The 223,774-nt window shown below is 65.9% G+C and carries 205 protein-coding genes, 1 tRNA gene and 3 pseudogenes (1 of these 209 cut by a window edge); 112 read left to right on the top strand and 97 right to left on the bottom strand.

Going from position 1 to position 223,774, the window contains the following annotated elements; translation table 11 throughout:
* Positions 1-181: 181 nt before the first annotated feature.
* The gene (locus tag ABV408_RS14935) at positions 182-2,173 is read right to left on the bottom strand and encodes a nitrate- and nitrite sensing domain-containing protein (RefSeq protein ID WP_353979692.1); all 1,992 of its coding nucleotides are present in this window, start codon (positions 2,171-2,173) and stop codon (positions 182-184) included.
* 323 nt (positions 2,174-2,496) lie between these two features.
* On the opposite strand from ABV408_RS14935, the gene ABV408_RS14930 reads away from it, so the two are divergent.
* Positions 2,497-3,282 (top strand): hypothetical protein, encoded by a 786-nt coding sequence (locus tag ABV408_RS14930; protein WP_353979691.1) that lies wholly within the window; start codon positions 2,497-2,499, stop codon positions 3,280-3,282.
* A 58-nt stretch (positions 3,283-3,340) separates the two neighbouring features.
* On the opposite strand, the gene ABV408_RS14925 is transcribed toward ABV408_RS14930, so the two are convergent.
* Together ABV408_RS14925 and ABV408_RS14920 are read right to left on the bottom strand one after the other, a co-directional pair.
* On the bottom strand, positions 3,341-4,411 hold the full coding sequence (locus ABV408_RS14925; protein WP_353979690.1) for a 2,3-butanediol dehydrogenase: 1,071 nt from the start codon (positions 4,409-4,411) through the stop codon (positions 3,341-3,343).
* Between the two features lie 31 nt (positions 4,412-4,442).
* Positions 4,443-6,239, bottom strand: coding sequence for an NAD(P)/FAD-dependent oxidoreductase (locus tag ABV408_RS14920; RefSeq protein WP_353979689.1), 1,797 nt, complete (start codon positions 6,237-6,239; stop codon positions 4,443-4,445).
* A 426-nt stretch (positions 6,240-6,665) separates the two neighbouring features.
* On the opposite strand from ABV408_RS14920, the gene ABV408_RS14915 reads away from it, so the two are divergent.
* From ABV408_RS14915 to ABV408_RS14880, 8 genes are all read left to right on the top strand, one after another.
* Positions 6,666-8,759: a sigma-54-dependent Fis family transcriptional regulator gene (locus ABV408_RS14915; protein WP_353979688.1), complete on the top strand. Its 2,094-nt coding sequence runs from the start codon at positions 6,666-6,668 to the stop codon at positions 8,757-8,759.
* A 243-nt stretch (positions 8,760-9,002) separates the two neighbouring features.
* Complete coding sequence (locus ABV408_RS14910) at positions 9,003-10,244, top strand: M48 family metallopeptidase (protein WP_353979687.1); 1,242 nt, start codon at positions 9,003-9,005, stop codon at positions 10,242-10,244.
* A gap of 344 nt (positions 10,245-10,588) precedes the next feature.
* A complete protein-coding gene (gene yghU / locus ABV408_RS14905; RefSeq protein ID WP_035474857.1) occupies positions 10,589-11,443 on the top strand; it encodes a glutathione-dependent disulfide-bond oxidoreductase in 855 nt (284 codons plus the stop codon).
* 235 nt (positions 11,444-11,678) lie between these two features.
* Positions 11,679-12,965 carry a dicarboxylate/amino acid:cation symporter gene (locus ABV408_RS14900; RefSeq protein ID WP_353979686.1) on the top strand — a complete coding sequence of 429 codons (1,287 nt, stop codon included), beginning with the start codon at positions 11,679-11,681 and terminating at the stop codon, positions 12,963-12,965.
* A 50-nt stretch (positions 12,966-13,015) separates the two neighbouring features.
* Positions 13,016-14,197, top strand: coding sequence for an N-methyl-L-tryptophan oxidase (gene solA / locus ABV408_RS14895; protein ID WP_353979685.1), 1,182 nt, complete (start codon positions 13,016-13,018; stop codon positions 14,195-14,197).
* A complete protein-coding gene (locus ABV408_RS14890) occupies positions 14,194-14,670 on the top strand; it encodes a nucleoside deaminase (RefSeq protein ID WP_353979684.1) in 477 nt (158 codons plus the stop codon). Before solA ends, ABV408_RS14890 begins: the two co-directional genes overlap by 4 nt.
* Before the next feature lie 453 nt (positions 14,671-15,123).
* On the top strand, positions 15,124-15,549 hold the full coding sequence (locus ABV408_RS14885) for a transcriptional regulator (protein ID WP_353979683.1): 426 nt from the start codon (positions 15,124-15,126) through the stop codon (positions 15,547-15,549).
* A 254-nt stretch (positions 15,550-15,803) separates the two neighbouring features.
* Positions 15,804-17,267 carry a catalase gene (locus tag ABV408_RS14880; RefSeq protein ID WP_353979682.1) on the top strand — a complete coding sequence of 488 codons (1,464 nt, stop codon included), beginning with the start codon at positions 15,804-15,806 and terminating at the stop codon, positions 17,265-17,267.
* Positions 17,268-17,390: 123 nt separating this feature from the next.
* Here ABV408_RS14880 and ABV408_RS14875 read toward each other — a convergent pair whose 3' ends face one another.
* From ABV408_RS14875 to ABV408_RS14855, 5 genes are all read right to left on the bottom strand, one after another.
* Complete coding sequence (locus ABV408_RS14875; protein WP_353979681.1) at positions 17,391-19,007, bottom strand: methyl-accepting chemotaxis protein; 1,617 nt, start codon at positions 19,005-19,007, stop codon at positions 17,391-17,393.
* A 591-nt stretch (positions 19,008-19,598) separates the two neighbouring features.
* Complete coding sequence (locus tag ABV408_RS14870) at positions 19,599-21,224, bottom strand: methyl-accepting chemotaxis protein (protein WP_353979680.1); 1,626 nt, start codon at positions 21,222-21,224, stop codon at positions 19,599-19,601.
* Positions 21,225-21,626: 402 nt separating this feature from the next.
* On the bottom strand, positions 21,627-22,742 hold the full coding sequence (locus tag ABV408_RS14865) for a nucleoid-associated protein (RefSeq protein ID WP_353979679.1): 1,116 nt from the start codon (positions 22,740-22,742) through the stop codon (positions 21,627-21,629).
* A 74-nt stretch (positions 22,743-22,816) separates the two neighbouring features.
* Positions 22,817-23,578: an ABC transporter permease gene (locus ABV408_RS14860; RefSeq protein WP_035470535.1), complete on the bottom strand. Its 762-nt coding sequence runs from the start codon at positions 23,576-23,578 to the stop codon at positions 22,817-22,819.
* The gene (locus ABV408_RS14855; RefSeq protein WP_353979678.1) at positions 23,575-24,576 is read right to left on the bottom strand and encodes an ABC transporter ATP-binding protein; all 1,002 of its coding nucleotides are present in this window, start codon (positions 24,574-24,576) and stop codon (positions 23,575-23,577) included. The genes ABV408_RS14860 and ABV408_RS14855 overlap by 4 nt, the downstream gene beginning before the upstream one ends.
* Before the next feature lie 286 nt (positions 24,577-24,862).
* Here ABV408_RS14855 and ABV408_RS14850 point away from each other — a divergent pair, with 286 nt between their 5' ends.
* Positions 24,863-25,477: a lipid-binding SYLF domain-containing protein gene (locus tag ABV408_RS14850; protein ID WP_353979677.1), complete on the top strand. Its 615-nt coding sequence runs from the start codon at positions 24,863-24,865 to the stop codon at positions 25,475-25,477.
* A gap of 241 nt (positions 25,478-25,718) precedes the next feature.
* On the opposite strand, the gene ABV408_RS14845 is transcribed toward ABV408_RS14850, so the two are convergent.
* On the bottom strand, positions 25,719-26,447 hold the full coding sequence (locus ABV408_RS14845) for a YebC/PmpR family DNA-binding transcriptional regulator (RefSeq protein WP_353979676.1): 729 nt from the start codon (positions 26,445-26,447) through the stop codon (positions 25,719-25,721).
* A 230-nt stretch (positions 26,448-26,677) separates the two neighbouring features.
* Between ABV408_RS14845 and dbpA the strand changes: the two genes are divergently transcribed.
* The 3 genes from dbpA to ABV408_RS14830 all read left to right on the top strand — a co-directional run bounded on the left by dbpA (position 26,678) and on the right by ABV408_RS14830 (position 30,158).
* On the top strand, positions 26,678-28,093 hold the full coding sequence (dbpA, locus tag ABV408_RS14840; RefSeq protein WP_353979675.1) for an ATP-dependent RNA helicase DbpA: 1,416 nt from the start codon (positions 26,678-26,680) through the stop codon (positions 28,091-28,093).
* A 43-nt stretch (positions 28,094-28,136) separates the two neighbouring features.
* Positions 28,137-28,994, top strand: coding sequence for a PA4780 family RIO1-like protein kinase (locus ABV408_RS14835; RefSeq protein WP_353979674.1), 858 nt, complete (start codon positions 28,137-28,139; stop codon positions 28,992-28,994).
* Positions 28,995-29,150: 156 nt separating this feature from the next.
* The gene (locus ABV408_RS14830; RefSeq protein ID WP_353979673.1) at positions 29,151-30,158 is read left to right on the top strand and encodes an NAD(P)-dependent alcohol dehydrogenase; all 1,008 of its coding nucleotides are present in this window, start codon (positions 29,151-29,153) and stop codon (positions 30,156-30,158) included.
* 120 nt (positions 30,159-30,278) lie between these two features.
* Here ABV408_RS14830 and ABV408_RS14825 read toward each other — a convergent pair whose 3' ends face one another.
* Positions 30,279-31,106, bottom strand: coding sequence for a transporter substrate-binding domain-containing protein (locus tag ABV408_RS14825; protein ID WP_353979672.1), 828 nt, complete (start codon positions 31,104-31,106; stop codon positions 30,279-30,281).
* A gap of 624 nt (positions 31,107-31,730) precedes the next feature.
* On the opposite strand from ABV408_RS14825, the gene ABV408_RS14820 reads away from it, so the two are divergent.
* On the top strand, positions 31,731-32,111 hold the full coding sequence (locus tag ABV408_RS14820) for a VOC family protein (RefSeq protein WP_353979671.1): 381 nt from the start codon (positions 31,731-31,733) through the stop codon (positions 32,109-32,111).
* 138 nt (positions 32,112-32,249) lie between these two features.
* On the opposite strand, the gene ABV408_RS14815 is transcribed toward ABV408_RS14820, so the two are convergent.
* Positions 32,250-32,693 carry a MarR family winged helix-turn-helix transcriptional regulator gene (locus tag ABV408_RS14815; RefSeq protein ID WP_129141619.1) on the bottom strand — a complete coding sequence of 148 codons (444 nt, stop codon included), beginning with the start codon at positions 32,691-32,693 and terminating at the stop codon, positions 32,250-32,252.
* 99 nt (positions 32,694-32,792) lie between these two features.
* Here ABV408_RS14815 and ABV408_RS14810 point away from each other — a divergent pair, with 99 nt between their 5' ends.
* A complete protein-coding gene (locus ABV408_RS14810) occupies positions 32,793-33,248 on the top strand; it encodes a hypothetical protein (RefSeq protein ID WP_353979670.1) in 456 nt (151 codons plus the stop codon).
* Here the strand turns inward: ABV408_RS14810 and ABV408_RS14805 are convergent.
* A complete protein-coding gene (locus tag ABV408_RS14805; RefSeq protein WP_353979669.1) occupies positions 33,245-34,144 on the bottom strand; it encodes a LysR substrate-binding domain-containing protein in 900 nt (299 codons plus the stop codon). The genes ABV408_RS14810 and ABV408_RS14805 overlap by 4 nt on opposite strands.
* A 100-nt stretch (positions 34,145-34,244) precedes the next feature.
* Here ABV408_RS14805 and ABV408_RS14800 point away from each other — a divergent pair, with 100 nt between their 5' ends.
* Both ABV408_RS14800 and ABV408_RS14795 read left to right on the top strand, forming a co-directional pair.
* Positions 34,245-35,825 carry an NADH-quinone oxidoreductase subunit L gene (locus ABV408_RS14800; protein WP_353979668.1) on the top strand — a complete coding sequence of 527 codons (1,581 nt, stop codon included), beginning with the start codon at positions 34,245-34,247 and terminating at the stop codon, positions 35,823-35,825.
* Positions 35,822-38,335, top strand: a complete 2,514-nt coding sequence (locus tag ABV408_RS14795) for a DUF2309 domain-containing protein (protein WP_353979667.1) — start codon at positions 35,822-35,824, stop codon at positions 38,333-38,335. Before ABV408_RS14800 ends, ABV408_RS14795 begins: the two co-directional genes overlap by 4 nt.
* Positions 38,336-38,649: 314 nt before the next feature.
* On the opposite strand, the gene ABV408_RS14790 is transcribed toward ABV408_RS14795, so the two are convergent.
* Positions 38,650-38,925 carry a phage integrase N-terminal SAM-like domain-containing protein gene (locus ABV408_RS14790; protein ID WP_353979666.1) on the bottom strand — a complete coding sequence of 92 codons (276 nt, stop codon included), beginning with the start codon at positions 38,923-38,925 and terminating at the stop codon, positions 38,650-38,652.
* Positions 38,926-39,485: 560 nt separating this feature from the next.
* On the opposite strand from ABV408_RS14790, the gene ABV408_RS14785 reads away from it, so the two are divergent.
* The gene (locus tag ABV408_RS14785; protein ID WP_353979665.1) at positions 39,486-40,769 is read left to right on the top strand and encodes a hypothetical protein; all 1,284 of its coding nucleotides are present in this window, start codon (positions 39,486-39,488) and stop codon (positions 40,767-40,769) included.
* A gap of 32 nt (positions 40,770-40,801) precedes the next feature.
* On the opposite strand, the pseudogene ABV408_RS14780 reads toward ABV408_RS14785, so the two are convergent.
* Positions 40,802-41,810: pseudogene (locus tag ABV408_RS14780) on the bottom strand (DDE-type integrase/transposase/recombinase).
* 198 nt (positions 41,811-42,008) lie between these two features.
* Between ABV408_RS14780 and ABV408_RS14775 the strand changes: the two are divergent.
* The 8 genes from ABV408_RS14775 (at position 42,009) to ABV408_RS14740 (ending at position 47,035) form a co-directional block, all read left to right on the top strand.
* On the top strand, positions 42,009-42,374 hold the full coding sequence (locus ABV408_RS14775; protein WP_353979664.1) for a nuclear transport factor 2 family protein: 366 nt from the start codon (positions 42,009-42,011) through the stop codon (positions 42,372-42,374).
* 86 nt (positions 42,375-42,460) lie between these two features.
* Positions 42,461-43,258: an enhanced serine sensitivity protein SseB gene (sseB, locus tag ABV408_RS14770; RefSeq protein ID WP_353979663.1), complete on the top strand. Its 798-nt coding sequence runs from the start codon at positions 42,461-42,463 to the stop codon at positions 43,256-43,258.
* Between the two features lie 82 nt (positions 43,259-43,340).
* Positions 43,341-43,745, top strand: a complete 405-nt coding sequence (locus ABV408_RS14765; RefSeq protein WP_353979662.1) for a GFA family protein — start codon at positions 43,341-43,343, stop codon at positions 43,743-43,745.
* 309 nt (positions 43,746-44,054) lie between these two features.
* Complete coding sequence (locus ABV408_RS14760) at positions 44,055-44,291, top strand: helix-hairpin-helix domain-containing protein (protein WP_353979661.1); 237 nt, start codon at positions 44,055-44,057, stop codon at positions 44,289-44,291.
* 69 nt (positions 44,292-44,360) lie between these two features.
* Positions 44,361-44,837, top strand: a complete 477-nt coding sequence (locus ABV408_RS14755) for an HIT family protein (protein ID WP_353979660.1) — start codon at positions 44,361-44,363, stop codon at positions 44,835-44,837.
* 91 nt (positions 44,838-44,928) lie between these two features.
* Positions 44,929-45,552 (top strand): LemA family protein, encoded by a 624-nt coding sequence (locus tag ABV408_RS14750; RefSeq protein ID WP_353979659.1) that lies wholly within the window; start codon positions 44,929-44,931, stop codon positions 45,550-45,552.
* A gap of 52 nt (positions 45,553-45,604) precedes the next feature.
* Complete coding sequence (locus ABV408_RS14745) at positions 45,605-46,381, top strand: TPM domain-containing protein (RefSeq protein ID WP_353979658.1); 777 nt, start codon at positions 45,605-45,607, stop codon at positions 46,379-46,381.
* A gap of 18 nt (positions 46,382-46,399) precedes the next feature.
* Positions 46,400-47,035, top strand: coding sequence for a TPM domain-containing protein (locus ABV408_RS14740; RefSeq protein ID WP_353979657.1), 636 nt, complete (start codon positions 46,400-46,402; stop codon positions 47,033-47,035).
* 143 nt (positions 47,036-47,178) lie between these two features.
* On the opposite strand, the gene ABV408_RS14735 is transcribed toward ABV408_RS14740, so the two are convergent.
* On the bottom strand, positions 47,179-48,597 hold the full coding sequence (locus tag ABV408_RS14735) for a DEAD/DEAH box helicase (protein WP_353979656.1): 1,419 nt from the start codon (positions 48,595-48,597) through the stop codon (positions 47,179-47,181).
* A gap of 312 nt (positions 48,598-48,909) precedes the next feature.
* Here ABV408_RS14735 and ABV408_RS14730 point away from each other — a divergent pair, with 312 nt between their 5' ends.
* The 4 genes from ABV408_RS14730 to ABV408_RS14715 all read left to right on the top strand — a co-directional run bounded on the left by ABV408_RS14730 (position 48,910) and on the right by ABV408_RS14715 (position 53,387).
* Complete coding sequence (locus ABV408_RS14730) at positions 48,910-50,064, top strand: glycerophosphodiester phosphodiesterase (protein WP_353979655.1); 1,155 nt, start codon at positions 48,910-48,912, stop codon at positions 50,062-50,064.
* Positions 50,065-50,197: 133 nt separating this feature from the next.
* Entirely contained in the window at positions 50,198-50,488 is a 291-nt protein-coding gene (locus ABV408_RS14725; RefSeq protein WP_353979654.1) for a cupin domain-containing protein, read from the top strand.
* Between the two features lie 561 nt (positions 50,489-51,049).
* Positions 51,050-52,936, top strand: coding sequence for a calcium-binding protein (locus tag ABV408_RS14720; protein WP_353979653.1), 1,887 nt, complete (start codon positions 51,050-51,052; stop codon positions 52,934-52,936).
* A gap of 250 nt (positions 52,937-53,186) precedes the next feature.
* Entirely contained in the window at positions 53,187-53,387 is a 201-nt protein-coding gene (locus ABV408_RS14715) for an SEC-C metal-binding domain-containing protein (protein ID WP_353979652.1), read from the top strand.
* Between the two features lie 18 nt (positions 53,388-53,405).
* Here the strand turns inward: ABV408_RS14715 and ABV408_RS14710 are convergent, their stop codons facing one another.
* The gene (locus ABV408_RS14710) at positions 53,406-54,323 is read right to left on the bottom strand and encodes a LysR family transcriptional regulator (RefSeq protein ID WP_353979651.1); all 918 of its coding nucleotides are present in this window, start codon (positions 54,321-54,323) and stop codon (positions 53,406-53,408) included.
* Between the two features lie 249 nt (positions 54,324-54,572).
* Between ABV408_RS14710 and ABV408_RS14705 the strand changes: the two genes are divergently transcribed.
* The 8 genes from ABV408_RS14705 (at position 54,573) to ABV408_RS14670 (ending at position 63,562) form a co-directional block, all read left to right on the top strand.
* Entirely contained in the window at positions 54,573-56,093 is a 1,521-nt protein-coding gene (locus ABV408_RS14705) for an ABC transporter substrate-binding protein (RefSeq protein ID WP_353979650.1), read from the top strand.
* 146 nt (positions 56,094-56,239) lie between these two features.
* Positions 56,240-57,157 carry an ABC transporter permease gene (locus tag ABV408_RS14700; RefSeq protein ID WP_353979649.1) on the top strand — a complete coding sequence of 306 codons (918 nt, stop codon included), beginning with the start codon at positions 56,240-56,242 and terminating at the stop codon, positions 57,155-57,157.
* A gap of 10 nt (positions 57,158-57,167) precedes the next feature.
* Complete coding sequence (locus tag ABV408_RS14695) at positions 57,168-58,115, top strand: ABC transporter permease (protein WP_353979648.1); 948 nt, start codon at positions 57,168-57,170, stop codon at positions 58,113-58,115.
* Positions 58,115-59,137 carry an ABC transporter ATP-binding protein gene (locus tag ABV408_RS14690; protein WP_353979647.1) on the top strand — a complete coding sequence of 341 codons (1,023 nt, stop codon included), beginning with the start codon at positions 58,115-58,117 and terminating at the stop codon, positions 59,135-59,137. Before ABV408_RS14695 ends, ABV408_RS14690 begins: the two co-directional genes overlap by 1 nt.
* On the top strand, positions 59,134-60,186 hold the full coding sequence (locus ABV408_RS14685; protein WP_353979646.1) for an oligopeptide/dipeptide ABC transporter ATP-binding protein: 1,053 nt from the start codon (positions 59,134-59,136) through the stop codon (positions 60,184-60,186). The genes ABV408_RS14690 and ABV408_RS14685 overlap by 4 nt, the downstream gene beginning before the upstream one ends.
* A 54-nt stretch (positions 60,187-60,240) precedes the next feature.
* A complete protein-coding gene (locus ABV408_RS14680) occupies positions 60,241-61,665 on the top strand; it encodes a M20 family metallopeptidase (RefSeq protein ID WP_353979645.1) in 1,425 nt (474 codons plus the stop codon).
* Positions 61,662-62,843 carry a M20 family metallopeptidase gene (locus ABV408_RS14675; RefSeq protein ID WP_353979644.1) on the top strand — a complete coding sequence of 394 codons (1,182 nt, stop codon included), beginning with the start codon at positions 61,662-61,664 and terminating at the stop codon, positions 62,841-62,843. The genes ABV408_RS14680 and ABV408_RS14675 overlap by 4 nt, the downstream gene beginning before the upstream one ends.
* Before the next feature lie 266 nt (positions 62,844-63,109).
* The gene (locus ABV408_RS14670) at positions 63,110-63,562 is read left to right on the top strand and encodes a hypothetical protein (RefSeq protein ID WP_353979643.1); all 453 of its coding nucleotides are present in this window, start codon (positions 63,110-63,112) and stop codon (positions 63,560-63,562) included.
* A gap of 79 nt (positions 63,563-63,641) precedes the next feature.
* Here ABV408_RS14670 and pip read toward each other — a convergent pair whose 3' ends face one another.
* Positions 63,642-64,598: a prolyl aminopeptidase gene (gene pip, locus ABV408_RS14665; RefSeq protein WP_353979642.1), complete on the bottom strand. Its 957-nt coding sequence runs from the start codon at positions 64,596-64,598 to the stop codon at positions 63,642-63,644.
* Positions 64,599-64,875: 277 nt separating this feature from the next.
* Between pip and ABV408_RS14660 the strand changes: the two genes are divergently transcribed.
* Positions 64,876-65,253 (top strand): diacylglycerol kinase, encoded by a 378-nt coding sequence (locus ABV408_RS14660; protein ID WP_035474178.1) that lies wholly within the window; start codon positions 64,876-64,878, stop codon positions 65,251-65,253.
* 95 nt (positions 65,254-65,348) lie between these two features.
* Here the strand turns inward: ABV408_RS14660 and ABV408_RS14655 are convergent, their stop codons facing one another.
* Complete coding sequence (locus tag ABV408_RS14655) at positions 65,349-65,945, bottom strand: nucleotidyltransferase family protein (protein ID WP_353979641.1); 597 nt, start codon at positions 65,943-65,945, stop codon at positions 65,349-65,351.
* Complete coding sequence (locus tag ABV408_RS14650) at positions 65,935-66,906, bottom strand: XdhC family protein (protein WP_353979640.1); 972 nt, start codon at positions 66,904-66,906, stop codon at positions 65,935-65,937. The genes ABV408_RS14655 and ABV408_RS14650 overlap by 11 nt, the downstream gene beginning before the upstream one ends.
* A 434-nt stretch (positions 66,907-67,340) precedes the next feature.
* Here ABV408_RS14650 and ABV408_RS14645 point away from each other — a divergent pair, with 434 nt between their 5' ends.
* On the top strand, positions 67,341-67,823 hold the full coding sequence (locus ABV408_RS14645; RefSeq protein ID WP_353979639.1) for a MarR family transcriptional regulator: 483 nt from the start codon (positions 67,341-67,343) through the stop codon (positions 67,821-67,823).
* Between the two features lie 2 nt (positions 67,824-67,825).
* Here the strand turns inward: ABV408_RS14645 and ABV408_RS14640 are convergent, their stop codons facing one another.
* Together ABV408_RS14640 and nadC are read right to left on the bottom strand one after the other, a co-directional pair.
* Complete coding sequence (locus ABV408_RS14640) at positions 67,826-68,983, bottom strand: SIR2 family protein (RefSeq protein ID WP_353979638.1); 1,158 nt, start codon at positions 68,981-68,983, stop codon at positions 67,826-67,828.
* 62 nt (positions 68,984-69,045) lie between these two features.
* Positions 69,046-69,930, bottom strand: a complete 885-nt coding sequence (nadC, locus tag ABV408_RS14635) for a carboxylating nicotinate-nucleotide diphosphorylase (RefSeq protein ID WP_353979637.1) — start codon at positions 69,928-69,930, stop codon at positions 69,046-69,048.
* Positions 69,931-70,070: 140 nt separating this feature from the next.
* Here nadC and ABV408_RS14630 point away from each other — a divergent pair, with 140 nt between their 5' ends.
* Positions 70,071-70,259, top strand: a complete 189-nt coding sequence (locus tag ABV408_RS14630) for a hypothetical protein (RefSeq protein ID WP_353979636.1) — start codon at positions 70,071-70,073, stop codon at positions 70,257-70,259.
* 2 nt (positions 70,260-70,261) lie between these two features.
* Positions 70,262-71,746 carry a sodium:solute symporter family protein gene (locus ABV408_RS14625; protein WP_353979635.1) on the top strand — a complete coding sequence of 495 codons (1,485 nt, stop codon included), beginning with the start codon at positions 70,262-70,264 and terminating at the stop codon, positions 71,744-71,746.
* Here ABV408_RS14625 and ABV408_RS14620 read toward each other — a convergent pair.
* Positions 71,741-72,952: an MFS transporter gene (locus ABV408_RS14620; RefSeq protein WP_353979634.1), complete on the bottom strand. Its 1,212-nt coding sequence runs from the start codon at positions 72,950-72,952 to the stop codon at positions 71,741-71,743. The two genes, ABV408_RS14625 and ABV408_RS14620, sit on opposite strands and share 6 nt — an antisense overlap.
* Before the next feature lie 356 nt (positions 72,953-73,308).
* Between ABV408_RS14620 and ABV408_RS14615 the strand changes: the two genes are divergently transcribed.
* Positions 73,309-74,703 (top strand): carbohydrate porin, encoded by a 1,395-nt coding sequence (locus ABV408_RS14615; RefSeq protein ID WP_353979633.1) that lies wholly within the window; start codon positions 73,309-73,311, stop codon positions 74,701-74,703.
* A 20-nt stretch (positions 74,704-74,723) separates the two neighbouring features.
* Here the strand turns inward: ABV408_RS14615 and ABV408_RS14610 are convergent, their stop codons facing one another.
* Both ABV408_RS14610 and katG read right to left on the bottom strand, forming a co-directional pair.
* A complete protein-coding gene (locus tag ABV408_RS14610; RefSeq protein ID WP_353979632.1) occupies positions 74,724-75,692 on the bottom strand; it encodes a GlxA family transcriptional regulator in 969 nt (322 codons plus the stop codon).
* Positions 75,693-76,044: 352 nt separating this feature from the next.
* Complete coding sequence (gene katG / locus ABV408_RS14605) at positions 76,045-78,231, bottom strand: catalase/peroxidase HPI (RefSeq protein ID WP_353979631.1); 2,187 nt, start codon at positions 78,229-78,231, stop codon at positions 76,045-76,047.
* A 240-nt stretch (positions 78,232-78,471) separates the two neighbouring features.
* On the opposite strand from katG, the gene glnE reads away from it, so the two are divergent.
* From glnE to ABV408_RS14590, 3 genes are all read left to right on the top strand, one after another.
* Positions 78,472-81,417: a bifunctional [glutamate--ammonia ligase]-adenylyl-L-tyrosine phosphorylase/[glutamate--ammonia-ligase] adenylyltransferase gene (gene glnE / locus ABV408_RS14600; RefSeq protein WP_353979630.1), complete on the top strand. Its 2,946-nt coding sequence runs from the start codon at positions 78,472-78,474 to the stop codon at positions 81,415-81,417.
* Positions 81,418-81,659: 242 nt separating this feature from the next.
* On the top strand, positions 81,660-82,277 hold the full coding sequence (locus ABV408_RS14595; protein ID WP_353979629.1) for a YrbL family protein: 618 nt from the start codon (positions 81,660-81,662) through the stop codon (positions 82,275-82,277).
* 171 nt (positions 82,278-82,448) lie between these two features.
* Positions 82,449-82,886, top strand: coding sequence for an acetyltransferase (locus tag ABV408_RS14590; RefSeq protein WP_353979628.1), 438 nt, complete (start codon positions 82,449-82,451; stop codon positions 82,884-82,886).
* A gap of 111 nt (positions 82,887-82,997) precedes the next feature.
* On the opposite strand, the gene ABV408_RS14585 is transcribed toward ABV408_RS14590, so the two are convergent.
* From ABV408_RS14585 to ABV408_RS14560, 6 genes are all read right to left on the bottom strand, one after another.
* Positions 82,998-83,939 carry a rhodanese-related sulfurtransferase gene (locus ABV408_RS14585; protein ID WP_353979627.1) on the bottom strand — a complete coding sequence of 314 codons (942 nt, stop codon included), beginning with the start codon at positions 83,937-83,939 and terminating at the stop codon, positions 82,998-83,000.
* 136 nt (positions 83,940-84,075) lie between these two features.
* Positions 84,076-84,231, bottom strand: a complete 156-nt coding sequence (locus ABV408_RS14580) for a cupin domain-containing protein (protein WP_353979626.1) — start codon at positions 84,229-84,231, stop codon at positions 84,076-84,078.
* A gap of 393 nt (positions 84,232-84,624) precedes the next feature.
* Positions 84,625-85,275, bottom strand: coding sequence for an FMN-binding negative transcriptional regulator (locus ABV408_RS14575; protein ID WP_353979625.1), 651 nt, complete (start codon positions 85,273-85,275; stop codon positions 84,625-84,627).
* Positions 85,276-85,277: 2 nt separating this feature from the next.
* Positions 85,278-86,036, bottom strand: coding sequence for a GNAT family protein (locus ABV408_RS14570; protein WP_353979624.1), 759 nt, complete (start codon positions 86,034-86,036; stop codon positions 85,278-85,280).
* Positions 86,037-86,049: 13 nt separating this feature from the next.
* Positions 86,050-86,517 (bottom strand): rhodanese-like domain-containing protein, encoded by a 468-nt coding sequence (locus ABV408_RS14565; RefSeq protein WP_353979623.1) that lies wholly within the window; start codon positions 86,515-86,517, stop codon positions 86,050-86,052.
* Positions 86,518-86,621: 104 nt separating this feature from the next.
* Positions 86,622-87,092, bottom strand: a complete 471-nt coding sequence (locus ABV408_RS14560; protein WP_353979622.1) for a GNAT family N-acetyltransferase — start codon at positions 87,090-87,092, stop codon at positions 86,622-86,624.
* Between the two features lie 89 nt (positions 87,093-87,181).
* Between ABV408_RS14560 and ABV408_RS14555 the strand changes: the two genes are divergently transcribed.
* The gene (locus ABV408_RS14555) at positions 87,182-88,690 is read left to right on the top strand and encodes a PLP-dependent aminotransferase family protein (RefSeq protein ID WP_353979621.1); all 1,509 of its coding nucleotides are present in this window, start codon (positions 87,182-87,184) and stop codon (positions 88,688-88,690) included.
* Between the two features lie 7 nt (positions 88,691-88,697).
* Here ABV408_RS14555 and ABV408_RS14550 read toward each other — a convergent pair whose 3' ends face one another.
* Together ABV408_RS14550 and ABV408_RS14545 are read right to left on the bottom strand one after the other, a co-directional pair.
* Positions 88,698-90,065 carry a mechanosensitive ion channel family protein gene (locus tag ABV408_RS14550; RefSeq protein WP_353979620.1) on the bottom strand — a complete coding sequence of 456 codons (1,368 nt, stop codon included), beginning with the start codon at positions 90,063-90,065 and terminating at the stop codon, positions 88,698-88,700.
* A gap of 132 nt (positions 90,066-90,197) precedes the next feature.
* Positions 90,198-90,704, bottom strand: a complete 507-nt coding sequence (locus tag ABV408_RS14545; protein ID WP_353979619.1) for a YchJ family metal-binding protein — start codon at positions 90,702-90,704, stop codon at positions 90,198-90,200.
* Between the two features lie 294 nt (positions 90,705-90,998).
* Between ABV408_RS14545 and ABV408_RS14540 the strand changes: the two genes are divergently transcribed.
* Positions 90,999-91,712 (top strand): DUF3581 family protein, encoded by a 714-nt coding sequence (locus ABV408_RS14540; RefSeq protein WP_035474140.1) that lies wholly within the window; start codon positions 90,999-91,001, stop codon positions 91,710-91,712.
* Between the two features lie 131 nt (positions 91,713-91,843).
* Positions 91,844-92,713 (top strand): ion transporter, encoded by an 870-nt coding sequence (locus ABV408_RS14535; protein WP_353979618.1) that lies wholly within the window; start codon positions 91,844-91,846, stop codon positions 92,711-92,713.
* 245 nt (positions 92,714-92,958) lie between these two features.
* Here ABV408_RS14535 and ABV408_RS14530 read toward each other — a convergent pair whose 3' ends face one another.
* A complete protein-coding gene (locus ABV408_RS14530; protein ID WP_353979617.1) occupies positions 92,959-93,990 on the bottom strand; it encodes a histone deacetylase family protein in 1,032 nt (343 codons plus the stop codon).
* A 425-nt stretch (positions 93,991-94,415) separates the two neighbouring features.
* Between ABV408_RS14530 and ABV408_RS14525 the strand changes: the two genes are divergently transcribed.
* Complete coding sequence (locus ABV408_RS14525) at positions 94,416-94,757, top strand: zinc ribbon domain-containing protein YjdM (RefSeq protein ID WP_353979616.1); 342 nt, start codon at positions 94,416-94,418, stop codon at positions 94,755-94,757.
* 86 nt (positions 94,758-94,843) lie between these two features.
* Entirely contained in the window at positions 94,844-95,335 is a 492-nt protein-coding gene (locus ABV408_RS14520; RefSeq protein ID WP_353979615.1) for a GNAT family N-acetyltransferase, read from the top strand.
* Between the two features lie 39 nt (positions 95,336-95,374).
* Here the strand turns inward: ABV408_RS14520 and cynS are convergent.
* The 5 genes and pseudogenes from cynS to ABV408_RS14495 form a co-directional block, all read right to left on the bottom strand.
* Positions 95,375-95,827 (bottom strand): annotated as a pseudogene (gene cynS, locus ABV408_RS14515) (cyanase).
* Between the two features lie 52 nt (positions 95,828-95,879).
* Complete coding sequence (locus ABV408_RS14510; protein WP_353979614.1) at positions 95,880-96,692, bottom strand: formate/nitrite transporter family protein; 813 nt, start codon at positions 96,690-96,692, stop codon at positions 95,880-95,882.
* 101 nt (positions 96,693-96,793) lie between these two features.
* Complete coding sequence (locus tag ABV408_RS14505) at positions 96,794-97,258, bottom strand: nitrite reductase (NAD(P)H) small subunit family protein (RefSeq protein WP_353979613.1); 465 nt, start codon at positions 97,256-97,258, stop codon at positions 96,794-96,796.
* Positions 97,255-99,843, bottom strand: a complete 2,589-nt coding sequence (gene nirB / locus ABV408_RS14500) for a nitrite reductase large subunit NirB (RefSeq protein WP_353979612.1) — start codon at positions 99,841-99,843, stop codon at positions 97,255-97,257. The genes ABV408_RS14505 and nirB overlap by 4 nt, the downstream gene beginning before the upstream one ends.
* Positions 99,840-101,150, bottom strand: a complete 1,311-nt coding sequence (locus ABV408_RS14495) for an FAD-dependent oxidoreductase (RefSeq protein ID WP_353979611.1) — start codon at positions 101,148-101,150, stop codon at positions 99,840-99,842. Before ABV408_RS14495 ends, nirB begins: the two co-directional genes overlap by 4 nt.
* A 713-nt stretch (positions 101,151-101,863) precedes the next feature.
* Here ABV408_RS14495 and ABV408_RS14490 point away from each other — a divergent pair.
* The 3 genes from ABV408_RS14490 (at position 101,864) to ABV408_RS14480 (ending at position 106,421) form a co-directional block, all read left to right on the top strand.
* Positions 101,864-104,758 carry a molybdopterin-dependent oxidoreductase gene (locus tag ABV408_RS14490; RefSeq protein WP_353979610.1) on the top strand — a complete coding sequence of 965 codons (2,895 nt, stop codon included), beginning with the start codon at positions 101,864-101,866 and terminating at the stop codon, positions 104,756-104,758.
* Positions 104,745-105,659: a uroporphyrinogen-III C-methyltransferase gene (cobA, locus tag ABV408_RS14485; RefSeq protein ID WP_353979609.1), complete on the top strand. Its 915-nt coding sequence runs from the start codon at positions 104,745-104,747 to the stop codon at positions 105,657-105,659. Before ABV408_RS14490 ends, cobA begins: the two co-directional genes overlap by 14 nt.
* A 141-nt stretch (positions 105,660-105,800) precedes the next feature.
* Positions 105,801-106,421, top strand: a complete 621-nt coding sequence (locus ABV408_RS14480; protein WP_207032332.1) for a TetR/AcrR family transcriptional regulator — start codon at positions 105,801-105,803, stop codon at positions 106,419-106,421.
* 73 nt (positions 106,422-106,494) lie between these two features.
* On the opposite strand, the gene preA is transcribed toward ABV408_RS14480, so the two are convergent.
* The 4 genes from preA to ABV408_RS14460 form a co-directional block, all read right to left on the bottom strand.
* Positions 106,495-107,793 (bottom strand): NAD-dependent dihydropyrimidine dehydrogenase subunit PreA, encoded by a 1,299-nt coding sequence (gene preA / locus ABV408_RS14475; RefSeq protein ID WP_353979608.1) that lies wholly within the window; start codon positions 107,791-107,793, stop codon positions 106,495-106,497.
* Positions 107,793-109,178: an NAD(P)-dependent oxidoreductase gene (locus ABV408_RS14470; RefSeq protein WP_353979607.1), complete on the bottom strand. Its 1,386-nt coding sequence runs from the start codon at positions 109,176-109,178 to the stop codon at positions 107,793-107,795. Before ABV408_RS14470 ends, preA begins: the two co-directional genes overlap by 1 nt.
* A gap of 96 nt (positions 109,179-109,274) precedes the next feature.
* Positions 109,275-110,717 carry a dihydropyrimidinase gene (gene hydA / locus ABV408_RS14465; protein ID WP_353979606.1) on the bottom strand — a complete coding sequence of 481 codons (1,443 nt, stop codon included), beginning with the start codon at positions 110,715-110,717 and terminating at the stop codon, positions 109,275-109,277.
* A gap of 119 nt (positions 110,718-110,836) precedes the next feature.
* Entirely contained in the window at positions 110,837-111,703 is an 867-nt protein-coding gene (locus ABV408_RS14460) for a nitrilase-related carbon-nitrogen hydrolase (protein WP_353979605.1), read from the bottom strand.
* 551 nt (positions 111,704-112,254) lie between these two features.
* On the opposite strand from ABV408_RS14460, the gene ABV408_RS14455 reads away from it, so the two are divergent.
* Positions 112,255-113,766, top strand: a complete 1,512-nt coding sequence (locus ABV408_RS14455; protein ID WP_353979604.1) for an NCS1 family nucleobase:cation symporter-1 — start codon at positions 112,255-112,257, stop codon at positions 113,764-113,766.
* A gap of 67 nt (positions 113,767-113,833) precedes the next feature.
* On the opposite strand, the gene ABV408_RS14450 is transcribed toward ABV408_RS14455, so the two are convergent.
* From ABV408_RS14450 to ABV408_RS14435, 4 genes are all read right to left on the bottom strand, one after another.
* Positions 113,834-115,201 (bottom strand): NarK family nitrate/nitrite MFS transporter, encoded by a 1,368-nt coding sequence (locus tag ABV408_RS14450; RefSeq protein ID WP_353979603.1) that lies wholly within the window; start codon positions 115,199-115,201, stop codon positions 113,834-113,836.
* A gap of 367 nt (positions 115,202-115,568) precedes the next feature.
* Positions 115,569-116,846, bottom strand: a complete 1,278-nt coding sequence (locus tag ABV408_RS14445; protein WP_353979602.1) for a nitrate- and nitrite sensing domain-containing protein — start codon at positions 116,844-116,846, stop codon at positions 115,569-115,571.
* 231 nt (positions 116,847-117,077) lie between these two features.
* A complete protein-coding gene (locus ABV408_RS14440; protein WP_035474115.1) occupies positions 117,078-117,431 on the bottom strand; it encodes a hypothetical protein in 354 nt (117 codons plus the stop codon).
* On the bottom strand, positions 117,428-117,901 hold the full coding sequence (locus ABV408_RS14435) for a hypothetical protein (RefSeq protein ID WP_353979601.1): 474 nt from the start codon (positions 117,899-117,901) through the stop codon (positions 117,428-117,430). Before ABV408_RS14435 ends, ABV408_RS14440 begins: the two co-directional genes overlap by 4 nt.
* 183 nt (positions 117,902-118,084) lie before the next feature.
* On the opposite strand from ABV408_RS14435, the gene ABV408_RS14430 reads away from it, so the two are divergent.
* The 17 genes from ABV408_RS14430 (at position 118,085) to tal (ending at position 136,237) form a co-directional block, all read left to right on the top strand.
* Positions 118,085-118,456, top strand: a complete 372-nt coding sequence (locus ABV408_RS14430; RefSeq protein WP_353979600.1) for a PepSY domain-containing protein — start codon at positions 118,085-118,087, stop codon at positions 118,454-118,456.
* Between the two features lie 224 nt (positions 118,457-118,680).
* Complete coding sequence (locus tag ABV408_RS14425) at positions 118,681-119,352, top strand: response regulator (protein WP_353979599.1); 672 nt, start codon at positions 118,681-118,683, stop codon at positions 119,350-119,352.
* Positions 119,349-120,752, top strand: a complete 1,404-nt coding sequence (locus tag ABV408_RS14420; RefSeq protein ID WP_353979598.1) for a HAMP domain-containing sensor histidine kinase — start codon at positions 119,349-119,351, stop codon at positions 120,750-120,752. The genes ABV408_RS14425 and ABV408_RS14420 overlap by 4 nt, the downstream gene beginning before the upstream one ends.
* Before the next feature lie 93 nt (positions 120,753-120,845).
* On the top strand, positions 120,846-121,793 hold the full coding sequence (locus ABV408_RS14415) for a sugar-binding transcriptional regulator (protein ID WP_353979597.1): 948 nt from the start codon (positions 120,846-120,848) through the stop codon (positions 121,791-121,793).
* Between the two features lie 517 nt (positions 121,794-122,310).
* Complete coding sequence (locus ABV408_RS14410) at positions 122,311-123,624, top strand: sugar ABC transporter substrate-binding protein (protein ID WP_353979596.1); 1,314 nt, start codon at positions 122,311-122,313, stop codon at positions 123,622-123,624.
* A 167-nt stretch (positions 123,625-123,791) separates the two neighbouring features.
* Positions 123,792-124,643, top strand: coding sequence for a sugar ABC transporter permease (locus ABV408_RS14405; protein ID WP_353979595.1), 852 nt, complete (start codon positions 123,792-123,794; stop codon positions 124,641-124,643).
* Positions 124,644-124,656: 13 nt separating this feature from the next.
* On the top strand, positions 124,657-125,478 hold the full coding sequence (locus ABV408_RS14400) for a carbohydrate ABC transporter permease (protein WP_035474102.1): 822 nt from the start codon (positions 124,657-124,659) through the stop codon (positions 125,476-125,478).
* 10 nt (positions 125,479-125,488) lie between these two features.
* Positions 125,489-126,634, top strand: a complete 1,146-nt coding sequence (locus ABV408_RS14395; RefSeq protein ID WP_353979594.1) for a sn-glycerol-3-phosphate ABC transporter ATP-binding protein UgpC — start codon at positions 125,489-125,491, stop codon at positions 126,632-126,634.
* 10 nt (positions 126,635-126,644) lie between these two features.
* A complete protein-coding gene (locus tag ABV408_RS14390; RefSeq protein ID WP_353979593.1) occupies positions 126,645-127,310 on the top strand; it encodes an HAD-IA family hydrolase in 666 nt (221 codons plus the stop codon).
* An 87-nt stretch (positions 127,311-127,397) separates the two neighbouring features.
* Complete coding sequence (locus ABV408_RS14385) at positions 127,398-128,180, top strand: L-iditol 2-dehydrogenase (protein ID WP_353979592.1); 783 nt, start codon at positions 127,398-127,400, stop codon at positions 128,178-128,180.
* Between the two features lies 1 nt (position 128,181).
* Positions 128,182-129,168, top strand: a complete 987-nt coding sequence (locus ABV408_RS14380) for a sugar kinase (RefSeq protein WP_353979591.1) — start codon at positions 128,182-128,184, stop codon at positions 129,166-129,168.
* Positions 129,165-130,472 (top strand): D-tagatose-bisphosphate aldolase, class II, non-catalytic subunit, encoded by a 1,308-nt coding sequence (locus ABV408_RS14375; protein WP_353979590.1) that lies wholly within the window; start codon positions 129,165-129,167, stop codon positions 130,470-130,472. The genes ABV408_RS14380 and ABV408_RS14375 overlap by 4 nt, the downstream gene beginning before the upstream one ends.
* Before the next feature lie 10 nt (positions 130,473-130,482).
* Entirely contained in the window at positions 130,483-131,232 is a 750-nt protein-coding gene (locus tag ABV408_RS14370; RefSeq protein ID WP_353979589.1) for a GolD/DthD family dehydrogenase, read from the top strand.
* Positions 131,233-131,279: 47 nt separating this feature from the next.
* Entirely contained in the window at positions 131,280-132,035 is a 756-nt protein-coding gene (locus ABV408_RS14365; RefSeq protein ID WP_353979588.1) for a nucleoside triphosphate hydrolase, read from the top strand.
* Positions 132,036-132,156: 121 nt separating this feature from the next.
* Positions 132,157-133,632, top strand: coding sequence for a mannitol dehydrogenase family protein (locus ABV408_RS14360; RefSeq protein WP_353979587.1), 1,476 nt, complete (start codon positions 132,157-132,159; stop codon positions 133,630-133,632).
* A gap of 45 nt (positions 133,633-133,677) precedes the next feature.
* On the top strand, positions 133,678-135,168 hold the full coding sequence (gene xylB / locus ABV408_RS14355; RefSeq protein ID WP_353979586.1) for a xylulokinase: 1,491 nt from the start codon (positions 133,678-133,680) through the stop codon (positions 135,166-135,168).
* 112 nt (positions 135,169-135,280) lie between these two features.
* Entirely contained in the window at positions 135,281-136,237 is a 957-nt protein-coding gene (gene tal, locus ABV408_RS14350; protein WP_353979585.1) for a transaldolase, read from the top strand.
* A 70-nt stretch (positions 136,238-136,307) separates the two neighbouring features.
* Here tal and ABV408_RS14345 read toward each other — a convergent pair whose 3' ends face one another.
* From ABV408_RS14345 to ABV408_RS14320, 6 genes are all read right to left on the bottom strand, one after another.
* Positions 136,308-137,303 carry an LLM class flavin-dependent oxidoreductase gene (locus ABV408_RS14345; RefSeq protein ID WP_353979584.1) on the bottom strand — a complete coding sequence of 332 codons (996 nt, stop codon included), beginning with the start codon at positions 137,301-137,303 and terminating at the stop codon, positions 136,308-136,310.
* Between the two features lie 430 nt (positions 137,304-137,733).
* On the bottom strand, positions 137,734-138,471 hold the full coding sequence (locus ABV408_RS14340) for a hypothetical protein (RefSeq protein ID WP_353979583.1): 738 nt from the start codon (positions 138,469-138,471) through the stop codon (positions 137,734-137,736).
* 14 nt (positions 138,472-138,485) lie between these two features.
* The gene (locus ABV408_RS14335) at positions 138,486-139,286 is read right to left on the bottom strand and encodes an SDR family oxidoreductase (RefSeq protein ID WP_353979582.1); all 801 of its coding nucleotides are present in this window, start codon (positions 139,284-139,286) and stop codon (positions 138,486-138,488) included.
* Positions 139,273-139,968, bottom strand: coding sequence for an iron-containing redox enzyme family protein (locus tag ABV408_RS14330; RefSeq protein ID WP_353979581.1), 696 nt, complete (start codon positions 139,966-139,968; stop codon positions 139,273-139,275). The genes ABV408_RS14335 and ABV408_RS14330 overlap by 14 nt, the downstream gene beginning before the upstream one ends.
* 149 nt (positions 139,969-140,117) lie before the next feature.
* Positions 140,118-141,563 carry an AMP-binding protein gene (locus ABV408_RS14325; protein WP_353979580.1) on the bottom strand — a complete coding sequence of 482 codons (1,446 nt, stop codon included), beginning with the start codon at positions 141,561-141,563 and terminating at the stop codon, positions 140,118-140,120.
* Positions 141,556-142,227, bottom strand: a complete 672-nt coding sequence (locus tag ABV408_RS14320; RefSeq protein WP_353979579.1) for a thermostable hemolysin — start codon at positions 142,225-142,227, stop codon at positions 141,556-141,558. Before ABV408_RS14320 ends, ABV408_RS14325 begins: the two co-directional genes overlap by 8 nt.
* Positions 142,228-142,606: 379 nt before the next feature.
* Between ABV408_RS14320 and ABV408_RS14315 the strand changes: the two genes are divergently transcribed.
* Positions 142,607-144,241 carry a BCCT family transporter gene (locus ABV408_RS14315; protein WP_353979578.1) on the top strand — a complete coding sequence of 545 codons (1,635 nt, stop codon included), beginning with the start codon at positions 142,607-142,609 and terminating at the stop codon, positions 144,239-144,241.
* A gap of 275 nt (positions 144,242-144,516) precedes the next feature.
* Positions 144,517-144,684, top strand: coding sequence for a hypothetical protein (locus ABV408_RS14310; RefSeq protein ID WP_353979577.1), 168 nt, complete (start codon positions 144,517-144,519; stop codon positions 144,682-144,684).
* A 25-nt stretch (positions 144,685-144,709) separates the two neighbouring features.
* Here the strand turns inward: ABV408_RS14310 and ABV408_RS14305 are convergent, their stop codons facing one another.
* Positions 144,710-145,378 carry a GntR family transcriptional regulator gene (locus ABV408_RS14305; protein ID WP_353979576.1) on the bottom strand — a complete coding sequence of 223 codons (669 nt, stop codon included), beginning with the start codon at positions 145,376-145,378 and terminating at the stop codon, positions 144,710-144,712.
* Between the two features lie 309 nt (positions 145,379-145,687).
* Here ABV408_RS14305 and ABV408_RS14300 point away from each other — a divergent pair, with 309 nt between their 5' ends.
* The 4 genes from ABV408_RS14300 to madM all read left to right on the top strand — a co-directional run bounded on the left by ABV408_RS14300 (position 145,688) and on the right by madM (position 150,111).
* A complete protein-coding gene (locus ABV408_RS14300; RefSeq protein WP_353979575.1) occupies positions 145,688-147,076 on the top strand; it encodes a malonyl-CoA decarboxylase in 1,389 nt (462 codons plus the stop codon).
* Between the two features lie 126 nt (positions 147,077-147,202).
* Positions 147,203-148,756, top strand: coding sequence for a malonyl-CoA synthase (locus ABV408_RS14295; protein WP_353979574.1), 1,554 nt, complete (start codon positions 147,203-147,205; stop codon positions 148,754-148,756).
* Positions 148,757-148,833: 77 nt separating this feature from the next.
* On the top strand, positions 148,834-149,280 hold the full coding sequence (gene madL / locus ABV408_RS14290) for a malonate transporter subunit MadL (RefSeq protein WP_353979573.1): 447 nt from the start codon (positions 148,834-148,836) through the stop codon (positions 149,278-149,280).
* A 69-nt stretch (positions 149,281-149,349) separates the two neighbouring features.
* Entirely contained in the window at positions 149,350-150,111 is a 762-nt protein-coding gene (gene madM, locus ABV408_RS14285) for a malonate transporter subunit MadM (protein ID WP_035474068.1), read from the top strand.
* Positions 150,112-150,147: 36 nt separating this feature from the next.
* Here madM and ABV408_RS14280 read toward each other — a convergent pair whose 3' ends face one another.
* From ABV408_RS14280 to ABV408_RS14240, 9 genes are all read right to left on the bottom strand, one after another.
* Complete coding sequence (locus ABV408_RS14280) at positions 150,148-151,545, bottom strand: sensor domain-containing diguanylate cyclase (protein WP_353979572.1); 1,398 nt, start codon at positions 151,543-151,545, stop codon at positions 150,148-150,150.
* Positions 151,546-151,585: 40 nt separating this feature from the next.
* On the bottom strand, positions 151,586-152,362 hold the full coding sequence (locus ABV408_RS14275; protein WP_353979571.1) for an EAL domain-containing protein: 777 nt from the start codon (positions 152,360-152,362) through the stop codon (positions 151,586-151,588).
* 189 nt (positions 152,363-152,551) lie between these two features.
* Complete coding sequence (gene iolE / locus ABV408_RS14270; RefSeq protein ID WP_353979570.1) at positions 152,552-153,451, bottom strand: myo-inosose-2 dehydratase; 900 nt, start codon at positions 153,449-153,451, stop codon at positions 152,552-152,554.
* A 71-nt stretch (positions 153,452-153,522) separates the two neighbouring features.
* Positions 153,523-155,376, bottom strand: a complete 1,854-nt coding sequence (gene iolD, locus ABV408_RS14265) for a 3D-(3,5/4)-trihydroxycyclohexane-1,2-dione acylhydrolase (decyclizing) (RefSeq protein WP_353979569.1) — start codon at positions 155,374-155,376, stop codon at positions 153,523-153,525.
* Positions 155,373-157,322, bottom strand: coding sequence for a 5-dehydro-2-deoxygluconokinase (iolC, locus tag ABV408_RS14260; RefSeq protein WP_353979568.1), 1,950 nt, complete (start codon positions 157,320-157,322; stop codon positions 155,373-155,375). Before iolC ends, iolD begins: the two co-directional genes overlap by 4 nt.
* A gap of 59 nt (positions 157,323-157,381) precedes the next feature.
* Positions 157,382-158,512, bottom strand: coding sequence for a Gfo/Idh/MocA family oxidoreductase (locus ABV408_RS14255; RefSeq protein WP_353979567.1), 1,131 nt, complete (start codon positions 158,510-158,512; stop codon positions 157,382-157,384).
* A 45-nt stretch (positions 158,513-158,557) separates the two neighbouring features.
* A complete protein-coding gene (locus ABV408_RS14250) occupies positions 158,558-159,367 on the bottom strand; it encodes an ATP-binding cassette domain-containing protein (protein ID WP_353979566.1) in 810 nt (269 codons plus the stop codon).
* Positions 159,367-160,482 carry an ABC transporter permease gene (locus ABV408_RS14245; protein WP_353979565.1) on the bottom strand — a complete coding sequence of 372 codons (1,116 nt, stop codon included), beginning with the start codon at positions 160,480-160,482 and terminating at the stop codon, positions 159,367-159,369. The genes ABV408_RS14250 and ABV408_RS14245 overlap by 1 nt, the downstream gene beginning before the upstream one ends.
* Before the next feature lie 45 nt (positions 160,483-160,527).
* A complete protein-coding gene (locus ABV408_RS14240) occupies positions 160,528-161,496 on the bottom strand; it encodes a sugar ABC transporter substrate-binding protein (RefSeq protein ID WP_353979564.1) in 969 nt (322 codons plus the stop codon).
* A gap of 269 nt (positions 161,497-161,765) precedes the next feature.
* Between ABV408_RS14240 and ABV408_RS14235 the strand changes: the two genes are divergently transcribed.
* From ABV408_RS14235 to ABV408_RS14220, 4 genes are all read left to right on the top strand, one after another.
* Positions 161,766-162,644 carry a MurR/RpiR family transcriptional regulator gene (locus ABV408_RS14235; protein WP_353979563.1) on the top strand — a complete coding sequence of 293 codons (879 nt, stop codon included), beginning with the start codon at positions 161,766-161,768 and terminating at the stop codon, positions 162,642-162,644.
* Positions 162,645-162,760: 116 nt separating this feature from the next.
* Entirely contained in the window at positions 162,761-163,789 is a 1,029-nt protein-coding gene (iolG, locus tag ABV408_RS14230) for an inositol 2-dehydrogenase (RefSeq protein ID WP_353979562.1), read from the top strand.
* The gene (iolB, locus tag ABV408_RS14225) at positions 163,786-164,589 is read left to right on the top strand and encodes a 5-deoxy-glucuronate isomerase (protein ID WP_353979561.1); all 804 of its coding nucleotides are present in this window, start codon (positions 163,786-163,788) and stop codon (positions 164,587-164,589) included. Before iolG ends, iolB begins: the two co-directional genes overlap by 4 nt.
* 68 nt (positions 164,590-164,657) lie before the next feature.
* Positions 164,658-165,350, top strand: a complete 693-nt coding sequence (locus tag ABV408_RS14220) for an extensin family protein (protein ID WP_353979560.1) — start codon at positions 164,658-164,660, stop codon at positions 165,348-165,350.
* A gap of 24 nt (positions 165,351-165,374) precedes the next feature.
* On the opposite strand, the gene ABV408_RS14215 is transcribed toward ABV408_RS14220, so the two are convergent.
* Positions 165,375-165,602, bottom strand: coding sequence for a hypothetical protein (locus ABV408_RS14215; protein WP_035474043.1), 228 nt, complete (start codon positions 165,600-165,602; stop codon positions 165,375-165,377).
* A 127-nt stretch (positions 165,603-165,729) separates the two neighbouring features.
* Entirely contained in the window at positions 165,730-166,830 is a 1,101-nt protein-coding gene (gene aguA, locus ABV408_RS14210) for an agmatine deiminase (protein WP_353979559.1), read from the bottom strand.
* A 439-nt stretch (positions 166,831-167,269) separates the two neighbouring features.
* Here aguA and ABV408_RS14205 point away from each other — a divergent pair, with 439 nt between their 5' ends.
* The 5 genes from ABV408_RS14205 (at position 167,270) to ABV408_RS14185 (ending at position 172,288) form a co-directional block, all read left to right on the top strand.
* Positions 167,270-168,034 carry an SDR family oxidoreductase gene (locus ABV408_RS14205; RefSeq protein ID WP_353979558.1) on the top strand — a complete coding sequence of 255 codons (765 nt, stop codon included), beginning with the start codon at positions 167,270-167,272 and terminating at the stop codon, positions 168,032-168,034.
* Between the two features lie 123 nt (positions 168,035-168,157).
* A complete protein-coding gene (locus tag ABV408_RS14200; protein ID WP_353979557.1) occupies positions 168,158-168,679 on the top strand; it encodes a retropepsin-like aspartic protease in 522 nt (173 codons plus the stop codon).
* A gap of 261 nt (positions 168,680-168,940) precedes the next feature.
* Complete coding sequence (locus ABV408_RS14195) at positions 168,941-169,480, top strand: carboxypeptidase regulatory-like domain-containing protein (protein WP_353979556.1); 540 nt, start codon at positions 168,941-168,943, stop codon at positions 169,478-169,480.
* Between the two features lie 381 nt (positions 169,481-169,861).
* Positions 169,862-170,581: a response regulator transcription factor gene (locus tag ABV408_RS14190; protein WP_110674871.1), complete on the top strand. Its 720-nt coding sequence runs from the start codon at positions 169,862-169,864 to the stop codon at positions 170,579-170,581.
* Positions 170,582-170,653: 72 nt separating this feature from the next.
* The gene (locus ABV408_RS14185) at positions 170,654-172,288 is read left to right on the top strand and encodes an ATP-binding protein (protein ID WP_353979555.1); all 1,635 of its coding nucleotides are present in this window, start codon (positions 170,654-170,656) and stop codon (positions 172,286-172,288) included.
* 36 nt (positions 172,289-172,324) lie between these two features.
* On the opposite strand, the gene ABV408_RS14180 is transcribed toward ABV408_RS14185, so the two are convergent.
* Positions 172,325-173,239 carry a LysR family transcriptional regulator gene (locus ABV408_RS14180; protein ID WP_353979554.1) on the bottom strand — a complete coding sequence of 305 codons (915 nt, stop codon included), beginning with the start codon at positions 173,237-173,239 and terminating at the stop codon, positions 172,325-172,327.
* Between the two features lie 128 nt (positions 173,240-173,367).
* On the opposite strand from ABV408_RS14180, the pseudogene ABV408_RS14175 reads away from it, so the two are divergent.
* The 3 genes and pseudogenes from ABV408_RS14175 to ABV408_RS14165 all read left to right on the top strand — a co-directional run.
* Positions 173,368-173,585, top strand: a pseudogene (locus tag ABV408_RS14175) (hypothetical protein); the annotation flags it as partial.
* 188 nt (positions 173,586-173,773) lie between these two features.
* Positions 173,774-174,577 carry a C-type lysozyme, inhibitor gene (locus ABV408_RS14170; protein ID WP_353979553.1) on the top strand — a complete coding sequence of 268 codons (804 nt, stop codon included), beginning with the start codon at positions 173,774-173,776 and terminating at the stop codon, positions 174,575-174,577.
* Between the two features lie 152 nt (positions 174,578-174,729).
* Positions 174,730-175,338 carry an NAD(P)H-dependent oxidoreductase gene (locus ABV408_RS14165; protein ID WP_353979552.1) on the top strand — a complete coding sequence of 203 codons (609 nt, stop codon included), beginning with the start codon at positions 174,730-174,732 and terminating at the stop codon, positions 175,336-175,338.
* A gap of 72 nt (positions 175,339-175,410) precedes the next feature.
* On the opposite strand, the gene ABV408_RS14160 is transcribed toward ABV408_RS14165, so the two are convergent.
* Positions 175,411-176,454, bottom strand: a complete 1,044-nt coding sequence (locus ABV408_RS14160) for a metal-dependent hydrolase (protein ID WP_353979551.1) — start codon at positions 176,452-176,454, stop codon at positions 175,411-175,413.
* Between the two features lie 173 nt (positions 176,455-176,627).
* Here ABV408_RS14160 and ABV408_RS14155 point away from each other — a divergent pair, with 173 nt between their 5' ends.
* The 3 genes from ABV408_RS14155 to ABV408_RS14145 are packed head-to-tail and all read left to right on the top strand — an operon-like array spanning position 176,628 to position 178,303.
* A complete protein-coding gene (locus ABV408_RS14155; protein WP_035474022.1) occupies positions 176,628-177,068 on the top strand; it encodes a VOC family protein in 441 nt (146 codons plus the stop codon).
* A 5-nt stretch (positions 177,069-177,073) separates the two neighbouring features.
* A complete protein-coding gene (locus ABV408_RS14150; RefSeq protein WP_353979550.1) occupies positions 177,074-177,547 on the top strand; it encodes a TspO/MBR family protein in 474 nt (157 codons plus the stop codon).
* A gap of 60 nt (positions 177,548-177,607) precedes the next feature.
* Positions 177,608-178,303, top strand: coding sequence for a uracil-DNA glycosylase family protein (locus tag ABV408_RS14145; RefSeq protein WP_353979549.1), 696 nt, complete (start codon positions 177,608-177,610; stop codon positions 178,301-178,303).
* 88 nt (positions 178,304-178,391) lie between these two features.
* Here the strand turns inward: ABV408_RS14145 and ABV408_RS14140 are convergent, their stop codons facing one another.
* Positions 178,392-178,793 carry a DoxX family protein gene (locus ABV408_RS14140; RefSeq protein WP_353979548.1) on the bottom strand — a complete coding sequence of 134 codons (402 nt, stop codon included), beginning with the start codon at positions 178,791-178,793 and terminating at the stop codon, positions 178,392-178,394.
* A gap of 371 nt (positions 178,794-179,164) precedes the next feature.
* Here ABV408_RS14140 and ABV408_RS14135 point away from each other — a divergent pair, with 371 nt between their 5' ends.
* Positions 179,165-180,211 carry a GGDEF domain-containing protein gene (locus ABV408_RS14135; protein ID WP_353979547.1) on the top strand — a complete coding sequence of 349 codons (1,047 nt, stop codon included), beginning with the start codon at positions 179,165-179,167 and terminating at the stop codon, positions 180,209-180,211.
* A 69-nt stretch (positions 180,212-180,280) separates the two neighbouring features.
* Here the strand turns inward: ABV408_RS14135 and ABV408_RS14130 are convergent, their stop codons facing one another.
* The 9 genes from ABV408_RS14130 to ABV408_RS14090 all read right to left on the bottom strand — a co-directional run bounded on the left by ABV408_RS14130 (position 180,281) and on the right by ABV408_RS14090 (position 190,279).
* Positions 180,281-181,009, bottom strand: a complete 729-nt coding sequence (locus ABV408_RS14130; RefSeq protein ID WP_353979546.1) for a phosphatase PAP2 family protein — start codon at positions 181,007-181,009, stop codon at positions 180,281-180,283.
* A gap of 412 nt (positions 181,010-181,421) precedes the next feature.
* A complete protein-coding gene (locus ABV408_RS14125) occupies positions 181,422-184,274 on the bottom strand; it encodes a valine--tRNA ligase (protein ID WP_353979545.1) in 2,853 nt (950 codons plus the stop codon).
* Between the two features lie 166 nt (positions 184,275-184,440).
* On the bottom strand, positions 184,441-184,866 hold the full coding sequence (locus ABV408_RS14120) for a DNA polymerase III subunit chi (protein WP_353979544.1): 426 nt from the start codon (positions 184,864-184,866) through the stop codon (positions 184,441-184,443).
* A 13-nt stretch (positions 184,867-184,879) separates the two neighbouring features.
* Positions 184,880-185,587, bottom strand: coding sequence for a LysE family translocator (locus ABV408_RS14115; RefSeq protein ID WP_353979543.1), 708 nt, complete (start codon positions 185,585-185,587; stop codon positions 184,880-184,882).
* Positions 185,588-185,674: 87 nt separating this feature from the next.
* A complete protein-coding gene (locus ABV408_RS14110) occupies positions 185,675-186,415 on the bottom strand; it encodes an SDR family oxidoreductase (RefSeq protein ID WP_353979542.1) in 741 nt (246 codons plus the stop codon).
* Between the two features lie 67 nt (positions 186,416-186,482).
* Entirely contained in the window at positions 186,483-186,881 is a 399-nt protein-coding gene (locus tag ABV408_RS14105) for a VOC family protein (RefSeq protein ID WP_353979541.1), read from the bottom strand.
* 87 nt (positions 186,882-186,968) lie between these two features.
* Complete coding sequence (locus ABV408_RS14100) at positions 186,969-188,114, bottom strand: branched-chain amino acid aminotransferase (RefSeq protein ID WP_405049917.1); 1,146 nt, start codon at positions 188,112-188,114, stop codon at positions 186,969-186,971.
* A 187-nt stretch (positions 188,115-188,301) separates the two neighbouring features.
* Positions 188,302-188,586 carry a YciI family protein gene (locus ABV408_RS14095; RefSeq protein WP_353979539.1) on the bottom strand — a complete coding sequence of 95 codons (285 nt, stop codon included), beginning with the start codon at positions 188,584-188,586 and terminating at the stop codon, positions 188,302-188,304.
* 175 nt (positions 188,587-188,761) lie between these two features.
* Positions 188,762-190,279, bottom strand: coding sequence for a leucyl aminopeptidase (locus ABV408_RS14090; RefSeq protein ID WP_353979538.1), 1,518 nt, complete (start codon positions 190,277-190,279; stop codon positions 188,762-188,764).
* A 253-nt stretch (positions 190,280-190,532) separates the two neighbouring features.
* On the opposite strand from ABV408_RS14090, the gene lptF reads away from it, so the two are divergent.
* From lptF to bfr, 4 genes are all read left to right on the top strand, one after another.
* On the top strand, positions 190,533-191,609 hold the full coding sequence (lptF, locus tag ABV408_RS14085) for an LPS export ABC transporter permease LptF (RefSeq protein ID WP_353982245.1): 1,077 nt from the start codon (positions 190,533-190,535) through the stop codon (positions 191,607-191,609).
* Entirely contained in the window at positions 191,609-192,673 is a 1,065-nt protein-coding gene (gene lptG, locus ABV408_RS14080; protein WP_353979537.1) for an LPS export ABC transporter permease LptG, read from the top strand. The genes lptF and lptG overlap by 1 nt, the downstream gene beginning before the upstream one ends.
* Positions 192,674-192,936: 263 nt before the next feature.
* Positions 192,937-193,140: a (2Fe-2S)-binding protein gene (locus tag ABV408_RS14075; RefSeq protein ID WP_035474002.1), complete on the top strand. Its 204-nt coding sequence runs from the start codon at positions 192,937-192,939 to the stop codon at positions 193,138-193,140.
* Positions 193,141-193,656: 516 nt separating this feature from the next.
* On the top strand, positions 193,657-194,139 hold the full coding sequence (bfr, locus tag ABV408_RS14070; RefSeq protein ID WP_035474000.1) for a bacterioferritin: 483 nt from the start codon (positions 193,657-193,659) through the stop codon (positions 194,137-194,139).
* A 376-nt stretch (positions 194,140-194,515) separates the two neighbouring features.
* Here the strand turns inward: bfr and ABV408_RS14065 are convergent, their stop codons facing one another.
* The 5 genes from ABV408_RS14065 to ABV408_RS14045 form a co-directional block, all read right to left on the bottom strand.
* The gene (locus ABV408_RS14065) at positions 194,516-195,607 is read right to left on the bottom strand and encodes a 5-(carboxyamino)imidazole ribonucleotide synthase (RefSeq protein WP_353979536.1); all 1,092 of its coding nucleotides are present in this window, start codon (positions 195,605-195,607) and stop codon (positions 194,516-194,518) included.
* A 2-nt stretch (positions 195,608-195,609) separates the two neighbouring features.
* Complete coding sequence (gene purE, locus ABV408_RS14060; RefSeq protein WP_035473996.1) at positions 195,610-196,128, bottom strand: 5-(carboxyamino)imidazole ribonucleotide mutase; 519 nt, start codon at positions 196,126-196,128, stop codon at positions 195,610-195,612.
* A 154-nt stretch (positions 196,129-196,282) separates the two neighbouring features.
* Positions 196,283-196,513, bottom strand: a complete 231-nt coding sequence (locus tag ABV408_RS14055; RefSeq protein WP_353979535.1) for a DUF1653 domain-containing protein — start codon at positions 196,511-196,513, stop codon at positions 196,283-196,285.
* Positions 196,506-197,354 carry a tRNA cyclic N6-threonylcarbamoyladenosine(37) synthase TcdA gene (gene tcdA / locus ABV408_RS14050; RefSeq protein WP_353979534.1) on the bottom strand — a complete coding sequence of 283 codons (849 nt, stop codon included), beginning with the start codon at positions 197,352-197,354 and terminating at the stop codon, positions 196,506-196,508. The genes ABV408_RS14055 and tcdA overlap by 8 nt, the downstream gene beginning before the upstream one ends.
* Positions 197,351-198,193 (bottom strand): pseudouridine synthase, encoded by an 843-nt coding sequence (locus tag ABV408_RS14045; protein ID WP_353979533.1) that lies wholly within the window; start codon positions 198,191-198,193, stop codon positions 197,351-197,353. Before ABV408_RS14045 ends, tcdA begins: the two co-directional genes overlap by 4 nt.
* 269 nt (positions 198,194-198,462) lie before the next feature.
* Here ABV408_RS14045 and ABV408_RS14040 point away from each other — a divergent pair, with 269 nt between their 5' ends.
* From ABV408_RS14040 to ABV408_RS14015, 6 genes are all read left to right on the top strand, one after another.
* A complete protein-coding gene (locus tag ABV408_RS14040; RefSeq protein WP_353979532.1) occupies positions 198,463-199,176 on the top strand; it encodes an NAD-dependent deacylase in 714 nt (237 codons plus the stop codon).
* Between the two features lie 364 nt (positions 199,177-199,540).
* Complete coding sequence (locus tag ABV408_RS14035; RefSeq protein WP_405049916.1) at positions 199,541-200,488, top strand: bile acid:sodium symporter family protein; 948 nt, start codon at positions 199,541-199,543, stop codon at positions 200,486-200,488.
* 131 nt (positions 200,489-200,619) lie between these two features.
* Positions 200,620-201,273: a glutathione binding-like protein gene (locus tag ABV408_RS14030; protein ID WP_353979531.1), complete on the top strand. Its 654-nt coding sequence runs from the start codon at positions 200,620-200,622 to the stop codon at positions 201,271-201,273.
* A gap of 167 nt (positions 201,274-201,440) precedes the next feature.
* Positions 201,441-202,232: a tRNA-uridine aminocarboxypropyltransferase gene (locus ABV408_RS14025; protein WP_405049946.1), complete on the top strand. Its 792-nt coding sequence runs from the start codon at positions 201,441-201,443 to the stop codon at positions 202,230-202,232.
* 74 nt (positions 202,233-202,306) lie between these two features.
* Positions 202,307-202,383 (top strand) — tRNA-Arg (locus ABV408_RS14020).
* Positions 202,384-202,500: 117 nt separating this feature from the next.
* Positions 202,501-203,136: a cysteine hydrolase family protein gene (locus ABV408_RS14015; protein WP_353979530.1), complete on the top strand. Its 636-nt coding sequence runs from the start codon at positions 202,501-202,503 to the stop codon at positions 203,134-203,136.
* 49 nt (positions 203,137-203,185) lie between these two features.
* On the opposite strand, the gene ABV408_RS14010 is transcribed toward ABV408_RS14015, so the two are convergent.
* Positions 203,186-203,980: an aspartate/glutamate racemase family protein gene (locus ABV408_RS14010; protein ID WP_353979529.1), complete on the bottom strand. Its 795-nt coding sequence runs from the start codon at positions 203,978-203,980 to the stop codon at positions 203,186-203,188.
* Between the two features lie 24 nt (positions 203,981-204,004).
* The gene (locus ABV408_RS14005) at positions 204,005-204,640 is read right to left on the bottom strand and encodes a LysE family transporter (RefSeq protein WP_353979528.1); all 636 of its coding nucleotides are present in this window, start codon (positions 204,638-204,640) and stop codon (positions 204,005-204,007) included.
* Between the two features lie 279 nt (positions 204,641-204,919).
* Between ABV408_RS14005 and ABV408_RS14000 the strand changes: the two genes are divergently transcribed.
* The 4 genes from ABV408_RS14000 to ABV408_RS13985 all read left to right on the top strand — a co-directional run bounded on the left by ABV408_RS14000 (position 204,920) and on the right by ABV408_RS13985 (position 208,322).
* A complete protein-coding gene (locus tag ABV408_RS14000; protein WP_353979527.1) occupies positions 204,920-205,543 on the top strand; it encodes a LysE family translocator in 624 nt (207 codons plus the stop codon).
* A gap of 66 nt (positions 205,544-205,609) precedes the next feature.
* Complete coding sequence (locus ABV408_RS13995; RefSeq protein ID WP_353979526.1) at positions 205,610-206,077, top strand: ASCH domain-containing protein; 468 nt, start codon at positions 205,610-205,612, stop codon at positions 206,075-206,077.
* Between the two features lie 81 nt (positions 206,078-206,158).
* Positions 206,159-207,949 carry a DUF748 domain-containing protein gene (locus tag ABV408_RS13990; protein WP_353979525.1) on the top strand — a complete coding sequence of 597 codons (1,791 nt, stop codon included), beginning with the start codon at positions 206,159-206,161 and terminating at the stop codon, positions 207,947-207,949.
* Between the two features lie 28 nt (positions 207,950-207,977).
* The gene (locus ABV408_RS13985) at positions 207,978-208,322 is read left to right on the top strand and encodes an aldehyde-activating protein (RefSeq protein WP_353979524.1); all 345 of its coding nucleotides are present in this window, start codon (positions 207,978-207,980) and stop codon (positions 208,320-208,322) included.
* A gap of 77 nt (positions 208,323-208,399) precedes the next feature.
* On the opposite strand, the gene ABV408_RS13980 is transcribed toward ABV408_RS13985, so the two are convergent.
* Positions 208,400-208,663, bottom strand: a complete 264-nt coding sequence (locus ABV408_RS13980) for a type B 50S ribosomal protein L31 (protein WP_353979523.1) — start codon at positions 208,661-208,663, stop codon at positions 208,400-208,402.
* 256 nt (positions 208,664-208,919) lie between these two features.
* Here ABV408_RS13980 and ABV408_RS13975 point away from each other — a divergent pair, with 256 nt between their 5' ends.
* Positions 208,920-209,219 (top strand): hypothetical protein, encoded by a 300-nt coding sequence (locus ABV408_RS13975; protein ID WP_353979522.1) that lies wholly within the window; start codon positions 208,920-208,922, stop codon positions 209,217-209,219.
* Between the two features lie 117 nt (positions 209,220-209,336).
* Positions 209,337-209,732, top strand: coding sequence for an STN domain-containing protein (locus ABV408_RS13970; RefSeq protein WP_353979521.1), 396 nt, complete (start codon positions 209,337-209,339; stop codon positions 209,730-209,732).
* A gap of 118 nt (positions 209,733-209,850) precedes the next feature.
* On the opposite strand, the gene ABV408_RS13965 is transcribed toward ABV408_RS13970, so the two are convergent.
* Positions 209,851-210,129, bottom strand: coding sequence for a hypothetical protein (locus tag ABV408_RS13965; RefSeq protein ID WP_106419704.1), 279 nt, complete (start codon positions 210,127-210,129; stop codon positions 209,851-209,853).
* A 162-nt stretch (positions 210,130-210,291) separates the two neighbouring features.
* Here ABV408_RS13965 and ABV408_RS13960 point away from each other — a divergent pair, with 162 nt between their 5' ends.
* A complete protein-coding gene (locus tag ABV408_RS13960) occupies positions 210,292-210,486 on the top strand; it encodes a hypothetical protein (protein ID WP_353979520.1) in 195 nt (64 codons plus the stop codon).
* Positions 210,487-210,612: 126 nt separating this feature from the next.
* Positions 210,613-212,160, top strand: coding sequence for a BCCT family transporter (locus ABV408_RS13955; protein ID WP_353979519.1), 1,548 nt, complete (start codon positions 210,613-210,615; stop codon positions 212,158-212,160).
* Positions 212,161-212,303: 143 nt separating this feature from the next.
* Here ABV408_RS13955 and ABV408_RS13950 read toward each other — a convergent pair whose 3' ends face one another.
* The 12 genes from ABV408_RS13950 to fmt form a co-directional block, all read right to left on the bottom strand.
* The gene (locus ABV408_RS13950; RefSeq protein WP_353979518.1) at positions 212,304-212,798 is read right to left on the bottom strand and encodes an Hsp20 family protein; all 495 of its coding nucleotides are present in this window, start codon (positions 212,796-212,798) and stop codon (positions 212,304-212,306) included.
* Positions 212,799-213,289: 491 nt separating this feature from the next.
* Positions 213,290-214,504, bottom strand: a complete 1,215-nt coding sequence (locus tag ABV408_RS13945) for a TraB/GumN family protein (protein WP_353979517.1) — start codon at positions 214,502-214,504, stop codon at positions 213,290-213,292.
* 269 nt (positions 214,505-214,773) lie between these two features.
* Positions 214,774-216,036 carry a serine/threonine transporter SstT gene (sstT, locus tag ABV408_RS13940; protein WP_353979516.1) on the bottom strand — a complete coding sequence of 421 codons (1,263 nt, stop codon included), beginning with the start codon at positions 216,034-216,036 and terminating at the stop codon, positions 214,774-214,776.
* A 173-nt stretch (positions 216,037-216,209) separates the two neighbouring features.
* On the bottom strand, positions 216,210-217,658 hold the full coding sequence (locus ABV408_RS13935) for a TrkH family potassium uptake protein (protein ID WP_353982242.1): 1,449 nt from the start codon (positions 217,656-217,658) through the stop codon (positions 216,210-216,212).
* 130 nt (positions 217,659-217,788) lie between these two features.
* Positions 217,789-219,162, bottom strand: coding sequence for a Trk system potassium transporter TrkA (trkA, locus tag ABV408_RS13930; RefSeq protein ID WP_035473960.1), 1,374 nt, complete (start codon positions 219,160-219,162; stop codon positions 217,789-217,791).
* 222 nt (positions 219,163-219,384) lie between these two features.
* Entirely contained in the window at positions 219,385-219,591 is a 207-nt protein-coding gene (locus tag ABV408_RS13925; RefSeq protein ID WP_035473958.1) for a dodecin, read from the bottom strand.
* A 47-nt stretch (positions 219,592-219,638) separates the two neighbouring features.
* The gene (locus tag ABV408_RS13920) at positions 219,639-220,382 is read right to left on the bottom strand and encodes a nicotinamidase (protein WP_353979515.1); all 744 of its coding nucleotides are present in this window, start codon (positions 220,380-220,382) and stop codon (positions 219,639-219,641) included.
* Positions 220,383-220,733: 351 nt separating this feature from the next.
* On the bottom strand, positions 220,734-221,342 hold the full coding sequence (locus tag ABV408_RS13915) for an ATP-dependent Clp protease proteolytic subunit (RefSeq protein WP_353979514.1): 609 nt from the start codon (positions 221,340-221,342) through the stop codon (positions 220,734-220,736).
* 24 nt (positions 221,343-221,366) lie between these two features.
* Positions 221,367-221,729 (bottom strand): SRPBCC domain-containing protein, encoded by a 363-nt coding sequence (locus ABV408_RS13910; protein WP_353979513.1) that lies wholly within the window; start codon positions 221,727-221,729, stop codon positions 221,367-221,369.
* Positions 221,722-222,039 (bottom strand): metalloregulator ArsR/SmtB family transcription factor, encoded by a 318-nt coding sequence (locus ABV408_RS13905; RefSeq protein WP_353979512.1) that lies wholly within the window; start codon positions 222,037-222,039, stop codon positions 221,722-221,724. Before ABV408_RS13905 ends, ABV408_RS13910 begins: the two co-directional genes overlap by 8 nt.
* A 340-nt stretch (positions 222,040-222,379) precedes the next feature.
* Entirely contained in the window at positions 222,380-223,741 is a 1,362-nt protein-coding gene (rsmB, locus tag ABV408_RS13900; protein WP_353979511.1) for a 16S rRNA (cytosine(967)-C(5))-methyltransferase RsmB, read from the bottom strand.
* Positions 223,738-223,774, bottom strand: partial view of a methionyl-tRNA formyltransferase gene (gene fmt / locus ABV408_RS13895; protein WP_353979510.1) — the final stretch only. 986 nt of this gene lie beyond the right edge of the window; the window shows 37 of its 1,023 coding nt (coding positions 987-1,023); its start codon lies off the right edge, out of view; the stop codon is at positions 223,738-223,740. Before fmt ends, rsmB begins: the two co-directional genes overlap by 4 nt.

The following is a 223,774-nucleotide window of genomic DNA, read 5'->3' as shown; positions in this document are numbered from 1 at the left end:
TGGGGATGGCGTAGAGCTCCTTGTCTCGGGGCTGGGCGCGTCACTGTGCCCGGTGTGGTGGCCGGCATCGGTCCGATCGACGCTGGCGCCATGAAGCTTTCATGATTCTAGGTTATCAGACTCGCGGTGATGACGGAGGGCAGCTGGCCGGTCAGGCAGTCGTCGCCTGACCGGCCCGTACTCAGCAGGCTTGCGCGAGCGCCTGGCGTCGGTGGCTTTCCGCGATCTCAGGCACTAGCTCGGCAGGTATGGCGTCCCCGTCTTGGCCGACGGTGAAATGCTCGGCCCTGGCCACCATGTCGCTGGCCTGCTCGTTCAGCGAGTGGCTGGCGGCGGCGACTTGTTCGACCAGAGCGGCGTTGTGTTGGGTGACCTCGTCGAGCTGCGCCATGGCCTGGTTGATCTGCTCGATACCGCCGGACTGCTCCTTGGCGGCATGCGAGATATCCGCTACCAGTGACGACACCTTCTCGATGCGCGCGACGATCTCGGCGAGGGTGTCGTGGGTCGTCGAGACCAGCTCGTTGCCGCTGTCGATGGTGGCGACGTTGTGGGCAATGTGGTCACGGATCCGCTTGGCTTCGTCGGCACTGCGGCCGGCCAGCTGGCGTACTTCGCTGGCCACCACGGCGAAGCCCCTGCCGTGTTCGCCGGCGCGGGCGGCTTCGACCGAGGCGTTCAAGGCCAGCAGGTTGGTCTGGAAGGCGATGCCGTCGATGGCGCCGACGATGGTGGTAACGGTCTGGTTAGCCGCATGGATGGCCTGCATGGCGTCACGCGCCTGATCCGCGATGGCCTGGGCCTGGACGGCCTGTTCGGCGACCTGCGTGGCCAGGGTACGCGCCTCGGCGGCATGCTGGGCCGTGTTGTGCACGGTCGAGGTGATCTGTTCCATGCTCGAGGCGGTCTCCACCAGCGATGCCGACTGCTCTTCGGTGCGCTGGGCCAGGTTCTGATTGCCCTGGGCGATTTCGCCGCTGGCCAGACCGATGGACCGGGCGTTGCCGTGAATGCCGGCGACCAGGACTTCCATATCTGCGGTGGCGCGATTGAAGGCCCGATAGAGATCTGCCAGTTCGTCGCTACCGGTTGCTTCGAGGCGCTGGGTCAGGTCGCCGCCGCGAGCACGGATCGCCTGCAGGTTACGCGTCAGCGGCCCGAGGATGCTGCGCTCGACGAGCAGGGCCAGCGTCAGGGCGAGCAGCAGAACGGCCAGGGCCACGGCGATGTAGACCCACAGGTCGCCGCGTGCCGCGGCCCGCAGTTGATCGGTCTGCTCGAGAATACCGGCTGCTGCCGCATCCTCGACCTGCTTCAGACGGTCGAGCTTAACAGTCTGCCAGTCGAACCACTGCTGCGGGTCGACGCCGAAGCCGCCCTGGCTGGCGCGATCGATGGCGAGTTGGCGCAGCTTGTCGAGACGATCGATCTCGGGGCCGGACAGTGCCTGGCGGTAGCGTTCGACGAGTGCCGGGCGGGCCAGTACCTGGAAACTGTCCAGGGCCGCGGATTCGGTGCCCAACAGGCGTAGCAAGCGGCGGTAGGTGGCGTCCGTCATCCGGTCGGCGGCGAAGGTGTTGGCCAGCAGGGCGCGCTCGATCCCTGCCAGATCCTTGGCTTTCAGTAGTTCATAGTAGGCGGTCAGGCGTCTGGCGATGTCGGCATTGCCAGTCTGGTGGCCGAGCTGGCCGGCCAGCCTGATCAGCGCATTGTCGACCCCGGTGTAGTAAGACAGGGCCTGAGCGAGCGGGATCTGCAAAGTGTCCACGCGTTGGCGCATGGTCGAAAGTTCACTGAGATCCTCCTCCGCTTCGGCGAGGCTGGCGTCGGCTGCTTGACTGAGCTGCTGGCGGTCGATCGTGGTCAGGGTGTCGAGCAGACGAGTGACACGCTGATCGGACGCGCTGCGTTGCGCTTGCAAGCGCTTGCCGAAAATTTTCCCCTGACTGCCGAGGAACCCGGCGGTCATGCCACGCTCACGTTGCAGCTCGTGAACCAGATTGCCGGCCTGCTGAGCCAGCGAGGCCGAGGTGTAGAGCCGATCCATTTCTGTGGCGACCCGCTGTCGCTCGATCGTTCCTTCGATGGCGAAGTAGAGCATCGCCAGGATGGGGAGCGCGAGCACAAGCAGGAATTTGGCCTTCATCGAGAGGTGTTGAATGACATGCCTCATGAGAAATGTTCCCTATTGATATTCAGCTTTTGGAGGTAGCAGCAGGGAGAGGTGGGCTTATAGTTGTTTTACGTATAATTTCTCTGCTAACTATGTTTTCGGCTGGCGTTTCTAAAACTTTAGTCGATAGCGCGTCGCATGCCGCTCGAGACGCTCATTCGGCCGATCGGTGCCGGCCAGGCTGTCATTGATGCTGTCTCACCGAGGCCGCGCGCCGAGGTCATGGCCCGAAAGTGCCATTGCCTGGCGTTACTCGTATTGATTATGTTTCGTATTTCAAATGTTGCCGATCGTTTGACGTCGATCAGAGTGGGTGGAACGCCATGCGCAGACCGACAATACGCCACCTGTTGTCCGTGGGCTTGATGGGCATTGCCGGCGCTAGCCTGAATGCGTCGGCTGAGGTGGGTGAACGTGCGTTGAAGTCATGCCTTGCGCCGGACTTCGATCCGGCCGACGGGGCACCCTTGGTATCGCTGGATTCCCCTACCTACCCGGCGATGGAGAAAAAGGTGGATAGGCTCGAAGAGCCTGGCGATTCCGCCTCCATGGAGGCGCTCGGGGCGCAGATTGAAGAGTCGCGAATGATGGGGATGTTCGTCCTGCTGCCCATGAACAGTTTCTTCTTCTCGTTGGCCACTGCCCTGTGCGATCACGACATGTATGTACAAGACGGTTGCGAAAGCATGTCGATGGCGTTCGGTGACAGGGCGACGCTGGAAGACGTGACGATGGACGATGGGCAACTGAGCTATGTCGTGCGGAGCCAGAAGGACGATAGCGTATACCGGATGACCATCGGAGACAGCGATTACAACAGGGTCATGATGTCGGTGACCGGGGACGGCGAGACCACCGATCACGAACTGACACGGGATGCCGACGGCACGGAGCATTACCGGGCCGAAAGCAGCGATGGCGGTACCATTCAATTCCTCGAACGTCCGGACTGCTCCGGCACCTATACCCAGCGCGACATCCGCGATGGCCGCCTGGACAGGACGGTCGACTTCGCATGGACCTCCGCCAAGAGCGACGCGATGAAGGTCCAGTGGACGGAGTGTCTCTACGATGATGGCAAGAAAACCTGCAGCAGCGGCGAATTCTGAGGATGGGCGAGCGTGGCCTCGCTCCATACGCCAAAGCCACGCCCGTCAGTGCCTCGACTCACGCGCTGGGGTCGACCAGGATCTTCACCTGCGCCTTGTCGGCGAGTAGCGCCTCGAACCCCTGGCTGACCACGTCATCCAGGGCGATGCGCGCGGTCACCAGATCCTCGGCGCGGTAGTAGCCCTGCTGCATCAGCGCGATCACTGCGGGGTAGATATGGCGATAGGCGATGATGCCCTTGAGCGTGCGCTCCTGGATCACCAGTTGGTTGGGATGGATCGCTGCTTCCGACTCCCAGATGCTGACGATTACCGTCTCGCCGCCGGCGTGGGTGCTGGCGATCGCCTGGTTGAGCACCGCGGGCAGGCCGGTGACCTCGAAGGCGATGTCGAAGCCGCCGTCACTGGCCGCGATCAGCCGCTCGACGATGTCGCCCTCTGTGGGGTCGTGCACGACCGCGCCCAAGTCGCTGGCGCGCTGCTTGCGTGCGGCCGAGACCTCGACCGCGTGAATCGACGCCGCGCCGGCGGCCTTGAGCGACTCGATCACCATCAGCCCGATCGGCCCGGCGCCGAACACCACCGCGCTGTCGCCCGCCTTGAGCGAACTCTGACGCACCGCATGCAGGCCGACCGCGGCGGGCTCGACCAGCGCGCCCTGCTCGAAGGAGAGCCCATCGGGTAGCCGATGCACCATGTGCTCGCCGACCACCGTGTACTCGGCGAAGCCGCCGCCGCCGCCTGAGAGCCCGTGGAAACCCAGCTGCGGGCTCAAGTTATAGCGCTCCATCAGATAGGCGCCGTCGCGGTGGGGCGAGAGAATCGGCTCGATCGCCACGCGGTCACCGACCGCTACCCGGGTCACTGCGCTGCCCACCTCGACCACCTCGCCGGCGAATTCATGGCCCATGACGATGGGCGCCTGGTCATGGCTCAACGGGTGTGGCGAGCCCACCGGGATGAAGATCGGCCCGGCGGCGTACTCGTGCAGGTCGCTGCCACAGATGCCACAGGCGGCGACCTTTACCTTGACCTGGTGCGGGTCGTTAAGGGCCGGGACCGCGATCTGCTCGACGCGAATATCGCGCGCCTGGTACCAGCGGGCCGCCTTCATGTGCTGTTCACTCATCTCATCGTCTCCTGCTGCTGTGGGTTGGCGATCACGCCAGGTGATGGACTGGCTGCAATCCGTAGACCGGTGTCTCGATGCCTTCGAGACGTGCCTTCAGCTGCAGCGCCAGATAGTGCGAGTAGTGGCGTGATTGGTGCAGGTTGCCGCCGTGGAACCACAGCGCCGGCTGCTGGGTCGGCTTCCACATGTTGCGCAGCTCGCCCTCCCAGGGGCCGGGGTCCTTGGGGGTGTCCGAGCCCATTCCCCAGCACTTGCCGACCTTGTCGGCGACCTCCTGCGAGATGATCTTGGCCGCCCAGCCGTTCATCGAGCCGTAGCCGGTGGCGTAGACGATCAGATCGGCGGGCAGTTCGCTGCCGTCGCTCAGGCTCACCGAGTGGCGGTTGATACGGGCCACGTCGACCCCGCTGCGCAGCTTGATCTCGCCGCTGGCGACCAGTTCGCTGGCGCCGACGTCGATGTAGTAGCCGGAGCCCCGGCGCAGGTACTTGAGAAACAGGCCCGAGTCGTCGGCGCCGAAGTCGAGCAGAAAGCCTGCCCGTTCGAGACGCCGGTAGAAGTCGGCGTCCTGCTCGCGGATGGCGTCGAAGGCGGGGCGCTGGAAGTCGGGCAGCAGGCGGTAAGGGATCGAGGCGAAGATCAGATCCGCCTTGTCGGTGGTGATGCCGCTGGCCAGCGCCTCCTCGGAATAGAGCGGGCCGAGGGCGTGCTGCATCAGCGAGTCGGACTTGACGATATGGGTCGAGGAGCGCTGCACCATGGTGACGTCGGCGTCGTTCTCCCACAGCGCGGCGCAGATGTCGTGGGCCGAGTTGTTGGCGCCGATCACCACCACGCGCTTGCCGCGATAGGCATCGGGGCCGGGGTGACGGCTGGAGTGGTGCTGCTCGCCGGCGAAGTCGTCGGCCCCGGGGAAGTGCGGTACGTTGGGGACGCCGGACATGCCGGTGGCGAGGACCAGCTGCTTGGGCTTGAGCGTCAACGGCTCTCCGTCGCGGACCACCTTCACCGTCCATTCGCCGCTGGCTTCATCGAAGCTGGCGCTCTCGCACTCGGTACTGGACCAGTAGTTGAGCTCCATCACCCTTGTGTACATCTCCAGCCAGTCGCCGATCTTGTCCTTGGGCGCAAACACCGGCCAGTTGTCCGGGAAGGGCAGATAGGGCAAGTGGTCGTACCACACCGGGTCGTGCAGGCACAGCGACTTGTAGCGCTTGCGCCAGGCATCGCCTGGGCGTTCGTGCTTGTCGACCACCAAGGTCGGCACGTTCATCTGGCGCAGGCGGGCGGCGAGGCCGATGCCACCCTGGCCGCCGCCGATGATCAGACAGTAGGGCTGGCGGGTGATACCCAGCTCGGCGGCTTCGCGTTCACGCGCCTCGCGCCAGGTCTCGCGCGCCTTGTTGGCACCATGCTCGGCGCCCTTGGGGCGGTTGTGGCCGCGCGGTTCGGGGTACGCCTTGAGCGCCTGCATCGTGGTCAGCAGGGTCCAGCACTGGCCCGCCTTCAGGCGCAGCAGCCCCTTGCCGGTGGCGACCCCGGTGGCGAAGGTGAACCAGGCTTCGATCACACCATCGCTCTCGCTGGCTTCGCCGTCGAGCTGCCACTGGCTGGGGGCGGTACGCGCCAGGGTGGCCTCGAGCATCGCGGCGATCTCGGCGCGGCCCTCCAGGGTCTTCAGATTCCAGGTGAAGGCGACCAGATCGCGCCAGTAGCCGTCGGCACGAAACAGCGCGGTGGCACGGGGAATATCGCCGGCGCGCAGGGCGGCGTCGAAATCCGCCAGCCACTGTGCGGCCTGCTGGGTCGGGGTGGATGCTGGCATGGGCTGCTCCTGTCGTTGTTATCGATGGTTGCTCTGAGCTGTTGCTATCGAGCGCTGCCACCGAGGCTGCCGGTGGCGACGTGCTGGCCCGGATCGGGCGTGGCGATCAAGCGGTGCAGCGAGCGTGCCAGGCCGTGCTAGTGCTTTGGTCTTATGACTCAAGTGGCTGATAACAAGGCGTTTTGCGCGAAGGGCGGTCATGCCGAGGGCGCGGCATGAGCGCGCCGATGTTGCGGGTGTAACGCTGGGGCGTAACAGCTGTGACGTCGCCTGTGACAGCTGTCACGCCAGATAGCGCCGCTGCGACCAACGGACAAGGGCGTCAGCCAGCCGCGAGAGCGTAGTCTGAAGACCAGAGTGGCCGTCGCGCGCCGGCTTGGCGCCCACACGCGTGCTGGCAGCGGGCCATCGGCAGGAGGCATCGGTATGGAACTCGGCTTGACCAAGGCGGGCAGGTTCGAACAAGCACAGCGCCAGCACATTGCTGCGGTGGCGCGTCTGGGTGAGGGGCGCGAGGCGCTGGCGGGGCGCGAGATCATCCAGCGCTCCTGGCGGCGCTGCGTCGATGACTACCGGCTCGACCCCAGCCGCCCGCAGCCGGTACGGGTGCTGACCCACGAGGCGCTGGTCGACTCGCGCGAGCCGGTCGATGAGCTCCTGTATGTTGCCCGGGCCGGGGTCGACCAGCTCTTCGCCCAGGTCGCGCCGATGGGCTATGTCCTGCTGCTGACCGACCGGCACGGGGTCACCGTCGACTTTCGCGGTCATCCGGCGCAGGATGCCGCGCTGCGGCGCGCCGGGCTCTATCTCGGCGCCGACTGGGACGAGCGCCATGCCGGCACCTGCGCCGTGGGCACCTGTATCCACGAGGCGCGCGCCCTGACCTGCCATCAGCGCGAGCACTTCGATGCCACCCATATCGCGCTCACCTGTACCGCGGCGCCGATCCACGACCCCCAGGGGCGGCCTATCGCGGTGCTCGATATCTCGGCGCTGCAGTCACCGCGTGGCCTGGAGAGTCAGAGCTTTGCCCTGCCGCTGGTCACGCTCTACGCGCGAATGATCGAGGACGCCTACTTCCTGCATCGCTATCGCGACACCACCATTCTGCGCTTCGATACCACCCGCGCTTTCGTCCATTTCAACGGGCGCGGTCTGCTCGCCTTCGACCCGCAAGGGCGGGTACTCGCCGCCAACGGTGAGGGGCGGGCACTGATCGCCGCCCACGCCCAGCGCACGCCGCCGGCACCGACCTGGGTGACCCAGCTGTTCGAGGCCGAACTGGACGATCTGCTGGCGCTGCCACGCTGCGAGCCGGACCAGCTGCGCGCCCTGCGTTTGCGTGCCAGCGGTGATATCCGCTTCGCTGCGCTGGTCGAGCCGCGCGGTGGGCGTGCGCGGCAGCGTGACGCGATGATGACCGGCACCACGAGAGACATGGCAAGTGGCATCGCGACTGATATTGCGACGGACATCGCGACTGACGCCGCCACCGCGTCCCACGATCCGGTGGCGCCCACCTCGACGCCGGCCCTGGATCGCCTGGCGGGGGATGACCCGGCGATGCAGCGGCTGCTGAGTCTGGCCCGGCGGCTCTGCCGGCAGCCGCTCAATGTGCTGATTCGAGGCGAGACCGGCACCGGCAAGGAGCTGCTGGCGCGCGCGCTGCACGCCAGCGGCGACCGTGCCGCAGGCCCCTTCGTTGCGGTCAACTGTGCGGCGATTCCCGAGTCGCTGATCGAGAGCGAGCTGTTCGGCTATTTGCCCGGGGCCTTCACCGGTGGCAACCCCAAGGGGATGCGCGGTCTGATCCCGCAGGCCGATGGCGGCACGCTGTTCCTCGATGAGATCGGTGACATGCCGCTGGCGCTGCAGAGCCGTCTATTACGAGTGCTGGCCGAGCAGGAGGTGATGCCGTTGGGGGCGGAACGGCCGGTCAAGGTGGCGCTGCGCGTGGTCACCGCTACCCATCGCGACCTCGCTGCGCTGATCGCCGAGGGCCGCTTCCGCGAGGATCTCTACTACCGCCTCAACGGCGCCGAGCTGGTGCTGCCGCCCCTGCGCGAGCGTGCCGACCGTCGCTACCTTATCCAGCGTCTGCTCGCTGCCCTGGCCGCCGAGCAGGGCGCCTCGGCACCTCTGCGTGGCGATGCCATGAACGCGCTGCTCGACGCCCCCTGGCCAGGCAATGTGCGCCAGCTCAAGAGTGCGCTGGCATTCGCCCTCGCCACCCGCGAAGGGGATGCGATCACCGTGCACGACCTGCCCGAGGGCTGCCGCGCCGATCGGGTCGCAGCGCCACCCCTCTCCCCGACATCGGCGACACCCACGACGACCCAGTCAAGGCATGACAGCGACGACGCGCCGGCCGAGGCCGAGTCACTGGCGCGTGCTCTGGCCCAGGCGGGCTGGAACGTCAGCCAGGTAGCGCGCCAGCTGGGCGTATCCCGGCCGACGCTCTACCGGCGCATGCGCCGCCATGGGCTCGTCCCGCCCAACCGGCGCGAGGCGCTCCGGTAACAGGCGTGCCTGCATGGCGGCCGGGCTCGAAGCGTCCGTCGCTACTTGGCGATCGTGATCGGCGCGGCTTGGTCAAGTCTGCATGGAGCTTGCCTAAAACTCGGGGTACGATTCAGCCCGGCAGCGATGCGCTGCGCGCTTCGTTGCTGCTGCGCCGTGGTCCACCATGGCCTGACACCTAATCTGATTGCGCCTGCCCGCCAGCACGCCGATCCAGAAAAATACGAATACTAGGGAACATTAATGCCATTTTCTCTGATCTACCCGGGGGAGCGGCGACGCTTCGCCGTGCTCATGGTGATTGCCGTCACGCTATGGGCGGTGCTCTTCGTCGTGTCGATGGGCCTGCTGTTGCTCTATCTGCTGTTCATCTGGGTGGTCGCTCTGTTCGCGCAATCGGCGTTCATCTCCACGATCCGTGGCAATGGGGTGCGCATCAGCGCGCAGCAGTTCCCTGCACTGGCGGCGGATATCGAAGACTGCTGCCGGATCGTGGGCATAGAGCGGCCGCCCGAAGCCTATCTGTTGCATGCCGATGGGCTGTTCAACGCGCTCGCCACCCGCTTCCTGCGTCGCCACTATGTGGTGCTGTTTTCCTCGGTGGTCGATGCGCTGGAAGATCGGCCGGAAGCGCTGCGCTTCTATATCGGTCACGAGCTGGGGCACATTCGGCGCGGGCATCTGAGTAAAGGGCTCGTGGTCGCGATCGCGGCCTGGTTGCCGCTGCTGGGAGCCGCCTACCGTCGCGCATGCGAGTACACCTGCGACCGACACGGGCTGGCCTGTTGCCCGGACCCGGACGCGGCCTTTGCCGCCATGTCGGCGCTGGCGGCTGGCGGTTCGCGCCGTGCCAGCCTCGATCTCGAGGTGTTCGCCGCCCAGCGCCACGACGTCAAGGGGTTCTGGGCCTCGCTGAACGAGTTGATCGGCGACTACCCCTGGACCGCCAAACGGGCCCACGCGATCCTCCAGCTTGCCCGGGGCGAGACGCCTTCGCAGCCGCGCCGCCACCTGCTGGCCTGGTGTTTCGCGGCGTTTTGCCCGCGGGTACCCGGGCTCGGTGGCGCCGGTGCGCTGGTGTTCGTGGTGATCATCGCCGTCGCGGCGGTGGTGGGCGTGCAGGCGTTTCAGCAGTATCAGTCCACGGCGCAGCTGACGAGCTTCATCGAACAGACCGACTCGGATCGGGAAGCGCTCACCGCGTTCACGCTGCGCGAGATGGAGTGGCCCTCGACGCTGGATCAGTTGGGGCTCGACAGCCGCCACAGCGATACCGCCGTGCCGGCCACGCTCGAACTCGGCAGCGAAGGTGAGCTCGAATACACCTTCGTCGGCGGTCGGCTGGCTGGCCAGAGCCTGACCTTGAACCCCTATCCGCGCTTCGACGAGCAGGATGAGCTCGCCGGCATGACTTGGGTCTGCATGAGTGACACCCTGGTGCCGGACCCCGTGTCCGAGCACTGCCTCGGAGAGGCGGCACCCTGAGCGCCCATGTCCAGCCCCTCCGGTGATGGGTGCCGGGGGTAGGGCAACGCGAGGTTGCTTTGCCAGGGATGGCAAAGGTAGCGCCCAGGGAGGGGCTACAGTGTCTTCGTGACGGCCTGCCACCGGACAGGCCCCTTCGTCCAGCGGTTGTGAACGGCGTGCTAGAGCTGACTGCTGCCCGATCCGTGGACGTGGACGTGGACGTGGACGTGGACGTGGACGTGGACGTGGACGTGGCCGGGAGGCGTCTGGCCGAGAAACCTTTAACACGCTATGTTTTTATCACACGATGGCGAGGCCGTGATGACGGCGTCGTCGAGACCCCTTGTTGTCAAGGAGCTGTGATGAGCGACTATACCCCTCCCAAGGTCTGGGAACCCAAAGAGAGCGGCGGCAAGTTCGCCAGCATCAACCGGCCGGTGGCCGGGCCCACCCACGAGAAAGCGCTGCCGGTGGGCAAGCATCCTTTCCAGCTCTACTCGCTGGCCACCCCCAACGGGGTCAAGGCTGGGGTGATGTTCGAGGAGCTGCTGGCGCTGGGCAAGGACGCCGAATACGACGCCTGGCTGATCAATATCGGCGAGGGCGATCAGTTCGGCAGCGGCTTCGTCGAGGTCAACCCCAACTCCAAGATCCCGGCGCTGATGGACTACAGCGGGGACAAGCCGCTGCGAGTCTTCGAGTCCGGCTCGATCCTGCTGCATCTGGCGGAGAAGTTCGGCGCCTTCCTGCCCCAAGACACCGCCACGCGGGTGGAGACCCTCAACTGGCTGTTCTGGCAGATGGGCAGCGCGCCCTATCTGGGTGGCGGTTTCGGCCACTTCTACGCCTACGCGCCGGAGAAGCTGGAGTATCCGATCGACCGCTTCACCATGGAGACCAAGCGCCAGCTCGACGTGCTCGACCGGCGTCTGGCCGAGTCGCGCTATCTGGCCGGTGACGAATACACCATCGCCGATATCGCCAACTGGTCCTGGTATGGCCAGCTCGCCCTGGGGCGGCTCTACGACGCGGCGGAGTTCCTGCAGGTCGAGAGCTACACCCACGTGCAGCGCTGGGCCAAGGAGATCGATGCGCGTCCGGCGGTGCAGCGCGGGCGGATGGTCAACCGTACCTTCGGCGAACCGTCCAGCCAGCTCCACGAGCGTCACGACGCCAGCGATTTCGATACCCGCACCCAGGACAAGCTCGGCGGCTGAACCCGGCGCCTGCTCTCTTGTGACCCGGCCTCCTGGCCGGGTTTTGCGTATCCGGGGCCGCGATCCCGAAGCCGGTCCAGGTTGGCGGCCGGGATTGGCGGACGAATGGAATATGCGTCGATAATATGTCCATTCGGCCAGCGGCCTGGTGTCGCGCGCCGGCGCGTTCGTCACCCATCGCTCGTCGCTCATCGCGCTTCACCCATCGCGTTTCACCCATCAATAGGGCCTGCCCATGACGTCACTCTTTCGCGTCTACCTCGACGCTTCTCTGATTCTGCGTGTCACCATCGCCCTGGTGCTGGGTCTCGCTGCCGGCTTGCTGGGCGGCGAGACCCTGGCCGCCTGGGTGGCGCCGCTGGGCGATCAGCTGCTGCGCCTGCTCAAGTTTCTGATCGTCCCCATCGTGCTGTTCACGCTGATCGTGGGCATCAATCAGGCCGAGCTGGGGCGGCTCGGGCGCATGGGCGGCAAGGTGTTCGTCTACTACGTGGTGACCTCGGCGCTGGCGATCGTGGTCGGGCTGGCCGTCGCCTCGCTGCTCTCGCCGGGCAGTGGCATGACCCTCGATGACAGTGCCAGCGTCGCGGTCCCGGACAATCCCGGCATCGTCAGCGTGCTGCTGTCGATCGTGCCCAGCAATATCGTCGCTGCGCTGGCGGAGCCCAATCTGCTGGGGATCATCTTCACCGCCTTCGTGTTCGGGATCGCGCTGCTCAAGCTGCGCCAGCGCGGGGCGGCAACGCAAGGCGATGCCCAGTCCGATGACAGGACCCAGGGCGAGCTGGCGGAGAAGCTCTATGGGGTGATCGAAGGGCTCAACGCGGTGACCATGAAGGTGATGGCCGGGGTGCTGCAGTTCGTGCCGATCGGGGTCTTCGCCATCGTCACCGGCACCGTAGCCAAGCAGGGGCTGGGCACGATTCTCTCCCTCGGCAGCATGGTGCTGGTGCTCTACCTGGCGCTGGCCGTGCATCTGCTGCTCTACTGCGTGCTGATGAAGGGGTTCGGGGTGCGTCTCGGGGCCTTCTTCCGCGAGGCGCGCACGCCGATGGCGACCGCCTTCGCCACCCAGAGCAGCAGCGGCACGCTGCCGCTGACGCTCAACGCGGCGCAGCGCCTGGGGCTGCCGCGCAGTCTCTATGCCTTCAGCCTGCCGCTGGGGGCGACCGTCAACATGGATGGCGCCGCGATCCGCATCGCGATCTCGGCGGTGTTCGCCGCCAACGTCGCGGGTATCCCGCTCGATCTCACCGACATGCTCGAGATCGTACTGATCGGCACCCTGACCTCGATCGGTACCGCCGGGGTGCCGGGGGCGGGTATCGTGATGATCGCCACGGTGTTCGCCCAGGTCGGCCTGCCGATCGAGACGGTGGCGCTGCTGACCTCGATCGATGCGCTGGTGGGCATGGGCTGCACCGCGCTAAACGTCACCGGTGACTTGACCGGCAGTGCGATCATCGCGCGTAGCGAAGCGCGCTCGAGTGACGCGGCGGTGGCTCAGGAGCCGGCGGCCTGACGTCGGATAGGCCCACGCCGTCCCCCGGTTGTGAAAGGACAAGATAAGGCATGACACAGGCGACACACTCGGAGCTGCTGATCATCGGCGGCGGCAGTATGGGGCTGGCGGCGGCCGATCATCTGGCCGCGAGCGGTGCGGGGTCGGTACAGGTGCTGGACGCCCATGACCCGCCCCACGATCAGGGTGCCCACCATGGTGAGACGCGACTGATCCGGCTCGCCTATGGTGAAGGCGGCGGCTACGTGGCGCTGGCCCAGCGCGCCTGGGCGGGCTGGCAACGGCTCGAACGCGAGACCGGTGAGTCGCTGCTGTTGCCGACCGGGGTGCTCAACCTCGGCCCGGCGACCGCGTCCTTCATGCGTCAGGTCGCGGCCAGCGCGCGGGACCACGCGCTGCCGCTGGAGCAGCTCGATGGCCACGGCGTGGCGCGCCGCTGGCCCGGCTGGCGCAGCGGTCGTGAGGCATTGAGCGAGACCCATGTCGGCGCCTTCGAGGCGCGTGCCGGGGTGCTGCGGGTCGAGCGTATCCTCGCTTGCTGGCGCCGGCGCCTGGCGCGTCAAACCGGCGTGACACTGGCCACCGGCGCTCGGGTGGTTGCGCTAGAGGCGCTACCGGCGGGCGGTTACCTGGCCCGCTGCGCCGATGGCCGTTGCTTCGGTGCACGGCGCGTGCTGGCGGCCTGCGGTCAACACCTGGCCGGGCTGCTGGCGCCGCTTGGAGTGAGGCTGCCGCTGACACGGGTGCGCAAGACTTTCGCCTGGTACAGCGCGGATGCGCGCTATCAGCGTGAGCGCTTTCCGGGGTTCAGTCTCACCGATGACGAGCTGGGTATCTACTACGGCTTTCCCGATATCGATGGTGCCGGATTCAAGCTCGGCCGCCATGACGCCGGCCAGCCGCTGGCACCGGGGGAGCCGCTGCTGCCGTTCGGTCAGCACCCGGACGACATACCCGAGCTGGCGCAGGTGATCGCGCGCTATCTGCCCGGCGTCGGTGCACTGCGCCACGGCGCCGTATGCCAGTACATCCGGACTCCCGACGAGCACTTCCTGATCGACGAGCCGCTACCGGGGCTGGTGGTCGCTGGCGGTTTCTCCGGCCACGGCTTCAAGTTCGCGAGCGTGATGGGCGAGGTGCTCGGCGAGTGGCTATCACACGGCACGCGGGCGCCGGAACTCGCCGCCTTCGGGCTGGCACGCTTTCCCATCCGCTGTGAGGAGACCCCATGAGCGACAGCCAACAGACGCGCTTCCTGGCGCGCGCGGTGGCCCTGGCCGAGGCTGCGCTGGAGGCCGGCGACGAGCCCTTCGGCAGCGTGCTGGTGAGTGACACCGGCGAGTTGCTGGCCGAGGACCGCAATCGTATCTCCGGCGGCGATGCCACCCGCCATCCGGAGTTCGCCCTGGCGCGCTGGGCGGCGGAGCATCTCTCCCCCGAAGCGCGCGCCGCGGCTACCGTCTACACCTCCGGCGAGCACTGTCCGATGTGCGCCGCGGCGCATGGCTGGGTAGGGCTGGGGCGGATCGTCTACGCCAGTTCGGCAGCGCAGCTGATGACCTGGCTCGGCGAGCTGGGCCAGGCGGTGCCGCCGGTGGCGCCGCTGCCGATCACCGCGGTGGTCCCCGGGCTTCAAGTCGAGGGGCCAGTGGCCGGGTTCGACCAGCAGGTACGTGCGCTGCACCGGCGCCGACACGGCCACTGACGGCCATACTTCCCTCCGGGCCGTCGATCTGATGGCCCGCGACCATTGCAGCCGATAGCACTTGCAGCCGATGAGCCTGAAGGGGGGCGGCTATTCGGCCTGGTGGTCGGCGAGCGCGCTCCCGACCCTTCACGCCTCCCCGGGGCTTGTCGCGACGAATTCCACGAATTTGTGGTGTCTACGTCAAATCTTTCTAAGCTGACGAACGCGTCGCGCCTCACCTCTACTCGCCGCCGAGACTGAATGGCGCTGGATGATTACCCGTCGTCTCGGGGCTCGCGAGGTGATGGGACATACCTTCGTCGCGGTGAGAACGCGTTCGCGTCGCGATCTCGGCGCGCCAGCGGGTGCCGGGTAGCGCGTCCAAAGACGCGTCTTCGTTTAATCGACACTTCAATAGCGGGTTAAACAGAGATGCAGCTGAATTTTAATTAACGGTTCAAGTTATATCCCATGGATGAAAAAACCTTGTTTGCCGAGCGCTTGAGAGCGGCGCTGACTGCCGCCGGTTACGAACCACGCCCCTCGGTGCTGGAGCGGGAGTTCAATCTGCGCTACTGGGGCGCGCCAATGACGTTCCAGGGCGTCAGGCGCTGGCTGCGCGGTGAGTCGGTCCCGGCTCAGGAGAAGCTTCAGGTGCTGGCAGGATGGCTCGGGTTGGAGCCGCACTATCTGCGCTATGGTGCTCGAGCCGCCAGCGGCTCGCAGCCATCCCGGGCGACCTGGGAAATCGCGGTCGGCGGCGAGGAGGACGAGGTGCTGCGGGTCTACCGCGGCTTGCCCGACGAGCAGCGCCAGATTCTGCGTCAGGTCATTCTCACCTTTGCTCGCGCCAGTGGCCTGGAGCCGGATTCGTCCGAACCGCCTTCTCAAGCGTGATATGCAGGAAGCAGCGAAAGTGCACCACCACTTGTGACATCTGCACTTGCGCTGGATCAAATCGGCGCCGGGGATTGGACAGTCCGGCGCGCGGGGTTCTATACCTTCAAGTTGCACTCCGTGTTGTACCGTCTCGGTGGCATGACGAATTCTCCTGGTCCTGACCCAGAGTTTGTGCCGAGCCGATGGCGCGTGGTGGAGATGTGAGGCGATGCGATCGTCGCGTCGCCGCGTCGAACGAGGGAGAGATCACCGTGACCAGCGACAACCGCAAGCCGACGACGACGGATGCCGGCATCCCCGTCGCGAGCGAAGAGAATGCGCTCTCGGTGGGCCCGGATGGACCCATCGTCATGCATGATCATTATCTGATGGAGCAGATGGCGGCGTTCAACCGCGAGATGATCCCGGACCGCCAGCCCCACGCCAAGGGTGGCGGTGCCTTCGGTCACTTCGAGGTGACCCAGGACGTCAGCCGCTATACCAAGGCCAAGTTTCTGCAGCTAGGCAAGCAGACCGACATGGTGGCGCGTTTTTCCACCGTGGCAGGGGAGAGCGGTAGCCCCGATACCTGGCGCGACCCGCGCGGCTTCGCGTTGAAGTTCTATACCGAGGAAGGCAACTTCGACATGGTGGGTAACAATACCCCCGTGTTCTTCGTGCGCGATCCGATGAAGTTCCAGCACTTCATTCACTCGCAGAAGCGCCGTGCCGACAACGGCCTGCGCGATCACGACATGCAGTGGGACTTCTGGACCCTGGCGCCGGAATCGGCCCACCAGGTGACCTGGCTGATGGGGGACCGCGGCGTGCCCGCGACCTGGCGCCACATGAACGGCTACTCGAGCCACACCTACATGTGGGTCAATGCCGAAGGCGAGCGCTTCTGGGTCAAGTATCACTTCAAGACCGACCAGGGCATCAAGTGCATGACCCAGGAGCAGGCGGATCAGATGGCCGGTAGCGATGCCGACTACCACCGCCGTGATCTGTTCGAGGCGATCAAGCGTGGCGACTACCCGACCTGGACCCTGCACGTGCAGGTGATGCCGTTCGAGGAGGCCAAGGATTACCACATCAACCCGTTCGACCTGACCAAGGTCTGGCCCCACAGCGACTACCCGCTGATGGAAGTCGGCAAGATGACGCTCGACCGCAATCCGACCGATTTCCACAGTGAGATCGAACAGGCCGCCTTCGAACCCAACAACATGGTGCCGGGCACCGGGCTGTCGCCGGACAAGATGCTACTGGCGCGCTCGATCTCCTACGCCGATGCCCACCGCGCCCGGCTGGGGGTCAACTACAAGCACATTCCGGTCAACACGCCGCGCTGCCCGGTGCACAGCTACAGCAAGGGTGGCGCCATGCGCATGCACAACGCCAGCGACCCGGTCTACGCCCCCAACAGCAAGGGCGGTGCCAAGGCCGATCCGCAGCGTTACCCGGAAGATGCGGTGTGGTCTGCCGACGGTGAATTCGTGCGCACGGCCTATACGCTGCGCCCGGCCGACGATGACTGGAGCCAGGCCAACGACCTGGTCAACAAGGTGATGGACGACGCCGCGCGCGATCGCCTGGTCGACAATATCGTCGGCCATGTCTCCAGCGGCGTCGAAGAGCCGGTGCTATCGCGGGTATTCGAGTACTGGAAGAATGTCGATGCCAAGATCGGTGAGCGCGTGGAGGCGGGCGTGAAGGCCAACCACGGGCGCTGAACCCACGCCGGTGGGCGTGGCATTCGCCGCGCCGGGGTTAGCCCCGGGTGACACAGACAACGGCCCCGTCCATCAGGACGGGGCCGTTGTCTGTCGTGCCGTCGTTATCATGCCAGCGGGAGGTCAGAAGCTGCTCCACTCCTCGACTTCCTCGGTGGCCTGGCGCGGCGGCTGACGCTTGCTGGGCGCCGGCTGGGGCGAGGCCAGGCTGACGGTACGTGCGGCGGGGCTCGCGCCATCGTCGTAGCCGCGGAAGAAGCGTACCTCTTGCGCCAGCAGCTCGGCCTGGGACTGCAGGCTGGAGGTCACGGTGGTCGACTCCTCGACCAGGGTGGCGTTCTGCTGGGTCACGCTATCCATCTCGCCCACCGCCAGGTTGATCTGCTGGATGCCGGTGGACTGCTCGCGGCTGGCGACGGCGATCTCCGAGACCAGATCGGTGACCTTCTCGACGCTGTTGACGATCTGTGCCAGGGTCTCGCCGGAGCGGTTGACCAGCTTGGAGCCGCGGGCCACGCGCTGGGCGCTCTCGGAGACCAGCTGCTTGATCTCGCCGGCGGCGTCGGCACTGCGGCTGGCGAGCTGGCGCACCTCCTGGGCGACCACGGCGAAGCCGCGGCCCTGTTCGCCGGCACGCGCGGCCTCGACCGAAGCATTGAGCGCGAGCAGGTTGGTCTGGAAGGCGATCTCGTCGATCATGCCGATGATGTTGGAGATCTCCTTGCTGGAGGCGTCGATCTCGCGCATGGCGCCGATCGCCTCATCGACCACTTCGCCGCCCTGCTTGGCCTGGGTGCTCACCTCGCTGGCGAGGGTGTCGGCCTGGCCGGCGTTGTCGGCGTTCTGGCTGACGGTGTTGGTGATCTGCTCGAGTGCCGAAGCGGTCTCCTGCAGGCTGGCGGCCTGCTCCTGGGTGCGCTGGCTCAGATTCTCGTTGCTCGCGGACAGCTCGCCGGAGATCGACTCCACGGTGCGGGCGTTGTGTGCTACCTCGCGGATGACCCCGGTGAGCCTGTCACGCATGGCGGCCATGGCATCGAGCAGGCGCCCGAACTCGTCGCGGTAGCGGGTACTCAGGCGCACGCCCAAATTACCCTCGGCCAGCGCGGTGGAGAACTCCGTGGCCTCCTGCAGCGGGCGCAGGATGCCGCGGGCCAGCCACCAGCCGATGACGATGGCGATCACCAGTGCCACCAGAATGGCGGCGATGACGATCGTCCGGCTGGTCTGATAGTCCGCCTCACTCTTCTGGTAGCTAGCCAGTGTCGCCTCGCGCGACGAGCGATAGAGCTGGGTGATGATGTCGTAGAGGCTCGCGTAACTGGTATCGACCTGGGCATCGCTGGCGCTGCCACTATCGAGCAGATCGCGCAGCGTCTGGCGCTGTTGGGTATAAGTCGCGGCCAGTTGACGTTCGGTGTCGTTGGAGATCAGTTCGGGGGAGTAGCGGTCCCAAGCGTCGTCGGCGCGCTGGCGGTTCTTGTCGATCTCCTGGCGCTGGGCGTCGGAAAAGTTGTTGCCATCGACCTTGGCGAAGATCGTGCGATTGTCGCCGGTGGCGGATCGAACCGTGGAGAGTTCGATCATCGCTTGGACGTTCTCGTCGACGATCGAGCGCATCGCCTCCTGGGTCTGGCCATTGCTGAGCACGCCCTGCACGCCGACCGCGATCAGCAGCGCGATCAATATGCCCAAGGCGACGACGAGCCGTGCCTTGACGCTTTTGGCGATTCTTAACATCTGTGCTTCCTCGCTGGTGTAGTGCCTTCCATGGGTGCCACCTGGCTAGGACAGATGGCACGCTCCATCCGACGCTATCGGCGTCGCTTCAGAGAGGTTGAGCTAAATTCGCAGGATTCGATTTTTTTCGCGATTGATCGGTTTCGATTAGTAACTCAATGGTGTTTTCTGTTTGCTCGATACTCTGAAAAGCCAAGAAAATTAGACGTATAGCTTGCTTGATCCTGTGGTTTCACGGTTACTAGATCGTCTAATTCTAATTAGACTCCATCTCTCGGTTTATCGAACGATCCACTGTGGTAGCGCGGACGTCGGGTATCTCACGACGCGCCTGGAAGCTGTACCACTCATCTGCTTCCTGAGTCGGCCGTGGAGTCTGAGATTGGCGCTGCGGCTGACGGGGCTGTTGCGGATGTCGCGTGAGAAGACGCGAGGAGAGAGCGAGGGAGAAAGAGAGAAAGAGAGAAAGAGAGAAAGAGAGAAAGAGAGAAAGAGAGGCGTCGATGACAATGAGCGGCGGTCAGACGGAGAAGTGCGATGGCCAGCGTACCGCCCGATCCCTGGGCGATACGCTAGCGGGTAGAGTGAGGGTCAGAAGCTGCTCCACTCCTCCACTTCTTGCGAGGGCTGGCGGCGCTGCGGTTGGCGCTGTGGCTGACGGGACTGGGTGGACGGTGAGGCAAGGCTTGGGCGCACACTGCGCGGATGCGCTTGGCTCTCTTCGAAGCCGCGGAAGAAACTGATCTCCTGGGCCAGCAGTTCGGCCTGATTCTGCAGGGTACCGGTGACGGTGGTCGACTCCTCGACCAGGGTGGCGTTCTGCTGGGTCACGCTGTCCATCTCGCCCACCGCCAGATTGATCTGCTGGATGCCGGTGGACTGCTCGCGGCTGGCGACGGCGATCTCCGAGACCAGATCGGTGACCTTCTCGACGTTGGTGACGATCTGCGCCAGGGTCTCGCCGGAGCGATTGACCAGCTCGGAGCCACGCGCCACGCGCTGGGCGCTCTCGGAGACCAGCTGCTTGATCTCGCCGGCGGCGTCGGCACTGCGGCTGGCGAGCTGGCGCACCTCCTGGGCGACCACGGCGAAGCCGCGGCCCTGCTCGCCGGCACGGGCGGCCTCGACCGAAGCGTTGAGGGCGAGCAGGTTGGTCTGGAAGGCGATCTCGTCGATCATGCCGATGATGTTGGAGATCTGCTTACTGGAGGCATCGATCTCGCGCATGGCGCCGATCGCCTCGTCGACCACTTCGCCGCCCTGCTTGGCCTGGGTGCTCACCTCGCTGGCGAGGGTATCGGCCTGGCCGGCGTTGTCGGCGTTCTGGCTGACGGTGTTGGTGATCTGCTCGAGCGCCGAAGCGGTCTCCTGCAGGCTGGCGGCCTGCTCCTGGGTGCGCTGGCTCAGGTTCTCGTTGCTCGCGGCGAGCTCGGCGGAGATTGACTCCACGGTGCGCGCATTGTTCGCTACCTCGCTGATGACACCGGTGAGTTTGTCACGCATGGTTGCCATGGCATCGAGCAGGCGCCCGAACTCGTCGCGATAGCGGGTGTCGAGACGCACGCCCAGGTTGCCTCCGGCCAGCGCGGTGGAGAACTCGGTGGCCTCCTTCAGCGGGCGCAGGATGCCGCGGGCCAACCACCAGCCGAGGGCGATCGCCAGCAGCAGACTCACGCCGATGGCCGCGAAGACCAGGTAAAGGCTGGTGCGATACTCTCCGACACTCTTCTGATACTCGGCCAAGGTGGCCTCTCGGGCCAGGCGGTAGAGCTCGGTCACGACCTTGTAGATAGCGGTGTAGGTCGCGTCGATCTCGGTTTCTGCGGCGCCACTGTCGACCAGTTGGCGCAGCTTGTTCAGGGTGTCGAGGTATTCGCGCGACAGCTGCTGTTCGGCCTCGGTGGTGGCGAGTTCCGGGTGGTATTGCTTCCAGGCTTCGTCGGCGCGCTGGCGGTTCTCGGTGATCGCCTGGCGCTGTGCCGGGGACGGCTCGGCACCGCCGAGCTTGCCGAAAATGGTGCGGTTATCGGCGATCGCGGCTCTGACTGCCGCGAGGATGATCATCGTCTGGGTGTTGTCTTCTACGATGGTCTGCATGGCCTGATGGGTCTGACGGTTGGTCATGATGCCCTGCCCGCCGATCGCGATCAGCAGCAGAATGATCAAGCCCAGGCCCAGACAAAGCCTGGCCTTGACGCTATGTAGCGCACTTCTCATATCTTTTCCCCCGAATGGATACGCCTCTGGATGGGCCGCACGCGGCACGAACTGGCTGCGTAGTATTTATATCGGCGGGATTTAATTCTGATTTAAGTCAAGTTTAATTAAGTAGTTTGCGAATTATTGCTTGCGCCTTCCATTCTTTCGCCTTCGATCCTTTCGCCTTCGATCTTAGCTGCGAACCCTCGGCCGAGATGCATGGGCGTCATGAACGGGATGAGGTAGGCGCTATCGGTGGGTTCGGCACAAGGGAGGGGGCTGGGCGCACGAGGGGGCAGTCGGGACGTATGAGGGGGATAGTCAGGGCGCACGAAGGAGATAGTTGCGGCGTAAGACGGGAATAACAGAGAGGCCCGGCAGGTCGCCGGGCCAGTTAAGGGGCTTCGGGGTCCCGTACCGCTATTGACCGCGCTGCTTGATCTGATCCTTCAACTGCCCCGGGATCTGCTTGATGATCAGGCGCTCGCGCTCTTCGTCATACTCGATGCTGTTGCCCAGCAGGTGCGAGTCGAAGCTGATCGAGACCCCGGTGGCACGGCCGGTGAAGCGCTTGAACTGCTGCAGCGTGCGCTTGTCCGGCGGAATCTCGGCGGCCAGCCCGTAGTCCTGATTGCGGATGTAGTCGTAGAACGCCTTGGGCTGGCTCTCGTCGACCAGCTCGGAGAGCTCGTCCAGGGTGATCGGCTCGCCGCGCTTGGCCTGGGCGTTGGCGTAGTCGATCAGGGTGGTGGTCTTCTCGCGGCTGGCCTCCTCGCTGAGGTCTTCGTGCTCGACGTAGTCGCTGAAGGCCTTGAGCAGGGTGCGGGTCTCGGCGCTGGCATCGACCCCTTCGCGGCAGCCGAGCCACTCACGGAAGGCTGCGCTGGTCTTCTTGCTGCCGCGGTCCTGCACGTGGGCGATGTACTGACGCGACTCGCCGCGCTGCCACTGGGTCAGATCGATGCGCGCCGCCAGCATCAGCTGGCCGAGATTGAGCTGGTCGACCTCGACCACCTGGCCTTGCGCATCGAAGCCGTAGCCGTGGCGCTGGTGCAGCAGCGCCACGGTCAGAAACTCCGTCTCGCCCTGGCGGTTGTGCACGCACCAGAGCTGGCCGCCGACGGAGAGCTGGGCGTCGACCAGCGCCAGCAGATCCTGCGCCGCCTGGGTGGTGAAGTCGGTGAAGTTCAGCTCGCCGCGACGATAGCGTGTCAATTCGGCGGCGAAGCGCGAGGGCGGCATCGGGGCGGCCTGAGGGGGAGACCCGGCGGCGACCTGGGCGTCGGGCGTGAACGGGGGCGCCTCGTCACTCTCTTGTGCCCCAGGCGCGTCGTCCTCGTCGCTGGTGTCGGCCGACGTCTGGGACTCTACGAAGTGCCCCCAGGCCTTGGGCTTGGCGTGAAAGCTCTGATTCAACGCGGCCAGTAGCGACTCTGCGGCGTCGCCGGTGGGCAGCGCTTCGCCGGCGGTGAGGGTCGCGGGGCTGTCGTCGCCGCGCTTGTCGATGCGGTGGGCGCAGGCTTGCAGTATCGGCATGGGAACCTCGACGCGGTGGATGACACGCCCCGGGGCCGCGGTGGCAGCGCCGGGGGCGGGTTGGGTTCAGGCGTTCACGGACGCAGCCGGTAGCCGGTGCGGAAGATCCAGTTGACCACCGCCAGGCTGACGGCCAGAAACACGAACACCATGATCAGGCTCGCCGTCACGCTGACGTCGCTGATGCCGTAGAAGCTCCAGCGGAAACCGCTGACCAGATAGACCACCGGATTGGCCAGGGTCACCGCCTGCCATACCTCGGGGAGCATGTCGATCGAGTAGAAGCTGCCACCGAGGAAGGTCAGCGGGGTGATGATCAGCAGCGGCACCAGCTGCAGCTTCTCGAAGCTGTCCGCCCAGATGCCGATGATGAAGCCGAGCAGACTGAAGGTGATCGCGGTGAGCACCAGAAACAGCAGCATCATGAACGGATGCAGAATGTGCAGGTCGACGAAGAAGTTCGCCGTGCCCAGGATCACCAGGCCCAATACCGCCGACTTCGAGGCGGCGGCGCCGACATAGCCGAGCACGATCTCGAAGTACGAGATCGGCGCCGACATCACCTCGTAGATGGTGCCGGTGAACTTGGGGAAGAAGATGCCGAAGGAGGCGTTGGAGACGCTCTGCGTGAGCAGCATCAGCATGATCAGCCCGGGCACGATGAAGGCCCCGTAGCTGACCCCTTCGACCTCCTGGATACGCGAACCGATCGCGGCGCCGAAGACGACGAAGTAGAGCGACGTGGAGATGACCGGGGATACCAGGCTCTGCAGCAGGGTACGGCCGGCCCGGGCCATCTCGAAACAGTAGATGGCGCGTACGGCTTGGAGATTCATTGGCGCTCTCTGACCAGGTTGACGAAGATCTCTTCCAGCGAACTCTGCTTGGTGTGCAGATCCTTGAAGCGAATGCCGGCGGCTTCGATATCGTTGAGCAGGGTGCTGATCGGTACCTGCCCCTGGGCTTTCGGGTCGCTGGCATCGTAGGTGTAGACCAGCACGCTGCCCGCTTCGTCCAGCGACAGCGGGTAGTGCGCCAGTGCCGGCGGCACGCTGGCCAGCGGCTGCTGTAGCTGCAGGGTGAGCTGCTTGCTGCCGAGCTGGCGCATCAGCGCCTGTTTTTCCCGTACCAGCACGATCTCGCCGCGGTTGATGACGCCGATACGGTCGGCCATCTCCTCGGCTTCCTCGATGTAGTGGGTGGTGAGAATGATGGTGACGCCGCTGGCGCGCAGCTCGCGGACCACCTCCCACATGTCGCGGCGCAGCGCCACGTCGACCCCGGCGGTGGGCTCGTCGAGGAACAGGATCTCGGGCTCGTGGGCCAGCGCCTTGGCGATCAGCACGCGGCGTTTCATGCCGCCGGAGAGCGTGATCAGCTTGTTCTTGCGCTTGTCCCAGAGCGACAGCGACTTCAGCACCCGTTCGATATGCGCATCATTGGGCTTGCGCCCAAACAGTCCACGGCTGAAGCGTACCGTGTTCCAGACGGTCTCGAAGGCGTCGCTGGTCAGCTCCTGCGGTACCAGGCCGATCTTGGCGCGGGCGGCGCGATAGGCGCTGACGTTGTCGTGGCCGTCCACCTTGACCTGGCCGGTACTGGCGTTGACCAGACCGCAGATGATGCTGATCAGGGTGGTCTTGCCGGCGCCGTTGGGGCCGAGCAGGGCGAAGATTTCGCCACGTCGGATCTCGAGATCGATCTGCTTGAGCGCTTCGAAACCGGAGTCGTAGCGCTTGGAGAGCCCGGTGATCTCGATCACCGGCGCGGGCTCGGCGACGGGTGCGCTGCTGGCCGCGGCCGGGGATGACTCTGTGGCTGTGGGGTGACTCATGAGTGGCAACATCGTGGCGTGAAAGGTGACTATTGTAGGCGAAAACACGCCCTGGCTGGACCCGTGCATGCGAGTCGACCGGCAGATACAGACAGGCGCAATGGGCAGCGGTCGTCTATAACAAGACTGTCATGCACGACATCGCCATACACGACATCGCCACACAAGACCTCGGTCGCGCACGACACGTGCATGCATGGCGATGTCACATCACGCCCAAGCGCCGGCGCCCTTCGGCACGGCCCATGCGCGAGCCGCTCGCATCATCAAGCCAGGAGGCTTATCCATGCCACGCTCCACATCACGCTTCATGTCGCTTTCGACCCTCACCAGCCGCACCAGCGTGCTGCTGCTCGCCGCCATGCTCGGCACCACGCTGCTCTCGGCGTGCACCACCACCACACCGCAGGATCGCGAGAGCCAGCGCGCTGAGCGTCGCCAGCTCGACCAGGACGTGCGCAACACCCTCGACCGGCTCTATCGCGTGGCGCCGCAGTCGCGTTCGCTGGTGGACCAGGCCAAGGGCGTGCTGGTGTTCCCCGGCGTGCTCGGCGCCAGCTTCATCGTCGGTGCCAGCCATGGCGAAGGCGAACTGCTCATCGATGGCGACAAGGCCGGCTACTACACCACCACCAGCGGCTCGATCGGCTTCCAGGCCGGCGCCCAGTCCCAGGCGGTGGTCTATCTGCTGATGACCGACAAGGCGCTCAACCGCGTGCGCAGCGACAATGGCTGGTCGGTGGGTGCCAGCGCCGGGGTGGCGGTGGCGGATATCGGTGCCAATGGCCAGATCACCAACAACACCGCCAATCAGGAGGTGATCGCCTTCGTCATGAACAATCAGGGGCTGCAGGGCGGCGTCTCGCTCAACGGTGCCAAGATCTCCAAAGAGCGCCCGTAACGCACTGAGCCGGCGCCATGTCCCACGCCCGCCGCTTAGTCGGTGCGGGGGCTCGGGTCATGGCGCCGGCTCACATCAGCGCGCTAGGCTTTGTAAGAAAACTACCTGCGCTCGGCAATACGGCGTTAAAAATCGGCTCAAAATGCTCATTTACACCCCGTAAACTCCGCTTTTTCGACGATTTTTGCCTTGTCTTGCCCTCGCTCGCTGACTTTTCGTACAAACCCTAGAGACGTGCGGCTCAGGCGTCTTCGGGCAGCTCGGCGTTGTGATACACGTTCTGCACGTCGTCGAGATCGTTGAGCATGTCGACGAAGCGCTCGAACTGGGCGACGTCATCGCCTTCCAGCGGCGTGGTCGTCTGCGGCAGGAACTGGATCTCGTCGGCCTCGAAGTCGATCTCGCCGAAGGCGTCGAGCAGCGCCTGCTTGGCCTTGGCATACTCGGTATGCGGGGCGAACACGGTGATCCGGCCCGCTTCGCTCTCGATGTCGGTGACGTCGACGTCGGCTTCCATCAGCGCTTCGAGCACCGCTTCCTCGTCATCGCCGGCAAAGGCGAAGATGGCGCAGTGGTCGAACATGTGGCTGACCGTACCCTGGGTGCCGATCTTGGCCTTGTTCTTGGTGAAGCAGCCGCGCACGTCACCGTAGGTGCGGTTGGGGTTGTCGGTCAGGCAGTCGACGATGACCATGCAGTTGCCCGGGCCGAAACCCTCGTAGCGGGCGGTGGAGAAGTCCTCGCCACCGGCCCCGGAGGCCTTGTCGAGCGCCTTCTCGATGACGTGAGAGGGCACCTGGTCCTTCTTGGCCTTCTCGATCAGGCCGCGCAGGGTCAGGTTGCCGTTGGGGTCGGTACCGCCCGACTTGGCGCAGACGTAAATCTCGCGGCCATACTTGCTGTACACCTTGGTCTTGGCGGCGGCCGTCTTGGCCATGGATTCCTTGCGGTTCTGGAAGGCCCTTCCCATCAGTCACACCTATCAGGTTGTCTACGATCAGGTTGTCTACGACGGTCGCGATTTTACTCAACCTGGCGGGGATGTTGCAGGTTTATTTACATTTGTGTGCCGGCGGCATGGCGTGAGGCCGACGCGCCGCAGGGGTCTCTGGTATCCTGCCGCCCTTCGACGACCGCCATGGTGCGGCGCCACACGCGGCGGGAAGGCCGCGATTCGCCACCTTCACAGGAATTCCGCTCGTGTCCGACACCGCGACCTCGACCGACTTCAGCGCTCTGGCGCTGACCCCGGCGCTCAAGCACAACCTGGCGTCGCTGGGCTATCACACGATGACGCCGATCCAGGCGCTGGCGCTGCCGCCGATCCTCGCGGGGCGCGACGTGATCGGCCAGGGGCGCACCGGTTCCGGCAAGACCGCTGCCTTCGGGCTCGGCCTGCTCCAGGCGCTCGATATCGCGTGCTTCGAGGTACAGGCGCTGGTGCTCTGCCCGACCCGCGAGCTGGCCGATCAGGTCGCCGAGGAGCTGCGCCGGCTGGCGCGGCAACTGGCCAACGTCAAGATCCTGACCCTGTGCGGCGGGACGCCGATGGGCCCGCAGCTCAACTCGCTGGCCCACGGTGCGCACGTGGTGGTGGGCACCCCGGGCCGGCTCGAAGCGCACCTGCGCAAGGGCACGCTCGACCTCGCCGGGCTGCGCGTGCTGGTGCTCGATGAAGCCGACCGCATGCTCGACATGGGCTTTCAGGAGGCGCTGGAGACGATCGTCGCGGCCACGCCACGTTCACGCCAGACGCTGCTGTTCAGCGCCACCTACGCCGACGCCGTGCGCCCGGTCGCCGAGCGTATGCTGCGCGACCCGGTCAGCTTGAGCGTACCCGAGACCCACGGCCGGGAGAGTATCCACCAGCACTTCCACCGGGTCGCCGACGACGCCGCACGGCTGCCGGCGCTGATGCGCCTGCTGCGCCACTACCGGCCACGCTCGAGCATCGTCTTCTGCAATACCCGCCAGGAGACCGAGAGCGTGGCGCAGGCGTTGGCGCAGGCGGGATTCAGCGCCGAGGCGCTACACGGCGAGCGCGACCAGCGTGAGCGTGACCGCCTGTTGATCCGTTTTGCCCAGGGCAGCCTGTCGATCCTGGTCGCCACCGACGTGGCGGCGCGTGGTCTGGATATCGAAGCCCTCGATGCGGTATTCAACTACCAGCTGGCGCGGGAGCTCGAATCCCACGTGCATCGGGTCGGGCGCACCGGCCGCGCCGGCGAGCAGGGCACGGCCTGCACCCTGGTGAGCGAGCGCGAGACCTACCGTCTGGAGCGGCTGACGGAGCTGCTCGCCGAGCCGCCCGAATTCGAGCCACTGCCCGCGGGCGGCGACGAGACGCCGTTCCAGCCGGCCATGGTCACGCTCGAGATCGACGCCGGCAAGCAGCAGAAGATTCGCCCCGGCGATATCCTCGGCGCCCTGACCCGCGGCGGCGACGCCGAGGGTATCGAGGGTGGCCGGGTCGGCAAGATCAAGGTGACCGATCGCGTTGCCTTCGTCGCGGTGGAGCGGGAGGTCGCGCGCCAGGCCCTGGCGGTGTTGAACGCCGGCAAGTTGAAAGGGCGACGCTGCCGTGCTCGTCTGGTGGTCGATGCCGGTGGTCGATGATGAGGGTCGACAACACAGTGGAAAGCGCTGAGAGCGAGGCCGCATGAAGATACCCAAGCGATTGCAGCCGCTGGTGGAGGATGGCCTGATCGACGAGGTCGTCAGCCAACTCATGAGCGGCAAGGAGGCCCAGGTGTTCGTCGTGCGCTGTGGCGACGAACTGCGCTGTGCCAAGGTCTTCAAGGAGGCCAAGAGCCGCAGCTTCAAGCAGGCGGTGACCTATCAGGAGGGGCGCAAGGTGCGCAACAGCCGCCGCGCCCGGGCGATGTCCAAGAAAACTCGCTACGGCCAGCGCGAGCAGGAGTCGGCGTGGCTCAATGCCGAGGTCGAGGCGCTCTACCGCCTGGCCGATGCCGGAGTGCGCGTGCCCCAACCCCACGGCTTCGTCGATGGCGTGCTGCTGATGGAACGCATCGCCGATGCCGACGGCGATGTCGCTCCGCGGCTGGATGATGTCGAACTCACTCCCGAGCAGGCACTCGACTATCACCAGCGCCTGATCGGCGAGGTGGTGCGCATGCTCTGTGCCGGGCTGGTCCACGGCGATCTGTCGGAATTCAATATCCTGGTCGGCGCCGAGGGGCCGGTGATCATCGATCTGCCCCAGGCGGTGGATGCTGCCGGCAACAACAACGCGCCCTGGATGCTGGTACGCGACGTCGACAACCTGCGCCATTACTTCGGCCGCTTCGCCCCGGCACTGCTCGCCACCGACTACGGCAAGGAGATCTGGGCCGCTTACGAGGCCGGCGAGCTGCACCCGGAAAGCGTGCTGACCGGGCGCTACACGCCGGACGCCACGCGGGTCGATGTCAGCGACGTGATGCGCGTGATCGACGCCGCACGCGAGGAGGCCGCCGAGCGCGACGCCCGTCAGCAGGAAGACGCCGACGACTGGTGAGGCGGGAGCAGGGGGAGGTGTCTACACTGGGGGCACATCGTCAGAGAGGGCATTGTCGGTGGTGCCTGGATGGCGGCGCTTTGCCGTTGGCCTTGGTGCCAAGACGTTCATCGATGCCCCTTCCCAGACGTCAACCAAACCAGGAGGCATGATTGTATGCAGGTCGTTCATCTGGCTGCCCCCGGCGGGCTCGACAAGCTCTCTATCGCTACCAGCGACGCTCCCGGCGCCCCCGGGCCGGGCGAGATCCGCGTGCGTATCCACGCCAGTTCGCTCAACTTCCATGACTACATCGTCGCCAGCGGCGGCTCGCCGGCCGAGGATGGGCGTATTCCCATGTCCGATGGTGCCGGCGTGGTCGAAGCGGTCGGCGAGGGTGTCGACGAGTTCGCGGTCGGCGATCACGTGGTCTCGACCTTCTTCCCCCACTGGCTGGAAGGGCCGGCGCGGGTCGCCGACTTCAAGACCGTGCCCGGCGACGGCGTCGACGGCTACGCCCGCGAGCAGGTGGTGCGCCCCGCCCACTGGTTCACCCTGGCCCCGGCCGGCTACAGCCACGCCGAAGCCGCTACCCTGACCACCGCCGGGCTCACCGCCTGGCGTGCCCTGGTGGTCGATGGCGGCCTCAAGCCGGGGGACAGCGTGCTCACCCTGGGCAGTGGCGGCGTCTCGATCTTTGCCCTGCAGATGGCCAAGGCGATGGGGGCGCAGGTGATCGCCACCTCGTCGTCCGATGCCAAGCTCGAACGGCTGCGCGAGCTGGGCGCCGATCACACCATCAACTACCGCGACGAGCCCGAATGGGGCAAGCGGGTCCAGGCCCTGACCGACGGGCGCGGGGTCGACCACGTGATCGAGGTCGGCGGCCCCGGCACCCTGCCGCAGTCGATCGATGCCGTGGCGATCGCTGGCCATATTGCGCTGATCGGTGTGCTCACCGGGCGCGGTGGCGAAGTGCCCACCGCCAAGCTGATGGCCAAGCAGGCCAAGCTGCAGGGGCTGATCGTCGGCAGCCGCCGCGATCAGATCGAGATGATCCGCGCCCTCGAGGTCACCGGCCTCAAGCCGATCATCGACCGCAGCTTCGGCCTTGGTGAGATCGCGGATGCCTTCCGTCATCAGGAGTCGGGCAAGCACTTCGGCAAGATTTGCCTCGAATTCTGAGTGTTCCCCGATAGGTACTAGTTCGCCACCCAAACACAACGCCGCCGGAGGGCTCCTCCGGCGGCGTTGTCGTTGCAGCCCCGCGTATTGGCGCGGGGCCGGTGCTCAGCGCTGTTCACCTCACTTGCGTGAGGGAGGGCGCAGGTCGTAATCGAAGTACTGATGCATGAGCTTCACGAAGGTGCCGTCGGCATAGACGCTATCCAGCGCCTGGTCGAAGGCCGCTGCCAGGGCTTTGTCCCTTGGGCGTACCGCGATGGCGTTGCCGCGGCCGAAGATCGACTCCGGCCGATCGATACGCGGGCCCACCTGCACGAACTGGCTGTCCGGCTTGCCGAGTTCCAGCGCGTCCAGCGCCACCGGATAGTTGAGGAAGGCCAGATCGAGCCGCTGCGCTTCCAGATCCAGCGCCACATCGGCGGCGGTGGCGTAGCGCTGGATAGTGAGCACGTCGGCGTAGCGCTGGGTGATGTAGCTATCCTGGGTGGTCCCACGCTGGACGCCCACGCTCAGCCCCTTCAACGAGGCGGGGTCGTCGAGATCGATCGTCGCGCCGCGGCGCGCCACCCATACCTTGGGCGACATCGCATAGGGGCGAGTGAAGCGCACCTGACGCTCCCGCGCCGGGGTGATGCGCATCGACGACATGATGGCATCATACTTGCGCGCCAGCAGGCCGGGGATGATGCCATCCCAGCCCTGGACCACCCACTCACAGTCGAGCTTGGCACGCTGGCACAGGATATTGCCGAGGTCGATCTCGAAGCCTTCCAGCTCACCGGCAGCGTTACGATACTCGAACGGCGGATAGGGCACGTCGACGGCGATACGAACATGCTGCCCGGCTTCGGTCTGGTTGGCGGCGCTGGCGGTGGGAGCGGTGAATAGCGCCACGGCGGAGAGCGCTAAACAGGCCATGCCGCGGGAGGCGAAGAAACGTGGTGTCACGAAGAGATCCTTGAAGTTATGCGGTTGTTATCGGTGCGGGGCGGCGTGCGTCCCACTCTGACAGCCTGCCGCAAGCCGCCCGTGATGGGAAGATAGATGCGGATTCAAATGTGATCGCCACGCGGGGCTCGACGGTGACGCATCTAGCACGGTCGTCGCTTGTCTGATGGTCATGCCCGATGGCGAGGCCGCGTTGGAAGATGGCGTCGTGAGCCGAATTCATCGGCCGTTGGCTCTGTGTCCCAATGACTCGGTCTTCAGTAGTCGCCACGATACGAGCACAATGACGGCCTATGGGCTCATTCAGGCGTTCACGACGACATATGCGCCGGAATAGAGCGGTCTCGTCGAGCGCGTCTTGCGCCCTTGAAGGAGGAGTGCGTCTGACAGCACCGGCTCGAGTCGCTGGGCCAAGCCAGAGCGGTGATCAGCCGATGGATCTCTTGCGATAGAACGGCCGCATCACCTTCTGGCCTATATGGCACGCCGGGCACAGCCTACATTGGCTTGGTACGAAACCTCGATGAGCGTGGGCAGTTTTCTTACAAAGCCCAGCCGCGTAGGGCTTGCAGAAAGCAGATGGCATTACAATGCGGCGTTATATTTTTCGGATATAGGGCGTTTATGAAAATCAGCCACCTCGATCATTTGGTCCTGACCGTAGCAGATATTGCAACAACGGCGGGCTTTTATGAAAAAGTATTGGGCATGAAAGTTGTGAGCTTTGGTGCGGGGCGGATTGCCCTGGAGTTTGGCAGCCAGAAAATCAACCTCCATCAACTGGGTCATGAGTTTGAGCCTAAGGCTCAACATGTCGGGGCGGGGAGTGCAGACCTGTGCTTTATTATAGATGGTGAGCTGTCTGATGCCATGAATCATGTAGAGAGCCAAGGTGTGGCTATCATGGAAGGGCCGGTAAGACGCACAGGTGCACAGGGTGCAATCACATCATTCTATTTCAGAGACCCTGATGGCAATCTCATCGAGGTATCAACGTATTTATAGACATGAGACAGGCATACGTATCAGGACAAGCCCTGAGTCAGACCTCTGATTCGGGGCTTTTGGGTTTTCGTGGCTTGAGTCAATTTTTAATGCCGTATGGGCGAGCGCAGCATTTTTCAGACAAAGCGTAAAGCCTCGTCAGCGGTCAATCGCGCCAGATATGCGCTCGAGCACAGACAGTGTTGTCTCCAGCTCCGCCTGGGTGATGCCTGCTGAGCATGTCTTGGCCCAGCCTGACTGCTTTTCATACAGCTTCGAATAGACCGTTCTTCCAAGGTCCGAGAGACTGATCAGTTTTGCGCGCTTATGCCCCGGATTGTCATGGAACAACAGAAGGTTATCCTTCTGCATGGCATCCACGAGCCGCTGTACGGCTTGTCTTGTCAGCCCCATGCTTCCGGCGATCTGCGGCACGGTTTGCGGTTCACCCGCCAGGGAAAGGGCACCCAGGATCTTCCATCGGGCACTGGTGATGCCATATTCCGACCCCATACGGTCGCCCTCACTGACGAGGAGCCCGCCCAGCTTGAAGACTTCGAGAACAATCTCGGTGAACACCGGGCCTTTCTGAGCGTCGCTCATCGACGATTCCTTTGGCGAATTGACAACATGTTGACAACCTCGGCTGTCGCTCGCATTATGACAACATGTTACCAACTTGCCCCGCCGGAGGAAACCAGCATGCTCATGCTCCATCGACTGGCAGCCACCCTCGCCATCTTGTGCATTGCCACGTTCTTCTCGTCGACGATTCTCGCCGAGCTGCTCGGTACGGCAGCATCCATCGTGACCGTCAAAAGCCTCATCGTGTGGCCAGGTTTGTGGGTGCTGGTGCCTTCCATTGCCCTGACCGGCGGTAGCGGTTTTGCCTTGGCGAAATCCAGAAGTGGGAAGCTCGTACGCCGCAAGAAAATGAGAATGCCCTTTATTGCCATCAATGGGTTATTGGTACTCATTCCCTGCGCCGTGTTGCTTGATCGCTGGGCATCCGCAGGCGCGTTTGATACGGCTTTCTACCTGGTGCAAGGCGCTGAATTGCTTGCCGGTGCGACCAACCTCGTCTTGATGGGCATGAACATGCGAGATGGTTTCAAGATGAGCGGTAGGTTTAGACACTCAACGTTGGCTAACCGCTAGGCCACATCCCCCAGGGGCCTAGCCAGCAGCTCCGAGACCACACCCGGCATGAACTCTCTCGGCAGGGTGATGGCGTAGAAGTTCTCGAAGACGTTGGGGAGCTGTTCCAGGCGCGCCAGCCGCCCCTGCTGTAGCTCGTCCTTGACCACCACTTCCGGCAGCACGCTCAGCGCGCCGCTGTCGCGGGCCAGCAGGCGCAGCATCGCCATGTCGTCGGCTTCGGCGAGGATCTTCGGCCGGTACTGGTAGAGGCTGCAGTGGCCGTCGAAGGCGCGGCGAATCTCGTGGTGCTCGCCGGGCAGTATCCAGCGGCTGTCTTCGAAGCCGGTGGGGAAGGGCGTGCCCGGGGCGGTGCCGGGCGGGCCGATGATCGAGAGCGGCTGGCGCGCCAGTAGCTGGCTCTGCCAGGCGGCGGCCTGCGAATGCGATGAGGGTAGCTGGGTGTTGGTGAGCACCACGTCGAGTTCGTGGCGGGCCAGGCCATCCAGCAGATCGGCCATGCCGCGGGCGTGCAGGCTGAAGTGCACCCGCTGCTCGGGCTGATGGAGCAGAGGAGCGACGAAGCTCTCGATGAAGTTACGCGACATGGTGGAGAGCGTGCCGATGCGCAGGCGCTGGTATTCGGGCTCGATACCACGGCTGATCAACGACTCCAGCTCCTCGCCCTTGGTAAAGATCGCCTCCGCGTAGTTGAACACCCGGCGGCCCGCCTCGGTCAGCACCAGGGCGCGGTTGCGGCGTTCGAACAGCGGCTTGTCCATTCGTTCTTCCAGCTTGCGGATCTGCGCCGACAGCGCGCTCTGCGACAGGTGCAGCGAGTCCGCCACCTGGGTCAGCTTACCTTCCCGGGCCACGCGCCAGAAGTAGTAAAGGTGATGATAGTTGAGCCGGCTCATTTCGTTCTCTTTTGTAGAACCATTGGTCAATTAATATCTATTTTAATTAAAAATCGGCTCGCCGGATACTGCACGCTCCCTGGATCAGCGGAGCCTTCCCATGCACGGCAACGAGCCATTTTTCACCTTCCTGCTTACCCTGGTGCCGCTCATCCTGGCGCTGGGGGCCGTGGTCAGCGCCCGCGGCACCACCGCGCGAGCCTGGCGCATCGGCCAGGTCACCACCAGCGTCAGCGTGCTGCTGGCGGCAGCGCTGCTGGCGCTGGGGTTGGTGCACGGCCTGCCGGCGCGCGCCGGCTGGTGGCAGAGCGGCATACTGCAACTATGCATGCTGGCGCTGGCCAACTTCATCGCCTTCGTGGTGGTGCGCTACAGCGCTACCTATCTACAGGGCGAGCCACGCCAGCGGCGCTTCGTCACTCTCGTTCAGGCGCTCTTCGCCGCGGTCAGCGTGGCGGTGCTCAGCGATCATCTGCTGCTGTTCCTGTTCGCCTGGCTGGGCATCAGTCTGGCCATGCACCAGCTGCTGATGTTCTACCCGGACCGCCCGCGTGCGGCCCTGGCCGCGCACAAGAAGTTCCTCTTCGCCCGCGCCGCCGAGCTCTGTGCCGCAGCCGCTTTCCTCATCCTCTATCTGGAGCACGATAGCGCGCGGATCAGCGTCATCACCGCCGGCTATGCCGTACCCGGTCACGCCCTGACCCTCGCCGATCAGGCCGCGGCCTGCCTGATCGGGCTGGCAGCGCTGATCAAGTGCGCCCAGCTACCGCTGCACGGCTGGCTGATCCAGGTGGTGGAGGCGCCGACCCCGGTCTCGGCGACGCTGCACGGCGGGGTGATCAACCTCGGTGGCTATCTACTGCTGCTGTTCTCGCCGCTGCTGCTGCAGTCGGCGCCCGCCCAGGCGCTGGTGCTGGCGGTGGCCGGCGTCAGCAGCGTGCTGGCGGCGCTGGTGATGATGACCCGCGTCAGCGTCAAGGTGCGCCTGGCCTGGTCGACCAGCGCCCAGATGGGCCTGATGCTGGTCGAGATCGCCCTCGGGCTGACCGAACTGGCGCTGCTGCACCTGCTCGCCCACTCCTGCTACAAGGCCTACGCCTTCCTCAGCTCCGGCGAGGCGGTGGCAGAGGATCTGCTGCGCCGCCAGGCCCCGGCTCGCAGCCCCTCGCCGGGCCAGTGGCTCGCCGCCTTTCTGATCAGCGCCGCGCTGGTGAGCACGGTGGTGGTGCTGGCACGCAGCTTCAGCGATTCGCCGGCCTTCGCCGCCTACAGCCCCTGGGTGCTGGTCACTTTGGCTCTGAGCGTGATGCTGGCCGAGCGCCGCAGTGAGCGTAGCGCGGGCGCCCTCGGCAGCTTCCTCGGTCTGGCTGTGCTGGTGGTGCTCGCCTATGTCGGCCTCAAGACGCTGTTCGTCACGCTGCTGCCAGCCACCGGGCACAGTGTCTCGCCCTGGGCGGATCTGTGGGTGAGCGTGCTGTTCGTGCTGCTCTTCGCCGGCTACTGGCTGCAGCGCCATGGGCTGCACTACCGCACCTCGCAGACGCTCAACCGCTACTGCTACGCCGGCTTCTACCTCGACGAATGGGTCACCCGTAACACCCTCAAGTTCTGGCCCCACGCGCTGCCCGGCCGGATTCAGGCCAAGCAGCATCACACCGTCTCTCGCGGGAGTTTCCAATGATGAGTCTCGATACCTCTCGAACCGCACGGCTGGCCGACGCGAGCGACGCCACGCCGCTCACCGAGCCCCAGATCGCGGCGCTGGATCGCGCCTGCGCACGCATCGCCCCGAGCTGGCCGCTGGATCGGCTGATCGCGGTGAGCCCCTACTGGACCCAGCGCGGTGAAGACGCCGCCACGGTTTCGGCAAGACTCTCGGCGCTGGGCAATGTCCACGGTCTGATGCCGCCGAGCCACTATCTGGCAGCCTGGCAGCGCGGCGAGATCACCGAGGCGCACCTGAGTGAGGCCGCCGCACGGCTCGATTACCACGGCGCCTACCGCAATCTGCTGGCGGTGGTCGACGAGCTGAGCCGGCTGCCCCACTGGCACAACATCAGCGATCTGATCGATGCCCGCCGTGACCGTCAGCACCAGATGGCCTGGCGCGACGAGATCACCCATCAGATCAGCCAGTTCTGCGCCGCCTACTATCAGGCCGACGGGCCGCTCAACGCCGAGCGCTTGCACGCGCCCCGCGGCAAGCGGCTCTACCAGCACTGGCGCGAGATGACCCTCGAGGATCGCGGCATCGCCATCCTGATGGGCGAACCGCGGCTGCGGCGCTACTTCCAGACCCTGCCGGAGAGTGAAGAGGGGCTGTTCCAGGCGGCCATTGCCGAGCTGGACGTCGCCACCGGGCATCTCGAGAGCTACGCCCAGGCGCTGCTGCTCGATATCAACGGCTGGGCCAGCTGGGTCGCCTCTCAGGATTGGCAGCAGGGGCTGGATGCCTCCGCCGGTGAGGCGCAGGAGGCGCATCAGCGCCAGGGGCATTGCGAGCGCCCGCCTTCGGACATGCGCAGCCTGCTGGCGATCCGCCTGGCCTGGGAGCTGGTGCTGTGGCGCTATATCGGAGCGGAGCAGCCGGAGCAGGCCGAGCGCCTGAATCGGCTGTGGCACGCCGAGCTGGTGGAGCTGCCGACGCGCATCGAGCGCCACCAGCGTACGCAGCAGCCGCTATGGGTGTGGCAGCTCGCCAGCGAAATCGCCTACCAGCAGCCGCTGCATCATGCGCTGCGGCAGGCCGCGGGTGTGGCTTCAGACAATACGCAGACGCCGCGGCTACAGGCGGTGTTCTGCATCGATGTGCGCTCCGAGCCGATGCGCCGGGCGCTGGAGCGCCAGAGCCCGGCGATCCAGACCCTGGGCTTCGCCGGCTTCTTCGGCCTGCCGCTGGCGCACCAGCAGGGCGGCACCGCGCTGGCCCAGCCGCACCTGCCTGGGCTGCTGGCACCGCAGGTGATGCTCAAGAGCGAACCGAACACGGGAACGACACACACGGCGCAACGGCTGAACTGGCAGGCGCGCCTGCAGGAGTGGAGCCGCACGGCGAGTGCCAGCTTCACCGCGGTGGAGGCGGGCGGGCTGCTCTATGCTGGCAAGCTGCTGCGCCGCTCGCTCGAAGCCAAGGCCCGGCGCCGGCCACTCGCCATGGATACGCTGAGCTGGCACTGGCGCGGCAGCGGTGAGGCGCTGAGCCTGGCCGACAAGGCCGCGCTCGCCCGTAGCGTGCTGGTGGGCATGGGGCTGACCGAGCATATCGCCTCGCGAGTACTGCTGGTGGGGCACGGCAGCCATAGCAGCAACAACCCGCACGCCGCGGGGCTCGAGTGTGGCGCCTGTGGCGGCCAGTCCGGAGAAGTCTCGGTACGCGCCCTGGCGCGGCTGCTCAACGACCCCGTGCTGCGCGAGGCGCTGGCGGAAGACGGGCTGGTCATCCCCCAGGAGACGCGCTTCGTGCCGGCGCTGCACCACACCATTACCGACCGGCTCGAGCTGCTGGAGGCCGAGACGGACGCCCAGGTGCTGGGTGAAGAGATGCGCGCCTGGCTCCAACGGGCCAGCGAACAGGCCCGGCGCGGGCGCGCCCCGCAGCTCGGCCTCGCGGCCGATACGCCCGAACTCGAGCAGACCCTGGACCGCCGCGGCGCCGACTGGTCGCAGACCCGCCCCGAGTGGGGGCTGGCCAACAACGCCAGCTTCATCGCCGCCCCGCGGCGCTGCACCGCGCTGCTCGATCTCTCCGGGCGCAGCTTCCTGCACGACTACGACTGGCGCACGGATAGCGACTTCGCCCGGCTGGAAGCGATCATGACCGCACCGCTGGTGGTCGCCCACTGGATCAACATGCAGTACAACGCCTCGGTCACCGACAACCGCAAGTTCGGCAGTGGCAACAAGGTGCTGCATAACGTGGTCGGCGGGCATATCGGCGTATTCGAAGGCAACGGTGGTGATCTGCGTATCGGCCTGCCGCTGCAGTCACTGCATGACGGTGAGCGCTGGCGTCACGAACCGCTGCGCCTGAGCGCCTACCTCGCCGCGCCCCCGGAAGCCATCGCCGAGATCGTCGCGCGTCATGAGGTGCTGACCTCGCTGACGCATAACGGATGGCTGCATCTGTTCGCGCTGGATGACCGGAGCGGAGAGGTTCTGGCCTATCGTGGCGGTCAGTGGGTCAGTAGCTAAAGGTAAGATTTGCCTAGCAAACTCGCTTCATCAGAAAAAGCCCCGGGCCAGAACACTGGCTCGGGGCTTTTCTCTTTGGGGCGCTTTCACTGCGCTGAAATCCGTTTGCGCTCAGTTGAGCGGTGTATTCCTCCGTCATCGGACTCTCAGAGCGGCAAATTATACTTCTGGAACTTGTAAGAAAGTCGGTAAACCAATGCCAGAGTAGGGCGCGCTGACGTACCCGTTCACGGGGGGAATGAGCATATGACTCACTCCGCTCGCCGTTCGAGTCATTCCCCGGATGTTCTGAACGTTTTTCAGTGAGTCAATTTTCAACGCTGTATTGTCTTTGCTCTCTGGATTTGTGAATATCCCGCAAAAGGCATATTAGTTACTCGTGATGCGAGACGACAGGTAAGCGGCGTAGCTGCCATTACATAGCGATCTAGCGCGAGGTGTTCCAACAAAGCTTTCACTTCAGGGGCTCCCATGCTGGCGGGGTGGCGCAAGCCATGGAAACGAATGAAGTAGCGCGTCCAGTAGCAAGAGGTCTTCTCGGTAGGCGGGCTGTGTCGTTTTACCCGTATGATGGCTTTCACACGATCCATCAGCTTGGGTGGTCTGCTCTAAGCATCCATACGTTGATGCCCAGGCTACTGTATTTCCATACAGTATTATTGGGTCTAGCAAGATGCACAAGCGCGTGAACTCGGCATAGGTGGCGGAGCATGCGGCTGCGGGTTCACCAACTGCCGACGAAGAACAAGAGAAGCAAGATAGCATGCAGAAAGCACAGATTTAAGCATCAGCAGTCGGTCAACCGAACCGCCTTTGGCTCTGCTCCAAAGCGGCTCGTTACTTAGAGTTAGAGTCGGCCAGTTAATAGCTGTAATGTGACGCTGAATTTTGGAGAAAGCCTCTGGATTTTTAATCGTCAGATTTTCTGATTCACAGGGGTATTGACTGTGGATTGTTGTGAAGCTTACCTTGCTTTCGGCAAGATGATCAGCCATGACTGAACATGGCATCAGGGCCAGGAAGCATAAGTTCGTTGCTGTCCGGATGATTTTCTGATCATAGAAAATAGTATGGATTGCATGGTTGTAGTGTCGGATGTGATTTCGAAATCAAGTCGCTAAGTGAAATAATTCTCTTGAGGAAGCCAAAAATGGAACAGGTTTGGAGTAGTCTGATTCAAGCGGAAGTAACATCTGTTACATCAAAGTTGCCCTATATCGGAACAGCAGTTTCTTCATTGGTAAGATCGTTCTGGCCATCAAATAGGCCAAGCATTTGGGATCAGATAAGAGACCAGGTAAGTGAAATGGTTGATCAGAAAATATTGGCCTTTGAGTTACAAGAGCGTGAAGGTGATATAGATGGAATAAAAACTACCTTGCATAATTATTGTGACGCCAAGACTCATGAAAAAGGAATGCTTCTTTCAGCCGTTTTAGCCCAGTGTAATACGCTTTCATCTCATCTGAGAGGTTCTAAGAATAGTGTTCAATTAACCCCGTTGATTGTCACATCGGCTTCTATTCATCTAACAGTGTTAAGTGAAAGATTGTATCACGGCGAGATTTTGTATAATGAAGATAATGTAGATGTATGGGAGAAAGAGCTGACTGAGATGTACGAGTGTTACGCAGTCTTTTTGTCAGATGCTTACTCTAAGTGGAAGGAGTGGAGGTTTGATCAAATCACATGCAAATACTACACGACAAAATACCCTATTCCTATACCTCCATTCTTTTCATGGGAAACACATGGGGAGGTGCTTGATGCATTGACAAACAAAAAGATCAGTCGCAGCGAGAAGCTTAATGGTTCTGAAACATACTATAAGGAATCAGTGGAAGCGATAAAAAGATTGTGGGGGAATTCAGCGAATGCCAGTATGATAATATCTGTGGCGCCATCTTTCTTGTTTCATAAATATATACCTGAACGAGCAAAAGAAAATGCTGTTGTGCCTGATGGGATGAGGTCATTTATTATGGGGCCATACAGCGCAACAACATTAGGGCTTGCAATCCCTTCTTTTTGCAATACTGATACTGATGATTTGAATGGAGATGTAACTCAGTTTTTAGTTAGAGAGTATAATACTATAGATGCCTTGCAGTTTGTATATGGAGACAGAAAAGGTAATCTTATAGGCAACTCTGAAGGTGGCGAGATTCATATTATTGAAACTCCGGGTGGCGCTTACCCTGTTGGAATGAAGATGAGGTTTATTCCAAACATTCTTTGCTCTGTTAATATTAAGTTTTCAGATAATAGTGAGTCGGGAGAGTTGGGGAATAGGTTTAATCGGTCGGGGTGTGTTGCTGACGCTACGGTGCAAAATGGGTTTAAGTTGGTGGGTGGGAGTTTTAGGAAAGGGGTAGGCCCATCCAGCACAACCGGGCCAGGTGTAATACAGTTGAGTTTCGAGTACTCTCAATGATGGTAATTTAAAGAGGTTCTAAGGTTATTGCTTTAGGTGAGCTTGCAGGAGGTTTCTACTTCAACTAGAAGCCAGTTCTTGCCTGCTGGAGTAGGTGTTGGAACATAGCGTTGAGCCTGGGAAACCATAACGCCCCTGTTGTTGGGGCCCTTATGCTGCAGTTTCGTGTTGTAGATGACCAGATAATCGTCCAAGTCCTGCTGCATCTCTTCCAGGGCCTCGTACCACTTGGTGCGCCCTTGGATGCGGAAGTGCTCGTCCAGCATGGTGCGGTGCAGCCGCTCGACGAAGCCGTTGCCCTGCGGTCGCCGAACCTTAGTGGTGCGGTGCTCGGTCTCTTCGAGCTGGAGGAACAGCTCATACGGATGCTGATCCTGCCGACCGCAGAACTCTCGGCCGTTGTCGCTGAGCACCGTGCTGACTTTTGCGTTGTGGGCCTCGAAAAAAGGCAGTACGTCGTTGTTGATCACATATACCGCCGTGATGGGCAGTTTGCTGGTGTAGAGGCGGCCCCAGGCGTAGCGGCTGAAGCAGTCGAGGACGGACTGCAGATAGACCTTGCCGCCACCCTTGAGCGTTCCGACGAAGAAGGTGTCGACGGCGACCAACTCGCCGGTGTGGTGGACTTCGATATGCCGTTCGCGGAACTCAGGGCTAAAGCGTTCGAGGTGGCGTACCTGATCTGCGGTGAGCTCGATTTTCTGCTCACGCGTGGCGCGCTCGAGTCGCAGTAGGCGCTTATGACGGGTCAGCAAATCATGGCGTCCCCAGACGTCTCTGACGCCCGTAGATCTGTCCTGAATGCCACGTAGCGCCAGTTCTTGAGCGACGCGAACCGGACCGTGGGTGGGGAAAGCCAGGCTGTGCTCGAGAATGGCCGTTTCGAACGCGGTTGGGGTGTGGTCCCCACGGCCTGGGAAGCTTGTCGACGAGCGTATCGGAACCGAAGGTTTGATAGTTGCGCCGTATTTCATAGAACTGCTGTCGCGAGTAGCCCATGAACTTGCAGGCCTTGCTGACGTTCTGGAGATCTTTGGCCAACTCTAGGAGGCTGAGCTTGCGCCGTGCTACTTTTTCCTCGGTGGTCGTAGTCGTTTCCTCATGGTGTTACAGCCGAGCGTCAGACACTCGTTCTATAATCCCCGGGGGGCATGGCCACTTTGCTTTTCAGCGGCCGACTGTCAGGTAAATACCGCCACACCTCAACTCGTTAACGCCCGCCGCAAATTAAGGTGTTAAATGGAAATAGAAAGGGACGCTTTCCGAGAAATCGAATCTTTAGAAATGGAGCTGGTAGATCCCAGCACCCAAAAGAATGCTGCTCGTCTTCAGGAATTACTTTCAGATGATTTTCTTGAGTTTGGTAGCTCAGGAATGGTGATCCGTAAACGCGACGTAGTAGATAGCACTAACACTTCTAGCACCGCCACCTATCAGCTCAGTGATTTTGAGTTCAAACCGTTGGGAGGTGAGCATGTTTTAGTGACATATCGGTCGGTAAAATCAGCTCGGGAGCTAGCCTATAGAAGCTCTATTTGGGCAAAGAGAAATGGGCGTTGGCAAATTTTGCATCATCAATCTACCATAGTGCCCGGTTCCATTTGATAATACGCACCACGCGCTTGTCCTTTACGCCGCTTGGCTCTGTAAAGGCCACCGGTGCGCTTCGCGTTATGCATAAAGGAAGAGTCGTGAAAATAGACGAAGAAAATGAACTAGAAGAGATTTTAAGGTTGGCTGCTGACGAACCAGCCCATCGACCACAGTTTTGTGAAGTCCTACTAAGATCACAAGTGTTTTTGCTTGGTACGACTGGAGCGCCAGGTACAGACGGAGAGGTGAATCTCGAAGCCGGTAGTAAAGTTCAAATACAGCATTGGGAGAGGGCGGATGGCTCACCTGTAATTCCGTTCTTTTCCTCGCTAGAAGTATTGCGAAAATCAATCAACGATGAAGAGTCATATTTGGCCTTGCCAGTTCGTTCTTTTTTCGAAATGACGCAAGGGGCTACGCTATTCCTTAACCCCAAGTCAAACTATGGTAAAGAATTTTATCCTGAAGAAATTGCACATTTGTTATCTGTTGGTATCAGTCAGGCTCCATCCCAGAGAGTGGTAGAGAAAGAAACTAAGGTGCTGCTGGGGCAGCCTTCTAATTACCCTTCAAAGATGGTTGACTCACTTACCCAACTATTGGCAAAGCATGGCAATGTTAAAAAAGCTTATCTGGCACTCATGCATGACACATCTGTTGATGAGAAGCCACATCTAATAGTTGGCATTGAGGCAGATGGTGCTATTGAAAAGGTCATGAGGGAGGCTGGCAACGTAGCTGGCGATACCGCTCCTGAAGGCGAGCCTGTTGATCTCTATAGCGTCAATGGAGGTGATTCAGGTCTCAGTCAGTACTTTATAAATCAAACCAAGCCATTCTATGAGAAAAAATGGGGTTCAAAGTTTAAATCGTGGTTTGGTGTAGGCAAGGTATAACAAGGTACTGCTAGCGACAAACTTACTCTGCATTTCGGTCTGCCCCAGAGCACGGCGTTAGACATCATAGGAGAAGCTTTCGATGTTCAAGGAAGTCGGTGGAGTTCAGATACAAACCAAGCACAGAGCGTCATGTCACTGTGGCTCGGTGGTACTGGAGTTGAGCCTTCCTGATGGCGTGGTAAATCCGCGTCGCTGTGATTGCTCCATGTGCCGACGCAGAGGCGCGATCGTTGCATCTGTGTCTTTAAACGGCATTCGCGTTCTGCAAGGCGCCGAGAATCTGAAGCTCTACCAATTCAATACGCTCACTGCCAAGCACTATTTTTGCTCTAATTGTGGCATCTATACGCATCATCAGCGCCGCTCCAACCCTAGTGAGTATGGTTACAACGTAGGCTGCCTTGAAGGCGTTAACCCTTTTGCCATCCCCAATGTTACGACCAGCGACGGCGTCAATCATCCGGCGGATCGGCATGAGGTCTAATTCAGGCGCAAGGCAACGTCGTCTGTATGCCAAGACGTAAGGAGCTAAAGAGATTTGCCTCTGGTATCGCCAGTAGCTTTTCGTCCAAGAGCAATGATGTGGATGGATGCTGGGCGCTTGGTCATTGAAATTGCCCCTGCATTAGTCGCGTAGGATGTGTAGAAACAAGGGGAGGGTCACAAAGGTTTTCAGGCTTTGTAGCCATTGCGAATAATGTATGGTCAGAAGCTGTTGTCGAACAATTTTTCCCGCTTTGTGTCTCCAAGATTGCCCCAAAGTTTTGCGCCATGTGTTTTGAGGAATCTCAGAATGGCCTTCAGTGAATTAGAAAGAGTTGCTCTGCTCGAAGTGAAGGGTGTTGGGCCTAAGATAGTGAAACGTTTTGAGGAGATAGGTATAGGTTCTTTTTCTGAACTAGCCAGCTATGAGCCAAAAGAAATTGCTGAGAGAGTGGCGTCAATGCTTGGAACCACTTGCTGGAAGAATAGTCCTCAAGCTTTGTCGGCGGTCAAATCTGCAATAGAAAGGGCAAGACAAGGTTTGTAGGTGGCTGTAGGGACCCTCATCATTAGATGATTGGCGCGTTCACGCCAAGATAAAAGGACTAAAACCCTTATGAGCTGTCTCTTTTGTGACATGGTAGCCGGGCGGGCGCCCTGTCATCGGATCTGGGAGGATGAGCGGCATCTCGCTTTTCTCTCCATATTCCCCAATACCCGTGGTTTCAGCGTGGTGATCCCCAAGGCGCATCACGGTAGCTATGCCTTCGAACAGGAAGACGCGGTGCTGCGTGAGCTGATCGTGGCGACCAAACAGGTGGCCAGGCGGCTGGATCGCGCGCTGGCGGGCGTGGCCCGCTGCGGCATGTTCTTCGAGGGCTACGGCGTCGATCATCTCCACGCCAAGCTGTTTCCCATGCACGGTACCGGCGCCGATGCGGGCTTTCAGCCGATCGAATCGCGGGTGGACAAGTATTTCGAGCGCTACGAGGGGTATCTCTCCTCTCACGACTACCAGCGTGCCGACGATGCTGAACTGGCCCGGCTTGCTGCGTTTATTCGTGAGGCCGACGCAGAGGATCGGCGTGAATGAGTTGGCGAGATGTACAGCGCCCGCTGCCGCGGGTACGGTAGGGCCTCCTTATCCCTGATCCTTTCCTGATCTGTCTGCGAGAGCGTGTCTCATGTCCCATCCTGCTGATCCCCGTCGTTTCGCCGTGGCCTACTCGTGGCGCTGGCTGGCACTTTTGTGTCTGGTGCTGGCCCTGTCGGGCTGCGGCGTCAATAACATCCCGACCCTGGACGAGAAGGTGAAGTCGGCCTGGGCCCAGGTGGAGAACCAGTACCAGCGCCGGGCGGATCTGATCCCCAATCTGGTCGAGACGGTGAGGGGCTACGCCCAGCAGGAGAAGGAGACGCTGACCGCGGTGACCGAGGCGCGCGCCAAGGCGACCTCGATCCAGGTCGATGCCGATACCCTCAACGACCCGCAGACGCTCAAGCGCTTCGAGCAGGCCCAGAGCCAGCTGACCGGGGCGCTGAGCCGGCTGATGGCGGTCTCCGAGCGCTATCCCGAACTCAAGTCCAACCAGAACTTCCTGGCCCTGCAGTCGCAGCTAGAAGGGACCGAGAATCGTATCGCCGTGGCGCGGCGCGACTTCATCCAGGCGGTGCAGGCCTACAACACCGAGATTCGCACCTTCCCGGGCAAGATCTGGCACAGCTTGCTCTACAGCGACATGCCGATCCGCGAGACCTTCGAGGCGACCAGCCCGAATGCCGACCAGGCACCCCAGGTCAAGTTCTGAGGTGCCGGTGGACGTTCGAGCCCGCCTTTCTCACTGCCACAGGAGCGCGCCCATGCGACACGCGATCTCGCTGACACTCGCCGTCTGGCTGGCGCTGTTCGCCGCGGTCGCGGTGGCAGCGCCGGATTTCCCCGAACTCACCGGGCGCGTGGTGGACAACGCCAAGCTGCTCGATGCCGGCACCACGAGCCAGCTCGACGCGATGCTGAAAGCGCATGAAGAGGCCACCGGCGAGCAGGTGGTGGTGGTCACGCTGCCCGATCTCCAGGGCGAAACCATCGAGCAATACGGCTATCAGCTGGGGCGCCATTGGGGCATCGGCCAGAAGGGCGAGGACAACGGCGCGCTGCTGATCGTGGCGATGGCCGAGCGCAAGGCGCGGATCGAGGTCGGCTACGGGCTCGAGGGCCGGCTGACCGATGCCGAGTCCTCGCGGATCATCAATCAGGTGCTGCTGCCGGCGTTCAAGCAGGGCCAGTTCGCTGCCGGCATCGTCGACGCCAGCCGGGCGATCATCCAGACCCTGGGCGGCGACCCGGGAGCCCGCGCCAGCACGCCCAAGCCCCAGCGTGACGAGTCGCACCACCTGGGCGGCGCCGGGATCTGGTTCGGACTGCTGTTCTTCATCGTCATGCTGATCGTGCGTGGCGGCGGAGGCGGTGGCGGCGGGGGGAGTCGCCGGCGGCGTCGGCGTGGCGCCATGGGCGGCGTGCTGCTGGGCGGCGGCCTGGGTGGTGGCTTCGGCGGCGGCAGCTTTGGCGGCGGCGGCGGTGGCTTCAGTGGTGGTGGTGGCGGGTTCGGGGGCGGTGGCGCCTCCGGTGGCTGGTAACGAGCGAGGCGATGGCAGATGACGCTACTCAATGAACGCGAGCGGCAGCAGGTAGGCGAGGCGATCACCCGCATCGAACGCGATACCGACGCCGAGATCGTCACCGTGCTGGCGCGCCAGGCGGATGACTACACCTATATTCCGCTGCTGTGGGCCGGGCTGGCGGCGCTGCTGGTGCCGGGGGCCGTGGCGGTGGTGGCCAGCTGGCTGGGGCTGATCGCCGGCTTCGGCGCCTGGTCGCTGCTGCTGGTGCAGTGGGTGCTGTTCAGCCTACTGGCGCTGGCGTTTCGCTGGCCGCCGCTGATGACCCGGCTGGTCCCGCGTCGGGTGCGCTTCTGGCGCGCGGCCAATCTGGCCCGGCGGCAGTTCCTGGAGCAGAACCTGCACCGTACCGAAGCCGGCACCGGCATGCTGATCTTCGTCTCGGAGGCGGAGCGTTACGTGGAGATCCTGGTTGACCACGGCATCTCCCAGCGCCTCGACGACAGCGAGTGGGGGCAGATCGTCGCGCGCTTCACCGCGCAGGTGCAGGGCGGGCGCACGCTCGCGGGCTTCCTCGACTGTATCGAGGCCTGCGGTGAGCGTCTCAAGGTTCACCTGCCGGCGACCCATGAGCGCAACGAGCTGCCCAACCGGCTGATCGTACTGGAGTGAGTGGACGAGCCGCCGTTACCCGGCGCTCGCGATCCGCTCATCCCTACTTTCATACCTCCATACCGGGCCCGAAACGCAGACGCCACCGCAAGTGCGGTGGCGTCTGTGGTTTAGCATCTAGGGTTTAGCGTCTAGCGTAGGGCTCAGCGGTTACCGCTAGCCGCGCCGCCATTGCCGCTGCCGCGACCCCGGCCGCCCCGCGAGCGGCGACGCCGCGGTGCGGTCGACTCGTTGCCGCGGTTCTCGCCGCTACGATTGTCGTTGCTACGGTTGTCGTTGCCGCGCGGTTCGCCGTTCTGGCGCTGGCTGTTGGCACTGCGCTGACCGCCGCCGCTGCGCTGCGGCCCGGAGCCGTTACGGCCACCGCCCTGGCGGCGCGGCGGACGCGCCGGGCGACCTTCGTTCTCGTCGACCTTGGGGCCGCCGCCCGGCGTCGGCTCGAAGCCGCTCACCGTCTGGCTCTCCAGACGCTGGCTGATCAGCCGCTCGATGCCGGCCAGCTCCTTCTTCTCGTCCAGACTCACCAGCGAGACCGCCTGGCCGCTGGCCCCGGCGCGTCCGGTACGCCCGATACGGTGGACGTAATCCTCCGGCACGTTGGGCAGCTCGAAGTTGACCACCTGCGGCAGCTGGTCGATATCCAGACCGCGGGCGGCGATATCGGTCGCTACCAGCGCGCGGACATCACCGTTCTTGAAATCGGCCAACGCCTTGGTGCGTGCGTTCTGGCTCTTGTTGCCGTGGATCGCCGCGGCTTCGATGCCCTGGCCTTCGAGATACTTGGTCAGGCGGTTGGCGCCGTGCTTGGTACGGGTGAAGACCAGCACCTGCTGCCACTGGTGGGTCTCGATCAGGTGCGACAGCAGCGCCGGCTTGCGGCTCTTGTCCACCGGGTGCACCCACTGGGTCACCGTGGCCGCCGCGGTATTGCGCGGGGTCACCGAGACCTCCACCGGGTCGTTGACGATGCTCTTGGCCAGGTTGCGGATATCCTGGGAGAAGGTGGCCGAGAACAGCAGGTTCTGGCGCTTCGCCGGCAGCACCTTGAGGATGCGGCGGATATCGTGGATGAAGCCCATGTCGAGCATGCGGTCGGCTTCGTCGAGCACCAGGACTTCCAGCGCTTCGAACGACACTGCCTTCTGCTGGTGCAGGTCGAGCAGACGCCCGGGGGTGGCCACAAGAATGTCCACGCCGGACTTCAGCTTGGCGATCTGCGGGTTGATCTTGACCCCGCCGAAGACCACGGCGCTGGTTAGCGGCAGATGCTTGCCGTAGGTCTCGACGCTTTCGCCGACCTGGGCCGCCAGTTCGCGGGTCGGGGTCAGGATCAGCGCACGCACCGGGCGGCCGTTGGGGCGCTGGGCTTGGGAAAGACGCTGCAGAATCGGCAGGGTGAAGCCGGCGGTCTTGCCGGTGCCGGTCTGCGCCGCGGCCATCACGTCACGGCCGTCGAGTACGGCAGGGATGGCCTGGGCCTGAATCGGGGAGGGGGTGTCGTAGCCTTCTTCGGCCACGGCTTTCAGCAACGGGGCGCTCAGGCCCAGTGAATCAAAAGACATTCGGTAATCTCTAGGTCGCGGCGGATGGCGTAGCGAAGCGGCTACGCGCTGCCGGGGAAAAGCCAGTGCTGGCAGGTGCGCCGGTGAGGCGCCGATCAGATGGGTCGTCAGAGTTATCCGCTTCGCGTGACGACGGCCAGACAGGTCATGGCGATGGCCGGCAGCTTAACGTATGTCTGCGTCCGCCGCTATCCCGGTCTCGTTTCGCCGCCAACGCGGCCGTGGTGAAGCGCTACACTAGAGGGTCTACAAGAGGATCTGTCGGACGCGCGCCGTGCCTCGTGACGAGGAATCAAACAAGGAGAACATCATATGTCGATTCGCTGGAGATCCGCCCTGGCCCTGGGCGCGCTGAGCCTGAGTCTGGGCGCGAGCATGGCGCCGCTCGCCGTGGCCCAATCCGCCACGCCGGGGGCGACGCTTTGCGCCAAGGTGCCGGTACCCTGCAATGCGGTGATCGCGCATCGTGGTGCCTCTTATCAGGCCCCCGAGTCGACCCGGCCGGCCTATCTGCTGGCCCGCGATCTGGGCGCGGATTACCTCGAACTCGACCTGCAGCGCACCCGCGATGGCCAGCTGGTGGCCTTCCACGACAACACCCTGGGGCGCAACACCAACGTCGCCGAGGTCTTCCCCGAGCGCGCCGATGCGCCAATCTCCGCCTTCACCCTGGCCGAGCTCAAGCAGCTCGATGCCGGTAGCTGGTTCAATGCGCGCTACCCCGAGCGGGCCCGCGACGCCTATGCCGGGCTCAAGATCCTGACCCTTGACGAGGTGATCGATATCGCCGAGGGCGGCGCCAACCATCCCGGGCTCTACATCGAGACCAAGGTGCCGGAGCAGTTCCCCGGGATCGAGCGCGATCTGCGCGACAAGCTCACGGCGCGCGGCTGGCTGGGGGAGGGCGCCGGCGCCTGGGCTCCGGCCGGCGATGGCGCGGTCAAGGTGGCCGACGGCAAGGCGCGGGTCATCCTGCAGACCTTCTCCAAGGCCAGCCTCGCGGCGCTGGAAGAGACCATGCCCCAGGTGCCGCGGGTGCTGCTGCTGTGGCTGGGCGAGGGCGGTATCGCCGCGGCGCCGAGCGAGCCCCAGGGCGAGGACGAGAGCGACGCTGACTACTACGCGCGCCAGCAGGTGGCCTCGCCGGCGGCTTACCAGGCGTGGCTCGATGTCGCCAAGGCACACGGTGCCATCGGCGTCGGGCCCTCCACCGTGCAGCACGATCATGACGGGCCCTTCAGCAGTCAGTTCAGCTACATGGAGCTGGCGGCGCCGTGGATGGTCAGCCTGGCGCATGACGACGGCCTGCTGGTCCACGCCTACACCGTCGACGAGCCGGCGGATTTTGCCCGCTATCGTGACAACGGCGTCGATGGCTTCTTCACCAATCGCCCCGCGGCGCTGCTCGAGTTCCTCGGCCGCCCGGTGGGGGATCAGGGGGCGATTCTGACCCGCGAGGGGTTTTAGGATTCATAACCCCCAGGCGCTATCCGGGTAGGATGGCGCCGAGTTTTTACACTATGTCTTTCCATTCAGTCTTTACACTCTCTTGCCGGGCACGCAACCGTGCCCGGTACTCGTTTTTCATGAGGTTCGTCATATGTTTACCGACCGCCCCCAGGCCCAGTCCAGCGTCCAGATCGACAACGCCCGTGTGCGTGTCACCGAGTGGCGTTTCGCCCCCGGTGCCGAGACCGGCTGGCACGTGCACGACTGTGACTACCTGGTGGTACCCCAGAGCACCGGCAAGCTCGATCTCGAGACGCTGGACGGCCACACCTTCTCGACGCTGGAGAGCGGCGTCTCCTACTACCGCGAGCGCGGCGTCGAGCACAATGTGATCAACCCCAACGACGAGGAGTTCGTGTTCGTCGAGATCGAACTCAAGTAGCCGAGAAGATCGCTGGCCGTCGGGATGGCTGCACCGTGCCGCCGTTGGGCGGGATGTCGTTGTGTTGATAACTTCGTGTTGATAACGCCGTGCCGATAGCGCCGTGGTGATGCCTGAATCTGTCGGTATTCTAATAAATAGCCGAAGTCCAGTCTTTTGGTATAAGGCCCCGTGGCTGCGATTGACAGTATCCGTTTTATTGCGCTAACCATTGGTTACATTCGGGCGCCGGCGTATGTTGCGTCGGCAGCTCGAATGCTCGGTAGCATCGCTTCATGATTCGGGATGGTGTCGCGAGCCTTTCAGCACCAGGGCTTTCAATCGGGATAGTGCTTGCGCCTCCGACACCCAGCACCTCGCTGCACGCTAAACACTGCCTGAAAAGCGCTGTGCCCGCCCATGCAGGAGACCGGTCAGTTTTCGACGATTGTGGCCTTGGCGACGCGGCCCGGTCTTGACTCGTCGACTTTTCAGACAGCCGCTAGAAGGGTGCTCCTTTAAATCAATAATTTCTCAAAAAGATAATATTAAATAAGCGAAATTAAACAGGAGAGGTTGCCAATGGGTATGTTCGATTACAAGGATTACTCGGGAGCCGACGCTGTCGAGCTCATCACCTTGACTCACCGGCTCGCGGCCTACTCGAACATCGCGTCGGTGGCCACGATTCCAGTGGACGGTCTGCTGGAGACCAGCACTCGGATCATCCCTGACGGCGCCGTGCTCGGGGGGCGGGTCGACAGGGGCCTGCCAGATGGCTGGCGTGCGATCTCCCCCGACGAGCTCGGCCTCCCTGCGGATTCTGTCAATGTCGACGGCCACTACACGGTCACTAGCCCCTTGACCGGCGACCTGCCGACAGGCCCGGAAGTCGATCTGTTTGGCGAGTACGACGACAACGGCCAGCTCTCGAGAATCGCCGTCTCCTGGGTCGGCACCAATTCTCCCGTCGACGTGGCCGACTATCTGCAGCTCAACGCCGGCACGATTGCCAGCCAGATGGAGCCCTTCCTCTCTGCCGTGGCGTCCTTTGCCCAGGGCAACGGTCTCAGCGGCGATGACGTGCTGGTGACCGGCTATAGCCTGGGCGGCGGCTATACCAACGTGATGGCGCGTTTCAATGACAGCCTGGCTGACGGCTTCTTCGCCGATTCCGACTATGTGGGCCACGCCGCACCGGTGATCTATGACGAAGGTGGCGAGGTCATCAATGTCGGGTCCGAGAATGACATCGTCCACCGGGCTGCGGGGAACCAGCCAACACTGGAGGATGCCGTTGCCCCCACGCTGCCGCTGCTCGAGGGCCAGGATTACGACCTCGCGAGCTCGACGGACAATGTGATCCTCTTCGATGATGCCTACGCCAGCGGCAGCACCTATATCCCGGCATTTTCGCTGACGAACCCTGCTTCCTGGGCTGCCCATGTCGAAGGGCTGGTATCCGACGCGACCACGCGTATCGGCACCTCGGCCTTCTATGACCTGACCCATCGCGATAGCGTCGTCATCGTCTCCAATCTGGGGGCACTCTCGCGCCAGTCGGTATGGGTCGAGGACAAGGACACCCCGGTCTCCAGTCATGCCGGCGCGTCCGCTTTCCTGATCGGTACCGAGTTCGACGACAAGATCCGCGACGGGGTGTCGAACGACTTCATCGATACGATGGGGGGAGACGACGTGATTCGCCTGTCGACCGGGTTCGACGCCGTTGACGGCGGCGCGGGCCACGACGAGGTCTGGCTCGACGGTAACGCGAGTGACTGGACGGCGTATCGGCTCGGCTCGGGCGAGCTGTTCCTCGAAAGCGCCGAGAGCGGCCTCAAGCAGTTGACGGACGTCGAGGAGATTACGATTCTCGGCGCCGGACAGGCTGCGCGTCATTACGCTGTCGAGACCTCACATCTGGAAGATACGACCTACGATCCGATCCCCTTCTCGCGCTTCTTCGGCCAGTCCGATCAGGATATTCGCTACACCAGCGCGGTCGAGGGAACGGACGCGGATGACACGCTGTCCGGAAGCGCCGTCTTCGGCGGCCGCGGTGATGACACCCTCTCCGGGACTGATGGCGATGACCTGCTGGTGGGCGGTTATGGCCATGACGTGCTTGCCGGCGGTATGGGCGATGATCGCCTCTACGGCGCGGCCGACGACGATGTTCTGATCTTCACGGCGGGCAACGACACGCTGAACGGCGGTCACGGAGACGACCGGTTCGTTTTCGCCGCCGACGCCAGCGGGACGGCAATCGTCGAGGATTTCAACAAGGCCTATGGCGAGACCGACAGTCTGGTGTTCGACCCCTCGATCTTTGCCGATGAGGATGCCGTACTGGCCGCGAGCCATGAAGAGGGCAACGATACCGTCATCGATGCGGGTGATTTCACCGTTCGGCTGCTCGGTACCTCGACCAGCGACCTTCATGCCGGTGATTTCCTGTTCGCCTGAGCCATCCACCGGAGCGTCCGCGATCGTCTGATCCGGACGCTCGGTGTCGGCCGAAGGTTCCTGTATCGAACCCTCGAAGTCTCCTATATCGAAGCCTTCGAAGCCTCGCCGTCGAGCCACTGCCGGTGGCTTGAATGGGCGAGCGCAGTACTTTTCAGACAGTGCCTAGACGTCAAAAATCCAGCTGCGTGGCGGGGGCGGCAGACATGGGAGATAATCGCCGCCTTCCTCCTTCTCTCGAGTACTCGGCATGACCCAGCCCCACGTCCACGGTCCCGATTGCGACCACGATCACGACCACACCGCCGATGGCCACGTTCACGGTCCGCACTGCCAGCATCACCACCACACGCCCCAGGCGCCGGTGCGCAATGCACTCAAGGATGTCGGGCGTAACGACCCTTGCCCGTGCGGTAGTGGGAGGAAGTTCAAGAAGTGCCACGCCGCTTGAAATCTCGAGCGCGCCACCTCAATCGGGTGATGACATCGCCTGCTTGAGGTGCGCTACGAAGGCCGCCGTGGCCGCCGGCAGGGTACGGTTGGTCAAGGTCTGCACTTCGATATGGCGAGCGTCCATGCCGGCGTCGACGATGGGGATCGCCACCAGCCGCTGCTGCGCCAGCCGCTGGCGGATGGAGAGCTCCCCGGCGAGTGCGATGCCGCCGCCGAAGATGGCGCAGTTGAGCATCGACTCGATGTAGTTGCTGGTGAACACCGAGGTGAAGATCAGATTCTGCTGGCCACAGCAGATGTCGAACAGCTGGCGCAGGGTGGTTTCCGGCGGCGGTAGCAGCATGGCGTGGGGCTGCAACTGGGCCAGCTTGAGCTGACGCCTGCCGGCCAGGGGATGCGCCGGAGACATCAGCGCCAGGATCGGTGAGCGCTGGCGATGCTCGACGCGCACGTCGGGCTGCGGCGCCAGGCTGAAGGTGAGCCCGATATCCACCTCGCCCTCGCGCACCTGGCGCGTCACCTCGGCGGGTGAGGCCACGTTGAGCCGGAACAGAATGCCGGCGTAGGCGTGGCGGAACTCGGCGATCGCCTTGGGCAGAAAATCGACCGCGAACCCCTCCGAACTGGCCAGCCGCACGGTGCCGCGCTGCAGCCCCCGCAGGCCCTGAATCTCGCCCACCACACGCTCGCTCTCCAGCTGCTGGCGCCGCGCATGCAGCGCCAGCAGCTCTCCCGCCGCGCTGGGAATCATGCCGCGGGCGCGGCGCTCGAACAGCTGGGTGTCGAGCTCGGTCTCGAGCCGTGTGATCTGACGGCTGATCGCGGAGGCGGCGACGTTGAGATGGGTCGATGCCTCGCTGATGGAACCCCACTTGATCACTGCCAGGAAGTAGCGCAGGGCGGTCTCCTGCAGCGCGCGATGTGAGCTTGCCATGATCTGCTGCCCTGTTTTTATTAAGGTTTGCCGATACGGCAAGGATGCCATCGAAACATGATACTTGTGGCATGTTTTTCCCTTCGATAGCTTGATTTTCAAGCGCCATCTCGAGCGGGCTTGCTCGCCGGCGCTTCTGACTCATCACCCGACGGCACCCATCAAGGCATTCAAGGCGACAGCTAAAAACGACAGCCAATAAACAGACGACAGCATCAACGACGACAGTAACAACAAGACGAGGTCGATATGCGCTCCACCACCGTGCTCCATCGCGTGCTGGTCGGCACCACCCTGTGCTGCCTCTCGCTGCCCGCTCTGGCCGGCAAGGCCGACGATACTCTGGTCTACGCCTCCGATACCGAACCGGAGAACGTCAGCCCCTACCACAACAACGTGCGCGAAGGGGTGATCCTCTCGCATCTGGCCTGGGATACCCTGATCTACCGCGACCCGCAGACCAATCAGTATCAGCCGCAGCTGGCCACCGAGTGGCACTGGGTCGACCCCACCACCCTGGACATGACCCTGCGCCAGGGGGTGACCTTCCAGAACGGGGAGCCGTTCGATGCCGACGACGTGGTGTTCACCTTCAACTACGTGGTCTCGCCCGACTCCAAGGTGGTCACGCGCCAGAACGTCGACTGGATCGAGAGCGTCGAGAAGCTGGGTGATTTCCAGGTGCGCTTCCATCTCAAGCAGCCGTTCCCGGCGGCGCTGGAGTATCTCTCCGGGCCGACGCCGGTCTATCCCGATCAGTACTTCCAGAAGGTCGGCCTGGCCGAATTCAGCCGGCATCCGATCGGCACCGGCCCCTATCGCATCACCGAGGTGAAACCGGGGGAGGGGGTCAAGCTCACGCGTAACCCGGACTACTTCGCCGACAGCCCGCTGGGTCAGCCGAAGATCGGCAATATCGAGTTCAAGGTGATCCCCGATCAGGACTCCCGCGTGGCCCAACTGATGACCGGGCAGGTGGATTGGATCTGGCGGGTGCCCGCGGATCAGGCCGAGCAGATGCAGGGCATGCCGGGTATTACCGTGGCCAGCGGCGAGACCATGCGGGTCGGCTACATTTCCTTCGATGCCGCCAAGCGCGAGGCCTCGCCGCTGAGCAAGCTCAAGGTGCGCCAGGCGATCAACTACGCCATCAACCGCCAGGGCATGGCCGACAATCTCGTGCGCGGAGGCAGCCGGCCGCTCTACGCGCCGTGCTTTCCGGCCCAGTTCGGCTGCGAGACCCAGGACGTGGTCCAGTACGCCTATGACCCGGACAAGGCGCGCGCGCTGCTGGCGGAAGCCGGTTATCCGGACGGCTTCGAGATCGATCTCTACGCCTACCGCGAGCGCGACTACGCCGAGGCGATGATCGGCGATCTGCGCAACGTGGGTATCCGCGCCAATCTGCGCTTCATGACCTCGGCGGCGCTGCTCGATCAGCAGCGCAGTGGCAACACCGACATGTCGTTCAAGACCTGGGGCTCCTACTCGGTCAACGACGCCTCGGCCTTTACCAGCGTCTACTTCGGCGGCGGCGCCGACGACCTGTGGCAGGACCCGCAAGTCGAGTCCTGGCTCGAGACCGCCGACACCTCGGTGGACCCCGCGGTGCGCCGTGAGAACTACCGCCAGGCGCTGGCACGAATCTCCCAGCAGGCCTACTGGGCGCCGCTGTTCTCCTACTCGACCTACTACGCCTACACCTCGGATCTGAACTTCACCCCCTACCCGGACGAGCTGCCGCGCTTCACCGAGGCGAGCTGGAAGTGACTCGGCTGTCGTGAGGCCGCGCCCCGGCCGCTGCCGGGGCGCACGGCATCTGTCGCGACGCGCCGGGTGACGAGAGAAGTGTGGCGAGAGCAGGTTGACGCAAGCGTCGACAGGCGTCAGGAGAGACGGGGAGAGGCGTTCAGCTTATGGGCACATTCATCGTGCGCCGCCTGCTGGTGGCGCTGGGCGTGGCACTGACCATTTCGGTGGTCAGCTTCATGCTGCTGCATCTGTCGGGGGATCTGGCGACGTCGATCGCCGGGCCGGAGGCGACCGCCGAACAGGTCGCGCAGATCCGCACCGAGTACGGGCTCGATCGCCCCATCGTGAGCCAGTATCTCGACTGGCTGGGCGGGGCGCTGCAGTTCGATTTCGGGCGCTCCTACTACTACCAGAGCACGGTGATCGATCTGATCGTCGAGCGCATGCCGATCACCCTGACCCTGGGCGGCCTGGCGCTGGGGCTGGCGGTGTGCATCTCGATCCCGCTCGGGGTGGTCGCCGCGCTCAAGCGCGACAGCTGGGTCGACCGCCTGGCGCTGCTGTTCGCGGTGGTGGGGCAGGCGATGCCCAGCTTCTGGTTCGGCCTGACCCTGATCGTGGTCTTCGCGGTCACCCTCAAGTGGCTGCCGGCGGCGGGCAGCGGGGGGCTCGAGCACTTCATTCTGCCGGCGATCGCGCTCGGCTACTACGCCACCCCGGCGATGATGCGCCTGACCCGCACCGGCATGCTCGAGGTGCTGGAGTCGGACTATATCCGCACCGCCCGGGCCAAGGGGCTCTCCACCACCGCGGTGATCTTCAAGCACGCCCTGCGCAACGCCATCATCCCGGTGGTGGCGCTGGCCGCGGTGGAGCTCGGCTTCATGCTCGGCGGCTCGGTGGTGATCGAGTCGGTATTCTCCCTCGGCGGGCTGGGTCAGCTCGCCTGGGACGCCATCTCGCGCAATGACTACCCGGTGGTGCAGGCGGTGGTGTTGATCATCGCGCTGTTCTACATCGTGCTGACGCTGCTGGCGGATATCGCCAACGCGGCGCTCGATCCGCGCATTCGCACCCGCTGAGGAGCCCGCCATGACCGTTTCGACTTCGACCCCGACGCGCTCCTCGCGGGCACCCGCCGCCGGCGGCCGTGCCCGTGCGCTGAGCGAAGTACCGCTGCCGCCCCCGGCCTGGTCGCGGGTGACGCGCAAGGTGTTCGGCCACCGCGGCCTGGCGATCGGCCTGGTCTGCGTCGGGCTGGCGGTGCTGATCGCGCTGTTCGCCCCGCTGCTGGCCCCCCACGACCCCTATTTCCAGGACATCTCCAATCGCATGGTGCCGCCGGTCTGGCACGACAAGGGTAGCTGGGACCACGTGCTGGGCACCGACAAGCTGGGGCGCGACTATCTCAGTCGGCTGATCTACGGCACCCGCATCTCGCTCATCATCGGGTTGGTGGCGGCGCTGATCTCGGGCGTGATCGGCACCACCCTGGGTGTGCTCGCCGGCTACTTCGGCGGCCGCGTCGATGCCTTCATCAGCTACATCATCACCACCCGACTGGCGATGCCGGTGGTGCTGGTGGCGCTGGCCCTGGCCTCGCTCACCGGCGGTTCGCTGACCACGGTGATCGTGCTGCTGGGGCTGCTGCTGTGGGACCGCTTCGCGGTGGTCTCGCGCTCGGTGACCCAGCAGCTGCGCGATGCCGAGTACGTCTATGCCGCGCGCACCCTGGGCTGCTCGCTGCCCTACATCCTGGTGCGCGAGGTGCTGCCCAACATCGCCGGGGCGCTGATCGTGGTGATCACCCTGGAGATGGCCCACGCCATCCTGCTCGAAGCGACGCTGTCGTTTCTGGGTATGGGCGTACAGCCGCCGCTGCCCTCCTGGGGGCTGATGGTCGCCGAGGGCAAGGCCTACATGTTCTTTCAGCCATGGGTGATCGCGATTCCCGGCGTGGCGCTGTTCGTGCTGGTGCTGGCGATCAACCTGCTGGGTGACGGACTGCGCGATCTCAACGCACCGGGAGGGCGCCACTGATGCCACTGCTCGATGTCCAGGACCTGCGGGTCGACCTGCCGGTGGAGGCCGGCACCCTGCACGCCGTACGCGGTATCGACTTAAGCGTCGAGCGCGGCGAGATGCTGTGCCTGGTGGGGGAGTCCGGCTGCGGCAAGTCGATGACCTCACTGGCGCTGATGGGGCTGCTGCCGCGGCGCGCCCGGCTCAGCGCCGCGCGTCTCGATTTTGACGGCGAGTCACTGACGGCGCTCTCCGAGCGGCGACGCGGCCAGCTGCGTGGACGCCGCATGGCGATGATCTTTCAGGAGCCGATGACCGCACTCAACCCGGCTTACACGCTGGGCAATCAGCTCTGCGAGGCGTTCCTGCGCCACCGTCTGGGCAACCGCCGGCAGGCCCGCGAGCGTGCCATCGAGCTGCTCGAACGGGTCGGTATCAGCGCCGCCGCCGAGCGCCTGGCGCAGTATCCGCACCAGCTCTCCGGTGGCCTGCGCCAGCGTGTGATGATCGCCATGGCGCTGATGTGCGATCCCGACCTGATCATTGCCGACGAGCCCACCACGGCGCTGGATGTGACCATCCAGGCGCAGATCCTGCGGCTGCTGCGCGAGCTGCAGCAGGAGCTGGGCACCGCGGTGATCTTCATCACTCACGATCTCGGCGTGGTGGCGCGGATCGCCGACCGCGTGGCGGTGATGTACGCCGGTGAAGTGATCGAGACCGCGCCCACCCAGGCGCTCTACGCCAACCCCAGCCATCCCTATACCCGCGGGCTCTTGAGCTGTATTCCGGCACCCGGAAAGACCCCGCCCGGCAGCCGCCTGCAGGCGATTCCCGGGGTGGTGCCGAGCCTGGTCGGCGAGGTCGAGGGCTGCGCTTTCCGCAACCGCTGCCCGCTGGTGCGCGAGGGCCAAGTCGATGCCACGCGCTGCGAGCGCACGCCCCAGCTGCGCCAGCTCGCCGGCGCCCATCAGGCGCGCTGCCATTTCGCTGAACACCGCGCGGCCACCCGCGTCGTCCAACCGGAGCTGAGCCCATGAACGCGCTATCGTCCCCCGGCGCACTGGCCGATCAGGCTGGCGCCCATACAGGCACCGAGACAGACAGCGACACCGATACCGACATCGATACCATGCCGGCGCTCGAACTGTGCGCGCTCTCCAAGCGCTACACCCTGGGTGGTGGGCTGTTCAAGCGCGGCCGTGCGCTGCAGGCGGTGAGCGAGGTCTCGCTGGCGATCCCGCGCGGCCAAGTGATGGGTCTGGTCGGCGAGTCCGGCTGCGGCAAGAGCACCCTGGCCAAGATGCTGCTGGGGCTGGCGACGCCCAGCGCCGGCGAGGTGCGCGTCGACGGTCGCCCGCTGGGGGATGCCGGGCAGAAGGCGCTGGCGCGGCATATCCAACCGATCTTCCAGGACCCTTATTCATCGCTCAATCCGCGCAAGCGGGTGGCGGCGATCGTCGAGCTGCCGCTGCGCGTGCACGGCATCGGCACCCCGCGCGAGCGGGCCCGGCGGGTCGCCGAGACGTTCGATCTGGTGGGCCTGCCCCAGCGCGCCGCGGCGCAGTTTCCGGGCCAGCTCTCCGGCGGCCAGCGCCAGCGCGTGGCGATCGCCCGGGCGTTGATCATGCGCCCGGATATCGTCATCTGCGACGAGCCCACCTCGGCGCTGGATGTCTCGGTACAGGCGCAGATTCTCAATCTGCTGCTCGACCTCAAGCAGGAGTTCGGGCTGACCTATCTATTCATCAGCCACGACCTGGCGGTAGTCGAGCACCTGGTCGACCGGGTCGCGGTGATGTATCTGGGGCGGATCGTCGAGGAGGGCAGCCGCGAGCAGATCTTCGCCGCGCCGCGCCACCCCTACACCCAGGCGCTGCTGGCCTCGGCACTGACGCCGGAGCCGGGGCTGGGGGTGCCGGACATAGGCCTGGGCGACGTCATGCCCGACCCCAGCAACCCGCCCAGCGGCTGCGCCTTCCATCCGCGCTGCCCCAAGGCCCAGGCGCGGTGCCGCGAGAGCCGCCCGGCGCTCACGGCGGAAACCACCGGTGTCAGCCGCGCCGCCTGTCACTTCGCCTCGGCTTGAGCAGGTCACGTCAGGACGTTAGGGGCGCTTTTTCAGTCTATTCGAGGACACTGCATGTCACGTCAACAAGCGCTCGCCAGCGTCTATAAGGGATTCGACGAGGGCGAGTTCCGCCGCCAGCTGGCGGCTCGGATCGCGGTGCGCAGCGATAGCCAGAGCGGTGAGGGCGAGGCCGAGCTGGAGCGCTATCTGCGCGAGTGCATCATTCCCGAGCTCGAGCGGCTCGGTTTCACCTGGGAGATCGTCGCCAATCCGGAGCCGGGCTACGGCCCGCTGCTGCTGGCCGAGCGTCGCGAAGCCGAGGCGGCCCTATGCGTGCTCAGCTACGGCCACGGTGATGTGGTCCGCGGCTACGATGACCAGTGGCGCGAGGGGCTCTCGCCCTGGCAGCTGACGGTGGAGGGGGAGCGCTGGTACGGCCGGGGCACCGCCGACAACAAGGGTCAGCACAGCATCAACCTGGCCGCGCTGGCGGCGGTCATCGAAGCCCGCGGCGGGCGCCTCGGCTACACCGTCAAGCTGGTGCTGGAGATGGGCGAGGAGACCGGTTCGCCGGGGCTCAAGGCGGTCTGTGCGGCCTACCGTGAGCGTCTGGCCGCGGACCTGTTCATCGCCTCCGATGGCCCGCGGCTGGCGGCGGATGCGCCGACCCTGTTCCTCGGCTCGCGCGGGTCGTTCAACTTCGACCTGCGCCTGCGCGCCCGCGAAGGCGCCCACCACTCGGGCAACTGGGGCGGCGTGCTCTCCAACCCCGCCACGCGCCTGGCCAACGCCTGGGCCTCGCTGGTCGATGCCGATGGCCGGATTCGGGTGGCGGGGCTGCGCCCGCCGGCCATCCCTGCGGCGGTGAAGCAGGCGCTGACGACGCTGGAAGTCGGCACCACGCCGGGCGACCCGGCGCTGGCCGAGGGCTGGGGCGAGCCCGGGCTGACGCCCGCCGAGCGGCTGTTCGCCTGGAATACCCTGGAGCTGTTGGCGTTCAAGGCCGGCAACCCCGAGGCGCCAGCCAATGCCATCCCCGGCGAGGCCTACGCCCACGCCCAGCTGCGCTACGTGGTGGGTAGCGATCAGGAGCACTTCCTGCGCCACCTGCGCCTGCACCTGGATGCCCACGGCTTCGACGATGTCGAGGTGAGTGCGGCGCGGGTATCGCAGATGCGTGCGACCCGGCTCGATCCCGAAGACCCCTGGGTCGGCTGGGCGCTGGACTCGATTCACGCCTCCAGCGGCAAGACCCCGACACTGCTGCCCAATCTGGGCGGCTCGTTGCCCAACGATGTCTTCGCCGAGACGCTCGGGCTGCCCACCCTGTGGGTGCCGCACTCCTATCCCGCGTGTTCGCAGCACGCCCCCGACGAGCATGCCCTGGCCAGCATCCTGCGCGAGGGGCTGGGCATCATGGCCGGGCTGTGGTGGGATCTGGGCGAACAGGGCGCGAGCGTGCATGCCGCACGCCAGGCAATGAGGAGAGGCGTATGAGTGCGACTGACCACGAGGCCCGCCTGGCGCAGGCCTGCGACTGGCTGGCGGATCAGCAGGAGGCGATGGTGGCGTGCCTGGAGACGCTGGTGAACATCGACTCCAACAGCTACGACAAGGCCGGGACCGATGCCGTCGCCGACGCCATCGCCGGCTGGTGCGACGCCGATGGCATCGCCGTCGAGCGCACGCCGCGTGAAGCTTCCGGCGACATTCTCCAGGCGCGCCTGCCGGCGGCCGACGGTGGTACCGGCGGGCACGTACTGCTGATGGGGCATCGCGATACCGTCTTTCCCCGCGGTACGGTGGCCGAGCGCGGCTACACCCGCCAGGGCGATCTCGCCTTCGGCCCCGGGGTCGCCGACATGAAGGCGGGGCTGGTGCTCAATCTGTTCGTGCTGCGGGCGCTCAAGCGTGCCGGTGGGCTGCCATTCGCGGTGCACGCGCTGTTCACGGCCGACGAGGAGATCGGCTCGCCGGACGGCACCGCGTTCATCCGCGCCGCCGCCGAGGGCGCGCGTGCGGTGTTCAACGCCGAGCCCGGGCGGGTCAGCGGCAACGTGGTGACCGCGCGCAAGGGCGGTGCCGCCTTCCGCATCGAGGTCAGCGGACGTGCCGCCCACTCGGGGGTGAGCCATGCCGATGGCGCCAGTGCGATCGAGGCGCTGGCGCGCAAGATCGTCAAGCTGCACGCGCTGACCGACTACGCCAGCGGCGTGACCACCAACGTCGGGGTGATCGAGGGCGGCGTGTCGCGCAATACCGTGGCCCCGGCGGCGAGCGCACAGCTCGACACCCGCTTCGTCGACAACGCCCAGCGCGAGACGCTGTTCCAGTCGATCGCGGCGATCGTCGCCGAAGAGGAGGTTCCCGGCACCCGGGCTACGCTCACCCAGACCTCCGGCTTCCTGCCGCTGGAGCCGGAAATGAGCGCGGCGCTGTTCGCCCGCTACCAGGCCCAGGCGGCGCGGCTGGGCTTTGCCGTCGAGGGCGAGTTCACCGGCGGCTGTTCGGATGCCGGCACCACCGCCAGCCTGGGCGTGCCCACGCTGTGCGGCACCGGCCCGGTCGGGGCCAAGATGCACACTGACGAGGAGTACTGCCGGCTGGAGACCTGCGTGCCCCGGGCTCAGGCCGTGGCGGCGACGATTCTCGATCTGGCCGCCCATCCGGGCTGATCCCGCGGTCTCTGCGAGGTACTCGGTGTAACGCCGGGTTACCATCAAGATTCGTGATGTTTCAGATTGGAACCAAATAGGCGCTTGAGGCGGCATGAGCGACGCCAGGTCGACATCGATCGGGCGATATACTCGTCGAGGTATCCGCGCGTGCGGATGCCCGATGCAGAGCGTGTGCCCGCCGTAGGCCCGTTTCGCGAACGGAAGCGACGGCCTTGGTACACGTGGCGATATTCTAAAAATCATCTCATGCCAGGGAAATTCCGATGTCGACTATCTCCGCTACCGGCAATACCCCCTCGAATGCAGCACCCTCCTTCTCGACGTTCGAGGATCGTCTGACCTCGAGCCAGTCCAGTCAGCTGCTCGCCGACTACGTCAAGGCGCACGGCGGCGCGGTATACAAGCGTGACCTGGAGGCGCTCGCTAGCAATGCCGGCGGTGACACGCCGCCGCAGGTCTCCGCCGCGGCCAGTTACATGCTCAGCCATCCGGACGTCTACACCGCCATCGAGACGCTCGACAACCCCAACGCGGACGGTCTCTCCGGCCACTGGAACTTTGCCGATGCGGCCAACGGCGCACTCGGCAGTACCGGCGCCCTGGCCGATCTCAAGGACGTCTTCGATCGCGCGATCAAGCGCTCCGCGGAGATCACCCAGCTCACCACCGAGAAGAAGACCGGGCTCGACGCGACCAAGCAGCGGCCCCAGAACTGAGACGCCATGGCTCGCGGACAACGGGAAGCCGCTGGCCTCCCGTTGTCCGCGTTTAACGGTCACGACCCGCGGCCTCGGCTCAGTGGCGGTCGGCGAATCGATCGGTCGCCCTTACCAACGCCGCCATGATCTCCGGTTCGCTGAAGGCGTGACCTGCCGCCTCGATGATCTCCAGGCTGGCGTCCGGCCACGCCTTGGCCAGATCCCAGGCGTTCTGGAGCGGACAGATCATGTCGTAGCGGCCGTGAACGATCACGCCGGGAATCCCCGCCAACCGGTCAGCCTGAGCCAGTAGCTGACCGTCGTACTCGAAGAAGCCCCGGTTGACGAAGTAGTGATTCTCGATCCGGGCGAAGGCCAGGGCGAAGTGATCGGCGGCATGGGACGCGCTGGCATCGACGGGCACCAGTCGGGATGTCTCGCCCTCCCATACGCTCCAGTGCCGGGCGGCTTCGAGCTGTCGTTCGGGATCGTCGCCCATGAGCCGTGTATGAAAGGCGTGAATGATATCGTCACGGTCCGCCTCGGGCAGGATCTCCACCAGCCGTTCCCACTTCTCGGGGAACATTTGGCGCGTCCCGTGCTTGTAGAACCAGTCCAGCTCCTGCTGGCGCAGGGTGCAGATGCCGCGCAGTACCAGCTCACTGACGCGCTGCGGATGCCGCTCGGCGTAGGCGAGCGCCAGCGTCGACCCCCATGAACCGCCGAACACCTGCCAGCGCTCGGCAGCGATCATCTCGCGCAGGCGCTCCATGTCCTCGATCAGATGCCAGGTGGTGTTGTGGTCGAGGCTGGCATGGGGTGTCGAACGACCACAGCCGCGCTGGTCGAACAGCAGGATGTCGTAGCGCGCGGGGTCGAACAGCTGGCGGTGGATCGGCTGGCAGCCGCTGCCGGGCCCGCCGTGGAGGAACACCACCGGCTTACCGTTCGGGTTGCCGCAACGCTCCCAGTAGATCTGGTGGCCGTCACCGGTATCCAGGTGGCCGCTGGCGTGGGGTTCGAGGGCCGGGTAGAGCGAATGGGATGCGGGCATGAGGGATCCTGTTGGCGACGTGATGCGGCATTGTCTTGAGGTCGTGGTACGAGTGGTGTGACATGCGTGTCGTGCCAGCATAAGGGCCGGGCGGCCCCGGGAGCCAGAGACCCGCGATACCGTGATAGACGTCCGGTGCCGTCGTCAGGTGCCTCTGCTACCATCGTCGATACTTTTTACTTTTCTCGACGGCCGAGCCCACTGCACCGGTTCGCTCGTCGATGGTCACTTCGTTCTCGATCGAGGGCGGTCGTCGTGGCGACCGCGACAGGTTCCGATGAAATCAAGTTCGCGCAAGACCGGCTTTCGCCACCTGGTTCACTCCACCGGTTACTCGCTCAAGGGGTTGGTCGCCGCCTTCCGTAACGAGACCGCCTTCCGCCAGGAGCTGGCGCTGTGCGCGGTGCTGGTGCCGTTCGCCTGGTGGATCGGCAAGAACCCGGTGGAGTGGCTGGTGCTAGTGGGCAGCTGTGTCTTCGTGCTGATCGTCGAGCTGCTCAACAGCGCCGTTGAGACGGTGGTCGACCGTATCGGCCCGGAGCACCATGAGCTTTCCGGGCGCGCCAAGGATATCGGCTCCGCCGCGGTGATGCTGGCGCTGGGCATGGCCGCCACCACCTGGGGCCTGCTGGCGTGGGACAAGTTCGCCGGCTGAGTCCGCTTCTCCTGGTAGACGGTCGATGGCGCCGGCTCGACTGCTGCGCGCTCGTGTCGGGCGCGTGTGTCGGTCAGGTTTCAGTCGAATAGGCGTCAGTCGGTCAGGTCCTGGGGCCGGTCGACGTCGCGCCAGATGCCGGGGTCTTCGAGATCGAGTGTAACCACCGCGTGGCGGTGTCGGGTGACCACGTCGCGCGCGCCTTCTCCGGCTTGCAGCTGCGCCAGCTCTGGCCACCAGCGGCGGCCGAAGATCACCGGGTGCCCGCGCTTCCCGGCATGGCGGGGGATGACGATCGCCGCGGCGCTGGCCCGGGCGTTGAGACGCGCACAGCTCGCCGCGCTCAGCCACGGCATGTCGCCGAGGATCACCGCGGCGGCGCTGGCATCCGGCGCACACGCCAGCAGCTGACGAAAGGCGTCGCCCAGGCTCGCGCCCAGGCCGTGGGCGGCCGTCGGGGCGCTCAGCACTGGTGTCGCCGGGGCCAGGCCCAGGGCGGCAGGTGTTTCATCGGGGCGTAGCACCACGTAGTGGCGCGGGTAGACCGCGGCGGCTGTGGTCAGCGTGGTGGCGAGCAGGGTACGGCCGTCGGCCAGCGGCTGGCGACGCTTGTCGCTGCCGAAGCGGCGGCCGACCCCGGCCGCCATGATCAGCCCGACCAGCTCCCCCGTTAGCCTGGTGTCAGAGTGCATCACGCGCCTTGCCCCGGCGCACCCGCAGCACGTCGGCGACCACCGAAAGGGCGATCTCGGCCGGGGTCTTGCTGTCCAGGTCGAGGCCGATCGGCATGTGTAGCCTAGCGATCTCTTCGGCATCCAGCCCGCCGGAGCGGGCCAGGCGCTCGGCGCGCTTGTGCGAGGTGCGCTTCGAGCCCATCACGCCGATGTAGAACGCCGGGGTGCGCACCGCCTCGATCATCGCCAGATCGTCGATCCGCGGGTCGTGGGTCAGCGCGACCACCGCGGTGGCGGCGTGGCAGGCACCGCTGGCGATGAACAGCGAGGGCAGCACCGCCTGCACCTCGACCCCGCTGACGGCGAAGTCGCGCCGCGCCTCCTCACGTGGGTCACACACGATCACCTCGAATCCCAGCGCCTGGGCGAACTCGGCGCAGAAGCGCGACACCGGCGAGATGCCGGCGATGATCAGGCGCAGCGCCGAGCCCAGACGCAGACGCACCTCGTCGCCCTCACGCGCCACCCGCGGGCCGTTTTCGGTGGCGGCGGTAAAGCGCCGCCGGCCGCTGGGTAGATCGATCACCCGCACCAGCGAGCGCTGACCGAGCAGCGTCGCGTGCATCACTTCCAATTGGGTCAGGGTCTCGGCATCCGCCGGCAGCCGCTCCACCAGCACGTCGAGAATCCCCCCGCAGGGCAGGCTCACCTGGGGGGACTCGTCGGCGCCCTCGCCATAGCGCACGACTTCGAGCGGGTCGGTGAACTCGCCGGCGGCCACCCGAGCGAGAAAATCCTCCTCGACGCAGCCGCCGGAGAGCGAGCCGACATGGCTGCCGTCGGCGCGGGCCACGAGTAGCGAGCCGGGCTCCCGCGGCGACGAGCCGAAGGTGGCGAGTACGCTGCACAGCCACACCGTCTCGCCGGCGTTGGCCCAGCGCAGCGCGGTGTCGAGCACTTGTAGATCGAGGTGTTGCATGAATTTGGGAATCCTTTCCTGCGCTGGCGCCGCCTAGGCGATCGCCGCTTCCTGGGGACGCTGCGCGGTATTCGCTCACCGCTGGGGTGTGCGGGACGTGTTTTGCGGACGTGTAGCTTACACAATAGTCGAGGCGCGCAGCGGGGACGATGCTCTCTGCGCTCGTCGACTTTTCCTACACGGCCTAGGCTGATGGCTTACAGAAATAGGGGTAAAAACCTTTTATTATTCCGGGGGAGTTGCACACTTATTCGACAATCATCCTGGCGTCGCGGCCAGGCGCCGAACCATGCCGGCGCCCGCGCGGCAGCCAGCGCCAGGGAAAGGCGCCAGCGTGGCAGCCGTCTAGCCGAGCGCGCGTGGGCGGTTTTGCCGCTACCGTCGATGGCCAGATGCGCCCGCCGCGACGACCGGGAATCGGGGAGCCAGACGCCATGCTGCATCACCATTCGGCAGCCACAGGGATTGCCAGAGACGAGGCCGACGGCGCCCAGGAAGAGATCGACTTCTGCGAGCAGGTCGGTCATCTGCTGCGTCGGGCCTACCAGCGCCACACCGCGATCTTCCAGCGCGAGAGCTGCGACGAGCAGTTGACGCCGATCCAGTTCGTGACCTTGAGCAAGCTCGCCGAACGCGGGCCCAGCGCGTTGAGCGAGCTGGTGCGCCTGACCGGGATCGATCCGGCGACGATCCGTGGCGTGATCAAGCGGTTGAAGGGGCGTGACTGGGTGACGCTGACCTCGGACCCGCGCGACCAGCGCAAGGTGATCGTCGAGCTGACCGCCGCCGGGCGCGAGCTGCTGGCGGCGATGACCCCGCGCGCGCTCAAGGTCTCCGAGGAGACCATGGGTAGCCTCAACCCAGCCGAGCGGGTGGCGCTGTTGCATCTGTTGACCAAGATCAACGCCGAGCGCTGAGTTCAGGCGCCGCCGCTGACCTGTGCGCAGAAGTCCTCGAAGCGGCCGCTGTAGTAGTGCTCGCGCGGCCAGCCGATACGCGGCAGATAGAAGAACATCTCCTCCAGCCGCGACTTGATGGTGGCGTGATTCTTGGTGTCGATGACGAAGACATGCTTGCCACGGGCGTCATGCGGGCTCTCCGCCAGCTGGCGCAGGATGAAGCGCACCAGCGAATCCTCCTGCGGCATGCTGTAGCCCACCACCACCAGCACGTCGGTCTCGCGCAGTAGCCTCACCGCCTTGGGGAAGACCTGGTGGAAGTAGGGCTCGTCGTAGTCCTGCACCTGCGAGGGCAGGATCAGCAGCGGCGGCTCCTGACGAATCTCGGCATCGCTGCGCCGGCGATACTCGAAGTCGAACCCCTCCAGCGTGGGCAGGATCTCGAACCCGCCGTTGATCTTGATCACGTTGCGGTCGACCGTGCGCGGCAGATGTTCCCAGATGGTGCCGCCGCAGATGCGCTGCGGCGTGACTCCGCGATAGAGCCGGCCGAAGACCGGCGCCTGCTGGCGGTAGACACGTTCGAGAATGGTCTCGATGGTGAAGTCGTAGTTGGTGGTGAGAAAGTGATAGAGCGGCCACGCCTCGCCCAGCCCGGCGCGATCGGCGCGATCCTCCAGCGCGGCGAAGAAGTCGGTGATCGCGCGCTGTTCGGCGCTGACCTCGGTGGCGCTGAACCGCAGCGTGGTGTCGTCGACGTTGTGGATGTCGCAGGCGGCGGTGAAGCGGCGCATCACCAGGGTGCGCAGTTCATGGATGCTCAGGCGCAGGTTCTGGTCGTCGAAGTAGCGGTTGCGGATATCCGGGTAGCGCACCTGCATGTCGAGCACGTAGCGCAGGTTCTTGAAACGCTCGAAGTCGAGATGGCGATAGTCCTCCCAGCCGATCACGTGCATCACGTGCTGCAGGTTGGGGAAGTCGCGGATATCGTCGAGATCGATGGCGAACAGCTCGCCGTCGGTGGGCGAGCGCCGGTCCCACGCCTTGGAGAAGCCGGCGCCGCACCAGAAGGTCACCACCGGCGGCTTGCGCGGGCCATTGGCGTCCGCCAGCAGCTCGTCCATCAGCCGGCCGAAGGCCTCCACGGTGGCGGCATTGTTGATGCCGGTACTCGACATGCACTCCTCCTGTCTGGCTCGCTGGCTTGGCGACCCGGGCGAGCTGCACCGGGCCGGCCGGATTACGCCGCTGGCGCGCTGTCGTCGTCGAGACCGATGTCCACCGCCGGCGCCGACTGCGTCAGCCGCCCCACGGAGATGAAGTCGACACCGCTTTCGGCGATCTCGCGGATGGTTTCCAGGCGCACCCCGCCGGAGGCCTCGAGCAGCGCGCGCCCGGCAACCTCGCTCACCGCCTGGCGCATCTCGGCCGGCGGCATGTTGTCGAGCATGATCACGTCGGCCCCGGCGGCCAGCGCCTGGGTGACCTGATCGAGACGGTCGCACTCCACCTCGATGCGCGTCAGGATCGGCAGCTGTGCCCGGGCGCGGGCGACCGCGGCGGCGATGCTGCCGCACACCGCGATATGGTTGTCCTTGAGCATCACCCCGCTATCCAGCCCCAGACGATGGTTGCGGCCACCGCCGCAGGCGACCGCGTGCTTCTCCAGCATGCGCAGCCCCGGGGTGGTCTTGCGCGTGTCGACCAGCTGGGCGCCGGTGCCGTGGATACGTTCGACATAGCGCGCGGTGAGGGTGGCGATGCCGGCCAGGTGCTGGATCAGATTGAGCGCGGTGCGCTCCACCGTCAGAATGCTACGGGCCGGGCCGCTCACGTGCATCAGCGGCGCCCCGGCCTCGACGTCCTCGCCGTCGGCCGCGGCCGGGCTGACCGCGATGCGCGGATCATAGCAGGTGAAGGCGCGGGCGGCGGCGGTGACCCCGGCCAGGCGCATCGGCTCGCGTGCGCGCATGGCGAAGTGGCCGCTGGCATCGGCGTCGATCATCAGCGTCGCGGTCAGGTCGAGATGGCCGATATCCTCAGCCAGAAAGGCGCGCAGCTGGGTCTCCAAGCGCAGGGGGTCGAGTTGCCAGCCGTGGGGCTGGGCGGCCCGCGTCGTGGTCATGCGGTGTCTCCTTGAGGCAGGTGCGCCACATCGGCGGCACATCGAAAGCTGTCGCCAAGGGTAGCGCACTCGGGGCCGGGATTTCCGGGTAATATCACGCCTGATTGACGCGACATAACCAATGACAACGAGGGGGCGCGATGCGTATACGGGGCTGGAAATGGGTGGTCTGGGGGCTGGTGCTGGCCTGCTACGTGGTGCCCTATGGGCTGCTCAGCGGGGTGCGGGCGTGGTACGGCAGCTTTCTCTTCTGGGCCCTGGTGGGCGTGGCGGTGATCGTCTGCAACGTGATGATGACCCGCGACTTTCGTGACGGCCCGGAGGCGTGAGCATGAGTCTGCAACTGATCTGGACGGCGGTGGCGGTCTATCTGGTCGCGGGGCTGGCGATCGCCTGGCTGTCGCGCAGCGCCGCCACCAACGGCAGCGGCGTCGACATGAGCGGCTACTTCCTCGGCAATCGCCGCATGAACGGCTTCGTCTCGGCGCTCAGCTACAGCGCCACCACCTATAGCGCGTTCATGATGGTGGGGCTGGCAGGGCTGACCTACGCCGGTGGGGTGGGCGCCTTCGGCTTCGAGATCGTCTACTTCGCCGGCGTTTCGCTGGTGGCGATCTTCGGCCCGCGCTTCTGGGCGGTAGGCAAACGCTTCGGTTATGTCACCCCCAGCGAGATGCTCGGCCATCGCTATGCCGACCGCCGGGTCGCCGTGGTCACTGCGGTGGCCAGCTGCCTGTTCCTGATCCCCTATGCCGCGGTGCAGCTCGCCGGGGTCGGCTATCTGCTGGCGGGCATCAGCGGCGGGGCGATCCCGTTCACCACCGGCGTGGTGGTGGCGACGCTGCTGGCGATACTCTTCTCCTACATCGCCGGCATTCGTTCGGTCATGTGGACCGACTCCCTGCAGGCGCTGTTCATGATCGTCGCCTCCACGCTGGTGGCGCTGCTGGTGGTGCACTCGCTGGGTGGCTTCGGGGCACTGTTCGACACCCTGGCGGCCGAGCATCCGGCAGCGCTGACGGTGCCGGGGCCGGGGCCGGGGCCGGGGCTGTTCAGTCTGACCACCTTCCTCGGGCTGACCATTCCGTGGTTCTTCTTCAGCCTTTCCAACCCGCAGGTGAGCCAGCGGCTGTTCATGCCCGCCTCGCTGAAGTCGATGCGCCAGATGCTGATCGGCTTTCTGGTGTTCGGCTTCATCTACACCCTGGTCTCGGTGCTGTGGGGCTTCTCCGCGCTGGTCGCCTTCCCCGAGCTGAGCCAGTCGGATCTGGCCACGCCGACGCTGCTGGCTTCCTCCCATGTGCCACCGCTGCTCGGGGTGGTGGTGATGGTGGGTATCCTGGCGGCGGCGGTGTCGACCATCGATTCGATCATGCTGACGCTCTCCTCGATGCTCTCGCGGGATGTCTATGCCAACCTCGCCGAGGGCGCCAGCGAAGCGCGCCAGCTGCGGGTCGGCAAGTGGGTGCTGCCGCTCATCGCGGTGCTGGCGTTTCTCTTCGCCGAGCTGCAGCTGAGCCTGATCGCGGTGCTGTCGGTGGCGGCTTCCACCGGGCTGGTGGTGATCGTGCCGGCGATCATCGGTGCCTTCTACTGGCGCCGCGGCACCGCCGCCGGGGCGCTGGTCAGTATCCTGGTCGGCGGCCTGGCGGTGATCGCGCTCTACCTCAGCGGAGCCAAGCCGCTGGGGCTGCCGCCGGGGATCTGGGCGCTGCCGCTGGCGAGTGCGCTGTTCGTCGGGGGGAGCCTGCTCGGCCGCGCGCCGAGCGAACGCGCCGATGCGTTCCTGGCAGCGGCGAAGGGTTCGCGCTCATGAGTCGCGGCGGGTCGCCCGCGCCGCGCGGAGGGCGATCACCAGCAGCAGCGTCACCGCCGGCAGCAGCCAGACATTGAGCTGCTGCCAGCCGAGCCAGGCGTTCAGCGGGCCGGCGGCCAGGGCCGAAAGACTGGTCAGGGCGAACACCGCGCAGTCGTTGAGCGCCTGGACTCGTGGCGCTTCGCCGGCGCGATAGTGGGTGGTGAGCCAGGCGCTGGCGGGCAGGAAGGTGAAGTTCCAGCCCAGGCCCAGCAGCCCCAGGCCGAGAGCGAAGGCCCACACCGCCGGCGTCAGCCAGGCGCACAGCAGGCTGGCGAGCAGGCACAGCGCGCCGATGGCGATCATTCGCGCGTGGCCCAGGCGCCGGGTCAGACGCCCGGTGATGAAGGAGGGCGCGAACATCGCCAGCATGTGCCACTGAATGACCCCGGCGACGGCGCTGAAATCGTGCCCGGCGTGGCTCATCGCCAGCGGCGTCGCGGTCATCGCCAGGTTCATCACCGCATAGCCCAGGGCGGCGCAGGCGACCGCCGCCGGCAGCAGCGGCTGGCGCAGCAGCTGGCCCAGCGGACGTGGCGGCGGCAGGGGCGCGGCCCGCGTTGCCACCGGCGCGAAGCGCAGCATCGCCAGCAGCCCTAATGCTGCGAGATAGAGCCCCCCGAGACCCAGAAAACTGCCCAGGAAGGGCGTCGCCAGGGCGTCCCGCAGGTGCTCGGCCAGCCAGGGCCCGGCCAGTGCCGCCACCACGCCCCCCGCCATGACCCAGCTCAGCGCGCTGTCGCGCAGTGGCTCGGGGGCCGCCTCGAGGGCTGCGAAACGGTAGAGCATGCCGACGCCGATACTCATGCCGATGGCGAAGGTGCCCAGATTGAACAGGCCGAAGTGCGCCTGCACCAGCGCCAGCAGACAGGCGGCGATGCCCACCAGCCCGACCAGATTGCCCAGCACGAAGGTGCGCTTGCGCCCCAGGCGTGCGGTCAGCCAGCCGGCGGGCAGGGTGGCGGCGGTCAGACCGAGCAGCTGCAGCGCCACCGGCAACGTGCTCCAGCCGGCGCTGGGTGCCAGACGTGCCCCGATCAGCGGCGAGGTGGCGATCAGCAGCACGTTGCCACTGATCAGCAGTGCCTGGCACAGGGTCAGCCCCCACACGGTGGGCGGCAGGCGCGGATGACGCGCAGATCGGGTGGCGAGGGCGGTGGGGCGCATGGGCGGCTCCTGAAGGTCCAGGCTATCAGTGTCCGCTGCCCGAGTTGGGTCGGCAATGACCGCCATGCCACCCAAAACGACCCCGGGCCCGGTCCCCATCGGTGTAGCCATTCCTATGACGGAATTAGGGTTTGTACGAAAAGTCAGCGAGCGAAGGTAAGACCAGACAAAAATCGGCGAAAACGCGGAGTTTACGAGGTGTAAATGAGCATTTTGAGCCGATTTTTAACGCTGTATTGCCGAGCGCAGGTAGTTTTCGTACTAAAGCCTAGACGACAAGGGTATTTCCGTTGCCTATTCCTCGGACTATGATAAAGCGCTTATCGATAACGCGCTAATCAACGGCAGGGCGGATCATGGACCAGACTGGGCAAGGCATGGACGAGGCAGCGGATGGCATCACAGGCAAGGCAGAGGGCGCAGCGCTGAGGTTACCGCTCGCCGGAGAGCGTCAGCCGGCTCGCGGGCGGCGCTGGCGGCTGCCGCTGGCGGCACTGACGCTGGTGGCGGGCGTACCGGCGGCCCAGGCCTACTCGGCCTTCGCCGCGGACTCGCCGCATCTGTTCGGCGATTGGGGCGGTCAGCGCACGGCGCTGGAAGCAGCCGGGGTCAGCTTCGACTTCGACTATGTCGGCGAGGCGGCGACCATTCTCGATGGCGGCTACCGTGACAGCCACGTGACCAAGTACGCCGACCAGTTCGCGCTGGGCGCCAATCTCGATCTCGAGCGCCTGCTGGGCATTCCCGACGCCGAGTTCCAGGTGACCCTCACCGACCGCAACGGTCATAGCGCCAACGACCGCCTGAGCGACCCCGATGCCACGGTGGGCGGCTCCAGCGTGCAGGAGGTCCAGGGCCGGGGTCCGGTCACACGCCTGACCCAGTTCTGGTATCGCCAGCGCTTCTTCGAAGATGCGCTGTCGGTCAAGCTGGGGCGCATTCCCTTCGGCGATGACTTCGCCACCATCGACAGCCATTTCCAGAACCTGGCCTTCGGCGGTGCCCAGCCGGGCAACTGGGGCAATGACATCTACAACTGGCCGATCTCGCAGTGGGCGGCGGTGGTCCGCGCCAATCTCGCCGCCGACTGGTACGTCCAGGCCGGTGTGTTCAATCTCAACGACAGCAACCTCGACAACGACCACGGCCTGGACCTGCACCACAGCGGCACCCAGGGCACGATGTACCCCATCGAACTGGGCTACACGCCGACCCTCGGCGGCATGGCTGGAACCTACAAGCTCGGCTTCTACACCCACGACGTCGACAATCGCGCCTATGGCGACGGCCCCGCGACGCGCACCAGCGACACCAACACCGGGCTCTACTATGTGGTCCAGCAGCGGGTGACGACCCATGGCGGCGACGCCAAGCGCGGTCTGACGCTGTTCAGCATGGGCAACACCAACCACGGTGACACCGCGGGGATCGATCGCTATGTCTCGATCGGTGCGACCTACCAGGGGCCATTCGACGCCCGCCCGCAGGACGATGCCGGGATCGGGCTGGCCTACCTGCATGTCAACGACGACGTCAACGACTACATCGACTACTACAACGCGACCCCCGCCGGCTCGCTCACGCCGCTGCCGCGCCAGGGCCACGAGTACGACGCCGAGCTCTACTACAGCGTCAACCTGACGCCTTACCTGGCGCTACGCCCCAACCTGCAGTACGTGGCCAACCCGTCAGCAGTGGATTCGGTCGACAATGCGTGGGTGTTGGGGACCACGGTTCAGGTCAGCTTCTAAGCTGTTGCGGGAACCGCCCCTTACGAGGCCTGGCTGTGCTCGCCGGGGCCGAAGCGGGCGCGGTAGAGGCTCGGCGGCAGGCCGTAGTGGCGCTGGAACAGCCGCCTGAGCTGCTCGCTGCCGCCCAGCCGGCAGTGCTCGGCGATACGCGGCAGCGGTGCTGCGCTCTCGGTCAGCAGGCGCCGCGCCTCCTCCAGCCGCAGGCGGGTGAGGAAGTCGCCCGGGGTCATCCCTAGCTGGCGCCGGAACAGGCGCTGGAAGTGGCGCGGGGTGACCGCCATGCGCGCGGCCAGTGTCTCGGTATCCCATGCCGCCAGCGGGTCGCCGATCACCGCATCGACCACCTGGCGCAGGCGCCCGTGGCTGTCGAGCTGGCAGCGCAGGCCTTCGCTGAACTGGGCCTGATCGCCGGGTCGATGCAGGAACATTACCAGCTCACGCGCCACCTGGCCGGCCAGCGCCTCACCCTGATCGGCGGCGACCAGGGCGAGGGCCAGGTCGATCCCCGCGGTGATGCCGGCACTGGTGTAGATACCGTTGCTGAAAAGATAGAGGGCTTCGGCGCGCACCTGTATGGCCGGGAACTCGGCAGCCAGACGTGCGGCGTGGCGCCAGTGGGTGGTGGCCTGGCGCCCGTCGAGCAGGCCCGCCCGGGCCAGGGCGAAGGCGCCGGTGCAGATCGAGCCGACCCTTGGCGTGTGCGCGGCGCGGGCGGCCAGCGTATCCAGCGTGGCGGGGCTCAGTCGATGCACGCCGTGGCCACCGGCGATCAACAGGGTGTCGCCGGCGGGCGTGGCGTCGAGGGCGTGGGTCGCGACCAGCGTCATGCCGCCGTTGGTGGCCACGGGCCCGGGCTCGGCGGCGAGCAGGCGCAGCCGATAGCGGGGCTCGCCGGCGGCTTCGTTGGCGCTGGCGAAGACCTGCCATGGGCCACTGGCATCCAGCAGCTGGCAGTCGGGGTAGACGAACAGATCGAGCGTATGGGTCATCGACGGCTCCCGGCGGTGAACGGCCAGTCTCCATCGTTGCCTCTATGTCGGCAATGACTGTCGCCCCACCGAAAGCGACACTCGGTGTTGTCACCGACCCCAAGGCGATGACTCGAAGCGTAACCGTCTGGGATGGCGGGCATATCAAAACCGTCGGGAGCGGTTTTTAACGTCGCGTAGCGACGGCCCGAAGGGTGCACGCCAGGGATGGCGGGCATACCAAAACCGTCGGGAGCGGTTTTTAACGTCGCGTAGCGACGGCCCGGAGGGTGCCCGCCAGGGATGGCGGGCATAAAAAAGCCGCCGGAGGTCATCCGGCGGCGAAGTACGCAGAAATCGTTATGGGCATCGATCAGGTGAGGTCGAAGCGATCCAGGTTCATCACCTTGGTCCAGGCGGCGGCGAAGTCGTGGACGAACTTCTCCTGGGCATCTTCGCTGGCATAGACCTCGGCCAGTGCGCGCAGCACCGAGTGCGAGCCGAAGATCAGATCGTTGCGGGTTGCGGTGTAAGTCAGCGTCCTGTCGCTGCGCGAATGACCTTCGAACAGCTCGGCCTCGGCATCGACCGCTGTCCACTCCGTGCCCATGTCGAGCAGGTTGACGAAGAAGTCGTTGCTGAGCACCCCAGGGCGCTGGGTGAACACGCCGTGGTCGGCGCCATCGTGATTGGTGCCGAGCACGCGCAGGCCACCGATCAGCACGGTCAGCTCCGGTGCGGTCAGGGTCAACTGCTGGGCCTTGTCGATCAGCAGCGTCTCGGTGGGCACGTTGAGCTTGCCGCGCTTGTAGTTGCGGAAGCCATCGGCCAGCGGTTCCATCATGCTGAAGGCGTGGATGTCGGTCTGATCCTGGCTGGCATCGACCCGGCCCGGGGCGAACGGCAGGGTGAGCTCGACCCCGGCCGCCTTGGCCGCCTGCTCGACGCCGACATTCCCGGCCAGCACGATCACGTCGGCCAGCGAAGCCTTGCCGGAGGCCGCCTGGATCGCCTGCAGCTTGGGCAGCACGCCAGCAGCGATACGGTTGACCGCCCAATCCTTCTGCGGGGCCAGGGCCAGACGTGCGCCATTGGCGCCGCCGCGCTTGTCACCGCCGCGGAAGGTCGAGGCCGAGGCCCAGGCGGTGCCGACCAGCTCGGCCACCGATAGCCCGGCATCGGCGATCTGCTGCTTGAGCGCGTCGATGTCCGCGGCGCTCGGCTGGTGGCTCGGCGCCGGCAGCGGGTCCTGCCAGATCAGCTCTTCCTGCGGCACTTCGGGGCCGAGATAGCGCGCCTTGGGCCCCATGTCGCGATGGGTCAGCTTGAACCAGGCGCGGGCGAAGGCGTCGGCGAACGCCTGCGGATCTTCGAGGAAGCGTCGCGAGATCTTCTCGAACTCGGGGTCGAAGCGCAGCGTCAGGTCGGTGGTGAGCATGGTCGGCTTGCGCTTCTTGGCCGGGTCGAACGGGTCCGGGATCGACGCCTCGGCATCCTTGGCTTCCCACTGGATCGCGCCGGCCGGGCTGCGGGTCTGCTCCCACTCGTAGTTGAACAGGTTCTCGAAGAAGTAGTGACTCCAGCGCGTCGGCGTCTGGGTCCAGACCACTTCGATACCCGAGGTAGTGGCGTCGGCACCCACGCCGCTACCGTGGGCGTTGTGCCAGCCGAAACCCTGGGACTCCAGCGGCGCGGCTTCGGGGTCGGCGCCGATGGCATCGGAGGGGCCGGCACCGTGGGTCTTGCCCAGGGTATGGCCGCCGGCGATCAGGGCCACGATCTCTTCGTCGTCCATCGCCATGTTGCCGAAGGTGGCGCGGATGGCCGGCGCCGCCGAGAGCGGGTCGCCGCTGGCGTTGGGGCCTTCGGGATTGACGTAGATCAGCCCCATCTCGGTGGCGGCGAGCGGATTGTTGGCCAGGGTCGCCGGATCGCGATGGGTCAGCCACGCCTTCTCGTCGCCCCAGTTGACGTCGAGGTCGGGCTCCCACACGTCCTCGCGGCCGCCGGCGAAACCGAAGGTCCGGAAACCGGAAGACTCCAGCGCCACGTTGCCGGCGAGCACGATCAAATCGGCCCAGGAGATGTGCTGACCATACTTGCGCTTGACCGGCCACAGCAGACGACGCGCCTTGTCGAGGCTGACGTTGTCGGGCCAGCTGTTGAGCGGCGCGAAGCGCTGTTGGCCGCGTCCGGCGCCGCCGCGGCCGTCGACCAGACGATAGGTGCCGGCACTATGCCACGCCATGCGGATGAACAGGCCGATATAGGAGCCCCAGTCCGCCGGCCACCAGGCCTGGGATTCGGTCAGGGTCTTCTCGATATCGGCCTTGAGCGCGGTGTAGTCGAGCTTGGCGAACGCTTGGCGATAATCGAAATCGCCGTCCAGCGGGTTGGAGCGCTCGGAGTGCTGGTTGAGCAGGTCGACACGCAGCTGATTCGGCCACCAGTCACGGTTGGTGGTACCGCCACCGGCCACCTGGGTGGTACCGCCGCCGTCGCTGACGGTGGTGCCGGACTGGCCGGAAAACGGGCACTTGGATTCGGCTTGTTGTGACATCGTCTCTCTCACCTCTCTGGTCTCATCGGTCGCCTCACACCGCTCGGCGTGATCTTTGCCGCCGCTGCGCCACGGCTCTGGCTGGCATCGAGATTACGATGCGCCATTCGATAACAGAAATTAAATACTGAAACGGAGTCGATAATATTTGCCTATGGCAAGGGGCGGGCGTGTCCCCGATTGGGCTGGGCGCCGGCTGCGGTTATGCTGGGCGGGCCCGCTTTTCATCGGAGTGTCTTCATGTCCCTGCCCGCCGACTGGTTTCCCGCTCTACCGATCCCGGAGTCGCTGAGCGCCACCCATGCCGAGGTGCTGAGCGCACTCGAGGCGGCGTATGCCCGCGGTGACGCGGCGTGCCGCGAGGCCTGGCTGGGCCTCGATGAGGGCCAGCGGCGCACGCTGGTGCGTACTTGTCTGCTCTCCGAGTTCTTCCGCGAGGGGCTCTGCACGCATCCCGAGCGCCTGATCGAGTGGCAGGAGAGCGGCGAGCTGGAAGCGCCGCTGTCAGCGGCGGCACTGACCCAGGCGCTCGCCACGCAGCTCGAGGCGGCGACGGACGAGAATACGCTGCACGCCGCGCTGCGCCGGTTCAGACAGGCGCGCATGCTGGCGATCGTGTGGCGCGACCTCGCCGGGGCCGAGATGTGGCAGACCGCACAGGCGGTCTCGAATCTGGCCGAAGCCTGCCTGGAAGGGGCGCTTACGTGGCTCGAAGCGTTCTACGCGGGGCGCTGGGGAACGCCGCAGGCGCGCGCTGACGGCACGCCGCAGCGTCTGGTGGTGCTGGGCATGGGCAAGCTCGGCGCCGGTGAACTCAACCTCTCATCGGACATCGATCTGATCTTCGCCTTTCCCGAGAAGGGCACCACCCAGGGCGGCGAGCGCGCCTACGATCATCAGCAGTACTTCACCAAGCTGGGGCAGAAGCTGATCGCCGCGCTCGACGTGATCACCGCCGACGGTTTCGCCTTCCGCGTCGACATGCGCCTGCGCCCGCTGGGCGACGGCGGGCCGCTGGTCGGCAGCTTCAACGCGCTCACTGCCTATTATCAGGATCAGGGGCGTGAGTGGGAGCGCTACGCCATGCTCAAGGCGCGTCCGGTCGCCGGCGACCGCGAGGCGGGGCAGGCGCTGCTGGCGTCGCTGGCACCGTTCATCTATCGCAAGTATCTCGATTTCGGGGCGATCGAGTCGCTGCGCGAGATGAAGGCGATGATCCACCGCGAGGTGAAGCGGCTGGGGCGCGACGACAATATCAAGCTGGGGCGCGGCGGTATTCGCGAGGTGGAGTTCGTGGTCCAGGCGTTCCAGCTGATCCGCGGCGGCCGCGATACCGAGCTGCAGGTGACCTCGCTGCGCCTGGCACTGAGGCGACTGGTCGAGCTCGAGCTGCTGCCGCCGGCGGTGGTCGACGAGCTGCATGATGACTACGTCTTCCTGCGCGATCTGGAACATGCGCTGCAGGCACGCCACGATCGCCAGACCCAGAAGCTGCCAGAGGATACCGAGGCGCGTGCGGCATTGGCCATCGCCATGAACCTGGCGGATTGGGCGGCGCTGAGGGCGGCGCTCGATGCTTGCCGCGAACGGGTGCGCGGCCACTTCGATGCGGTGGTGGCCGACCCCCAGGAGGAGCCGGACACCGACGAGTCGCTGCCGGATCAGGCGCGGCTCGAGCGCTGGAGCCAGTTATGGAGCCACGAGCTGGACGAGTCCCAGGCGCAGCAGATGCTGGAGGATGCCGGCTTCACGCTGCCCGATGCCTGGCGTCGGCTCAAGGCGTTCCGCGATTCGCGCGGGGTGCAGGCGATGCAACGGATCGGCTTCGAGCGCCTCGAAGCGGTGATGCCGCTGCTGCTGGAGGCGGCAGCCGAGAGCGCCACGCCGACCACCGCGCTGGAGCGCGTGCTGCCGCTGATCGAAGGGGTGCTAAGGCGTACTGCCTATCTCTCGCTGCTGCGCGAGAACCCGCAGGTACTGCCGGGGTTGATCCGGCTATGCGCGGCCAGCCCCTGGATCGCCGAGCAGCTGGCGCGTCACCCGATTCTGCTCGACGAGCTGCTGACGCCGGATACGCTCTACTCGCCCGCCGACAAGTCACGCCTGGCCGACGAGCTGCGCCAGACCCTGGCGCGGATCCCCGAAGAGGACGAGGAGAGCTGGCTCGACGCCCTGCGCGTGTTCAAGCAGACCCAGGTGCTGCGCGTCGCCGCGTCGGACATCGCCGGTGCGCGGGTATTGATGAAGGTCAGCGACTATCTCACCGCGATCGCCGAGGTGATCCTCGACAGCGTGCTGCAGCGCGCCTGGCGCTCACTCACCGCGCGCTACGGCGAGCCCCGCCCGCGGGCGGGCACGCAGAAAGCCCAATTCCTGATCGTCGGCTACGGCAAGCTCGGCGGCATCGAGCTGGGCTACGGCTCGGATCTGGACCTGGTGTTCCTCTACGACGCCGCCCCCCAGGGCGCCACGGATGGCGCCAAGCCGATCGACAACGTGGTCTTCTTCACCCGGCTCGGCCAGCGCATCATCCATCTGCTCACGGCGACCACCCCCAGCGGCACGCTCTATGAGGTCGACATGCGCCTGCGCCCCTCGGGCAACGCCGGGCTGCTGGTCTCTTCGCTCGATGCCTTCGCCGACTACCAGCGGCGCGAGGCCTGGACCTGGGAGCATCAGGCGCTGGTGCGGGCGCGGCCGGTGGCCGGAGACGCGGCGCTGGCAACGGCCTTCGAGGCGGTGCGCCGCGAGGTGCTGGGGCGTGAGCGTGATCCCGCCGAGCTACGCCGGGCGGTGGCCGAGATGCGCGCCAAGATGCGCCAGCATCTGGGCAGCGCGGCCGGCGAGACGGACACCTTCAATCTCAAGCAGGATGCCGGCGGGCTGGTCGATATCGAGTTCTTGAACCAGTACGCGGTGCTGGCCTGGTCCTGCGCCACCCCGGCGTTGCTGGAGGTCACCGACAACATGCGTCTGCTGGACGCGCTGGCAGAGAGCGAGCGCCTGCCCGAGCGCGACGTGCGTGAGCTGCAGGCTGCCTACCTGGCCTACCGCGATGCCAGCCATCGCGCCGCCTTGGCCAAGAGCGGCAGCGACATGCGGGCCGCCGATTTCGACACCGAGCGTGCCCGGGTCCAGGCGCTATGGTCGGCATGGATCGAAGACGGTGAGGCGACGAGCGGGTGAGGTCGGGTTGTCAGGCGTCTCATGGTGTCGGACGTCTCATGGTGTCGATAGCAAGGCAGGCCGGGGCAGCGTCGGGCGATCGCCATGGCAACCGTGGTCACGGAGCAGACAGGCGGTGAGTGACAGGCTATTGTGATAGCAGGCTAAGTTTTTTTGCCGATCTAACGGAAAACAGCGTTTGATTAAGTTATGATTAAGCGTTCATGACATCTGTTACTGCCCTGCGTCCTGGAGTGGCCCTCATGGTTTCTCTCTCTCTCACCCCCGAGCTTGCCCACGGCAACGATCGGGCCGTCTATCGGCATCCCGTCGAGGCCGGGCGCTGCATCAAGGTGCCGCGCTTTCCCGACCGCGGCAGCCAGCAGAACGAGCGCGAGAAGAGCTACTTCGAGGGACTCAAGCGGCGCGGCGTGCATGACTGGCGCTATGTGCCGGAGTACTTCGGCACGGTCACTACCGATCTCGGCGAAGGGCTGGTCTTCGGCCTGGTCACCGATGCCGATGGCTCGCTGTCGCTCAATATTCGCCAGTTCCAGCAGCATGGTGACGCCGCTTGGCTCACCACCCAGGCCTTCGTCGACGAGCTCGAACGACTCTACCGCTATCTGCGCGACAACTGGATCGTACCCTCCGACATCAATGACCGTAACGTGGTGTGCCAGCGGCGCGCCGACGGCAGTATCCGGCTGTGGCTGATCGATGGTGTCTCCAATCCCGACTTCATGCCGCTGGCCAATATCTGGCCGTGGTTCGCTCGGCAGAAAGTGGACCGCCGCATCCGTCGCTTCTATCAGCGGCTGCACGAGTACGGTTTCATTGCCCGGGCGCAGCGGGATGCGCTGCTGGCGAGTCTGCCCTAGGCTTTGTACGAAAACTACCTGCGCTCGGCAATACGGCGTTAAAATCGGCTCAAAATGCTCATTTACACCCCGTAAACTCCGCGTTTTCGCCGATTTTCGCCTTGTCTTACCTTCGCTCGATGACTTTTCGTACAAATCCTAGGGTCCGACGAGTCTTTTGGAATATTGAAGATGCGTTTGAGAACCGCGAATGTCGCTGATTATCCGCGCCTTATCGAGGTATGGGAGGCGTCGGTGCGGGCAACCCATGACTTCTTGGCCGAGCAGGATTTGCAGGCGTTGAAGCCATTGATCTTGAATCAATATTTTGACGCGGTGTGCTTGACGGTAGCCTGCCGTGACGAAGATGACATCGTCGGTTTTGTGGGTGTGGCTGATGCCAATGTCGAGATGTTGTTCATTGCGCCGGACTGCCGGGGCCAGGGCGTGGGGACGCTGCTGCTGAAGCATGCGATCGATCAGCAGGGCGCGACGGCTGTAGACGTCAATGAGCAGAACCACGCGGCGCTGAGCTTCTATCGCGCTCGGGGCTTCGGCATAGGCGGCCGTTCACCGTTGGATGGTCAGGGCAAGCCCTATCCGCTACTGCATCTGCAATTGAACGCCTGATTCAGCGTGCAGGACATCTCAGCCATGGGCAGCGTATAGGCTCGACGATATGGCATCGGCCTCCCGATAAAACGCCCTCCGAGAGGAGGGCGTTTCGCTGTTCGGAGCCGCTCAGCTCGGCTGGCGCGGGTCGCGGCCGATCGGGTGCGGTTCGTTGCGCGCCTTGGCCAGTTCGATCTGGCGCTGACGCTCGCGCGCGCCGGCTCGGGTCTTCTCGGGCAGCGAATCCCAGCAGTGCGGGCAGCTGATACCCGGCACATAGTGCTCGGAGGCCTGATCCTCGGCAGAAATCGGCATGCGGCAGGCGTGGCACTGGGCGTACTCGCCCTCGCTCAGGTCGTGGCGCACCGTGACCCGGTTGTCGAACACGAAGCAGTCGCCGCGCCAGCGCGTGTCGGCTTCCGGCACCTTCTCCAGATAGTTGAGTATCCCGCCCTTGAGGTGGAACACCTCCTCGAAGCCTTCACCCAGCATGAAGCTCGACGCCTTCTCGCAGCGGATACCGCCGGTGCAGAACATCGCGACCTTCTTGTGCCGGCTGGGGTCGTAGTGCTGACGCACATAGTCGGGAAACTCACGAAACGACTTGGTCTGCGGGTCGACCGCGCCCTCGAAGCTACCGATCGCCACTTCGTAGTCGTTGCGCGTATCGATCACCAGCACCTCGGGATCGTCGATCAGGTCATTCCACGCCTCGGGTTCGACGTAGGTGCCGACACGTGCGTTGGGATCGACGCCATCCACGCCCAGGGTGACGATCTCGCGCTTGAGCTTGACCTTGGTGCGGTAGAAGGGCTGCTCGTCGCAGTAGGACTCCTTGTGCTCCAGCGCCGTCAGGCGCGGGTCGCGCTTGAGCCAGGCGAGCAGCGCATCGATCCCGGCACGGCTGCCGGAGACGGTGCCGTTGATGCCTTCGGCGGCGAGCAGCAGGGTGCCCTTGACGTCGAGACGCTGCATTTCGGCGAGCAGCGGTTCGCGCAGGGCTTCGAAGTCGTCGAGGGTGACGAAGCGATACAACGCCGCAACCACGATCGGTTGATCGGTAGAGGACATGCCATAACTCCTGGTAGTCGCCCACGTAAAGGGCGGACCGGGTCTTGAGAGTGGTGAGCGGATGATGGGTAACCGCGCCACCGTAACGAACGCCGCGCATTTTACGCCGCTGACCGGCGAGGTCCAGCGGTGCGGCTCACTCGGGGCCGAAGAACAGTACCCAGGTCGAGAAGTCGGCGGAGAAGGTGTCGAAGCGATGCGCCATGCCCTTGGGCACGAACAGCACGTCGCCGGTACTCGCCGCCAGCCGTTCGCCGTCGCGGTCGAGTACGGCGCTGCCGCTGGCGATCAAGTAGAGCTCGTCACGCGCGTGGGGTGTCTGGGTGTCGATAATGCGCGGAGATAACAGCTCCAGAACCCGGTACTGCCTGAGAAGTACTACGCTCGCCCATGCGGCGTTAAAAATCGACTCACTGAACAACGTTCAGAACGTCCGAAGGACGGCCCGAAGGGTGAGCGGAGCGAGTAACATGCTCATTTACAACCCGTAAACTGGAGCGCCAGCCCGGTCCGTTTTCGCCGATTTTTGCCTTAGCTGCGCGCCCCGGCCTTGCCTTCGCTCGTCGACTTTCCAGACAGCACCTAGCTCATGGCGGGCAATACCTCCACGAACGGGTGCTCTGCGGCGGTCAGCCGGGCGACGATCTCAGCCCAGGGTAGATGGGGCGGTTGCTTCGGACTTTGATCAGTGGCGTTCATCGGTCTCTCTCCATCCACTCAGGCAGTGTGCCGAGGCTTCGTCGAAACCGCACTCATCGATCAGGCCACGCTGGATCGCCGCGCGTTCGGCATCGGGTTTGTGCTGGCTCGCCTTGCGTTGACCGTCGAGCCGCTCGATGACCAGCTCGACGCCGACGATGCCGCGGCACAGGCCGTCGATGAAGCCTGCTGGCGCGTCCTCGATCGACCAGGGGTGGGTGCGATCTCTTTCGAAGTGGTCGGTCAAGGCGGCCACGGTGTCGCGCAGCCAGCTCGCGTCGTCGATCAGGCGTAGCGTGCCGTGGGCGTGGACGACCTGATAGTTCCAGGTCGGCACCACGCGGCCGTGCTCACGCTTGGCGGGATACCAACTGGGGGTGATATAGGCCTGGGGGCCGTGGAAGATCGCCAGCGCCGGGCGTGTCGTGGCGCCAGCGACCAGCGGGTTGGTGCGCGCGACGTGGCCACGCAGCACACCCAGGGGCGCACCCTCGCGCTCGGCTATCCGCAACATCGGCAGGTGGTCGGCCAGCCAGCCGTCGGCATCCCGGGTGATCAGGGTGGCGAAGGGGGCACATGCCATGGCGTCCGCCAGGGCGGTACTGTCGTCGAGTCGAAAGGGCAGCGGTCGGTGCATGCTCAGGCCCCTTCCGAGGCGTCGAGTGGCGCTCGGCAATGCGTCAATGGCTGGCGCTGGGCTCCCGCCGAGGTGAAGTTATCCGGGGCGAGCCACTGCTGGTGCGCGGCGTGAAGCGCGGGCCACTCATCATCGATGACCGAGAACCAGGCGGTGTCGCGGTTACGCCCCTGGACCACCCGGTGCTGGCGGAAGACGCCTTCGAAGCGGAAGCCGAGCCGTTCGGCCGCCCGGCGCGAGGGGGCGTTGAGCGCGTCGCATTTCCACTCCAGGCGCCGATACCCCAGGGCGAAGGCGTGCGCCATCAGCAGCATCAGCGCCTCGCTGGAGAGCCGGCTGCGGGCCATGCGTGGCGAGAAGTTGAGATGGCCGATCTCGATCCGGCCATCGTCGGGCACGATGTTGAGATAGGTGGCCATGCCCACGGCGTGGCTGTCGTGGGGATCGATGATTGCGTAGCACCAGGGGTCCTGGCCTGCGCTCATCGTCTGCAGCCAGTCGCGGCAACCGGGCTCGTCGGTGAACGGGCGGCCGCCGAGATAGGTCCAGCGCGCCTCGCCCTCACGGTCATCGGTGAGGGCCGGATCGGGATGGCGCCACGCCCGCCACAGCGAGGCCGCGTGGCGGGTCACGTCGAGCGGCTCGAGCCGGCAGTAGCGCCCCGTCAATACGCGGTGGTCGGGGCGATGCGCAGGTTGCCAGGCGTTCACCGGCAGACCGATCGGCTGGCCGTGACGGTTCTCGGTGCAGGATGATGGCATCGGGGCTCTCTCCTCAGCAGCCGCAGGCGGTGAGCTCGGCGTCGGCCAGGGAGCCCGGCTCGGGGCCGCTGGCGAGGGGGTGCCCATCGCGTTGCCAGAAGTCCAGGCCGCCCAGCAGCTCCTTGACCGTGAAGCCCGCCGTGGCCAGCTTGAGCGTGCCCCAGGTCGAACCGTTGCAGCCGATGCCGTCGCAGTAGCAGACGTAGACCCGATCCCGCGCCAGCGCCGCCAGGGTGGTGGGATTCATCTCGACATGCGGCAGGCTGATGGCCCCGGGGATATGCCCGGCCAGGTAGTGCGCCCGCGAGCGGGTATCGATCACCACCAGCGCCTCGATGGCGTTGGCAAGATCCTGGGCCAGATCCCAGGCGTCGGTGTGCAGACCTAGCTTGTCGCGCATGGCCGCGGCGGAGATCGCGGGCTCCGGGGGCGGGACTTCCAGCACCCGGGAGGTCGCTGGGGGCGTCGTGATGTCGTTCATGAGGCGGTCTCTCCATCGGCAGGAGTGGCGTTATTCAACGGCTGGTGTTCAGCGGTCGGTATTCATCAGAGCGTATTCAACCGCTCGTATGCCGCAGTTCGTATTCAACGGTCCGTATTCAACAAATAAGTGAAGAAGGCCTCGTCGCGCTGCCAGCCGAGGGCCTGGTAGCGCGACTGCGCGGTGTGGTTCTCGACCTGGGTCCGCAGCATCAATTGGGTCACGCCGTTGTCGTGGGCGAGCTGGCGCGCCGCCCGCAGCAGATCGCTGCCCATGCCCTGGCCGCGCGCCTCGGGGGCGACGAACAGATCGTTGAGGATCCAGCGCACCGCCAGGCTGGTGGTCGAGGGCACCGGAAACAGTTGCACGAAGCCGCGGGCGCTGCCCTGCGCATCGCTCGCCAGCAGCAGATGGGCGTCGCCGTTGGCGAAGCGCTGGGCAAGAAAGTTGCGGGCACCCTCCAGGTCGCCGGGCTGGTGATAGAAGCGCCGGTAGGCGTCGACCAGCGGTGTCAGCTCGGAGATGTCCGCGGCGGTGGCAAGGCGAATCGGGGTCGCGAGATCGAACGTTGGCATGCTGGGCTCCGGGGGCAGTGACTTGGGGTCAGTGTGGCGGCATAGTGGTTCCCCGGTAAGAGCCAGTTATGTCCAGAGTGAGGGAACCAATGGCGGCATCCCAGGCGCATCAGCTGTGGATCATCGAAGCGATCGGCTTGAAACTCGCCGCGTCGGCGTCTCATATCGATGCCTCCAACGCTTCCCTCACGCTGGGCCAGCGGCTCTATGCGGCGCTGCGCGAGTCGATCCAGAGCGGGGCGCTGGCGTCGGGCAGCCAGTTACCGGCGTCCCGGCGGCTGGCCGCGGCGCTGGGGATCGGGCGCAATACCGTGCTGGGGGCGGTGGATCGACTCGTGGCCGAGGGGTTTCTCCAGGCGCGACCCGGCTCGGGGGTGTTCGTTGCCGAGTGGCAGCCACCGCCGCCACTGGCCCCGCGCAGCAGGGGCGAAGCGCCGCCGCAGCTCTCCATTCGTGGCAGGCGCGTTCTCGATTTCGAACGCACCCTGAGCGGCCGCCATAGCGCCTTTGCCCCCGGCGTCCCGGCGCTGGATCGCTTTCCGCGGGAGCGCTGGCAGCGTCTGCTGCGGCGCCACCAGCAGCGTGCGCCGACGGCGTGGTTCGACTACCAGAGCCAGGGCGGGGTGAGCGCGCTACGCGAGGCACTGTGCGACTACCTGCGGCTGTCGCGCTCGGTGCGCTGCCATCCCGGGCAGATTCTGATCACCCAGGGCGCCCAGCAGGGCTTCGAGCTGGTGGCTCGGCTGCTGGCGGATGTCGGCGATACGCTGTGGATGGAGGAGCCCGGCTACGGCGGTGCGCAATCCTGCTTCGTCTCGGCCGGGCTCGCGCTCGAACCGGTACCGGTGGACGCCGAAGGGATGAACGTGGCGGCGCTGGCGGCGGATACCCCGGCGCCGCGGCTGATCTATGTCACGCCGTCGCACCAGTACCCGTGCGGGGTGACGCTGCCGCTGGCCCGGCGCATGGCGCTGCTGGCACTGGCCCGGCACCATCGGGCGTGGATCATCGAGGATGACTACGACAGCGAGTTCCGCTACGCCAGCGCGCCGATCGCCTCGCTGCAGGGGCTGATCGAGGAGGCCCCGGTGATCTATGTCGGCACCTTCAGCAAGGTGCTCTATCCGGGCCTGCGTCTGGGCTATCTGGTACTGCCGGAGACTCTGGTCGAGCCGTTCCGGCGCGCCAACGCGCGCCTGCACCGGGAGGGGCAGTACCTGGTACAGGCGGCGCTGGCCGACTTCATCGGCGAGGGGCACTTCGTGCGTCACGTGGCGCAGATGCGCGAATGCTATCGCCAGCGCCAGGCTGCACTGCGTGAGGCGTTGGCGCCGGCAGTGGCGCGTGGGCTGGTGCTCTCGGCGGGGCAGGCGGGCATGCATCTAGTGGCGCGGCTCGACACCCTCGATGAGGAGCGCGCGCTGGTCGAGCAGGCTGCGGCGGCGGATATTCTGCTCTCGCCGCTATCGCAATACTATCTGCGTGCGCCCGTTCAGGCCGGGCTGGTGCTCGGCTATGCCGGGGCGACGCCGGCCGAGATCGCGCGGGCGGGCGGGTGGCTGGCCCGGCGCTGGCTGGCCCTGCGCGGGGCGGACTGACGCCGGTTCAGGCATCGGCGTCGCCGGAGCCTACGTCATCCTCGCTCGGCCCGGGGCGGGCACGGGTACGCCGATCGCGGGTGTCGCGACGGACCTCTTTACGATGTGTTTCTTCGCGAGGCGTCTCGCCGCCTGACGTTTCTTCTGCTCGCGTCTCGGCGGCATGCGGCGAGCGCTCGCCACCGGCTGCGCTGTGCGTCTGGTCGCGACCGTGCGCGGCCGCGTCGCCATCGCCGTCGCGGCGTATGCCGACGCCCTCGGGCAGATAGATCCGGGAGGCGGGCAGGGCCAGTTCGGCGCCATGCTTCTCGATGATGTCGCGCACCTTGAGCAGGATCTCTTGCTTGATCTCGTGGAAGCGCTGCCAGTCGGTCTCGCGGGTGAAAGCGTAGAGCATGATCTCCAGCGCGTACTGGCCGAAGGTGGTGAAGTTGACCGTGATCAGCTCGTTCTGGTCGATTTCGTCGTGGTGCTTGAGCAGCTGGCGGATATCGCCGGTGATCGCCTCGATGGCTCCGGCATCCTGATAGCGCAGACCTACGGTCTCCCACAGCCGGCGGTTGACCATGCGCGTGGGGGTCTCCACCGAGATCTGGCTGAACCAGGCATTGGGTACGTAGAGCGGTGGCCCGGCGAAGGTGCGGATGGTGGTCAGGCGCCAGCCGATATCCTCGACCATGCCCTCGATCTCGCGGTCGGGGGAGCGAATCCAGTCGCCGACCACGAACGGCTTGTCCAGATGGACCACCATGCCGCCGAAGAAGTTGGCCATGACATCGCGCGCGGCGAAGCCGATCACCAGACCGCCGAAGCCGCCCATGGCAAGGATGCTCGACATCGACACACCGAGTATCTGCAGCCCGATCAGGATCAGGGTGACGATCAGTACCGCGCCGACGATCTTGGTCAGTGCCGATGCCGAGGTTTGATCGACCGGCCGCGCCCGGCAGTTGACCGGCGGAAACACCAGGCGCTGTTCGAGTCGCCGGATCAGGCGGATGCCGCTCCAGGCCAGCAGCAGCAAGGTGATCAGGGCGCCGCTCTTGAACAGGAAACCGGTGAGCGCGGTCACGCCGAGATGCGCGCCGATCACCCCGGCGCCGATCATCAGTGCGCTGATCCAGATCCACCAGCGCAGCGGCAGTCGCAGGGCGTGCAGGAAGGGGTCGTCCCAGCGCCGTGGTGAGCGCACCAGGCGCTGCTCCAGCCGACCGAGGACGAAGTAGAGCACCAGGTCGACGACCGCGGCGATCAGCACGATGGCGATCGGTAGCAGGATCCACCCGGGCAGGCCGAGCCAGTCGCTCAGGCGCTGCTGCAGGTGGGCCAGGGTCTGTGTCGAGAGCGTCTGCGTCGCGTCGTCCAGAGTCTTCATCTGCCTGCTGTATCTGCCATCGTGTCTGCCGTCCAGGGCCCATGGGGGCGAGGGGGAACGGCGGCGAGTATCGAGTAAGCAGCCTAGTCCCGCACAGGCGCGCCTGCCAGCGTGCGCCTTCCGCGTCTCGGCTCAGGGATGGCAGCAGCGCTTGGCCTTCTTGCCGCTGCCACAGGGGCAGGGGGCGTTGCGCTGGGGGACGTTGCTCGCGGCGGAGGGGGCGATCTCGCCGTCCAGGTAGCGCCAGCGTCCCTGGCGGCGGCGGAAGCGCGAACGCTCGTGGAGCACCGACGCGTCAGCGCCTGACGTCGCTGTCAGCGGGCGGTAGTGCGCCTTGAAGGTAACCGTGCCCTGGCTGCCGCGGGCACTGCTGGCGAGGATCTCCAGGCCCAGCCAGTCGCAGTCGCGCTGGTCGAGCAGTTCGGGGGTCAGGGCAGTGTCACGGGTATCCGGGTCCCAGGTGTGATACAGATAGTGTCCGAGGTTGCCGATTGCAAAGGCCGAGTAACGCGAACGCATCAAGGCCTCGGGCGTGGCCGGCAGGGTCTCTCCGCGATGATGCGGCTGGCAGCAGTCGGCATAGCCGAGGCCGCTCCCGCAGGGGCAGGGAAACGTCGCGGGCGGCGTGGTCTGGTGCATGGCGGCGTCCTGGCGGGTTCGGAGGTTGAATCTGGGGGCTGTCGAGACGCTGGGTGTCTGGACGCAGAGCCCTCGCGGCGCGCGCTGCAGGCCTTCGCCAACATCGTTCGCTGCGGCGCCTCTTGCTGCGCTAACGACACGATGTCGCGGTCGCAATGGGAATCTCGACGGACCCTGAGCTATTATTTGTCGCAAAACGTTAATGCGGCGCTGAACTTGGAGATGGCTTGTGGTAAAAAGCGCGTCTTGATCAATGCTCCGGAGCCAGTCACTCGACGTGTAGGTCGATTGCCCATGTTTCTCGACGAGTTTCATTCTACCGACGCCGGCCACTTTTGCATCTCTGCAGAGCAGGCCAGCCGGTTCGCCCGCGAAATCGCCGGCGATTACAATCCGATCCACGACCCCTGTGCGCGGCGCTTCTGCGTGCCCGGCGATCTGCTGTTCGCGCTGGTGCTGTCGCATTACGGGCTGTCGCAGCGGATGACCTTCCACTTCTGTGGCATGGTCGGCGATCGCGTGCCGCTGCACTTCGTCGAGGATGGTGCCGGCACGGTGAGCGTCGAGGACGCCGCCGGCAAGCAGTACCTGCGCGTCGAGCGTGAGGGCTGGACGCTGCGCGACCCGGCCACGGTGGAGACGTTTACCCGGCGTTACGTGGCGTTTTCCGGGCGCAATTTCCCCCACTATCTGAAGCCGCTGCTCGAAGACAAGGGCGTCATGTTCAATCCCCAGCGGCCGCTGGTGATCTACGACAGCATGGGCTTCAGCCTCGAAGACCATGACCCCTGTGATCTCGATCTCGAATTCGCCGGGGCCGAGCTCGACGTCAAGGGCAAGCGCGGCGAGGCGCTGCTCGAGTTCCGCATGCGTTGCCAGGGGCGCGCGGTGGGTACCGGCTCCAAGAAGCTGGTGATCAGCGGCTTGCAGGCCTACGATGCGGAGAAGATGGAGACCTTCGTCACCAACTTCACCCAGCTCAAGGCCGCCAACCCCTGCTCCGCCTAACGGGTGAGCGCGGCCCGATCTAGCCTGCGTGGCTTGGGCGCGAGCCTGCACGGCTTGGGCGTGAGCCTCTCGGCGTCGGCTGACGCGCTCGCGGCGCTGACATGCCGATCGTTATCGTCAGCGGATGATCCATGAAACAGCACGTCTCTCCCTTCCAGCTCTTTGTGCTGGCCATGTCGTTCTACGTGCTCGCGGCACTGTTCGCGACCGCCTTCCTGGATCTGCCGCCGGAGATCGAGCGGCTGATCGGCTACCTCGACTATGTGGTCTGCGCCGTCTTCTTCATCGATTTCTGCCAGCGTTTCTACCGCGCACCGAGTAAGTGGCGCTACATGCGCTGGGGCTGGCTCGATCTGCTCTCATGCATTCCCGCCGGCTGGTTCCAGGCCGCGCGCCTGGCGCGGGTCGTACAGTTGCTGCGCATTCTGCGCGCGCTGCGTTCGATGGAGCTGATCTGGCAACTGCTGTTTCGCAATCGTGCCGAAGGGGTGCTCGCCTCCGTCGCCACCGCGACCGTATTGCTGGTGGTGGTGAGTGCGGTGACGGTGCTGCTGGTCGAGGCCCCCGATCCTCACAGCCCGATCAACACCGCCGAGGATGCGCTGTGGTGGGCGATCGTCACGGTGACCACCGTGGGCTATGGCGACTACTATCCGGTGACCACCCTGGGGCGTGTCGTTGCGGTGCTGCTGATGGTCTGCGGGGTAGGGCTGTTCGGCAGCTTCGCGGCCTATGTCAGCTCGCTGTTCGTCGAGGATCAGGGCGAATCTGAGTCGCGCCAGCACAAGGCCAACCGGCGCATGATGCGCCACATGATCGAACAGGTCAGTGAACTACAGGCGGAGATCGAGGCGCTGCGCGCCGAGCTGCGCACGCATCGCCAGGAGCTGGAGGCCAGGCATGTGCCTTCCGAGACGGCCACTGGGTCTTCACATGACGCTCGGCCAGCGGACGACCCGCCTTCAGAAGAGGACCCGGCCCAGGGGCCTCAGCAGCGATGAGCGCGATGTGCGGGTGTTATGTTGCGCGTGAAATATAAGGGTGCTAATCTATTCCTCGTTGAATAGAGCATCGATTGCGAATTACTCGGTAGTCGTCGTCCTATTAGCAGTCGTTCGAGTCGCGTCTGAGACGCATCTCCTAGGTAACACCCCGCCTCGCCCGCGCATTCCCCCCTCTTGCGCGGGCTTTTTTTATGCCTGAAGGGGGCCCGCCAGCCTTGAATGGGGCTCCTCAGGTTGATGTATCAGCCGGCGTCGAAGCCGCTCAGCACATTGACCACGTTGACCCCGATCTCCTCCACCGCATAGCCACCTTCGAGCAGGAACACCGTGGGCAGGCCGGCGCGCTTGAGCAGGCCGCCGTAGTCGCTGAAGTCGCCGCTTGCGAGGGTGAACGAGCTGATCGGGTCCTGGGCGAAGGTATCGACCCCCAGGGAGACGATCAGCAGCTCGGCGCCGAATGCCTGAATGCGCGCCAGGGCGTCTTCCAGCGCCTGGCGCCAGCGCGGGTAGCCGGTGCCCGGCGCCAGCGGGTAGTTGAGATTGCAGCCCTCACCGCGGCCGCTGCCGGTCTCTTCGGCATAGCCCAGGTAGTAGGGGAACTCCAGCGCCGGGTCACCGTGGATCGAGGCGAACAGCACGTCGTCTCGGTCATAGAAGATCTCCTGGGTGCCGTTGCCGTGATGGAAGTCGACATCGAGAATGGCGACCCGCGCGACGCCTTGGTCACGGGCGTGCTGGGCGGCGATCGCGGCATTGTTGAAGAAGCAGTAGCCGCCGAACTGATCGCGGGCGGCGTGGTGGCCGGGTGGGCGGCACAGCCCGAAGGCGCCACCGCCGTGGGTGAGCACCTGGTCGGTGGCGGCCAGTGCGATGTCCTTGCTCGCCAGCGCGGCGCGGAAGGTACCGGCGCAGACCGAAGTTTCCGCCGCCAGCGCATAGTAGCCGAGACGGCCCTCGAGATTCTCGGGAATACGGTCGCCGCGCAGCGTGCGCGCCGGCCAGATGCTGGGAATCGGCTCGCCGCCGTGGCCTTCGGCCTGCCAGTTCTCCCAGAGGGTTTCCAGGAACTCGACATAAGCGCCGTCATGGACCTCGAGTACGCCGGCGAGCCCGCGGCGCTCGGGCTCACGTACCTCGCCCAGGGCCGCCGTGTGAATCCGCGCGAGAATGATCTCCACCCGTTCGGGACACTCGAAGGGCGTCACCAGCTGGCCGCCGTGAAGTTCGCTGCGGGGATGGCGGAGCTGGGTATCGGCGGTATGGAAGGTCAGCATAGGGGCTCCTCTGGGCGGGTGACGACACGGCAGGCGCCGAAAAAAGGGATACCGGTCGCGCGTGACCGGTGCGCCCAGCATAACCCGGGCAGGCCTCGCCGTGCGGCTCGCTGACACCGATTCGGCCGCGCGACAAAGCGTCGCTGCCGACCTGCGGCGCTGGGCAGGGGCGTGAGCGGGGATTACAATCGCGCCCCAATCGCTAGGCACTGTTTGAAAAGTACTGCGCTCGCCCATGCGGCGTTAAAAATCGGCTCAAAATGCTCATTTACACCGCGTAAACTCCGCGTTTTCGCCGATTTTTGCCTTGCCTGGCCTTCGCTCGTCGACTTTTCAGACAGCACCTAGAAAGCCCCTGTGCACGCCTACCTCGACGTCCTCTACCTGGATGTCATGAGAGCGTCGCCATCGCCATGGATCTCGATATGAGTCAGTTGCCCCCCTGCCCGCAGTGCGCCTCGATCTACACCTACGCCGACATGCGCCTCTACGTCTGCCCCGAGTGCGGTCACGAATGGTCCGGTGAGGCCGAGGAGGAGAGCACCAGCGACACGCCCGCGATCGTGGATGCCAACGGCACGCCGCTGGCCGACGGCGACAGCGTCACCGTGATCAAGGATCTCAAGGTCAAGGGCTCCTCGCTGGTGGTGAAAGTGGGCACCAAGGTCAAGAGTATCCGCCTGGTCGACGGCGACCACGATATCGACTGCAAGATCGATGGTATCGGCGCCATGAAGCTCAAGTCGGAATTCGTCAAGAAGGCATGAGCTGAAGCCGGACGCCGTATTGCCGAGTGCAGGTAGTTTTCGTACAAAGCCTAAGGTCGGACATCCCACGCCCTCAGGAGCCCCGTATGTCTCAGCCACTGCCCGAACTGCGGCGCCTGCGCCCGGATTCTCCCCATCTCGATACGCTGGCGCGCTGGACCTACGGCGCCTGGGGGGCGCGCTATCCCGAAGAGAGCTGGCCGCAGTGGCACGATCATCTGCGCCGGCAGTGCGGTGAGCAGGGCGTGCCCTCGGTGTTCGTCGCCATCGCCGATGTGTCGGGGCGTGAGATTCCGGTGGGCACGGCCAGCCTCACCGCCAGCGATCTGGACTCGCGTCCCGAGCTGACACCGTGGCTGGCCTCGGTGTTCGTGCCGCCGGCGTGGCGTGGACGCGGTATCGCCTCGGCGCTGGTCGAGCGTGTGGCCGAGGAGGCGCGGGTGTCCGGCTGCCCCGGCTGCTATCTGTATACGCCCGACCAGCAGGCGCTCTACGCCCGCCTGGGCTGGCAGGCACAGGAAGAGCTCGACTACCGCGGCGAGCGGGTCACCCTGATGTGGCGTGAATGGCCCGCGTGAGCGTGGCGGTTGCGCACTGATCGGCCGGCCGGGCTCGCCTCACCAGCTCTTGTAGGGCAGGAACTTGCCGTTCAAGGTCACGACCACGCGATCTCCCTTGGGATTTTCCTCTCGTTCGACCGCCATCTCGAAGTCGATGGCGCTCATGATCCCGTCGCCGAACTTCTCCTGAATGACGTCTTTCAGCGTCGGCCCGTAGACGCCGACGATCTCGTAGAGCCGGTAGATCAGCGGATCCTGGGGGACGGCCTGATCCCAGGTCTTGGTGGGGAAGGCTTCGAGTGCCGCCACCACCTCGTCAGCGAGCTCATCTTTCAGGTCCAGGGCCTCGGCGATCCGGCGCGCGCTCTGGGCCGGTGCGCTGTTCATGCCGTAGCAGGCCGAGGCGACCCACACCGGTTAGTGGCCGCTGGCCGCGGCCAGGTCGTCCCAGCTCAGGCCCTGGCGTGCCTTGGCGGCCATCAGCGTGTGGTGCATTTCCAGCTTGTCCATGGGGTGTCTCCTGGGGTCGATATGTGCGCCGCCGTCGCCGGCGGCGGGTTGGTCAGATCAGGTCGCGCTTGGGGCCGGTACGCACATGGGTGGCGTAGAGGGTAAGACCGGTGAAGGCGATGCCGCCGGCCAGATTGCCCAGCACCGTGGGGATCTCGTTCCAGATCATGTAGTCCATGACCGAGAAGCCGCCGCCCATGATCATCGCCGAGGGGAACAGGAACATGTTGACGATGGAGTGCTCGAAGCCCATGTAGAAGAACAGCATGATCGGCATCCACATCGCGATCACCTTGCCGCTCACCGAGGTGGAGATCATCGCGCCGACCACGCCCATCGAGACCATCCAGTTGCACAGCATGCCGCGCACGAAAATGGTGAACCAGCCGGCCAGGCCGTACTGGGCGTAGCCCAGTGTGCGTGCCTCACCGATACCGGCGATCTTTTCGCCCACCGCGCCGGGGCCGATGGAGAAACCGTAGGTGAGGATGAAGGCCATCATCAGCGCCACCGTCAGCGCGCCGCCGAGATTGCCCAGGAAGACCCATCCCCAGTTGCGCAGCACCCGCTCGACGGTGACGCCCTGGCGCCGATCCAGCAGCGCCAGCGGGGTCAGCATGAACACCCCGGTGAGCAGATCGAAGCCCATGAGATAGAGCATCACGAACCCCACCGGGAACAGGATCGCGCCCACCAGCGGCTGGCCGGTCTGCACCGTGATGGTGATCGCGAAGGCCGCGGCCAGGGCCAGGATGGCACCGGCCATGTAGGCGCGGATCACCGTATCGCGGGTCGACATGAAGATCTTGGATTCGCCGGTGTCGACCATCTTGGTGACGAACTCGGGGGGAGTGAGATAGGACATGGGGCTTTCCTCGCTTGTTGTGACTTGTCGTTGTAGGGGAAGCATCGACTGCTGGGTCCAACCACTGCTATCGCGCGCCGCGGTATCGACGGCGGCGCCACTCAGATATCTGCACGCGCCTCAAGCAGCACGACGTCATCGCCACGCAGGGCGACGGGCCAGGTCTGCAGGCGCTGTTCGGGATCCTCCAGACAGACCCCGTCGCGTAGCCGGAAGTGCTGTTTGTAGAGCGGCGAAGCGATCACTCGCTCACCTTGCAGCTCGCCGATAATGCCGCGCCCGATCACATTGGCCCCCGAGAAGGGGTCGCGGTTATCGACGGCGTAGAGGCAATCGCCGGCAGCGTCTTCGGGCTGTCTGGAACGATCGGCAGTGTCTTCGGGCTGCCTGGAACGACTGTCGGCGGCGTCGGGCCGAGCGGGCAGATAGAAAATCGCGATCTGATGGCCCGCGTGCCAGGCCACCACGCCCGAATGCGCCACCAGATCGGCCCGCGTGCAGAGGCGCGCACAGTGCGGCGACGAGGCATGCGCTGCGGTCGAAGCCGCCAGGGTCGACGGGCTCATGAGCTCATCTCCACGGCCAGCGAAGCGATCTCCTCGGCCCGCGCCGGACGTGGCTGATCACGCTCGTTCACGCTGACGATATCGGGGTCGGGGCGTTGGTCGTTGACGAAGGTGCGGAAGCGCTTGAGCTTCTCCGGGTCCTTGAGCGCGCCGGCCCACTCGCACTCGTAGCGGTCGACCACCTGCTGCATCTGCGTCTCCAGCTCGGCGCCCAGGCCGAGACTGTCTTCCAGGATGACCTGCTTGAGATAGTCGAGGCCGCCGTCGAGGTTCTCGCGCCATACCGAGGTGCGCTGCAGCTTGTCCGCGGTGCGGATGTAGAACATCAGGAAACGGTCGATAGTGCGCAGCAGCGTGGCATCGTCGAGGTCGGTGGCGAATAGCTCGGCGTGACGCGGACGCATGCCGCCGTTGCCGCAGACGTAGAGGTTCCAGCCGTGTTCGGTGGCGATCACCCCGACGTCCTTGCTCTGTGCCTCGGCACATTCGCGGGTGCAGCCGGAAACGGCGAACTTGAGCTTGTGTGGCGAGCGCAGACCCTTGTAGCGATTCTCGATCGTCAGCGCCATGGCGACACTGTCCTGCACGCCGTAGCGGCACCAGGTGCTGCCGACGCAGGATTTCACCGTGCGTGTCGACTTGCCGTAGGCGTGACCGGTCTCGAAGCCGGCCTCGATCAGCTCGCGCCATATCTCCGGCAGTTCGTGGAGCTGGGCGCCGAACAGATCGATGCGCTGGCCGCCGGTGATCTTGGTATAGAGCGCATACTTCTTGGCCACCGCACCGATGGCGATCAGCTTGTCCGGGGTGATCTCGCCGCCGGGGATGCGCGGCACCACCGAGTAGGTGCCGTTCTTCTGCATGTTGGCCATGAAGGTGTCGTTGGTGTCCTGCAGCGGAATCAACGATGGCTCGGCGATCGGCGCATTCCAGCACGAGGCCAGGATCGAGGCCACCGCCGGTTTGCAGATGTCGCACCCCAGATGCCCCTTGCCGTGGCGGGTGTGCAGTGCCTCGAAGCTCTCGATGCCCTCGACGCGCACCAGGTCGTAGAGCTCCTGACGGGTATAGGCGAAGTGTTCGCACAGGCTCTTGTCGACGGCGATGCCGCGGCTTTCGAGCTCATGGTCGAAGACCTGCTTGAGCAGGGCGGTGCAGCCGCCGCAGCCGGTGCTCGCCTGGGTCTCGGCCTTGAGCGACGCGAGATCGGTGCAGCCCTGGGCCACCGCCTGGCACACCGCGCCCTTGGTCACGTTATGGCAGGAGCAGATGGCGGCGCTCTCGGGCAGCGCATCGGCCCCCAGCAGCGGCGCGCCCTCGCCCTGGGGCAGGATCAGACTGGCGGGATCGGCGGGGAGGGGAATGGCGTTCTGCACGTACTGCAGCAGGGTGTCGTAGTAGCTGTTGTCGCCCACCAGCACCGCGCCGAGGGCGCGCTTGCCGTCGGCTGAGACCACCAGGCGGCGGTAGCCGTGGCCGGCTTCGTCGATGAAGCGATAGCTCACCGCCCCCTCGGTGGTGGCGTGGGCGTCGCCGATCGAGCCGACGTCGACGCCGAGCAGCTTGAGCTTGGTCGACATGTCGGCGCCGCTGAAGGTTTCACAGACATCGTCCAGACAGCCGGCAACGGTGCGTGCCATGGTGTAGCCGGGGGCGACCAGGCCGAAGATCCGGCCGTTCCACAGCGCGCACTCGCCGATGGCGAAGATCGCCGGGTCGGAGGTGACGCAGGTGTCGTCGATGACGACCCCGCCGCGTTCGCCGATCGCCAGGCCGCACTCCCGTGCCAGCCGGTCCTGCGGGCGGATACCGGCGGAGAACACGATCAGGTCGGTCTCCAGCCAGGTGCCGTCGGTGAAGTTCATGCGATAGCGGTGGTCCTCGCCGGCCACGATCTCGCGGGTGGCGCGATCCACGTGCACGCCGACGCCGAGCGCTTCGATACGCGCCCGCAGCGCCTGGCCGGCCTCGGCATCGAGCTGCACCGGCATCAGGCGCGGCGCGAACTCGACTACGTGGGCCTCCAGCCCCAGCGACTTGAGCGCGTTGGCCGCTTCCAGCCCCAGCAGGCCGCCGCCGACCACCACCCCGCGGGGGGCTTCGCGCTGTGCCAGCGACGCCGCCGCGGCACGAATCTGGTCGAGGTCATCGAGGGTGCGGTAGACCAGCTGGGCGTGGCCACTGGCGTCCTCCGCTGGGGTCGGAATCGGCGGCACGAAGGGGTAGGAGCCGGTGGCCAGGATCAGGCGGTCGAAGGGGTAGCGGTGATCGGCGCTGATCACCTCGCGGCTCTCGCGATCGATCGCGCTGATGCACTCGCCCAGCCGCAGCTCGATGCCATGGCGGGCGCAGAAGTCGGCGTCGCCGAGCGCCAGTGACTCGGCGTCGCTGCCGCCGAAGTAGTCGGAGAGATGCACCCGATCGTAGGCGCGGTGGCGCTCCTCGCCGAACACGGTGATTGCATAGCGCTGGTGAAGGTCTCGGGCGACCAGCTGCTCGAGGCAGTAGTGGCCGACCATGCCGTTGCCGATCACGATCAGGCGCGCCGGGGTATCGGCTGCCGGCGTGGTAGCGTCGCGTGTCATGCCGCTTCCTCCTGGGTCGGTTGGGCCTCTGTGGCCAGGTGGCGTTCGATGTCGCGGGGGCCGAACAGCAACGCCTCGCGACAGTGAGACAGGGGCGTGGCCGCCTGGGCCAGGGCGAAGAGCGCCGGGCCGGCGGCGGTGTCGCCGTAGAGCAGGGCGCCGATCAGACGCGAGTCGCGCAGCAGCAGCCGGCGATAGTCGCCGTGCTCGGCGTCGGCATAGGTGAGTACCTCGGTGGCGGCGTCCTCGGCTTCGGCCGGACCGAAGGCGTAGAGCGAGACGCCGGCGACCTTGAGTCGGGTGGCGCAGTCGCGACGCACATAGCCGGGCGTGGTGGCCTGGCCCGGGGCGTCGGCGCACAGATGCGCGGCAAGCACCTCGACCTGCTGCCAGATGGGTTCGACCAGCCCCACGGTGTCGCCCTCGAATTCGCAACACTCCCCCAGCGCATGGATGCGGGGGTCGCTGGTGGCCAGGTGGGCGTCGACGCGAATGCCACGAGCGACGTCGAGCCCGGCGCGTCTGCCCAGCTCGCTGTGGGCCTCGATGCCGGCGGCGATGACCACGCAGTCGGCGGCCAGCCGGCGGCCGTCGGCGAGGGCCACCGCGCAGACGTTACCCGCGGCATCGCCTTCACAGCGCGCCAGGGTGACGCCGGTCATGAGCGTCAATCCGCGCTGTGCCAGGGCCTGTGCCAGCCAGTCCGCGGCGGTGCGATCCAACTGCCGGTTCATCAGCCGTTCGCTGCGCTGCAGCAGGGTCACCTCGAGGCCGCGCCGGCGCAGTCCCTCGGTGGCTTCCAGGCCGAGCAGGCCGCCGCCGACCACGATGGCCTTGCGCCCCGGGGACTGGTCAGCGAGCCAGTCGGCGTCGTCGAGCGTGCGGAAGGCACCGACGTTGCCCAGTTCGATGCCCGGAATCCGGGGCATGGCCGGGCGCGAGCCGGTGGCCAGAATCAGTCGGTCATAGGCAAGACGCTCGCCCGTCTCCAGCGTGACCTCGCGGGCGGCGCGGTCGATGACCGTGACACGCTGGCCCAGGCGCTCGCTGACGCTGACGTTGCCGCGCGTCTCGGCGATCTCCAGATCCAGCGCCGGCCGCGCGATCTCTCCGGCCAGCCAGGGGGACAGCAGTACCCGGTTGTAGGCGGCGGCACGCTCTTCACCGATGAGGGTGATCTGGACATCGAGGCGGCAGCGCGTGCGCAGCGTATTGAGCAGGCGATGTCCGGCCATGCCATTGCCGACGATGATCCAGCGCCGGGGGCCTGTGTTCGGGGGCTCGGCACGCTGTGCGGTCTCTCTCATCTCGTCCTCCCTTGGCGCTGCGGGGCATGCCCCATACAACGCAAAAAGGCGCCTGATGACGCGAAGGAGAAGCTCCGCGGCATCAGGCGCCTTTGCCTGAATCTGAATGGGCCTGAATCTGAAGGGGCCCGAATCTGAAGGGGCCCGAATCTGGATCGGTCAACACGCAGCGCGACCGCCGTTGGTCGCTGCTGTGTTGATCCAAGCGAAGCGCATGCCAGCAAGTCGATATCACCGCCGATTCAGTGGGTTGATACCGGAGGGGAGAAAGCGGCGGCGGGTCTCGGCAAGCGAGTTTGAGCCTCCACGGTGCAGCGGTGGCGTTGACTGCACCATGAGTTGGCATCGGCGTGCGCCAGATCGCGCCGAGCACGCCGGTGGCGCATCGCCGAACGAGACAGGTTATTGATAAAAAGGCAGAAACATAGAAAAGGCGCAGTTATTGCGCAATCAACGGGGAGTGGCGTTGCCGCCCGCTGCGGCGGATACCAGCGCTGCCGACGCGCGGCCCACGAGAGCCGCACGACCATGATTCAGTATCCGTGGGCTCGAGGCAGGGCACGCGGTACGGGCAACGAGGCCCGACACCAGGCTACGGCTTGGGGTCGGGCTTTTTTTGTGCCCATTTTTATGACCACCAGCCCTGACGCAGACGCCCCGAGCAGCGCCAGGCGACGTCAACCACTGCTGTTGGCGCATCGAGGGAGGAGTTCATGCCGCTATCTCGAACTGCATCTCAACCCACCTCGCCAGCGACGCCCCGAGCCGCTGGCGCCGGCGACGTGATGGGGGAGGGCACCACCACCTGCCCGCCTTCCAAGGGCACCACGACTTGCCCGCCTTCCAAGGGCACCACGACTTGCCCGCCTTCCAAGGGCACCACGACTTGCCCGCCTTCCAAGGGCACCACAACCTGCCCTTATTGCGGCGTCGGCTGCGGTGTCGATATCACCTTCAGCGACGGCAAGCCCTCGGCGGTGGCGGGAACGCGCAGCCATCCGGCCAATGGCGGGCGGCTGTGCGTCAAGGGGAGTGCGCTGCACGAGACGCTGGGACATGAAGGGCGGCTGCTCTACCCGCAGGTGGATGGCCAGCGGGTCGACTGGGACAGTGCGCTCGATACCCTTGCCGAGCGGCTGGCAGCGACCCAGCGCGAGCATGGCCGGCAGTCGGTCGCGGCCTATCTCTCCGGTCAGCTGTTGACCGAGGATTACTACGTCGCCAACAAGCTGTTCAAGGGCTTCCTGGGCACCCCCCACGTGGATACCAATTCGCGGCTGTGCATGGCCTCGGCCGTGAGTGCCTACAAACGCGCCTTCGGGGCCGACGCCGTGCCCTGCTGCTACGCCGATCTGGAGTGTGCGGAGCTGGTGGTACTGGTGGGCGCCAATCCGGCCTGGAATCATCCGGTGCTCTACCAACGGCTGAAGGCGGCCAAGCAGCGCAATCCGCTGCTGCGGGTGGTGGTGATCGACCCGCGGGTCACCGACAGCTGCGAGATCGCCGATCTCTATCTGGGGATCGCCCCCGGCAGCGATGCGCGTCTGTTCACTGGCCTGCTGGCGTGGATGGCGGCCAGCGGGCGCCTCGACCGCCCCTATCTCGAGCGCCACACCCAGGGGGTCGAACAGACCCTGTCCGCGGCGCGGGAAGACGATGTCTCGCTCGCGGCCATCGCTGCCGACTGCGATATCGATCTGGAGCGTCTGGAGACCTTCTACTACTGGTTCGCCAGCCAGCTGCACGTGGTCACGCTCTACTCCCAGGGCATCAATCAGTCGAGCAGCGGCAGCGACAAGTGCCAGGCGATCATCAACTGCCATCTGGCCGGCGGCAAGCTGGGTCTGCCCGGCGCCGGGCCCTTTTCGATCACCGGCCAGCCCAATGCCATGGGCGGGCGCGAGGTCGGCGGTCTGGCCAACCAGCTGGCGGCGCACATGGATTACGACTCGCCGGGGGCGATCGAGCGGGTGACGCGCTTCTGGGGTACACCGGGGCTGACGCCGAGCCTGCCCGAGGGTCCGGGGTTGAAGGCGGTGGCGCTGTTCGAGGCGATCGAGCGCGGCGAAATCCAGGCGCTGTGGATCATGGCCACCAATCCGGTGGTCAGCCTGCCGCAGGCCGATCACATCAAGCGCGTTCTGGCCGCCTGTCCGCTGGTGATCGTCTCCGACTGCCTGGCCAACGCCGAGATCCTGGAGGTGGCGGATATCGTGCTGCCGGCCACCGGCTGGTCGGAGAAGGATGGCACCGTGACCAACTCGGAGCGCTGTATCTCGCGCCAGCGCGGGCTGCTGCCGCCACCGGGGGAGGCACGTCACGACTGGTGGGCGCTGAGTCAGGTCGCTGCCCGCCTGGGTTACGCCGAGGCGTTCGCCTACCGCCATCCGGCGCAGATCTTCGCCGAGCATGCCCGGCTCTCGGGGTTCGAGAACGGTGATAGCCCTGCGGGCGCGGAAGAGGCCGATAGCCCCTGGCGGGTCTTCGATATCTCGGGCCTGGCCGATCTCGACCGCGAAGGCTACGACGCCCTGGCGCCGATCCAGTGGCCGGTCAACGCAAGTGCCCCGGCGGGCACGCCGCGGCTGTTCGTGGATGGCCGTTTCGCCACGCCCGACGGTCGCGCGCGGCTACTGCCGGTGCGCCCCCGTGCTCCCGCACAGGCGCTCGCGGCGCGCTATCCCCTGCGTCTCAATACCGGGCGCATCCGCGATCAGTGGCACACCATGACGCGTACGGCCCGCGCGCCACGCTTGATGAACCATCGCGCCGAGCCGTTCGTCGAGATCCACCCGCGGGATGCCGCCTACGCCGGCATCCAGGATCAGCAGCTGGTCGAACTGGCGGCAGCCGGTGGGTGCTATCGGGCCCGTGCGCGCCTGGCCAAGGCGCAGCGCCGCGGTGAGCTGTTCGCACCGATGCACTGGAACGCGGCCTTCAGCGGTCGTGCCAAGGTCAATGCGCTGATCCAGGCCCACGTCGATCCGCTCTCCGGGCAGCCCGAATCGAAGCACGGCGCGGTGGCGCTGCGGCCGCTGCCGCTGGCCTGGGAGGCGACGCTGCTCGTCGCCGACGATCTGGCGATGAGCATCGATCCGCGCCCCGGCTGTGACTACTGGGCGCGCATTCCGCTCGCCAACGCGCTGCGCTGGCAGCTCGGCGGTGCCCCGGAGAGCGCCGGGCGCGACTGGCTGGCGTGGCTGGCGGCCGAGCTGCCGGTGGCGGTCTCCCAGTGGAGCTGTGACGCCGCCCAGGGGCGGCTGCGCGCCAGCGGTATCGAGGCCGGCCGGCTGCGCTGGTGGCTGCTGGTCGGGCCGCCGGCGTCGCTGCCTGCGCTGCACTGGCTCGAACAGCGCTTCGCCCGCGGGCTCGAGGGCGATGACCGCCGACGTGTCCTGGCCGGCTGCGATAGCGGCGCCGAGGATGACGGCGCCATCGTCTGTAGCTGCCATCAGGTCGGCCAGCGGCGCATCGTCGCCGCGATCCGTGCCGGCGATAGCAGCGTGGAGGCGCTGGGGGCGCGGCTCGCCTGCGGCACCCAGTGCGGCTCCTGCCAACCCGAATTGAAAGCGCTGATCGAAGAGGAGAGCGCCCATGTCGATGCCTGAACTCAGTATCCACGACTCCCGTTTCGGCGCCCGCTGGGCGCGGCTGTGGCAGCGCGGTCGCCAGTGGCTGAGGCCGGAGGCAGCGCGCGGCGTCGACCTTGCCGGCGCCGGTGCCGTTACCCCGGACGCCGCTCCTCACGGGCGTGTCAGCCTGGTCGGCGCCGGTCCTGGCGCCGCGGACCTGTTGACCCTGCGCGCCGCCCGGCGGATCGCCGAGGCCGAGGCGGTGGTCTACGACCGCCTGGTCGGCGACGACGTGCTGGCGCTGCTGCCGGCGGGCTGCGAGCGCTACTACGTGGGCAAGGCGCGCGGCCACCACAGCGTGCCCCAGGCGGAGATCGGCGCGCTGCTGGCGAGACTGGCCGGCGCGGGCAAGCGGGTGGTGCGCTTGAAGGGGGGCGACCCGGGGGTCTTCGGGCGCATGGGCGAGGAGCTGGCGGCACTCGCCACGACCCGAGCCGAGGTCGAGATCGTCCCCGGGCTCACCGCCGCCTCGGCGGCGGTCGCGGCCATGGGTATCCCGCTGACCGACCGCGCCCACGCCCAGCAGCTGCGCTTCGTCACCGCCCAGCTCTGTCGGGAGCAGGGCACGCCGGACTGGGCCGCGCTGGCGCGTCGCGACGAGACGCTGGTGTTCTACATGGGGTTGTCCAAGGTGGCGGCGATCTGCCACGGCCTGCGCGCTGCCGGCCTGCCGGATGAGTGGCCGATGATGCTGATCAGCCACGCCTCGCTGCCCGAGCAGCAGGCGCTGGTGGGCACCCTGGCGGACATGCCCGCACGGCTGGCCGAGTCGCCGCTGCCGTCGCCCTGTCTGATCGTGGTGGGCAGCGTGGTGGCGATGACGCACACCTCGCCCGCCGCGCCGACGCCCGCGGTCGCTGCAGCCCACGCTGATTGAGGCGCGTGTTGCCCGCGACTCGCCAGGGGCCGCTTGTGGTGTCTGCCTCGGGTGCGAGGACGAACACCGGCTGACGTCTCACCGCAGACGCGATGATAGACTGGTCGCGCAGCGGAGAATCGACGGGGTCAGAGAGGTGGCATGGCCAAGCAGAAGGGAGAAATTCGCCAGCGCAATGTCGAGAACATTCTGCTGGCGGCGGAGCGGGTGTTCGCCGAAAAGGGGTATGCTGGCGCCTCGATGGGCGAGATCGCCCAGCTGGCCGAGATCCCCAAATCCAACGTGCACTACTACTTCTCGACCAAGGGGGAGCTGTACCGCGAGGTATTGCTCGGCCTGCTCGAGGTCTGGAAGCAGGATGCGCTGTGCTTCGAGCTCTACGACGACCCGCGCATCGTACTGTCGACCTATATCCGCGCCAAGATGCTGCATTCGCGCAATCGCGCCGCCGGCTCCAAGGTCTGGGCGGCGGAGGTGATGCAGGGCGCCCCGGTGCTCGGCGACTGTTTGCGCGACAACCTCTACGAGTGGGCCAAGCTCAAGGAGGCCAAGATCCGCGAGTGGATCGAGGCCGAACGCATTCTGCCCGTGGAACCCTCCTATCTGCTGTACATGATCTGGGCCTCGACCCAGCACTACGCCGATTTCGATCACCAGATCTACCTGCTCAACGACGATGCCCCGCTCGACGACAGGCAGTTCGAGCGTGCGGTGCAGACCGTGACCAGCACCCTGCTGCGGGGGATCGGGTTGTCGCCCTGAGTGCGCCTCCTGTTCGTCGTAAAGAAGAACCCCGGCTCGTGGCCGGGGCGTCGTAGCCATCTCGAGGCGGGTATCACGCCGATTCGCGGAAGGGGTTGCGCGGGTCCTCGTTCCAGCTCAGGTAGGGCTTGCCGCTCTCCTGCGTCACCATGGTGATGCAGCCTTCCACCGGGCAGGTGATCTGGCACAGGTTGCAGCCCACGCACTCTTCCTCGATCACTTCGTAGCGTCGCGCACCGGCCTCGTCGACGAGCTTGGCGATCGACTGGTGCGAGGTGTCCTCGCAGGCGATGTAGCAGCGTCCGCACTGGATGCACTGGTCCTGGTCGATGTGGGCGATGGTCTGGAAGTTCATGTCGAGATACTTCCAGTCGGTGGTATGCGGCACCGCCTTGCCGGAGAAGTCACTCAGGCGTCGATAGCCCTTCTCGGCCATCCAGCGTGCCAGGCCATCCTGCATCTCTTCGACGATGCGGAAGCCGTGGAGCATGGCCGCGGTGCAGACCTGCACCGCACCGGCGCCGAGAGCGACGAACTCGGCGGCGTCGTGCCAGTTGGAAATCCCACCGATGCCGCAGATCGGCAACCCTTGGGTGGCCGGGTCGCGGGCGATCTCGGCGACCATGTTCATGGCGATCGGCTTGACCGCCGCGCCGCAGTAACCGCCGTGGGTGCTCTGGTGGCCCACGGTGGGTCGGGCGACCATGTGGTCGAGGTCGATCGAGGTGATCGAGTTGATGGTGTTGATCAGCGACACGGCGTCGGCGCCACCGCGCAATGCGGCACGGGCCGGCTCGCGGATGTCGGTGATGTTGGGGGTCAGCTTGACGATCACCGGCAGCCGCGAGTAGGTCTTGCACCAGCGCGTGACCTGCTCGATCAAGTCGGGGTTCTGGCCCACCGCGGCGCCCATGCCGCGCTCCGGCATGCCGTGGGGACAGCCCAGGTTGAGCTCGATGCCGTCGGCGCCGGTGGCCTCGAACCGGGGCAGGATCGCCTTCCAGCTCTCCTCGACGCAGGGCACCATGATCGACACGATGAGCGCGCGATCGGGCCAGCGCTGCTTGACCTCGGTGATCTCGCGCAGGTTGGTCTCCAGGCTGCGGTCGGTGATCAGCTCGATATTGTTGAAGCCCAGCACCTCGCGGTTCTTGCCGAAATGCGCCGAGTAGCGCGACGACACGTTGACCGGCGCCGGGTCCTCGCCGAGGGTCTTCCACACCACGCCGCCCCAGCCCGCTTCGAAGGCGCGTTCGACGTTGTAGGCCTTGTCGGTGGGCGGCGCCGAGGCCAGCCAGAACGGGTTGGGGGACTTGATGCCGGCGAACTCGATACTCAGGTCGACGTCGGGTCGTTTGGCGATCGCTTTCATTACGCCACCTCCTGCTGGGCCATGAGATCCTGATGAATGGCCTGGGCGGCCAGCTTGCCGTGCTGCACGGCCTGGACGGTGAGATCCTGCCCCAGGGCGATGCAGTCGCCGCCGGCGTAGACGCCGGGCAGGTCGGTGCGGAAGTGGCCGTCGACGTGGACCTTGCCGCCTTCGCGTTCCAGCCCCGGGATAGCCGCCAGATGCGCCTCGTCGAGGGCCTGGCCGATCGCTGTGAAGACGCCGTCGGCGGCGATCTCCAGTGTCTCGCCGGTAGCCACGAGGGTGCCGTCGCGGGATTGGGTGCGCGCGAAGCGCATGCCGGCCACGCGGCCTTCGGCATCGAGCAGGATCTCTTCGGGACGCGCCCAGGTGACGATCTTGACGCCGTTGGCGCGGGCGATCTCCTGTTCGTGGCCGGTGGCGGGCATGGCGTCGATGCCGCGCCGGTAGACCAGGGTGACCTCGTCGGCGCCGAGACGTGCCATCTGCACCGCCATGTCGATGGCGGTGTTGCCGGCGCCGATCACCACGCAGCGTCGCGCCAGCGGCAGCGTGCTCAGGTCGTCGGTCTCTCGCAGCGTCCGGATGTAGTCGGTGGCCGGCATCAACCCCGGCGTGGCGACGCCCGGCGCGTCCTCGCCGGTCAGTCCCAGGCGGCGGCTGGCGCCCAGCCCCAGGCCGAGGAAGACCGCGTCGTGATCGCGCTTGAGGGTAGCGAGGTCGAGGTTGTCGCCGAGCCGCTGGCCATGGCGAATCTCGATGCCGCCGACCGCGAGCAGGAAGTCGATCTCCTTCTGCGCGTAGTCGTCGACCAGCTTGTAGCGAGCGATGCCGTATTCGTTGAGCCCGCCGGGCCTGGGATCGGCTTCGAAGATCGTCACCCGATGGCCGTGGGTCGCCAGGCGGTGGGCGCAGGACAGCCCCGCCGGGCCGGCGCCGACCACGGCGACGTGACGCCCGGTATCGGCGGCGCGCGGGAAGGGGTGTTCGGTGAAGTGCATGTGATCGATGGCGTGACGCTGCAGCAGGCCGATCAGCACCGGCTGGCACTCGGCGTCGTGGTTGCGCACGCAGCTCTGCTCGCAGAGGATCTCGGTGGGGCAGACCCGGGCGCAACTGCCGCCGAGGATGTTCTCCTCGAGGATGGTCTGGGCCGCGCCGTTGATGTTGTCCTCGCTGATCTCACGGATGAAGCGCGGGATGTCGATGTCCGAGGGGCAGGCTTCGATGCAGGGCGCGTCATAGCAGTAGAGGCAGCGCTGGCTCTCGATGATCGCCTGGCGCTGGGTCAGCGGCGGGTGCAGGTCGCGGAAGTTGGCTTCCAGCGCCGCAGCGTCACGGCCGCCGTCGCCGGCCCGGGGCAGGTGATCGAGGGAATCGGTCACGGTCGGTCTCCTTCGGCGCCGCCGTTCGCTCTGGGCGATGCGGCGGGCCGGTTGTTGTCATTTTCGTGATGGGGCGTACGGGGCGTAGCGGGCGACTCAGCGTTCCACGGCCGTGGGCGCGTTGCGCTCGGCGCGCCGCTTGAGCACGTCGAAGACACCCGGATAGGCCGGGCGCTCGAGGTAACGGCCGGCGCCGCGCTCGGCGCGCAGGTCGCCGTCGCGCCACACCCACTTGCCCTGGCTGACGGTATGGCGGGGGATGCCGGTGACCGTCCTGCCCTCGAAGATGTTGAAGTCGACGTTCTGGTGGTGGGTCTTGGCCGAGATGGTGCGAGTGCCGTTGGGGTCCCAGACCACCAGGTCGGCGTCGGAGCCTGCCTGGATCGCCCCCTTGCGCGGGTAGAGGTTGAAGATCTTGGCGGTGTTGGTGGAGGTGACGGCGACGAACTCCTGCATCGAGATGCGCCCGCCGCCCACGCCGGCGTCCCAGAGTACCGCCATGCGATCCTCGATACCGGCGGTGCCGTTGGGGATCTTGGTGAAGTCGTCCTTGCCCATCATCTTCTGGTCGGCGCAGAAGCAGCAGTGGTCGGTGGCCGTAGTCTGCAGGTTGCCGGACTGCAGGCCGGTCCAGAGTGCCGCCTGGTGCTCGGGGCTGCGGAAGGGCGGGCTCATCACGTGGCCGGCGGATTGCAGCCAGTCCTTGCTGCGATAGACGCTGTCGTCGATCAGCAGGTGCCCGGCGAGCGCCTCGCCGTAGACCGGCTGGCCCTGGCGACGCGCGTAGGTGATCTCGTCGAGGGCATCCTTGCACGAGACGTGCACCACGTAGATCGGCGCGCCCAGAGTGCCGGCGATGCGGATCGCGCGGCTGGCGGCCTCGCCCTCGACCTGCGGCGGGCGCGACAGCGGGTGGGCCTCGGGGCCGGTTAGCCCCTGAGCGAGCAGCTTCTGCTGCATGTGATGGACCAGCTCGCCGTTCTCGGCGTGTACCGTGGGCACGGCGCCGAGTTCCAGGCAGCGGGTGAAGCTGGCCACCAGGATGTCGTCGGTGGCCATGATGGCATTCTTGTAGGCCATGAAGTGCTTGAAACTGTTGACGCCGTGCTCGCGCACCAGAGTGCCCATGTCCGCGTGGACGTCGTCGTCCCACCAGGTGATGGCGACATGGAAGGCGTAGTCGCTGGCCGCCTTCTCGGCCCAGCCGCGCCAGGTCTGGAAGGCCTCCAGCAGCGGCTGGCCGGGGTTGGGGATCACGAAGTCGATGATCGAGGTGGTGCCACCGGCCAGCCCCGCGGCGGTGCCGGTGTAGAAGTCCTCGCTGGCCACCGTGCCCATGAACGGCAGCTGCATGTGGGTATGTGGGTCGATGCCGCCGGGCATCACGTACTGGCCGCCGGCGTCGATTACCTCGGCATCGCCCGGGGCTTCCAGGTCGGGGCCGACGGCGGCGATCTTGCCGTCGACGCAGAGTACGTCGGCGCGGTAGGTGGCGTCGTGGGTGACGACGGTGCCGCCACGGATCAGAAGGGTCGCCATGCGATGTAACCTCTTGGAATTGTTGTCGAGTCGGCACGCTGCCGAGATATTCTCGGCCCGAGTGTGAGCGAGGGGGCGCCGGAAAGGTGGTGAGCACGGCCCGTTTCCGGCGGGCCTCGTCATTCGCCGTCGGTGAGGCGCGCGTAGGTCTCCGGCCGGCGGTCGCGGAAGAACTGCCAGGTGTTGCGCACCTCGCGGACCATCGCCAGATCCACCTCGTGGATCAGCAGCTCGTCCTGGGTGTCACTGGCCTTGGCCTCGATCTGGCCACGCGGATTGGCGATGTAGGAGCTGCCGTAGAACTCGCCGATGTCCCAGGGGGCCTCGTTGCCGACCCGGTTGATGGCGGCGACGAAGTAGCCGTTGGCCGCCGCCGAGGCGGGCTGTTCGAGTTCCCACAGATATTGCGAGAGACCGGCCACGGTGGCCGAGGGGTTGAAGACGATCTCGGCGCCGTTGAGTGCCAGCGCGCGCCAGCCTTCGGGGAAGTGGCGGTCGTAGCAGATGTAGACGCCGATCTTGCCGTAGGCGGTGTCGAATACCGGCCAGTCGGACTTGCCGGGCTTGAAGAAATATTTCTCCCAGAAGCCGGCGACCTGGGGGATGTGCGTCTTGTGGTACTTGCCGAGATAGCTGCCGTCGGCATCGAAGACCGCGGCGGTGTTGTAGTAGACCCCGGTCGCTGCTTCTTCGTAGATCGGCACCACGATCACCATGCGGTGCTTGGCCGCGAGCTCCTGCATCATGCGACAGGTCGGGCCGTCGGGCACCTGCTCGGCGGCGGCATACCATTTCTTGTCCTGGCTGGGGCAGAAGTAGGGCTGGTTGAACACCTCCTGGAAACAGAGTATCTGAACGCCGGCGGCGGCGGCCTTCTCGATATAGGGCAGGTGCGCCTCGTTCATGGCGTCACGGATGGCTTCCGGCGCCAGGTCAGTCGTGGTCTTCAGGGCCATCTGGATCAGGCCGATCTTTACCTTTTCCATGCACGGTGCCTCGCTTGAGTGTCTTGTTGTTAGGACTTCAATAACCTGACTATGGAGACAGGATAATGTCGAAGCTAGACCCGCTTGTCAGGATGTGGCAAGTGTTTTTTGGGTGGGTTTCAAAAGGCTTTTAAAACAATAAATTAGCGCTTTCTAGGCGGTTTTTCACCAAGATGGCGACATCATGCGCCATTCTGGTGGATTTTTTTTATTGCATTGAAAATAAAAGAGTTGATGGTTTGTTTGGAGGTTGTTTCAGGCGTTTTTTGGCTATGTGAATGCACTGATTTGGCAAGTTTTGGCGTGCCTTTCTGTCCCCGTTTCTGCATGTTTTCTATCTGCCTGGCTCAGCTGGGTGCTTGCATTAAAAACTGACCCTGTAGTCAATTTTTTAGTGTCTCGAAAAACAATGAGTTGGGTCGCGTTGGGCGCGTCGGTGGCCAAGAGGCGATGTTGCTCAGCGATATGGCGCCGCGTTCGGGCACGTTTCTTGCGAGTCGAGTGCTGGCCCCGTCGGGGAGACCGGATAGCCATACGAGGAGACAACAACAATGACCGAATCGACATCACGTGCCGTTCGGCGCGGCGCACTCGTCGAACTCGAGGTCGGCGAAGACGTCCGAGGGAGTTCGCGCTTCAACGAGGACATCGCACCGACCCGCCTCGAGGCGCGAACCTGGTCACGCTGGAATATCGCCGCGCTGTGGGTCGGCATGGCGATCTGTGTGCCCACCTACACCCTGGGCGGCGTGCTCACTGCCTATTTCGGCCTCAGTGTTGGCGAGGCGCTGCTCACCATCCTGCTGGCCAACATCGTGGTGCTGGTGCCGCTGACCCTCAACGCCTTTCCGGGAACCAAGTTCGGGATTCCGTTCCCGGTGGTGCTGCGGTCGTCGTTCGGCATTCGCGGCTCCAACGTGCCGTGTCTGATCCGGGCCCTGGTGGGCTGTGGCTGGTTCGGTATCCAGACCATGTTCGGCGGTCTGGCCATCCATCTGCTGCTGTCGGCGATCTTTCCGCCCTGGCGGGCGCTGGATGGCGTCGGCGAGGTGATCGGCTTCTTCCTGTTCGGGGCGATGAACCTCTACGTGGTGATTCGCGGCGCGGAGTCGATCAAGTGGCTGGAGACGCTGGCCGCGCCCTTGCTGCTCGCGGTGGGGATCGGGCTGATGGTGTGGGCGATGCCCCACGTCTCGATCGACGAGCTGATGAGCCAGCCGCCGTCACGCCCGGAGGGCGCGTCGGTGTTCGGCTACTTCTTCGCCGGGCTGACCGCGATGGTCGGCTTCTGGGCCACGCTGTCGCTCAACATTCCCGACTTCAGCCGCTTCGCCAAGAGCCAGAAGGACCAGATCGTGGGCCAGATCATCGGCCTGCCGCTGACCATGTTCTTCTTCGCCGCCCTGGGGGTGGTGATGACCGCGGCCTCGGCCTCGCTGGTGGGCGAGACGGTCTCCGATCCGGTCAGTCTGATCGGCCACATCGACAGCCCCGTGTGGGTGGTCATTGCCATGGTGCTGATCATCGTCGCCACGCTGTCGACCAATACCGCGGCGAACATCGTGTCGCCGACCAACGACTTCCAGAACATCGCCCCCAAGCTGATCGATCAGACCCGCGGCACCTTGTTGACCGGCCTGGTCGGCGTGCTGCTGATGGGCTATGACCTGCTGCAGAAGGCCGGGCTGATCGATGCCGGCGTGACCCTGGAGAGTCTCTACTCCAACTGGCTGCTGGGCTATTCGAGCCTGCTGGGGCCGATCGCCGGGATCATGGCGGTGGACTATTTCCTGATCAAGCGTCAGTGGCTCGACGTCGCCAGCCTCTACCAGGACGGCGCCGCGTACCCGGCCTACAACCCGGCCGGTTTCATCGCCTTTCTGGTGCCGGTGGCGCTGACGCTGTTCTCGTTGGTCGCGGGGGTCTGGACCTGGTTCTACGATTACGGCTGGTTCACCGGCTCGGCGCTGGGCGCCATCGTCTACTATGCGGCCAGCAAGCTGCTGATGAAGCCCATGGCGGCGGTCCAGCCCGAAGGGCTGGTCGAGGAGGGAGCGCGCTGAGCGTGCTGGCGGCAGGGGCTACACCACGGGCCGAGCGGGCCCGTGGTGTTCGGTCTGGCGCAGGCGCTCAGTGGGTGGCCAGGGTGTTCGGTGTGTCGTTGGGTGTATGGCCGCGACGGCTGTCGGCCTCGTGGTAGGCCTCGCGCGCTTCGTCTTCCGCCGCGGGGCTGAAACGGATCGCCCAGGTCGCCAGTGACACCAGGCTCACCGTGACACCCAGATAGAAAAGCCCCTGCTGATAGGTGAGCGCCTCGCTGCGGAACAGGAAGCCTGCGGCCACCGCGCCCGCATTGCCGCCGGCCCCGACGATGCCGGCCACTGCGCCCAGGGCATGCTTGTTGATGAAGGGCACCACCCCGAAAGTGGCGCCCTCGGCCATCTGCACGAACAGGCTGAAGACCAGCATGATGGCGATGGCCACGGCGAGCGTCTGCATCTGGGCGAAGCCCATCAGCGCGATACCCTCGCACAGCATGGCGACGAACAGCCAGCGTACCCGCCCCTTGAGGCCGCTGCCGCGGGCGAACAGATCCGAGAACACGCCGCCCAGCGTGCGCGCGAACAGATTCATCAGTCCGAACAGCCCGGCAATCAGCCCGGCGGTGGCGAGATCGAGGTCGAACTGATCGAAGAAGTAGATGGCGGCGATGTTGTTGATCGTCAGCTCCACCCCGAAGCAGGCCGCATAGACCGCAAACAGCGCCCAGACGCGCACATCCTTGATCGCTGCCATGAAACTCTGGCGGGCGCCGTGGGCCCGATCCGCGGCGGGCAGCTCGCCGCGCGCGCGCAGCTCGCTGAAGTTGCCGTCGGGGGCGTCCTGGGTGAAGCGGTAGTAGGCCAGCCCGGTCAAGAAGAGCACGATACCCGGCACCACCATGGCCAGGCGCCAGCCCAGCGTTTCGCTGACCCCCAGCATCAGGATGCCGGAGAACACCAGCGGCATCAGGATCTGGGTGGTGCCGCCGCCGAGATTGCCCCAGCCGGCGGTGGTGGCGTTGGCGGTGCCGACCACATTGGGCGCGAACATCACGCTGGTGTGGTACTGGGTGATGACGAACGAGGCGCCGATCGCGCCGATCGCCAGGCGCGCGAGCAGGAAACTCTCGAAGCTGTCGGCCAGGCCGATCGACATCACTGGCAGCGAGCCCAGGCAGAGCAGCCAGGTGTAGGCCTTGCGTGGCCCGATACGATCGCACAGCAGGCCGATGGCGAGCCGCACTATCACGGTGATCGCCACCGAGGCGATGATGGTGTTGCCGATCTGGGTCTTGGTCAGCCCCAGGTCGTCACGTACCACCGCCATCAGTGGGGCGATGCCGAACCAGCCGAAGAAGCAGACGTGAAAGGCGAACCAGGAGAGATGGAAGGCTCGCATGGGGGGAGTCGAGAAGCTGAAGAGTCGAATCCGATTGGCTTTGTGTCGAATGTCCATTGGGGGAGGTGCTCCGCAGTCGTCGCGCGAATGTCGCGGGGGAGAACGCAAAACGGCGCCCATCGTCGATTCATGCCGTGCATGAATCGACGATGGGCGCCGTTGCCCGATCCGTTGCCGACCCTGTCTGGGTCAGTACGCCAGGGGATGCCTGAGCGCGAGCCGCCGTTGGCCCGCCACGAGAGACAAAGCAGGCGGGGTGCCAACATGGCGGTAGTCGAGCAAAATCAATTGGCTGACGCCGACGGCTCGGATTTGCCTGGGGGGCGTGGCGGCTGTGCCGCCAGATGTTGGTGCAACGACGCGCGCGCATGCACCAGCGCGTGAGTGGTTAGAAAAGAGGGTGTCCAGGCTGCCTACCGTCGGGTCATGCGTCCGCGTCGAGCATCGCGACCACCTGGATGACGTTACGCGCCACCTCGATCAGCGGCTTGCTCTGGTCCATGGCGGTCTTGCGCAGCAGGCGGTAGGCCTGTGCCTCGGAAAGCTGCTGATGGGTCATCAGCAGGCCCTTGGCGCGCTCGATCTCGCGCCGCTCGCGCAGCGCCTGGCGGGTGCTCTCGAGCTCGTCGCCGAGGCGTTGCAGGCGCGCGTTCTGTGCCTGGACCAGCTCGACCAGCGAGCGGTTGAAGCGCGACTCGATGGTGTCGAGGGTGAGCGCGCCGGCGGGCGTCTGCTGGTCCTGTGTGAACAGTGCCACCGGGCTGGCCCAGAGCAGCTCCTGGGGCAGCGCATCGAGACTAGCCGCCGCCTCGGGGGGCGCGGCCTGCTGCAGGCGTTGGCGGCAGCTCGCGCGCAGGGCCTCGAGCAGGCGCGTCTCTTCCTCGTGCATGGCGTCGATGCGCTGGGTGGCGACGGCGTACCACTGTTCGCCAGGGTTCTCGAGCGTCCGCGCCAGCGGTGCGCCGCTGCAGGCGAGTTCGCGCAGGGCTTCGAAGGTGTCGTTGAGCGGGCCGGACTGGAGCTGTTGCCAGCGGGCCAGGCTGTCGCGGCTGGTGAACTCGGCGAAGGTCTCGAAGCAGCGGCGCTGGCTGCCGATCAGCGCTTCCAGGGTGTCGCGATGGGGCGTGTCGAAGTGTCCCAGGGTGAAGCCCAGAGCGCCGCAGGCGCGCTCCTGTCCGGCCAGCTCCTTGCCCTGGATGAAATGGAAGAGGCTCACCAGCCGGCGTGTGATGTCGGGATCGCTGGCGGTATCGGCGGCCTCGAAGATCACCTGCAGCAGATGGCCGATCAACTGGTTGAAGGCGCGCAGGGTATCGTCGGCGCTGAGCTGCTGGGTGGTGATGCGCTGGCGCAGATCGGGTAGGGCGTCCAGATCCTGCCAGACCGCGGCGACGCTCACCAGCAGGCGTACGTTGGCCAGACCGCACGGCAGGGCGCCACTCGCGTCGGCCGCGGTCCAGGGGGCCAGGCGCTGTTCCAGGGTGGACTGGGCGAGCTCGCTGTCGGCGATGCGCTGGTCACGCTGCGCGCCGAAGCGGCTGCCGCCGGAACCGAGATAGATGATCGAGCTGCCGCGCTCGCGCTGCAGTGCGTGCACGCAGCGACTGATGTCGGTCACCACGGCGACGATGTCGGAGAGCGCCGTGAGCTGCTCGCGCTGGAGCTTACTGGCTGCTTGCAGCAGCCGTCGGGTAGCGGTCATGGGGTAGCCTGGGCGTTATTGTTGTGGGTACCTGTGCGCCGGGTACGGCCTGCGACCAAGGTCTAAGAAAACTCTATCGCGTCTCGGCACGCCGTGCACGCGGGTCGTTCGTCTGAACGTCTCGCTTCAAGGCTGGTGTGGGAGCGATGGCCGCAAGACGACCGCGCCGACGTCACTGTGGTGGCGTCGGCGCGGTCGCTCGAAGGGGAAGCGTGGGGCGGAAGGGCGGTCTCAGCGTTCGGAGCGCACCTCGTACTCGCCTTCCAGCACGCGCTGGCTGCGGGGCTCGCCGCCGGGCTCGGCATGGTCGGCGCTGCCACCGGCGTACTGGGCGCGGGAAGCGCGGACCTGCTCGGCGCGTTTCTTCATGCGATGGCGCAGGAAGGGCAGCATGGCCCAGCCGACGAGCAGGAAGAACAGCCCCAGCAGGGTGCCGACGAACAGCACGATCCCGAAGATCAGCCAGGTGAAGAGCATTCTCAGCCCGCTCGCACCCTGGCCGGGGCGGGTCCGGTCGACCCGCTCGCGCCACTGCTGCGCGGCGCGCCAGGCGGCGTTTTGCTGCTGTTGGCGATGATCTGTCATCGGGTCTCTCCGGTGGCGGTGAGTGCGTCGCGGCGCAGGTCGAGATCGAGGTCGCGCTGGTTGGCATCGTAGCCTTCGATCTCGACGTGCCCATTACTATCGACCTCGAGTTCGTCGAAGCGTTGCATCCCGCGCGCCTGGGCATGGCTCAGCGCCTGGCGCAACTGGTCGCCGGTGAGGCTCCAGTCGGGCACGCTGGAGCGGCGCTGACTCTCGCGGGTCAGGCTGGTGTCGTCGAGCTGCATCGAGATATCCAGCTCCCAGCCGTCGTTGCGCCAGCCCTCGACTTCCAGCACATTGTCGTCGCGGTCGACGTCGAGTTTTTCGTAGCGGCTGAAGCCGTACTGCTCGGCCTTGCCGAGCAGGCCATCGAGTTCAGCGTAGGAAAGGGTGCCATCGTTGGCCATGGCGCCGGTACTCAGGCCGCAACCCATGGCGATAGCGGGTAACATCCAGAGACGATATTTCATGGCAGTTCTCCCTGTCTATCCGGCAGCGGGCGCCGCACGGCGAACGCCCTGTTCCTTCGTTATACGCGGGCCGACCTTGCCCGGGACTGACAGTGCCGTTCATCTGCGGTTCATCGCCACCGGCCCACGCCAGCGCGGCGGGCGTTCATTCCCGGTTCATCGCCGATGGGTCAGACTGACAGCATGAAAATGCGCAACGTTATCGCTCTACTGATCGCTCTGCCGTGCCTGGCCAGCGGTGCCCTGGTGCCCGTGTCGGCGGCGGATGACGAGGCCGACACGGCGAACCAGGACTGGCACGACCTCCACCAGGAGGTCAAGGCCGGCCATCTGGTGCCGATGACCGCGATCATGGATTGGCTCGAGGCGCGTTTCGAAGGGCAGATCCTCGAGGTCGAGCTGGAGCAGGACCATGGCCACGGCAGCATCGAGTACGAGGTGGAGATGATCGGCCCCCAGGGTCAGGTGGTGGAGTTCGAGTTCGATGCCACGACCGGCGAGCTACTCAGCATCGAAGGCGTTAATATCGAGGCCATGAAGAAGAAGACGCCTTGACCCGGCCCGACCTCGAATGTCGAGGCGGCTGGGTCGAGACGGTAGCGTCGATGGACTTTAGGTGCTGTTTGAAAAGTCGACGAGCGAAGGCCAGGCAAGGCAAAAATCGGCGAAAACGCGGAGTTTACGTGTTGTAAATGAGCATTTTGAGCCGATTTTTAACGCCGCATGGGCGAGCACAGTACTTTTCAGACAGTGCCTAGTCGAGGGATGGGAGTCGAGGTATGAAAGTACTGTTGGTCGAGGACGACGCGGCGCTCGCCGAAGCGCTGGTGGCGGCGCTGGAGGAGGCCGGCCTGCTGATAGAGTCGACCACCACCGGCAGCGAAGCCGACTATCTGGTGCGCACCGAGCGCTACGATGCGCTGATTCTCGATCTCGGCCTGCCGGACGGCGATGGCACCCGCTGGCTGTCGCAGTGGCGCGAGGACGAGATCGATCTGCCGGTGCTGGTGCTGACCGCGCGCGAGCGCTGGTCGGACAAGGCCGCGGGGTTCTCCGCCGGCGCCGACGACTACGTGGTCAAGCCATTCGAGACCGCCGAGATCCTGTTCCGCCTGCGCGCCCTGGTGCGCCGCAGCCACGGCCACTCGCACCCGGTGCTGCGGGTTGGCGAGCTGACCCTGGACACCCACACCGGCAGCGTCACCCTGGCCGGGCGGCCGATCACCCTGACCGCCCAGGAGTCGCGCCTGCTCTCCTATCTGATGCACGCCTCGCCGCGTATCGTCAGCCGCGCCGAGCTCTCCGAACACGTCTACAACCGCGACCACGAGCCCGACTCCAACGTCATCGACGTGCAGATCAGCCGCCTGCGGCGCAAGTTCGGCCGTGCGCGGATCGAGACGCTGCGCGGCCAGGGCTACCGGCTGATCGACCTCGAGGCCGAGGCTTGAGCGCCAGCCTACTGTCGCGTCTGGCTCGGGGGAGACACCGGCTTTACTGCGCGCCCCTCGGCACCCGATTGCTGCTGGCGTCGCTGGTGCTGGTGGTGGTGCTGCTGCCGCTGGCCGGTTTCGGCCTCACCTACAACTTCCGCGAGTCGGCCACGGCTTCCTTCGACAGTCGCCTGGAGTCCCAGCTCAATGCGCTGCTGGCGGGCATCCAGATCGATGGCATGGGTCAGCACCTGCGCCTCAATCGCTCGCTGGGGGATGCGCGCTTCGAGCGAGTCTACTCCGGCTGGTACTGGCAGGTGACCGACGAGGGCGATCTGACTCTTACCTCGCGCTCGCTGTGGGATCAGCGCCTGCCGACGCCGACGCCGGAGAACGGCGTCAACGTGTTCGCCATCACCGGACCCCGCGACGAACCCCTGCGCATGATCGAGCGCGATATCCGCGTGCCTGGCCACCCCAAGGTGATCCGCGTCGCCCTGGCGGGTTCCACCCGCGAACTCGACCGCGAAGTGGGGCGCTTCGAGCGCCTGCTGATCATCTCGCTGGCCACCTTTGCGGTGTTGCTGCTGGCCGGGCTGGCGCTGCAGATGCGCTGGGGGCTGGCGCCGCTGCGGCGGATGTCGGCCAATCTGCGCGCGGTGGAGGAGGGTGAGGCCGAACGCCTGGATACCCAACTCCCCGCAGAGCTCGAGGAGCTGGCGCTGGCGATGAACAGCGTGCTCGAGCGCGACCGCCGCCTGATCGAGCGTGGGCGTGCCGCTGCAGGCAATCTGGCCCACGCGCTGAAGACCCCGGTGAGCGTGCTCAAGACCCTTGCCGAACGCTTCCCAGCCGAGCAGCGCCAGCCGATCAACACCGAGCTTGCGCGTATCGATGATGCCGTGCGCCACCATCTGGCGCGCGCCTCCGCCGCCGGCGGGCTGGCCTTCGCCGGGCGGGTCACCATCGCTGAGGCGATCGCGCCGGTGGTCCAGGGGCTGTCGCGCCTCGCCGAGCGCCGCGGGGTGCACTTCGAGGCGCGAATCGACCCCACCGCGACCGCGCGCATCGACCCGCAGGATCTGCAGGAGCTGGTCGGCAACCTGCTCGAGAACGCGCTGCGCTGGGCCGAGACGCGGGTGATCTTCGTGGTGCGCCGAGTCGAGCACGGAGTGCGCCTACAGGTCGAGGACGACGGCCCCGGGATGACCCGGGCGCAGAGCGAATCGGCGCTGGCGCGCGGGGTGCGGCTCGATACCAGCGCCGCCGGCTCGGGATTGGGGCTGGCGATCGTCGAGGATCTGATGGCGCTCTACGGCGGCGAGCTGACCCTGGACCGCGCCTCTCTGGGCGGTCTCGCCGCCGATGTCTGGTTGCCGGCATCGCCGGTCTCGGCGCAGCTGGAGAAGTCCGGCTGAGCGGGCGTCGCTGGCATCGCATTTGCCACCGGTGATGCGAGGTTGAGATGATTCCCAGCGACGCAGCCGGCTCGGGCACAGGTAAGACAGGCAATGGACAAACACGAACTCAAGCGTGAACAGGCGGCCCGCGCGGCGTGGCTCTCCTACGTCGGCGGGCGCACGCAGGACGAGATCGCCGCCCAGCTGGGGGTCTCACGCCCGGGCGTCCAGCGCCTGCTGGCGCTGGCGCGGGATGAGGGGCTGGTCAAGATCCGCATCGATCATCCGATATCCGGCTGCATGGCGATGGGCGATGCCATCCGTACGCGCTTCGATCTGGCCTTCTGCGACGTGGTGCCCAGTGGCCCCGACGCGATCGGCGGCAATGCCGCCTTCCTCGCGCCCTCCGGGGCCGAGCGCCTGGCCGGGCTGCTCGAGAGCCAGGCGCCGCTGACGCTGTGCCTCGGCACCGGGCGTTCGGTGCGTGCCGCGGTGGAGGCGCTGGGGGTGATGGCGCGACCGCAGCACCGGATCGTCTCGCTGGTGGGCAACGTCGCCCGCGACGGTTCCGCCAACCGCTACGACGGGGTGATGATGCTGGCCGACAAGGTCGGTGCCAGCCGCTTTCTATTGCCGGCCCCGGTGGTCGCCGCCTCGGTCGAGGAGAAGTCGGTGCTGCTGGCGCAGCCGCTGGTACAGGCGGTGTTTTCGGTGGCGCGCCAGGCCCAGGCCGGGGTGATCGGAATCGGCCGTGTCGATCCGCAGGCGACCCTGTTCCAGGATCACTTCATCAGCCGCGCCGAACTCGACGAACTGCTCGCGGCGGGGGCTGTGGGCGAGCTGATGGGCTGGCCGATGAACCTGGCCGGCGAGCTGATCGACTGCCCGCTGACGCGGCGCATCACCAGCCTGCCGCTGGCCGAACTCGGCGCGCAGCCGCTGATTGGCCTGGCCGGCGGGCGCGACAAGGGGCCGGCGATCCTGAGCGCGCTGCGAGGCGGCTGGCTCAAGGGGCTGGTGACCGATGAGGCGGCGGCGCGCTATCTGCTCGAGGCCTGACCCCGAGGTCTGTCTCCCAGTCCTGGCTCCAACCCCTGGCTCCAATAATGCGGTGGACGAAGCGGGCTAATCCGGCGGAAGGGCGTCGCGAGGGCGCTGTAAACCCCTCCCTGGGCGCTACCTTTGCCGTCCCTGGCAAAGGACCCTCGCTTTGCCCTACCCCCGGCGCCCATCATCGGAGACTGGGAGATGAGCGCTAATTACTGCCCCAAAGCGCTGCCTCCAAGTGCGGGATCTAAGTACTGGATTTAAGCACTGGAACTAAGTACCGCCACCTGTCGCTAGCGTTCCCTCCAGGCGTGATTGACGAGGCTATAGACCATGGTCGATAGCCTCGTTTCCGTGTGTTTCTTCGATATGGTCTTAATAAAATCAATGGCTTGCGAGTGTTTTTTGGCGTCTTTGGCCAAAGTCTAAGGGCCGGGGGTTTGCTTTTCGCGGCGAGCAAAATGATCATTTGACTACGCTGTGAGTAGATTGATCAAAACAACGCCCGCCCTCGCTGAAGGAGCCCTCCATGCGCCCGATCTCCCTGATACCCGCTGCCGGTATCGCGCTACTGACCTCGCTGGCCGCCCACGCCGAGACCATTACGGTGGCGACGGTCAACAACAACGACATGATCATCATGCAGGGGCTGACCGACGAGTTCGAAAAGGCCCACCCCGACATCAAGCTCGACTGGGTGGTGCTGGAAGAGAACGTGCTGCGTCAGCGCCTGACCACCGACATCGCTACCAACGGTGGCCAGTTCGACGTCATGACCATCGGCACCTATGAAGTGCCGATCTGGGCCCGTCAGGGCTGGCTGACCGCGCTCGACGATCTGCCCAAGGACTACGACGAGAACGATCTGCTCAAGCCGATTCGCGACGGCCTGAGCCAGAAGGGCAAGCTCTATGCGCTGCCGTTCTACGGCGAAAGTTCGATGATGTACTACCGCAAGGATCTGTTCGAGAAGGCCGGTATCCAGATGACCGAGCAGCCGACCTGGAAGGAGGTTCGCGGCTGGGCCGACAAGCTCAACGATCCGGACAACGGCGTCTATGGCATCTGTCTGCGCGGCAAGCCGGGCTGGGGCGAGAACATGGCGTTCCTCTCCACGCTGGTGAACACCTACGGCGGGCGCTGGTTCGACGAGAAGTGGCATCCGGAGATCGATTCGCCGGCGTGGAAGGAAGCGGTCTCGTTCTATGTCGACATGATGAAGCACGATGGCCCCCCAGGCGCCACCTCCAACGGCTTCAACGAGAACCAGGCGCTGTTCTCCAGCGGCAAGTGCGGCATCTGGGTCGACGCCACCTCGGCGGCGGGGCGCATCTTCGACCCCAGCGAATCCAAGGTCGCCGACGAACTCGGCTTCGCCCCGGCGCCGATCGCCAAGACTCCCAAGGGCTCGCACTGGCTGTGGTCCTGGGCCCTGGCGATTCCTGAATCGTCGAAGTCCAAGGACGCCGCCAAGACCTTCATCACCTGGGCGACCTCCAAGGGCTACGTCGACCTGGTCGGCGAGAAGAAGGGCTGGACCAGCGTGCCGCCGGGCACGCGCAAGTCGACCTATGACAATCCCAAGTACCAGCAGGCCGCCCCCTTCGCCGATTTCGTGCTCAAGGCGATCGAGACTGCCGATCCCACCGACCCGAGTGCCAAGCCGGTGCCCTACACCGGGGTGCAGTACGCCGATATCCCGGAATTCCAGGCCATCGGCACCCAGGTCGGCCAGATGATCGCCGCCGCCCTGGCCGGACAGCAGACGGTCGACCAGGCGCTGAGCAACGCCCAGCGCAGCGCCGATCGCACCATGCGTCAGGCCGGTTACTACAAGGATTGATCTGGTACAAGGACTGATCCGGTAGGACGAGGATCGTCCCGGCGCCCGCTCGCGGGCGCCATCGATTGTCACGGCGCGGCCGGATCGAACTCGGCCGCGCTTCCCTCCAACGCTTATCGATGGGCCTAGCCATGCGTCATAGAGCTTCCGGTCGCACCGTAGGCGGAATGCGTTCGTTCCTGCTGCAGGCGCCCGCTGTCTCCCTGCTGCTGTTGTGGATGCTGGTACCGCTGTGCATGACGCTGTGGTTCTCGTTCCAGCGTTACAACCTGCTCAACCCGATGATCTCCGGCTTCGCCGGGGTCGACAACTACACCTACCTGCTCACCGATCCGGCGCTGTGGACGGCGATGGGCAATACCCTGCTGCTGGTCGGCTGGGTGCTGGCGATCACCGTGGTCGGCGGTACGCTGCTGGCGGTGCTGTTCCAGCAGGAGTTCTTCGGCCGCGGCATCGCGCGCCTGCTGGTGATCGCGCCGTTCTTCATCATGCCCACGGTCAGCGCGCTGATCTGGAAGAACATGATGATGCATCCGGTCAACGGGGTGCTGGCGTGGCTGTTCAATCTGTTCGGCTTCCAGGCGGTGGACTGGTTCTCGTCGCTGCCGCTGACCTCGATCATCATCATCGTATCGTGGGAGTGGCTGCCGTTCGCCCTGCTGATCCTGCTCACCGCGATCCAGTCCCTCGATGATGACCAGGTCGAGGCGGCACGCATGGATGGCGCCGGGCCCATTGCGATCTTCTGGTTCATCACCCTGCCGCACCTGAAGCGGGCGATCAGCGTGGTGATCATGATCGAGATGATCTTTCTGCTCACGATCTTCGCCGAGATATTCGTCACCACCTCCGGCGGGCCAGGGCTGGCGTCGACCAATCTGGCCTACCTGATCTATATCCGCGCACTGCTCGACTTCGATGTCGGCGGGGCGTCCGCCGGCGGCGTGATCGCCATCGTTCTGGCCAACATCGTGGCGATCTTCCTGATCCGCACCGTGGCCCGGCATCTCGAGACCTGAGGCGAGGTAGCGCATGCACTCTTCCATCACCAAGAAACTGGCGATCACGCTGCTGGCCTGGGCCATCGCGCTGGTCGTGTTCTTCCCGATCTTCTGGATGATCCTCACCGGCTTCAAGACCGAGGGCGAAGCGGTGGCGACGCCGCCCAGCCTGTTCTTCGAGCCCACCCTGAGCGGTTACCACGAGGTCATGGCACGGGCCGACTACGTCAAGTTCGCCATCAACAGCGTGGTGGTGTCGCTCGGCTCGACCCTGCTGGCGCTGCTGATTGCGGTGCCGGCGGCCTACTCGATGGCGTTTCTGCCCACGCCACGTACCCGCGGCACGCTGTTGTGGATGCTCTCGACCAAGATGCTGCCACCGGTGGGTGTGCTGATGCCGATCTACCTGCTGTTCCGCGATCTTGGGCTGCTCGACAGCCTGAGCGGGCTGATCGTGATCTACATGCTGATGAACCTGCCGATCGTGGTGTGGATGCTCTACACCTTCTTCAAGGACGTGCCCAAGGACATCCTCGAGGCGGGACGCATGGATGGGGCCGGCACCCTGCAGGAGGTGCTCTACCTGCTGGTGCCACTGACCCTGCCGGGGATCGCCTCCACCGGCCTGCTGTCGGTGATCCTGAGCTGGAACGAGGCGTTCTGGAGTCTCAACCTGACCACCTCCAGCGCGGCCCCGCTGACCGCCTTCATCGCCTCGTTCTCGAGCCCCGAAGGGCTGTTCTGGGCCAAGCTCTCCGCCGCCTCGACGATGGCCATCGCGCCGATCCTGATCCTGGGCTGGATGACCCAAAAGCAGATGGTTCGCGGTTTGACCTTCGGCGCCGTCAAATAAGGAATTCATCATGGCAACGCTCGAACTCAACAATATCGTCAAGGACTTCGCCGGCACGCAGGTCATCAAGGGGGTCGACCTGGAGGTCAAGGATCGCGAGTTCGTGGTCTTCGTCGGCCCCTCCGGCTGCGGCAAGTCGACCCTCCTGCGCATGATCGCCGGGCTGGAGAGTGTCTCCAGCGGCGACATCCTGATCGATGGCCAGCGCATGAACGAGGTCGGCCCGGCCGAACGCGGGCTGTCGATGGTGTTCCAGAGCTATGCGCTCTACCCGCACATGACGGTCGAGGACAACATGGGCTTCAGCCTGCGCCTGGCCAAGGTGCCCAAGGCCGAACGCCGCGAGAAGGTGCTCGAGGCGGCGCGCATCCTGCAGCTCGAGAACCTGCTCGAACGCAAGCCCAAGGCACTCTCCGGCGGCCAGCGTCAGCGCGTGGCGATCGGCCGGGCGATCGTGCGCAACCCCAGCATCTTCCTGTTCGACGAGCCGCTCTCCAACCTCGACGCCGCGCTGCGGGTGCAGATGCGCATAGAGCTGGCGCGGCTGCATGAAGAGCTCGATGCCACCATGATCTACGTCACCCACGATCAGATCGAGGCGATGACCATGGCCGACAAGATCGTGGTGCTGCAGGGCGGCATCGTCGAGCAGGTGGGCTCACCGATGGCACTCTACCACCACCCGCGCAATCGCTTCGTCGCCGGCTTCATCGGTTCACCGAAGATGAACTTCATCGATGTCGAGGTGCGTGACGCCCGCGCTGATGGCGTCTCGGTGCGCCTGCCCGGCGGCGGCGAGTACGCGGTACCGGTGGACGGCAGCGGCTGCCAGGCCGGCGATACCCTGAGCCTGGGCATCCGCCCCGAACACCTGGCCCTCGACGAGGCCGGGCCGCTGGAGGGTGAGATCACGGTGATCGAACGTCTCGGCGGGGTCACCTCACTCTACGTGCAGTGCCACGGTGAGGAGTGGATTCTGGTCACCGACGGCGAAGTCGCCCACCGCGTGCGCGACAGCGTGCGCTTCGGCTTCGCCCCGGCGCGTGCGCATCTGTTCGCGGACGATGGCCTGGCCCTGAGCCACCTCGAGCGCCACCCGCTGGTCGATGTCGAACGGCGCCAGAACCGCGCCTCGACCGCCGCCGATGCGTCCTGAGGAGGGTGGCATGGGGCTACTGATTTTCGACTGCGATGGGGTGCTGGTCGACAGCGAGACCATCGCCGAAAGCGTGCTGCACGAGCAGCTCGCGGCGTGGCTGCCGGACCTGGCCGCCGAGCACGAGCTGCGCGGTGCGCTGGGCATGACCACGGCGGGTATCCTGGCCCATCTGGAGGGGCTCAGCGTGCACCAGCTGCCGCCCGATGCGCTGCTCAGCATCGATGCGGCCATCGAACGTAGGCTGGCCGGCGAGCTCAAGGCCATCGCCGGCATCAGCGAGGCGATCGACGACCTCGATCTGCCGCTGGCGATCGTCTCCAACAGCCGCCGCGAGCGGGTGCTCGCCTCGCTCTCCCACACCGGGCTCAACACGCGGCTGGGGGCAGCGCCGCTGTTCACCGCCGAGCAGGTGGCACGGCCCAAGCCGGCGCCTGACGTCTATCTGCTGGCGGCAGAGACGCTGGCGACCGCGCCGGCCGACTGCCTGGTGGTGGAGGACAGCGTCTCCGGGACCCGCGCCGCCTGTGCCGCCGGGATGACGGTCATCGGATTCACCGGGGCCAGCCATATCGCCGCCGGGCACGCCGCACGGCTGCGCGAAGCCGGGGCCTGGGCAACGCTCGAGCACATGTCCGGGCTCGGCGAGCTGGTCGAACGCTGGCGTGCCGCCTGAGCGGGCCGTCCACGCCCGCTTCATCAAACACTGGACTCTCGAAGATTTAGCTATCAACGACAGCATGATCAACACAGGAACATTGCGATGAAACTCGATAAGCGCACGGCAGTGGTGACCGGCGGCGCCCGCGGTATCGGGCTGGCGATCGTCAGCCGCTACCTGGAGGAGGGCGCGCGGGTGGCGATCGCCGATATCGATCTCGCCGCCGCCGAGCAGGCCGCAGAGTCGCTGTCCGCGCGTCACGGCGATGCGGTGATGGCGGTGCGGCTGGATATCTGCAGTAGCGAGTCGCGCACGGCGATGATCGAAGCGGTCCAGGCGCGCCTGGGGCCGATCGACATCCTGGTCAACAACGCCGCGGTGTTCGACATGGCGCCGGTGCTCGAGGTCAGCGAGGCGAGCTATGACAAGCAGTTCGCGGTCAACGTCAAGGGCACCTTCTTCACCCTGCAGGCGGTAGCAGCGCACATGGTCGCGCGCGGTGAAGGTGGCAAGATCATCAACATGGCGTCCCAGGCCGGGCGCCGCGGCGAGGCGCTGGTGAGCATGTACTGTGCCACCAAGGCCGCGGTGATCAGCCTGACCCAGTCCTGCGGGCTCGATCTGATCAAGCACGGTATCCACGTCAACGGCATCGCCCCCGGGGTGGTCGACACCCCGATGTGGGACGAGGTCGACGCGCTGTTCGCCCGCTACGAGGGGCGCCCGCCGGGGGAGAAGAAGCGTCTGGTCGGCGAAGCGGTGCCCTACGGTCGTATGGGGCGCCCGGAGGATCACGTGGGCGCGGCGGTTTTCCTGGCCAGCGCCGACAGCGATTACGTGGTGGCGCAGACCCTCAACGTCGATGGCGGCAACTGGATGAGCTGACATGTCTGATGCCAAGCCCTTCTTCGACATCGTCACCGCCGGGGAGCTGCTCGCCGAGTTCGTCGCCGAGCGCCGCGGCCAGCGCTTCACCGAGGCGGGGCGCTTTCTCGGCCCCTTCCCCAGCGGGGCGCCGGCGATCTTCGCCTCCCAGGCGGCACGCATGGGCGCCCGGGTCGCCTACGCCGGCTGCGTCGGGGCGGATGGTTTCGGCGAGTTGATCCGTGAACGCCTGACCGCCGACGGCATCGATATCGGTGCTGTCGCCTGCGATCCCGAGCGGCCCACCGGCACCGCCTTCGTGCGCTACCGCGATGACGGCGAGCGCGACTTCGTGTTCAACCTGGCGCACAGCGCGGCGGCGCGTCTGGCGCTCGACGAGGCCGGACTCGCCCGGCTCGCCGATACCCGCTACCTGCACGTGATGGGCTCCTCGCTCACCTCGCCGGCGGCGATCGCGCTGATCGATGCCCTGGTCACGCGGGTCCACGCCCGCGGCGGGCAGGTCAGCTTCGACCCCAATATCCGCCCGGAGCTGATGCGCGACTCGGCCAGCCGCGAGGCGGTCCTGCGCCGGGTCGATGACTGCGACATCTTCCTGCCCAGCGAGGCCGACATCGCCTGGCTGGGGCAGGGCCAGGGCGAGAGCGAGGGTGAGGCGGAGGCCGACACCGTGGCCCGGCTGCTGGCGACCAAGCGCCTGTCGCTGCTGGTGCTCAAGCGCGCCGAGCGTGGCAGCGAAGCCTTCCGTGCCGGTGAGCACCAGCGCGTGGGCGCCTTCAGCGTGACCGAGCGCGACCCCACGGGGGCCGGAGACTGCTTTGGCGGGGCGCTGATCGCCGCACTCGCCGCCGGCGATTCGCTCACCCGCGCCCTGACCCTTGCCAGTGCCGCCGGCGCCCACGCGGTGACCCGTATCGGCCCCATGGAGGGTGCCAGCGACCGCGCCACCCTCGACGCCCTGATCGCATCCCATGGAGATCTTAAATGAGTGGTCATCTGCTCGACGCCATCGTCGCCGCCAACCGCGCCGGGCGGCCCAGCGGCATCTACTCGGTCTGCTCGGCGCATCCGCTGGTGCTCGAGGCGGCCTTCGACCGTGCTCTGGCCGATGGCTCGCCGCTGCTGATCGAGGCGACCTGCAACCAGGTCAACCAGGAGGGCGGCTATACCGGCCAGACCCCCGAAGACTTTCGCGCGCGGGTGGTGGCGATCGCCACGCGACGCGGGTTCGACCCGGCCCGCCTGATCCTGGGCGGTGACCACCTGGGCCCCTCGCCGTGGCAGCACCTGCCCGCTGCCGAGGCGATGGCACGCGCCGAGACGCTGGTCGCGGCCTATGCCGCGGCGGGCTTCACCAAGCTGCATCTGGACGCCAGCATGGGCTGTGCCGACGATCCGGCGGCGCTCGACGATGCCGAGATCGCGGCGCGCGCCGCGCGCCTGTGTCTCGCCGCCGAGGCCGCTGCCGGTGAGCGCCGCGGCGAGCTGCGCTATGTGATCGGTACCGAGGTGCCGACCCCCGGCGGTGCCCATGAGCGGCTCGAGGGCGTGGCGGTCACCACCACCGCCGATCTGGCCAGCACGCTGGCGGTTCACGCTGAGCGTTTCGCCGATGAGGGGCTCGATGACGCCTGGCGCCGGGTACGTGGCGTGGTGGTGCAGCCCGGGGTGGAGTTCGGCCACGCCGACGTGGTCGATTTCGACCCTGCCGGTGCCCAGGCGCTGAGTCGGGCGATCCTCGATTGGCCGGATCTGGTGTTCGAGGCGCACTCCACCGACTACCAGACGCCGGCGGCCTACCGCGCGCTGGTGGCGGGGCACTTCGCCATTCTCAAGGTCGGCCCCGCGCTGACCTTCGCCATGCGCGAGGCGCTGTTCGCGCTGGCCGCCATCGCCGCCGAGACGCCGGGTATCGAGGCGCCGGATCTGGACGCTGCGGTCGAGCGGGCGATGCTCGACGAGCCGCGCTACTGGCACGCTTACTACCCCGGTGACCCTGCCGAGCAGCGCTTCGCCCGACGCTACAGCCTGAGCGACCGCATCCGCTACTACTGGGGCGTGCCCGCGGTCGCGGCCACGCTGGAGTCGCTGTTCGCGGCGCTGGAAGCGCACCCGCTGCCACTGCCGCTGGTCAGCCAGTACCTGCCCGATGCGTATCGGGCGATCCGAGTCGGCCAGCTCGCCCCCGAGCCGCGTGCACTGGTGCGCTGGCATATCGAGGGCGTACTCGACGCCTACGCCCGGGCCTGCCAGGACACTACCGCCGACGCTTGCGAGTGCGGTTCACGATGAGGATGACGCCATGACCCAGGTGCAGTTCGACTTCAGCGCCAGCGTGGTGATGATCACCGGGGCGGCCAACGGCATCGGGCGCGAACTCGCCCAACGCTTCGCCGCCGCCGGCGCCAGCCTGGTGCTGGTCGACAAGCAGGCCGAGGTCGAGACCGTGGCGGCGGGGCTGGCAGGCGAGCCCCTGGCCGCCGTGCTCGACATCACCGACGAGGCGGGTGTCGAGGCGCTGGTCGAGCGCGCCGTGGCGCGGTTCGGGCGTATCGACGTGCTGGTCAACAACGCCGGTATCGGCCCACTGGCGGCGGCCGAAGCGATGGAGACCGCGCTGTGGGACGCCACCCAGGCGGTCAACCTGCGCGGGGTCTTCTTCGGCTGCCGCGCGGTGGGGCGGCAGATGCTGGCGGCGGGCTACGGGCGCATCGTCAATCTCGCCTCCCAGGCCGCCAGCGTGGGGCTCGAGGGGCATCTTGCCTACTGCACCAGCAAGTCAGGCGTGCTCGGTCTGACCCGCACGCTGGCGCTGGAGTGGGGGCCGCGCGGGATCACCGTCAATGCGGTGTCGCCGACCGTGGTCGACACCGAGCTGGGGCGCTACGGCTGGGCCGGCGAGAAGGGCGAACGCATGAAGGCGCTGATCCCCACCCGGCGCTTCGCCACGCCGGCCGAGATCGCCCACGGGGTGATGTTCCTGGCCTCGCGGGAAGCGGCGATGATCAACGGCGCCGATCTGCGCATCGACGGCGGCTACACCGCCTGCTGATACGTCATCTACGGGCCTGTACGTCATCTACGAAGAGGAGCAGACGCATGTCGATCACGCCTGATGCCACTGGCTCGGCGCTGCCCATGTCGCCATCGCTCGAGGTGATGGCCGAGCGCGTGCTGGCGGCTTCCCGTGCCGAGCGGCGCACCCTGGTCGCCATCGCCGGGCCGCCGGCGGCGGGCAAGTCGACCCTTGCGGAGGCGCTGTGCGCGCGCATCGATGCGCTGCGTCCGGGTTATGTCGCGCTGGTGCCGATGGATGGCTACCACTTCGACAACGCGGTGCTGATCCCCCAGGGCCGACTCGACCTCAAGGGCGCGCCGGAGACCTTCGATGTCGCCGGGTTGAGCCACGACCTGGCCAGGCTGCGGCGCGACGATGGCCCGGTGGCGGTACCGCTGTTCGACCGCCCGCTGGACCTGGCCCGGGCCGGTGCACGACTGATCCAGCCCAGCCACCGGCTGGTGCTGGTCGAAGGCAACTATCTGCTGCTCGACCGCGCGCCCTGGCGGGCGCTGCGCCCGTTCTTCGACCTCACGCTGTTCATCGAGGTGCCCGATGCGGTGCTCGTCGAGCGACTGCTGCGGCGTTGGCACGACCTCGGCCAGGACGCGGCGGGGGCGGCCACACGCACCCACGACAAGGACATGCTCAACGCCCAGCTGATCAAGGACCACTCGGTGGCACCGGACTGGCACTGGCGCTTTCTGGCCGGCACCTCGGAGGTACCCATGGCCTCGGATTCGCCGGGTATCGCTGATTCATCCACCGTATCGGATTCACCCGGCACTTCGGACTGACGCCGAGTCGCCGCTTCATCCCGACCCCGCGTCGCGCGGGGTACACGAATGTTCAAGCCCCAGCGCCGCCGGGCGCGTGGCAACACGGATACAGGCCATGGCCGGCTCAAGGAGACCCCCGATGACCGCACTCAACCAAGCCAATCTGACCCAGCTCGATGCCGCCGTCGCGACCCCGAGCTATGCGCGTGATCGGGTCACGCCGGGGATCGTCCATTTCGGCGTGGGTGGCTTTCACCGTGCCCACCAGGCGATGTATCTCGACACCCTGATGAATCGCGGCGAGGCGCTCGACTGGGGCATCGTCGGGATCGGCGTGATGCCGGGCGACAAGCGCATGCAGGCGGCGCTGGCGGCTCAGGACCACCTCTATACGCTGGTGGTCAAGCATCCCGACGGCGAGTACCAGCCGCGGGTGATCGGCTCGATCATCGACTATCTCTATGCCCCGGACGATATCGAGGCGGTGCTCGAGACCCTGGCCGACCCGCGCATCCGCATCGTGTCGCTGACGGTCACCGAGGGCGGCTACAACTTTCACCATGTCACCGGCGAGTTCGATCTCGACAACCCCGATGTGCAGCACGACCTGGCCTCGCCGCAGACGCCGCGGACCACCTTCGGGATCGTCATCGAGGCGTTGGCGCGGCGTCGGGCGCGCGACATCGCGCCGTTCACGCTGATGTCCTGCGACAACATCCAGGGCAACGGCGAAGTCGCGCACAAGATGTTCGTCGCCTATGCCCGCGCCCGCGACCCCGAACTCGGCGCCTGGGTCGAGGCCGAGGTGCGCTTCCCCAACTCGATGGTCGATCGCATCACGCCGGTCACCACGGCCGCCGACATCGACGAGATCGCCGAGCGCTTCGGCCTCGAGGATCGCTGGCCGGTGGTGTGCGAGCCCTTCACCCAGTGGGTGCTGGAGGATCACTTCAGCCTCGGCCGGCCGGCCTTCGAGACGGTCGAGGTACAGGTGGTCGAGGATGTCATGCCCTATGAACTGATGAAGCTGCGCCTGCTCAACGCCAGCCACCAGGCGCTGACCTACTTCGGCTATCTGGCGGGCTACCGCTACGCCCATGAGGTGTGTCAGGATCGAACCTTCGTCGATTTCCTGCTCGCCTACATGGATCGCGAGGCGACACCGACGCTCTCACCGGTGCCGGGGGTCGATCTCGACGCCTACAAGCACACCCTGATCGCGCGTTTCGCCAATCCGGAGATCAAGGACACCCTGGCGCGACTCTGCGCGGAAAGCTCGGATCGCATTCCCAAGTGGCTGGTACCGGTGATCCGTGAGCGGTTGGCCCAGGATGGCGATATCCGTCTCAGTGCGGCGGTGGTCGCCAGCTGGGCGCGCTATGCCGAAGGGGTCGACGAGCAGGGCGCGTCGATCGAGGTGGTCGACCGGCTCAAGGATTCGCTGATGGCGATCGCCCAGCGCAACCGCGACGAACCCACGGCGTTCATCGAGAACCGCCAGCTGTTCGGCGATCTGGCCGACGACCCGCGCTTTCGCGCGGCCTATCTCGACGCCCTGGAACGGCTGCACCGCGACGGCGCCCGTGCCTGCGTCGAGCACCTGATCGGCGCCTGATACGCGATACCCCGGACCCGCGACAACAGAGACAAGGAAACCAGCATGTACATCGGCGTGGATTGCGGCACTCAGAGCACCAAGGTGGTGCTGGTCGACGGTGCGGACGGGCGGATCGTCGGCGAGGCGTCGCGACCTCACGCGCTGGATCAGGGCGACAACGGGCGCCGTGAGCAGCGCGTCGAGAGCTGGACCGACGCCTTTCGTGGCGCCCTCGACGAAGCCCTGGCGCAGGCCGGGGTCGACGGCCGCGCCGTGCGCGCGATTGGTATCTCCGGCCAGCAGCACGGCATGGTGGCGCTGGATGCCGAGGGCGTGGCGGTGCATCCGGCCAAACTCTGGAACGATACCGAGACCGCGGCCTGGAACGCAGACCTGATCGAACGGCTCGGCGGCGAGGCGGGCTGTCTCGACAAGCTGGGCCTGGTGCTGCAGACCGGTTACACCGCCTCCAAGGTCGCCTGGCTGCGCGAGACCCACCCCGAGGCCTATGCGCGCATCGCCACGCTGCTGCTGCCGCACGACTATCTCAACTTCTGGCTCACCGGTGAGCGCGTGGCCGAGGCCGGGGATGCCTCCGGCACCGGCTACTTCGATACCCGAACCCGCCAGTGGCGCCACGACGTGTTTGCGGCCATCGCCCCGGAGCTCGACCCGGCGCAGGTGTTGCCGCGACTGATCGACTCGCGCGAAGCGGCCGGCACGGTGCGCCCCGAACTCGCCCGTGAGCTGGGCCTGGGCGAAGACGTGCTGGTCGCCAGCGGCGGCGGCGACAACATGATGGGCGCGATCGGCACCGGCAACATCGTGCCCGGCCGGGTGACCATCAGTCTCGGCACCTCGGGCACCATCGCCGTTCACTCGCCGGAGCCGGTGGTGCCCGACAGCGCCATGGTGGCCAACTTCTGCGCCAGCCACGCCGGCTGGTTGCCGCTGATCTGCACCATGAACGTGACCTCCGCCACCACCACCATACGGGAGCTGGTGGGGCTCGATATCGCCGGCTTCAATCGCGCGGTCGAGAGCGCCGAGCCGGGCGCCGGCGGTGTCACCCTGCTGCCGTTCTTCAGCGGCGAACGGGTACCGGCGCTGCCCCAGGCCCACGCCAGCCTGCACGGCCTCACCAGTCTCAATACGCGCCCCGCCAACCTGTGCCGGGCGGCGGTGGAGAGCGCCACCTTCGGCCTGCGTTACGGGCTCGAGCTGCTGGGGCCGCTGGCCGATCAAGCGACCCAGGTGCGCCTGGTCGGCGGTGGCGCCAAGAGCGCGGTGTGGCGCCAGATCGTCGCCGACGTGCTGGATGTCGAGGTGGTCTGTCCGGTGGTGACCGAAGCCGCCGCGTTCGGCGGTGCGATTCAGGCGCGCTGGTGCGACCGGCGCGACGCTGAAGTCGATCTCGCCGCGCTGTGCCAGGCCTGGGTGGCGCTGGACGAGAGCACGCTGACGCGGCCGCGCCCCGAGGTGGTGGCGCGCTATCACACCCTCTATCGCCACTATCGCGAGACCCTGGCGGCGCAGTACGCGATCGCCGACTGAGCCTGCCGGATCGAGGTGTGATCGCCCGGCGAGCCCGGCGGATCAGTGTTATCCTTTAGGGATTGGGATTGCGAAGGGGTGCAATCCACACATCAAGACGATGGAGCGATTCATGACACAGCAGCTCGACTCTCTCAAACAGCTTTCCATGGTCGTGGCCGACACTGGCGATCTCGACGCCATCCGGCGCTATCAGCCGCACGATGCCACGACCAATCCGTCTTTGATTCTCAAGGCCTTCGATCTCGACGGCTATCAGGACCTGATCGACGAGACCCTGGCTGCGGTGAAGTCCGAGGTCTCCGACCCCGATGCGCGCATCGAAGAGGCGGTCGACCGGCTGTCGGTGGCGATGGGTACCGAGATCACCAAGATCGTGCCGGGGCGCGTCTCCACCGAAGTCGCGGCCAAGCTCTCCTTCGATGAAGCGGCCAGCATCGACAAGGCCCATCACCTGATCTCGCTCTACGAGAAGCAGGGGGTCTCCAAGGATCGCGTGCTGATCAAGCTCGCTTCCACCTGGGAAGGCATTCGTGCCGCCGAGAAGCTCGAGAAGGAGGGCATCAACTGCAACCTGACGCTGCTCTTCTCCGATGCCCAGGCGCGCGCCTGCTTCGAGGCCGGGGTGTTCCTGATCTCGCCCTTCGTGGGGCGTGTCACCGACTGGTACAAGAAGGCCACCGGTACCGAATCCTACGCCCCGGACGAAGACCCGGGGGTCAAGTTCGTGCGCGGTGTATGCGACTACGCCAGCCGCTACGGCTACCAGACCGTGGTGATGGGGGCCAGTTTCCGTAACACTGACCAGATCCTGGCGCTGGCGGGCTGCAATCGCCTGACCATCTCGCCGGCCCTGCTGGAAGAGCTCTCCTCCACCGAAGGTGAGGTGACGCGCAAGGTCACCGATGAGAGCGATCGCGCCGAGCACCCGGGCCGGATCGGTGAAGCCCAGTTCCGCTGGGAGCACAACGAAGACGCCATGGCGACCGAAAAGCTCGCCGAAGGCATTCGTAACTTCGCCGCCGACCAGAAGAAGCTGGAAGGGCTGCTGGCCAAGCGCCTCGGCTGATACGCCTCTGGGCTTTCAAGACCCACGACACCCGGCCATGTGCCGGGTGTTTTGCTATCGGGCCGGGGCTTCAGGCGCTTTTCCATACCTCTGCCAGAATCTCGTAGGAGCGCACGCGGTCGGCGTGGTCGTAGCAGTCGGTGTTGACCATGATCTCGTCGGCACCGGTGGCGTCGAGCAGCTCGTCGAGCTGACGGCGCACGCTCTCTGGACCACCGACCACGGCGGCGCCGAGATTCTGCGAGACTGCGGCCTCTTCCTGGGGCCGCCAGTCGAGCCGCTCGACCGGCGGCCGTGTGCGTGTGCTCTTGCCGCGGATCAGGTTGAGGAACTTCTGCTGCTGGGTGGTGGCGAGGAAGCGCGCGCGCTCGTCGCTCTCCGCGGCGACCAGCGGAATGCCGATCATGGCGTGGGGGGCGTCGAGCACGCCGGGCTGGAAGCCCTCGCGATAGAGGTGCAGGGCTTCGCGCATGTAGCCGGGGGCGAACTGGCCGGCGAAGGCGAACGGCAGACCCAGCCGTGCGGCGAGCTGGGCGCTGTAGCCGCTGGAGCCGAGCAGCCAGATGGGCACGTGGGTGCCCTGGCCGGGAATCGCGCGCACGCGCTGACCCGGGGTGGCGTCGCCGAGATAGCGACGTAGCTCGTCGAGGCGGTCGGGGAAGTCGTTGACCCCAGCATAGGGGTCGCGGCGCATCGCCTGCATGGTCACACCGTCCGAGCCCGGGGCGCGGCCCAGGCCCAGGTCGATGCGGCCGGGGTAGAGCGTCTCCAGGGTGCCGAACTGCTCGGCCACCACCAGCGGCGGATGGTTGGGCAGCATGATGCCACCGCTACCCACGCGGATCGTCGACGTGGCGCCGGCGACATGGCCGATCAGCAGGCTGGTCGCGGCGCTGGCGATGCCATCGATGTTGTGGTGCTCGGCCAGCCAGTAGCGGTTGTAGCCCAGGCGCTCGGTCTGCTGGGCGAGATCGACGGTATGGCGGAAGGTCTCCGCCGGGGTACCGTCGAGGGTGATCGGTGCCAGGTCCAGCACCGAAAGTGGAATGTCGGCCAGTCGTGACATGGGACTCCTCGATCGAAAACGGCGGGCAATTCATCAGGGAAACGCTGAATAAATCGCCGAGCGAGATGAAGGGCAAGGCGCCCGGAACGCAGAAAGCGAGACATAACGTGGGGTTAGGCGAGCTTTCTAGTACCGCGTAACGCAGTCATTCGCTCGTGTAGGCATTTATGCAGTGTTTCCTTAGCGCCCTCATGATTACCATCATGAGGGCGCCCATCACGATTGCAAGCGCGGTCTCCGCGATCGGCTCACTCAGGCAGCACTGAGAGCGCCTTTCACAACCGTTAGACGACTTGGGCTTATCCGGCGGCAGGGCGTCGCGAGGGCGCTGTGGACCCCTCCCTGGGCGCTACCTTTGCCATCCCTGGCAAAGGATCCTCGCTTTGCCCTACTTCCGGCGCCCATCGTCAGAGGGTTTGGAAATGGGCTCTTAGCTCTTCAATTGACTCATCAGCTTCTGAATGTCCTGCCGGCGGCCGGCATCGGCGCTCTCGCGGCCGGGGCGGGGAGCGGCGGCCAATGCTTTCTGCAGCGCCTGGCGGGCCTGGGCATCGTCGCCCTGGTCGTGCAGGAAGTCGGCCCAGAAGTAGTTGCTGTCGATGCCGTCGGGGTTGACCGCCAGCCCTTTCTGCAGCAGCTCACGCGCCTTGTCGTCGTCGCCGAAGGCGATCGGCCAGCCGGGCACCTTGTGATAGAGCGTGCCCAGACTGGTATAGGCGGAGCCATTCAGCACCTTGGGGTCGATGGCCAGGGCCTTCTCGAACTGCTGACGCGCCTCCTTGACCTGGGAAAGCGCACTGAGGCCGCCGCCGGCGCCGGCTTCGGAGGCGCGGATGATACCGGCCCAGGTGTGCAGTTCGGCGCTCTGCGGGTGCGCGGCGACCAGGGCGGTGGCACGCTGATAGAGCTGATCGAAGGCGTCCTCGCGACGCGATTCCGGCAGTTGGTAGCTGATATTGGCCCAGCGGCTCTGCAGTTCGTGCAGGCCGGCGGCCACCGAGGTGGCGGCAGCGGCGGGTGCCGCCTGCGCTTCGGCCATGGGGGTGGCGAGCAGGGTGGCGCTGCCGCTGAGGCCGAGCAGCAGCGCCAGGGCCAGCGGGCGCCAGCGCCGGGAGCGCGAACGAATGCCGGCGTGATCGACGGTTGGGGAGAGCGAAGAGGGTGTCATGGTGACCTCACGAATCAGGAAGAGGGCGTCGAGACGCGACGCGCGTGGCGCTGGATGATCGGTAGCCGTTTCTTGAGCGCGCGGTCGACCAATCCGGGCAGTAGGCCGTTGAGACGGACCAGCAGGCACTCGGGCCAGCCCAGCTGGCGTTCGCGGGTACGTTTCTCGATGCTCGAGACGATTGCCGCGGCTACCGCCTCCGGGGCGTCGACGGCGTTGCCGAGCGCGGCGTTGAGCGAGTCCGCGGCGGCACTGTTCATCCCGGTGCGGGTCGCCCGCGGGGCGATGTGCAGCACCGCCACCGGGGTGTCGGCGAGCTCGCGGCGTAGTGCCTGGCTGAAGCCGCGCAGGGCGAACTTGGTGGCACAGTAGGTGGCGTAGCCCGGGTGGCCGATGGCGCCGAAGGCCGACCCGACGTTGACGACCCAGGCGCGGTCGTGGTGCAGCAGACGCGGCAGCAGCGCCTGGGTCAGCAGCAGAGTGGCGGTGACGTTGAGTTCGACCATGGCGCTGATGGCTGCCGGGGCCTGCTCCTCGAACAGGCCGAACTGGTTGCTGCCGGCGGCGTTGATCAGCATGTCGATGCGCGCCTCGTTGGCGGCTTCGACGACCCGGCGGCGATCTTCGGCCTGGGCGAGATCCGCGCCCAGTACGTGGATGCGCTCCGGCGCCAGCGCCGCCAGGCGGGTCAAGACCGTCTGGTTACGCCCGACGATCAGCAGCGTGGCGCCGGTGTCGGCGAGCTTGGCGATCAGGGCGCCGCCGATACCGCCGCTGGCACCGGTGACCAGGATGCGGCGATCAGACCAGCGCATCGGCGAGCACCTCGCTGGTGTGGGCGTCGCCCGCGGCCTGGCCGAGGGTCCGGAACATGGCGCCGTAGAGGCGGTAGACCATGTTGGCGGTATCGATCACCGCCTGCAGGTCCTGGACCGATTCGATGCGGTTGATCTGCTCTTCGAAGAACGCCAGGTGGCCGATGTCGAGGCTGCCGTGGGACTCCAGGTAGCGGAAGGCATCGGCGGGCAGGCCGGCGCCGTCGCGCATCTTCTCCGCCGCCTGGGTGGCGATGGCGGTGCTGGTGCCTTCGAGCACCTGAACCATACCGAAGAAGCCGATCGGATTGCCGTGTTCGATCACGTCGCGCACGTAGCTCACCATCAGTTCGGTGGCCGGCGACGGGCGCCCGGCGGCGACCGCCTCGGCGTCGCCGCCGAGGGCGCGAATGTCATCGAGAATCCACGCCTGGTGGCCGTACTCTTCCTCGATGTACTCGACCAGCGCGCCGCGCAGCCACTCCAGGCGCTCGGGCAGGCGCGCGCCGCAGGCCATCATCAGCGGTACCGTGAACTTGACGTGGTGGTAGGCCTGGGTGAGGAAAGCCTGATAAGTGGCGCGATCGATGTCACCGGCCAGGGCGCGGCGGATCACCGGGGTGTCCAGCAGCCACTGGCGCTGTTCGGCGGTTTGTTGCTGCAGGGTCTGATACGGGGTCATGACGGTCTCCGTGGCGGCCGTGTCGGCCACGCTGTGTGCAAGGGGTGTCCGAATCGAGGCGTCGTGCGTCGAGTCTTGGTGTGTTGAATCTTCTGGCGTCGAATGCGGGTGAGACATGGGCGGCTCTCCTGGCGCGTTTTGTGGGCGCGTCACGCGCTGACCGGGGTGTCCAGCCAGCGGCGGTAGCGCTCGGCCAGCGCCTCGCGGCGCAGCCTGCCGTTGGCCGTGGCCAGGCCGTTGTCCGGGGTGAAGGGGCCGCCACGCTGCCAGCACGCCACGCGGGCGTAGTCGGGCAGCCGTTGATTGGCGCGGGCCACGGCCTCTTCGAGCTGCTGGTCGTTGACCCACTCGCCGCGCGGTACCAGCAGTGCGCGATTGCTCGGCTGCGCCTCGCCGCTGACCCAGGCCTGGGCGATCGACGGTTCTGCGGTGAGCTCGGCCTCGACCCAGGCGGGGTCGACGTTGCGTCCGTAGGCGGTGATGAAGACCTGACGCCGGCGCCCCTTGAGCACCAGCGCCTCGCCCTCCCAGGCGCCGAGATCCCCGGTGGCCCAGCGGGCCGGGCGCGGCGCGTCGTCACCCAGGTAGCCGAGCATCAGGCTGCCCTCGACCATCACTTCGCCATCCTCGGCGAGGGTGATCCGGGCATGCGGCAGCGGGCGGCCGACGCTACCCGAGCGCACCTCGCCGGGGCGGTTGAGCGTCACTACCGAGGCGCACTCGGAGAGCCCGTAGCCTTCGAAGACCGGCCAACCGGCCTCGGCGGCACGCGCCAGCAGCGCCGGGGAGACCGTGGCCCCGCCCACCGCGAAGAAGCGTCCGAACTCGAGCGGTGTCTCGCCCTGCTGCATCAGCAACGCGCTGAGCAGCTGCGGCACCAGGATCAGGCTGTCCGGGGCCTCGGCGCGGATCACACGCCACGCCTGGGTGCTGTCGAAGCCGCTGGCGCCACGCCAGCCGAGTTCGCCCAGCCCCGGCAGGGCGACGCTGCCGCCCAGCCACAGCGGGGCATAGAGGCCACCGATGTTTTCCAGCAGCGTGGCCAGCGGCAGCATCGCTAGATGCCGCCTCACGCCCACACTGCGAGCCACCTCGGCCAGGCTGTCCGCCACCGTCAGTTGGGTATCGCTGTCGAGGCAGACCCCCTTGGGCGTGCCGCTGGTGCCGGAGGTGAAGGTGATCTTGTGCGTCCCCGCTGGCAGCCTCGGTGGCGCTGCCACCTCGCGTTGCCACAACAGCGGATCGTCGCTGGCGGCAAAGCCCAGCGCCGCGGCGACCGCGGCGGGGCCGATCAGGGTGTCGATCCCGGCCTGATCGACCACGTGGGCCAGCTGGGCCGGGGAGAAGAACATCGGCAGCGGTACGTTGACCGCCTCGCTCTGCATCAGCGCCAGGTCCCACAGCGCCCAGTCGAGGCCGTTGTCGAGCATCAGCGCCACGCGGCGCCCGCCCAGCGTGGCCAGCTGCCGGCAGCGCCGGGCGATCTCGCCGGGCAGCTCGGCGTAGGTCAGCGTCACACCGTTGGCGCTGAGGGCAATCTTCTCCGGCTGACTCGTGGCGAGCGCGTCGATATGGGCGAGGAAGCGTTCACGCATGGGGGTCGACCTTGTGATGGCAGCCCTGGGCTGTCACGGTTAGAGGGGCGGGGCCATCGGGATGGGCGACCTCGCGGCTGGGGTCGAGCCGCCGCCACGCCTTGATCAGGTCGCCGCCCATGACCCAGGGGCGGTGCAGGTAGTAGTTGCCCCAGCGCTCGCGCTCGTGGGCGTCGAGATGCGCGGGGTCGGCGTCACCCAGGCGGCGCACGTCGAGCCCCAGCCGGCGGAAGCCGTTGCGCACCGCGGCGGTGGCGGTGAAGGTGAGCCAGCCGCAGCCCTCGGCCACCAGCGAATCGATCAGGTGACGGATCAGCGGTACCGCCAGGCCCGGGCGCAGCGTCGCCAGATTGGCGATTTCGGCCAGCGCGTGGCGCGCGACCGGCGTGTCCAGCTCGCGCGCCAGCAAGCACTCGACCGGCTCGCTCAGGTAGCGTTCCAGGTACAGCGGGGCGTCGCCGGCCAGGCGCACGCCGACAGCGGCCTGCAACTGGTCGGCATCCCACAGGCCGTAGAGGCGCGGCGCGAACTGGTTCAGCTCGGCGCCGTGCTGACGCCGGTAGGTCGCGGCAATGAAGGCTTCGAGCTGGGCGCGCTCCGACGCCTGCCGGCATTCGCGCCAGTGCAGCGCGGCGGTGGGAACGGTCAGCGGTAAACCGGGCATGGGGTTTTCCCTCGTGGTCGGTCTCCTGTACTCATCCAAGAGCTGAAGGAGAGGGTGTCGAGGGTAGGGTGCCGTGGAGGGGCTTAACGAAGTCTTACGTACATTAAGCCTGGTACGAAAACTGTCTGCGCTCGGCAATATGGCGTTAAAAATCGGCTCAAGATGCTCATTTACACAGTGTAAACTCCGCTCTCTCGCCGATTTTTGCCTTATCTTGCCTTCGCTCGCCGACTTTTCGTGCACAGCTTACGTTTGATTCATGCCCGTCGAGCCGGGTGCGCCGACGCGGACCGAGAATCGTGTCGTCTATACTGTGGCCAGCTCTGCGTTACGACGCCGGCATGATTCAAGGAAGAGAGACAACGACCGGGGAGTCCTTATGGCCAGACTTGGCAAGCAAGGTGTATTCATCGTATCCGCGGTGCTGATCGCCGCGATCGTGGCCATCGGTGCCATTTTTCCCAACCGCTTCGGCGATCTCGCCAATACCGCGCTCGGCGCGACCACCCACTATTTCGGCTGGTTCTATCTGATCTCGGTGTTCGGCTTCGTAATCTTTCTGGTGGTGCTGGCCTTCAGCAAGTACGGCAAGATTCGGCTCGGGCCCCAGGACAGCAAGCCGACCTACGGCTTCTTCTCCTGGGTGAGCATGCTGCTGGCCGCCGGCTTCGGCGTGGGGCTGGTGTTCTACGGCATGGCTGAGCCCATGACCCACTATCTCAATCCGCCGTTCGGCGATGTCCAGGGGGCCACGCCCGAGGCGGCGCGCTACGCCATCCAGTACAGCTTCTTCAACTGGGGCATTCACCAGTGGGCGGCGTTCTCGGTGGTCGGGCTGATCATCGCCTACTACCAGTTCCGCAAGTGCCAGGCGGGCATGGTCTCCAACGTGCTCTCCTCGGTCACCGCCAAGCGCCCCAAGCTGCGTCGCCTTGGGCCGGTGCTCGACATCTTCGCGGTCGTCGCCACGGTGATGGGGGTGGCCACCTCGATCGGGCTGGCGGTGCTGCAGATCAACGGCGGCCTGCACTCGGTGTTCGGGGTCGAGGAGAACATGAGCTGGCAGTTCATCATCATGGGGGCGATGTTCGTCTGCTACATGGTCTCGGCCACCTCGGGGCTGGACAAGGGGATCAAGAATCTCTCCAACCTCAATCTGATCATCTGCTTCGCACTGATGTTCTACATCCTGCTCACCGGGCCCACGGTCAAGATTCTGGAGACGATCACCCTGGGCATCGGCGACTACCTGCAGAACTTCATCGGCATGAGCCTGCGCATGTCGCCCTACAATGGCAGTGACTGGGCCGCCGGCTGGACCATCTTCTACTGGGCCTGGGTGATCGCCTGGTCGCCGTTCGTGGGGACCTTCGTGGCGCGCATCTCGCGCGGGCGCACGATCAAGCAGTACGTGTTCGGCGTACTGATCGTGCCGCCGCTGCTGGCGTGTCTGTGGATCGGCGTGTTCGGCGGCGCGGCGATCCAGATGGAGCTGCACAGCGACGCCGGGTTGGCCCAGGCCACTGCGGACAACATCACCTCGGCGCTGTTTCGCATGTTCGACCTGATGCCGTTCTCCAACGTGCTGTCGGTGGTGGCGCTGTGCCTGATCTTCATCTTTCTGGTGACTTCGGCCGACTCGGCGACCTACATCGTGTCGCAGATGACTGATAACGGCTCGCTCAATCCGCCGCTGCTCAAGCGCGTGATCTGGGGCGTGCTGATCGCCGCGATCTGCCTGACCCTGCTATCCGCCGGCGGCGAGAGCGGCCTCAAGGGGTTGCAGTCGGCGGCGGTACTCTCGGCGCTGCCGTTCACCTTCATCCTCTACGGCATGATCTCGGTGATGATCAAGGAGCTCCGGGCCGACCGCAAGGCGATGCTCACGGCGCTCTACCGCCGCCACAGCGAGACCCCGGTGGGGGCGGATGCGTTCGAGGCCGAGGAGCTGGCCGACGAGGATCGCTACCGCCGCGCGCCGGACGTCAAGAATCGCCGCATCAATCCGCGCTGAACCGCGTCGCCCGCCATTGGAGGTGGGCGGAGTACGCTATCGGGCCCCGCTTCGGCGGGGCCCTTGCGTATACGGGGGCTGATAGCCGGCGAGCGTAGTCACGCTGGGAAGACAAGGTAGAGGAGAGAGAACATAGGAGAGATAGCGGGGTGGGGAGAGAGGTGGTGCGTGGCAAGATCGCGTGGCAGTGGAGAAAAATCCCGGCGCGGCCTAATGTAACGGGAGTCACGGCCGTTAACTTTTATCACCCACCTTCAACCGACAGCCCACTGCTCATGCCTAACCGATCTCACCGCCGTGCCCCGCAGGGCGCCACCCGGCGAGCCGCGCCGATGGCGCTGTCGCGCTTCGACCGCTGGCTCAATCGGCTGGTCAGCGTGAGCGTGTCGGTGGCACTGGTGGTCGGGGCCGTGGCTCTGCTGTTGACGCTGCTGGTGCGCTGACGGGCGCCGCCGTGTCGCGCGCGCGTCAGCGACGCATGGCCTGCAGCCGCTGCATCGATGCCACCAGATCGTTGAAACGCTCGCCCTGAATCTGCACGTGATCGCGGATCGCCTGCTCGGCGCCTGCGGCGTCGCCGGTTTCCAGCGCGGCGATGATCGCCTGATGCTCGGCGTAGCTGCTCTGCATGCGTTGGCGCACGTGCAGCTGCAGGCGCCGGTAGGGCTTGAGAATGGCGTGCAGCCGTGTCGCCTCCTGAGTCAGGAAGGCGTTGTGGCCGGCGGCGTAGATCAGATGGTGGAAAGCGCCATTCTCGTAGTAGTAGCCATCGACGTCGCCCGCTTCGAGACAAGCGTGGCACGCGCGATGTGCCTGGCGCAGGCCTTCCAGCTCCTCGGGGGTGGCACGCCGCGCCGCCAGCCGTGCGCACATTCCCTCCAGTTCCGCCATCACCTCGAAGCGCTCGACCAGTTCGGTCACCCCGAGCTGGGCCACGAAGGTGCCGCGCTTGGGCAGCACCTTGACCATGCCCGAGGCGGCCAGCTGTTGCAGCGCCTCGCGGATCGGCGTGCGCGAGCAGGCGTAGTCGCGCGCCAGCGCCTCGGGGTCGAGGCGATCACCGGGGGCGTAGTGGCCCTCGACGATCGCGTCCTCGAGTAGGTCGCGCAGCCGCTGGGCCTGGGGGACGCTGGCCATGCTCGACGTTCTCCTCTTTTCCGCTTGTGTGATCCTGCCAGAATTTACCGTCTTTTCAGCCTTCTAGGGCTTGCTTGGTAGCGCAACTGCCGCGCCATCTTAGACTTTTTCCCATGTTGACAGTGAAGTCGGGAGTCGTGACTGTTGTATATAACAGATCGGTTACTTGTATGTTAACACCTGCGTCCGTGCGATCTCGTCAGGCTTGTCCGGAAAGTCGGATCTGGGAAGTCGGGTCTGAAAAGCTGGATCTGGAAAGTCGGCGAACGCATCCACTCCACACCCGAGAGGGCCGGCATGAACGTCAACATGAATTTTCTGCAGGAACTCCTGTCGAGTATCGGCCGCCGTACCCGCGGTCAGGCCGCTCACGCCGACAAGCGCGACACCCCGAGCAGCCTCGCGCGGCTGACGTCGGTGTGCGAGACGCTGATGCTGCCCGGCGGTGAGGCGTCGCAGATCCTGATCGCCCAGGAGGCGTTGGAGCGTTATGCGTCGCTCGATGAGGCCGGGCGCCTGGCCTTCTTCCAGCTGCTCGCCGAGCACTACGCCGCTGAGCCCGAGCGCATCCACGCCGCCTATGCGGCCTACCAGGAGGCCGAGGACAACGCCAGCCTGGCGCAGTTGTTCGCGGTGTGCGAACCACGCCGCCAGCACCTGCTGCGCCGGCTCAATCTCTGCCCCGGCGGCACTTACGAGCTGGTGAAGATGCGCGCCGATCTGCTCGCTCTGCTCAAGGCTCACCCGGAGCTGGCGCCGCTGGATGCGGATTTCGCGCATCTGTTCGCTTCCTGGTTCAACCGCGGCTTCCTGATGCTGGAGAGCATCGACTGGAACACCTCGGCGGCGGTGCTCGAAAAGCTGATCCGCTACGAGGCGGTACACGCGATTCGCGACTGGGGCGATCTGCGCCGGCGGCTCGATCCCGACGACCGGCACTGCTACGCCTTCTTCCACCCGGCCACCGGCGACGAGCCGCTGATCTTCGTCGAGGTGGCGCTGTGCCGGGGTATTCCCGACAACATCCAGACCATCCTCGAGAGCGGCGACGAGGTGCCGCCGCAGGAGGCGGATACCGCCGCCTTCTACAGCATCAGCAACTGCCAGGCCGGGCTCAAGGGCATCTCATTCGGCAACTTCCTGATCAAGCAGGTGGTGCAGGAGCTCAAGCGCGAGCTGCCCAATCTGGAGAACTTCGTCACCCTGTCACCGGTGCCGGGCTTCGCCGCCTGGCTGCAGCAGACCCGCGACCAGGGTGAACTCAACCTCAGCGACGATCTCGTCGCCGAGCTCGACGCCGGGCACTGGCGCGAACCGGGCAAGGTGCGCGACAAGCTCGCCCCCGAAGTGCGTGCGCTGGCCGCCCACTACCTGATCGACGTCAAGCGTGGCGACAGCGGTATGCCGCTCGACCCGGTGGCACGCTTCCATCTCGGCAACGGTGCCAGCCTGCATCGCCTCAACTGGCCGGGTGACGTGTCGGAGAAGGGGCTCAAGCAGTCCCACGCGCTGATGGTCAACTACCTCTACGAGCTCGAACGGATCGAACAGAACCACGAAGCGTTCAGCCGCGAGGGTAGCGTGATATGCACCCAGGAGATCCGGCGCGACGCCAAGCAGGGGCGCAGCCGTCTGCTCGCCGCGCCCAAGGGCCCCGCCAAGGTCGATCCCAAGAGCCATCCCAAGGCCAAGGCTTGAGATCCGACTTGCGGACCCGGGGTGGCGGCGTCACCGGATGCGGCCCGACGAACGACAGGACATGGCTCGCAGGTGAACCGCCGCTGCGGGCAGCAGAAATAGTGGTATGAATCGCAGGAGAGTGGCATGAATCAAAACCTTTACCTTCAGTTCTTCGACAACTTCTCGCGCCAGCCGGAGAAGGTGCTGATCGACACCGCCGAGGGGGCGAGCTACCGCTACCGCGATGTGCTCGATACCTCGCGGCGCCTGGCGCGGGTACTGCGCGAGCGCGGCGTGACCCCCGGCGAGCGGGTGGTGGTGCAGGTCGACAAGAGCCCGCAGACGGTGATGCTCTACCTCGCCTGCCTGCAGGTCGGCGCCGTCTATCTGCCGCTCAATACCGCCTACACCGAGGCCGAGATCGAGTACTTCCTCGGCGATGCCGAACCGCGACTCTACGTGTGCCGCCCAGAGGACCGTGACAGCGCCGAGCGGCTCGCCGAGCGCTGCGGCGATATTTATCAGACATCGGCCGCGGTCGAGACCCTGGGGACGGCGGCCGACGGCTCGCTGATGGCCCTCGCCGAGGCGGCGGAAGCGGATACGGAGATCGCCGAGCTGGCGGGCGACGACCTGGCAGCGATTCTCTACACCTCGGGCACCACCGGGCGCTCCAAGGGCGCGATGCTGACCCACGCCAACCTCGCCGCCAACAGCCAGGCGCTGGCCGAGACCTGGCGTTTCAGCAGCGATGACCATCTGCTTCATGCGCTGCCGATCTTCCATACCCACGGGCTGTTCGTGGCGTGCAACATCATTCTCACTGTCGGCGCTTCGATGACCTTCCTGCCCAAGCTCGATCCGGAGCAGCTGATCACGCTGATGCCACGGGCGACCGTGCTGATGGGGGTGCCGACCTTCTATACCCGCCTGCTCGCCAGTCCGCGTCTCGACCGCGAGGCGGTGCGCAACATGCGCCTGTTCGTCTCCGGCTCGGCGCCGCTGCTGGCGGAGACCCACCACGACTTCTTCGAACGTACCGGCCACGCCATTCTCGAGCGCTATGGCATGACCGAGACCAACATGAACACCTCCAACCCCTACGACGGCGAGCGCCGTCCCGGCACGGTCGGCTTCGCGCTGCCCGGCAGCGAGGTGCGGATCACCGATCGCGACAGTGGCAAAGTGCTGGCGCCGGGGGAGACCGGGCTGGTGGAAGTGCGGGGTCCCAACGTGTTCAAGGGGTACTGGCGCATGCCGGAGAAGACCGCTGCCGAGTTCCGCGAGGATGGCTTCTTCATCACCGGCGACCTGGGGGTGATCGACAGCGACGGCTATCTGTCGATCGTCGGCCGCGACAAGGATCTGGTGATCTCCGGCGGCTACAACGTCTATCCCAAGGAGATCGAGCAGTGGATCGATGAGCTGCCGGAGGTGGTCGAGTCGGCGGTGATCGGCGTCAACCACCCGGATCTGGGCGAAGGCGTCACCGCCGCGGTGGTGCTCAAGCCGGGCGCGACACTCGACGAGTCGCAGGTGCTCGCCTCACTCAGCGACAAGGTGGCGCGCTACAAGCAGCCCAAGCGGGTGTTCTTCATCGACAGCCTGCCGCGCAACGTGATGGGCAAGGTGCAGAAGAACGCGCTGCGCGAGCGTTACGCCGACATCTACCAGACACCGGCCGCAGCGTCGCGCTGAGGTCAGCGCCAGTTCATGCCATAACAAGCGCCGGTGATCAGGGGCTCGCCGGCGCCACAACAACGCCCCGGAGGTGAATGACGATGGTGATCTACGGTGTTGCGCTACTCGCCGGCTGCATGCTGGTGGGACTGATCATCGGCGACGTGCTGGGCCAGCTGCTCGGCATCAGCGCCAACCTGGGCGGCGTGGGTATCGCCATGCTGCTGCTGATCTTCGTGACCGGCTATCTCAAGGACCGCGGCAAGCTGCCGGAGGCGACCGAAAGCGGCATCAATTTCTGGAACGCGATGTACATTCCGATCGTGGTCGCCATGGCGGCGAGCCAGAACGTGGCTGCAGCCTTCAGCGGTGGCATGGTGGCGATCGTCGCTGGGGTGCTGGCAGTGGCGCTGGGGCTGGCGCTGGTGCCGGTGCTCACCGGCAAGAAAGGGGACGACGCGCAACCGCTGGACCCGCCCGCCAGCGCCGCCATGCCGCCCTCCCGGGCGACCACCGATCGTTCCTCACCGCGCGGCTACTGAACCTTTCAACGACATCTCTTAACGACGATTGTTAACGACGACTTTTAACAACAACAGGGGAGTGCCCGCATGAACGACTCCATCGTGTCGCTGGTCGACAAATATCATCTGATCGCGGCCTTCGCCGTGGTCGGCCTGACCATGTACGTGGCCTACTGGCTCAGCCGCCATCTCACCGCCGGGCGCCTGCACGGCTCGGCCATCGCGATCATCATCGGCCTGGTGCTGGCCTACGTGGGGGGCGTCTCCACCGGCGGCAGCAAGGGGCTGTCCGATGTCACCCTGTTCTCGGGTCTGGGACTGATGGGCGGCGGCATGCTGCGCGATCTGGCGATCATCGCCACCGCCTATGGCGTACGTTTCCAGGAGATCAAGAAGGCCGGGTTGCGCGGGGTGATCGCGCTGTTTCTCGGCGTGCTGGTGTCGTTCGTGGCCGGCGCGGTGGTCGCCGTGGGCTTCGGCTATACCGACCCGGTGGACATCACCACCATCGCTGCCGGCGCGGTGACCTATATCGTCGGACCGGTAACCGGCGCCACCCTCGGGGCGAGTTCGGAGGTGATCGCGCTGTCGATCGCCGCCGGTCTGGTCAAGTCGATCCTGACCATGATCGCAACCCCGGCCACGGCGCGCCTGATCGGTCTCGACAACCCGCGCTCGGCGATGATCTTCGGCGGTCTGATCGGCACCACCAGCGGCGTGGCGGCAGGTCTCGCCGCGACCGATGCGCGGCTGGTGCCGTATGGCGCGATGACCGCGACCTTCTATACCGGTCTGGGCATCCTGCTGGCGCCGACGGTGCTGTTCCTGGCCGTGCGTGCGCTCTTCTGAATTCGCTGCCGCACCCCGGGCCCGGCGATGCGGTTGCTACAGCGGCAGCGCCGGGTCTTCGGGCAGCTCCGGATCCTCGCCCAGGGCCGGCGCCGGCGGCGCGGCTTCGGTCACGGTGATACATCCGCGGCCGGCCTGCTTGGCTCGATAGAGCGCGGCGTCCACCCGTTCGAGCAGCTTGTGCGAGGTGGTCTGGCGTGGCTCGGCGATCCCCGCCGAGAACGATAGCCGCAGCTGACGAGCACTCAGCGGCTGCTGCTTGAGCCGTGTCAGCACCCGGTCCAGGGTGGCGTGGGCGGAGAAGCGGTCGACCCCCGGCAGTAGCAGCAGAAACTCCTCTCCACCCCAGCGAATCAACATGTCGCTCTGGCGCAGCATGGCGCCGACCAGGCTGCTGAACTCTCTCAGCACATCGTCGCCGACCGCATGGCCATGTTCGTCGTTGACCGTCTTGAAGTGGTCCAGGTCGAGCATGGCCACGGCCAGCGGCTCGCCGTAGCGGCTGCTGCGCCGAATCGCCTGCTCCAGCAGCTGCTGGCCATAGCGCCGGTTGTGCAGCCCGGTCATCTCGTCGCGCGTGGCCAGATACTCCAGGCGGCGGTTGCGCGCCTGCAGCTCGCGCGTCTGTTCGCGTTGGGCGGTCATGTCGACCAGGCAGGCGATACGCAGCGGCCGACCATCGGCATGGTGCACCACGCTGTCTTCTACCTGCATCGTGCACAGTGAGCCATCGCGGCGCATCAGCTCGAGGCTGCGCTGTCCGCCGCTGGTGAGCGACGTCAGATGATAGCGTTGACTCGACTCGCGCGAGGCGGGTGCGAGCAGCACCTGGAAGTGGCGCTCCAGCAGCTCGCCGGCGGCATAGCCGAAGAAGTTGCAGAGCGCGGGGTTGACCAGACGCAGATAGCCTGCGGCATCGAGTACGCAGGCGCCGATCGGCAGGCTGCCGATCCACTGGCGCAGCGAAGCCGGCAGCTGCGAGGTGTGCGTTCGGGATTCCGCCGGGGCAGGGTCGAGCACGGTAATGCGGTCCAGGGCGACCAATACCTGGCGCTCGCCAGCGCCTTCCACCCCACGGCAACGTAGCCGCAGGGCGCGCAGTTCACCGCGATGATCGCGCAGATGGTAGCGCCGCCACGCCTGGGGCGCTCGCTCGTCGCACTGGCGCGCGGGGTGGGCAAGCGACGCCAGTGGTTGGCGCTGATCGTCGAGCCACTGCCAGGGGTCGACGGCCGGCAGTTCGGTGTCCAGCGCCAGCTGATGTCGCGCCAGCGCATTGGCCTCGGCCACCCACACGTCGTCGTCATCGACACGGTAGACGAGTGCTGCGATGCCGAGCAGTTCGAGCCCCTCCAGGGTGGACTGGAGCGTCGGCTCGAGGCGCCTCTGGCTGGCGCCGACGTCACTATCGAGAGATACCTGCAAAGCGTTCATGGGGCGGACCACCGTGTGCGAAGACAAGAGAGGCGGCCGCTCAATGCTGGCCGCGTACCAGCGCGAACTGAGCCGGCTGGCACTGCGGCAAACCTTCGGTTTCCGGGCGCGCGTACCAGTAGCCCTGCTGGCGCACGATGCCGCGGCGGTAGAGCCAGCGCGCCTCTTCCAGCGTCTCCACGCCTTCTGCGATCAGATCGATATCGAGCTTCTCCGCCAGGGTCACGATCTGCTCGATCAGGATCTGCTGACGCGGGGCGGTATCGACGCCATCCACCAGACGGCGGTCGATCTTGAGCAGATCGGGCACGATGTCCACCAGCAAGTCCAGATTGGCGTGGCCACTGCCGAAGTCATCCAGGGCGACGGTCATGCCCATGTTGCGATAGGTGTCGACGATGCTCTGCAGGTGGCGTCGATCCCTGACCTTCTCGGTCTCGATGATCTCGAAGCAGAGCCGGTCCACCGGCCAGCCCAGCCGCTCGGCGGTGATCAGCGTGGCCTGAATGCAGGCCTCGGGCTCGTAGACGGCGTTGGGCAGGAAGTTGATCGAGAGCAGACCCTGATGGCCTAGCCGATGGGCCAGCTCCAGGGCCTTGACCCGGCACGCCTGATCGAAGCGGTAGAGATTGTCGTCGTCGACCCGGCACAGCACGCTGGCCGCCGAGCCGCCGTCACTGTCGCGTACCAGCGCCTCGTAGCCGTAGATCTCGCCACGCTCGAGGTCGACGAGCGGCTGGAAGGCCATGGTGAAGTCGAACGGCAGCGGAGCATCGCAGCGCCGGCATACCGATTCGTGTCTCGCGCATCCCGGCATTGTGGTCCTCCCTGACGCGACAATCTGGGTAATCGAGGTGATGGCGCGGTTGGGCGGCGTCGATGCGCCGCCCAGCCCACCCTTTGAACCCAGATTAGAAGAGAACGGCGCCGAGGAGTAGTGAGGCGTCGCTGCGATGTCATCGCCGTGGCGGCAAGGTGCCGGGGTAGTGCTTTGTGGAACTGGGCTTCAGCGGGCGAGCGTGAAGCCGGCCTGGGTCGCCAGCCGCTGCAAGTGGCGATAGCCCAGGCGGGCGTAGGCGAGAGGCGGGGCGACCGCCGGGTCCTGTTCTGCCTCGACCACCAGCCAGCCGTGATAGCCCGCCTGGCACAGGTGTTCGAGCGTGGGCAGGAAAGCGACATCGCCATCCCCGGGGACGGTGAACAGTCCGTCGAGGACGCCGGCCAGAAAACTGCGGTCGCGGTTGCGCAGGTCGTCGAGTACCGACTGGCGCACGTCCTTGCAGTGCACGTGATGGATGCGCTTGGCGTAGCGTCGGGCGATCGTCAGCGGATCGCCACCTGCGGCATGCAGATGGCCCAGGTCGAGCAGCAGCCCCACCGAGTCGCGCGTGGCGTTCATCAGGCGCTCTATCTCTGCCTGGCTCTCGATCAGCGTGCCCAGATGATGGTGATAGACCAGCTGTATGCCGTGGCTGGCCAGGTAGTCGCCCACGCGTTCGAGCCCCTGGCACAGTCGTTGCCATTCGTCATCACCGAGCCGTGGGCGCTGCGATAGCGGGCGGGTGATATCACCATGCACGCAGCGCGTGACTTCGCAGTAGACCATCACCTTGGTACCGCCCGCCTCGAGCAGTGCCAGATGCGACTGCAATGCCTCGATCTCGGCCTCGGGGCCGCGTTCGAGCAGACGGCTGGAGTACCAGCCTGACACCAGAGAGAGGTCATGGGCACCGAGCGCGGCATTGAGCGCCGTTGCCTCGCGGGGAAATTTCTGGCCCAGCTCGAAGCCGGTGAAACCCGCTTCACGGCCTTCGCGAAGGCATGTCTCGAGCGGGGTGTCGCCGCCCAGGCTCGGCAAGTCGTCGTTGGTCCAGGTCAGCGGGTTGATGCCCAGGCGTACGGCCATGGTCTCTCTCCTCTCTCGGCGGTGGTCCGGCCCCGGCGATAGGGCGCAGGGTCGGGCCAGATCGGTGTGGGTCAGCGGTTTTGCCACTGGCGCGTCTTGTGGTTTTCGTAGCGGCGGCGGGCTGCGCCCACGGCCTCGCGTTCTGAGACCTCGGCGACGGCGACGTCCCACCAGGCGCCGCCGGCTTCGGTGGTCGCCAGCGGGTCGGTATCCAGTGCGATCACGTAGCTGGTCGGTGATGCCTTGGCACGCGCCAGTGCCGCTTCCAGCTCGGCGATGCCGGTCACCGTCTCGCTGCGCGCGCCGAGTGCTGCGGCGTGCGCGGCGAAGTCCACCTTGGGTGCGCCGTCACCGGCATCGCGGCAGTCGGTGAGCAGGTTGTTGAAGCCAGGCCCACCGCAGGCCTGCTGCAGGCGATGGATACAGCCGAAGCCACGGTTGTCGAGCACCACCGCGACGATCTTCAGCCCCAGTGCCACCGAGGTCGCGATCTCGGAGTTGAGCATCAGATAGGCGCCATCGCCGACCATCACGAATACTTCCGAACTCGGGCTGGCCAGCTTGACCCCGACACCGCCGGCGAGCTCGTAGCCCATGCAGGAGTAGCCGTACTCGAGGTGGTAGCCCCGTGGGTGACGTGTGCGCCACAGTTTATGCAGCTCCCCCGGCAGGCCACCGGCGGCGCATACCACGATATCGCGCTCGCCGGCTGCGCGGTTGACTGCACCGATCACCTCGGCGTCGCTGGGCATCGGGCCGGCGCGGTCGCGGGTTGCGTGATCGACGCACCGTTGCCACTCGTCGCGCAGTGTGGCGCTACGGGTCGCCCAGGCGGCGTCGGGCTGCCATTCATCCAGCCCTGCCGCGAGCGCCTGCAGGCTCAGCCGAGCATCGCCGACCAGCGGCTGGGCGCGGTGCTTGATCGCGTCGAAGGCGGCCACATTGAGCGAGAGCAGGCGAACTTGCGGCGAGAGCAGGGCGCGTGAGCCAGAGGTGAAGTCGCCGAGCCGGGTCCCCACGGCGATCACCAGATCGGCGTCCGCCGCCAAGGCATTGGCTGCTGCGGCGCCGGTGACGCCGATACTGCCCATATTGCACGGATGGTCCCAGGGCAGTGCGCCCTTGCCCGCCTGGGTCTCGCCCACCGGCAGCCAATGACGCTCGACCAGCGTGGCCAGCGCCTCACGCGCCTGGGCGTAGTGCACGCCGCCGCCAGCGATCACCAGCGGACGCCGCGCCTGGCGAACGAGGTCGAGCGCGGCTTCCAGCTCCGCGGTGTCGGGGCTCTGGCGGCGTAGACGATGCACCTGCGGTGCGAACAGACTCGCGGGGAAGTCATAGGCCATGGTCTGCACGTCCTGGGGCAGGGCCAGCGTGACCGGGCCGCAGTCGGCGGGGTCGGTGAGCACGCGCAGCGCCTGTGGCAGGGCGGTGAGCAGCTGCTCGGGGCGGGTGATGCGATCGAAGAAGCGGCTGACCGGTCGGAAGCAGTCGTTGCTGGTCACGCCGAGGTCCTGGAAGTCCTCCACCTGCTGTAGCACCGGGTCCGGCAGGCGGGTGGCGAAGGTATCGCCGGGCAGAAACAGTACCGGCAGGCGATTGACGTGGGCCAGCGCGCAGGCGGTGACCATATTGGTCGCGCCGGGGCCGGCGGAGGCGGTGCAGACCATCATCCGGCGGCGCTCCAACGTCTTGGCATAGGCGATGGCGGCATGCGCCATCGCCTGCTCGTTATGGGCACGATAGGTCGGTAGCCGATCGCGGGCGTGATAGAGCGCCTCGCCCAGTCCCGCCACATTGCCGTGGCCGAAGATCGCCCAGCAGCCGGCGAACAGGGGGAGTCTTTGGCCATCGACATCGACCTGCTGGGCGCTCAGGTAGCGCACCACGGCCTGGGCCATGGTCAATCTCACGCTATCGCTCATGGGGTAGCCTCCGCGGGTGTGAGCGGGGCGCGCAGCGTGCGCCACGCCTGGATCAGTTCGGCATAGTTGGTCGCCACCTGGGCGACCAGCTCGGCATCGTCGATATGCCCGGAGAGCCACGCCCGGCTGGCGCGGGCGAACAGCGTGCGCCCCACGGTGAAGCCCTTGCACCAGCGGTGGCTGGCCGCCACCGCGAAGCCAGCCTTCATGGTCTCCATGGGGGCATCGAGGCCGAGCAGCACCACGCCCCGGCAGTGTGGGTCCTGGGTCTCGATGACCGCGCCCACGGCTTGCCAGGCGGCCTCCGACATCGGCGGCAGTTTCCACCAGTCGGGACGAATGCCCAGGTGATAGAGCCGGGTCAGGCTTCGCGCCAGGGTAGCGTCGTCGTCGGGAAGATCGTCGGGCGGGATGATCTCGATCAGCAGTTCGAGGTCGACATCACAGGCCGCCTGGTAGAGCTGCTGCAGTCGCGCTTCCTGATCGAGACGCAGCGTGAGGGGATCGTCAGGGTGGTAGAACACCAGACACTTGATGATATGTTCGCGTGGCCAGTGACGCAGGCAGCGGCCCAGGTCGTCGCCGTGCTGGAAGCGCAGCGGGCGCGACCCGGGCAGCTCCACCGGGCGCCCGATCCACCACTGCCGGCCACTCGCGTCGTTGAGCGCATCCTGGCCCAATACGTCGTCGACCAGAATCGCCGGCGTCTCGAGTCCGGCGCGCTCGGCACCGCTGGCGGCGGCGGCCACCAGCAGGCGCTTGAGCTGCGGCAGACGGGTGGGATCGGCATGGGTCTCGCGCGCCATTTCGCTGAGTTGGCGACGATGGTCGAAGGCCAGCCCGCATACCTGTGGCCAGGCGCGCGGCGTGCGCGTGGTGACACGATGCAGGTGATTGAGCCGAGGATCGAGATCGGGGCGGGGCAGGCTCTCGCGCCGCGCCAGATAGTCGAACAGCTCCTCTGCGGTCGGCATCGCCGGGGCGCAGCCGTGGCGCGAGACCACCAGGGCGCCGCAGGCGTTGGCGTAGGTGGCGCAGGTCTCCCAGGTCTGGCCGTCGAGCCAGCCGCGCAGCAGCCCGCTCATGAAGGCATCTCCCGCCCCCAGGACGTTGAGCACCTCGACCTCGACGCCCGCGACCAGAATGCCGTCCTCGATACGCTCGGGGATCGCGCCTTCCATCACTACGCAGCCCTGGGCGCCGAGCTTGCATACCAGGGTCGCGGCGCTGCGCTCGCGCACCGCCCGCAGGGCGGTGAGGGTGTCGGTACTGCCGCCGGCGATATGGAACTCCTCTTCGGTGCCGACGATCAGGTCGAAGGCTCCCAGCCACTGCTGCAGGTGGCGGGTGACCTCGGCATCGGCGACAAAGCGTGTCTCACCGTCGCCGGGTTGGGTGAGCCCCCACAGCACCGGACGGTAGTCGATGTCGAGCACCCGCTTGACGCCGTGGTCGGCGGCCGCATCGAGCGCCTTGCGACAGGCGCGCTGGGTGATGGCGGTAGAGAGATGGGTGCCGGTGATCGCCAGCGCCCGGGCGCTGGCGATGTAGGCCGGGTCGATGGCGTCGGCATCGATAGCCATGTCGGCGCAGTCACGGCGGTAGAACAGCAGCGGGAAGCTGTCGCGATCCTTGAGCGCCAGCAGCACCAGGCCGGTATGCCGTTCGGGGTCGGTCTGCAGGGCGCTGACGTCGACCCCGGCCCGGCTCAGCTCCTCGCGCACGAACCGGCCCATCTGCTCGTCGCCGACGCGTGACAGCATCGCCGAGCGCAGGCCGAGGCGGGCGCTGCCGTAGGCGACGTTGCCGGAGCTGCCGCCGAGATAGCGGGCGAAGCGCGACACGTCCTCGAGTCGACTGCCGAGCTGTTCCGAGTAGAGGTCCACCGCGACCCGGCCGAGGCAGATGAGATCGAGCGAGCGTGCAGGGTTGAAGGCATGAGGCATGGCGTGTCTCCACGTCGGGGTTCGTCGGTTGGCATCGCGGTGGCGATGGGGCTGGGCGATCAAGCGTCGAGGTCGACCCAGCCGCGCGTCCGGTGCGAGCGTTCGATGGCGTCGATCAAGTGGTTGATGCGCCAGGCGTGGCCGAAGTCGGGATAGAGCGGGCGCTGACCACAGAGGCCCTCGACCAGGTCGCGTACCTCGATGATCTTCTGGTCGTTGTAGCCCAGACCATGGCCGGGAGCGGGGCTGAAGGCGGCATAGTCGGGATGTTCGGGCCCCGTCAGCAGGGTGGTGAAGCCGCGTCTGCCGGCGGGCCCCGCCTGGCGATAGAGCTGGAGTTCATTCATGCGCTCCTGATCGAAGACGATGGCACCGCGGCTGCCGGTCAGGGTGTAGGAGAGACCCAGCTTGCGTCCGCTGGCGATGCGAGAGGTCTCCAGATTGCCGATCAAACCGTGTGAGAAGCGCAAGAGCGCCTGCGCCTGGTCGTCGTTCTCCACCGTGCCCAGGCCGCTGCCTTGTGCCAGTGGCCGCTGACGGATCAACGTCTGCAGGTCGGCACAGAGGGCGGTGATCGTCTGGCCGCTGAGGTACTCGGCCAGGTTGAGAATATGCGAGCCGAGATCGCCGAGCGCGCCACTGCCCGCCATATCGCGGCGGGTACGCCAGCTATGCGGCGTGGCGGGATCGGCCAGATAGTCCTCGTTGTGGCGGCCGCGGAAGTGCACCAGCTCGCCGATCTCGCCACTGACGACGATCTCGCGCGCCAGTTGGGTGGCCGGATTGCGCAGGTAGTTGAATCCGACCAGCGTCTTCACTCCGGCGCGCGCGGCGGCCTCGCACAGGCGTTCGGCGCTAGCCGCGGTCAGCGCCAGCGGCTTTTCCACGTAAACGTGCTTGCCGTGGGCGATGGCGGCCAGCGCCATGGGTTCGTGCAGGACGTTGGGTGCACAGATATCGACCACGTCGATGTCCGGATCGGCGACCAGCGCCTGCCAGTCGCCGGTGGCACGTGCGAAGCCCAGCGCCGCGGCCTGTTGTGTCGCGAGCGTGGCGTCGGTCTCCGCCAGCAGCGCGCAGACCGGCCGCGCTGGCAGCGCGAACACGCGCGGCGCGGCGTGGTAGGCGATGGCGTGGGCCTTGCCCATGTAGCCGCTGCCGATCAGACCGACATTGAGGGTGGCTGTCATGTGCGTATCTCCGGGATGAGCCAGCGCAACGGGCGCCGGCGCCGTTCAGGCAGCGGAGGAAGCGGCGCTGCGCTGAAACTCGGCCAGTTCCGCATCCAGGCTTTCCAGCTCGGCGCCGCCAGCCATCATGTCGAGCACTTCCTCGCGGCTGACCTCCGACTTGCGGAAGTAACCCAGGCTGCTGCCGCGCTTGAGCAGGGTGAAGGCATCCGCCACCGGATAGGCGTGGTGGACGTTATGGGTGATGAAGATCACCGCCAGGCCGTCCTGGCGCGCCTTGGCGATATAGCGCAGCACCACCGATGCCTGCTTCACGCCCAGCGCCGAGGTCGGCTCGTCGAGGATCAGCACCTTGGCCCCGAAGTAGACCGCTCGCGCGATCGCCACGCACTGACGCTCGCCGCCTGAGAGCGTGCCCACCGGCTGACTGGGATCGCGCACGTCGATGCCGATCTTGGCCATCTCGGTCATGGCGATACGGTCGGCTCGCTTCCAGTCGACCCGTTTGAACGGCCCCACACCCGTGGTCGGCTCACGCCCCATGAAAAAGTTACGTGTGATCGACATCAGCGGGATCATCGCCAGATCCTGAAACACTGTGGCGATGCCGCTGTCGAGGGCGTAGGCGGGGGACTTGAAGCGAACCGGTTGGCCGGCGACGCGGATCTCGCCGCTGGTCGGGCGGTGCACGCCGGAGAGGGTCTTGATCAGGGTCGACTTGCCGGCGCCGTTGTCGCCCAGCAGGCACATCACCTCACCGGCATGCACGTGCAGCGAGACTTCCTTCAAGGCGATCACGTTGCCGAAGTGCTTGCTGACCTGACGCATCTCGATCATTGGGGTCGAATGGCTCATCAGCGGGCCTCCATCATCTTCTTGCGCACGAAGTTGTTGAACAGCACCGCGATCAGCAGCATCGCGCCGAGGAAGACCTTGAACCAGTCGGTGTTGACGCCGGTATAGAAGATGCCCATCTGCACCATGCCGAAGATCAGCGCGCCGAGCGCGGCGCCCACCGCCGAACCGTAGCCGCCGGTGAGCAGCGCGCCGCCGATGACCACCGCGATGATCGCCTCCAGCTCCTTGAGCATGCCGCGGATGGTGTCGGCGGAACCGGTGTCCATCACCTGCAGGCTGGCGAAGACCGTGGCCGATAGCGCGGTGAACATGAACAGCGAGATCTTCACCCGGCGTACCGGGACGCCCGAGTTGCGCGCCGCATTGGCATCGCCACCGGCGGCGAAGATCCAGTTGCCGTAAGGGGTGAACAGCAGTACCCAGGTGGCGACCGCGGTCAGGCCCAGCCACCACACGATCGAGACCGGGATGCCGGTCACCACCGGGTTGCCGGCGAAATTGGTGGCGATCCAGCCGTGCGCGGCCATCCACGCGAACAGCCCTGTCGCCACCTCGCCTGAGAACAGCGGGGCGAGCCAGTCGTGGGCGATGTGCGGTTGGAGGCCACCGATCTGCGTGCGCCCGGTGAGCAGGCGACAACCGCCGATGGCGAGCCCGCGCAGAATGAACAGAAAGGCCAGGGTGACGATGAAGGAGGGCAGGCCGGTGCGGTTGACCAGATAGCCGTTGCACCAGCCCACCAGCATGGCGCAGGCGAAGGCCAGCAGCAGCGCCGACCACAGTGGCCAGCCGTACTCCATCACCGGCACCGCGATGATGATACCGGCTAGTCCGATCATCGAGCCGATCGACAGATCGAACTCGCCGCCGATCATCAGCAGGGCCGCAGCGGTAGCGAGGATACCGAGCTGCGCCGAGACCTCCAGAAAGTTCATGATGCCGGCGGGCGAGAACATGCCGGTACCGCTGGCGGCGACGAGGAAGAACGCCAGTACCAGTAGCGCGCCGGCCATGGCGCCCAGCTCCGGGCGGCGCATGATTCTCTTCCAGGTCGCCTGCTTGGCCAGGCGTTCGTCTTCACCCAAGGTGGGGACTGCGGTGGTCGCTGTCATGGCGATGATCTCCTGAGAGTCGGGGGCGGGAGCCGAATCCTGGCGTCAGCGGATGCCGCGCCGGCTCAATTCCATCACCCGGGCAGCGTTCTCCTTGGTGACGAAGCCGGGGCCGGTCGCCACGTCATCCGCCGGCAGCAGGCCGTGCTCGACGTACTGGTCGAGGAAGACCACGGGCAGATAGCCCTGCAGGTACTGCTGCTGGTCGATGGCGAAATCCAGCGCGCCCTGCTGCAGTGCGAGCAGGATAGCGGGTGAGAGGTCGAAGGTGGCCAGGGTCAACTTGCCGGTGGCGCCTTCGTCGCGCATGGCCTGGATCAGCGGCCCGGCGGTGATCGCGCCCAGTGTCAGCACGCCCTTGATATCGCGGTGCTGGTTGAGATAGGCGACGATGGCGTTACGAATTTCGGTCGGATCGTAGGAGGTGGCGAGCTGCTCGGCGTTGCCGTCGAAGCCGTCGATGAAGCCGTCGCAGCGCTGATCGAGGCCCTGGTTGCCCTGCTCGTGATTGACGCACAGTCCTTTCTCGACCCCCATCTTGCGCATGCGCTCGGCGGCGGCCTTGCCCGCTGCGTACTCGCTCTGGCCGACGTGGAGCAGGGCGCCGTACTTGGCCGCGGCGTCACCGCCGGAGTTGATGGTGATGACCGGAATACCGCGATCGGTGGCATTCTGCACCACCTTGCCCAGGGCGCTTTCGTCGGTGAAAGAGAGGATCAGACCGTCCGGGTCGGAGGCGATGGCGGCCTCGGCCAGTTGCTGCATCTTGGCCATGTCGAAGGTCGAGGGAGCGCGGTACTCCAGGGTGTCACCCAGCGTACGGGCAGCGGCATCGGCGCCGTTCTTGACCACGGTCCAGAATGGGTCCGAAGGCACGCCATGGGTGACCATGACGAAGCGGTGGCCCTCGGCATGGGTCAGCCCGCTGACGAGCAGGCCCAGGGCGGTGACGAGTACGGCGGCGAGGCGCTTGCCGCCGGCCGGTGAGAGATCGAAGCGGTTACGGCGTCGCATGATGAATCCTCTTGGCGTGTGTCACGTTGTCGTTGTCTGACGCCGAGTCGCGATAAGGGGCGGGCGTCGAGTCGCGGTCGAGAAGCACGGCTGCTGTTCCGGTCGAACCGTGGTATGAAATATAAATTCCATTTTTAAGAGATTACAAATTATTTATTCTATACTTTGGTATGTGTGGAATTTTTATTCCAATCCTCTTAGGCTCGTTGCATCGAGAGTTGATCACCCGGATCACCGCGTCGATTGCCCATCCAGTAAAGGTTCATTGCATGCCCATCGAGGATTTCGCGGCGCTGGAGCGCCAGATCACCGAGGTCTACGCCTCCCTCAGCCGTCGCCTGCAGCAGACAGCGCGCTTTCTGCTCGACAATCCTCGCGAGGTGGCCTTCGCCACGGTGGCCAAGCTGGCCGAACAGGCCGGCGTCACCCCTTCGACGCTGATTCGCTTCGCCAACAGCTTCGGTTTCACCGGGTTCTCGGAGATGCAGGAGCTGTTTCGCGCCCGCCTGGTCAACGAGCTGCCCAATTACGCCGAGCGTATCCGTGCGGTACGCGTGGCCACCGGTGAAACGCCTGACAGCACGCAACTGCTGTGGGAATTCGCCGAGGCCAATCGGCAGGTGCTGGAGGCGCTGCCCGGGCGTATCGATCCGGCCGATCTGGAGCGCGCGCTGGATCTGCTCGAAGGCGCCGAGATCGTGTATGCGCTGGGGGCTCGGCGCAGTTTCGTGGTGGCCAGCTATATCACCTATGCGCTGCACCACATCGACAAGCGCGCGGCGCTGATCGATGGCCTGGGCGGCATGCATGGCGAGCAGGTTAAATCGATCGGAGCGCGGGATGCGCTGCTGGTGGTGAGCTTCTCACCCTATGCCGAAGAGAGCCGGCGCGCCGCCGATGACGCCAGCGAGCGCGGCATCCCGCTGGTGGTGATCACCGATTCCAGCCTCAGCCCGCTGGCGCGGGTCGCCGACGTGGCGCTGGTGGTGCAGGAGGCCGAGGTCAAGAGCTTTCGCGGTCTGAGCGCTTCGCTGTGCCTGGCCCAGACCCTGGCCATTGCCCTGGGGATGCGTCAGGTACGCCAACGCGACCCCGCCGATCCGGCGCTCCCGCCTCCAGACTCAGGGCGGCCGACGGCTGAGCGCTGACCAGCGCCCGGGGCGTGCGGGCCGAGGTGATCCCGTTGCGCGGCGACCATTCGACGACATCATTCGAGGGACTCGTTAGAGAAACGCATTCGAGTAACGTATTCGAGGAGCGATGCATGAGACTGGCACTGATCGGCGCGGGACGGATCGGCAGGGTGCACGCCACTGCCATTGCCGCGCATCCCGAGGTCACCCTGGCGGCGGTGAGCGATGCCCAAGCGTCGGCGGCCCAGGCACTCGCCGAGCGCTACGGCTGCAGCGTATTGCCAACCGATGCGCTGTTCGAGGATCCGGCGATCGATGCGGTGCTGATCGCGTCGAGTACACCGACCCACGCCGACTATCTCGAGCGCGCCGCGCGTGCCGGCAAGGCGGTCCTGTGCGAAAAGCCGATCGCCTTGGATCTGCCGCGGACACGTGCCGCACTGGAGGTATTGGCGCGGCATCCGGTGACCTGCGCGCTGGGCTTCAACCGGCGCCATGACCCGCAGTTCGCCGCGCTCAGGCGGCAGATCCGCGCCGGGCGTATCGGCATGCTGGAGACCCTGAGCGTGATCAGTCGCGACCCGTCGCCGCCGCCGCCCGCCTACGTGACAGCCTCGGGCGGGCTGTTTCGCGACATGACCATTCACGACTTCGACATGGCGCGCTGGCTGCTCGACGAGCCCATCCGCGACGTGTACGCCGAAGGCGGCTGCCTGATCGATCCGGCTCTGGGGGCGGCGGGGGATATCGACACAGCGATGATCACCCTGGTCAGCGCCAGCGGCCAGCTATGCCATATCAGCAACTCGCGTCGTGCCAGCTACGGCTATGACCAGCGCATCGAGGCATTCGGCAGCCTGGGCATGCTCGAAGCACGCAACGAAACCGAGACCCGGCTGCGGTTCACCGGGGCGGCCGGCCAGATCGGTGAGCTGCCCCACGCTTTCTTTCTCGAACGCTACGCCTTGGCCTATCGCCGTGAACTCGACGATTTCGTCACCAGCTGGCGCGAGGGACGGCCGCCGCTGGCCGGCGCCGAAGACGGGCTGGAGGCGCTGCGTCTGGCCGAGGCGGCGTTGCTGTCGCTGCGCGAGGGCCGTCGCGTGGCCCTCGACGAGATCGATCCATCCCATGCCACGAGCGCAGGAGAGTCGCCATGAGTTCACTGCTAGTTCGCCCCCAGCAACCCGATGCGCAGGGCAAGGTGCTCGAAGTCACCCCGGAATCCGCCGGCTGGTCCCATGTCGGCTTTCGCCTTCACCGTCTGGCGGCCGGTCAACGGATAGCCGCCGATACCGGTGAACGCGAGCACTGTCTGGTGCTGCTTGCCGGGCGCGCCAACGTGACCAGCGGCGACGAGCGCTGGGAAGCGATCGGCGCGCGGATGGATGTGTTCGAGCCAGTGCCGCCCTACGCGGTCTATCTGCCGCCGGGCGTGGACTACCATGTCGAGGCGCTCACCCCGCTCGAACTCGCGGTGTGCAGCGCGCCGGGGCAGGGTAACCAAGCCGCGCGGTTGATCGTCCCCGACCAGATCAACCGTAGCACCCGGGGTAGCGGCAGCAATACTCGGCATATCCACGACGTGCTGCCAGAGAGCGAGCCGGCCGACGGCCTGCTGGTGGTCGAGGTCTACACCCCGGCTGGTAACTGGTCGAGCTACCCGCCGCACAAGCACGACACTGATGATCTACCCCACGAGTCGATGCTCGAGGAGACCTATTACCACCGCCTGAACCCTGCACAGGGCTTTGCCTTCCAGCGTGTCTATACCGATGATCGCTCGCTGGACGAGACCCTGACGGTGGAGGATGGCTGTGTGGTGATGGTGCCGCGTGGTTACCACCCGGTCGCGGCCGCCCACGGTTATGACCTCTATTACCTCAATGTCATGGCCGGGCCGCGACGGGTCTGGACATTCCGTAACGACCCGGAGCACGCCTGGATGGTCGAGGGCTGACGTACGCAGTCATCTCTGACAGCGCCTAAGCTTAGACCTTGGTTCGGCGGCACGGGGCAGGGAGGCGCATGCGCGCAACGACGCTGGGATGGCTGGTGCTGATCGCGCTGGGCGTGGCGCTCGACAAGGGCGGTATCGATGTGCCACGGGCGTGGAATCCGTTCGCGCCGCTAGTGGTGGACGACCCGGTGACGCCGGTCACTCGGCTCAAGCTCGCGCGTGTCGAACGCGACCCCGAAGTGTGCCGCGCGGCGCTGCGAACGGCCCCGGAGGTACGCTTCACGCCGCTGGCGGACTACACCCCGGTGGCGGGCTGTCCGCTGACCGATGTGGTGCGCCTTCAGAGCACCGGGTTGCGCTTCAGCTCGAGCTTCGTCGCCACCTGCCCGTTGGCCCTGGCGTGGACGATGTTCGAGCGTCATGAGCTCCAGCCGCTGGCCGAGCGCACCTTCGATAGCCGCGTCACCGCGGTGCGCCACTTCGGCTCCTTCGCTTGCCGTAATATCTATCATCGTGAGAACGCGCGGCGCAGCGAGCACGCCACGGCCTCGGCGCTGGATGTCGCCGGCTTCACCCTGGCCAGCGGCGAGCGTATCGATCTGCTGGATGATTGGGAAGGCGAGGGCAAGCGGGCAGCGTTCCTGCGTCAGGTCCAGGCGGCGGCCTGTGGCTACTTCGGGACCGTGATCGGCCCCGACTACAACGCTGCGCACGCCAACCACTTTCATCTGGGAATGCGCGGCGTTGCCTTCTGCCGCTGATGGCAGGTCGCGATTGTGGCGCGTTCAGTTACCGAGGTTGATGTCGCTGGAGTCGGTCGCCGCCCCGGTGGCCGCGCCCACGCCACCGCCGATCACGGCTCCGTCGGAAACATCGCCACCGGTGGCCGCGGCGGCACCGGCACCCACTGCGGCGCCCACACCGGCACCGCTGAGCGCGCGCTCACCGGTGCCGGTACCGCAAGCGCTGAGCAGCAGGGCGGCTGCCAGTATGAAGGGAGTCGTACGTAGCATGGTCAATCTCCTGAGTCGACGCCGGGTTACGGTGCGTAAGCGGCTGTGACTACAGCATAGACCGGGTGGCCAGAGCCGCCACCGGTGGCCGGCCTCGCGCTACGCAAGGCCGGCGGGTGCATGGCGCTCAGGGCCGGGGTTGCTGCTGGGTGATGCAGTGGATGTTGCCGCCGCCGAGCAGAATCTCGCGCGCCGGCACGCCAATCACCCGGCGCCCCGGGAAAAACCCTTCCAGTATCTCGCGCACGCTGGCGTCGTGTGCGGGATCGAGCAGCGGCATCGCCACCACGCTGGTACCGATATAGAAGTTGACATAGGAGGCTGCCATGCGATCTCCCGGCCGGCGCGGGCGCGAGCTCGACAGGCGATCGACGCCGCTGGCTTCCTCTTCGCCCAGATAGAGTGGGCCCGGCTGCGGCAGCTTGTGGACTACGAAACGGCGGCCGCGGGCGTCGGTGGCACGCTCCAGAATCTCCAGCGCCTGCCGCGAGATGGCGTACTGCGGGTCGCTCTCGTCGTCGGTCCAGGTCAGCGCCACCACGCCGGGGGCGATGAAACAGCAGAGGTTATCGACGTGGCCGTCGGTCTCGTCCTGGTAGCAGCCCGCCGGCAGCCAGATCACCTTGTCGATACCCAGATAGTCGGCCAGTAGCTGGGTCTGCGCTTCGCGGCTGAGCTCCGGGTTGCGGTTCGGGTTGAGCAGGCACTCTTCGGTGGTGATCAGGGTGCCCTCGCCATCCACATGGATGGCGCCGCCCTCGAGCACCAGCGGCGCAGTGAAGCAGGGAATTCCCAGCATCTCGGCGATCTTGCGCCGAATGCGGCGATCCTTGTCCCAGGGGAAGTAGAGCCCGCCCTTGAGCCCACCCCAGGCGTTGAAGTCCCAGTCGACGACGGCGATACGCCCGTCCGGGTGGGTGACGAAGGTCGGGCCGACATCGCGCATCCAGGCATCGTTGCTGGAGAGTTCGACTACTCGAATGTGCGCCGGTAACTGGTGACGGGCGTTCTCGTACTGCTCGTCGTTGACGCCCACGATCACGGTCTCGCTCTCGGCAATGGCGCGGGCGACCTCGACGAAGGCGCGCTGCGCCGGCTTGGCCCCCAGGCGCCAGTTGTCCGGTCGCTGCGGCCACAGCATCCAGCAGGCGTCGTGGGGGGCAAACTCCGCCGGCATGCGAAAGCCCAGCTGGGCGGGCGTCTGGGAGGGAGATGCGAGATCGGTCATGACAAACGCCTGAGGGAACCCTAAGGTTATCGGTGAACGGTAGTGAGTACGTCGTGACGGCGACTGTAGCACTCCGCAGGACGCTTGCGCAGTGGGTCGCGGATGTCCTTGCATCACTCCAGGCCAGCGGGCGATCCCCCCGGAGAGACAGGAGAGCGTCATGCGCTTTAGCGACAACCGCGGCGAGCCCATCGAGGGGCTGTCTCGGCGAACAGAAGGGCGTGATGGTGCGCTCGCTTATCGGCCTGTCCAATGACCTGGGCTTGCACACCATGGCCGGGGGCTTGGATAACGAAGAAGAAGCCGTGGCGCAGAAGACCCTGCGCTACCGCCCGCGTGGGTCCCATCGCCATTTCTCCACTGCCAGGTCCGAAAACGGCGAGTAGCGAGGTGGCCCATCGTCGATCATCCATGTTCCTTCGACCCAATGGAGACATGGATGCAACGCTTACAAGGCAAGATCGCGCTAATCACTGGCGCCAGTTCCGGGATCGGTCAGGCCGCGGCGCGGCTATTTGCGAGCGAGGGCGCCTGTGTGGTGCTGGCGGCACGGCGCGGTGCGGAGCTGCAGGCCGTCGCCGCACAGATCGTCGATGCCGGCGGTCAGGCTGCTTGGTTGGCCGGCGACGTCCGCGACGAACCCTATGCGCAGGCGCTGGTGGCTCTGGCGATCGAGCGTTTCGGTGGTCTGGATATCGCGTTCAACAACGCCGGCACGCTCGGGACGTTGATTCCGACCCCCCAACTGGATGCACAGGCGTGGCGCGAGACGCTCGACACCAACCTCAGTGCGGCCTTCCTCGGTGCCAAGCATCAGATTCCGGCGATGCTGGCACGCGGTGGCGGTTCGCTGATTTTTACGTCCACCTTCGTTGGCTACACTGTCGGCTTCCCCGGCACCGCCGCCTACGCTGCCAGCAAGTCTGGCCTGATCGGCCTGACCCAGGCGCTGGCGGCGGAGTTCGGTCCGCATGCCATTCGCGTCAATGCGCTATTGCCTGGCGGCACGCAGACGCCGATGGCGGAGGCGATGAACGATACGCCGGAGGCCCTGGCGCAAGTGGCGCAGATGCACGCGCTCAAGCGTCTGGCGCGGCCGGAAGAACTCGCTCGCGCGGCGCTGTTCCTGGCTTCGGAGGATGCCGGGTTCATGACCGGCAGCGCGATGCTGGTCGATGGTGGCATGTCGATCAATCGCAGTTAAATCGTGTCCGCGCAGCGATGCGCGGACACGTGCTGGCCGAGGTCAGCCTGACCTGCACCGATACCCTCGATCCCACGCTGAGCGCCGCACCGAACCCGATGAGTTCGTATGGGAGGCGAGCCGATGGCTGACGCGCAACACACCACGCGGCGTCTCGGACTCGGGATGATGCTGCTGTGCTGGGTAGTGATGCTGGCATTGGCGGTGTGGTGGTTTCGCGGCGTCGAAAGCCGGCGTGCCAACCCCAATCTCGAGCTCTCCAGTCAAGCCGCCCCCGGCGCCCCGGTCTCTCTGGCGCGCAATGCCGCCGGCCACTTCGTCGCCCCGGGCGAGATCGACGGCCAGCCGGTCACCTTCCTGCTCGATACCGGCGCCACCTATGTCTCGCTGTCGCGTGGGCTGGCCGAGCGTCTAGGTCTGCAACCCGGCCCTGCGGCTACCTTCAACACAGCCAATGGACGCGTCCAGGGGCACCTCACCACGCTCGACAGCGTGCGTCTGGGCGGTCTTGCCGTGCGCCAGGTGGCGGGGTCAATCCATGCCGGTATCGGCGATGACATGGTGCTGCTCGGGATGAGCTTTCTCGGCCGCTTCGATATTCAGATTCGTGCCGACCATCTGACGCTGAGTCCGCGGACCCCGTGAATCGGCTCTCTCGATCAAGCCGTTGCCCAGCGGTCCGATTAAACTGTCGCCCAGTGGTTCGATCAGACTGTCGCCCAGAGGCGACAACGCTTGCGTAATCTCTGCGTGATTGTCGTTTACAATCGAACTCGCAAGTTACCCTGGGTGACACTGTCGGACAGATCGACAGTGCGACGTGACGTAAGATAAGCGTTCGTCGTGGTTTACCTCGGTGATGAATGTCCGGTCACTAACGCGCGCGTTGCATTCAAGGAGTCGAAGATGACGCTGACACAGTGGCGGCCCTGGCTGTTACCCTTTTTGATCATGCTGGGGCTGACCGGGTGCGACAGCTTTTCCACCAGCAGCTTCAAGATGCCCGATATCTTCGGCGGCCAGTCCCGCGACGAGAACGTGGTCAAGCGTCAGATCGCGTTTCCGGCCGAGGAGTACGCCAAGCTCGAGAAACACGGTACCGCAGCGGTGCAGGGGCGGCTGAGCTACACCATGCCGGGCGGTCAGACGATCGTGGGTGCCAACGAAACCATTTCGGTGGCGCCGGCGACACGCTATGCCGCCGAGGCCGCGGATGTCGCACTGTCCGGTCGCCGGATCGAGCCGGCCGACCCGCGAGCGCGCGACTACACCCACTACGCCAAGACCAATGCCGACGGTTACTTCGTGGTGCGCGGCATTCCCGCCGGGGTGTTCTACGTGGCCGGTAGCGTGCTGCTGCCCGGCGGTGAGTCGCGCAGCCCGATCATCATCAAGCAGGTCACGCTGCGCGATGGCAAGACCCGTGAGGTCGAGCTGAGCCGCTGATCGCGGTGCAATGGTGCGACCTGACAGGGACATGGGGGAGTGATTGGGATGTATTTTTCCTAAGTCTAATGAGTGAAAGGGCTGCGACTTATCTCCCCCAACCGGTCTGATGTCTGTCGCGAGAAAATGTACCGGATAGAGAGTAACGACAAATCATCCAATCGAGTTAGTAGGTTACAGGGGTGGCTTATGAGGTATCATGAATACTCGGATACCACCTGTGCCGAGTGAGCTTGGCGCCTCGCAGCATGTCTCAAGATTTCGTTGCGTTATAGGCCACCTTGGTTCACCGTTCACTATCAATCGGTCGATGCCTTAGCGCGTCACACAATAAACGAATCAGTGGTATGCAGGGCCGGGTTTCGAGGCCAACTCATAGGGATGGAAGACAGCTTGGACAGCACTGCACATCAAGATCGCGTTCTGATCATCGAAGATGACGAACGGCTGGCGCATCTGACGCGCGAATATCTGGAGGCCAACGGTTTTCAGGTCGGACTGGAGCATGATGGCGCCCACGGCGTGGAGCGAATCATCGAGGAGCAGCCGGACATGGTCATCCTCGACTTGATGCTGCCCGGCGAGGATGGGCTTTCCATCTGCCGCCGGGCGCGTCCGCACTACGCCGGCCCCATTCTGATGCTGACCGCACGCACCGACGACATGGATCAGGTGCTGGGGCTGGAGATGGGCGCCGATGACTACGTGCCCAAGCCGGTACAGCCGCGGGTATTGCTGGCACGCATGCGGGCGCTGATGCGTCGCGCCGACAGCCTGGTGTCGTCGAGCGGTGCCACGCGTCTGACCTTCGACAATCTGGTGATCGACAGCGCCACCCGCGAAGCCTGGCTCGAGGAGCAGCGGATCGACCTCACCAGTGCCGAGTTCGATCTGCTCTGGCTGCTGGCCGACAACGCCGGGCGCGTGCTCACCCGCGAGGAGATCTTCTCGCAGCTGCGCGGGATCAAGTACGACGGCCAGGATCGCTCGATCGACGTGCGCGTATCGCGCATTCGGCCCAAGATCGGTGACGATCCCAATCACCCCCACCGTATCAAGACGGTGCGCAGCAAAGGCTACCTGTTCGTCAGGGATAGCTGAGTCGCGACGGCGACCGCGATCGCGGTCGCCGTCGTTTGCCGACACACCCCCTCATTCCCCGCGAGAGCAGCGATGCGGCGTTCGCTTACCGACAGCACCTTTCTGCGCTTCTACCTGGCGCTGCTGGCCGCACTGGTGATCACCTTCGGGCTGGCGCTGTTCGGCTTTCTGATGGTCGACAAGGTGCGCCAGGAGCACTATCGCGAAAGCCTGGTCAGCGGCCCCCTGGCGCTGCTTGCCGACCTGGTCTCGCGCCAGCCGCTGGAGAGGCGCGACGACTGGCTCGCCTCGATGGCCTCGACCCTGGGCATGCCCCTGGGGCTGTTTCGGCTCGAGGATCTTTCGCTCGACTACTTCGAGCGCGCCCGGCTGGAAGAGAAGCGCCCGGTGATCGAGGCCGCCGACGACGGCTGGCGCTCGCTCTACAAGGTGCCGCAATCCGACTGGGTGCTGGCGGCGCGCATCAACTCGCTCAACGAGATGCAGCTGCGCGGCATCACCGAGGTCCTGCGCAGTTGGCTCAGCGGTGAGTCGGACAAGGTGCAGGCCAAGCGCCTGCACCGGGTGCAGCAGCAGTTCCAGGTACCGGTGGGGCTCTACGCCGAGCCGCCATCCAACGTCGACCCGATCCAGGCGACCCGGCTCGATGCCGGTGAGGTGGTGGTGCGCCTCGACTCGAGCCTGAGCGCGCTCTATATCCACGCCCGGGTCGGCCCCGATCGCTGGTTGCGTATCGGCCCGCTGCCCAGCTTCGAGGCGATGCCGTTGTCACTGGCGCTGTCGCTGTTGATCATCGTGTTGATCACCCTGGCAGGGGCGATCTATCTGATCGTATGGAGCGTCGAGGGTCGCGTCGGCCGGCTCGAGCGCGCGGCGACGCGGATCGCCGCCGGCCATCTCAACGCCCGTGTGCGGGTCGATGGCAACGACTTCCTCGGCCGCCTGGGCATGGCGCTCAACGGCATGGCGGCGCAGGTGCAGTCGCTGCTGCGTAGCCAGCAGGAGATGATTCGTGCGGTCTCCCACGAGCTGCGCACGCCAGTGGCGCGTATCCGCTTCGCGGTGCAGATGCTCGAGGATCTCTACGGCGAGGGGCACGCGCGCAAGCAGCTGGAGGGCATCGATGAGGACATCTCCGAGCTCGATCGCCTGATCGACGAGATCCTCACCTACGCCAAGCTCGACAGCGAGAATGCCCAGGGCGTGACGCTCAAGACCGAAAGCCTGGAGTGCCGCGCGCTGGCGTGGCGGGTGCTGGAGATTCTCAGCCCGCTGCACCCGCATCTGACGCTGACGGTAGCCGACGGCGAGGAGCTGGAGGTGGAGGCCGAACCACGCTATCTGCAGCGCGCGGTGCAGAACCTGGTCGCCAACGCCTGCCGGCACGCCGAGACCCAGGTCTGCGTCAAGATCCACCGCGAGCCGCGGGCGATTCGTATCGATGTCGAGGACGATGGTCCCGGCGTGCCGGAGAAGGATCGCATCGCCATCTTCAAGCCCTTCGCCCGGCTCGACGACAGCCGCACGCGGCGCTCCGGTGGCTACGGCCTGGGGCTGTCGATCGTGCAGAAGATCATGGCGTGGCACGGCGGCAACGTGGTGGTGGATCGCAGCGAGCGCCTGGGCGGAGCACGCTTCAGCCTGCTGCTGCCGCTGCACGCGCGCGAATCGATCAGCCCGCTCAATTTCGACGACGGCGCTCAGTGAGCGCCGCTGATGCCGCTGATGCCGGTTTGATGCCGTTCAAGCCGGTTTGATGCCGCTCAGCACCGCAAACGACGTATCCCGTGCGGTGCGAATGAAATCCTCCATCCACGGCAGCGCCCGGTCGTTGTCGCGAACCGCCGCGTAGAGCGTGCTCCACACCCCCTCCTTGCCCAGCGGCAGCGCCTTGACGTAGTCGCGCTCCAGATACTCGGTCAGGGCCCAGTTGGGCAGGGCGCAGACGCCGCGCCCGCTGGCCACCAGCTGCATCATCATCACCGTCAGCTCGGCGCTGCGGATCTCCCGCGGGCGAATCGCCGCCGGCTCCAGGAACTGGGTGAAGATATCCAGCCGCGAGTGGTCGATGGGGTAGACGATCAGCGTCTCAGCGGCCAGATCCGGCGGCTCGACCCAGCTCTGTCCTGCCAGGGCATGCTGCTTGGCCACCGCCAGCAGCCCCTCGTAGCGGAATAGCGGGGCGTAGTGGATGCCGGGCAGCGGCTCGGGGTTGTCGGTGATCACCAGGTCGAGGGCCTCGCGCGTCAGCGCCGGCAGCAGGTCGAAGTTCTGGCCGCTGGGGATGTCCACCTCCACTTCGGGCCAGTGATCGCGGAAGTGGTCGACCGTGGGCATCAGCCACTGAAAGCAGCTGTGACACTCGATCGCCATGTGCAGGCGGCCCTGCTCATGCCCGGCGAGGCGGGCGAGATCGCGTTCGGCCAGGCGCAGCTGCGGCAGCACCTGCTCGGCCAGGGCCAGCAGCCGCTCTCCGGCGCGGGTGAAGGCGACCGGGCGGGTCTTGCGCGCGAACAGCGGCATGCCCAGGCGCGACTCCAGATCCTTGATCTGGTGAGACAGCGCCGACTGGGTGAGATGAACACGCTCCGCCGCTTCGACCAGCGAGCCGGTGTCTCGCAGGGCGATCAGCGTACGGAGATGGCGAAGTTCGAGCATGCTATGAATATTGTTCACGTCAGGGGTTAAGAAAACGCGTTTGATTCAGGGAAAGGGCGTGGCGAGACTGCACATCTGGCCGTCGGCTCCCCGATGTTACCCGCTAATGCACAGAGACCCCACCCATGCTGCTGAATGCGTTCCAGGCGTTCGACTACCCCAGCGAGATCGGGCCGGGGGCTACGACATCCACGCGCCCAATATCCCCACGGTGGCGTGGATGGTCGAGCTGATGGTCAAGGCGGCGGAGAAGATTCCGGCCGAGCGGCTGTAGGTCAACCCGGATTGCGGGCTCAAGACCCGCGGCTGGGCCGAGGTCGCGCCGGCTCTCGGCAATCTGGTCTAGGCCGTGCGCCAGCTGCGTCAGCGCTTCGCGTGAGCCTGGTTGGAGCCGCGCAGAACGGATGGCGCTTGAACCTGCGCCGGCCGTGCCTCGCATGGTAGTCTGCGTCACGCGCCGTGGGTTCGCTCGCGGCGCCTGCTTATCGTCCAACCGCTCGCTGCTGTCAGCCAACCATGTTCGGGAACTCGCTCATGTCTTCCGCGCCTCTCGCCGCTCTTCGTCGTGCTCTGACGTCGCCTCGCGCTTCCAGGCTCACTGCCACGCTTCTCCTCGCCTCGCTGGTCACCGGATGCGCCGGGGGCACCACGCCGACGACGGGCGGAGCAGCGGCGGGCACGGGCGCTGACAATGACAACCAGGCAGCCGTCGGCGCGCCGCAGTCGCCGCTGCTGCCGAGTGCCTTCTTCGCCGATGGGGGGGAGCGCTTCAGCGCCTGGCGCTGTACGCCGTCACAGAATCTGGTGACCACCATGCCGGATGCCAAGCGCCTGCGCCTGTGGACCGCCCTCGGCAGCACGGAGCTGCAGCGCGCGGTGGCGGCAGACGGTGACCGCTATGTGCTCGGCGGTGTCGCCTTCGAGCGCCACGGTCGCGATGCCCGGGTCGAGAGCGACCATGGCCAACTGGTCTGCGCGCTGGCCAGCGAGCGCGCCACCGCCACCCGCCAGGCGCATCCGCAGAGCATCTTCTATGCCAGCGGCAACGAGCCGGGCTGGAACGTCTCGCTCGACCGTCAGACCACCACCCTGACCCTGGTCTCCGACTACGGCCAGGCGACCGATACCTTCCGTTACCGCGTGGCCTCGGTGAAGAACGGCAGCGATGCGCGCATGGTGCTGGTCAGCGATAGCGGGCGTCAGCCGCTGGAGATGGACCTGCGCGCCGGCGCCTGCTTCGACGACATGAGCGGGCAGCCCTGGCCGGTCAAGGTGACCCTGCGCTACGGGCGTCACGAGTGGCAGGGGTGCGGGCAGGGGGTGGAGGCCAAGCGCTGATATTCGAGCGATTGTATCGAATGATTCATGCCAATATTCGCGGTTTTCATTTCAAAAACCAAAATGAATAATGGCGATCAGCGTTCACCCGCCGCCCCTGGCGGCGGGCTTCACCTCTAGGCCTCACTCACTCTGCTAGGGAAGCTTCGTCCATGACACAACGCATCCTGCTGATCACCAGCTCGCTGTTCGGCGAGAATGGCCAGTCCCGCGGCCTCGCCGCGGCTTTCAAGTCCGCACTCGAAGGGCGCGATGTCGCGCTGGTCGAGCGTGACGTGGTCGCAAGCGAACTGCCGCACCTGAGCGGTGAAGAGATGGGTAGCTGGATGACCGAGCCCAGTGCGCGCACCCCGGAGCAGGTGGCACTGGCGCGCCACTCCGAGGCGCTACTGGCCGAGGTCGAGGCCGCCGATCTGATCGTGCTCGCGGTGCCGCTCTACAATCTCGGCATCCCCAGCCAGCTCAAGGCCTGGTTCGATCGTATCCTGCGTGCGGGCAAGACCTTCAAGTACACCGAAAACGGCCCGGTAGGCCTGCTCGAAGGCAAGTCCGGGCTGATCCTGGCGGCGCGCGGCGGCATGTACGCCGGTACCGAGATGGATTCGCAGACCCCGCACCTGCGTCACATGCTGGGCCTGATCGGCATCAAGGATGTCCACGCCATCTACGCCGAGGGGCTCAACATGGGTGATGGCCAGAAACAGGCGGCCCTGACCGAGGCCAAGCAGGCGATTGCCGAGTACGTCAGCACTCACTGCTGAGCGCTTTCGCGCTGCTGGCCAAGCGCCCGCTACCTGAAGGTGGCGGGCGCTTGACGTTGGGCGTGGCGAATTCTATCCAGGCCCGTCCGCCAAGCCGCGGGGAGGGAGAACCGGTTCGACGCTGGGGTCGACGACTCGCGCCAGCAGGCGTTCGAGCACTGAGCGGTCGGGGCGCCCCTGACTTTCGCGCGTACTGGGCACGGGTTGCCAGTCGCCGGCCGCATCGCGGGCGGCGAGGGTGAAGACGAATGGGTGCAGGCCGGGGATGCCCAGGCGCAGGTCGGTGGCGGTCAGGTAGGGTCGGGCGTCTGGCGTGACCACGTCGTAGCGCAGAAAAGGCCCGCTGAACCAGGCCAGTCGCTGGCCATCCGGCGTGGCCAGTGCGCTCTGGCGCCAGGTGTCACCCAGCGGCCAGGGCGTCAGTGTCACCGGCGCGTCGCCATCCAGCAGTCCCACCCAGCCCTCCAGCGCCTGACCCTGATCGATCACCGTCACCCGCCACAGCAGCGTGGTCAACGGAGCCGGCTGCACCAGCATGGGGGCCTGCGCCAGGCCGCGGGCGGCCAGGGCACTCTTGACCCGCGACTCGACGAACGCCTGGGCGCCCAGGCTGAAGCCGATATAGGCGCAGGAGAGTGCCAGCGCGATACCCAGCGGGCGCCGCCGCGGGCGGATCGCGAACACGATCACCCCGATCAGCAGTGGCAGCGTGTAGGCGGGGTCGATGATGAACAGGCTGTGCCAGCTCACCGGCGTCAGCGGCAGCGGCCACAACAGTTGGGTGCCGTAAGTGGTGAACGCGTCGAGCAGTGGGTGGGTCAGCAGGCAGAGTGCGAACAACCACCACCAATGGGCAAAGGTGGCGATCTCGCGGCTACGTCGCCAGCGACTGGCCAACCCCGCCAGCAGCGTGGCCAGTGCGGCGAGCACCAGCAGCGAGTGGCTGAAGCCGCGGTGGCGGGTATAGTCGGCCACGGCATCGCCGTAGTCGATCGCCACGTCCAGGTCCGGCAGGGTACCCAGCGCCGCGCCCAGCAGCAGCGCGCGGCGCCCCAGACGCGGCATCACCGCACCGGCGACCGCGGCGCCCAGGCAGGCTTGTGTCAGCGAATCCATGCTTACTCCTCGGTAGGGGTGGCTGAATTGTGTGCGAGGTAGGCGGGGGCGTCGAGTTCGCGATCGGCGGCGCCGGGGAGTCGGCAGCACGAAGCGGGCGCCGGCATTCACCGCTGCGTCTTCCTGGTCTACCATGAAACGGTTCAACTCACTGACGAATCAGGAAGATTCTCATGGAATACCTGCACACGATGGTGCGCGTGTCGGATCTCGATGCGTCGCTGCACTTCTATTGCGATCTGCTCGGCCTCGAGGAGGTGTCGCGCAAGGAGAGCGAAAAGGGCCGTTTTACGCTGGTCTTCCTCGCCACGCCCAACGACCGCCCGCGCGCCGAGGCTGAAAAGTCGCCGATGGTCGAGCTGACCTACAACTGGGACCCGGAGACCTATACCGGTGGGCGCAACTTCGGCCACCTGGCTTACCGCGTCGACGACATCTATGCGCTGTGCGACAAGCTCCAGGCCAACGGCGTGACCATCAATCGCCCGCCGCGGGATGGCCATATGGCCTTCGTGCGTTCGCCTGACGGTATCTCCATCGAACTGCTGCAGAAGGGCGAGCCGAAGCCGGCGCAGGAGCCCTGGGCGTCGATGGAAAATACCGGCTCCTGGTAAGTCGCATGAATCGTTCGTTCTCGATCTTTCTCGGCTGGCTGCTGCTGGTGGCGGTGGCCGCCAGCAGCGGCATTCTGACGCCGCCCGGACCCTGGTACGAAGCGCTCACCAAGCCGCCGCTGACGCCTCCGGACTGGCTCTTTCCGGTGGCCTGGACGCTGCTCTATCTGCTGATGGCGGTGGCCGCCTGGCGGGTCACGCTGGTGGCGCCGCCGGGGCAGCGGCGACAGGCCCTGACGCCGTTCGTCGCCCAGCTCGTCGCTAATGCGCTGTGGTCGTGGCTGTTCTTCGGCGCCCACTGGATGCTGGTGGGGCTGCTCGATCTGCTGCTGATGTGGGGGCTGATCGTATGGACGCTGGTGACCTTCTCGCGCTATTCGCGCCTGGCGGTGGTGCTTTTATTGCCCTATCTGGTGTGGGTCAGCTTCGCCGGCTATCTCAATGCCGGGTTGCTGGTACTCAATTTTCCCACCGGTTGAATCGTCGCGGCGCAGGCATGCCGATGACGCCGAACGGGGAGCGTGAATGAAGGACAGCACATGAAGGAGGGCGCACGCCCTAGGCGGCTGCCGGCGACCATCGAGGCAGCCCTGCGCCGGGAGGCGGCTGAGCTCGAGCGCCTGGATCGCGACACCTATGCGCGCTTTGGACGCGACCCCTGCGAGCCGATCGTGGGGCTCGGCCCATGCGATGCGCGTCTGGCGATCTTCGGCCGTGACCCGGGCACCCGCGAGGTGGAGACCGGAGAGCCATTCGTCGGCGCCGGCGGGCAGAAGGTGCGCAGCGCACTCTACCGCCACCGTCACCAGGCACCGCTGCCGGATCTCGACGCGTCTCTGGCGATCGGCCGCGAGCTGTTCTGGATCAATACCGTGCCCTACAAGCCCCAGGGCAACAAGGCGTGGTCGATGGCGGTCAAGCGCCGCTTCCAGCCGCTGATGGCGCATCTGCTGGATGCCTGCTGGCAGGGCGAGCGGATCATCACCCTGGGGCGGGAAGCCTTCTTGTGGTTCGGCATCGAGCAGCCGCGCGAGGTGAGTGCGGCACTCGACGCTTTCTGGGCGCGTGAGGATCGCTTCACGGCGTTGCATCAGATCGAGCTGCGTCTGCCGGATGGCCACCAACGCGCCTTTACGCTGGCGCCATTACCGCATCCGTCACCGCTCAATCAGCGCTGGTTCAAGCGCTTTCCCGAGCTGATGGCGCGGCGCCTGGCGCAGCTCGATTGGACGTGAGATACGCCAAATTTTAAATATTAGGTGTATTTAAAGTAAAAAATGGCCGCGTGCGACGCATCGCTAATGCAGGAAAAAGCGGCAATCTTCAGTCCGGCTTGAAGGCCATCCTCCCGCTGCCCAGGAACATCACCGCCAGCGCGGCGCCGAGAAACATGCCCTGCAGCTCCAGCGTCCAGCCCCCCTGGCCATTGAGACTGTAGAGCTGCGATAGATGTACCAGGACGATGGCCACCAGCATGTTGATCGCCATCAGCATCCCGCCCAGGCGTGCCTGCCAGCCGACAATGGCCATCAATGGCGCGATGATTTCGCCGACCAGAACCCCATAGGCGACGAACGAGGGAACGCCCATCTGCGCCAACTGGTGGGCGATACCGTTGAGACTGGTGGGGTCCATGAGCTTGTGCAGACCGTGAAGCAGGATCAGAATCCCCACACAGAGTCGCAGCAGCAGTTTGCCCAGATCGTCGTTGTGCATGAAGCGCATGGGTGAGCGAGTCCTTTTTCCGCGGGAGGGTGAGATGGTCGCGGGGGCGATGACGTGCCCCACGGCCATCGAGATTATCAGAATTTGTTAATGGAAAGTTAATATCGTCAATGTCGTCATTGGCTTACAAAGTAAATCGGCAAATTCGAATGTTATTTGAAGTTAAAAAAAGCGATACTCTTGTGCTTTCACGTTCCCGCGCTTCAAACTCGGCCGATACCGATTTTCGGACGCGCGCCGTGCCCGCGCCGAGCCAATAACAAGATTGCGAGCCTATCACCATGCCTAGCCGCTATCTCTTTCATCTTTGGCGGCGCGTCACGCGTCCCCCTGATAGCCTGCCGGTAGAGCGCCGCCGCAGTTTCGAGATCATGGCCGAAATCTATCTGCTGGCCCTGTGTCTGCAGGTTCTCATCGCCCCCGCGCTCTATCTGCTCGGCTACAGCACGCTGGGGCATCTGAATCTCGTCTGTGTGCTCGCTTACGTGCTGGCGCTGCGCCTGCACCGCCACCTCTGGGTAGCGCTGGCGCTGGGGGTGAAGCTGAGCGCCTTTCTCTTGCTGCTGATCTATGGTGCTTGGGTGACGGGCAGCGCCAGTAGCGTCGTCTACTGCCTGCTGTTCGCCGAAGTGGAGCTGATGCTCGCCGATCTGCGTCGGCGAACCAAGCTGCTGTTGACCGTCGGGCTGGCGGCGCTGGCGCTGGGTGTGGCGGACCTGCCCGGGCCGGCCTCGCCACCGCTGGGGTTCCAGGGGCATCTGCTGACGAATTTCGTGCTGGTCGCGGTCTTCGCCATGCTGTGCATGGTGATGCTGCGCATGCTCACGATCACCGACCGCCACGAGTACCGCTATCGCCGCGACGCCATGCACGATTCACTGACCCTGGTCCTCAATCGCCGCGCCATCTTCGAGAAGGCCTCGACCTACTGGCGTCAGCAGTCAGCGTTCGCGATGATCCTGGTGGACGCCGATCATTTCAAGGAGATCAACGACAACTTCGGGCATACCGCGGGCGATGCGGTACTGCACCATCTGGCCGGCGTGCTCAGAGATGCACTGCGGGGCGAGGATGACGTCGGCCGTGTCGGCGGCGAGGAGTTCCTGCTGCTGCTGCCCGAAACCAGCATCTCGGAGGCGCTGACGGTCGCCGAACGCATCCGCATACGGCTGGCGCGACGCCCATGCCAGTTCGGCGGCCAACTGATGCCGGTGACGTTGTCGATGGGGGTTGCCTGTTCCGGTGAGGGCGAGCAGCTGCAGAGTATCATCGAACTCGCCGACCGGCGGCTGTATGCCGCCAAGTCGGCCGGGCGCAATCAGGTGGTGTCCGAAGGGCATATCGAGAGCGCCAACTCGCGCAATGCCGGGCGGCTGTCGCGCGGGGTGAAGGATGCGCTGCAGTCGGAAAGTGGCTAGGCGCGGTCGAGACGTCCGTCGCGCTGCGCGGAGCGTCCCGACAGGTCTCGAGTGTGCCGCTCCGGCCGCTCAGCCCTGATGCAGACGTTGCGGCAGACAGCGCGCCAGCGCGCGCTGTATCCGGCTGGCGGTAGCGGCCGCCAGCGGGGTACACAGCACCCAGGGCAGGGCGATCAGGGCGATGCTCAGCGCACCCATGTAGACGTCACTGAACCAGTGCGCGCCGACCATGATGCGCGGTGCACTCAGCAGCACCACGAAGGCCACGCTGAGCAGGGCGATGCGGCGCGCGGCGAAGCGCAGCATGAAGCCGGCGAACACCATCAGCATCAGCCCGTGGTCGCCGGGGAAGCTGTTCGATGCCGAATCCTTGGTCGGAATCGAGACCACATCGGTCAGGCGCATGGCGTTGGCGAAGAAGCGGGTCGGGCTGGGGTGGCCATAGCTGATGCCCTTGTTGGTGAACAGCGCCAGCACGCCGGCGGTGAGCACCATGGTCACGCCGATGCCGATCCAGCGCGTCAGGCGCTGAGGATGCGGATCGCGGCGCATGGCCCACAGGAACAGCAGGCCCATGATCGCCAGCGAGATCATGTCGAAGGCGCGATGATTGAGGATCGCCAGGGTGTCGTCCCACCAGTTGGGCTCGGGGGTGATCAGGGCGTTGAAGAACCAGAAGATGCGGTCGTCGAGATCGTTCCACAGCACGCCGTGGGGCCAGGCCCAGCTCAACAGCAGCAGCAGGCCGGTGACGTTGAAAGCGACGATGCGCTTGAGATCGAGACGAGAACGGGTCATGAACGAGCCTTGCCGGATGGCGTTGCAAGAAGCGGTAAGGCCGTCATTTTAAGTTAAGCCTGGCATAAGAAACAATGTTTCTTAACCATGCAGACTTCTTCGCGTCATCTTCCGATGCTGGACATCTGCGCCAGGCATTGCGGCCATGCAGTCTCGAAGCCGCCACAGAGCCGCACTCAGGGCACCCTAAGAACGCCTTTCCGACATGGGCTTATACGGCGGCAGGGCGCCGCGAGGGCGCTTTGACCCCCTTCCTTGGCGCTACCTTTGCCATCCCTGGCAAAGGACCCTCGCTTTGCCCTGCCCCCGGCGCCCATCGTCAGAGGGTTGGGAAATGGGCTCTAAAGCCAGCGGCCCCGCCAGATGGCGGGGCCGCTTGGGTCACTGCAGGCCGTCGGTCAGCGCGAGGCGATCAGCCGTCGAGTTCGGCGATCTTGTTGCGCTGCTCGACCAGATGCTGGCGCGCCGCCAGATACTCCTTGAGCTTGCCGCGCTCCTTCTCGACCACCGCCTCCGGTGCCTTGGCCACGAAGCTGTCGTTGGAGAGCTTCTTCTCGATGCCGACGATCAGCTTGTCCTGCTTGTCGATCTCCTTGGCCAGCCGTGTCAGTTCGGCCTCCTTGTCGATCAGGTCGGCCATCGGTACCAGCACTTCCATGTCGCCCACCAGCTGGGTCGCAGCCAGCGGCGCCTGGGCCGGGTCGTCGAGCCAGTCTGCGCTGGCCAGCTTGGCCAGCTTGGCCAGGAACAGCCGATTGGCCTCGAGGCGCTCGCGGTCGCCGGCGTCGCCCTTGGTCAGCAGCACCTCCAGCGGCTTGCCGGGGGCGATGTTCATCTCGGCGCGAATGTTACGCACGGCGACGATCACACCCTTGAGCCACTCGATGTCGCGGATCGCCTGCTCGTCGATAGGCGAGGTGTCGGTTTCCGGCCACGGCTGGGTCATCAGGCTGGCGCTGTCGCCGGAGGCGGTGCCGGCCAGCGGCGCTACGCGCTGCCAGATCTCTTCACTGATGAACGGCATCATCGGGTGCGCCAGACGCAGCACCGTCTCCAGTACGCGCACCAGGGTACGCCGGGTGCCGCGCTTGGCTTCCGGCGCCGCGGCGTCGTCCCACAGCACCGGCTTGGAGAGCTCCAGGTACCAGTCGCAGTACTCGTTCCAGACGAAGTCGTAGAGCGCCTGGGAGGCGTGGTCGAAGCGGTACTCCTCGAGCGCCCTGGTGACCTGGGCCGCGGTCTGCTGCAGGCGCGAGACGATCCAGCGGTCGGCCAGCGACAGCGCCACCGGGGCGTCGTCGAGGCCGACGTCTTCGCCCTCGGCGTTCATCAGCACATAGCGCGAGGCGTTCCACAGCTTGTTGCAGAAGTTGCGATAGCCGTCGAGACGGCCCATGTCGAACTTGATGTCGCGGCCGGTGGTGGCCAGCGAGAGGAAGGTGTAGCGCAGGGCGTCGGTGCCGTGGGCCTCGATACCCTCCGGGAACTCGGCTCGGGTCGCCTTCTCGATGGCGCGCGCCTTCTGCGGCTGCATCATGTTGCCGGTGCGCTTGGCCACCAGGGTTTCGAGGTCGATACCGTCGATCAGATCGATCGGATCGAGCACGTTGCCCTTGGACTTCGACATCTTCTGGCCCTGGCTATCGCGCACCAGGCCGTGGACGTAGACGGTCTGGAACGGCACCTGGTCGGTGAACTTCAGCGTCATCATGATCATCCGGGCGACCCAGAAGAAAATGATGTCGAAGCCGGTCACCAGCACGCTGGTGGGGTGAAAGGTCGCCAGCTCCGGGGTCTTTTCCGGCCAGCCCAGGGTGCCGAAGGTCCACAGGCCCGAGCTGAACCAGGTATCCAGTACGTCTTCGTCCTGGGTGAGCGCGACCTCGGCGCCGAGGCCGTGCTTGGTGCGCGCCTCTTCCTCGTTGCGGGCCACATAGACGTTGCCTTCGGCGTCGTACCAGGCCGGAATGCGGTGGCCCCACCACAGCTGACGCGAGATGCACCAGTCCTGCAGGTCGCGCATCCAGGCGAAGTACATGTTCTCGTAGTTCTTGGGCACGAACTGGATATCGCCGTTCTCCACCGCGGCGATGGCCGGCTTGGCCAGCTGCTCCACGGCGACGAACCACTGATCGGTGAGCAGCGGCTCGATGACGTCGCCGGAGCGGTCGCCATAGGGCAGGGTGTTGCTGATCGTCTCGATCCGTTCGAGCAGCCCGGCGGCCTCCATGTCGGCGACGATGCGCTCGCGCGCCTCGAAGCGGCCGAGCCCGGCATAGGCGGCGGGCAGGCTGACATCGACGTCGTCCCGCGGCTGGCCCTGGAGATCGAACGCCTCGGCGCGCTCGAGGATGGTGGCATCCTTGGAGAAGACGTTGATCAGCGCATGGTCGTGGCGCTTGCCGACTTCGTAGTCGTTGAAGTCGTGGGCCGGGGTGATCTTGACGCAGCCCGAGCCCTTCTCCATGTCGGCGTGCTCGTCGGCGATCACCGGGATGCGGCGGCCGACCAGCGGCAGCTCGATGAACTTGCCGACCAGCGAGGCGTAGCGCGGATCTTCCGGGTTGACCGCCACGCCGGTGTCACCCAGCAGGGTTTCCGGACGCGTGGTGGCGACCACCACGTAGTCCTTGCCATCCACGGTGGTGACGCCGTCGGCCAGCGGATAGCGGAAGTGCCAGAACTGGCCCTGTTGCTCGCGATTCTCCACCTCCAGGTCGGAGATCGCGGTGTGCAGGGTCGGGTCCCAGTTGACCAGGCGCTTGCCGCGATAGATCAGCTTCTCTTCATGCAGACGCACGAAGACTTCCTGCACCGCCCGGTAGAAGCCGTCGTCCATGGTGAAGCGTTCGCGGCTCCAGTCGACGCTGGCGCCCATGCGCCGTAGCTGGCGCGTGATATGGCCGCCGGACTCTGCCTTCCACTCCCAGATCTTGTCGGTGAACGCCTCGCGTCCCAGATCGTGGCGGCTCTTGCCTTCCTCGGCGGCGACCTTGCGCTCCACCAGCATCTGAGTGGCGATGCCGGCGTGGTCGGTGCCCACCTGCCACAGGGTGTTGTTGCCGCGCATCCGCCGCCAGCGGGTCAGCGTGTCCATGATGGTGTCCTGGAAGGCGTGACCCATGTGCAGGCTGCCGGTGACGTTGGGCGGCGGGATCATGATCGAGAACGGCTCGCCCTTACCGCTGGGGGCGAAGTGGCCATCCGCTTCCCAGCGTTGATACCAGCGGGTTTCGATCTGATCGGGTTGGTACGTCTTGTCCATGGCGGCTTCTTGACTCGGCAAACGGTGGCGGGCACGCGGCGCTCGCGGAGGCGCGAGCGGCGTGACGAAAATGGCGAGGATTATACCTGCTGAGGGGCGAGCGCGTCAGGTTCGCATCGGCGCAGGGGCTGGTCCGCTGCGCCTGCGGTCGAGAGTGTCGAGGCGCTCACAGCTTGTGCGCTTCGACCCGGTAGCCGCGGTCCTTGTAGGTCTTCCAGCAGGCGCGCTTGGTGCGCAGCACGTCCTGGTGCTGGTTGATGATCTCGGCGACGCGCTCGACCCGGGAGAACCATTCGGGGATGTCGTCGTGCAGGTTGAGCAGCGCCTGCACGCCGGGTTCCGGGGCGGCCTGCCAGCCGATGCTCACCGGCGGCACCGGTCCCACGTCGTCGCCTACCACTGTATGGGGCACATAGCTCTCGTCGCGGAATTTCCACAGGTGCTCGTCGAACTGGCGCGCCATCGCTTCGTCCTGGGTATGCACATGTAGGCGATACCCCTTGCGGTAGATCGTCTCCGCCAGGCGGCAGGCGAAATCGAAGCGCGCCTCCAGCGTTGTGTCCTGAAGGATGTAGAAGTCGACTTTGGTCATGAGCGCCCGTCTGTCATTGGGTCCGTTGATAGATGCCGGTGACACCGCCTGCGCCGATCAGCAGACTGCCGCCGATGCGATTGGCGATGCGCTGAACGCGTGGGCTGCGGATTCTGTCACGCGCCGCTGCGGCGAGTAACCCATAGAGCGCCGCATTCAGCGTGGCCAGGATGACGAAGGTCGCCTCCATCAGCGCGATCTGCGGCAGCAGCGGCGCATGCGGAGTCAGGAACTGTGGCACGAACGCGACGAAGAAAATGAGGCTTTTGGGGTTGAGTGCGGTGACCACGTAGGCGTGCCAGAAAAGCCGCTGGCTGGCGCGGGCCGGTTGGGAGCCGGTCGTGGTATCCCCTATCTCATCGGCGATTGGCATTGCTGGCGCGCGCCATGCCTTGACGCCCAGATAGATCAGATAGGCGGCTCCGATCCACTTCAGCACGCCGAACAGCGTGGCCGAGGTAGCCAGCAGCGCCCCCAGGCCGGCCATGGACGCCGTCATGGCGGTGAGGTCGCCGAGCGCCACGCCGCCCACGGTGGCGGCACCGGCGCGGCGGCCATGATTCAGTGCATGGGAGATCACCAGCAGGATGGTCGGACCGGGAATGGCCAGCATCAGGGCCGATGCGGCGACGAAGGCGCACCACATATCGAGGGGCATGGCGGGCTTCTCCTGCCAGGGCGATGGCGCTTTAGTCATCCACGGGATCGATGCGGGTGTCAAACCGAGATCGACCCCGGGAAATCTGCTGCCTGCGCCTGGTGCCCGACGCGCGGCCGTCATCCATCCCGGCGTCGGCCCGATCTTGCCTCAGACGCCGCCGTCGACGTCGACCAACGCCCCGGTGGTGAACCCGGCTTCGGCCAGCCACAGCACCGCGTTGGCGATCTCTTCCGGTTCGCCGATCCGGCCCATCGGAATCACCTCACCGGCGACATCGGGCTTGTCCGGGTTGCCGCCGCTGGCGTGAATGGTGGTGCGGATCACCCCGGGGCGCACGGTGTTGACGCGGATGCCCTCGCCGGCGACCTCCTTGGCCAGACCTTCGGTCATGGTGTCGATGGCGCCCTTGGAGGCAGCGTAGTCGACGTACTCGCCGGCACCGCCGAGATGCGAGGCGGCAGAGCCGACGTTGATGATCGCACCGCCGTTGCCGCCATGACGGGTGGACATGCGCTTGACCGCTTCACGGGCGCAGACGAAGGGGCCGACCACGTTGATCTTCATCATGCGATCGACGCGCGCGAAGCTCATCTCGTCGACGCGGCTGATCTGATCGACCACCCCGGCGTTGTTGACCAGCACATCGACCCGACCCAGTTCACGGTCGACGGTCTCGAACATGGCGACAATGGCGGCTTCGTCGACCACGTCGGCCTGGACGGCGATGGCGCGGCCACCGGCGGCTTCGATCTCGGCGACCACCTTGTCCGCGGAGGTCTTGTCGCTGCGGTAGTTGACCGCCACGGCGTAACCCTTCTGGGCGGCCATGAGGGCGGTGGCGGCGCCGATGCCGCGGCCGGCACCGGTCACGATCATGACTGGTTTCATGCACTCCTCCGATAACAGGGTGAGAGAGTCGGCGCCGCGCCCGAGCGCGACGTCGACAGGCAGCCTATCAGGCCGCGGGTTCGAGCGGATACATGGCGCACAGCTTGTGGCCATCGGGATCGCGCACATAGGCGAGGAAGAGTTCGCCCATCGGCGTCTGGCGCACACCCGGCTCGTCCTCGACCGAGGTGGCGCCCAGCGCGACCGAGGTGTCGTGGAAGCGCTGCGCCTGCTCCTGGGAGCTGCAGATAAAGCCCAGGGTGTCGCCGTTGCCCACGGTGGCGGGCTCGCCATTGATCGGCTCGGTGACGACGAAGACGTTGCCGCCATGGCGATAGGCCACACGCTGGAGACCATCGTGCTCGTAGCGCTTGCCGGCGGACGCGCCGATCACGCCGAGCACTTCGTCGTAGAAGCGTTGGGCACGCTCGATATCGTTACTGCCGATCATGATGTGGCTGAACATAGGGACTCTCCTCGAAGGCCTTGGCGATAGTCAAAAGGGGTACCCAGGTCAACGGGGATACCCGGGCCGCTTCGCGCCAGGGCGCGATCAGGCCAGACGCACCAGCCAGCCACGGGTGTCCTCGCTGCGGCCGTACTGGATGTCGAGCAGGCGCTTGCGCAGCTGGGTGCTGACCGCTTCGCCGCTCACCGGCGGTGTGGCGATGCGCTCGTCCTCGCTCACCAGCTCGCCGATCTGGGTGATCACCGCAGCGGTGCCGCAGGCGAACACTTCGGTGATCTCGCCGCTGGCGACGCCGTCGCGCCACTCGTCGATGCTGATCTGACGCTCTTCCGGGGTGAGGCCGGCATCGCGTGCCAGTTCGAGGATCGAATCGCGGGTCACGCCCTCGAGGATGGTGCCGCTCAGTGCCGGGGTGACCAGTCGACCGTCACGGTAGACGAAGAACAGGTTCATGCCGCCCAGCTCTTCGATCCACTTGTTCTCGGCGGCGTCGAGGAAGGCGACCTGGGCGCAGCCGTGCTGCTCGGCTTCGGCCTGGGCCAGCAGCGAGGCGGCATAGTTGCCACCGCACTTGGCGAAGCCGGTCCCGCCGGGGGCGGCGCGCTTGTAGTGGGAGGAGAGCCAGATCGAGACCGGCTTGCCGCCGCCCTTGAAGTAGGAGGCCGCCGGCGAGGCGATCAGGTAGTAGTCGACCTCGGCGGCCGGCTTCACGCCCAGCGACTTGCCGTTGCCGATCATGAACGGGCGCAGGTAGAGGCTGCACTCTTCGCTGTCGTTCTGCGGCGTCGGCACCCAGGCGGCGTCCTGGGAGACCAGCGCTTCGAGGGAGCCGAGGAAGGTCTCGTCGTCGAGTTCCGGCAGCGCCAGGCGACGCGCCGAAGCGCGGAAGCGCGCGGCGTTCTTCTGCGGGCGGAATGTCCACACCGAGCCGTCGGCATGGCGGTAGGCCTTGATGCCCTCGAAGATCTCCTGGCCGTAGTGCAGTACCGGCGAGGCGGGGTCGATCAGCAGCGGCCCATAGGGGCGAAGTTCGCCACGCTGCCAGCCGTCCTGCTTGGTCCAGCGTACGTGCACCATGTGATCGGTGAAGAAGCGGCCGAAGCCCGGATTGGCGAGAATCTCGTTGCGCAGGTTGGCATCGAGCGGGTTGGACGAGAGGCGAACTTCGAATCCTGAGGTGGACACTGCGACTTCTCCTGGCGGCCCCGGATGATGGCGGCGCGGTGGCATTCGCGCGCCGGCCGGCGGGCATACGATCGGTGACGGTGGGTCCGCACGACGCGCTTGGGCGAGGACGCGCCGCGACGGCGACGTCAACGCGGGGCGGCGCTGGCGGAAGGGTCAAATTAGCATGCAAAGCGTATTCTGCGAAGAGGGGCCGTGGCCGCATCGGCGCCGCGGCCACGGTGTCGCCGGCTCAGTCCTTGAGCGCTTCGAAGCCGGGGGCGGTCAGGGTGATGGCGCACTCGACGATTTCGTAGTCGGCGAGGTCGTGGGCCTTGAACGGGTCCGCGTCCAGGCATGCCTCGAGCGCCGGGCGCTCGGCGTGGGAGAGCAGTACGCCGCCGGTGCGCGGCACCTTGCGCCCGGAGGCGGTCAGCAGCCCCTGGGCGTAGGCGTCATGGAGCCACGCCATGTGGCCCTCGACATGCGGCTCGATACGCTCGAGCGGCACCTTGTAGGTGAGTGAAACGATGAACATGCCACGGCTCTCCTGATTCACTTTTCATCGATGTCAAAGAACCCGCCGTGAGGCCCCGGAGAGGCGTCACGGCGGGTCCCGGTCTTCAGCGCTGCGTCGTCACCGGTCCGTGATCATCGGTCGATCACGACCGGTGAGCAGCGGCGGGCGCCCCTGGGGCTCAAAGACGCGCCGCTCAGGTCTCGTCGGTGACCACGTGCTCGCTCTCGCGGTCGAGCAGGTAGCGCGTGAGCAGGCCCACCGGACGCCCGCTGGCGCCTTTCTGCTTGCCGCTGTGCCAGGCGGTACCGGCGATGTCCAGATGCGCCCAGGGGTAGCTGTCGGCGAAGCGCGAGAGGAAACAGGCGGCGGTGATGCTGCCCGCCGGGCGCCCGCCGATATTGGCCAGATCGGCGAAGTTGGACTCCAGCTGTGCCTGGTAGTCGTCCCACAGCGGCATGTGCCAGGCGCGGTCCCAGGCGGTCTCGCCGGCTTCGAGCAGGTCGAGGGCGAGATCGTCGTCGTTGGAGAAGAGCCCGCTGGCGTGGTCGCCCAGGGCGATTACGCAGGCGCCGGTGAGGGTGGCGATATCGACCACACTGGCCGGCTGGAAGCGCTCGGCGTAGGTCAGGGCGTCGCACAGCACCAGGCGCCCCTCGGCGTCGGTGTTGAGGATCTCGACGGTGAGCCCCTTGAGCGTCTTGACGATATCGCCGGGCTTGATCGCGCGGCCGTCCGGCATGTTCTCGGCGCTGGCGACGATGGCGATCACGTTGAGCTTGGGCTTGAGCGCGATCACGCTCTTCATGGTGCCGAACACGCTCGCCGCGCCGCACATGTCGAACTTCATCTCGTCCATGCCGGCGCCCGGCTTGAGCGAGATGCCGCCGGTATCGAAGGTGATGCCTTTGCCCACCAGCACGTGGGGCGCCTCTTCGGGGTCCGCCGCGCCCTGATACTTCATCACGATCAGCTTGGAGGGTTCGGCGCTGCCACGACCCACGGCGAGCAGGGAGTGCGCGCCCAGTGCTTCGAGTTGGGCCTCATCGAGTACGTCGACCTCGAGGCTGCCGCCGGCTTCACCGGCCAGCGTCTCGGCCTGGTCGGCGAGGTAGCTGGGGGTGCAGATATTGCCCGGCAGGTTGCCCAGGGTTCGCGCGAGGTTGACCCCGTCGCCGAGGGCGGCGCCAATGCGTGCGCCACGCTCGGCGGCCTCGCTCTGGCCGCTGTCGGCGATCAGCAGTTCGACCCGGGCCAGCGCCGGCAGCGGGCTCGGCGTGGATTTGCATTCGTTGAAGCGGTAGACCGCCTGGGTCGCCGCATCCAGCGTCATCTGGGTGTTCCAGGCGATATCACGGTCGGCGATGACCGCATCGCTGAAGCCCACCGCGACGCTGTCCACCGGCAGCTTGGCGACGGCGTCGAAGGCCGCATCCAGCGCCTTGCGCAGGCCGCCCTCGTTGAACTTGGTGCGCTCGCCCAGGCCCACCAGCAGCAGGCGCTCGGCGGAGAGCCCCGGAGCGAATGGCACCAGCTGTACGTCGCCCAGATTGGGGGTGAAGTCACCGCGCTCCAGCAGCTGCGCGATCAACCGCTCGCTGGCGTCGTCCAGCTTGGCCGCGGTGGGCAGCAGCTCGCCATCCTGGAACAGCGGCACCACCAGACAGGCGGTCTCGACCTTGGCCGGGTTGACGCTGAGTACGGAAAATTCCATGTCGTCTCCAATGAACGATTGCGCTGGCTTCGCGTCACAGGTCTCGGCAACGAGACAAGTGCGCGGGTAATCGGGATAATGGCCTGGGCCGCGCCGGGGTGTGCCGCTCGTCGCGGCCCAGCGCTGCGCCCGGGGTTGCAGGCGCAGCCCGTAAGACGCCTCAGTTTACGCAAAGCGGGGGGGCGATGCACAAGCCCGCCCGCCGCCGGAACGCACGCCGTGCGGTGGCAGGAAGCCAGATCAGGAGTCGATGTTGATTGTATTCCGCTATTTGACCCGCGAGATCCTGCTGACGATGTCGGCGGTCGCTGGCGTACTGCTGCTGGTGATCATGGGCAGCCGGTTCATCCGCTACTTCACCGACGCCGCCCAGGGCGAGCTGCCGCTCAGCGCCCTGGGGTCGCTGATGCTGTTCCACATGCCCAGCTTCATGGAGCTGGTGCTGCCGCTGGCGTTCTTCATCGCCATCCTGCTCGCCTATGGCCAGCTTTATCTCAACAGCGAGATCACCGTGCTGGTGGCCTGCGGCATGAGCCCCAGCCGCCTGCTCCAGGTCACGCTGCTGCCGGCGCTGCTGATTGCTGCGGTGGTCGGCGCCTGCAGCCTGTGGCTGACCCCTTACGGTGCGCTGCACAACGAGCGTCTGATCGAGCAGCAGAAGAGCCAGCTCGACTTCTCGCTGCTCACCCCCGGGCGCTTCCAGGACTTCGGCAGCGGCCGTACCGCCTACACCCAGGCGCTCAACGATGACCGCTCGCGCATGGAAGACGTCTTCATCAGCGAGCAGGGCAGGGGCAGCGATGGCGGCCAGCAGGTGGTGACCCGCGCCGAGAGCGGTTACCAGACCGTCGACCCCAAGACCGGCAGCCGCTTCCTGGTGCTCTCCAACGGCACGCGCTACAGCGTCGATCCGGGTAGCCCGGTGGCCGAGCGGCTTGCGTTCGGCAGCTATGCGGTGCGCCTCTCCACCGACGGCGAGACCGATATCGGCGACGACACCGAGTTGATGAGTACCCGCAAGCTGATCGATCAGGGCGACAGCGAGGCCATGGCGCAGCTGCAGTGGCGCCTGTCGATGCCGCTGATGGTGCCGATCCTGACCCTGCTGGCGCTGCCGCTGTCGCGGGTCAATCCGCGCCAGGGGCGCTTCGCCAAACTGTTGCCGGCACTGTTTCTGCATGTCAGCTATCTGAGCCTGCTGCTCGCCGCCCAGGATGCGATCGCACGCGGCAGCCTGCCGGCGAGCGTCGGCATGTGGCCGATCCACGGCGTTTACCTGCTGCTCGGCCTGATGCTGCTGCGCCGCGACCAGCGCCAAGGAGGCCGCTGATGCTGCTCGACCGTCTCGACCGTTACATCGCGCGCAACGTCCTCGGCGCCATGCTGGTGGTGCAGGTGATGGTGCTGGGACTCGATCTGGTGATCTCCTACATCAACGACCTGGGTGACGTCTCCGGCAACTACTCCGCCTTCGACGTGCTGCTCTATCTATTGATGCGGCTGCCTTGGCGCTTCTACGAATACGCCCCGGTGGCGGTGCTGATCGGCGCGCTGGTGGGGCTGGGCTCGATGGCCTCGAGCAACGAACTCACCGTGATGCGCGCCGCCGGGCGCTCGCTCGGGCGTATCCTGGTCGGGGTGCTCAAGCCGCTGCTGCTGGTGATCCTGATCACCATGGGCATCGGCGAGTTCGTCAGCCCGGCCACCGAGCAGCACGCCGAGGCCTGGCGCCTGGAGCAGTCCGAGGGCGCCGACGCGGTGCTCGAACGCGGCGGCGGCTGGCAGCGCGAGGGCGACAACTTCTACCGCTTCGGCACCATCCGCGCCGACGACACCGTGATCAACGTGCGCCGCTACGAGTACGACGGCCAACGTCTGGTGGAAGCCTCCGAGGCCCAGCGCGCGGTATGGAACGGCAAGGCGTGGACGCTGGAGAACGTCAAGACCACCTACTTCGACGCCGACGGCACCCGGGTCGAGTCGAAGCCCACCGCGACTTGGCACACCGAGCTCACGCCGGCCCAGCTCAATCGCCTGCTGCGCCCGCTCAACAGCCAGCGCATGAGCAGCCTGTGGCAGTACGCCAGCTATCTGCGCTCCCAGGGGCAGGAGGCGACCCAGCCGCTGCTCTACTTCTGGCAGAAGAGCCTGTTGCCGGTCACCCTGGCCGGGCTGGTGCTGCTGGCGGCCTCGTTCGTGTTCGGCCCGCTGCGCAGCGTCGCCGCCGGCACGCGGATCTTCTACGGCGTGATCGTGGGGCTGTCGTTCAAGTATCTGCAGGATCTGCTGGCCCCCGCGTCGGTGCTGTTCGGCTTCTCCCCGGCGCTGGCGGTGGTGGTGCCGACCGCGGTGTGCTATCTGCTCGGCATCTGGCTGCTGCGCCGCACCGGCTGATCCCAGCCCCGCCGTGCCTCGGCTCACATGATGATCAGAACGACGCCGCACTCCTGGAGTGCGGCGTCTTGCGTTTCACGACCGCTAGAAAAGACCCTCGCTTTGCCCTGCCTCCGGCGCCCATCGTCGGAAGGTTCGGAAATGAGCGCTAAGCGTGTGCTAAGAAAGCGTGACTAACGTGAGCGAGATGATTGTGATTCGGACTTGAAAGTGCCTATGCGAATCATTTACATTCACTATCACGTTGAGCGCGAGGATCTGCCGTGTACGTCTGTCTCTGCCTGGGTGTCACCGACCGCGATATCGAAAGCGCCGTGAGCGATGGCGCCCGCAGCTGGCGCGAAGTGCGCGAAGTCACCGGCTGCGCCGGACAGTGCGGCAAGTGCGCCTGCACCGGCAAGCGCGTGATGCGTGATGCGATCAGCGAACAGTTGAGCTTCGACCCGGATCTCGCCTACGCGGTGTGAGCGCCCCTTTTCTGCCTGCGCCCCCTTATCCTCCCGCGCCACTTTCTTCCTGCGTCACTCCTTACTGGCTTCACCCCCTGTCTGACGTCATCTCTTTATGGCGTCATTCATGACGTCACGTATTTACGATGTCATACCCCGCGGGTGTTGCCCGCCGGTCATCCAGATTTTTCCGTTTCCCTCATCGACAGTCGTTTCTCCTGATCTATAGCGCAATAACAGCGTCTTTTTCCTACTCTTGCACACTGAGTAGGCCGAGACGCCATTCTTGTTGAGGGCGGGCGAGTCGGTGTGCCAGCGCTTTGCGCCCGGTGCAGCGCGACTCGTTATCAGCCGCGTTCTCACCTGCCAATCGCTGGCAGATGCGATGATTTCGTAAGTCACTGTAATAGTTGTAATTTCTCGATGCCTTGTGGATACTGCCAGGATCGGAACGGCGCCACCTTGTGGTAGCGTACTCCGTCAGGGAGCACCCGCTGCTTCCCCACGCCAGTTACCCATGAGGAGAACACGACAATGAAAGGCGATCCGAAGGTCATCAGCTATCTGAACACCGTCCTCGGCAACGAGCTGGTGGCGATCAACCAGTACTTCCTGCACAGCAAGATGTACAAGGACTGGGGCTTCAACGTGCTCGCCAAGTGGGAGTACGAGGAGTCGATCGAGGAGATGCAGCACGCCGACAAGCTGATCGAGCGCATCCTGTTCCTCGAAGGCATCCCCAACCTGCAGGACCTGGGCAAGCTCAACATCGGCGAGAATGCCAAGGAGATGCTGGAGAGCGATCTCAAGATCGAGCACAAGGCGCGTGCCGACCTGCAGGAAGCGATCCCCTACTGCGAATCCGTGCGTGACTACGTCAGCCGCGATCTGTTCATCAAGATCCTCGACGACGAAGAAGAGCATATCGACAAGCTCGAAGCGGAGCTGGGCCTGATCGACAAGGTCGGCATCCAGAACTATCTGCAGAAGCACATGTTCGGCGACGAGAAGGAGTGAGCGCAGGCTCAATGCGCTCCGCTGGCCGGGTCTGAGCGGACCCGGCCAGCGCCAGCAAGAAGCTGGAACCCAAAAGGCCCCGCTGTCATCGACAGCGGGGCCTTTTAGGTTTTTCGAGCGTGCCGCGGGGCGACTCGTTTTCGTACGGAGCCTAGGTGCTGTCTGAAAAGTCGACGAGCGAAGGCCAGGCCGGGGCGCGCAGCTAAGGCAAAAATCGGCGAAAACGGACCGGGCTGGCGCTCCAGTTTACGGGGTGTAAATGAGCATATTACTCGCTCCGCTCGCCCTTCGGGCCGTCCTACGGACGTTCTGAACGCGGTTCAGTGAGCCGATTTTTAACGCCGCATGGGCGAGCGCAGTACTGTTCAGGCAGTGCCTAGCCCAGATCGTTGACCAACAGCGCCTCCACCGCGGCGACCCGCTCGGCCAGGGTCTCGTCGTCGCCGGCGAGCACCGTGATATGACCGATCTTGCGGCCCGGCCGGGGAGCCTTGCCGTAGTCGTGCCAGCGCGTGCCGGGCACGGCGAGTACCGCGTCGCGCTCGGGGAAGGCGCCGATCACGTTGAGCATGGCGCAGGGCGCCAGGCGGGCGGTCTCGCCCAGCGGCAGCCCGGCCACCGCGCGCACGTGGTTCTCGAACTGGCTGGTGACCGCGCCCTCGATGCTCCAGTGGCCGGAGTTGTGCACCCGCGGGGCGATCTCGTTGGCCAGCAGGCCGGCGTCGGTGACGAAGAACTCGAACGCCATCACCCCGACATAGTCGAGCTCGCGCATCACCCGGCTGGCGTAATCCTCGGCCTGAGCCTGCAGCGGGTGCGCCACCTGCGGTACCGAGCAGTGCAGAATGCCCTGACGATGCGCGTTGCGCACTACCGGCCAGTGGCGGATCTCGCCGTCCCGGGCGCGCACCGCGATCACCGAGATCTCGTGATCGAAGTCGATGAAGCCCTCGAGGATCAGCGGCACGCCGCCGAGTTCGGCGAAGGTGCCACTGACGTCGGCGGGCTCGCGCATCACCTTCTGGCCCTTGCCGTCATAACCCAGGGTGCGGGTCTTGACCACCGCGGGCAGGCCGATCTCGGCCACCGCGGCGTCGAGATCGGCCTGGCTGTCGATGCGCGCGATCGGCGGCACGGCGATATCCAGCTCGCGGAACAGCGATTTTTCCAGCCAGCGGTCGCGGGCGGTGGAGAGCGCCTGGGCCGGGGGGAAGGCCGGGCGCTGCTCGGCGAGACGGGCGACCGCCTCGGCCGGCACGTTCTCGAACTCGAAGGTGATCGCATCGCAGTTCGCGGTCAGCGCTGCGAGCGCTGCCGGGTCCTGCCAGTCGGCCTGCAGGTGCTCGCCGTGCGCCGCCGCGCAGGGCTCGCTGCCGGGGTCGAGAAAGGTGAAGCGCAGGTCGAGCGGGGCGCCGGCCTGGGCGAGCATGCGGCCTAGCTGGCCGCCACCGACGATTCCGATTCGCATGATCAGCTCTCGCTCTGGTCGTGGTCGGGGGCGCTGGGGCGCGGATCGGGGGACTCGAGCACCTTGCGCGTCTGCTCGGCGCGGTAGGCCTCCAGCGCGGTGCGGATGCGTTCGTCGTGATTGGCCAGCATGGCGGCGGCGAGCAGGGCGGCATTGATCGCCCCGGCGCGGCCGATCGCCAGCGTGGCGGTGGGGATGCCCGCCGGCATCTGCACGATCGAGAGCAGCGAGTCGACCCCGGAAAGCGTGCTCGACTTGACCGGTACGCCAAGCACCGGCAGGCGGGTCTTGGCCGCGCACATGCCGGGAAGATGGGCGGCGCCGCCGGCGCCGGCGATGATCACTTCGAGCCCCCGGTCGGCCGCGGTCTCGGCGTACTCGAACAGCAGGTCCGGGGTGCGGTGGGCGGAGACCACCTGGGTTTCGTGCTCGATACCGAGCTGCTCCAGGGTCTCGACGGTATGGCAAAGGGTCGACCAGTCCGACTTCGACCCCATGATGACGCCGACGCGTACGCTCATGCTTCCTCCCGGGGGAAAGGCTCGACCGCCGCGGCTTGTGGGTTGTCAGGCGGCGTCGAGATACGGTTTGGAAAGCGGCGCATTATACCCGTCATGGGGCCGCGCAGACAGCCACTCTCGGGATGAGAAATGCGGTCAGGGCTTGACCGATCGGTCAGCGGAACGCCTTCTCCAGGGCGAAGCGCGGCACCGGCTCGCCGCTCACGTCGACCTGCTCGCAGAACATCTCCAGAGGCCGGGCCCAGACGCCGTAGTCGCCGTAGAGGGCGCGGTAGATCACCAGGCGCTCCTCACTCTCGCTGTGCTGGGCCACATCCAGCACCTCGTAGAGCTGGCCCTTGTAGTGGCGGTAGATGCCCGGAACCGGGCAGCTCGAATCACTCATGCGATGCGGACTCCTGCGTGGATGTTGCAGCGGGCGAGGTACTGTCTGGCGTGTCGGCCTGGGCGCGCCGCGCCAAGCGGCTGAGAACCCGCGCGGCGGCGGTGAAACCGAAGCTGCCGGTGACCACGCTCACTGCGCCGAAGCCGGCGGCGCAGTCCAGCCGTGTGGCCTGACCCGGTGCCGGCTTGTGCTGGCACACCTCGCCATCGCTGCCAGGGTAGACCAGTTGTTCGTCGGAGTAGACGCATTCGATGCCGAAGCGGCGCTTGGGGTTGCGCGAGAAGCCGTAATCCCGGCGCAGTTTGGAGCGCACCTTGGCCAGCAGCGGGTCGTGCTCGGTGCGGGTGAGATCCGCCACCTGGATCCGGCTGGGGTCGCTCTGGCCGCCGGCGCCGCCGGTCACTGTGATCGCCAGCTTGCGCCGCTGGCAGTAGTGGATCAGCGCGGCTTTGGCGCCGACGTGGTCGATGGCGTCGATCACGTGGTCGGCGTCGGTGGGGATGCGCTCGGCCAGATTGGTCGGGGTGATGAAGGCTTCGTCGGCGACCACCTCGATACCCGGCCAGATCGCGCGGCAGCGCTCGGCCAGCACGGCCACCTTGGGCTTGCCGATTTCGCCATCTAGGGCGTGGAGCTGGCGATTGACGTTGGAGACGCAGACATCGTCGAGATCGATCAGAGTGAGCTTGCCGATCCCCGAGCGCGCCAGCGCCTCGGCGCTCCAGCTCCCCACGCCGCCGACCCCGACCACCACCACGTGGGCGCGGCGGAAGGCGTTGGCGGCGCGGGTGCCGTAGAGGCGGCGGATACCGCCGAAGCGGAAGTCGTAGTCGTCGGTCATGGTCTCTCGGGGTTGGGGTCTGCCGGCGTCGCGGCGGTGGCCGCGGCCTGGGGTGTGGCGTGGGTTTCGCTGCCGATGCCAGCGTCTAGATCGAAGCGCGCGCTGTCGCTGTCGACATGGGCCTGCCAGCCGAAGCGTGCCAGCAGCGCGGCGAAGGCGGCATCCGGCGCCGCGGTCAGGCTCAGCCAGCGCTCGGCATAAGGGTGCCACAGGCGCAGCTCGGCGGCGTGCAGCAGCAGATGCGGGCACGCCAGATGGTCGCGGAAGTAGCGATTGTGGATACCCTTGCCATGCTTGGCATCGTTGATGATCGGGTGCCCGCAGCGCGCCAGATGGCGGCGAATCTGATGGCGCCGGCCGGTCTCCGGGCGCGCTTCCATCAGCGCATAGCGCGACTGCGGATAGCGCTCGATCGCCACCGGAATCTCGACGCAGGCGAGCCGGCGCAGGTGGGTCAGCGCCGGCTGGGCCGGCATCTCCGCCTTGGGCCGGATGCCGTCCTCCTCGCGCAGCGGGGCATCGACGCTCAGCGCCTCCGGCCCCCAACCGCGCACCACCGCCAGATAGCGCTTGTCCACGCGCTTGTCGGTGAACGCCTGGGTCAACGCGGCGGCGGCCTCGCTATCGAGGGCGAACACCAGCACGCCGCCGGTGGGGCGGTCGAGCCGGTGCACCGGATAGACGTGCTGGCCGATCTGATCGCGCAGGGTCTGCATCACGAAGCGCGTCTCGCCGCGGGCCAGGGCGGTGCGATGCACCAGCATGCCCGGCGGCTTGGCCACCGCGATCATCTGGGCGTCGCGATAGATCACTCGAAGGGGCGGCGTGGCGGCGGTCATCGAAACTGTCGGGGTCGTGGCGTGGGGCGCTATTGTCGGGTCTGGGCAGGGTGATCTCAAGTGTCGCCAAGGCGGTGTCGTGCTAGGGTGCCTTAGGGTCTGTACGAAAACTGGCTGCCCTCGGCAATACGGCGTTAAAAATCGTCTCAAAATGCTCATTTACACCCGGTAAACTCCGCTTTTTCGTCGATTTTTGCCTTGTCTTGCCTGCGCTCGCCGACTTTTCGTACAAACCCTAGTCAAGCGATGTGCCACCCCAGGGATCTTCCATGACCGAGACTCGCATGCCCCACCTCGTCGTGCTCACCGGTGCCGGTATCAGCGCCGAGAGTGGGCTCAAGACCTTTCGTGACGGCGACGGCCTGTGGGAGAACCATCGGGTCGAGGATGTCGCCACGCCCGAGGCCTGGGCGCGCGACCCGGCCAGCGTCCTGCGCTTCTACGACGAGCGTCGCCAGCAGACCCGCCGCGCCCGGCCCAACCCCGCCCATCGCGCGCTGGCCGAGCTGGAAGCGGCCGGCTTCCGGGTCGATGTGATCACCCAGAACATCGATGACCTGCACGAGCGCGCGGGCTCGACCCAGGTGCTGCACCTGCATGGCGAGATTCTGCTGGCGCGCTCCTCGGTGGATGACAAGCTGCGCTATCCGCTCACTCGCGGCGGCATCGCGCTGGGCGACCTGTGCGACAAGGGTAGCCAGCTACGCCCGGACGTGGTCTGGTTCGGCGAGGCGGTGCCGCGCTACGCCGAGGCCTGCGATATCGTCGCCGAGGCCGACGCGCTGCTGGTGGTCGGCACCTCGCTGGCGGTGATGCCGGCGGCGCTCCTGCTCGAACAGGCGCCGCTGGATGTCCCCTGCTGGCTGATCGACCCCCAGGCCCGCGACCTCGCCCCGCCGGGCGTGGCACCCATCGCCGAACCCGCCAGCCAGGGCGTGCCGACCCTGGTGGCGCGCTGGAAGGCCCGGGGCGGGTTCGAATAGCGGGGTCGAGTGGGGCTTCGAGTAGAGAGGGCGAGTAGGGGGGGGCGCGTCGCCTTGCGATAGGTGGCTTTCACGCCTCCCAGCCTTGCGGCATGATAGCCGGCTAAGCAGTTAAGCAGTTCAGAAGTGAAATAACAGAACAATAGACATAGAGGGTGTTTACAAATTCGACGAGCGAAGGCGAGACAAGGCGAAATCGGCCGAAGAGACGGAGTTTACGGGGTGTAAATGAGTACTTTGAGGTCGATTTCAACGCCGTATCGTCGAGCGCAGGCATTTTGTAAACACCCTCATAGGCCCCGAAACGCCGCCAAGAGCCGCGCACAGCGGCCGTCACGATCATTCAACGCCAGGACACATCATCATGTTCGAACGCATCAACCGGCTGTTCCCGGTCTGGGCCATCTTGCTGGCCACCCTCGCTGCCTTCCAGCCGCAGCTCTTCGTCGGCTTCAAGGCCGACATCAAGATGCTGCTGGTGGTCATCATGTTCGCCATGGGCCTGACCTTGACCCGCGAGGACTTCGCCCGCGTGGTCAAGGCGCCCAAGCCGGTCGCCGTCGGGGTCATCCTGCAGTTTCTGATCATGCCGCTCGCTGCGCTGCTGGTCTCCCGGGTGCTCGGCCTGGGGCCAGAACTCACCACCGGCATGGTGCTGGTCGGCGCCACCGCCGGCGGTACCTCGTCCAACGTCATGACCTGGCTCGCCGGCGGGCACGTGGCGCTCTCGGTGACCATGACCATGGTCTCCACGGTGATCTCGGTGGTGGCCACGCCCTTCATCACCTGGCTGCTGGTCGGCCAGAGCATCGATGTGCCGGTGCTCGGCATGCTGCTGAGCATCGCCCAGCTGGTCATCGCCCCGATCGCCCTCGGCGTACTGTTCCACCACCTGCTGGGCGCGCGCATCCGCAAGATCGAGTCGGCCCTGGCGACGCTGGCGATGGCGGCGATCGTGATGATCATTGCCATCGTGGTCGCGCTCAACGCCGGCAATCTGGCCACCCTGGGGCCGATCGTGGCGCTGGCGGTGATCGCCCATAACGCCATCGGGCTGTCCGGCGGCTACTGGCTGAGCCGCGCGCTGGGCTTCGATATCCGCACCGCGCGCACCATCGCCTTCGAGGTCGGGCTGCAGAACTCCGGGCTCGCGGTGGCTCTGGCCAACCAGTTCTTCACCGCCGGTGCGGCACTCCCCGGGGCGCTGTTCTCGGTCTGGCACAACGTCTCCGGCTCGCTGCTCGCCGGCTACTGGAAGCAGCGCGGGGTGCCCGCGGCGAAGCAGCCAGAGGCCGAGCGCGCACAGGGCTGAGCGCCTGACACGGTCTCGTCCTCGCGCGGTTTCATACTCGCGCCAGTTCGTCCCCACGCGGTTTCGTACCCATAACCAAGGCCCCGGGCTATCCGGCTCGGGGCGCGGGCTCATGCAAGGAGATACTCGAGATGGCGGATCTGAAACTCTTCTACGCCCCTGGCGCCTGTTCGCTCGCCTCGCATATCGCGCTGGAAGAGGCGGGTGCCGAGTTCGAGGCGGTGCGCATCGACACCGCGGCGGGCGAGCAGCGCTCGGCGGCCTATCTGCGCATCAACCCCAAGGGGCGGGTGCCCGCGCTGGCGGTGGGGGAGACGGTGATCACCGAGAATCCGGCGATCCTGCGCTATGTCTCCCAGCGCTTCCCCGAGTCGGTGCTGTGGCCGAGCACGCTGCTGGAGGATGCCCGCTGCGCCGAATGGCTCGCCTTTCTCGGCTCCGGCGTGCACCCCGTCTACGCCCATGTGCGCCGCCCCGAGCGCTATGCCACGGGTGACGCGGCCAAGGCCGATGTGGTCGAGACCGCCCGCCGCAGCACCCGCGAGCTGTTCGAGATGATCGAAGCGCGCCTGGCCGAGCGTCCGGGCGCCTGGGCCCTGGGGGAGCGCTACAGCGTCGCCGACCCCTACCTCTTCGTCTTCTGGCAGTGGGGCGCCGGCGCCGCGCTCGGCTACGACATGGCCAGCGACTTCCCCGCCTGGAGTGATCACGCCCGGCGCATGCTCGCCCGGCCAGCAGTCGCCCGCGTGCTGGCGCGCGAAGGGCTTACCATCCCGACCCCTTGAACTCGGCGCCGAGTCATCTCTGCCGCATCTGCTGCGGTCCGACGTCGTCGCCCGCGGTGGCAAACTTTCCTTGATTGCTGCGTTTGGACTGCCGCGCAAAGTGATAGACTGCGCGGCCTTTGAGACTGGCAGGAGAGCGGCACCCGATGCGAGACGATGCCGACACCATGATGGCGCGCCCGGCGCACGACCCCGAAGTGACCCCGGATGCGCAGGAACCGGCGACTGGCCACCCGCGTCCGCCGCGGCGCGAGTTCAAGGCCCGCGGTAGCTTCGTCGAGCGCTGCGACGGCTGCCGCCTGCCGGTGCTCAACTGTCTCTGCCCCTACCGGGTGAGCACCACCAGCGACGCTCAGGTCTGGCTGCTCACGCACCCGCTGGAGCACAACAAGCCGACCAACACCGGGCGGCTGATCGCCGACGTGCTGCCGGAGACCCGGGTCTTCGACTGGCACCGCACGGCGCCGGACGCCGATCTGCTCGCACTGCTCGCCGACCGCCGCTACGTGCCCTTCGTGATCTTTCCCGACGACCAGCCGGACTACCAGCATCGGGTGGTCGACGAGCGCGCCGTGGCCGGGGTCAAGCAGGATGGCTTCATCCCCGTATTCATTCTGCTCGACGGCACCTGGCGCCAGGCGCGGCGGATCTTCCGCAAGAGCCCCTATCTGGACGGCCTGCCGGTGCTGCCGCTGCACACCGAGCGCCTGACCCGCTACCGCCTGCGCAAGCCCGCCTCTGCCTCGCACCTGTGCACCGCCGAGGTCGCCGCCGAACTGCTGCGCAAGACCGGCGACGCGGTGGCCGCCGAGGTGCTCGACGACTACTTCGACGCCTTCAACCAGAGCTACGCCGCGAGCCGCTTCTACCACAAGATCGACAAGCCCAGCGCCCCCATGCAGCGCCTGCTCGACCGCCGCATGGCCGCCAGCGCCAAAGGGTTCTTGCCGCACGGCTGAGCCGGCCATCGGTGCCCGCAGCGAGCGAACGGCTCGCCGGCGGGGCGCCTTGAGTGTTATCGTCTCGGCGGTGCGCCCGAATAGCTCAATTGGATAGAGTACCGGCCTTCGAAGCCGTGGGTTGCAGGTTCGAGTCCTGCTTCGGGCGCCATTCCTTCCGCATGACCTTCCCCTCATGCATCCTTCAGTGGCAGAGCGCTTCCATCCTGCTGTTGCGTTGCCCATGTGACCATGCCAAAAACCTTTAGCCCTCGATAACGAGGTGTCCATGCAAGAGACCGATACGCCCGCCAGCGGCGCTGCGCCGGGAGTTGATGGGGCAGGCCCCGCGCGGCCGCCGGCGGAAAGCGCTTTGATCCTGATCGATCAGCAGCACTGCATGCAGGCGCTGGGCACCGAGCAGCGCAACAATCACGACGCGGAAGCGCTGATCGCCGCGCTGCTCGGGGTGTGGCGGCAGCGCCAATGGCCGGTGGTTCATGTGCGCCATATCTCACGCTCGGAGACCTCGGGCTTCCGGCCCGGGCAGTCAGGGGCGGCGTTCCAGGAGGCTTTCATGCCGCTGGCGCACGAGGCTGTCTTCGAGAAAAACGTCCCCGACGCCTTTACTCAATCCGCCCTGGAAAGGTGGCTGCACGTGCGCGGGATTCGCCATCTGATGATTGTCGGCGTGGCGAGCGAGAACTCGGTGGAGAACAGCGCGAGAAGCGCCGGCAATCTGGGATTTACCGTATGGGTACCGGAAGCTGCCTGCTACACCTTTGCCAAGCCGGACTACGCCGGTGTCTGGCACTCGGCGTCTGAGGTCCACGCCATGGCGATGGCCAATCTGGATGGCGAGTACGCCAACGTGGTCGACCGCGCCTGGCTGCTGGCGGCGTTGGAAGGGTGGCAGGCGGAATAAGCTACTGAGTGGCTTCCACACACGCTTGATCCGGGCACTCGAGACGTACTCAAGCCACCTTCTCGAGCGCTAGCTCGACCCCCAGGTGTGCCAGCATGCGTTGAAAATCCGCCAGGCTGTAGCGCTCATCTTCCGTTACCAGCGCGCGGATGCGGCCGCTGCCCGGCGTGCCTTCGCCCAGCCCGGCGACGATCGCTTCGGCGGGGTCGAGGAAGCGGCAATCCGGGCTGGCGGTCTCGAAGAACCCCTTGAGCCAGGGCAGGTGCGTACTCGATAGCGTCAGCACCTCGAGACCCGGCTCCCGGCGATGCAGCGCCGTGACGAATGCGTTCACCTGCGCCTGCGTCCCCTCGGGATCGAATAGAAAGGCGCCACTCTCCACCAGTGCCACCATCGCTGAAGCGTCGATCAGACTCACGGCCTCCGGCGCCGACGTCTGCCTGGCCACGAAATCGCGCAGCTCGTCACTCTCGATCAGCGAGCGCACCCCCATGATGCCCACCTTGCCATGCGGGGCGAGCGCCAATGCCTCGGCCAGTGGCGGAAAGACCCCGAAGAGCGGCAGCGTAGTGAGCGGTCGCACTCGTTCCAGCACCGTGATCGAAGGCGCATTCGACGCCATCACGATGGCCGAAGGGGCGAAGCCTTCCAGAAATCGCAGGGTGCGTGACATCACCTCGGTGAGCTCCTCCGGCCCTTTGCTGCCGTAGGGAAAGCTGGCGCGGTCGGCGAAGTAGATCACGTCTTGCCGGGGCAGGCGGCGCTGAACCTCGGCGACGATGGCATAGCTGCCGATACCGGCATCGAAGACGGCGATAGGGCGGTTCAGGGCGCTCTCTGGCATGGAAAAATCTCAATCACGATGAATTCAGCGGTGTGACACGGCCAGGGCCCCTCCGGCGGCAACGAACAGGCTGCCGGTGGTGCGGTTGAACAGCCGCGCGCGACGCGGCGTGGCGAACCAGCGGCTCACGCTGGAGCCAACCGAGGCGTAGGTGGTCATGGTGGCCAGATCGACCACGAGCCAGGTCAGCGCCAGGATCGCGAACTGTGACCACTGCGGCTGGCTCAGGTCGATGAAGTTGGGAAACAGCGCGCCGAAGAACAAGAGGTCCTTGGGGTTGCTGATCCCCACGGTAAAGCCCTTGGTGAAGAGCTGCCGCCGGCTCCGCCCGAGTGTGGATGGCGCGCTTTCCCTGGCTGACACCGCAGGCGCCGCCGCCGGTGCGCGCCACGCCTGCACGCCGAGATAGACCAGATAGGCCGCACCGATCACCTTGAGCACCAAGAAGGCGGTTTCCGAGGTGGCCAGGATAGCCCCGAGGCCCAGCGACGAGAGCGCCATCAGGGCGAGCGATGCCAGCGCGCCACCCACCACCGTGACCAGCGCGCGGCGGCGCCCGTGGCGCAGCCCGTGATGCATGCAGAGCAAGGCAAAGGGCCCGGGAAACAGAATCAGCGCGGTGATGACGCCGAGATAGGTGATCCAGAGGGCGAGGTCCATCGTCTCTCTTCCTTGAATGGGCGGCTGGGCATCGTTGATGCGAGCCGTGTAGCGGGCACGGTTCGAGCTTACCGCAGCGCCAGTGGGGCTGTCGCATTGGTCTGGTGGTTTATCGTCGCGAGAAAGCTGAAACCAACATAGGCGTTGCGGTGGTGTCGGGCAGTATTGAATTCGCTTCAAAAGCGATAGCTTGGGCCAAATCAGCCGCTATCACTACTTGTCCCAGTAGGCCGCTTCGACACCCAGCGGCTCGACCCCATACGCCTAGGGCAGTTTCCCATGAATCTCTCCCAACTCTGGCTCTTTCTCCCGGCCTGCTTCGCGCTGAATATGGCCTTTGGTCCCAACAATCTGCTGGCAACGACCAATGCTGCACGGGTCGGGCCTTTTAGGGCGGTGCTGGCTTCGCTGGGGCGGATCGCGGCGTTCATTCCGATGATCGCCGTGGCCGGGGTCGGGTTGGGGACGCTGCTGACGACTTCGATGTGGTTCTTCCTGGTCGTCAAATGGACCGGTGCTGCCTATCTGGCCTGGCTGGGGATCAAGCTGCTGTTGAGCCGGCCGCAAGCGGTCGAAGTTGCGGGCGAGGCACCGCAGTCGCTCTGGCGGCTCATGCGCCAGGAGTTTCTGGTCGCGGCCGGCAACCCCAAGGCGATTCTGATCTTCACCGCCTTTCTGCCGCAGTTCGTGGTGGCAGAGCACTACGCGGCGAGCTTCACTCTGCTGGGCGCGCTCTTCTTGCTGATGGAGCTGGTCGCCGTGGCGGCCTATGCCATCCTGGGCAGCCGTATTGGTCGTTATCTGCGCGGTGGGCGCACCTTGCAGTGGTTCAACCGTGTCAGCGGCGCTTTGATGCTGGCGTTCAGCGTGGGCATCTTGGCGATGAAGCGGCCGGTGGCATAGCGGGTTGCGAATGGCGTTGGCTCGGCCAACGGCATGGCAGCAAGGCAATACGATGAGACTTTGGATATGACACCGCAGCAGCAGGCGTTCGTTGAGCGTTTTCTGGCCACGCTGGAGGAACCGGAGCGGCACCGGGCATCGGCGATTCAGGTCGATTTTTTCTGTGACAACCAGACCGATACCGATGAATGCGCACGTCTGGTCGATCGGGGCATCAAGCGTGCGAGCTGCGATTTACTGGCGGCGTACGAGATCGAGGGGCGCGATAGACCGGCGCCCGGTGCCTTTACGCTGGTGGTAGATTGGGCCCAGAACCCGGTGTGCGTGATCGTGACGACGCAGGTGGAGATTGCCGCTTTCGATCAGGTCTCCGCCGAGTTCGCTTATCGGGAGGGCGAGGGTGATCGCTCGCTAGCGCAGTGGCGGGAGACCCACCGCCGTTATTTCGAGCGCGCGGCGCGCCAGCTCGGTATCTCCTTCAGCCCGCAGGATCTGCTGCTGTTGGAGCAGTTCGAGAAAGTCTATCCGCGCTGATATTCCCGCCGGCACGCCCGCTGTGGGTTGCTACGCTCAATAGGCAATCGAGCTGTATCACCGACGCAAGGGAGTGTATCCATGGCTAGCGCGACCCGCCGCCGCTGGATCGGCGTTTTCACCGTGGCGCTGGCGCTACTGTTTCTGGCCATCGTGGCCGGCCCCTGGGCGTTGACGAAGTGGGCGGAGAGCCACTTTTCCCGCTCGCTGGGAGAGCCGGTCGCGCTGGCGCGTCTCTCCTTCAACCCCTTCACCGCCACGGCGTCGTTCTCGTCACTGGAGATCGGCAGCGGCAAGACGCCGATGCTCACCGCGGCGTCGGGCCGGGTGGCGTTCGCCTGGGATAGCCTATGGCAGCCGGGTATCCATATCGATTCGGTCACCCTGAGCTCGCCGCATCTGAATCTGGTCTCGCCGCCTTCCGGGCCGCTCAACGTGACCACACTCGGGCAGGGCTCGTCCGCATCGAACGATGCGGGTCAGCCGATGCCGCTGACCATCGACCGGATCCGCGCCGAGCACGGGCGTATCGCCTGGGTCGATCAGGCGGCTGCCGGGCAGCCCAGGATTCAGGCGGACGAGGTCGATCTGACGCTCAAGGGTTTTCAGCGCCCGGATGGTGGCCCGATGCAGGGGCAGGCCACGGCGAGCCTGGGCGGTGGCCAGCTCGATCTCGAGGGGCAGTTCGGGGTGCTGCCGCTGAGTGGCGATCTGGCGCTGAAGGCGCAGCAGGTCAACGCTGCGGCGCTCGACCCCTGGTTGACCCGGGCGCTGCCGGCGCGGGTGGTGGGCGGTCAGCTCTCGCTCGATGGCAGGCTGCGCCTCGGCCAGGCGAGTCGCGCCGCTGTGGCCTATCAGGGCGGGGTGACGCTGAATGGCGTCGATACCCAGGGCGCCCAGGGCCAGCCGCTGTTCTCGGTGCAGCGGGGCGTGGCCGAGCAGATCGATTTCGCCAGCGGTGACCATCTCGTTGTCGGTTCGCTTTCGCTTACCGCGCCCAAGTTGAACGCGCTGGTGGATGATCAAGGTCGCTTCAATCTCCTCGCGCAGTTCGGCGGCAGCCAGCAGGCCCAGTCGGGGCAGACCCAGAATGAGAGCAGTGAGTCTCAGAGCAGCCAGGGCCAGACCGGCCAGAATCCAAGCAATGGGCGCCAGAACAGCCAGGCACAGGGCGGTAAGAACCCAAGCAATGAGCATCATAGCCAGGGCAGCGGAGATGACAGTCAATCCGGCGGTATGGCCCTGGCGCTGGAGAAGCTGCGTGTCGAGCAGGGCGAGATGACGTTCGAGGATCGCCGCATGTCGCCGGTGGTGTCGCTGGATATCGGTCAGTTGCAGGGTCAGTTGACGCGCTTCGATACGCGTACCGCCAAGCCCGCCCAGTACCATGTCGAGGGCCGGGTGAGTGACGGCACGCCGGTGATGATCGAAGGCGAGGTGAGCTTCGGCGATAGCCTGGGTGCGCGCATGCACCTGACCACCCAGCGGCTGGCGCTGTCCCAGTTCGCGCCCTATATCCGGCGCTTCGCGGGCTATCGTATCGAGCACGGCAGCGCCGATCTCGACCTTCACTACCGCCTGCAGGACGGCGCGCTGACCGCACGCAACCATATCATTCTCAAGCAGCTCGACCTGGGCCGCGAGGTCGACCCGGACGCCAGCTCGCTGCCGCTGAAGAATCTGGTGGCGCTGCTGCAGGCGGAGAGCGGGGTGATCAATCTGAACATCCCTATCGATACCACCGTCAGCGGCAGCAACGTGGATATGAGCGTGGTGATCTGGCAGGCGATCTCGGAGTCGCTGGAGAATCTCATCACCTCGCCGATCGACTCGCTCCAGGCGCTGATCGGCTCGCCCAAGGAGGGCACATGACGCTTAGGCATCGCCAGGGAGGCGCGCGGTGGAACGCCTGACGCTGCGCTGCGACTGCGGCAATCTCGAGGTCACTGCGCCGTTACCCGAGCAGGTGACCGCCTGCAACTGTGGCATCTGTCGGCGCTACGCTGCGCTCTGGGCCTACTATGCGTTTGGCGAGGTCACCCTTCGGGTCGGCGAGGCCGGGGTGGCCCTGTGGCAGCGCGGTGATCGCGAGATCGAGTTCGTGCGCTGCGCCAGGTGCGGCTGTGTGAGCCATTACCGCACGCTACCCGTCGATCCAGAACCGCTGATCGCGCTCAATACGCGGCTGGCGGAGCCGGCGCTGGGGAATATTCCGGTGCGTCAGGCGGACAACGCCTGGCGCTGAATGGAGAAATCCGGCACGCAGGCTGTGGGTGTCTGGCAGGTATCGAAAAAAGCCCGGCGCGCTGGCCGGGCCGGGGATCACTTGCGGCGCGCGGCGGCGATGCTGCCGAAGCGGCGCTGGAACTGGGCGGCGCGGCCTTCGCTGCCGACCTCACGCTGCTTGCCGGTATAGAAGGGGTGCGAGGCGGAAGAGATATCCAGGCGTACCACCGGGTAGGTGTTGCCGTCTTCCCACTCCATGGTCTCGTCCGAGCTCATGGTCGAGCCGATCTTGAAGTACTTGTCGACGCTGGTGTCGTGGAAGATCACGGTGCGGTATTGGGGATGGATGCCGTCTTTCATGCTGTCTCTCCTGGGCCTTGGATGGCTGAATCTAGGGTTTGATATTGTTATGTTATCACATATCTACATGAGGTAGGCAATGTTGCCGCTGGTTTCCCGCCAGGGACGCAATGCCTAACCGTGAGCGGGAGACCCCGCTGTCTGCTCTGCGACCTGCCGCTAGCTGGTTGAGTCATCTGCCTACGTTCAGCGGCGCCGATCCGGTATCATCGGCGCACTTTCCGGCGGACTTCTCTTTCTCTGACAGGCAGCGGACATGCATAACGTATACGTACCCGTGGTGGGGATCCTCCTCGTGTTTGGTGCCATCTTCGGTTATCAGGCCTTCAGCGATAGCCAGGTCGATGACAACGTGGCACAGCTGATCGCCACGCAGCGCGGGGTGGAGAAGGTCGAGCTGAAGGATCTCGAATCGGTGCAGAAGGGCTACGGCCTGTGCGGTGAGTATCGGGTGGCGGGGGAGACTTCTTACGCGCCTTTCTACTATAGCCAGGTCAATGAGCAGGTGACGCTCGATACCCAGGCCAAGGTTTTCCAGCAGTACTGCGCCCGTTGAGCCCAAGAGCGACACGCCCCACCTTACGGCGGTAGACGGCGCGACCAGCGGGGCTGTCGGCTTGTTTATCGAGAAGCAGGTCTAGCGAGAGACGGGAACCGAGAAACGGAGGTCACCATGGTCACACGTTTTGCACTAGGCGCACTCGGTGGGGTGACTTTGGCACTGCTCTGCGGCTGTGCCCCGGCACCGGCGGCGTCGAACCCAGATGCGCCGGCCGCCCACTCGGCGGGTAGCTCTGCGGCCGTGCCCAAGGCGCCGGCGGCCACGTCGAAAGGCGCCTGCGACAAGCCGGCGGCGCACCCCATTCCGGCTCAGCGCTTCGACGAGACCGCGCAGCAGTTGGCCCACGCCACGGGCTGTTTCATCGAGACCGACCTGTCGCGAACCGAGGCGGTGCCGGTCAACGCGGTCACCGGGGCGATGAGCATTCGCCAGGCGCTGGAGACCGCACTCGCGGGTACGCCGCTCGAGATCGTCGCGCAGACGCCGGACCGCATCACGGTGCGCTGAGTTAACACCCGACGCGCAGAAACCCCGGCCGCCGTGGGTAGCGGCCGGGTCGTTGATCTCCAGCGCCTGCCGGGATGGCGCGGACCACTCATTGAGGTGCGGTTACCGGCGGCACGAATCAAATCTGTTGAAAGCGCTCGATACGGTCCCGGATCGCGACTTCGGGGCCGACCAGCTCGTTGAGATCGCTCTCGGTGAGGCCGATATGGGTGTGGCCCCGGGCGATGGAGACATAGGTTTCGCCTTCGCGGATCGCCTCCTCGACCATCAGCGACAGCTCCTTGCGGTCATTCAGCGACGCGGGGTCGAAGGGTTGCCGGGCGCGCTGGTGCTGCAGGCTCTGCTCCTTGCGGCAGCGGGTCAGCAGGCTTTCGGTGATGAACGGTGTACTCTTCACGGGATCGATCCCCCTCGGTCAGGTCCATCTTGAGCCTAGAACCGAGAGAGAACTCCTCTCCATTAGCTTTTGGGCGAATAGAGATAGCCGCCCGCTGCGGTCTGCTGCCTGGTCTACCCTGTGAATCTACGGAACGCCTGATTGCCGGAGTGGGAGCCAGCCATGCCTTATCGCCTCGATCTATCCCAACCGCTGGAAGACGAAACCCGCCGAATCGCCCTCGAGCAGATTGCCCGGGCGCGGCGTCGTCTGAGCCTGCAGCTTAGCGCCATGCCGCTCGGCATGCGGCTGGCGGCGGAGTCGCCCAAGGCTCTGGGCAAGCGTTTCGAGCACTACCGCTGGGCGCTGCCAGGCTGAGCACGCGCCGGATAGACGGATGCGCGCAACCCGGCGGGCGGCAAGCGCCGATGTGCTCGGCGCTTGCCGTCTGCGGCGCGGGTCGGTAGGGTGGCGCGCTTCATGCCTAACGAACGCTCCCCTCATATGACTTCCGATCCCAACGCGCCATCATCCACAGGTGGCCGTTTTGGCGACCCCGTCGTACTCATACTCACCATAGGTTTCATCGTGCTGTTCGTCGCTGCCTCGGCGATCGCACCCGACACCGTGGCCCATCTGATCGACATCGGCTTTACCCAGTCCGCGCGTCTGTTCGGCAGTACCTTCCAACTGCTGATGCTGCTGACCTTCTTCATCGCCATCGGCGTGGCGCTGTCCCCGGCCGGCCGCGCGCGCATCGGCGGGCTCGACAAGCCGGACATGAGCACCTTCCGCTGGGTCTCGATCATCCTGTGTACGCTGCTGGCGGGGGGCGGGGTGTTCTTCGCCGCCGGCGAGCCGATCTACCACTTCGTGGTCACCCCGCCGGCGTTCGACTCCCAGGCGGGCACGCCGGCGGCGGTACCCAATGCCCTGGCCCAGGCCTTCTTCCACTGGGGCTTCACCGGCTGGGCCATTCTCGGCACGCTGCCGGTGTGCATCCTCTCGCATCAGCACTACCAGCGCGGCCTGCCGCTGCAGCCGCGCACGCTGCTGGCGCCTGTGATCGGCGACAAGCGGATGAAAGGTATCCTCGGTGGTGTCATCGATGCCATCTGCGCCATCGCGGTGACCGCCGGTACGGTGGGGCCGCTCGGCTTCCTGGCGACCCAGGTCAGCTTCGGGCTCCACGATCTGTTCGGCTTTCCCCGCGGCTACGAGGTGCAGCTGATGATCCTCGTCGGCCTGGGGGCGATCTACGTCACCTCGGCGGTGACCGGGATCGACCGCGGAATCCAGTTTCTCAGCCGCTTCAACGTGATCTGGGCGATGATCCTGGGGGGCGTGATCCTGGTGCTGGGGCCGACCCTGTTCCTGGTCAATAGCTGGTTCCAGGGCTTCGGTAGCTACCTGAGCCACTTCTTCGAGCTGTCGACCCTGACCACGGTGACCGCGCCGCTGGGCTGGCTGAAGTGGTGGACGGTGTTCTTCTTCGCCTGGTTCGTCGGCTTCGCGCCGCCGATGGCGATCTTCGTCACGCGGATCTCCCGCGGGCGCACCATCCGCGAGATGATCATCGCCACTGCGGTGCTGGCGCCGATCGTGACCACGGTGTGGTTCACCCTGCTCGGCGGTTCCGGCATCTTCTACCAGCTCCATGGCGTGATCGATCTGGCCGAGCCGCTCAAGAACTTCCAGTTCGACGTGGCCACGCTGACGGTGGCGCAGGCGCTGCCCGGTGGTACCTGGATGGCGCTGGCGGTGCTGGTGCTGACCACCATCTTCGTTGCCACCACCGGTGACTCGATGAGCTACGCGGTCTCCGTGGTGTGTGCTGGCCACGATGACCCGGGTATGGCGCTGCGCGCCTTCTGGGGTGTCACCTTTGCGCTGATGGCGGCGATCCTGCTCTACATGGGTTCGGGTCAGGTCAGCGTGCTGCAGCAGTTCCTGGTGATCCCGGCGGTGCCGGTGGCCTTCCTGCTGATTCCCACCCTGTGGCACGGGCCGCGGGCGGCATATGCCATGGCCAGGGAGCAGGGCGTGCTCTGAGGTCCAACGTCAGAGGCTCAGACGAAAGAAGGCCCGGCGGTTTACCCCGCCGGGCCTTCTGCTATCCGTCGTGCCGGCAACGTGGGCTGCCTGGCCGGCGGATATTGGCGGTCGTCGCGGCCGTCAGCGCGCCTGGTTCACGCTCAGGCGTGGGCGGTCTCTACCGTTTCGCCCTGAGTCGCGTCGCTCTGGCTGGTGTCGCTCAGGCGCTGCTGCGTACCGTTGATCGGAATCTGGCGCGGGCGCTGCTCTTCGGGCACCACGCGCAGCAGATCGACGATCAGCAGGCCGTTTTCCAGCCGTGCGCCCTGAACCTCGATGTTTTCGTCGAGGCGGAACGAGAGCTTGAACGCGCGCTGGGCGATGCCCTGGTGCAGGTACTGCACTCGCTCCTGGTCGTCGCGCCCGTTCTTGCCGGCGCTGATGGTCAGCACGCGCTTCTCGACGTTGACATCGAGCTCGCCCTCGCCGAAGCCGGCGACCGCGACGGCGATGCGGTAGTCGTTCTCGCCATACTTCTCGACGTTGTAGGGCGGATAGCTGGGCACGTCGTTCTGCATCGCGGTCTCGAACAGATCGTTGAGACGGTCGAAACCGATGGAACGGCGGAACAGCGGAGAAAGAGACATCGTATTCATGGTGCAACCTCCTGAATGACAGCGAAGTCTTGGGGTGCCCGAGCCCATCCCGGGCCACCGGTCGCGGACCCGCTGGGCGGCGCCCGCTGTCGAGGGGATGACGCATGCAAGATGCCGTCGGCTGACTGCTCCTCTCTCGACATTATGTTAAATATGGGCGCCCAGGCGGCTTTCAAGAGGGGAGGTGAATCATGCAGCGATTTTTTTCATTCCCGGCCCTCGGCCCCGCTATCAGCGGCCTAGGCGGCACCCGGAGCAGACAATGGTGGCTGTTGGAGGGCTTTCAAGAGGGATGATGCAAGAGGAGAGGAGTGCGCGAGAGCGGTTATGGGCCCAGGCTCGCATCAGGCATATGACGACAGCCGAACGGCTTCGCTTGGACACGTACGCTCGGCTCGCACATGGCGAGCCGAGAGCTCTGAATTAGCCAAGGGCGGCTAGCCGAGGGCTCTTAATCAGCTGAGGGCTCTTAATCAGCTGAGGGCTCTGGGCTAGCCGAATAGCTGCCCGGCGATACGCAGGCCGGCGACCCAGGTGGCGATCGCCGAGCCGAGGCTCGAGAGCAGGAATACCAGCAGGGTGCGTGCGACCCGGTTGCGCCACCAGCCGCGCCAGTGGCTGACGTCGCTGCGCAGGCGCGAGAAGTCACCCACCGTCGGGCGGCGGAAGTAGAGCTCGACCCCGGCGGTGACGAAGCCGACCCCGATGGTGGGGTTGAGCGAGGTGAGCGGGGCGCCGAGGAAGGCCGCGGCGATGGTCAGCGGATGGCCCAGGGCGATCAGCGCCCCCAGCGCCGAGAAGCTGCCGTTGATCAGCACCCACTCGGCGACCAGCGACCAGCCGAAGGCGGTGTCGCGGCTGAAGCCGATGGCGAAGCCGGTGAGCACCAGCGCCACGATGACCCAGGGCAGTGCCTTCCACCAGCGTGCGCGGGGTGCGGTGGACTCCAGCGTCGCGCGCTCCTCGCGCACTGCCAGCGCGGCCGGCGGCTGGGCATCCAGCGTCCGCAGGTGCTCGCTCATGCCCTTGAGATGCCCCGCGCCGATCACCACCAGCACCCGACGGGCCTGCCCATCGGGCAGCGACTCCACCAGCTTGAGCGCCATGAATCGGTCGCGCTCGGCGATCAGCGGTGCATAGAGCGATTCCGACTGCTCGGCGAACTCGGCGAAGGTGGATTCGAGCACATCACCCTCCTTGAGCTTCTCGATCTCCTCGCTGGAGACCGTCTGCCGCGACAGCACGCTGCCGAGCAGCCCCGAGATCAGCCCGAAGCGCTTGTACCAGGGCACGTTCTGGTAGATGCGCTTGAGGGTGACACCGATCTCGCGATCGATCAGGTAGAGCGGCAGGCCGGCGCGCTGAGCACCCTTGACCGCGGCGCGCATCTCCGCCCCCGGCTCGATGCCGGAGTGGGCCGCCACCCGCTGCTGGAAGGCGCCGAGCGCCAGGCTCGCCGCGACCATGCCCGCCTTGCCCTGTTTGAGCACCTGGAACAGATCGAGCTTGGCCATGGCGTCGGGCTGGGTCAGGCTCTGGTGGCGCGAGGTGCAGAGCTCGATCGCCACGGCGTCGAACTCGCCGGAGTCGATCAGCTCGCGTACTTCGTCGGCGCTGGCCTGGGAGACATGGGCGGTGCCGAGCAGGGTGAGCTCGTGCTCGGCGAGCGCGACGACCTCGCGGGGGCCGGCTGTGGAGTCAGACATCGAGGGGAAATTCCAAAGGCTGGAGAAAAGTCATCGCCCCATATTGCACGTCACGGCGGCGATGCCAAGCCGGCCGGTGAAAAACCGGCCGGCCGGGACGAACGCTCAGGCTTTGCCGGACCCGTTTCCCAATCCTCTGACGATGGGCACCGGGGGCAGGGCAAAGCGAGGGTCCTTTGCCAGGGATGGCAAAGGTAGTGCCCAGGGAGGGGTTCACAGCGCCCTCGCAACGCCCTGCCGCCGGATAAGCCTGGTCGTGCAAGGCGCTTTTAAACCGTCTCGCTCGCGGCGCGGCCGGTTTCCTGCGCGGCGCGTGCCTTGGGCGAACGGCAGGCGGCGGCGGTGAACAGCACGTCGGTGGAGGAGTTGAGCGCGGTCTCGGTGGAGTCCTGCAGCACGCTGATGACGAAGCCGATCGCCACCACCTGCATGGCGACGTCGGCGGAGATGCCGAACAGGCTCGCCGCCATCGGGATCAGCAGCAGCGAGCCGCCGGCGACCCCGGAGACGCCGCAGGCGGCGAGGGCGGAGACGATACACAGCAGCAGCGCGGTGGAGAAGTCGACGCTCAGGCCCAGGGTGTGGGCGGCGGCCAGGGTCATCACGGTGATGGTCACCGCGGCGCCGGACATGTTGATGGTCGCGCCCAGCGGGATCGACACCGAGTAGGTGTCGGCGTGCAGGTCGAGGCGCTTGCACAGCTCCATGTTGACCGGGATGTTGGCGGCGCTGCTGCGGGTGAAGAAGGCGGTGATGGCACTGCCGCGCAGGCAGGTGAAGACCAGCGGATAGGGATTCTGGCGGGTATACAGGAACACGATCAGCGGGTTGGTCACCAGCGCCACGAACAGCATGCAGCCGATGATCAGCCCGAGCAGATGGGCGTAGTCGGCCAGCGCGCTCATGCCGGTGGTGGCGAAGGTGTTGGCGACCAGCCCGAAGATGCCCAGCGGAGCCAGCCGAATCACCCAGCGCACCAGCCCCGAGACGGCGTCGGAGAGATCGGCGAGGCCGCGCCGAGTGGTGTCGTTGGCGCGCCGCAGCAGCAGGCCCAGGCCCACCGCCCAGGCCAGAATGCCGATGAAGTTGGCGTTGGTGAGCGCCGCCACGGGATTGTCCACCGCGCTCAGCAGCAGGTTGCGCAGGATCTCGGCGATCCCCGAGGGCGGGGTACCGTCGGCCTGGGGCGCGTCGATGATCAGCGTGGTCGGGAACAGGAAGCTCGCGCTCACTGCCACCAGCGCTGCCACCAGGGTGCCTATCAGATAGAGCGCCAGCACGCCGCGAATCTGGGTCGGCTGGCCGCGCTCGTGGCTGGCGATGGCGGCCATCACCAGCACGAACACCAGAATCGGCGCGATCGCCTTGAGCGCGCTGATGAATATCTGGCCCAGGAGCTCGAACGATTGCGCCAGTGCCGGCGCCAGTTGGGCGACCAGCAGGCCGAGGAGGATACCGATGACGATCTGGGGAATCAGACCCAGCCGCAGGAACGACGGGGCGGAAGAGCGGCGTTGCGAATTGACTGACATGACTCTCTCGTGATGCGAAAGGTAGGGGGCGGCACTACCGCTGCCTCGTGAGCCTGTTGGCGGCGCCGGAAAGCCGCGCATTCTATCATTGGCGACCCCCGGGCTTCCCCCCTGGCGATAGCGCGCTCGTTATCCTTTAGTGGAAGGCTGCCGCGAACAGCGGGACGCCGCGCTCAGCGGCGCCAGAACGCCGGCGTGAACAACACCAGCACGGTGAAGATCTCCAGGCGTCCGAGCATCATCGCCAGGACCAGAATCCACTTGGCCAGATCGGGAATGTCGCCGTAGTCGGTGGAGACCGCGCCCAGCCCGGGGCCCAGGTTGTTGAGCGCCGAGCCCACCGCCGACCACGCGGTGATCTGGTCGAGCCCGGTGGCCGAGAGTGCCAGCAGCATCAGCACGAACAGCATCAGGTAGACCGAGAAGAAGCCCCATACCGCCTCGGCCACCCCCTCGGAGATGCGCATCTTGCCCACCTTGACCGCGAACACCGCATTGGGGTGGATCAGCCGGTGAATCTCACGGATGCCCTGCTTGAGGATCAGCAGGATACGGATCACCTTCATCCCGCCGCCGGCGGAGCCGGAGCAGGCGCCGACGAAGGCCGCCATGAACAGCATGATCGGCAGTACCCCGGGCCATAGGGTGAAGTCGGCGACGCTGAAGCCGGAGGTGGTGGCCACCGAGACCGCCTCGAACAGCCCGTGGCGCAAGCCGGTGGCATCGTGGTAGGTGCCGGTGGCGAACAGCGTGACCACGGTGATCAGCACCAGCAGGCCGAGGAAGGAGACGAAGAAGCAGAACTCAGGATCGCGGATGTATTGCAGCAGGCGCTTCTCGCGCCATACCGCGAAGTGCAGCCCGAAGCTGATCGACGAGACGATCATGAACAGCACGCAGATCAGTTCGATGGTGGCGCTGTCGAAGTAGGCCATGCTGGCGTCATGGGTGGAGAAGCCGCCCACCGCGATGGTCGAGAAGCTGTGGCCGATGGCATCGAACCAGTCCATCCCGGCGAGCCAGTAGGCCAGCGCGCAGACTACCGTGAGGATCACATAGATGTACCACAGCGCCTTGGCGGTCTCGGTGATCCGCGGGGTTAGCTTGGAGTCCTTCAGCGGCCCGGGGATCTCGGTGCGGTAGAGCTGCATGCCACCGATGCCCAGGGTGGGCAGGATCGCCACCGCCAGGACCACGATCCCCATGCCACCGAGCCACTGCAGCTGCTGGCGGTAGAAGCGGATCGACGCGGGGAGCTGGTCGATGCCGTGGAGCACCGTGGCGCCGGTGGTAGTCAGCCCGGAGAAGGATTCGAACACCGCATCGGTGAAGCTCATCGCCGGTGCCTCGGAGACCATGAACGGCACGGTACCGAACAGCCCCAGCACGCCCCAGAACAGCACCGTGATGATGAAACCATCGCGGGTACGCAGCTCGCGCCGGGCGCGCCGGTTGGGCCAGTAGATCAGGGCGCCAGTGACGACCGAGATCGCCATGCCGATGGCAAAGGCGTGCCAGTTGCCGTCGTGGAAGATCCGCGCGATCACCATCGGCGGCACCATGGTCAGGCTGAACAGCATCAGCAGCAGCCCGACGATGCGCAGGGTCACGAACAGGTTCATGCGCACACGCTCGCGAACGGCCGCTGCGACCGACATGAAGGGGTTGCCAACGCCATCTTAAAGAGCGCCATCTCCACTAACGGCACCAGAACGAACGGCATTGAGATAAACGACATCGGGACGAACAGCATCAGAAAAAGGTGAGCCCGACCTGGAACAGCCGTTCGACGTCGCGGATGCGGCGTTTGTCGATCACGAACAGGATCAGGTGGTCGCCGCTCTCGATCAGCACGTCGTCGTGGGCGATCAACACCTCCTTGCCGCGCACGATGGCACCGATGCTGGTGCCGCTGGGCAGGTCGACCTCGCCGATGGTGCGCCCGACCACCCGGGAAGAGCGCTTGTCGCCATGCGCGATCGCCTCGATCGCCTCGGCGGCACCGCGACGCAGCGAGTGCACGTTGACGATATCGCCGCGGCGCACGTGGGTCAGCAGGCTACCGATGGTGGTCTGCTGCGGCGAGATGGCGATATCGATCTCGCCACCCTGGACCAGATCCACGTAGGCGGCGTTGTTGATCAGCGTCAGCACCTTCTTGGCGCCCAGGCGCTTGGCCAGCATCGACGACATGATATTGACCTCGTCGTCGTTGGTCAGCGCGCAGTAGATATCGCAGTCCTCGATGTTCTCCTCGAGCATCAGCCGCTTGCTGGTGGCGCTGCCGTGCAGCACCACGGTGCGGTCGAGCTTCTCGGAGAGCGTGCCGCAGCGGCTCAGGTCGTGCTCGATGATCTTGACCTGGTGCTTGTGCTCGAGGGTCTCGGCCAGACGCTCGCCGATGTTGCCGCCGCCGGCGATCACCACGCGGCGGAAGTCGCGGTCGACCTTGCGCAGCTCGCCCATCACGGTGCGGATATCCTTGCGCGCGGCGATGAAGAAGACCTCGTCATCGGCCTCGATCACGGTGTCGCCGGAAGGAATGATCGGACGGTCACGGCGGTAGATCGCGGCCACGCGGGTGTCGATATCCGGCATGTGGCGGCGCAGAAAGCCCAGCTCCTGGCCCACCAGCGGCCCGCCGTAGTAGGCCTTGACCGCCACCAGCTGGGCCAGGCCACCGGCGAAGTCGAGCACCTGCAGCGCACCGGGGTACTCGATCAGGCGGCGGATATGGTCGGTGACCACCTGCTCCGGGCTGATCAGCACGTCGACCGGGATGGCGTCGTTGGAGAACAGGCTCTTGCGCGTGAGATAGGCGGTCGAACGCACCCGGCCGATCTTGGTCGGCGTGCGGAACAGCGAGTGCGCGACCTGGCACGCGATCATGTTGATCTCGTCGGAGCTGGTCACCGCGATCAGCATGTCGGCGTCTTCGCCGCCGGCCTGACGCAGGATGTTGGGGTAGGACGCGGTGCCCACGACCGTACGGATATCCAGGCGGTTCTGCAGCTCGCGCAGACGCACTTCACTGATATCCACGACGGTGATGTCGTTCTCTTCGTTGGCCAGATGTTCGGCCAGCGTGCCGCCCACCTGGCCGGCCCCTAGAATGATGATTTTCATGCCAAACCGTCAGGGAAGCACTGAGTAAAAAAGCGCGGGAGAGAGATGCCCGTTCACCGCCTGGGGTCGGGCGCGCCACGATCAGCGCGTAGCATAACGACCCTGGACGGCGAATGACACCACCCCGCACGCGGGCGGTGCGTGATGCCGGGAAGCGCGAGGTGGAGAGAAACCCTAGCGCGGGCCGTGATGCTCGTGCGGCCCGCGCCGGTCGGGCAACGATCAGTCGAGGGAGATACCCACCTTGACCGTCACCTGCCAGTGGGCGATGCGCTCGTTCTCGATATGCCCGCGGGTCTCGGTGACCTCGAACCAACGCATGCCGTGCAGTGACTCGCTGGCCTTGGCGATGGCGTTCTGCACCGCGGCTTCGATGCCGTCGGGGGAAGAACCGGTGATCTCGACCTGCTTGTAGACGTGGTTGCTCATGGTGGGCTGCTCCTTCTGGGAATGAAAATGTTCCAAGGTGATAACCGTCAGGCCTCGATCACCGCGATCTCCAGCGCCGCCAGCCGTTCGAGCACGTCGGCGTCGGTGTCGAAGGTGACGGGGCGGGTCAGTGGCCACAGAAAATGGGTGCGGAAACCGGCGGCCACCGCGTCCTCGGCGGTCCACAGCACGCACACGTCGCGGGCCAGGCCACAGACGTAGATATCGCTCACACCGCGATCGCGCAGCCAGCCGGCCAGCCCGGTGGCGGGGCGGTGGCCGTCGGGGCCGATGTTGTTGCGAAAGGCGCTGTAGGAGTCGGTGCGCGGATCGGTGCCCTTGCGGATGATCACGTCGCACGGCGACCAGTCGATGGCCGGGTGCAGTGCCGCGCCCTCGCTGCGCTGGACACAATGGTCCGGCCACAGGGTCTGGCTGTGGCCGTAGAGTTCGATCGCCTCGAACGGCTGGTGCGGCGGATGGCAAGAGGCGAAGGAGACGTGGCGCGCGGGGTGCCAATCCTGGGTCGCCACCACATGGCCGAAGGCATGCTGTGCCAGCAGCCAGGCAAGGCCGGGGAGAATCGCATCCCCCTCGGCGCAGGCCAGGGCGCCGCCGGGCATGAAGTCGGGCTGCACGTCGACGATCACCAGCGCGCTGTTCTCGGCGATACCGTCGAGGGACGCCAAGGCCGGCTGGGTCTGGGTGTGGGGCGTGAACGCGGTCTCGCTCTGGGGTTCGGGTTCGCTGGCGGCCACCGCACAGGTCGTGTCGGTGGTGGTGGTTGACACACGGGAATCTGACACGCTCTTGGCGGGCACGGGCGGCCTCCCTGATCCGGTATCCACCCTCAGTATCGAAGCGCACCCGCCGGGGCGCAAGTCGGCGGGGGATTTGGCTTTTTAGAGCTCATTTCCCAACCCTCTGACGATGGGCGCCGGGGGCAGGACAAAGCGAGGGTCCTTTGCCAGGGATGGCAAAGGTAGCGCCCAGGGAGGGGTTCACAGCGACCTCGCGACGCCCTGCTCCCGGAAAAGCCTACTTCGTCTACCGTTTGCGAAAGGCGTTCTTAGACTGACTCATCGTCCGGCACGGCATGGCTGCACTGATGATCAGTCCGACATGGCGGCATGTGAGTGCCCTCACGCAGCCAGGTCGCTACGCCGTGTCATGACGCTGTCGATCAATCCCCAGTCGCGAGCCTGCTCGGGGTCCATGAAGTTGTCACGGTCGAGGGCTTTTTCGACGGTTGCCTCGTCCTGACCACAATGATGGGCATACAGCGCAATCAGCCGGCGTTTGGTTTTCTGAATGTTGGCCGCGTGGATAGCGATATCCGATGCCTGACCACGAAAGCCTCCCAGCGGCTGGTGGATCACCACTGAGGCGTTGGCCAGCGCCATTCGTCGGCCTGGCTCACCCCCCATCAGCAGGAATGAGGCCGCCGAACAGGCCATCCCCATGCACAGCGTCGCAACGGGGGCAGTGATGAACTGCATGGTGTCGTAGATGGCGAAGGCACTGGAGACGACCCCGCCTGGAGAGTTGATGTAGAAGGAGATCTCCTTTTCCGGGTTTTCCGATTCCAGAAACAGCAACTGCGCGCAGATCAGTGCCGCAGAGTCATCGTTGACCTCGCCATTGAGGAACACGATGCGCTCCCGCAGCAAGCGTGAATAAATATCGAATGAGCGCTCGCCGCGGGAGGACTGCTCCACCACCATGGGCACGAGTTGCAGGCTAGGATTCATGTCGGCTTCTCCGGTCGAAGAGAGTCAGGCGGCGAGGGCCTGCGGGGATTGGCACTCGTCGTTGGCGGCTCGCTGCATGGCGACGCCCGGGCGGTGGGTGAGGCGTAAGCGTGTTCTACTGGGCGACAGCGGTGTCAGCTCGATCAGCACCGTCGAGTCGGGTTGATCGGTCGCGGGGTCGTGCCAGTCCAGCCAGACGCGTTCCGGTGCCTGTGTCTCGACGATGCGGTAGTCGATCCCGCCTTGACTGGCATCAATACTGCTTGGCGTAAAACCGATCCACCGAGTCAGCAGCGCCGGCGCCGTCACGGCCTTCCAGACTTGCTCGAGCGGATGGTCGAGATCGCATTCGTGCACGATCTCGGTGTGTCGAGACTCTTCATTCATGTTTCATCTCCTCGAGAAGCGTTTGCAGATTGTCGAGACGCTGTGGCCAAAAGCTCTGGTACCGCTGGAGCCAGTCGAGTAGCGGCCGCAGGCCGTCGGGGTCGATGCGGTAGCGCACCTGTCGACCCTGGCGGCTGGACATGATCAGCCCGGCCTGCCTGAGCACGGCGACATGCTGTGACACGGCCGGCTGGGAAATGCCCAGGCCTTGGCGCAGTTCGGTCGCGTTGAGCTCGGCGAGCCTCAGACGGTCGAGCAGTGCCCGGCGGTTGGGGTCGGCGAGTGCGTGAAATATCGTGGCTTCGTTCATTCTTTCGTATAATTCTTGACTTATGTTTTAGCTCGCGCCATTCCTACGACACAGAATCATCTGAGCGTTATATCCGTGGGACGAGCTATTCGTTTGCCCTGTCAGCGACTGCCCTACTAGCTGCTGGCTATCTGGCTAGTCAATAGTCTGTATCCATCCATACCCAAAAATATAAGTACAGGCTTATCTTTTTGTCAAATATTATTCTCCGTCTCTCTTGGCATGGTGTCAGGAAGGTCGAAGAGGCAAATTTCGGGGGCGGCGGTACGCCGAAAAGGGCAGGTTATCGCTGCTGAAGATCGCGGAGTGGGGCAGGCATAGTGCCTGCCCCTATCTGGAACTAGTCGGCTACCTTCTCCAGCCGGGCGTAGAAGAAGCCGTCGTGGCCGTTCTGCGCGGTCAGGAGCTGGCGGCCGTGGCCGGCGGGCTGGCCCCAGGCGAGGTCGTCGGGCGTGGTGGCGCGGGCATCCGGGGTGTGCGCCAGGAAGGCGGCGATCTGCTCGGCGTTCTCGGCCGGCAGCACCGAGCAGGTGGCGTAGAGCAGGGTGCCGCCGGGGACGAGCTGGCGCCACAGGTTGTCGAGCAGGCGCGCCTGCAGCGCGGCGAGGTCGCCGATGTCACTGGCGCGGCGGGTCAGCTTGATGTCCGGGTGGCGGCGGATCACCCCGGTACCCGAGCAGGGGGCGTCGAGCAGGATGGCATCGAAGCCCGCGCTCGGCGCCGCGGCGTCGGCGCTGTCCGAGGTCTGGCCCAGCGTCTCGGCGAGCGTGGCGCTGCTGGCGTCGAGGGCGCTCAGGCGAGCGTCGAGACCCAGCCGCTCCAGGGTGGCACCGACCCGCGCCAGCCGGCCGGGATCGATATCGCTGGCGGTGAGGTCGAGGGTGAAACGCTCCAGCAGATGCGCGCTCTTGCCGCCGGGGGCGGCGCAGGCGTCGAACACCCGGGCGCCATCGCGGCCCTCGAGTGCTGGCGCCAGCAGGTCGGCGCAGAGCTGGGCGGATTCGTCCTGCACGCTGACGTCGCCCTCGGCGAAGCCCGGCAGCTGGTGCACGTCCACCGCCCCCGCGAGCTGGATACCGTCGGCGGCGAACTGGCAGGCGCTGGCCTCGATGCCGGCGGCGTCGAGGCGTTCGAGATAGGCCTCGCGCGTGGTCCGGCGGCGGTTGACGCGCAGGGTCATGGGCCCGGCCTCGTTGTTGGCCGCGCACAGTGCTTGCCAGGCGTCGGGCCAGGCCTGGCGCAGCGCCTTGAGCAGCCAGGCGGGGTGCCACAGCGCCACCGGCGGGTCGCGGTCGACCTTGGCCTGGAGCGCCACCGACTCGCGCTGGAAGCGGCGCAGGCAGCCGTTGAGCACACGGGTGGCCCAGGCCTTGCCCAGCCCTCGGGCGGCACCGGCGGTCTCGCTGACCGCGGCGTGCGCCGGCACGCGCATGTGCAAGAGCTGGTAGAGACCCAGCAGCAGCAGCGCCTGAACGTCGCTGTCGCGCTTCTTGAACGGCTGGCGCAGCAGCTCTGCGGCCAGCGCGTCGAGGCGCGGATAGGCGCGGCAGACACCGAAGCAGAGCGCCTTGACGAAGCCGCGGTCGCGCTCGGCCACCGCGTGGGCGGCGATCTCGCCATCGAGTGAGGCAAGCGAGCCTTCGCCGTTGATCACCGGCACCAGCAGTTTGGCGGCCACGGCCCGTGCACTGATTGCGCTCATGCGTCGGCTCCTGTCGACTCTTGTGGCTGGCCT

This window comes from Salinicola endophyticus (genome assembly GCF_040536835.1).
GTDB lineage: Bacteria > Pseudomonadota > Gammaproteobacteria > Pseudomonadales > Halomonadaceae > Salinicola > Salinicola endophyticus_A.
Note: the sequence above shows the minus strand (reverse complement) of the source record. Positions and strands in the feature narration are given on the sequence as shown.

Excerpts from the sequence above, each read along its gene's own strand:
- ABV408_RS14560 (WP_353979622.1), bottom strand. The coding sequence starts at position 87,092 with ATGCCAACGTTCGATCTCGCGACCCCGATTCGCCTTGCCACCGCCGCG.
- ABV408_RS14650 (WP_353979640.1), bottom strand. The coding sequence starts at position 66,906 with ATGCAACACCTCGATCTACAAGTGCTCGACACCGCGCTGCGCTGGGCC.
- ABV408_RS13955 (WP_353979519.1), top strand. The coding sequence starts at position 210,613 with ATGACTTCCGATCCCAACGCGCCATCATCCACAGGTGGCCGTTTTGGC.
- ABV408_RS14730 (WP_353979655.1), top strand. The coding sequence starts at position 48,910 with ATGTCGATTCGCTGGAGATCCGCCCTGGCCCTGGGCGCGCTGAGCCTG.
- ABV408_RS14545 (WP_353979619.1), bottom strand. The coding sequence starts at position 90,704 with ATGCACCAGACCACGCCGCCCGCGACGTTTCCCTGCCCCTGCGGGAGC.
- ABV408_RS14725 (WP_353979654.1), top strand. The coding sequence starts at position 50,198 with ATGTTTACCGACCGCCCCCAGGCCCAGTCCAGCGTCCAGATCGACAAC.
- ABV408_RS13995 (WP_353979526.1), top strand. The coding sequence starts at position 205,610 with ATGACACCGCAGCAGCAGGCGTTCGTTGAGCGTTTTCTGGCCACGCTG.
- ABV408_RS14480 (WP_207032332.1), top strand. The coding sequence starts at position 105,801 with ATGGCCAAGCAGAAGGGAGAAATTCGCCAGCGCAATGTCGAGAACATT.
- ABV408_RS14335 (WP_353979582.1), bottom strand. The coding sequence starts at position 139,286 with ATGCGCTGGTCTGATCGCCGCATCCTGGTCACCGGTGCCAGCGGCGGT.
- ABV408_RS14625 (WP_353979635.1), top strand. The coding sequence starts at position 70,262 with ATGAGTCTGCAACTGATCTGGACGGCGGTGGCGGTCTATCTGGTCGCG.
- iolB (WP_353979561.1), top strand. The coding sequence starts at position 163,786 with ATGAGTTCACTGCTAGTTCGCCCCCAGCAACCCGATGCGCAGGGCAAG.
- ABV408_RS14000 (WP_353979527.1), top strand. The coding sequence starts at position 204,920 with ATGAATCTCTCCCAACTCTGGCTCTTTCTCCCGGCCTGCTTCGCGCTG.
- ABV408_RS14180 (WP_353979554.1), bottom strand. The coding sequence starts at position 173,239 with ATGCTCGAACTTCGCCATCTCCGTACGCTGATCGCCCTGCGAGACACC.
- ABV408_RS14390 (WP_353979593.1), top strand. The coding sequence starts at position 126,645 with ATGGGGCTACTGATTTTCGACTGCGATGGGGTGCTGGTCGACAGCGAG.
- nadC (WP_353979637.1), bottom strand. The coding sequence starts at position 69,930 with ATGACCACGACGCGGGCCGCCCAGCCCCACGGCTGGCAACTCGACCCC.
- ABV408_RS14165 (WP_353979552.1), top strand. The coding sequence starts at position 174,730 with ATGACACAACGCATCCTGCTGATCACCAGCTCGCTGTTCGGCGAGAAT.
- ABV408_RS14555 (WP_353979621.1), top strand. The coding sequence starts at position 87,182 with ATGGCGGCATCCCAGGCGCATCAGCTGTGGATCATCGAAGCGATCGGC.
- ABV408_RS14160 (WP_353979551.1), bottom strand. The coding sequence starts at position 176,454 with ATGGATTCGCTGACACAAGCCTGCCTGGGCGCCGCGGTCGCCGGTGCG.
- ABV408_RS13910 (WP_353979513.1), bottom strand. The coding sequence starts at position 221,729 with ATGAATGAAGAGTCTCGACACACCGAGATCGTGCACGAATGCGATCTC.
- ABV408_RS14670 (WP_353979643.1), top strand. The coding sequence starts at position 63,110 with ATGTCGACTATCTCCGCTACCGGCAATACCCCCTCGAATGCAGCACCC.
- ABV408_RS13950 (WP_353979518.1), bottom strand. The coding sequence starts at position 212,798 with ATGAATACGATGTCTCTTTCTCCGCTGTTCCGCCGTTCCATCGGTTTC.
- ABV408_RS14870 (WP_353979680.1), bottom strand. The coding sequence starts at position 21,224 with ATGAGAAGTGCGCTACATAGCGTCAAGGCCAGGCTTTGTCTGGGCCTG.
- ABV408_RS14640 (WP_353979638.1), bottom strand. The coding sequence starts at position 68,983 with ATGTCGAGTACCGGCATCAACAATGCCGCCACCGTGGAGGCCTTCGGC.
- ABV408_RS13980 (WP_353979523.1), bottom strand. The coding sequence starts at position 208,663 with ATGAAAGACGGCATCCATCCCCAATACCGCACCGTGATCTTCCACGAC.
- ABV408_RS14295 (WP_353979574.1), top strand. The coding sequence starts at position 147,203 with ATGAATCAAAACCTTTACCTTCAGTTCTTCGACAACTTCTCGCGCCAG.
- ABV408_RS14790 (WP_353979666.1), bottom strand. The coding sequence starts at position 38,925 with ATGGATCGTGTGAAAGCCATCATACGGGTAAAACGACACAGCCCGCCT.
- ABV408_RS13915 (WP_353979514.1), bottom strand. The coding sequence starts at position 221,342 with ATGAATCCTAGCCTGCAACTCGTGCCCATGGTGGTGGAGCAGTCCTCC.
- ABV408_RS14785 (WP_353979665.1), top strand. The coding sequence starts at position 39,486 with ATGGAACAGGTTTGGAGTAGTCTGATTCAAGCGGAAGTAACATCTGTT.
- ABV408_RS14590 (WP_353979628.1), top strand. The coding sequence starts at position 82,449 with ATGCGTTTGAGAACCGCGAATGTCGCTGATTATCCGCGCCTTATCGAG.
- ABV408_RS14170 (WP_353979553.1), top strand. The coding sequence starts at position 173,774 with ATGTCTTCCGCGCCTCTCGCCGCTCTTCGTCGTGCTCTGACGTCGCCT.
- ABV408_RS14760 (WP_353979661.1), top strand. The coding sequence starts at position 44,055 with ATGGCCTTCAGTGAATTAGAAAGAGTTGCTCTGCTCGAAGTGAAGGGT.
- ABV408_RS14675 (WP_353979644.1), top strand. The coding sequence starts at position 61,662 with ATGAGTGCGACTGACCACGAGGCCCGCCTGGCGCAGGCCTGCGACTGG.
- ABV408_RS14035 (WP_405049916.1), top strand. The coding sequence starts at position 199,541 with ATGTTCGAACGCATCAACCGGCTGTTCCCGGTCTGGGCCATCTTGCTG.
- ABV408_RS14520 (WP_353979615.1), top strand. The coding sequence starts at position 94,844 with ATGTCTCAGCCACTGCCCGAACTGCGGCGCCTGCGCCCGGATTCTCCC.
- ABV408_RS14490 (WP_353979610.1), top strand. The coding sequence starts at position 101,864 with ATGCCGCTATCTCGAACTGCATCTCAACCCACCTCGCCAGCGACGCCC.
- ABV408_RS14090 (WP_353979538.1), bottom strand. The coding sequence starts at position 190,279 with ATGGAATTTTCCGTACTCAGCGTCAACCCGGCCAAGGTCGAGACCGCC.
- glnE (WP_353979630.1), top strand. The coding sequence starts at position 78,472 with ATGTCCCTGCCCGCCGACTGGTTTCCCGCTCTACCGATCCCGGAGTCG.
- ABV408_RS14910 (WP_353979687.1), top strand. The coding sequence starts at position 9,003 with ATGCCATTTTCTCTGATCTACCCGGGGGAGCGGCGACGCTTCGCCGTG.
- ABV408_RS14110 (WP_353979542.1), bottom strand. The coding sequence starts at position 186,415 with ATGAAACCAGTCATGATCGTGACCGGTGCCGGCCGCGGCATCGGCGCC.
- ABV408_RS14400 (WP_035474102.1), top strand. The coding sequence starts at position 124,657 with ATGCACTCTTCCATCACCAAGAAACTGGCGATCACGCTGCTGGCCTGG.
- ABV408_RS14140 (WP_353979548.1), bottom strand. The coding sequence starts at position 178,793 with ATGCGCTTCATGCACAACGACGATCTGGGCAAACTGCTGCTGCGACTC.
- ABV408_RS14135 (WP_353979547.1), top strand. The coding sequence starts at position 179,165 with ATGGCCGAAATCTATCTGCTGGCCCTGTGTCTGCAGGTTCTCATCGCC.
- ABV408_RS14690 (WP_353979647.1), top strand. The coding sequence starts at position 58,115 with ATGCCACTGCTCGATGTCCAGGACCTGCGGGTCGACCTGCCGGTGGAG.
- ABV408_RS14445 (WP_353979602.1), bottom strand. The coding sequence starts at position 116,846 with ATGACCGCTACCCGACGGCTGCTGCAAGCAGCCAGTAAGCTCCAGCGC.
- ABV408_RS14535 (WP_353979618.1), top strand. The coding sequence starts at position 91,844 with ATGAAACAGCACGTCTCTCCCTTCCAGCTCTTTGTGCTGGCCATGTCG.
- ABV408_RS14735 (WP_353979656.1), bottom strand. The coding sequence starts at position 48,597 with ATGTCTTTTGATTCACTGGGCCTGAGCGCCCCGTTGCTGAAAGCCGTG.
- pip (WP_353979642.1), bottom strand. The coding sequence starts at position 64,598 with ATGCCCGCATCCCATTCGCTCTACCCGGCCCTCGAACCCCACGCCAGC.
- ABV408_RS14220 (WP_353979560.1), top strand. The coding sequence starts at position 164,658 with ATGCGCGCAACGACGCTGGGATGGCTGGTGCTGATCGCGCTGGGCGTG.
- ABV408_RS14855 (WP_353979678.1), bottom strand. The coding sequence starts at position 24,576 with ATGAGTCACCCCACAGCCACAGAGTCATCCCCGGCCGCGGCCAGCAGC.
- ABV408_RS14455 (WP_353979604.1), top strand. The coding sequence starts at position 112,255 with ATGACCGAATCGACATCACGTGCCGTTCGGCGCGGCGCACTCGTCGAA.
- ABV408_RS14695 (WP_353979648.1), top strand. The coding sequence starts at position 57,168 with ATGACCGTTTCGACTTCGACCCCGACGCGCTCCTCGCGGGCACCCGCC.
- ABV408_RS14145 (WP_353979549.1), top strand. The coding sequence starts at position 177,608 with ATGAAGGAGGGCGCACGCCCTAGGCGGCTGCCGGCGACCATCGAGGCA.
- ABV408_RS14360 (WP_353979587.1), top strand. The coding sequence starts at position 132,157 with ATGACCGCACTCAACCAAGCCAATCTGACCCAGCTCGATGCCGCCGTC.
- ABV408_RS14930 (WP_353979691.1), top strand. The coding sequence starts at position 2,497 with ATGCGCAGACCGACAATACGCCACCTGTTGTCCGTGGGCTTGATGGGC.
- ABV408_RS14865 (WP_353979679.1), bottom strand. The coding sequence starts at position 22,742 with ATGCCGATACTGCAAGCCTGCGCCCACCGCATCGACAAGCGCGGCGAC.
- ABV408_RS14200 (WP_353979557.1), top strand. The coding sequence starts at position 168,158 with ATGGCTGACGCGCAACACACCACGCGGCGTCTCGGACTCGGGATGATG.
- ABV408_RS13990 (WP_353979525.1), top strand. The coding sequence starts at position 206,159 with ATGGCTAGCGCGACCCGCCGCCGCTGGATCGGCGTTTTCACCGTGGCG.
- ABV408_RS14920 (WP_353979689.1), bottom strand. The coding sequence starts at position 6,239 with ATGCCAGCATCCACCCCGACCCAGCAGGCCGCACAGTGGCTGGCGGAT.
- ABV408_RS14010 (WP_353979529.1), bottom strand. The coding sequence starts at position 203,980 with ATGCCAGAGAGCGCCCTGAACCGCCCTATCGCCGTCTTCGATGCCGGT.
- ABV408_RS14325 (WP_353979580.1), bottom strand. The coding sequence starts at position 141,563 with ATGCGTGAACGCTTCCTCGCCCATATCGACGCGCTCGCCACGAGTCAG.
- ABV408_RS14585 (WP_353979627.1), bottom strand. The coding sequence starts at position 83,939 with ATGTCCTCTACCGATCAACCGATCGTGGTTGCGGCGTTGTATCGCTTC.
- ABV408_RS14610 (WP_353979632.1), bottom strand. The coding sequence starts at position 75,692 with ATGACCCATACGCTCGATCTGTTCGTCTACCCCGACTGCCAGCTGCTG.
- ABV408_RS14030 (WP_353979531.1), top strand. The coding sequence starts at position 200,620 with ATGGCGGATCTGAAACTCTTCTACGCCCCTGGCGCCTGTTCGCTCGCC.
- ABV408_RS14800 (WP_353979668.1), top strand. The coding sequence starts at position 34,245 with ATGCACGGCAACGAGCCATTTTTCACCTTCCTGCTTACCCTGGTGCCG.
- ABV408_RS14745 (WP_353979658.1), top strand. The coding sequence starts at position 45,605 with ATGCGACACGCGATCTCGCTGACACTCGCCGTCTGGCTGGCGCTGTTC.
- ABV408_RS14125 (WP_353979545.1), bottom strand. The coding sequence starts at position 184,274 with ATGGACAAGACGTACCAACCCGATCAGATCGAAACCCGCTGGTATCAA.
- ABV408_RS14890 (WP_353979684.1), top strand. The coding sequence starts at position 14,194 with ATGAGCGACAGCCAACAGACGCGCTTCCTGGCGCGCGCGGTGGCCCTG.
- ABV408_RS14935 (WP_353979692.1), bottom strand. The coding sequence starts at position 2,173 with ATGAGGCATGTCATTCAACACCTCTCGATGAAGGCCAAATTCCTGCTT.
- ABV408_RS14100 (WP_405049917.1), bottom strand. The coding sequence starts at position 188,114 with ATGCCACCGCGCCGCCATCATCCGGGGCCGCCAGGAGAAGTCGCAGTG.
- ABV408_RS14105 (WP_353979541.1), bottom strand. The coding sequence starts at position 186,881 with ATGTTCAGCCACATCATGATCGGCAGTAACGATATCGAGCGTGCCCAA.
- ABV408_RS14620 (WP_353979634.1), bottom strand. The coding sequence starts at position 72,952 with ATGCGCCCCACCGCCCTCGCCACCCGATCTGCGCGTCATCCGCGCCTG.
- ABV408_RS14750 (WP_353979659.1), top strand. The coding sequence starts at position 44,929 with ATGTCCCATCCTGCTGATCCCCGTCGTTTCGCCGTGGCCTACTCGTGG.
- madM (WP_035474068.1), top strand. The coding sequence starts at position 149,350 with ATGAACGACTCCATCGTGTCGCTGGTCGACAAATATCATCTGATCGCG.
- ABV408_RS14655 (WP_353979641.1), bottom strand. The coding sequence starts at position 65,945 with ATGCACTCTGACACCAGGCTAACGGGGGAGCTGGTCGGGCTGATCATG.
- ABV408_RS14130 (WP_353979546.1), bottom strand. The coding sequence starts at position 181,009 with ATGACCCGTTCTCGTCTCGATCTCAAGCGCATCGTCGCTTTCAACGTC.
- ABV408_RS14185 (WP_353979555.1), top strand. The coding sequence starts at position 170,654 with ATGCGGCGTTCGCTTACCGACAGCACCTTTCTGCGCTTCTACCTGGCG.
- ABV408_RS14505 (WP_353979613.1), bottom strand. The coding sequence starts at position 97,258 with ATGAGCCCGTCGACCCTGGCGGCTTCGACCGCAGCGCATGCCTCGTCG.
- ABV408_RS14370 (WP_353979589.1), top strand. The coding sequence starts at position 130,483 with ATGACCCAGGTGCAGTTCGACTTCAGCGCCAGCGTGGTGATGATCACC.
- ABV408_RS14645 (WP_353979639.1), top strand. The coding sequence starts at position 67,341 with ATGCTGCATCACCATTCGGCAGCCACAGGGATTGCCAGAGACGAGGCC.
- ABV408_RS14575 (WP_353979625.1), bottom strand. The coding sequence starts at position 85,275 with ATGCACCGACCGCTGCCCTTTCGACTCGACGACAGTACCGCCCTGGCG.
- ABV408_RS14340 (WP_353979583.1), bottom strand. The coding sequence starts at position 138,471 with ATGACACCCTCTTCGCTCTCCCCAACCGTCGATCACGCCGGCATTCGT.
- ABV408_RS14925 (WP_353979690.1), bottom strand. The coding sequence starts at position 4,411 with ATGAGTGAACAGCACATGAAGGCGGCCCGCTGGTACCAGGCGCGCGAT.
- ABV408_RS14565 (WP_353979623.1), bottom strand. The coding sequence starts at position 86,517 with ATGAACGACATCACGACGCCCCCAGCGACCTCCCGGGTGCTGGAAGTC.
- ABV408_RS14915 (WP_353979688.1), top strand. The coding sequence starts at position 6,666 with ATGGAACTCGGCTTGACCAAGGCGGGCAGGTTCGAACAAGCACAGCGC.
- nirB (WP_353979612.1), bottom strand. The coding sequence starts at position 99,843 with ATGACACGCGACGCTACCACGCCGGCAGCCGATACCCCGGCGCGCCTG.
- ABV408_RS14570 (WP_353979624.1), bottom strand. The coding sequence starts at position 86,036 with ATGCCATCATCCTGCACCGAGAACCGTCACGGCCAGCCGATCGGTCTG.
- ABV408_RS14345 (WP_353979584.1), bottom strand. The coding sequence starts at position 137,303 with ATGTCACGACTGGCCGACATTCCACTTTCGGTGCTGGACCTGGCACCG.
- ABV408_RS14810 (WP_353979670.1), top strand. The coding sequence starts at position 32,793 with ATGCTCATGCTCCATCGACTGGCAGCCACCCTCGCCATCTTGTGCATT.
- ABV408_RS14025 (WP_405049946.1), top strand. The coding sequence starts at position 201,441 with ATGATGGCGCGCCCGGCGCACGACCCCGAAGTGACCCCGGATGCGCAG.
- yghU (WP_035474857.1), top strand. The coding sequence starts at position 10,589 with ATGAGCGACTATACCCCTCCCAAGGTCTGGGAACCCAAAGAGAGCGGC.
- ABV408_RS14795 (WP_353979667.1), top strand. The coding sequence starts at position 35,822 with ATGATGAGTCTCGATACCTCTCGAACCGCACGGCTGGCCGACGCGAGC.
- ABV408_RS13945 (WP_353979517.1), bottom strand. The coding sequence starts at position 214,504 with ATGTCTGACTCCACAGCCGGCCCCCGCGAGGTCGTCGCGCTCGCCGAG.
- ABV408_RS14150 (WP_353979550.1), top strand. The coding sequence starts at position 177,074 with ATGAATCGTTCGTTCTCGATCTTTCTCGGCTGGCTGCTGCTGGTGGCG.
- ABV408_RS14305 (WP_353979576.1), bottom strand. The coding sequence starts at position 145,378 with ATGGCCAGCGTCCCCCAGGCCCAGCGGCTGCGCGACCTACTCGAGGAC.
- ABV408_RS14660 (WP_035474178.1), top strand. The coding sequence starts at position 64,876 with ATGAAATCAAGTTCGCGCAAGACCGGCTTTCGCCACCTGGTTCACTCC.
- ABV408_RS14630 (WP_353979636.1), top strand. The coding sequence starts at position 70,071 with ATGCGTATACGGGGCTGGAAATGGGTGGTCTGGGGGCTGGTGCTGGCC.
- tal (WP_353979585.1), top strand. The coding sequence starts at position 135,281 with ATGACACAGCAGCTCGACTCTCTCAAACAGCTTTCCATGGTCGTGGCC.
- ABV408_RS14155 (WP_035474022.1), top strand. The coding sequence starts at position 176,628 with ATGGAATACCTGCACACGATGGTGCGCGTGTCGGATCTCGATGCGTCG.
- ABV408_RS14430 (WP_353979600.1), top strand. The coding sequence starts at position 118,085 with ATGAAAATGCGCAACGTTATCGCTCTACTGATCGCTCTGCCGTGCCTG.
- ABV408_RS14055 (WP_353979535.1), bottom strand. The coding sequence starts at position 196,513 with ATGAGTGATTCGAGCTGCCCGGTTCCGGGCATCTACCGCCACTACAAG.
- ABV408_RS14195 (WP_353979556.1), top strand. The coding sequence starts at position 168,941 with ATGACGCTGACACAGTGGCGGCCCTGGCTGTTACCCTTTTTGATCATG.
- ABV408_RS14040 (WP_353979532.1), top strand. The coding sequence starts at position 198,463 with ATGACCGAGACTCGCATGCCCCACCTCGTCGTGCTCACCGGTGCCGGT.
- ABV408_RS14250 (WP_353979566.1), bottom strand. The coding sequence starts at position 159,367 with ATGAGCCATTCGACCCCAATGATCGAGATGCGTCAGGTCAGCAAGCAC.
- ABV408_RS14280 (WP_353979572.1), bottom strand. The coding sequence starts at position 151,545 with ATGAACGCTTTGCAGGTATCTCTCGATAGTGACGTCGGCGCCAGCCAG.
- ABV408_RS14845 (WP_353979676.1), bottom strand. The coding sequence starts at position 26,447 with ATGGGAAGGGCCTTCCAGAACCGCAAGGAATCCATGGCCAAGACGGCC.
- ABV408_RS14715 (WP_353979652.1), top strand. The coding sequence starts at position 53,187 with ATGACCCAGCCCCACGTCCACGGTCCCGATTGCGACCACGATCACGAC.
- ABV408_RS13975 (WP_353979522.1), top strand. The coding sequence starts at position 208,920 with ATGCATAACGTATACGTACCCGTGGTGGGGATCCTCCTCGTGTTTGGT.
- iolG (WP_353979562.1), top strand. The coding sequence starts at position 162,761 with ATGAGACTGGCACTGATCGGCGCGGGACGGATCGGCAGGGTGCACGCC.
- ABV408_RS14410 (WP_353979596.1), top strand. The coding sequence starts at position 122,311 with ATGCGCCCGATCTCCCTGATACCCGCTGCCGGTATCGCGCTACTGACC.
- ABV408_RS13925 (WP_035473958.1), bottom strand. The coding sequence starts at position 219,591 with ATGAGCAACCACGTCTACAAGCAGGTCGAGATCACCGGTTCTTCCCCC.
- ABV408_RS14395 (WP_353979594.1), top strand. The coding sequence starts at position 125,489 with ATGGCAACGCTCGAACTCAACAATATCGTCAAGGACTTCGCCGGCACG.
- ABV408_RS14255 (WP_353979567.1), bottom strand. The coding sequence starts at position 158,512 with ATGACAGCCACCCTCAATGTCGGTCTGATCGGCAGCGGCTACATGGGC.
- ABV408_RS14300 (WP_353979575.1), top strand. The coding sequence starts at position 145,688 with ATGAATTTTCTGCAGGAACTCCTGTCGAGTATCGGCCGCCGTACCCGC.
- ABV408_RS14820 (WP_353979671.1), top strand. The coding sequence starts at position 31,731 with ATGAAAATCAGCCACCTCGATCATTTGGTCCTGACCGTAGCAGATATT.
- sstT (WP_353979516.1), bottom strand. The coding sequence starts at position 216,036 with ATGTCAGTCAATTCGCAACGCCGCTCTTCCGCCCCGTCGTTCCTGCGG.
- ABV408_RS14595 (WP_353979629.1), top strand. The coding sequence starts at position 81,660 with ATGGTTTCTCTCTCTCTCACCCCCGAGCTTGCCCACGGCAACGATCGG.
- ABV408_RS14380 (WP_353979591.1), top strand. The coding sequence starts at position 128,182 with ATGTCTGATGCCAAGCCCTTCTTCGACATCGTCACCGCCGGGGAGCTG.
- ABV408_RS14320 (WP_353979579.1), bottom strand. The coding sequence starts at position 142,227 with ATGCCCGGTTTACCGCTGACCGTTCCCACCGCCGCGCTGCACTGGCGC.
- ABV408_RS14015 (WP_353979530.1), top strand. The coding sequence starts at position 202,501 with ATGCAAGAGACCGATACGCCCGCCAGCGGCGCTGCGCCGGGAGTTGAT.
- ABV408_RS14775 (WP_353979664.1), top strand. The coding sequence starts at position 42,009 with ATGGAAATAGAAAGGGACGCTTTCCGAGAAATCGAATCTTTAGAAATG.
- ABV408_RS13970 (WP_353979521.1), top strand. The coding sequence starts at position 209,337 with ATGGTCACACGTTTTGCACTAGGCGCACTCGGTGGGGTGACTTTGGCA.
- ABV408_RS14215 (WP_035474043.1), bottom strand. The coding sequence starts at position 165,602 with ATGCTACGTACGACTCCCTTCATACTGGCAGCCGCCCTGCTGCTCAGC.
- ABV408_RS14530 (WP_353979617.1), bottom strand. The coding sequence starts at position 93,990 with ATGCTGACCTTCCATACCGCCGATACCCAGCTCCGCCATCCCCGCAGC.
- iolE (WP_353979570.1), bottom strand. The coding sequence starts at position 153,451 with ATGGCCGTACGCCTGGGCATCAACCCGCTGACCTGGACCAACGACGAC.
- ABV408_RS14405 (WP_353979595.1), top strand. The coding sequence starts at position 123,792 with ATGCGTTCGTTCCTGCTGCAGGCGCCCGCTGTCTCCCTGCTGCTGTTG.
- ABV408_RS14805 (WP_353979669.1), bottom strand. The coding sequence starts at position 34,144 with ATGAGCCGGCTCAACTATCATCACCTTTACTACTTCTGGCGCGTGGCC.
- ABV408_RS14900 (WP_353979686.1), top strand. The coding sequence starts at position 11,679 with ATGACGTCACTCTTTCGCGTCTACCTCGACGCTTCTCTGATTCTGCGT.
- ABV408_RS14885 (WP_353979683.1), top strand. The coding sequence starts at position 15,124 with ATGGATGAAAAAACCTTGTTTGCCGAGCGCTTGAGAGCGGCGCTGACT.
- aguA (WP_353979559.1), bottom strand. The coding sequence starts at position 166,830 with ATGACCGATCTCGCATCTCCCTCCCAGACGCCCGCCCAGCTGGGCTTT.
- iolC (WP_353979568.1), bottom strand. The coding sequence starts at position 157,322 with ATGCCTCATGCCTTCAACCCTGCACGCTCGCTCGATCTCATCTGCCTC.
- ABV408_RS14700 (WP_353979649.1), top strand. The coding sequence starts at position 56,240 with ATGGGCACATTCATCGTGCGCCGCCTGCTGGTGGCGCTGGGCGTGGCA.
- ABV408_RS14450 (WP_353979603.1), bottom strand. The coding sequence starts at position 115,201 with ATGGACATTCGACACAAAGCCAATCGGATTCGACTCTTCAGCTTCTCG.
- ABV408_RS14235 (WP_353979563.1), top strand. The coding sequence starts at position 161,766 with ATGCCCATCGAGGATTTCGCGGCGCTGGAGCGCCAGATCACCGAGGTC.
- ABV408_RS14120 (WP_353979544.1), bottom strand. The coding sequence starts at position 184,866 with ATGACCAAAGTCGACTTCTACATCCTTCAGGACACAACGCTGGAGGCG.
- ABV408_RS14440 (WP_035474115.1), bottom strand. The coding sequence starts at position 117,431 with ATGACAGATCATCGCCAACAGCAGCAAAACGCCGCCTGGCGCGCCGCG.
- ABV408_RS14835 (WP_353979674.1), top strand. The coding sequence starts at position 28,137 with ATGAAGATACCCAAGCGATTGCAGCCGCTGGTGGAGGATGGCCTGATC.
- ABV408_RS14860 (WP_035470535.1), bottom strand. The coding sequence starts at position 23,578 with ATGAATCTCCAAGCCGTACGCGCCATCTACTGTTTCGAGATGGCCCGG.
- madL (WP_353979573.1), top strand. The coding sequence starts at position 148,834 with ATGACGATGGTGATCTACGGTGTTGCGCTACTCGCCGGCTGCATGCTG.
- ABV408_RS14065 (WP_353979536.1), bottom strand. The coding sequence starts at position 195,607 with ATGCGAATCGGAATCGTCGGTGGCGGCCAGCTAGGCCGCATGCTCGCC.
- ABV408_RS14190 (WP_110674871.1), top strand. The coding sequence starts at position 169,862 with ATGGAAGACAGCTTGGACAGCACTGCACATCAAGATCGCGTTCTGATC.
- ABV408_RS14815 (WP_129141619.1), bottom strand. The coding sequence starts at position 32,693 with ATGAGCGACGCTCAGAAAGGCCCGGTGTTCACCGAGATTGTTCTCGAA.
- ABV408_RS14755 (WP_353979660.1), top strand. The coding sequence starts at position 44,361 with ATGAGCTGTCTCTTTTGTGACATGGTAGCCGGGCGGGCGCCCTGTCAT.
- ABV408_RS14705 (WP_353979650.1), top strand. The coding sequence starts at position 54,573 with ATGCGCTCCACCACCGTGCTCCATCGCGTGCTGGTCGGCACCACCCTG.
- preA (WP_353979608.1), bottom strand. The coding sequence starts at position 107,793 with ATGAAAGCGATCGCCAAACGACCCGACGTCGACCTGAGTATCGAGTTC.
- ABV408_RS14875 (WP_353979681.1), bottom strand. The coding sequence starts at position 19,007 with ATGTTAAGAATCGCCAAAAGCGTCAAGGCACGGCTCGTCGTCGCCTTG.
- ABV408_RS14495 (WP_353979611.1), bottom strand. The coding sequence starts at position 101,150 with ATGAGAGAGACCGCACAGCGTGCCGAGCCCCCGAACACAGGCCCCCGG.
- ABV408_RS14315 (WP_353979578.1), top strand. The coding sequence starts at position 142,607 with ATGGCCAGACTTGGCAAGCAAGGTGTATTCATCGTATCCGCGGTGCTG.
- ABV408_RS14310 (WP_353979577.1), top strand. The coding sequence starts at position 144,517 with ATGCCTAACCGATCTCACCGCCGTGCCCCGCAGGGCGCCACCCGGCGA.
- ABV408_RS14510 (WP_353979614.1), bottom strand. The coding sequence starts at position 96,692 with ATGTCCTATCTCACTCCCCCCGAGTTCGTCACCAAGATGGTCGACACC.
- ABV408_RS14205 (WP_353979558.1), top strand. The coding sequence starts at position 167,270 with ATGCAACGCTTACAAGGCAAGATCGCGCTAATCACTGGCGCCAGTTCC.
- iolD (WP_353979569.1), bottom strand. The coding sequence starts at position 155,376 with ATGAGCGATAGCGTGAGATTGACCATGGCCCAGGCCGTGGTGCGCTAC.
- ABV408_RS14710 (WP_353979651.1), bottom strand. The coding sequence starts at position 54,323 with ATGGCAAGCTCACATCGCGCGCTGCAGGAGACCGCCCTGCGCTACTTC.
- ABV408_RS14540 (WP_035474140.1), top strand. The coding sequence starts at position 90,999 with ATGTTTCTCGACGAGTTTCATTCTACCGACGCCGGCCACTTTTGCATC.
- ABV408_RS14095 (WP_353979539.1), bottom strand. The coding sequence starts at position 188,586 with ATGTTCATCGTTTCACTCACCTACAAGGTGCCGCTCGAGCGTATCGAG.
- ABV408_RS13960 (WP_353979520.1), top strand. The coding sequence starts at position 210,292 with ATGCCTTATCGCCTCGATCTATCCCAACCGCTGGAAGACGAAACCCGC.
- ABV408_RS14765 (WP_353979662.1), top strand. The coding sequence starts at position 43,341 with ATGTTCAAGGAAGTCGGTGGAGTTCAGATACAAACCAAGCACAGAGCG.
- ABV408_RS14275 (WP_353979571.1), bottom strand. The coding sequence starts at position 152,362 with ATGCCGGGATGCGCGAGACACGAATCGGTATGCCGGCGCTGCGATGCT.
- ABV408_RS14385 (WP_353979592.1), top strand. The coding sequence starts at position 127,398 with ATGAAACTCGATAAGCGCACGGCAGTGGTGACCGGCGGCGCCCGCGGT.
- hydA (WP_353979606.1), bottom strand. The coding sequence starts at position 110,717 with ATGGCGACCCTTCTGATCCGTGGCGGCACCGTCGTCACCCACGACGCC.
- ABV408_RS14435 (WP_353979601.1), bottom strand. The coding sequence starts at position 117,901 with ATGAAATATCGTCTCTGGATGTTACCCGCTATCGCCATGGGTTGCGGC.
- ABV408_RS14550 (WP_353979620.1), bottom strand. The coding sequence starts at position 90,065 with ATGAAGACTCTGGACGACGCGACGCAGACGCTCTCGACACAGACCCTG.
- ABV408_RS14615 (WP_353979633.1), top strand. The coding sequence starts at position 73,309 with ATGGACCAGACTGGGCAAGGCATGGACGAGGCAGCGGATGGCATCACA.
- ABV408_RS13905 (WP_353979512.1), bottom strand. The coding sequence starts at position 222,039 with ATGAACGAAGCCACGATATTTCACGCACTCGCCGACCCCAACCGCCGG.
- lptG (WP_353979537.1), top strand. The coding sequence starts at position 191,609 with ATGCTGCTCGACCGTCTCGACCGTTACATCGCGCGCAACGTCCTCGGC.
- ABV408_RS14740 (WP_353979657.1), top strand. The coding sequence starts at position 46,400 with ATGACGCTACTCAATGAACGCGAGCGGCAGCAGGTAGGCGAGGCGATC.
- tcdA (WP_353979534.1), bottom strand. The coding sequence starts at position 197,354 with ATGACCGACGACTACGACTTCCGCTTCGGCGGTATCCGCCGCCTCTAC.
- ABV408_RS14415 (WP_353979597.1), top strand. The coding sequence starts at position 120,846 with ATGGACAAACACGAACTCAAGCGTGAACAGGCGGCCCGCGCGGCGTGG.
- ABV408_RS14680 (WP_353979645.1), top strand. The coding sequence starts at position 60,241 with ATGTCACGTCAACAAGCGCTCGCCAGCGTCTATAAGGGATTCGACGAG.
- ABV408_RS14005 (WP_353979528.1), bottom strand. The coding sequence starts at position 204,640 with ATGGACCTCGCCCTCTGGATCACCTATCTCGGCGTCATCACCGCGCTG.
- katG (WP_353979631.1), bottom strand. The coding sequence starts at position 78,231 with ATGTCACAACAAGCCGAATCCAAGTGCCCGTTTTCCGGCCAGTCCGGC.
- cobA (WP_353979609.1), top strand. The coding sequence starts at position 104,745 with ATGTCGATGCCTGAACTCAGTATCCACGACTCCCGTTTCGGCGCCCGC.
- purE (WP_035473996.1), bottom strand. The coding sequence starts at position 196,128 with ATGAGCGTACGCGTCGGCGTCATCATGGGGTCGAAGTCGGACTGGTCG.
- ABV408_RS14045 (WP_353979533.1), bottom strand. The coding sequence starts at position 198,193 with ATGACCGCCGCCACGCCGCCCCTTCGAGTGATCTATCGCGACGCCCAG.
- ABV408_RS14460 (WP_353979605.1), bottom strand. The coding sequence starts at position 111,703 with ATGGAAAAGGTAAAGATCGGCCTGATCCAGATGGCCCTGAAGACCACG.
- ABV408_RS13935 (WP_353982242.1), bottom strand. The coding sequence starts at position 217,658 with ATGAACCTGTTCGTGACCCTGCGCATCGTCGGGCTGCTGCTGATGCTG.
- ABV408_RS14425 (WP_353979599.1), top strand. The coding sequence starts at position 118,681 with ATGAAAGTACTGTTGGTCGAGGACGACGCGGCGCTCGCCGAAGCGCTG.
- ABV408_RS14830 (WP_353979673.1), top strand. The coding sequence starts at position 29,151 with ATGCAGGTCGTTCATCTGGCTGCCCCCGGCGGGCTCGACAAGCTCTCT.
- bfr (WP_035474000.1), top strand. The coding sequence starts at position 193,657 with ATGAAAGGCGATCCGAAGGTCATCAGCTATCTGAACACCGTCCTCGGC.
- ABV408_RS14240 (WP_353979564.1), bottom strand. The coding sequence starts at position 161,496 with ATGCGACGCCGTAACCGCTTCGATCTCTCACCGGCCGGCGGCAAGCGC.
- ABV408_RS14330 (WP_353979581.1), bottom strand. The coding sequence starts at position 139,968 with ATGACCCCGTATCAGACCCTGCAGCAACAAACCGCCGAACAGCGCCAG.
- ABV408_RS14685 (WP_353979646.1), top strand. The coding sequence starts at position 59,134 with ATGAACGCGCTATCGTCCCCCGGCGCACTGGCCGATCAGGCTGGCGCC.
- trkA (WP_035473960.1), bottom strand. The coding sequence starts at position 219,162 with ATGAAAATCATCATTCTAGGGGCCGGCCAGGTGGGCGGCACGCTGGCC.
- ABV408_RS14720 (WP_353979653.1), top strand. The coding sequence starts at position 51,050 with ATGGGTATGTTCGATTACAAGGATTACTCGGGAGCCGACGCTGTCGAG.
- ABV408_RS14850 (WP_353979677.1), top strand. The coding sequence starts at position 24,863 with ATGCCACGCTCCACATCACGCTTCATGTCGCTTTCGACCCTCACCAGC.
- ABV408_RS14375 (WP_353979590.1), top strand. The coding sequence starts at position 129,165 with ATGAGTGGTCATCTGCTCGACGCCATCGTCGCCGCCAACCGCGCCGGG.
- ABV408_RS14525 (WP_353979616.1), top strand. The coding sequence starts at position 94,416 with ATGAGTCAGTTGCCCCCCTGCCCGCAGTGCGCCTCGATCTACACCTAC.
- ABV408_RS14245 (WP_353979565.1), bottom strand. The coding sequence starts at position 160,482 with ATGACAGCGACCACCGCAGTCCCCACCTTGGGTGAAGACGAACGCCTG.
- ABV408_RS14365 (WP_353979588.1), top strand. The coding sequence starts at position 131,280 with ATGTCGATCACGCCTGATGCCACTGGCTCGGCGCTGCCCATGTCGCCA.
- rsmB (WP_353979511.1), bottom strand. The coding sequence starts at position 223,741 with ATGAGCGCAATCAGTGCACGGGCCGTGGCCGCCAAACTGCTGGTGCCG.
- solA (WP_353979685.1), top strand. The coding sequence starts at position 13,016 with ATGACACAGGCGACACACTCGGAGCTGCTGATCATCGGCGGCGGCAGT.
- xylB (WP_353979586.1), top strand. The coding sequence starts at position 133,678 with ATGTACATCGGCGTGGATTGCGGCACTCAGAGCACCAAGGTGGTGCTG.